Genomic DNA, 226,098 nt, shown 5'->3' with positions numbered 1-226,098 from the left:
AATAAACCTGTGGGAGCGAGCTTGCTCGCGAAGGCGTCGGGTCAGTCAACATATTCAGTGACTGGTCAACCGCATTCGTGAGCAAGCTCGCTCCCACAGTGTTTTGTGGTGTTGGTTAGTTTGGCGAAGGTTTCTTGAAGACGTAAAACAGATTCGGCTCGCTCACCAGATACAGCGTGCCGTCATCGTCCATCGCAATCCCCTCGGCCTGCGGCACGGTTTTCTGCAAACCTTGGCGTCCGCCGCTGATCGACATGGTGCTCAACGGGCGGCCGTCGACATCCAGCTCAATGATCAGCCGCGATTCATCCGACAGCGCCAGCAAGTGCCCGCTGCGCTCGTCGTATTGCAGACTCGAAAGATCACGCACAAACATCCCGGCATCGCGCTTGGGGTTGTTGATCACGTGTACGGCGTAGGTCTTGTCCGGTTTGAAGTGCGGAAAACCGTGAACTTCATAGATCAGCATCGGGTCGCGCTCCTTCGCTACAAACAGCCGTTTGCCCACCGAATCGTAAGCCAACCCTTCGAAACCCTTGTTGCTGGACATGTGCACGCCGAGGGTCATTTGCTCGGCATCCTCGGCATCGAGAAAAGTGGTGTCTGCCTCGAGGTGGATTTTGATCAGGCGTTGCTGGCGCTCATCGGTGATCACGTAGGTGTCGGCGCTGATGTATTCGACGGCTTCCGGGTCGCCGAAACCGAGCAGCGCGATGCGTCGCAGGATCTTGCCTTCCAGCGACAGTTCGATCAGTTCGGAATTCTTGTTGGTTACGGTGAACAGGCTTTTGCGCACCGGATCGTAGGTCAGCGCCGAGACATCATCGTCGAGCCCCTCGATCGGCCGCGCCTCGATCGTCACCCGATATTGGTCGAGGCCGATCGCCTCGCTGCTCAGCGGCTGCCACAGCGTGTGCAGGTTGAACCAGGCGCGCTCGAACAGGCGCAGGTATTGACCGATCGCGATCAACGCGACCAGGACAATCATCAACAGCAGGAGAATCAACGGTTTGGGACGGGCAAGTCGACGCATTCAGGCAGGCTCGGATTCAAGACAGGCCGATGAAATATCACGCCCGTCTGAACTGAAGCTTAATGGCCACTTGCCGCCCACGACAACTGCACGATTCCGTAATAGCTGTAGGAAAACTTACTGATGTTTTTCGAAGCGGTAGAACAGGTTCGGTTCGCTGACCATGTACAGCGTGCCGTCCTCATCCATGGTCATACCCTCGGCGCGGGGAATGGTGTCTTTCAGACCATTGAAATTCCCCAGCAGCGTCATGAAGCTGACTTGCTTGCCGGCCTCGTCCAGCTCCAGCAACAGATGCGAATCGGCCGACAGCACCAGCAGATGGCCAGTGCGCGGATCGACGGCCAGCGCCGACAGGTTGCGCAGGTCCAACTGATTGCTGGCCAGCTTCTGCTTGTCGCCCAGAAGGGTCTGGCCGCCGTCGCTTTTCCAGGTGAACAGGGCCGGCGGGCGCTCTTCACCCAGCACCAGCTGCTGATTGTGCGGATCCCACGTGATGGCCTCGAAGGCCTTGTTCTGATCCTTCGAGGGCCCGAGGTCGTATTTCGGGAAGTCGGCGATGTTCAGCTCACGAGTTGCGGCATCGACTTTGACGATCGACAACGTATGCTCACGTTCATCAACAATCGCCAACAACCCGTTTTCCATGACGGTCAGGCCTTCGGGATTGCTCCAGCCCACCAGCGGCATTTTGCGCAACACGTCGCCCTGCAGTGTCAGCTCGACGAGGAAGGCATTCTTGCCCATCACCGCAAACAGGGTCTTGGTCTGCCGGTTGTAGGCCAGGTCCGAGGCTTCGTCCTTCTCCATGCCCGGCAACGGTTTGGCGTCGATCACCACCTGATAATCCGGCAGCCATACGCTCTCCTTGCGCTCGGCCTTGCTCTCGAAGCGCTCCAGCAACCACAGCACACCGCGATCATCCCAATGCATGGCGAAGGCCAGTCCATAAGCCGCAGCGATGGCCAGCAACAGCCAGGCATACCAGCGCAGGACAAAGCGCGAACGGGAGGAGGATTTCTGCTGAGTTCGAGATGCCATCGAGGGATGCGTTCCATGAGTTCAGGCCAAGGGTAATAGCACAAAGAGGCCGGCTGAGACGCCAGAATCGCGGGAATTATCCAGACAGGATGTGAAAAAAACGGGAAATGGCGGGATTGCCCGATTTCCGAGCGATCACAAAGCCCCTGTGGGAGCGAGCTTGCTCGCGAATGCGGTGGGTCAGCGACATCGTTGCCGACTGACACTACGCTTTCACGAGCAAGCCTGCTCCCACAGGGAGGGTGTTGCGGTGAAGAACTTAGCGCACGCTGCTGTTGAAGCTGCTCGCCCCTGGCAGCTCGAGGACGATCTCATCGCCGACGTTCAGCGGGCCGACACCCACCGGCGTGCCGGTCAGGATCACGTCACCGGCCTGCAGCGAGAAGCAGCCGGCCATGTGCTGGATCATCGGCACGATCGGGTTGAGCATTGCGCTGCTGTTGCCGTCCTGGCGCACTTGCCCGTTGATGGTCAAGCGGATGCCGATGTCGGTCAGGTCAGCGAAAGTGCTGCCGACCACGAACGGGGCGACCACTGCCGCGCCGTCGAACGACTTGGCGATTTCCCACGGCAGGCCCTTGGCTTTGAGCTCGGCCTGCTTGTCACGCAGGGTCAGGTCCAGCGCCGGGGCGAAGCCGGAGATCGCATCGAGCACTTCTTCGCGGCTTGGTCTGGTCGACAGCGGCTTGCCGATCAACACCGCGATTTCCGCCTCGTAATGCACCGAACCGCGCTCGGTTGGGATGCTGAAGCCGTCTTCCAGCGGTACCACGCAACTGCCCGGCTTGATGAACAGCAGCGGCTCGGTCGGCACCGGGTTGTCCAGCTCCTTCGCGTGTTCGGCGTAATTGCGGCCAATGCACACGACTTTCCCGATCGGGAAGTGGATGCGCGTGCCGTCGACATACTGGTGCTGATAGCTCATTTACCGACTCCTGCCTTCATTGATTCATCAGAGATAGCTGATCAAACCGGGAAAATCTTGCCCGGGTTCATGATGCCGTTCGGGTCGAACACTGCCTTGACCGCTTTCATGTACTCGATCTCCGCCGGCGAGCGGCTGTAGGTCAGGTAATCACGCTTGGTCATGCCCACGCCATGTTCGGCCGAGATCGAGCCGTTGTACTTCTCGACGGTTTCAAACACCCACTTGTTGACGGTGGCGCACTTGGCAAAGAACTCGTCCTTGCTCAGATTTTCCGGCTTGAGGATGTTCAGGTGCAGATTGCCGTCGCCGATGTGGCCGAACCAGACAATCTCGAAATCCGGGTAGTGCTCGCCGACGATCGCGTCGATCTCGCGCAGGAACGCCGGCACCTTGGAAACGGTCACCGAGATATCGTTCTTGTACGGCGTCCAGTGCGAGATGGTTTCGGAGATGTACTCGCGCAGCTTCCACAGGTTGTGCAACTGGGTTTCGCTCTGGCTCATCACGCCATCGAGGACCCAGCCCTGTTCGACGCAGTGTTCGAAGGTTTCCAGGGCGCTGTTGGCCACTTCTTCGGTGGTCGCTTCGAATTCCAGCAGGGCGTAGAACGGGCACTCGGTCTCGAACGGCGCCGGCACGTCACCGCGGCCCATGACCTTGGCCAGGGCCTTGTCGGAGAAGAATTCGAATGCGGTCAGGTCGAGTTTGCCCTGGAAGGCATGCAGCACCGGCATGATCGAATCGAAATCGGCGGTGCCGAGGACCATCGCCGTGAGGTTTTTCGGCGCGCGATCGAGGCGCATGGTCGCTTCGACGACAAAACCGAGCGTACCTTCGGCGCCGATAAACAGCTGCCGCAGGTCGTAACCGGTGGCGTTCTTGATCAGGTCCTTGTTCAGCTCGAGCACGTCGCCCTTGCCGGTGACGACTTTCATGCCGGCGACCCAGTTACGGGTCATGCCGTAGCGAATCACTTTGATCCCGCCGGCATTGGTGCCGATGTTGCCGCCAATCTGGCTGGAACCCGCCGAGGCAAAATCGACCGGGTAATACAGGCCGTTTTCTTCAGCGACGTTCTGCAAATGCTCGGTGACCACGCCTGGCTGGCACACGGCGGTACGGTCGGTGAGGTTCACGTCGAGAATCTGGTTCATGTAATCGAACGAGACGACCACTTCGCCATTGGCCGCCACCGCAGCGGCGGACAACCCGGTGCGCCCGCCGGACGGTACCAGCGCGACCTTGTGCCTGTTGGCCCAATGCACCACGGCCTGCACTTGCTCGATGGTCTTGGGAAACACGATGGCGCTCGGCGCCGGAGCGAAGTGCTTGGTCCAATCCTTGCCGTAAGCATTCAGGGAGTCGGCGTCGGTCAGGACCTTGCCGGGCTCGACCAGGGTCTTCAGTTCATCAATCAGCGCAGGATTGGTCATCGACAGAACTCTCGAACAATTCATGGTCATCCTGAGAACGCTTCACGTCGCAGGAATGAGTGTTTAGCGGGGTGGCTATGCTAGCATACCGACCCCGCAGGACAGTGCCCAAGGCCAGATCCGCGGTGACGGCTTTGTTGCCGTGCGGGTCAGCTCCAGGCTGCTCCCTCCCAGCCATTTTTCTCCGGGATACAGGTTTACGCAGATGAGCAAGACTTCTCTCGATAAGAGCAAGATCAAGTTCCTTCTTCTCGAAGGCGTCCACCAATCGGCTGTCGACGTCCTCAAGGCGGCGGGCTACACCAGCATCGAGTACCACACCAGTTCTCTGCCGGATGCCCAGCTCAAGGAAAAGATCGCTGACGCTCACTTCATCGGCATTCGCTCGCGCACGCAACTGACCGAAGAGATCTTCGATCACGCCAAGAAGCTGGTCGCGGTCGGCTGTTTCTGCATCGGCACCAACCAGGTTGACCTGGGCGCAGCTCGCGAGCGCGGCATCGCCGTGTTCAACGCGCCGTACTCCAACACCCGCTCGGTCGCCGAGCTGGTATTGGCCGAAGCGATCCTGCTGCTGCGCGGCATCCCGGAGAAAAACGCTTCCTGCCACCGTGGCGGCTGGATCAAGTCCGCCGCCAACTCGTTCGAGATCCGCGGCAAGAAGCTGGGCATCGTCGGCTACGGCTCGATCGGCACGCAATTGTCGGTTCTGGCCGAAGGTCTGGGCATGCAGGTGTTCTTCTATGACACCGTGACCAAGCTGCCGCTGGGCAACGCCACGCAGGTCAACAACCTGCACGAGCTGCTGGGCATGTCCGACATCGTCACCCTGCACGTTCCGGAAACCGCCGCCACTCAGTGGATGATCGGCGAGAAGGAAATCCGTGCAATCAAGAAGGGCGGCATCCTGATCAACGCCGCACGCGGCACCGTGGTCGAACTGGATCACCTGGCAGCTGCGATCAAGGACAAGCACCTGATCGGCGCAGCCATCGACGTGTTCCCGGTCGAACCGCGCTCCAACGACGAAGAGTTCGAAAGCCCGCTGCGTGGCCTCGACAACGTGATCCTGACCCCGCACATCGGTGGCTCGACCGCCGAAGCGCAAGCCAACATCGGTCTGGAAGTGGCGGAAAAACTGGTCAAGTACAGCGACAACGGTACGTCGGTGTCGTCGGTCAACTTCCCGGAAGTGGCCCTGCCGGCTCACCCTGGCAAACACCGCCTGCTGCACATCCACGAGAACATCCCGGGTGTGATGAGCGAGATCAACAAGGTCTTCGCCGAAAACGGCATCAACATCTCCGGTCAGTTCCTGCAGACCAACGAGAAGGTCGGCTACGTGGTGATCGACGTAGACGCCGAATACTCGGAGCTGGCGCAAGAGAAGCTGCAACACGTCAACGGCACTATCCGTAGTCGGGTTCTTTTTTAAGAACAGCTACAAGCCTCAAGCTACAAGCAGCAAGTGATGTTCGCTTTTGCTTTAACTTGAGGCTTTCAGCTTGAAGCTTGCAGCTGTAAAAAAGGGAGCCCCGCAGGGCTCCCTTTTTTTATTTCACGTTTACCGTGATTTTTTCGGAAACGATCGACGGGTCGAACGGCATGTGGCCGCTGTCACCGAGGATCAGTTGCAAGGTGTGCTTGCCGGGGGCCAGTTTGATCGTGGCTTCGGTCTGCGCCTTGCCGAAATGCATGTGGTGGGCGTCAGTCGGGATCGGCGCGCCTTCGGCCGGCAAATCATCGACGTCGATCAGCAAATGATGGTGGCCAGTGTTTTTGGTGACGTCACCCGCCGGGGCCAGCGCGATGTTCTTGACGCCGAACTTGACCTTGAATTCCTGCGAGACGGTGGCGCCGTCCTCGGGAGAAACGATGAACACTTCAGCATCCTTCGGCGCCGGCGTCGCCGCACTGGTCAGCACCGAAACACCCATCAGCACACCGGCCAACGCTGCACGTGACATAAAGCTTTTCATTTTCTTCTCCAGTTTTTCCGTAAAATCCGCATGGTCATGACAACTTCATGACCATTCGTTGTCGAAGGCACTCGACAACCATAGCAAAGCGAGCCTGAATCAGAGCGTCGCGATAATGATTTCAAAGGAGTGACCATGCGCTTGCTGCCTGGCCTGTTCTGCCTGCTACCCCTTCTGAGCCCGCTGGCTCACGCCGAACTGATTGATGACGTTAACGACCGTGGCGAGCTGCGCATAGCCCTTGAGGCTAATACACCGCCCTTCAATTACAAGGAAGGCGACACACTCACGGGGTTCGAGGTCGAGCTTGGGCAACTTTTGGCCAAAGAGCTGGATGTACGCGCCGATTTCATCGTCACCGACGAAGGCGATCTGCTCCAGGGCGTCGAAAGCGGCAAGTACGACGTCGCGCTCAACCACATAGCACTGACACCCGAACTCAAGGATCGTTTCGACTTCAGCGAGCCGTACGGCCAGGTCAATGCGCAGCTGCTGGCGAAGAAAGATGAGACGCCACGACCGATGGTGCTGGTGCAGGCGCTGGCCGAAGAGAAGCCGAAAGCGGCGGCGCCGGTCGAGCTGGCGATCCCGTTTCAGAAGGGTAATCCGGCGTTTCAGGCCAGCCTCAAGAGCGCGCTGGAACGGATCAAGGCGGATGGGCGGTTGGCGGCGTTGTCGGAGAAGTGGCTCACCGAATCCAAGTGAAAAACCCCTGCGGGAGCGGGCTTGCTCGCGAAAGCGGTGTGTCAGGCTCATCTGAATCGCCAGACACACCGCCTTCGCGAGCAAGCCCGCTCCCACAAGGCAGATGTGGTGTGTTTTAGTCGAGTCGGGCCAGGGCAGCTGCGGCTTGCGGCAGCTCAAGCTCACTGAACACCTGAACCCCATGGCGTTTGAGCAGCGCAGCCGTCACCCCTTCGCCACTTACTTTGACCCCACTGAACGTGCCGTCATACGTCAACAGATTCCCGCAAGACGGACTGTTGGCCTTGAGCACCGCTATCCGAATTCCGTGCTTTTGCACCAGTTCCAGCGCTTGCCGCGCACCGTCGAGAAACTGCGCACTGACATCCTCGCCTTCGGTGGTCATCACCGCAGCAGTGCCATCGAGCACCTCGCCACCCTGCCCGCCGGGAATTTCCGCTGCCGCCCGTGGCGTCGGCAAGCCACCGGCCACCTCCGGACACAACGGCACCACCCGTCCCTCGGCAATCCAGTGCTCAAGCAGATCAAACGGACCGCTGGCGCCACCGTCATATCGCACGCGATGGCCCAACAGGCAGCGGCTGACCAGGATCTTTTCCATCGTCAGAACGGCTCGTTGCCACGGCGACGAAACCAACCGGTCAGCGACAGCCGCTCGCGATAGGCCGGCAATACTTCGTGCGGTACTTCGCCGGAGAGAAACACCACCAGGCAACCCCCGGTAGGCTGCACGTCATGCACGCGCTCATCACCCAGATACATGCGCAACTGGCCACCGTCCTCCGGCAGCCAGGCGTCGTTGAGGTAGATTACCGCCGAGACCATGCGTCGATCATCATCACGAAAGCGGTCGACGTGCTTGAGGTAAAACGCGCCGGGCGGGTACAGGGCGAAATGGCATTCGAAGTCTTCCAGCCCCAGAAACAGACCGCGATTGAGCGCCTCGCGCAGGCTGTCCATCAAACTCAGGTAGCGGTCAGTGGCGTCGGCCTGACCAGGGTCGATCCACTGAATGTGATCGCCGCGAATGCCCTCGCGAATCTCCGAAAACGGCCCGCGCCCGACCGCCGCCGGCGCCAGTTCGCCTTCGGCTTCGCGTTGACGGCACTCGGCCGCCAGCGCCCGAGTCAGATCGGCGGGCAGGAAGATGTTCTGCTGCGACCAGCCGTGTTCGGCCAGGTCGTCGACAATGCGTAACAGCAGCGGGTGTTCAGAGGATATCGGCATGGCGCGCATAGTATGCCGGCGGCAACAAATCCGACAGAGCCACGCAGCGGCTTGCTACGAATTCTCGACAAGTACCCGCACCGCACGGACAATAGTGCGCTGCTGACAGGAGTCCCTATGCGCCGTTTGCTTTTTTCACTGTTGATGTTCTGCGTATTGCCCGCCTGGGCGGACGGCCACGATCAGCTGTACAAGGTCGCCGGCTGGCCAGAACAACGCGCGCATTTCAACGATGCCCTGAGCGCAGCCCAGCAGCGCTATCAGAACAGCCTGCCGCCTGCGGTATTTCAAGCGCTGGTCAACAACAGCAATCAGCGCTTCGCCGCGCAGGCCATGGATCAACGCGCCGAAGCGCAACTGCGGCTGAAACTCGCCGACCCGAAACCGGCGCTGACCTTCTTCCAGTCACCACTGGGCAAGAAAATCGTCGCCGCCGAATTGCTCGCGACTCGCCGCGATCAGTTGGCAAAAAATGCCCAGGGTCTGCCAAAGATGCAGGCCAGCGACAGCCGTTTGCTGATCATCGGCCATCTCGCCCAGGCCTTGCCGGCCCGAGAGGCTGGCGCCGAGGTCAGTCTGGCAATTGCCGGCGTGGCGGCGGACAGTTTGAGTTCGATGATTCCGGGATTGCTGGGTGGCGGTCAGGCGCAAGGCATGTTGAATGGTCAGCGCCAACGGTTGATGGATCAGATCGGCGCGGATCTGAACAACACGCTGCTCTACGTCTATCGCGATTTGTCGGATGAAGAGCTGGAAGAGTTTGCGACGTTTGCCGAGTCAACCGAGGGCAAGGCGTACTACCAGGCCGCACTGGCGGCGATCAGGGCTGGATTGGCGGTGGCGCAGAACCCGTGATTATCAATCGATAACCGCGAGATTTACCGTTCTGCGCCTCCGACATCTTTGCGAAATATGGCGGGTAGCCGGGGGCTTCCCCGCCATAAATCAGGCAACTTGACGCGCCCTGTCACTTGCGCAGATTGCTCTCAATGCAATTGCGAACTATCTCGGAATCATTGAAAAAATCCACGTTGATGATGTTGCTTTTGCGTTGCCACTCGCTGCCGATTGAATACCAGCTGTTCAATTCGGACTTGATGTTTTGCACGCCCCAAATCGAATAGCAGGTCGCCGACATTGACCATAAAGCGCCTGCTGCGGGTGGATTACGCATAACACTCTCAATATGACGGTAAAGTTGGGAAGTATTTACCAAATCAGTACCCGCCCAACGGTGATTGATTTGAGGCCAGATCAAAGTTGGATTCAAAGTGGATAAACCAACCGGTGCAGCAAGGACAATCCCGCCTCTTGGATAGTGGGTCTTGATCTCATTCAAGGTCATATTTACCGCTGCTCGCGGGATCAGCATCGAGCCAAACTCACCTACGAAATAATTATGCAACTCCTGAAATGGAACCGGCGTACCTCTCTGGGTCAACAGCTCGTGAATATCAAGGATAACTATTTCGGTGGGGTTCTTCTGGAGGAACTCACGAACCGCGTTCATCATTACGCTGAGTGTTCTGCCGGACTCTTGGGTATGCGTGTGCCTGAACCGAAGACCGGTATTCGAATAGCCGGCAAAATATTTCAAGCGAATATCCAAAACCCTTATCCCGCTCTCCAGGTGATACCAGAAAGTGTCATATTGGCAAGTAATATACCAATTACTATAACTCGCATAGCGATCCATCCCGGCATTATGAGTTCCCGGCAGGCTCAGCTGCCAGAGCTTCTTGTTACCAATGGAACTTCGCAGATCCCCCATCCAGGATTTTCGTTGATACGACTCTACGCCAGCGACACTTACATCTAATTCACTCATGAGAAACTCCTCGAGCGCATACACTACTTGAGTAGTCCACCGCCCCTTGCGATTAATGTTAACTAGGTTGGTTCGATGCCAGCAGCCAACTAACTTAAATCTAACTGGCTACTTCATGCAAAATCAACATATCGCAAAAAAAGCAAACAACGAAACTTCAACCATTGCATAAGTTTTCGAACAGCAATAAACAACTGCACCCACCAAGCAGAACTTAAATAGCACACCAGAATATTGAATACTTGGCACTTCTTAGTTGGTTATCAGGCGGGCCGTTACTTTAACAGTGCGCTAAGCATTCCGCCCCTTGATCCGCTTGCTCAAGAACTCGAAATACTCCTCACGCATCTCCGCCGTCTCATTCGCCAGATGATGCCGTGCCTCGGCCAACAGCAAAATCTGCGGCCGGTCGAATTTCCACTTCAACACTTGCAGATTGTGCTGCCAGTCCACGGTCATGTCCGCCTGCCCCTGAATGATCAGTGGTCGTCGCGGGCTTTTTTTCGCGTGCTCGACACGGATGATCCAGCGCGACAGTGCGCCCACCCATCTCGTCGGCAGGCGCCTTGGCTGTAACGGATCGGCCTGGAGAAACGGCAGGAAATCCGGATCGTTGGAGTTTTCGCTAAAGCGGCGCGCGATGCCCCGCACGAACGGCCGCAGCAAGTAATAACTCAGCTGCGACCAGCCCCACGCCCTCGGCCTTACCAACGGCGCGAGCAGAATCACCTGGCCTTGCGCCGGGCTGTTCTCGCCATGGTTGAGCAGGTGATCGACGACAATCGCGCCCCCGGTGCTCTGCCCACACAAATGCCAGGGTTGTGGTAGCGCGATCGAGCTGGCTTCAGCGAACAACGCTTGCAGCATGTGCTGATATTCAGCGAAATCACGAATGCTCGCCCGTGGCCCGCTCGACAATCCGTGCCCCGGCAAGTCGCAGGCGATCACGGCAAAATCCTGATCCAGCGCCCACTCGATCACATGCCGGTACAGGCCGACGTGATCGTAGTAGCCGTGCAGCAGAAACAGCGTCGCCTTGACCTTCTCCGGCCACCAGCAATGGCTGACCAGCTCGTAACCATCGACGTCGAAACGCCCCATGCCACGCCAGACATCGCGTTCGGCGAAGTCAGTCTTGTAGAAGCGCTGATAAGCCTTCGCCTCGTCCGATAACGGCTGCCACTCGGCCAACGGCTTGAGGCTCGCGCGTAAATGATCGGGGTCGAAAGTATCGGGCATGCGGATATTCCAAAGCGGTAAACAGACTTTATCGGCCTGCGATATTCATCTGTAGTGACAGACATGGCAAGCTAGCCGGCCTTTCGAGGATCGAAAACCATGCGTTCGCCCTACCGCTCCGCACTGTTCGCCAGCCTGCTCGCGCTGATCTGCGCCGGGGTGCTGTGGGCGGCGTATGACTGGTTTCAGGGCCGCTATCTGCGCGCCTTCAGCGAACATACCGCGGTTTTTTCCGGCGACCCGTTGCGCCTGCCGGACAACCTCGCCGGGCCGGGCAATATCCGCCTCGTGCACTTCTGGGACCCGGCCTGCCCATGCAACGTCGGCAATCAGCAGCACCTGAGCGAGATGGTCGAACAGTTCGGCGCTCGCGGCGTGGAGTTCTTCGCCGTGCAAAAGCCCGGCAGCCACGGCCAGTTGCCCGCCACCCTCGCCAGCCTGAAAACCATCATCATCCTGCCCGGCTCCGAACAGATCCCCGCCAGCCCGGCCGTGGCAATCTGGGACCGCAGCGGCAAACTGGCCTACTTCGGCCCCTACAGCGAAGGCCTGACCTGCAACTCCAGCAACAGCTTCATCGAACCGATCCTGCACGCCCTCACGGAAGATCGCCCGGTGAATGCCACGCACACCTTGGCGGTGGGTTGTTATTGCCCGTGGCCGGTGGAGTCCAAGTAAGGCATTCCGGACTTTTCGAGGACAGCGCTGCAGCGCACAGACGCTCTGTGCTAAATGTTTGCAGCCCGATGGGCGGCCCTCTCGCCTGCACAAGGAGTCACCATGAAGCGTGCGTTCACCATTGTTGCCTTGCTTATCGTTGTCCTGCTTTGCGCCGCCGGCAGCTACATCTACAGCAAGCAGCCGACGCGCCAGGGCCAGGTGGAACTGCGCAACCTGCAAGGCTCGGTGACCGTGCGCTACGACGAGCGAGGTGTGCCGCATATCCGCGCGGAGAACGAAACCGACCTCTATCGCGCCCTCGGTTATGTGCACGCGCAGGACCGGTTGTTCCAGATGGAAGCCATGCGCCGGCTCGCGCGGGGCGAACTGGCCGAAGTGCTCGGGCCGAAGCTGCTCGACACCGACAAACTGTTTCGCAGCCTGCGCATCCGCGAGCGCGCGGCCAGCTACGTCGCCAGCCTCGACAAACAGTCGCCGGCGTGGAAAGGCCTGCAAGCTTATCTGGATGGCATCAACCAGTATCAGGACACCCACGCCGCGCCGATCGAGTTCGACGTGCTGGGCATCCCCAAGCGGCCGTTCACTGCCGAAGACAGCATCAGCGTCGCCGGCTACATGGCCTACAGCTTTGCCGCCGCGTTTCGCACCGAGCCGCTGCTGACCTACGTGCGCGATCAGCTGGGCGCTGATTACCTGAATGTCTTCGATCTCGACTGGCAAGCCAAAGGCGTGCTGGCTACCGATAACGTCAGGCACGGGCCGACCCTCGCCGCCGGTGACTGGCAGGATCTCACCGCCCTCGCCCGCCTCAGCGAACAGGCACTGATCGATAACGGTCTGCCGCAGTTCGAGGGCAGCAATGCCTGGGTGATTGCCGGCAGCCGCAGCCAGAGTGGCAAGCCATTGCTGGCCGGCGATCCGCATATCCGCTTCTCGGTGCCGTCGGTGTGGTACGAAGCGCAGCTGTCGGCGCCGGGTTTCGAGTTGTACGGTCACCATCAGGCGCTGGTGCCGTTCGCGTTCCTGGGCCACAACCTCGATTTTGGCTGGAGCCTGACCATGTTCCAGAACGACGACCTCGATCTCATCGCCGAGAAGGTCAACCCGGACAACCCCGATCAGGTCTGGCATCGCGGCCAGTGGACAGACATGCTCGTCACCGAGCAGCAGATCAAGGTGAAAGGCCAGCCGCCGGTGTCGATCACGTTGCGCCAGTCGCCGCACGGGCCGATCGTCAACGATGCCCTTGGCAGCGCTGCCGGCAAAACCCCGATTGCGATGTGGTGGGCGTTTCTCGAAACGCCGAACCCGATCCTCGACGGCTTCTACCAGCTCAACCGCGCCGACACGCTGGCCAAGGCCCGCGCGGCGGCGGCCAAGGTACAGGCGCCGGGGCTGAATCTGGTTTACGCCAATGCCAGAGGCGATATCGCCTGGTGGGCCTCGGCGCTACTGCCCAAACGTCCAGCCGGGGTAAAACCGGGCTTCATTCTTGACGGCAGCACGGCTGAGGCGGACAAGGACGGCTACTACCCGTTCAGCGCCAATCCGCAGGAAGAGAACCCGGCGCGCGGCTATATCGTCTCGGCCAACTTCCAGCCCGTGTCGCCGACCGGCATGGAGATTCCCGGTTACTACAACCTTGCTGATCGCGGTCAGCAGCTCGACCGCCAGCTCAGCGACAACCGGGTGAAGTGGAGCAACGAGGCCAACCAGAAGCTGCAACTGGGCACGGCGACCGGTTATGGCCCGCGCCTGTTGGCGCCGCTGTTGCCGGTGTTGCGAGAGGTGGTCAGTGATCCGGCGCAGCTGAAACTGCTTGAGCAACTGGCGCAGTGGCCCGGCGACTATCCGTTGAATTCGGTCAGCGCGACGGTGTTCAACCAGTTCCTCTACGACCTTGCCGACGCGGCGATGCGCGATGAGTTGGGTAATGACTTTTTCGAAACCCTGCTGTCGACGCGGGTGATCGATTCGGCGTTGCCACGCCTGGCGGCGCAGGCCGATTCGCCCTGGTGGGACAACCGCAGCACGCCGGCCAGAGAAACCCGCGCCGATGTCGTGCGCATGGCATGGGCGGCAAGCATGGCGCATCTGAAACTGACCCTCGGCGACAACGTGGCGGGCTGGCAGTGGGGCGCGGCGCACACCCTCACTCATGGCCACCCGCTGGGGCAGCAGAAGCCGCTGGATCGCCTGTTCAATGTCGGGCCGTTCGCGGCGCCGGGCAGCCATGAAGTGCCGAACAACCTCTCGGCGAAGATCGGCCCGGCGCCGTGGCCGGTGACCTATGGGCCGTCGACACGGCGTCTGGTTGATTTTGCCGATGCGGTGCATGGTTTGACGATCAATCCGGTCGGCCAGAGTGGCGTGCCGTTTGATCGTCATTACGACGACCAGGCTGAGGCGTACGTAGAGGGGATTTATGTGCAGGCGCATTTCAGTGAGGAAGAGGTGCTGGCGAATACGCGCAGTACCTTGAAGCTACTGCCGATGCGGGGTGCCCAATAGATTTATAACGCCTGCACAGGCCCCTTCGCGAGCAAGCCCGCTCCCACAGGGACATGCATTCCAAATGTGGGAGCGAGCTTGCTCGCGAAGAGGCCATCTCACGCGATATGGATGTCGAATGACACACCGCTTTCGCGAGCAAGCCCGATTCCACAGGGACCGTCTCCGGCTGGTTGAGCGAGCCAACCCTGGCCAATCCAAACCCGGCACGATTTACAGGCAGCGCACAACGGCGTTTCGACGAGGAAATGCCGTACGGGCTGAGCGAAGACGATATCGGACAGGTCTGGTTATCGATTGCCTTGCATACGACACCGGGCGTGCCGAAGCATCTGCGTCCGAGCGTGTCGCTGGTCACTGCGGGGGCGGAGATGGACGTGCAGGCGATGGACTACGCGGCGTTCAGCAGCGTGCAGCGCGAAGCCGTGGTGCATGCGCATCCACGCGGCGGAGGTTTCAAGGAGTGCGTCATCGTCCGCAGATAACGTTCGGCAATGTGAAGACCGATGTGCTGGTGGATCAGGAGCCGGGGTTCAAACCGCTGAACTTCGTTGAGGTCATCCGCCAATCCCCTTGGACTGCATGGAACAAAATGTGGGAGCGGGCTTGCTCGCGAATGCGGTGGGTCAGACAACATTTCAGTCGACTGACACGCCCTCTTCGCGAGCAAGCACGCTCCCACATTTCGATTTGGGTTGCTCTTGAGAAAACGACCAACCCGATATGGCTCACGCCGCTTCCGGCGCAGGCGCGCGACGCGCGTCCGGTTGCTTCCACGAATCGGCCGCACTTTCTTCGATAGCCTGCTGGATGGCTTTCTTGCGCGACTCTTCGGCGCGGCGGCTGAAGAACCAGACGAGGAAAGTCACCAGCGACACCGCCAGCAGAATCAGGCTCGCCACCGCGTTGATCTCCGGTTTAACACCCAGGCGCACCGCCGAGAACACTTCCATCGGCAGGGTCGTCGAACCCGGACCGGACACGAAGCTCGCCAGCACCAGGTCATCCAGCGACAGGGCGAACGACATCATGCCGCCCGCCGCCAGCGACGGCGCGATCATCGGGATGGTGATCAGGAAGAACACCTTCCACGGCCGCGCGCCGAGGTCCATTGCCGCCTCTTCGATCGACAGATCCAACTCGCGCAAACGCGCCGACACCACCACCGCCACATACGCCGCGCAGAACGTGGTGTGGGCGATCCAGATGGTGACGATGCCGCGCTCCTGCGGCCAGCCGATCATCTGCGCCATGGCCACGAACAACAGCAACAGCGACAGACCGGTGATCACTTCCGGCATCACCAGCGGCGCCGTCACCAGGCCGCCGAACAGCGTACGGCCCTTGAAGCGCGTGATGCGGGTCAACACGAACGCTGCCAGCGTACCCAGCGCCACCGCGGCAACCGCGGTGTAGCAGGCGATTTCCAGCGAACGCAGCACCGAGCCCATCAGTTGAGAGTTGTCGAGCAGGCCGACGTACCACTTGATCGACCAGCCGCCCCACACCGTCACCAGTTTGGAAGCGTTGAACGAGTAGATCACCAGGATCAGCATCGGCAGATAGATGAAGATCAGACCCAGTACCAGCATCAGGCTGGAGAAACGGAAGCGCTTCATTCTTTACCCTCCATTTCCTTGGCCTGACTGCGGTTGAACAGGATGATCGGCACAATCAGGATCGCCAGCATCACCACCGCCAGGGCGGATGCCACCGGCCAGTCGCGGTTGTTGAAGAACTCTTGCCAGAGCACCTTACCGATCATCAGGGTTTCCGGGCCGCCGAGCAGTTCCGGGATGACGAACTCACCGACCACCGGAATGAATACCAGCATGCAGCCGGCGATAATCCCGTTCTTGGACAGCGGAATGGTGATTTTCCAGAAGCTGTTGAAAGTGCTCGAACCCAGATCCGATGCGGCTTCCAGCAAACTCTGATCGTGTTTGACCAGGTTGGCGTACAGCGGCAGGATCATGAACGGCAGGTACGAATAGACAATCCCGATGTACACCGCCAGGTTGGTGTTGAGGATCTGCAGCGGCTCGTCGATCAGGCCCATGCTCATCAGGAAGCCGTTGAGCAGGCCGTTGTTGCTGAGGATGCCCATCCAGGCATAAACGCGGATCAGGATTGCGGTCCAGGTCGGCATCATGATCAGCAGTACCAGCACCGTTTGCAGCTCTTTGCGCGCACTGGCAATGGCGTAAGCCATCGGATAGCCGATCAGCAGGCACAGCAGCGTGCTGATGAAGGCCATTTTCAGCGAGCCGAGGTAGGCGGCGATGTACAAATCGTCGTCGCTCAGCAGCGCATAGTTTCCCAGGTTCAGCAGCAATTGCAGCTTCTGCTCGGCAAACGTGTAGATCTCGGTGTACGGCGGGATCGCCACGTCGGCTTCGGCAAAACTGATCTTCAGAACGATGAAGAACGGCAGCATGAAGAACAGGAACAGCCAGATGAACGGCACCCCGATGACCATTTGCCGGCCATTGGGGATGATCCGGTTGATGCGACGTTTGAATTTGCGCATGTTCATGAGCGAAGTACCACGCCGCTGTCGTCTTCCCACCACACGTAGACCTGATCGCCCCAGGTCGGACGTGCGCCACGGCGTTCGGCGTTGGCCACGAACGACTGCACCAGTTTGCCGCTCGGCAACTCGACATAGAACACCGAGTGACCGCCCAGATAGGCGATGTCGTGAACCTTGCCGCTCGACCAGTTGTACTCGCAGGTCGGCATCTCGGCGGTGACCAGCAGCTTCTCCGGACGGATCGCGTAGGTCACCGACTTGTCCTGCACCGAGGTGCTGATGCCGTGGCCGACGTAGATCTGCCGGTCGAGGTCCTTGCAGGTGATGGTCGCGTGGCCCTCGGCGTCGTCGATCACTTCGCCTTCGAAGATGTTGACGTTGCCGATGAATTCGCAGACCAGTCGGCTGGTCGGGGTTTCGTAGATGTCGATCGGGCTGCCGATCTGGGCGATCCAGCCCAGGTGCATGATCGCGATGCGCTCGGCCATGGTCATGGCTTCTTCCTGGTCGTGGGTCACCATCACGCAGGTCACGCCGACGCGCTCGATGATTTCCACCAGTTCCAGTTGCATCTGCGAACGCAGTTTCTTGTCCAGTGCGCCCATCGGTTCGTCGAGCAGCAGCAGTTTCGGCCGCTTGGCCAGCGAGCGTGCCAGTGCCACGCGCTGACGTTGGCCGCCGGACAGTTGATGCGGCTTGCGCTTGGCGTACTGGCTCATCTGCACCAGCTTGAGCATCTCGGCCACACGGGCGTCGATTTCAGCTTTGGGAATCTTGTCCTGCCGCAGGCCGAAGGCGATGTTCTGCGCCACGGTCATGTGCGGGAACAAGGCGTAGGACTGAAACATCATGTTGATCGGACGGTCGTACGGCGGCATGTCGGTGATGTCCACACCGTCGAGAAAAATCCGCCCTTCCGTGGGCCGTTCGAAGCCTGCGAGCATCCGTAGCAAGGTGGATTTGCCCGATCCCGAACCGCCGAGCAGAGCAAAAATCTCGCCCTTCTTGATTTCCAGGGACACGTCGTCCACGGCAATCGTCTCGTCGAACTTCTTCGTGACCCGGTCGATTTTGACCAGCACCTGTTTCGGTGTCTGGTCGCCCTCGAGGGCTTTCTTGTAGGCGCCGGAGGCAACTGCCATTTACGAAACTCCCAACAGAAGCAGCAGTTCGCCACGCAAGACGAACCCTGGATAGTTTGTGCGTTATTTGCCCGACTTGACCTTGGTCCAGCTGCGGGTCATCAAACGCTGAATATTGGCTGGCAACTCGGTCGACACGTAGGTCTTGTCGAGGACTGCTTGCGGTGGGTAAACCGCTTCATCGGTGCGAATGGATTGTTCCATCAGCTTGTCCGAACCCGGGTTGGGGTTGGCGTAACCGACGTAATCACTGACCTGGGCGATCACCTCAGGTTTCAGCAAATAGTTGATGAAGGCGTGGGCCTCTTTGACGTTGGGCGAATCCTTGGGGATTGCCAGCATGTCGAACCACAGCGCGCCACCCTCTTTCGGGATCGAGTAGGCGATGTTGACGCCCTTCTTGGCTTCCTCGGCACGGTTCTTCGCCTGGAAGATGTCGCCGGAGAAACCGATCGCCACGCAGATGTCGCCGTTGGCCAGATCGCCGATGTACTTCGAGGAGTGGAAATAGGTCACGTACGGACGCACCGCGAGCAGCTTGGCGGTGGCTTTTTCGTAATCCTTGGTGTTGGTGCTGTTGGCGTTCAGGCCCAGGTAATTGAGCATGGTCGGCATCATTTCATCAGCCGAATCGAGGAACGCGACGCCGCAGCTGTGCAGCTTCTTGATGTTTTCCGGCTCGAACAGCACGGCCCAGGAATCGATCTTGTCGATACCCAGCACAGCTTTGACTTTGTCGACGTTGTAGCCGATGCCGTTGGTGCCCCACAGATACGGAACGGCGTAGAGGTTGCCGGGATCGTTCTGCTCCAGGCGCTTGAGCAGCACCAGGTCGAGGTTGGAATAATTCGGCAGCTGCGCCTTGTCGAGCTTCTGGAACGCGCCCGCCTTGATCTGCTTGCCAAGGAAGTGGTTCGACGGCACGACCACGTCGTAGCCGGTGCGCCCGGCGAGCAGCTTGCCTTCCAGGGTTTCGTTGGAGTCGAAGACGTCGTAGACCGGTTTGATCCCGGTGTCTTTCTCGAAGTCGGCCAGGGTCGATTCGCCGATGTAATCGGACCAGTTATAAATATGCACCGTACCGGCGGCCTGGGCTCCGACAGTGATGGTCAGGCCGGCAGCGACCAGCAGGGCTTTGCGCAAAGAAGAAAATACAGGCAAGTGGAGGTCCTCTAAATGGATTGGGCCCAAGTTGCCCGCGCTGCATGACAGCCATGGCTGCCCGACAACAAAACCGGCGCGCAACTTACCCTCGAAAAACCGATCCAGCAAAACTTTCTGTCAATTAATTATCCGCTGGCCGCCGTCGCGGCGACGACGGCCAGTGGTTGCTGCAGCAAACCGGCTTATTTGCCCGATTTGATTTTGGTCCAGCTGCGCGTGATCAGGCGCAGAGTCGCCGCGTCCAGGTCACTGATCGCGTAGAGCTGTTTCTTCACTTCAGCCGACGGGTAGATGCTCGGATCGCTGGTGATGTCCTTGTCTACCAATGGCGTGGCCGCCTTGTTGCCGTTCGGGAAACGCACGGCGTTGGTGATGCCGGCCATCACTTGCGGCTCGAGCAGGTAGTTCATGAACTTGTAGGCGGCTTCGACGTTTTCGGCGTCCTTGGGAATGGCGACCATGTCATAGAAAGTCCCGGCGCCTTCTTTTGGAATGGTGTAAGCCAGTTTGACCTTGTCACCGGCTTCCTGGGCGCGGGTCTTGGACTGCTCCAGGTCACCCGAGTAACCGACAGCGACGCAGATGTTGCCGTTGGCCAGGTCCGAGATGTACTTGGAGGAGTGGAAGTAGGCGACCGACGGACGAATCTTCAGGAACAGGTCTTCGGCGGCTTTCAGATCAGCCTTGTCCTTGCTGTCGGTCGGCTTGCCCAGATAGTGCAATGCGGCCGGAATCATTTCGGTCGGTGCATCGAGGAAGCTCACGCCACAGCTTTTGAGTTTCTCGATGTTTTCCGGCTTGAACACCACGTCCCACGAATCGATCTTGTCGATGCCCAGCGCAGCCTTGACCTTGGCCGGGTTGTAGCCGATGCCGATCGAGCCCCACATGTACGGGAAGGCGTGTTTGTTGCCCTGGTCGCTGGCGTCGCCAACGGCCTTGAGCAGGTCTTCGTCGAGGTTTTTCCAGTTCGGCAGCCTGGACTTGTCCAGCTCCTGGTAAACGCCGGCCTTGATCTGCTTGGCGAGGAAGTTGTTGGAAGGCACCACGATGTCGTAACCGGATTTGCCGGCCAGCAACTTGGCTTCCAGGGTTTCGTTACTGTCGAAGACGTCGTAAACGACTTTGATCCCGGTGGCTTTTTCGAAATTGGCCACAGTGTCCGGCGCAATGTAATCGGACCAGTTGTAAACGTGCAGCACTTTGTCGTCCGCGTGAACCGCACCCGCCATCATGCCCGCCACGGACAGCGCGAGAAGTGTCTTGCCAGCAAGCTTTTTACCTAATGCCTTCATGCGTCATGCTCCAAATTTTTCTTTTTTGAACCACATTGTTCAGCGGCCGAACCCGGACAACTGGAACCGCGGCTAGTCTGGCAAGATCCGAGGCGGTCTTTCAACAAAAGACCGGCCTTTCTGACAGCTTTGACCGAGCAAGCCGCAACCTGCTCGCTCAAAGCCTAGCACTTAGCCCTGCAGCACACCGAGGGTCAGATCCAGACACTTGCGTGCCTTTGTAACCAACTCATCGATCTCGGCTTTGCTGATCACCAGCGGCGGCGCGATGATCATCGTGTCGCCCACCGCGCGCATGATCAGGCCGTTGTCGAAGCAGAACTGCCGGCAGATCATACCGACGCCCTTGCCTTCGTAACGCTTGCGCGTGGCCTTGTCCTGCACCAACTCGATCGCCCCCAGCAGACCGACGCCGCGAACTTCACCCACCAACGGATGATCGTTCAGCTCGCGCAGACGTTTCTGCAAATACGGTGCCGTTTCGTTGTGGGCGTTCTCGATAATTTTTTCATCGCGCAGGATGCGGATGTTTTCCAGGCCCACCGCCGCTGCCACCGGATGTCCGGAATAGGTGAAGCCGTGGTTGAAATCGCCGCCTTCATTGAGCACGGCTACCACCGAATCACGCACGATCAGGCCACCCATCGGGATGTAACCGGAGGTCAGGCCTTTGGCGATGGTCATCATGTCCGGTTTGAGGTCGTAGAAATCGCTACCGAACCACTCACCGGTGCGGCCGAAACCGCAGATCACTTCGTCGGCCACAAACAGAATGTCGTACTTGGCGAGGATTTCCTTGATGCGAGGCCAGTAGGTATCGGGCGGAATGATCACGCCACCTGCACCCTGGATCGGCTCGGCAATAAAGGCACCGACATTGTCGACACCGACTTCGAGAATCTTTTCTTCGAGCTGATTGGCCGCCCAGATGCCGAACTCTTCCGGCGTCATGTCGCCGCCCTCGGCGAACCAGTACGGCTGCGCGATATGAACGATGCCCGGGATCGGCAAGTCGCCCTGTTCGTGCATATAGGTCATGCCGCCGAGGCTGGCGCCAGCCACGGTGGAACCGTGATAACCGTTTTTGCGGCTGATAATGACTTTCTTGTTCGGCTGGCCCTTGATCGCCCAGTAGTGGCGAACCATGCGCAGCATGGTGTCGTTGCCTTCGGAGCCGGAGCCGGTGAAGAACACGTGGTTCATGCCTTCTGGCGCAACGTCGGCAATCGACTTGGCCAGTTCCAGCGCCGGCGGGTGGGCCGTCTGGAAGAACAGGTTGTAGTACGGCAGCTCGCGCATCTGTTTGGCGGCGGCATCGGCCAGTTCATCGCGACCGTAACCGATCGCCACACACCACAGGCCGGCCATGCCGTCGAGGATCTTGTTGCCTTCGCTGTCCCACAGGTAAACGCCCTTGGCGTTGGTGATGATCCGCGGGCCCTTCTCTTTCAGTTGCTTGAAGTCGCTGAACGGGGCCAGGTGGTGATCGCTGCTCAGCGCTTGCCACTCACGGGTTTGCGGGTTGTTGCTGGTCATGCCAATTCTCCTTGTTATCGGTGAAGGCGCGCCGCCTGCGCAGCGCGCCCGGCGTATCAGACGGCGAAGAGCAGGTACTCACGCTCCCAGGAACTGATCACGCGCTTGAAGTTTTCATGCTCGGCCCGCTTGACCGCGACGTAGCCGGTGATGAAGGTCTTGCCGAGGTATTTCTCCACGGTCTTGCTGTTCTCCATACGCTCCAGCGCGTCTTCGATGGTCAGCGGCAGGCGCAGGTTGCGGCGCTCGTAGCCACGGCCCACCACCGGCGCGCTCGGATTGAGACCTTCGACCATGCCGATGTAGCCGCAGAGCAGGCTCGCGGCAATCGCCAGATACGGGTTGGCGTCGGCGCCCGGCAAGCGGTTTTCCACGCGGCGGTTCTGCGGGCCGGCGTCCGGTACGCGCAGGCCGACGGTGCGGTTTTCTTCGCCCCACTCGACGTTCACTGGTGCCGAGGTGTCCGGCAGGAAGCGCCGGAACGAGTTGACGTTAGGAGCGAACAGCGGCAACAGTTCGGGGATCAGTTTCTGCAGGCCACCGATGTGGTGCAGGAACAACTGGCTCATGGTCCCGTCTTCGTTGGAGAAGACGTTCTTGCCGGTGTGGATGTCGATGATGCTCTGGTGCAGGTGCATGGCACTGCCCGGCTCGCCGGTCATCGGTTTGGCCATGAAGGTCGCGGCCACGTCGTGCTTGAGCGCCGCTTCGCGCATGGTGCGTTTGAACACCAGAATCTGGTCGGCCAGCGACAGTGCGTCACCGTGACGAAAGTTGATTTCCATCTGCGCCGTGCCGTCCTCGTGGATCAGCGTGTCGAGATCCAGCTCCTGCAGTTCGCACCAGTCGTAGACGTCTTCGAACAGCGGATCGAATTCGTTGGCCGCTTCGATGGAGAACGACTGACGACCGATTTCCGGGCGACCGGAGCGACCAATCGGCGGCTGCAACGGATAGTCAGGGTCGTCACTGCGCTTGGTCAGGTAGAACTCCATTTCCGGCGCGACGATCGGCTGCCAGCCCTTGTCGGCATACAGCTTGAGGACCTTCTTGAGGACGTTGCGCGGCGACAGCTCGATCGGGTTGCCTTGCTTGTCATAGGTGTCGTGGATTACCTGCGCGGTCGGCTCGATGGCCCACGGCACCAGGTACACGGCGTTCTGGTCGGGGCGGCAGATCATGTCAATGTCGGCCGGGTCGAGCAGTTCGTAATAGATGTCGTCTTCGACGTAGTCACCGGTCACGGTCTGCAACAAAACGCTTTCCGGCAGACGCATGCCTTTTTCGGCGATGAACTTGTTGGTCGGCGAAATCTTGCCCCGGGTGATGCCGGTCAAGTCGCCGATCATGCATTCGACTTCTGTGATCTTGCGGTCTTTCAACCAATCGGTGAGCTGGTCGAGGTTGTTACTCATAAATGCCTCTGGGCTGAGTCTCCTGACGCGATGTCAGGCAATTTTGACGCTTGGGGCGTCGCGTTGAGGGGGCTTGCTCGCGCAGTGCCGGCTTACGCCTGGCACCGCGCATAGACAATGAAAGAGGAGCTTACCTGCCCTTTACGCTGGCGTTGCATTTCCCGTGCACTTTGCAAACGTGCAGAATCGAAAGCACGACGCTGAGTGCGGCACGGGCTTTGAGAGGGAAAGAGTTCTATAGTGGAAGGAGACGCCATAAAGCGGATGCTGTGCCCGACGTCCAGAATATCGGACGGTGCCGTTGTGCCGGATGTTGACGAGAATGTCGTCGACAGGCTGCGCGCCTTGCTGGCTGCGCTACGGACGGATTGATCGCCACTGATGTGATGAGCATGCAGACCGGACTGTTGCGAGCAGTCGGTGATGCCGATTAACGGCAGGCGAGACATGAAGCACCCCGGTATTATTGCTGTTATGGGTTTGACCGGAGCTTAGCCTTGTTCATTTTTTTACACAACACCCCCGTAAAAAATACAACACGGCCTGCTCAAGCCTGCAGCTGAGCAACGTTCAAGGTTTGAAAAAATGCCCCAAAGTGCCCCATAAATGCCCTTCAAGCGCTTTTTCGGGGCAAAAAAGGCCTCGCTTGACTTCGGCAGGCCGTTCGGGTTGACTGAAACCAGAAAAGATCAATGATTGATATTTTTAACAACAAAGGTGTTGCATCATGTCGGTACCCCCGCGTGCCGTTCAGCTTAACGAAGCGAACGCGTTCCTTAAGGAACATCCTGAGGTTCTGTACGTTGACCTTCTGATTGCGGATATGAATGGTGTGGTGCGCGGCAAGCGCATCGAACGCACCAGTCTCCACAAGGTTTACGAGAAAGGCATCAACCTGCCGGCCTCTCTATTTGCTCTGGATATCAATGGCTCCACGGTGGAAAGCACCGGCCTGGGCCTGGACATCGGCGACGCCGATCGTATCTGCTATCCAATCCCCGACACCCTGTGCAACGAGCCATGGCAGAAGCGCCCGACCGCGCAACTGCTGATGACCATGCACGAACTCGAAGGCGACCCGTTCTTCGCCGATCCCCGTGAAGTGCTGCGCCAGGTGGTGACCAAGTTCGACGAACTGGGCCTGACCATCTGCGCCGCGTTCGAACTCGAGTTCTACCTGATCGACCAGGAAAACGTGAACGGCCGTCCACAGCCGCCACGCTCGCCGATCTCCGGCAAACGCCCGCACTCGACGCAGGTCTACCTGATTGACGACCTCGACGAATACGTCGACTGCCTCCAGGACATTCTGGAAGGTGCCAAAGAGCAAGGCATTCCGGCCGATGCGATCGTCAAGGAAAGTGCCCCGGCGCAGTTCGAAGTGAACCTGCACCACGTCGCCGACCCGATCAAGGCGTGCGACTACGCGGTCCTGCTCAAGCGTCTGATCAAGAACATCGCCTACGACCATGAAATGGACACCACCTTCATGGCCAAGCCGTATCCGGGCCAGGCGGGCAATGGTCTGCACGTGCACATTTCGATTCTGGACAAGGCCGGCAAGAACATTTTTGCCAGCGAGGATCCCGAGCAGAACGCCGCGCTGCGTCACGCGATCGGCGGTGTGCTCGAGACCCTGCCCGCGCAAATGGCGTTCCTCTGCCCGAACGTCAACTCGTACCGTCGTTTCGGCGCGCAGTTTTACGTACCGAACTCGCCATGCTGGGGCCTGGACAACCGCACCGTGGCGATCCGCGTACCGACCGGCTCCGCCGATGCCGTGCGTATCGAACACCGCGTGGCGGGCGCCGATGCCAACCCGTACCTGCTGATGGCTTCGGTGCTGGCCGGCGTGCATCACGGTCTGGTCAACAAGATCGAGCCGGGCGCACCTGTCGAAGGCAACAGCTACGAGCAGAACGAGCAAAGCCTGCCGAACAACTTGCGCGATGCCCTGCGCGAGCTGGACGACAGCGAGGTGATGGCCAAGTACATCGATCCGAAGTACATCGATATCTTCGTCGCCTGCAAGGAGAGCGAGCTGGAAGAATTCGAACACTCCATCTCCGACCTTGAGTACAACTGGTACTTGCATACCGTGTAAGCGGTTGCAGTAACAACAACGCCGCCGGCCTTAAAGCCTGCGGCGTTTTTTTTGCCCGCGATTGATGCTTACCGATCAACCAGCAATCTCGGAATGGCCCTACAGGGTCCGTCGAAGTCACCCTACAGAGCAATCCCTGCCGCCCTCTCACACTCAAGAACCCCGGGATCTGACCGGTTTTCTTTCCACAGTGCCGAGAGTAACCCTCATGAAAAAGCAGCTAATGAGCGCCGCCATTACATTGTTGATCACCAGTGTATGCACGACCGCAGGGGCAACCACAGGGCAAGCCGCCACATGGAGTTACGCCGCCCCCACCGGGCCGGAACAATGGAGCGAACTGAAGAGTGACTATGCGCTTTGCTCGTCCGGCCTGACGCAATCGCCAATCGACATCCGCGATGCAGTCGACACTCGACTTGCCCCCCTTGTCTTCACGTATCAGCCGAGCGCAGCTGTCGTCTCGAACAACGGTAATACCATTCAGGTGGCGACCGTAGATGCGGGCAGTCTCACCCTCGCGTCCGGCGATTATTCCTTCGTGCAGCTGCACCTTCATACGCCAAGCGAAGAACAGATCCAGGGCCGCTCCTATCCAATGAGCGCGCATCTGGTTCACCGTAGCGCTGCAGGCGAACTGGCCGTCGTCGCAGTGCTGTTTGAAGAGGGAGCGCACAACCCGGCACTGGATTTGATTTTGGAAGCCATGCCCAAGGAGGCGGGCGGTGTGATGAATCTGCAAACGCTGAACGTTACCGATCTTTTGCCTGCCACCCGCCATTACTACGCCTACGCTGGCTCCCTGACGACACCACCGTGTGCTGAAGGTGTTCGCTGGCATGTCCTTTCCACAGCGGTGACGCTGTCTCCCGCACAACTGCAGGCTTTCCAGGCGCTGTACCCGATGAACGCTCGTCCGGTGCAACCCTTGAATGGCCGTAGCGTGGAGGTCGGCGGCTAGGTCGCAGACGGCCAGCCGGGGCAATGGGCCCGTGCAGACAAGGTGCAAGTCGCCTCGTACAATGCCCGCTGCCCCCGCTGGAGAATTCAATGAGCCGACTCGTCACCCCACGCAAACCCCGCGCTCGCAGCCAGGCCCGGATCGATTCGATACTCGACGCCGCGCGCACGCTGCTGGCGGCCGAGGGCGTGGCGAGCCTGTCGATCTACAGCGTCGCCGAACGCGCGCAGATTCCGCCCTCCTCCGTGTATCACTTTTTCGCCAGCGTCCCGGCGCTGCTCGAAGCGCTGACCGCCGATGTGCATGCGGCATTTCGCGCCTGCCTGCAAGCGCCGATCGATCACGATGCCCTGCATGACTGGCGAGATCTGTCGCGACTGGTCGAACAGCGCATGCTTGAAATCTACGACGAAGACGCGGCTGCGCGGCAATTGATCCTGGCGCAACACGGCCTGACCGAAGTGACCCAGGCCGACCGTCAGCACGACCTGGAGCTGGGCGATTTGATGCACAAATTGTTCGACCAGCATTTCGAGCTGCCGAGGCTGCCGGACGATGTCGATGTGTTTGCCCTGGCGATGGAACTGGGCGACCGGGTTTATGCACGCTCGGTGCAGCAGCACGGCCAGATCACCCCGCGCATGGCTGAGGAAGGGATGCGGGTGTTTGATGCCTACATCGGCCTCTATCTGCCGCCCTATCTACCTAAACGCTAATAGATCGCAGCCTTCGGCAGCTCCTACCTTGGAATGCGTCCCCCTGTAGGAGCTGCCGAAGGCTGCGATCTTTTGATCGTCAAAAAAAACCCCGCAGGGCTCACACCCTCGGGGTTGTTTTTTGCTCACCGACTTACAACTTGGCGATCGACACCTCGGTGGATTTCACGAAAGCAATCACCTCACTGCCCACCACCAGCTCCAGCTCTTTCACCGAGCGAGTGGTGATCACCGAAGTGACGATACCCGAAGCGGTCTGCACGTCGATTTCCGACAGCACGTCGCCGAGGACGATTTCCTTGATCGAGCCTTTGAACTGGTTGCGCACGTTGATGGCTTTGATAGTCATGGCATTGATTCCTGTCGTTGATAAAACTGAGTTATTGCGCCCAACGCAATTGCGCAGGCAGGGGTGAAACGGGTTCCGGCGTCGGCGGTTCGCCGGGCAGGGACAGAACACGGTTGAGCACTTCGGTTTCCAGCGCGGCGAGGCGATGCGAACCACGGATCCGAGGGCGCGGCAGTTCGACGTGCAGGTCGAGGCCGACTTCGCCGTCCTCGATCAGGATCACCCGATCGGCAATCGCCACCGCTTCACTGACATCGTGGGTCACCAGCAGCACGGTAAAACCGTGTTGCTGCCAGAGCCGTTCGATCAGTTGCTGCATCTCGATCCGGGTCAGTGCATCCAGCGCGCCGAGCGGTTCGTCGAGCAGCAGCAGTCGCGGTTGATGGATCAGCGCCCGGGCCAGCGCGACGCGCTGCTTCTGGCCACCGGACAATGCCGCCGGCCATTCATGAGCGCGATCCGCCAGGCCCGCCGCTTCCAATGCATCCAGCGCTTGCTGGCGCCAGTTACCCTTGAGGCCGAGGCCGACGTTGTCGATGATCCTTTTCCACGGCAGCAGCCGCGCTTCCTGGAACATCAGACGCGTATCGTCACGCGCCTGGCTGAGCGGCGCGGAGCCGGCGAGCAGGTCGCCGCCAGTCGGTTGATCGAGACCGGCCAGCAAGCGCAAGAACGTGCTCTTGCCACAACCGCTGCGCCCGACCACGGCGACGAACTGCCCCGCCGGAATATGCAAATCGATGTCCCGCAGCACCTGCCGCGCGCCGAAGGTTTTCTGCACGTTGCGCACCGCCAGCGGAATCCCGCGCAGCAGCCGTGGAGGTTGTTGAGCGGTCATGCCGCACCTCCCTTGGCGACCTGATAGGCCGGGTGCCAGCGCAACCACACACGTTCAAGCGCTCGGGCGGCGAGGTCGGCGAGTTTGCCCAGCACCGCGTAAAGCAGAATCGCCAGCACCACCACATCGGTCTGCAAAAACTCACGGGCATTCATCGCCAGATAGCCGATACCGGAGCTGGCCGAGATCGTTTCAGCGACGATCAGCGTCAACCACATGAAGCCCAACGCGAAACGCACACCGACCAGAATCGAAGGCAGCGCACCCGGCAGAATCACCTGCCGGAACAGACTGAAACCGCTCAAGCCATAACTGCGCGCCATCTCCACCAGCGCTGGATCGACGTTGCGGATGCCGTGGTAAGTGTTGAGGTAGATCGGGAACAACGTGCCCAGCGCCACGAGGAAAATCTTCGCCGACTCATCAATGCCGAACCACAGAATCACCAGCGGAATCAGCGCCAGATGCGGCACGTTGCGAATCATCTGCACCGAGCTGTCGAGCAGGCGTTCGCCCCACTTCGACAGGCCGGTGATGAAACCCAGCACCAGGCCAATGCTGCCGCCGATGGTGAAACCAAGTGCCGCGCGCCAGCCGCTGATCGCCAGGTGCGTCCAGATCTCGCCGCTGCGCACCAGACTGACGCCGGCTTCGATTACTGCCACCGGCGCCGGCAGGATCCGCGTCGACAACCAGCCCGCCGACACCGACAACTGCCACACCGCCAGCAGCAACACCGGCAGCGCCCAGGGCGCGAGGCTGTGGATTAATTTCTTCATGGCCGCGCCTCAGCTCTGCGACGCGGCTTTGGGCAGGATGTCGTTGGCAACCATCTCGCCGAACGGGCTGACATAACCGGCGCTTTTCGGCAGTTCCGGGCGCTCGACGTCCAGGTGCGGGAACAGCAGCTCGGCCACACGATACGACTCTTCGAGGTGTGGATAACCGGAGAAGATGAAGGTGTCGATGCCCAGATCAGCGTATTCCTTGACCCGCGCTGCCACGGTCGGGCCATCGCCGACCAGCGCCGTACCGGCACCGCCGCGCACCAGACCGACACCGGCCCAGAGGTTCGGGCTGACTTCGAGGTTGTCGCGGCTGCCGCCGTGCAGCGCGGCCATGCGTTGCTGGCCGACCGAATCGAAGCGCGCCAGCGAGGCCTGCGCACGTTGGATGGTGTCGTCGTCCAGATGCGAGATCAGCCGGTCCGCCGCTTGCCAGGCTTCGGCATTGGTTTCACGCACGATCACATGCAGACGAATGCCGAAGCGCACGGTGCGGCCAAGCCTGGCGGCTTTGGCGCGCACCTGTGCAATCTTCTCGGCCACCGCAGCCGGCGGCTCGCCCCAGGTCAAGACCATCTCCACTTGCTCGGCGGCCAGATCCTGTGCCGCTTCCGATGAGCCGCCGAAATACAGCGGCGGACGCGGTTGCTGGATCGGAGGGTAAAGCAGCTTGGCGCCTTTGACACTGATGTGCTCGCCGTCGTAATCGACGGTTTCGCCTTCCAGCACGCGACGCCAGATACGGGTGAATTCTACCGAGGCCTGATAGCGTTCTTCGTGGTTGAGGAACAGACCGTCGCCCGCCAATTCTTCCGGGTCGCCGCCGGTTACCAGATTGAACAGCGCACGCCCGCCGGACAAACGATCCAGCGTCGCAGCCTGCCGCGCCGCAACCGTCGGGGAAATGATCCCGGGGCGCAGGGCGACCAGAAACTTCAGACGCTGGGTCACCGCAATCAGCGAGGCCGCCACCAGCCACGAGTCTTCGCAGGAGCGCCCGGTAGGAATCAGCACACCGCCAAAACCGAGGCGATCCGCCGCTTGCGCAACCTGTTGCAGGTAACCGTGGTCGACCGCGCGGGCGCCTTCGGCGGTGCCAAGGTAATGGCCGTCGCCATGGGTAGGCAGGAACCAGAAAATGTTGAGGCTCATGGAGTGGTCTCCTTGTGGATTCGAATTACTGCGCTTGGGAGCTTTGGGCCACAGTGGCCGGCGGGGTCCAGATCACGTCCTTGATACTCAGCGGCTTGGGAATCAGCTTGAGCTGGAAGAACGTGTCGGCGATTTTCTGTTGTGCGGCGACCACGTCCGGGGTAAGGAACAGCGCGCCGTAGCCTTGGCGTTTCACCGAGGTCAGGGTGATGTCTGCCGGCAGACCGAGCAGTGGCGCGACCTGTTGGGTCACGTCCTCAGGATTGGCTTTCGACCATTCGCCGACCGCGCGCACTTCTTCGACGAGAGTCTTGATCACCTCGGGATTTTTCTGCGCGTAAGGTTTGGTAGCGAGATAGAACTGGTGGTTGTCGACGATGCCTTTGCCGTCACGCAGGGTGTGCGCTTGCAACTGTTGTTCGGCGGCGGCCTGATACGGATCCCAGATGACCCAGGCGTCGACGCTGCCACGCTCGAACGCGGCGCGGGCATCGGCCGGCGGCAGGAACACAGTCTGAATGTCGCTGTACTTGAGGCCGGCGTCTTCCAGTGCGCGCACAAGCAAGTAGTGAACGTTGGAGCCTTTGTTCAGCGCGACTTTCTTGCCCTTGAGATCGGCCACCGATTTGATCGGGGAGTCTTTCGACACGAGGATCGCTTCGCTGTTCGGCGCTGGCGGTTCATAGGCGACGTAGAGCAGGTCGGCGCCAGCGGCCTGGGCGAAAACCGGCGGAGTTTCGCCGGTCACGCCGAAGTCGATCGAGCCAACATTGAGGCCTTCGAGCAGTTGCGGGCCGCCGGGGAATTCCGTCCATTGCACATCGACGCCTTGCGCGGCCAGACGTTTTTCCAGCGTGCCTTTTGCCTTGAGCAGCACCAGCGTGCCGTACTTCTGATAACCGATCCGCAAGGTCTCGGCTTGAGCTTGAGTAATGGCGCCAATGGACACAGCCGCAGCAAACAGAGCGACCAGACCACGACGCAAAAATACAGGGCGCATGGCGCTCTCCTTTTTGCTGTTGGGTTGTGGCTGCACCTGCTTGCCCGTTGGCGGGCGAGTAAGGCCAGTACTTCAAATTGCGGTGAGACTCAAATGCTCCAGCGGGCACTCAACAAACGTTCGTTCAACAAGCCCGGTTCCAGCGGTTTCGGCCGGCGCGCCATGGCGCCGACAAACTGCTCCAGCGCTTCATGCAGACGCTGCTCCAGTGCTGGAGCCAGTTGCGCGGCGGCACTGCCTTCGCCGTAAGCGATCTGGCTGTCCTCGGCGAAAATACCCTGGAGCATTTCCTGGGCTTTGAGTGCCGACAGCACAGGCTTGAGCGCGTAATCGACCACCAGCATGTGGGCGATACTGCCGCCGGTGGCCATCGGCAAGACAATCTTGTGGCTCAGCGCACGTTCCGGCAGCAGATCCAGCAGGGTCTTCAGCGCTCCGGAAAACGAGGCCTTGTACACCGGCGTGGCGATCAGCAGGCCATCGGCGTTTTCGATCTGTTGCAGCAGGTCGAGGACCTTCGGGCTGTCGAAGCGGGCGTGGAGCAGATCCTCGGCCGGGAAATCCCGTACCTGATAACTCACCACTTCCACCCCTTGCTGCTGCAACCAGCGTTGCGAACGCTCCAGCAGCACCCCGGAACGGGAGCGCAGGCTGGGGCTGCCACCGAGTGAGACGACCAGCATTGCAGATTCCTTTAAGCGTTACAGGCGATTCGCAGGCTGCGATCTCGCTTCAATGGCAGTGACCTTACCAGTTGATTTATATATCCATAAATCATATTTATTCATTTGGTTATGCGTTTAAGAGATATACCTTTTAGCCGAATTCAGGCGAAAAAAAAGGCCGTCGAGACGGCCGAAATTCCCCTGCATCGTGGCTCTTAAAGCTGAATTGCGGGTTGCCTGCGCTGACGCCTTCGCGAGCAAGCCCGCTCCCACATTTGGAATGCGTTCTCCCTGTGGGAGCGGGCTTGCTCGCGAAAGCGCCGGTAGCTACGGCCAATATCTCACTGATTCATTTGTTCGGCTGCGGCGTCAGGCGCAGGTACGGTTTCACCGCGCGATAGCCTTTCGGGAAGCGCTGTTTGATCTCGTCCTCATCCTTGAGCGACGGCACGATCACCACCTCTTCACCGTCCTGCCAGTTGGCCGGCGTGGCGACTTTGTAGTTGTCGGTGAGTTGCAGCGAGTCGATCACCCGCAGGATCTCGTGAAAGTTGCGCCCGGTGCTCGCCGGGTAAGTGATGGTCAAGCGGATCTTCTTGTTCGGATCAATCACGAACAGTGAACGCACGGTCAGCGTGTCGTTGGCGTTCGGGTGGATCAGATCGTAGAGATCGGAGACCTTGCGATCGGCATCGGCCAGGATCGGGAAATTGACAATGGTGTTCTGGGTCTCGTTGATGTCCTCGATCCACTTGTGATGCGAGTCCACCGGGTCGACCGAGAGCGCGATGGCCTTGACACCACGCTGGCTGAATTCATCCTTGAGCTTGGCGGTGAAACCCAGCTCGGTGGTGCACACCGGAGTGAAATCCGCCGGATGGGAAAACAGCACACCCCAGCTATCGCCCAGCCATTCGTGGAAACGAATCTTGCCGGCGCTGGAGTCCTGTTCGAAATCGGGGGCGATGTCGCCGAGTCTGAGGCTCATGGTACTGCTCCTGATGAGGGATGGGAGACAACAACTGTAGCTCGTGATTGATCAGCGTGAAAAAGAATAAATAACTAGATATTTAGAACATTAAAGAATATTAAACATCTGTTCATTGGACACCGACCGGTATCGCGACGAACATCTCACGCAAGGTTCGAGAAGGCCTTGAGTTGCAGCAAAGAGGGAAATCGGGAAGGGCTTACGGGGGTGAGCCTGACTCGAAACGCAAAAGCCCCGTCCGGCGCGATGCCGGACGGGGCTTTTTTTTTGCTTCAGTAACTTGGTCGAGCTGTTACAGCAGCGGGATCGAGTAGCTGAGGATCAGGCGGTTTTCGTCCTGGTCGCGTTGACCGGCGATGTCGGTGCGCCACGAAGCGTTTTTCCACATGAAGCCGACGTTTTTCAACGGGCCTTCTGGAACAACGTACGCTACGGTCAGATCGCGTTCCCACTCGGAAGCGCCATTGGAAGTCTGGACGCGACGAGCGTAGGTATCAACGTTGTCACCGCGCAGGTAAACCATGCCGGCGGTCAGGCCTGGCACGCCAACTTTGGCGAAGTCATAGGAGTAGCGTGCTTGCCAGGTGCGCTCGCCGGCGCGGGCGAACTTCTGGATCTGCATGTCGGTGATCGTGTAGTTCGACGAACCGTCACCCTGGTTCAGCCAAGGGAAGTCGCTGCTGCCGTTGCTCACCTGATAGCCGCCACCAAAGGTGTGACCGGCAACGGTGTACAGGAACAAGCCGCTGTACAGGTTGTTGTCGACCTTGCCTTTGCCGTTACCCAGCGTACTGTTGCCGTACGCACCGTTGCTGAAGTAGTCCGAATCGTTGCCATTGCGGCCGTCATCGGAGCTATTGAAGTAACGGAAGTCGGACTTCAACACACCTGGGCCAATCGACCAGTTATGCACCAGACCCAGGAAGTGTTGCTTGTAGAAGTTTTCCAGATTGCCGTAGTAGTACTGGGCTGTCAGGTCTTTGGTGATTTTGTAGTCACCACCCGCGTAGATGAACTTGTTGCTGTTTGTGGTACGCGCAGTTGCGCCACCGATCGACAGCTGTTCATTGTTGCTGGAGTTACGACCTTTCACGTGCTCGATCTGGCCACCGACCAGCGTCAGGTCCTTGATCTCGCCGGAAGTGATCTGGCCACCCTGCCAGGTTTGCGGCAGCAGACGACCGTCGTTGGTGACGATGACCGGGTTCTTCGGCTGCAAGGTACCCAGCTTCAGTTCGGTCTGGGAAATCTTGGCTTTGGCCGTCAGACCCAGGCTGGAGAAGTTATCAACCGCCTGACCGTTGGATTCGCTTGGGAAAACAGTGCCGCCGTAGGCACTGCCAGGGGTGCCATCACCGTTAACGTTGCCGTTGGTGCCGCCGCCCGAATCCAGACGTACGCCCAACAGGCCGATGGCATCGATACCGAAGCCGACGGTGCCTTGGGTATAGCCCGAGATGAAGCGCAGGTCGAAGCCTTGGCCCCACTCTTCGTTGCGACTTGGTTCGGCAGTGCCGTTACGGTTGTCGGTGTTGATGTAGAAGTTACGCAGACCCAGAGTAGCCTTGCTGTCTTCGATGAAACCGGCGGCGCCTGCCTGCTGCGCCATAACCCCAACGGCCACAGCCAGGGCCAAGGTGGACTTGTTCATGTATCGCTCCTCTCGTTCTAATTCTTGTGTTCCTGGTTCGGGGTCGATTTGCCCTGAATCCTAAGATGCGCGATTAGCGCCAGACCGTGACTGCCAAGTCAATCGTAACCTTGTGTGTCTACGACCATCGTCTAATCGCAGGTGACTGGGTCCCTGCAGCGTAAAGATTTCCTGATAATCCCAAAAAGAATTTATTCATCCTTTTTCATACCATTCGGGTATATGGCCCATTAATGGCCATCCGCGCTGGGAAACAGCGTATCGGCGCCTAAGCTCATTCCTAAATGGTATTTGTTGACCTTTTTTTAGATCGATTAGCTTTGGCGTGCTCCCAACACGTCAAATCCCCTCGAAAAGGCGACGCATCATGGCGAAACGCGCACTATCAAGTCAATTTGTTACAGTTTGTGTATCGGCGCTGTTTTCTTTTTCCGCACAGGCCTCCGGGCTGACCGTGGGCTATCAAACCGGCATCGACCCGAGCAAAGTGCCGCAGGCCGATGGCGTCTACGAAAAAACCATTGGCGAGAAGATCGACTGGCGGCGCTTCAACAGCGGCCCGGAAGTCGTCACCGCCATTGCTTCCGGCGACGTACAGATCGGCAACCTCGGCTCGAGCCCATTGGCTGCAGCGGCCTCGCGCAATCTGCCGATCGTGGCGTTTATTGTTTCGGCGCAGATCAATGCCGCCGAAGCCTTGGTGGTGCGCAATGGCAGCGGCATCGACAAGCCGCAGGATCTGGTCGGCAAAACCATCGCCACGCCGTTCGTGTCGACCTCTCATTACAGTCTGCTCGGAGCGCTGAAGCACTGGGGCCTGACTACTTCGCAAGTCAAAGTGGTCAACTTGCAACCGGCGGAAATCGCCGCCGCGTGGAAGCGGGGCGACATTGACGGGGCGTTTGTCTGGTCGCCGGCGCTGGGCGAAATCCGCAAGACCGGCAAGACCCTGACCGACGCCGCCCAGGTCGGCCAGTGGGGCGCGCCGACCTTTGAGGTTTGGGTGGCGCGCAAGGACTTTGCCGAGAAGCATCCCGAGGTTGTGGCGAAATTTGCCAAGGTCACCCTGGACTCGTTCGCTGATTACGCGGCGCACAAAGACAGCTGGACGGCCGACTCGGTGCCAGTACAGAAAATCGCCAAATTGACCGGTGCCAACGCGGCGGATGTGCCGGAACTGCTGGCCGGCTCTACATTCCCGGATGCTCAGGCGCAGCAGACCACCGCGCTGCTGGACGGCGGCACCGCGAAGGCTATCGCCGAAACCGCGAAATTCTTGAAGGAACAGGGCAAGGTCGAGACGGTGCTGCCGGATTATTCGCCGTACGTCAGCGCGAAATTCGTTACTGAATAAAAACACACCCCCGTAGGAGCCGAAGGCTGCGATCTTTTGACCTTGCCTTTAAAAGATCAAAAGATCGAGCCTTCGGCTCCCTCACAGAGCCTGTCCAGCAACGCTGGCTACAAGGTCTTCTCGAAAATCTTCGAATTACGCTGGTAGTTGTACAACGACGCCCGCGCCGCTGGCAGGCGTTCAACGCTGCTCGGCTCGAACCCGCGCTCGCGGAACCAGTGCGCGGTCCGTGTGGTGAGGACGAACAAGGTCTTCAAACCCTGCGCCCGCGCCCGGGTTTCGATGCGCTCGAGCAATTCGTCGCCACGGCCGCCATGGCGATACTCCGGGTTCACCGCCAGACACGCCAGTTCGCCGGCATCGGAGTCGGCAATCTGATACAGCGCCGCACAGGCGATGATCATGCCTTCGCGCTCGACCACGCTGAACTGTTCGATCTCGCGCTCCAGCACTTCGCGCGAGCGGCGCACCAGAATGCCCTGCTCTTCCAGCGGACTGATCAGATCGAGCAACCCGCCGACGTCTTCGATCGCCGCCTCGCGCACCCGTTCGAATTGCTCCTGTGCGACCAGCGTACCGCCACCGTCACGGGTGAACAGCTCGGTCAACAGGGCGCCGTCTTCGGCGTAACTGACGATATGGCTACGCGCCACGCCGCCACGGCAGGCTTCGGCAGCCGCGTCGAGCAACTCCGCTTGATAATTGCTCATGCCCAGACGCTGCAAATGCGCCGGCACCTGTTGTGGGCGCAGTTCGCGCACCAGTTTGCCGTTCTCGTCGATCAGGCCAAGCTCGGCGCCGAACAACAGTAGCTTGTCCGCGCCCAGATCAATCGCGGCGCGGGTGGCGACGTCTTCGCAGGCAAGGTTGAAGATCTCGCCGGTTGGCGAGTAGCCCAGCGGCGACAGCAGCACGATCGAACGCTCATCGAGCAGGCGATTGATGCCCTTGCGATCGACCCGACGCACTTCGCCGGTGTGGTGATAGTCGACTCCTTCGAGGACGCCGATCGGCCGCGCGGTGACGAGGTTGCCGCTGGCCACGCGCAGACGTGAGCCCTGCATCGGTGACGAGGCCATGTCCATGGACAGCCGCGCTTCGATGGCTATGCGCAACTGGCCGACCGCATCGATCACACATTCGAGTGTCGCGGCATCGGTGATGCGCATGCCGTGATGGTAATGCGGGGTCAGGCCACGGGCGGCGAGGCGGGTTTCGATCTGCGGGCGCGAACCGTGCACCAGCACCAGACGTACGCCGAGGCTGTGCAGCAAGACCAGGTCGTGGACGATATTGCCGAAGTTCGGATGCTCGACGCCGTCGCCGGGAAGCATGACGACGAAGGTGCAGTCGCGGTGAGCATTGATGTAGGGAGACGCGTGGCGGAGCCAATTGACGTATTCGGGCATGAACCTGGGCCTGTAATAAAGAGCAGCCGAAAAAAGGGGCGAAAAAAAAAAACGCACAGCGGGCTGATGGTTATCGTCGGAACAGGCTTGGCGACACGCGCGATCTCCTCATGAATACGGGTTGGGGTGCAGGCAATTTACCGGGTTCGGTCAGATAAAACACAGATCTCCTGGTGGGAGCGGGCTTGCTCGCGAAGGCGTCCTGTCAGTCGCCAGCAAAGTGTCTGAAACACCGCTTTCGCGAGCAAGCCCGCTCCCACAGGGGATATCAGGGTTTGTCCGGGCTCAGGCAGTAATGTTCAATCAACTGCCGAATCAGATGCACGGTAGGCTGCAAACGTGACATTTCAAGGTACTCGCCCGGTTGATGCGCGCAGGCAATGTCGCCGGGGCCGAGCACGATGGTTTCGCAGCCGAGGCGCTGAAGATAAGGCGCTTCGGTGCCGAACGCTACTGCTTCGGCGCGATGGCCGGTGAGCTTTTCGGCGACGCGCACCAGTTCGGCGTCTTCGGCCTGCTCGAACGGCGGCACTTCCGGAAACAGCGGTTGGTAATCGATCTTCACTTTATGCCGCTCGGCGACCGGGTTGAGCTTGCGCAGGATTTCCGCACGAAGCACGTTGGGGTCCATGCCCGGCAGCGGCCGCAGGTCGAATTCCAGCGAACACTGGCCGCAGATACGATTGGGGTTGTCGCCGCCATGGATGCAGCCGAAGTTCATCGTCGGTTGCGGCACGCTGAATTGTGGATTGCTGAATTCGCGTTGCCACAACAGGCGCAGACCACGCAGTTCGCCGATGGCATCGTGCATCGCTTCAAGGGCGCTGTGGCCCAGGCGTGGATCTGAAGAGTGGCCGCTCTGCCCGAGGATATCGATGCGCTCCATCATGATGCCTTTGTGCATGCGGATCGGCTTGAGCCCGGTCGGCTCGCCGATCACCGCCGCGCGACCCAACGGTTGCCCGGCCTCGGCCAGCGCGCGGGCGCCGGACATCGAGCTCTCTTCGTCGCAGGTGGCGAGAATCAGCAGCGGCTGCCTGAACGGTTGCTCAAGCAGCGGTTGCACGGCTTCAATGATCAGCGCAAAAAAGCCCTTCATGTCGCAGCTGCCCAGCCCGACCCAGCGGCCATCGACTTCAGTGAGTTTCAGCGGGTCGGTCTGCCACAACGCGTCGTCGTACGGGACCGTGTCGCTGTGCCCGGCCAGCACCAGGCCGCCGGGGCCACTGCCGAAACTGGCGAGCAGATTGAATTTGCCGGGGCTGACCTGCTGGATGTCGCAGTTGAAACCCAGGTCACCCAGCCAACCCGCCAGCAGATCGATGACGGCGCGGTTGGATTGATCCAGGCTCGGTTGGGTACAGCTGACCGATGGCGCAGCAATCAGCGCGGCGAACTGGTCTTGCATGGATGGCAATGGCATCACTGACTCCAGGTCCCGGATTGAGGCCCACTATAGAACCATCCGGCGCGCGGAATAAACCGCCGCAGGGCGTAGGAAGTTTGACTCCTGTACACTGCACGGCCTTGGCAGCCACACATTCCCCCGGCTGCGCTCCCGATATCCTGGATTTTCCGGCCATGCAGAAAGAAACCGAAATCAAACTCCGCGTCAGCCGCGAAACCCTCGCCGCGCTGCGTGAGCACCCGCTGCTGAAGAAACGCAACAAAAGTGGCTGGGAACGCCGTGAGTTGATGAACCAGTATTTCGACACCCCCGAGCGCGACCTGGCCCGGGCCAAAGTCGCCCTGCGCCTGCGCAAGGACGGTGACGAAGTGATTCAGACCCTCAAGACCCGTGGCCAGAGCGTCGCCGGTCTGTCCGAGCGTAACGAGTACGACTGGAAACTGCCGAAAGCCAAGCTCGACGTGAAGAAGCTCGACGGCGAATGCTGGCCCGAGGCGCTGGCCGAGCTGGACAAGAAAACCCTCAAACCGATCTTCACCACCGATTTCGTCCGCGAGCGCGCCGAAATCGCCTGGGGCCGTGGCAAGACCAAAGTGGTCATCGAAGCCGCGCTGGACCTCGGTCACGTGGTGGTCGGCAAGCAGAAGGAAGAAATCTGCGAGCTGGAACTGGAACTGCGCGAAGGCGAACCTGCCGCGCTACTGGAGCTGGCTGCCGAACTGGCCGAAACCCTGGCTTTGATGCCGTGCGATATCAGCAAGGCTGAGCGCGGTTATCGCCTGCACGACGCCAACAGTTACTCGCTGAGCTTGCCGGCGCCGCAGCTGAGCACCGAAACCCGCCTCGACGACGCCTTCGCCGCACTGAGCTGGCATTTGCTCGGCAGCAGCCAGCGTCTGGCCGAGCAGTATCGCTTCAACGGCCACTGGCGCCTGCTGCAGGACTGGGTCGAGAGCCTCGCGGAAATGCGCGCGCTGCTCAGCAGCCTCGGCCAGGCCGCACCGCGTCAGTCGACCCACGATTTGCGCGTGGCCCTCGATGCCTTGCTGGAAGACTGGCGTCCGCTGGTCCAGGTCGGCATTGAAGACGAAGACGTGCGCAAAGCCGCGCCGGAACAATTCCTCGAAGAACTGGAAGACCCGCGCTGGGGCCAGTTCTCGCTGAACGCTTCGCGCTGGCTGTTGGCCCGCACCTGGACCGCCGACCGCAATACTCGCGGCAATCGTCAGGGTGATGCGCAATTGCACAGCTGGTTGCCGCGTCTGTTGGGCGAAGAAGCCACCGCTCTGCAGTTGCAGCGCTATCAGCAACAGCCGGAAGATCTCGCCGAGCAACTGCCGCGGATCGAGCGCATTCAGGTCTGGCTGCACCACGCGCGCAACGTGCTGGACATACCGGAAATGGATCGCCTGTACGGTGAACTGAACAAACTGGCGCAACTGGCCAACGAGCCGACCATCACCGACGAACTGCTCGATGCGCGCAAGCATCAGGCGATTGCGGTGTACCAGAACCGCGCCTGGAAAATGCTCCTGCGCATGTAACACCGCTAAAAGATCGCAGCCTTGATCGTTCCCACGCTCTGCGTGGGTACGCCTCAATGGACGCTCTGCGTCCGCTTTGGGACGCAGAGCGTCCCGGGCTGCATTCCCACGCGGAGCGTGGGAACGATCATCCCCTGTGGGAGCGAGCCTGCTCGCGAAGAGGCCAGCTGCCTTACCTCAAACCGGCAGGCTGGTAGTGGATTTGATCTCCGACAGCGCCACGATCGAATTCACTTCCTGTATCCCCGGCACCAGCGACAGCTTCTCGAAAAAGAACCGCTCGTACGCCTCGATATCCGCCGCAACAATGCGCAGCATGAAATCCACCGCCCCCATCAGCACATAACACTCCAGCACTTCCGGAAAGCCGCGAATCGCCTCGGTGAACTCGGTGAAGTTCGAGCGGCCGTGAGCGTTGAGTTTGATCTCGGCAAAGATCTGCGTATTCAGGCCGATCTTCTTGCGATCCAGCAAGGTCACCTGACCACGGATGATGCCCTCCTCCTTCATCCGCTGAATCCGCCGCCAGCACGGTGACTGCGACAGGCCCACCTGCTCGGCGATCTGCGCGCTCGACAGCGAAGCGTCTTCCTGCAGCAAGGCGAGAATCCTGCGGTCATAGGCGTCCAGCTCGCTGTGCATAAAAAATCCTCATATATCAGTTTCAACGAATCACTTTTGTCGATAAGCGCACTAACGCGCCGATCATAGCCAAGAAATACCCCGCACCGAATGTAAAAATTTCTCCACTGATCTGGAGATTCGTCATGCCGCACCTTGAAGCCGTGAACAGCCCCGCCACCCGCGCCGATGTCTGGAACGTCAACAACGCCCACTGCCTGGCGCAGTACCGAATTCTTGCCGAGGCCGAGCCGGATCTGCTGGTGCGGGTACTGAATCTGTTCGCCTTGCAGTTTCTGACCCCGGAGCAGGTCAAGGTCCAGCGCCAGGACGATCTGCTGTCGATCGATCTGCTCATGGGCGGCCTGAGCTGGCATCGCGCGCAAGTGATCGGGGAAAAACTGCGTAACCTGATCAGCGTCTGCTCGGTGGATCTGCACAACGCCGACGCGGCGTGGCAAGCGCCCGCCCAGGCTGCCGGCTGACAAATCCGGCAACGGCTTCGTCGGGTAGTGGCCCAACGGTCAGCGGGGCCACGACTATCCTTTTGCGCATGTCGCTCAAAAAGGAACGCCGCATGTCCGTTCAATTTGCCACTCAGGACCGCTGGCTGGACCTTAACGATGTCTTGCGTGAACTGGTCGCCCAAGGCTTCATCTGCCAGGACGCGGCGGAACAGGCGCTCAATGCCCGCCGTCGCCATGCTGCTCACGGGCAGATGCATCCGCTGGAATTCATCGCCAGCCAGCAACTCGACGACCTCAGCCGTCCGGGCAAACATCTGGATCTTGAAAGCCTGACCCTGTGGCTGGCGCAGCAGGCCGGCCAGCCGTACTTGCGCATCGATCCGCTGAAAATCAACGTCGCGGCGATCACGCCGCTGATGTCCTACGCCTTCGCCCAGCGCCACAAAATTCTCGCCGTCGCGGTGGACCGCGATGCCGTGACCGTGGCCAGCGCTCAGCCCTACGTCAGCGGATGGGAAGCCGATCTGACCCACGTATTGAAGCTGCCGATCAAACGGGTCGTGGCCAATCCCGTGGACATCCAACGGTTCAGTGTCGAATTTTTCCGGCTGGCCAAATCCGTCAGCGGCGCCAGCAATGCCGACGCGCAGAGCGGCAACCTCGGCAACTTCGAACAACTGCTCAACCTCGGTGCCAGCGATCAGGAGCCGGACGCCAATGACGCTCATATCGTCAACATCGTCGACTGGCTGTTCCAGTACGCCTTCCAGCAACGCGCCAGTGATATCCACATCGAACCGCGCCGCGAGCACGGCACCGTGCGTTTTCGCATCGACGGCGTGCTGCACAACGTCTACCAATTTCCGCCGCAGGTGACCATGGCGATCGTCAGCCGCCTGAAAAGCCTCGGCCGCATGAACGTCGCGGAAAAGCGCAAACCCCAGGACGGCCGGGTCAAGACCAAGACGCCGGACGGTGGCGAAGTGGAGTTGCGTCTGTCGACTTTGCCGACAGCGTTCGGCGAAAAAATGGTCATGCGGATTTTCGACCCCGAAGTGCTGCTGAAGAATTTCGACCAGTTGGGTTTCAGCGCCGACGACCTGCGCCGCTGGCAGGACATGACCCGTCAGCCCAACGGCATCATTCTGGTCACCGGGCCGACCGGTTCGGGCAAGACCACGACCCTGTACACCACCCTGAAAAAACTGGCGACGCCGGAGGTCAACCTCTGCACCATCGAAGACCCGATCGAAATGGTCGAGCCGGCCTTCAACCAGATGCAGGTGCAGCACAACATCGAACTGACCTTCGCCGCCGGAGTGCGCGCGCTGATGCGCCAGGACCCGGACATCATCATGATCGGCGAGATCCGTGATCTGGAAACCGCCGAAATGGCGATTCAGGCCGCGCTCACCGGGCACTTGGTCTTGTCGACCCTGCATACCAACGACGCGCCAAGCGCGATCAGCCGTTTGCTCGAACTCGGCGTGCCGCATTACCTGATCAAGGCGACCGTGCTCGGGGTCATGGCCCAGCGTCTGGTGCGTACTTTGTGCCCACACTGCAAGGCGCCGCTGACGCTCGAAGATGAAGACTGGCAAACCCTGACCCGGCCCTGGCAAGCGCCGCTGCCGAGCAATGCGCAACGGGCGATCGGCTGCCTGGAATGTCGCGACACCGGCTATCGCGGCCGCGCCGGGGTCTACGAAATCATGCAACTGAGCGACAGCCTGAAGGCGCTGATCACTACGGACACCGACCTCACCGCGATCAGGCGCCAGGCCTTCAAGGAGGGCATGCGCAGCCTGCGCCTGTCCGGTGCGCAGAAAGTCGCGGCGGGGCTGACCACGGTGGAGGAAGTGCTGCGGGTGACACCGCAAAGTGAGTTGAAATAAGTCGGCACGGAACTGGATCGGGGATCGGCTATCCAACGCCGTAGTCAATCCCAGGAGTCACCTCATCATGCGTCTCAAACTTGCTGTCGCCACCTTGGCCCTGCTGTCGCTTCCCGTTGGTTCGGCCATGGCGGACAGCTTTTGGCGTAACGTCATCTCCTCCGGTGCCACGACCGGTTCGACCTACCTGACTTTCAAGGATCACAAGCTGATCGTCGCCGCTCAGGACGACGCCGGCAGCTTCGTCGCCAGTGACGGCGGCATCCGTGGCCCGTACCTGGAAGCAGCCATGCAGAAAGTCCGCGCCGACAATCCGGGCCTGCAGGCTTCGGACATGGAACTGGCGAACGCGATTCTGGCGAAGAACGCGGTGGCGTCCGAATAAGCCTTTCGCGTATGAAAATGCCGCTCGATCGAGCGGCATTTTTTTTGCGCCAGAATCAAAAGATCGCAGCCTTCGGCAGCTCCTACCTTTGGAATGCATTCCTACCGTAGGAGCTGCCGAAGGCTGCGATCTTTGATCTTCAGCGGTAATCATCGACCGGCACACACGCGCAAAACAGATTGCGATCGCCGTAAACGTTATCCACCCGATTCACCGCCGGCCAATACTTGTGCGCCCGGGTGTGCGCATCCGGGGTTATGGCCTGTTCGATGCTGTAAGGGCGCTCCCAGATTCCAGTGACATCGGCCAAGGTATGCGGCGCGTGTTTGAGCGGGTTGTCTTCGGCCGGCCAGTTGCCCTTGTGCACTTCATTGATCTCGGCGCGAATGCTCAGCATCGCCGCGATGAAGCGGTCGAGCTCTGCCTTGGATTCGCTCTCGGTCGGCTCGACCATCAAGGTGCCCGGCACGGGGAAGGACATGGTTGGCGCGTGGAAACCGTAATCCATCAGACGCTTGGCAACATCTTCTTCGCTGATGCCGGTCTGCGCTTTCAGTGGGCGCAGATCAAGGATGCACTCATGCGCCACGCGACCATTGCGCCCGGTGTACAACACCGGGAACGCGCCGGATAAATGCTGCGCCAGATAATTCGCCGCCAGAATCGCCACTTCACTGGCATCGGCCAGTTGCGGGCCCATCATGGCGATGTACATCCAGCTGATCGGCAAAATGCTCGCACTGCCCCACGGTGCTGCGCTGACCGCGCCGTTCTGCGCCAGCGGCCCGTCAATCGGCACCACCGGGTGGTTGGCGACGAACGGCGCCAGGTGCGCGCGAACCCCGATCGGGCCCATGCCCGGCCCGCCGCCGCCATGGGGAATGCAGAATGTCTTGTGCAGATTCATGTGCGACACGTCGGCGCCGATATCGGCCGGCCTGGCCAAGCCAACCTGGGCATTGAGGTTGGCGCCATCCATGTACACCTGACCGCCATGCTGGTGAACCACTGCGCAAATGTCGCTGATGCCTTCCTCGTAAACCCCGTGGGTCGACGGATAGGTCGCCATCAGGCACGACAACTTGTTCCCGGCCTCGGCGGCCTTCAGCTGCAAATCAGCCAGATCGACATTGCCGGCTTCATCGCATTCAACAATGACCACGCGCATCCCGGCCATCTGCGCCGAGGCCGGATTGGTGCCGTGAGCCGACGACGGAATCAGACAGATATCCCGCGCCCCCTCGCGCCGGCTCTCGTGATATTTGCGGATCGCCAGCAGCCCGGCGTATTCACCTTGAGCGCCAGAGTTGGGCTGCATGCAGATCGCATCGAAACCGGTAATCGCACAGAGCCAACGCTCAAGCTCCTCGATCATCAGCGTGTAACCGACGGCCTGCTCTCTCGGTACGAACGGATGCAGATTGGCGAACTGCGGCCAGGTGATCGGGATCATTTCGCTGGTGGCGTTGAGTTTCATCGTGCAGGAACCGAGCGGGATCATCGACTGGTTGAGCGCCAGATCCTTGTTTTCCAGTTGCTTGAGATAGCGCAGCATCTCGGTTTCGCTGTGGTGCGCATTGAAGACTGGATGGCGCAGGTACGGCGTGCTGCGCTGCAGTTCGTCGGGAATTGCCGATCCAACTTCGGGTATATCCAGCGCGTCGACGCTCAAGCCGTGATCGGCGCCGAGCAGCACATCGAACAGTTTCGCCACGGTGTGTTCGTCGCAGGTCTCGTCCAGGCTCAGACCGACGCGGCCTCGACCAAGAATGCGCAGGTTGATCTGCGCTGCCAGAGCGCTTTCGATGATTGCGGTTTGTGCGCCGCCGACGTCCAGCGTCAGCGTGTCGAAGAACTGCCTGTTGAGCCGTTTGATGCCGTTGCGCTCAAGGCCCGCTGCGAGGATGCATGTCAGGCGATGCACGCGCTGGGCGATACGCTTCAAACCCTCGGGGCCGTGATACACCGCATAGCAACTGGCGATATTGGCCAGCAGAACCTGCGCCGTGCAGATGTTCGAATTGGCCTTCTCGCGGCGGATATGTTGCTCACGGGTTTGCAGGGCCATGCGCAGCGCCACGTTGCCGCGAGCATCTTTCGACACACCGATGATCCGCCCCGGAATCGCCCTCTTGTACGCTTCACGACTGGCGAAAAACGCCGCGTGCGGGCCGCCATAACCCATCGGCACACCGAAACGCTGGGACGAACCGAACACCACATCGGCGCCCAGCTCACCCGGCGGCGTCAACAAAAGCAAGCTGAGCAGGTCGGTGGCGACGCAGGCCAGTGCCTGTTGCGCGTGCAGATGATCGATCAGGGGTTTGAGATTGCGGATCTCGCCGTGGGTGTCGGGGTATTGCAGCAGCGCGCCGAATACCTCGTGCTGCGCCAGGTTATCCACCGCGTCGACGATCAGCTCGAAGCCGAAACCTTCGGCGCGGGTCTGCACCACGGAGAGGGTTTGCGGATGGCAGTTTTCATCCACAAAGAACAGATTGCTTTTCGACTTCGCCACGCGCTTGGCCAGGGCCATGGCTTCGGCCGCTGCGGTGGCCTCATCGAGCAACGAGGCGTTGGCCAGTTCCAGACCGGTGAGGTCGATGGTCAGTTGCTGAAAATTCAGCAGCGCTTCGAGCCGCCCTTGGGCGATTTCTGGTTGGTATGGAGTGTACGCGGTGTACCAGCCGGGGTTTTCCAGCACGTTGCGCAAGATGACGGTTGGCGTGACGGTGCCGTGGTAGCCCATGCCGATCAGGCTGGTGAACAGTTGGTTCTGCTCGGCATACCCGCGCAGTTTCATCAACGCAGCTTGTTCGTCGAGGGCCGGCGGCAGATCCAGCGCCCTTGAAGCGGATGCCCGGCGGCACGGTCTGCTCGATCAGCTCGGCGCGACTGCCAAGACCGAGGCTGTCGAGCATCGCCTGCTGCTCGGCAGCATCCGGGCCAAGGTGACGGCGCAGAAAGGCTTCGCTATCGCGTAACTGGCTCAGGGACGACAACTGGGACATGACGGGCTCTCCTGGCTGACGGTTGGCGTCAATCGACACGGTCAAACCAGCATAGCAGTGCCCTCGAAGATCAAAAGATCGCAGCCTTCGGCAGCTCCTACCTTTGGAATACATTCCCCTGTAGGAGCTGCCGAAGGCTGCGATCTTTTGATTCTGAAAAAAAACCCCGACGAATCAGGGCTTTGGGTCGCGCCGGCAAGTTACTCGCCGATCGCAGCCTTGTACGCACCAGCATCCAGCAGCTTGTCCAGCTCGGCCTTGTCGCTTGGCTTGAGCTTGAAGATCCATGCGCCGTACGGGTCGGAGTTCAGCAACTCGGGCGAACCGCTCAGCTCTTCGTTGATCGCGATGACTTCACCGCTGACCGGGGCATAGATGTCGGAGGCGGCTTTCACCGACTCGACCACACCGGATTGATCACCGGCGGCGAACACCTTGCCGACTTCGGTCAGTTCGACGAATACCACGTCGCCCAGCGCTTCCTGCGCGTGATCGCTGATGCCCACGGTGACAGTGCCGTCAGCTTCCAGACGCGCCCATTCATGACTTTCAGCAAAACGCAGTTCGGCAGGGATATCGCTCATCTTCGGTGTCCTCGAGAAATTGTCAGCGGTCATGCCCGCCAGAAAAGGTTAGATCAAGGTTTTGCCATGGCGCACGAAGGTCGGTTTGACCACTCGCACCGGGTACCACTTGCCACGGATTTCCACTTCGGCGCGGTCGGCGGTTGCCATCGGTACACGCGCCAGGGCAATCGATTTGCTCAGCGTAGGAGAGAAACTACCACTGGTGATCTCCCCTTCGCCAACATCGGCGATGCGAACCACCTGGTGAGCGCGCAAAACCCCGCGCTCTTCCAGCACCAGACCGACCAGTTTGTGCGCCACGCCGGCGGCTTTTTCCGCCTCCAGCGCCGCGCGGCCGATGAACTGGCGCGAGGCCGGTTCCCAGGCGATGCTCCAGGCCATGTTCGAAGCCAGCGGCGAAACGTCCTGATGAATGTCCTGACCGTAAAGGTTCATCCCGGCCTCGACCCGCAAGGTGTCGCGAGCGCCGAGGCCGATCGGCGAAATGCCGGCGCCCACCAGATCGTTGAAAAAACCCGGGGCCTGATTCGCTGGCAGGCAGATTTCCAGGCCATCTTCGCCGGTGTAGCCGGTACGCGCGATGAACCAGTCGCCGTCGACGGCGCCTTCGAAAGGTTTGAGTTGCTGGATCAGCGTGGCGCGAGACTGGGTCACCAGTTCGGCAATCTTGTGCCGGGCTTGCGGCCCCTGTATGGCGAGCATCGCCAGCTCGGAGCGCTCGTGCAGTTGCACTTCGCAAGCGCCGAGCTGCGCGTTCATCCACGCCAGATCCTGATCGCGGGTGGAGGCGTTGAACACTAGCCGGTACGCGTCGTCGAGGCGATAGACGATCATGTCGTCGACGATGCCGCCACGCTCGTTGAGCATGGTGCTGTACAAAGCCCGGCCGGGGCTGTGCAGACGTTCGACGTCGTTGGCCAGCAAATGCTGGAGCCAGGTCTTGGCCTGGGCGCCGGTGACATCGATCACGGTCATATGGGAAACATCGAACACCCCGCAATCGCGACGCACTTCGTGGTGCTCCTCGACCTGCGAGCCGTAATGCAGTGGCATGTCCCAACCGCCAAAATCGACCATCTTCGCGCCGAGCGCGAGGTGCAGGTCATACAGAGGCGTACGCTGTCCCATGGGTTTCTCCTTCCGGGCGTGGCGAGGGTGCGGACCGCCGCTATACGGCTGGAAACCTTGATAAATAAGGCTTTCAGCCGCTTCCAGCGCACGGGTCTGTCAGACGAACCGCACCGAATGCCGCGCATTGTAGCCGCATGATGTAGGACTGACGACTACGGGGGCGTTCTCAATTGGTTTCCCCACCGCGTTGTCGCCTAAAAGCGAGCCAGGCAAGGCGCAGGCCGCTGGGAATGGTATTCCCTTTTCAAGGCCTGCAACGCAGGCTGGCTCGCTTTTAGGCACAACCCGGCGCGGTGGGGAAACCAATCGAGAACGCCCCCTAGTTTCGGTGCGCCGAACGTCGAATCAATCCGATCACCGGCAACAGGCCAACCAGCACCAGGGTCAATGCCGGCAAGGATGCCCGCGCCCATTCACCTTCGCTGGTCATTTCGAAGATGCGCACCGCCAGCGTGTCCCAGCCAAACGGGCGCATCAGCAGGGTCGCGGGCATTTCCTTGAGCACATCGACGAACACCAGCAGCGCCGCGCTCAACGTGCCGGGCAGCAACAACGGCAGATACACTTTGAAAAACAGTCGCGGCCCACTGACACCCAGGCTACGCGCCGCTTCAGGCAAAGATGGCCGTATACGCGCCAGGCTGCTTTCCAGCGGCCCGTAAGCGACAGCAATGAATCGCACCAGATAGGCCATCAGCAACGCCGCGAGACTGCCAAGCAGCAACGGTTTGCCGGCACCGCCGAGCCATGACGAAAGCGGAATCACCAGCTCGCGATCCAGATAACTGAAAGCAAGCATGATCGACACCGCCAGCACCGAACCGGGCAAGGCGTAGCCGAGATTGGCCAGACCGACGCCGGAGCTGATCGTCTGGGTCGGCGCCAGACGCCGGGCAAAGGCCAGCAACAACGCAACGCTGACGGTGATCAGTGCCGCCATCGCTCCCAGATACAGCGTGTGCAGGATGAGCCCGGCGTAGCGCTCATCCAGATCGAAACGCCCGCGCTGCCAGAACCACACCATCAGTTGCAGCAGCGGAATGACGAAGGCGCAGGCGAACACCAATCCACACCAGGCCGTCGCCGCGAATGCCTTGATTCCGCGCAGGTGATACAGCGCTTTCACCCTTGGCCGCTCATTGCTGGACCGATTCGCCCCGCGTGCGCGGCGTTCGCCGTACAGCACCAGCATCACCACCAACAGCAACAGACTGGCCAGTTGCGCCGCGCTGGGCAGGCTGAAGAAGCCGTACCAGGTTTTGTAGATCGCCGTGGTGAAGGTATCGAAGTTGAACACCGACACCGCGCCAAAATCGGCCAGGGTTTCCATCAGCGCCAGCGCCACACCCGCGCCAATCGCCGGGCGCGCCATCGGCAACGCAACCCGCCAGAACGCCTGCCACGGCGACTGCCCGAGCACCCGCGCCGCTTCCATCAAACCTTTGCCCTGAGCCAGAAACGCGGTGCGCGCCAGCAGATAAACGTAGGGATAAAAGACCAGCACCAGCACCACGATCACCCCGCCGGTGGAACGCACTCTCGGCAGGCGCAGGCCGCTGCCGAACCATTCGCGCAGCAGGGTTTGCACGGGGCCGGCGAAATCGAGCAGGCCGACGAAGACGAACGCCAATACATACGCCGGAATGGCGAAAGGCAGCATCAGCGCCCAGTCGAGCCAGCGCCGACCGGGGAATTCACAGAGGCTGGTCAGCCAGGCAAGGCTGACGCCCAGCAGGGTCACGCCGACACCGACGCCAAGGATCAACGTCAAGGTATTGCCGAGCAGGCGCGGCATCTGGGTTTGCCACAGGTGCGACCAGATCTGCTGATCGATGGTCTGCCACGACAACAGCAGCACACTCAGCGGCAACAGCACCAGCGCGGCGATGGCGAAGACGATGGGGTACCAGCGGCGCTGGGCGGGGTAGGCCACTTTTGAATCTCGCGGATAGGTCGTGAAGTGTGGGGAGAAAAGCAAAAAGATCGCAGCCTTCGGCAGCTCCTACATGTGAAACGTGTTCCCCCTGTAGGAGCTGCCGAAGGCTGCGATCTTTTGCTCTTTACAACAGCAGAATCAGTTCCACCCAGCCCGATCCATCATCCGGATCGCTTCGGCCTGGCGTTTGCCCGCCACCTCAACCGGCAAGGTATCGGCAACAAACTTGCCCCACGCCGCCACTTCTTCCGATGGCGCCACTGCCGGGTTGGCCGGGAATTCCTGGTTCACGTCGGCGAAAATTTTCTGCGCCTCTGGCGTGGTCATCCATTCAACCAATGCCTTGGCCGCTTCCGGGTGCGGTGCGTGCTTGGTCAGGCCGATGCCCGACAGATTCACATGCACGCCGCGATCGGCCTGATTCGGCCAGAACAGTTTCACCGGCAGTTCAGGCTTCTGCTTGTGCAGGCGGCCGTAATAGTAGGTGTTGACGATGCCGACATCACACTGCCCGGCACTGATCGCTTCCAGCACCGCAACGTCATCGGAGAACACGTCGGTGGACAGATTGTTGACCCAGCCCTTGAGAATTTTCTCGGTCTTCTCGGCGCCGTGGACTTCGATCATGGTCGCGGTCAGCGACTGGTTGTAGACCTTCTTCGCCGTGCGCAGGCACAGGCGGCCTTCCCAATTCTTGTCGGCCAACGCTTCGTAGGTGGTCAGCTCGCCCGGTTTCACCCGTTCGGTGGAGTACGCGATGGTCCGCGCGCGCAGGCTCAGGCCGGTCCAGGCGTGGGTGGACGAGCGATATTGCTGGGGAATGTTGGTGTCGATGGTTTTCGAGGTGAATGGCTGGAGGATGCCCATTTGCTCGGCCTGCCACAGGTTGCCGGCATCCACCGTGAGCAGCAGGTCGGCGGTAGCGTTCTCGCCTTCGGCCTTGATGCGCTGCATCAATGGCGCTTCCTTGTCGGTGATGAACTTGATCCTCACCCCGGTCTTGGCGGTGTAGGCATCGAACACCGGTTTGATCAGCTCGTCGATGCGCGACGAGTAAACCACCACCTCATCGGCAGCCTGGGCAGCAGTGCTGCCGATCAGGGTCAAGGCCAGTGCGGTCAGAAGACGCTTGGGTGCCAACATGGGAGTGGTCTCTCGGTCGGGAAATGTGGGCCAAATGATAAGGACTCACATTTACCACCACAATCGAACACTGGGGGAAGGCGTTACCAGATGTTGCACAGGCTGAATGTTGCGGTGACTGGACTGACGCCTTCGCGAGCAAGCCCGCTCCCATAATGGAATGCATTTCAATTGTGGGGCTTGCTCGCGAAGAGGCCCTAAGCCTCGATAGACAACTAAGGCTTTGCCAGGGCTGGGAGGTCACCCGTCAGCCCCAACGCCTCGCGCACAAACAACGCCTTCGCCTCCGGCATCCGCTCTACCACCTTCAACCCGGTATTACGCAACCAGCGCAGCGGCAGCGGATCAGCCTGGAACAACCGCTCAAAGCCCTCCATCGCGGCCATCAGCGCCAGATTGTGCGGCATGCGCCGACGCTCATAACGGCTCAGGACCTTGACGTCTGCCAGTCGCTCGCCACGCTCATGCGCCTGCAGCAACACTTGCGCCAGCACCGCCGCATCGAGGAAACCAAGGTTCACACCCTGCCCCGCCAACGGGTGAATGGTGTGCGCCGCATCACCGATCAACGCCAGGCCTTGCGCGACATAGCGTTTGGCGTGGCGCTGACGCAGCGGTACGCACAGGCGCGGATCGGCACTGATCACCTCACCCAGGCGCCCTTCGAAGGCCCGCTCCAGCTCAGCGCAAAACGCAACGTCGTCTAGCGCCATCAAGCGTTCGGCTTCACTCGGCGTGGTCGACCAGACGATCGAGCACCAGTCCTGCTGACCATCACGCTCCAGCGGCAGAAACGCCAACGGCCCGTGATCGGTAAAACGCTGCCACGCGGTTTTGCGGTGCGCCTGAGTGCAGCGCACGCTGGTGACGATCGCATGGTGCAAATAATCCCACTCGCGAGTCGCCACGCCAGTGAGACGGCGCACAGCGGAATTGGCGCCATCGGCCGCGATCACCAGCGGCGCGCGCAAGGAGCGGCCATCGGCCAGCGTCAACAGCCAGTCATCGCCGGAGCGACGCATCTGCTCCAGCCGCGCATTGGCGAGAAGGCCCAGATCGCAATCGTGCAAACGCTCGAGCAAAGCATCCTGCACCACGCGGTTTTCGACAATGTGACCGAGCACATCGGCATGCACGCTGCTCGCCGAGAAATGAATCTGCCCGGTGCCGCTGCCGTCCCAGACGTGCATGTCGGTGTACGGGCTGCTGCGCCGTTGGACGATGCCATCCCAGACGCCGAGGCGCTCGAGGATGCGCTGGCTCGCCGCCGACAATGCACTGACGCGCGGTTCGAACGCCGCTTCGGCATCGAACGGTTTCACGCTCAGGGCGCTGCCGTCGAGCAGCAATACTTCCAGGCCGCTGTCCTGTAGCGCCAGCGCCAGGGCGCTGCCGACCATTCCGGCTCCGACAATCAGCAGATCTGCACGCATTTCCATGCTTTAGGCCTGTCTCGCTTGCGGCTTGCGCCGCACGTAAAGGTTTTTACCGAGCGCACCCGTTGGCGGCGCGATCCTGAAATTGAAAGTGCCGCTCCGCCACTCAAGCATCCGGGCGTGTTCCCAGGCCCATTGCCTGCCGGGCGAACCAGCGTTTGGCCGGCGGCAGCAGGTCGAGGCCGAGCAGGCCGAGGTTGCGCCCCAGCGACACCAGCGGCTGGGTGCTGCCGAACAGGCGTGTGACCTGATCGGAAAAACCCACGGTGAGGTCCTGATCGAGGCGCTGCCGTTCGCGATAGGCCTGCAACGTGGCAAAGTCGCCCAGCGCTTTTTCGCTGCCCAGCAGCGCGGCCGCCAAGGCGTCGGCGTCACGCAGCGACAGGTTGAAACCCTGGCCGGCGATCGGGTGCAGGCTGTGCGCGGCGTTGCCGAGCACGGCCAGATGCGAACGCACCTGCTCTTCGGCTTCAACCAGCGAAAGCGGATACAGGTGCCGCGCGCCGACCTGTTTCAGCGTGCCGAGGCGGTAACCGAACACACCCTGCAATTCGCTGAGAAATTCCCGCTCACTCAACTCGGCCAGACGCCGCGCGTCCATGCCCAGACGCGTCCAGACCAGTGCGCAACGGTTGTCCGGCAACGGTAGCAAGGCCATCGGCCCTTCGTCGGTGAAGCGCTCGAACGCCATGCCGTTGTGCGCTTCGCTCGGGGTGATGTTGGCGATCAGCGCGCTCTGGTTGTATGGACGCGTGCGCACGTTGATGCCCAACTGCTCGCGCAGCCCGGAGCGCCCGCCATCGGCGAGCACGGCGAGGTCGCATTCAAGGGTGGTTTCATCGTTGAGAGTCAGGCGATAGCCATCGGCCAACGGCTCCATGCGCGTGACTTCCGCCGGGCAGCGCCAAGTGATGACGTCTTTGTCCAGGTGTTGCCACAGGCACTGGCCGAGCCAGGCGTTTTCCACCACGTAACCGAGCGCGGGCACGCCTTCTTCCATCGCCGACAAGCGCGCGGTGGAAAAGCGGCCACGGTCGGAAACGTGAATCTGTTTGATCGGCTCGGCACGGCGGGAAATTTCCTGCCAGACGCCCAGACGCTGATAAACCTGCCGCGAGCCGAACGACAGCGCCGAGGAGCGTGCGTCGTAGCTCGGCTGCCAGCTATCGCCGGGGGCGAAAGGTTCGATCAGGACGATTTTCCAGCCACGGGCCTTAGCCCCGGCCTGCAAGGCCAACGCCAGACTGGCGCCGACCAGACCGCCACCGATGATTGCCAGATTGACTCGACTCATGCTGCGTGTGTCCTTGCTTGTGCCATCAGCGCTTCGATCTCGGCGACGGTTTTTGGCACGCCGCTGGTGAGAATTTCACAACCGGATCGGGTCACGACCACGTCATCCTCGATGCGCACGCCAATGCCACGCCATTTCTTCGCCACGTTCTGATTGTCCGCCGCGATGTAGATGCCCGGCTCCACGGTCAGCGCCATGCCGACTTCCAGCACGCGCCATTCGCCGCCGACCTTGTACTCGCCAACATCATGCACATCCATGCCCAGCCAGTGGCCGGCGCGGTGCATGTAAAAAGCCTTGTAGGCTTCGCTGGCGATCAGTTCGTCAACGTTGCCCTGCAGCAAACCGAGCTTGACCAGACCCGTGGTGATCACCCGCACCGTGGCTTCGTGCGCCTGATTCCAGTGCCTGTTCGGCGCGATCTCGGCGAATGCCGCTTCCTGCGAAGCCAGCACCAACTCGTAGATCGCCTTCTGCTCCGGCGAAAACCTGCCGTTGACCGGCCAGGTGCGGGTGATGTCGCTGGCGTAGCAGTCGATCTCGCAACCGGCGTCGATCAACACCAGATCGCCGTCCTTGAGCAACGCGTCATTCTGCTGGTAATGCAGGATGCAACTGTTGCGCCCGGCGGCGACGATCGAACCGTAGGCCGGCATCTTCGCCCCGCCCTTGCGGAATTCATAATCCAGTTCGGCTTCGAGGCTGTATTCATACAGCCCCGGACGACTGGCCTGCATCGCGCGGATATGCGCTTGCGCCGAGATCCGCGCGGCTTCGCGCATCACCTTCACTTCTGCCGCCGATTTATACAGGCGCATGTCGTGCAGCAGATGATCCAGGGCAACGAATTCATTCGGCGGTTGCGCGCCGAGGTGCGCCTTGGAACGGATCACGTTGATCCAGTCCATCAGGTGCCGATCAAACTCGGGGTTGCTGCCCATCGCCGAATACACCCGGTCGCGGCCTTCGATCAGGCCCGGAAGGATGTCGTCGATGTCGGTGATGGGAAAGGCGTCGTCGGCGCCGTACTCGCGGATCGCGCCTTCCTGCCCCGCGCGCAGGCCATCCCACAATTCGCGCTCGGCATTGCGTTCACGGCAGAACAGGATGTACTCGCCGTGCTCGCGGCCGGGCATCAGGACGATGACGGCTTGTGGCTCGGGAAAACCGCTGAGGTATTGGAAGTCGCTGTCCTGACGGTAGACATGCTCGACGTCGCGATTGCGGATCGCCACCGCGGCGGCGGGCAGGATCGCGATGCTGTTGGGTTCCATCTGCGCCATCAGCGCCCTGCGGCGCCGGCTGTATTCCGCTTTGGGGATATGGGTCATGGGCAGATGGTTTTCCCTGGCACGCGATTAATGCAGCGACGGCTTGGCGGCTGGCGGCACGTCGGCTTTCTTGGTTTCCGAAAACAGCAACAGCGGCGCGACGCGCAGGTATTCCATGACTTCCATGTAGTCGGATTCGCCGTCTTCGGACTCTTCCAGTGCATCCTGCACCTGGGAAATGGCCGCCAGATCCTGCAGCACTTCGGTGGCTTCGGTGCTGAGCATGCTGCTGTCGCGGCAGTTCAGGCCGAAACCGCTGAGAAAGCCCTGACACCACTCGCCCAGCGCAGCAGCGCGTTCGGCCAGCGGCGCATCATCGGTCGGCAGCAGCAGAACGACGGTGACGTCGTCGCCGGTCAGTTCGCCTTTGACCATCTCCTGCAGGCCGATCAGGGCATTGCGGACGTTGTCCTGGATGTCGCCTTCGAGCAGTTCGGCGGCGTCGATCAGCCAGCCTTCGTGATCGAAGCCGGCCCCGGCGCAACTGCGCCCGAGCAGCACGCCGTGCAGCTCGGCAGGCGAGACGTTGTGGCCGCTGGCAGTCAGCAGGGTGGCAAAGGCTTGGTACGGGGAATTCGCAATGGTCATGGGCAGCTAGGCGCCAGACGGCGCTATGTCTAGAATGAAGGCCTTGTATCCTACATCGACAGCCCCGCCAAGACCATTAAAGGCTGTCCGCCAGTCACCACCCATCAGACGAACACGTGGACCCAATGGAAGACACCGACCTGCAAGCGCTGATGGCCAGACTCGAACTGCTGATTGGCCGAGTCGAGCAACTTAAGAGTCAAAACGCACTCTTACTAGCTCAGGAAAAAACCTGGCGCGAGGAACGCGCTCACCTCATTGAAAAAAACGAAATCGCCCGGCGTAAGGTCGAATCGATGATTTCGCGCCTCAAGGCCCTGGAGCAAGACTCATGAGTTCAAGCAATAGCGTTACCGTGCAGATCCTCGACAAAGAGTATTCGATCATCTGCCCGCCGGAAGAACGCAGCAATCTGGTCAGCGCCGCACGTTACCTGGACGGCAAGATGCGCGAGATCCGCAGCAGCGGCAAAGTCATCGGCGCCGACCGCATTGCCGTGATGGCCGCGCTGAACATCACCCACGACCTGTTGCACAAAGAAGAGCGCCCGGACATCCAGGCCAGCGGTTCGACCCGCGAACAGGTGCGCGACTTGCTCGATCGTGTCGATCTGGTCCTGGCCGACGATCAGAACACCGTCAAGGGCTGATTCGACTGGCAGCTTGAGGTATACTCGCGGCACTCCCTGGGGTGCTTGCCAGTTGACGATGTCCCGGAGCCGATTCGCACTACCCTGGAAGTTGCACGTTGGGCTGGTGTGCATGTCCGCTAGACGGAAAGCCTTAAAGTCTACTGCTTCTTCCACCTTGAACTTTCGGGTTCAAGGGCTGAGTTGACAGCGGTTCATCCGGGGAGCCTGATTCGAATCCGATGTCGGTGTATGCCGACATCGGATTTTTTATGCGTACGTTTTTGCATCCACCTGCCGAAGCCGAACCATGACCGAACCCGCGCTGCTGCCCCGCCCGCAACTTCGCCGCCTGCTGCGCAAGGCGCGCCGCGCATTGACGCCGGGCCAACAACGTCAGGCTGCCAAGGGCCTGTTCCGGCAATTGGCCCAAGACCCGCACTTTCGGCGGGCGAAACATCTCTCTCTGTATTTGCCTACCGACGGTGAAATCGATCCGCGCTTGCTGCTGCGCGAAGCGCAGCGTCGCGGCAAGGCAACTTATCTGCCGGTACTCAGCGCCTGGCCGCGAACCAAAATGGTCTTCCAGCGCATTCGTCCCGGCGAAAAGCTGACCCCTAATCGTTTCCGGATTCTTGAGCCCCGCGCCAATCTGGCTCGGCAACGCAAGGTCTGGGCGCTGGATCTGGTGCTGTTGCCGCTGGTGGGGTTTGACGATGTCGGTGGACGACTGGGCATGGGCGGCGGGTTCTATGATCGCAGCCTTGCCTACCTGGCCCGGCGCCAGAACTGGCGCAAGCCGACACTGCTGGGCCTGGCCCATGAGTGTCAGAAGGTCGAGCGTTTGGCGCAGGCGAGCTGGGATGTCCCGTTACAAGGCACGGTCACCGACAAGGCATGGTATTTCGCAGAGTAGACGCCGCACGGAACAGCGGCGTCGAAGAGACAGGTTCAGCGTTTGAAAGCAGTCGACTGTTGCACTTGTTGTGCAATCTCAATCGGTGCATCAGCCTTGTTCGCCCACAGGCTCTGCGCGTAACCGGTGGTCACCACGCCCAGGCCAAACAAAATTACCAAAGTCCATAGCAAATCCGGTTTGCGTTTCATCGATTGCCCCCCTCAAGGCACATCATCACGATGACAGCAGCGGTTTCCGTTCGTAGGCCGTGCAGCAGCGTCAAGCTTTAAAGGCCGGCATTTTGCGGCAACGTGAACCTGTGCGCAAACGCTGGCGTCAACCGACTGTCGGTTTGTCATAAAATTGCCCGACAACCTGCCCAATGACCGCTTCAGGAGCACACGACATGGCCTATTGGCTGATGAAATCAGAGCCCGACGAACTTTCGATCAAGGGTCTGGAAAAGCTCGGCAAGGCGCGCTGGGACGGGGTTCGCAATTATCAGGCGCGCAATTTCCTGCGGGCGATGGCGGTAGGCGATGAATTCTTTTTCTACCATTCCAGTTGCCCGGAACCGGGAATTGCCGGCATCGGCAGGATCATCGAAGCGGCGTACCCGGATCCCACCGCTCTGGAGCCGGAAAGTGAATACTTCGATCCCAAGGCTACGGCGGAGAAAAATGCCTGGAGCGCGATTGATGTCGAGCATGTCGAGACGTTTGCGCGAGTGCTGAAACTGGATTATCTGAAGCAGCAGACCGCGCTGGCCGAGATGCCACTGGTGCAGAAAGGATCGCGATTATCGGTGATGCCGGTGACGCCGGAGCAGTGGGCGGCGGTAATTGCGTTGCGTTAACGCGCAAAAAGATCGCAGCCTTCGGCAGCTCCAACAGGGAAACGTATTCCAGGGTAGGAGCTGCCGAAGGCTGCGATCTTTTGACTTTTAAGACTTACTGGATGATCAGGTTGTTGAACAACAGATCCTCAACCACTGGCTTGCCGGTCTCGTCATTCATGACCTGCTGGGTCTGCTTCAACGCTTCCTGCCGCAGCTTTTCCTTGCCTTCAATGCTGCCCATCGCCTCGGTCGACTGCTGAGTGAACAGCGCCACCAATTGATTGCGGATCAGCGGCTCGTTGGCCTTGACCAGTTTGGTCGCTTCTTCGCCGGTTACGCGCAGGGCCACATCGGCCTTGTAGACCTTGAGTTTGGCGGTGCCGTCGAGGCCATAGTTGCCGACGAACGGCGGGCTCAGGGTGATGTAATTGACCTTCGGCGCCTCGCCTTCTTTGGCTTCTTCGGCCAGTGCTGCCACAGGCAGAGACAGGGCCAGCAACAACATGATCCACGCTTTCACAATTCGCTCCTTATCCGTTTTTGCGGCCTAGCATAACGACCCGCCGCGCAAGCACAAGCTTATGCCTGACTATCAGGGTCGGGCATGCTCGTTGACCCGTTGATTCACACACCTACACTTATCGGCCATCACTCCCAAAGGAATAGCCCTGATGAAAGCCGTGCTGTGCAAAGCCTTCGGCCCTGCCGAATCGCTGGTGCTGGAAGACGTCGCCAATCCTGTCGCCAAGAAGAATGAAATCCTGCTGGAGGTGCACGCCGCCGGGGTCAACTTCCCGGACACGCTGATCATCGAGGGCAAATACCAGTTCAAACCGCCCTTCCCGTTCTCGCCAGGCGGTGAAGCGGCCGGCGTGGTGCGCGAAGTAGGGGAAAAGGTCAGCCACCTCAAGGTCGGCGACCGGGTCATGGCCCTGACCGGCTGGGGCAGTTTTGCCGAGCAGGTCGCGGTGCCGGGCTACAACGTGCTGCCGATTCCGCCATCGATGGATTTCGACATCGCCGCTGCATTCAGCATGACTTACGGCACATCGATGCACGCGCTCAAGCAACGCGCCAACCTGCAACCGGGCGAAACCCTGCTGGTGCTCGGCGCCTCTGGCGGTGTCGGTCTCGCCGCTGTGGAAATCGGCAAAGCCATGGGCGCACGCGTGATCGCTGCAGCCAGCAGCGCCGAGAAACTCGCAGTGGCCAAAGCGGCCGGCGCCGATGAGTTGATCAATTACAGCGAAGGCAATCTGAAGGACGAAATCAAACGCCTCACCGATGGCCAGGGCGCCGACGTGATTTACGACCCGGTCGGCGGCGACCTGTTCGACCAGGCCATCCGCGCCATCGCCTGGAACGGCCGCCTGCTGGTGGTCGGCTTCGCCAGCGGACGCATCCCGCAATTGCCGGTCAACCTCGCCCTGCTCAAAGGCGCGGCAGTGCTCGGCGTGTTCTGGGGCTCGTTCGCCCAGCGCCAGCCCCAGGACAATGCAGCCAACTTTCAGCAGCTGTTCGGCTGGTTTGCCGAGGGCAAGCTCAAACCACTGGTATCGCAGGTCTATCCGCTGAGCAATGCCGCGCAGGCGATCAATGATCTTGGCCAGCGCAAGGCTGTGGGCAAGGTTGTCGTTCAGGTTCGTTAAAACATGGAGCGATCCGGAGCAGCAATCCGGATCGCTTTATCGTTGAGGTCTGCCTCTTCTATCCGTCAAACCGCAGAAACCCACCCGAGTCACCATTCCCTCAGCGCCCGGTACTTGTCTCAGAGCGACATGTTCATAAAGGAACGCTCGGCTGCCCACATTTCCGCTTTTTAGCCGACATGAAGCGATGCTATTTTCGGTAACGAAACTGTAACATTCGCATCCGCAGTCAAAACAATAAAACTGGAGCTCTTGAATGTTTGCTTTCTTTCGTCCCGCCGCACATCAGGCTCCATTGCCTGAAGAAAAAATAGACAGCACCTACCGTCGCCTGCGCTGGCAGATCTTCGCCGGTATCTTTATCGGCTACGCCGGTTACTACCTGCTGCGCAAGAACTTCTCCCTGGCCATGCCATACCTGATCGACGAAGGCTACAGCCGCGGCGACCTCGGCCTGGCGATGTCGGCGATTGCCATCGCTTACGGTCTGTCGAAGTTCCTCATGGGCCTGGTGTCCGACCGCTCCAACCCGCGCTTCTTCCTGCCGTTCGGTCTACTGGTCTCGGCCGGGGTGATGTTCATTTTCGGTTTCGCGCCGTGGGCCACGTCCAGCGTGACCATGATGTTCATCCTGTTGTTCATCAACGGTTGGGCGCAGGGCATGGGCTGGCCGCCGAGCGGGCGGACCATGGTGCACTGGTGGTCGCAGAAGGAACGCGGTGGGGTAGTGTCGGTGTGGAACGTGGCGCACAACGTCGGTGGCGGCCTGATCGGCCCGCTGTTCCTGATCGGCATGGGCCTGTTCAACGACTGGCACGCGGCGTTCTACGTGCCGGCGGCGGTGGCGCTGGGCGTGGCGGTATTCGCCTTCATCACCATGCGTGACACCCCGCAATCGGTCGGCCTGCCGCCGATCGAGCAGTACAAGAACGATTACCCTGAAGGCTACGACGCCAGCCACGAAGACGAATTCAGCGCCAAGGAAATCTTCGTCAAATACGTGCTGCGCAACAAAATGCTCTGGTACATCGCTCTGGCCAACGTCTTCGTCTACTTGCTGCGCTACGGCGTGCTGGACTGGGCGCCGACGTATCTGAAGGAAGCCAAGGGCTTCACGGTGGATAAAACCTCGTGGGCGTATTTCTTCTATGAGTGGGCAGGCATTCCGGGCACGCTGCTGTGCGGCTGGATGTCCGACAAAATCTTCCGTGGCAACCGTGGCCTGACCGGCATGGTGTTCATGGCCCTGGTGACTGTGGCGACTCTGGTGTACTGGCTCAATCCGGCCGGCAACCCGATGGTCGATATGATCGCCCTGTTGTCGATCGGCTTCCTGATCTACGGCCCGGTGATGCTGATCGGCCTGCAAGCGCTGGAACTGGCGCCGAAGAAAGCCGCCGGCACCGCAGCGGGCTTCACCGGTCTGTTCGGTTATCTGGGCGGTTCGGTCGCCGCCAGTGCGGCAATGGGCTACACCGTTGACCATTTCGGCTGGGATGGCGGTTTCGTCCTGCTGGTCGGCGCCTGCCTGCTGGCGATGGCCTTCCTTGCGCCGACGCTATGGCACAAGCAAGTCGCCAGTCAGAGCCGTGACGCGGTCGCCTGATCACTGTGTGATTTACAGCGCTTGAGCCGCGCCTCCAGATTGCGGTCTGGCATGGCGTGGCTGCGCAGGGCGTACGCGGTCTGCTCGACATAATCACGAGTCGTGCCGTAACGCCCGCTGGCGCTGGCGAACACCTGGCTGAGCACATGATCCGGCAAGTTGCCGGCATAGCTCGGCAGGTGACGCTCCAGAACAAATCCCAAGGCCTGCACCTGAGTGCCATCCTCGAGCCGGCAATTGAGCCAGTGCGGGCGATACGACGGGAACGGCATCTCGCGTTTCCACAAGGCGTACAGCGCGGTATCGAGATTGTCTTCCGGCAAGCGGTAGGCAAAACCGCTGCACGACCCGCCACGATCCAGACCGAATACGAGCCCGGGCATTTCCGGCGTCCCACGGTGCTCGTGAGACCACAGGTACAAGCCGCGATGATAACCATGCACGCGACCGCGCATGCGCTCCACTGCTGTGCATTCCGGACGCCAGATCAGCGAGCCATAGGCGAACAGCCACACCGGCCCGCCCTTGTGGCGCGCCATGGTCGATTGCATGGAAGCGAGAAGTTGTTCGTGCGTCAGCTGCGGCCCAAGATCGAGCCGTGGAGGGTAAGCCAGGTTCAGAATTGCGTTTTCAATGGCGCTCATGGCGAATAGCGTTCAGCTCCCCGCGGGTGATGAATTACTTAATAGAACGCACCGCTGTAACAATAAGGCACATATGTTTTAAGGCAAATTAAGTGCCACTGATTAATTGCCTGATTGATATATAACCTAGCGGTATTTATGCAATTGCATAAATACCAATCGGCTATATACCAAGTTATAAGTATCAGGAGCGCGGCGCGTAGGCGAACACGTCGGCACGCATCTGGTGCGCATCCATGCCCGCCTCGACGAGCGCATCCAGCGTGCCGTAGACCATCGCCGGCGAACCGCTGGCATAGACGTGCAGCGGCTTCAGGTCGGAGAAATCCTCGCAGACCGCTTCGTGCAACATCCCGCAGCGCCCTTCCCAGCCACACTGGTCGCTGACCACTTTGTGCAGGAACAGATTGGGCAGCTTCAGCCATTCATCCCAGTGCTCGATCTGATAAAAATCTTCCGGGCGGCGCACGCCCCAGTACAGATGCACCGGATGCTTGAAGCCTTCGGCGCGGCAATGTTCGATGAGGCTGTGGATCTGGCCCATACCGGTGCCAGCGGCGATCAAGACCAACGGGCCGTCCGGCAATTCGGCCAGATGCGTGTCGCCGAACGGCAGCTCGACGCGCACCATCGGGTTGCGTTGCAACTGCTCGATCAGGCTCAGCGCACTGGCTTCGCGCGCCAGCACATGGATTTCCAGATCACGTCCGCCGTGGGGTGCCGAAGCCATGGAGAACGCCGATTTCTCGCCGCTCTCGCGCTCGATCATCAAATACTGCCCGGCGTGATAGCGCGGCGGCTTGCCGGCCGGTGCACGCAGACGCACGCGCCAGGTGTCGCCGCCCACCTCGCGACACTCGATGACCTGACACGACAGGCTGCGCACCGGCAGCTCCCCCAGCGCGAGCACGCCATCCCACAACAGCACGCAGTCTTCCAGCGGTGCGGCGATGCAGGTGTAGAACTCGCCATGATCGTGGACTTTGCCGGCCTGCTCGACACGGCCTTCGACCAGCAGCGCGGCACACACGTGGCAATTGCCGTTGCGGCAGCTTTGCGGGCAATCAAAGCCCAGGCGCCGCGCGCCGTCGAGAATCCGCTCACCGGGTTGTATCTCGAGCACCGCTCCGGAAGGCAGCAGGGTTACACGCATCAATCTATTCCTAACTGATTCCAGATGGCATCGATCCGTTGGGTCACGGCGGCGTCCTTGACGATCACGCGGCCCCACTCGCGGGTGGTTTCGCCCGGCCACTTGTGGGTGGCATCCAGGCCCATTTTCGAGCCCAGGCCGGAGATCGGCGAGGCGAAGTCGAGATAGTCGATCGGCGTGTTGTCGATCATCACCGTGTCGCGCTTGGGGTCCATGCGCGTGGTGATGGCCCAGATCACGTCGTTCCAGTCGCGGGCGTTGATATCGTCGTCGGTGACGATAACGAACTTGGTGTACATGAACTGTCGCAAAAACGACCAGACGCCGAGCATCACGCGCTTGGCATGCCCCGGATACGACTTCTTCATCGTCACCACGGCCATGCGGTACGAGCAGCCTTCCGGCGGCAGGTAGAAGTCGGTGATCTCGGGAAACTGCTTCTGCAGGATCGGCACGAACACTTCGTTCAGCGCCACGCCGAGAATCGCTGGCTCATCCGGCGGACGGCCGGTGTAAGTGCTGTGATAGATCGGTTTGATCCGGTGGGTGATGCGCTCGACGGTGAACACCGGGAAGCTGTCGACTTCGTTGTAATAACCGGTGTGGTCACCGTACGGACCTTCATCGGCCATTTCGCCCGGATGAATCACGCCTTCAAGGATGATTTCGGCGGTGGCCGGCACTTGCAGGTCGTTGCCCCGGCACTTGACCAGTTCGGTGCGATTACCGCGCAAGAGCCCTGCGAAAGCGTATTCGGAGAGGCTATCCGGTACCGGCGTCACGGCGCCGAGAATCGTTGCCGGATCGGCGCCAAGTGCCACCGACACCGGGAACGGCTGGCCCGGATGCTTCTCGCACCACTCGCGAAAATCGAGGGCACCGCCACGGTGGCTGAGCCAGCGCATGATCACCTTGTTGCGGCCGATCACCTGCTGACGGTAGATGCCGAGGTTCTGGCGCTCCTTGTTCGGGCCTTTGGTGACCGTCAGGCCCCAGGTGATCAGCGGGCCGACGTCGCCGGGCCAGCAGGTCTGTACCGGCAGCATTGCCAGATCGACATCATCGCCTTCGATGACTACTTCCTGGCACACCGCATCTTTGACCACTTTCGGCGCCATCGAAATGATCTTGCGGAAGATCGGCAGCTTCGACCACGCATCCTTCAAACCCTTCGGCGGCTCCGGCTCCTTGAGGAACGCCAGTAGCTTGCCGATTTCGCGCAGTTCGCTGACCGACTCGGCGCCCATGCCCATGGCCACGCGCTCGGGTGTGCCGAACAGGTTGCCGAGCACCGGAATGTCGTAGCCGGTGGGTTTTTCGAACAGCAGCGCCGGGCCTTTGGCCCGTAGCGTGCGATCGCACACCTCAGTCATCTCCAGCACCGGCGAGACGGGAATCTGGATGCGTTTCAACTCTCCGCGCTGCTCAAGCTGCTGCACGAAATCCCGAAGATCCTTGAATTTCATTGACGATGGCACCCTCAAAATAGGCGTACATCCTACCTGCTCTGACGGGCAAACAGCAGCCCGTCATCGCTCGATTATGGCTAGCGCGCTACTGCGAAGGAGCAGGCTGCGGACTCCGGAGTGCGCAGCCGACACCGCAGAATCAGCGCATCAGCCGATATATCCGCTGGGTGGGAGATTCTTCGGGGCAAAAAAAACGCCCCCTTGCGGGAGCGTCCTTTATTGAAACGCCAGCGTATTACTTGCGCTTCATCGACAAGAAGAACTCGTCGTTGGTTTTGGTCGTTTTCAACTTGTCGACCAGGAACTCGATGGCGGCAACTTCGTCCATCGGGTGCAGCAGCTTGCGCAGAATCCACATGCGCTGCAGTTCGTCGTCGGCGGTCAGCAACTCTTCGCGGCGGGTGCCGGAGCGGTTGATGTTGATGGCCGGGAACACACGCTTCTCGGCGATCTTGCGATCCAGCGGCAGTTCCATGTTGCCGGTACCCTTGAACTCTTCGTAGATCACTTCGTCCATCTTCGAGCCGGTTTCTACCAGCGCGGTGGCGATAATGGTCAGCGAGCCGCCTTCTTCGATGTTACGCGCGGCGCCGAAGAAACGCTTCGGCTTCTCGAGGGCGTGGGCATCGACACCACCGGTCAATACCTTGCCGGAGCTCGGGATCACGGTGTTGTAGGCACGGGCCAGACGGGTAATGGAGTCCAGCAGGATCACCACGTCTTTCTTGTGTTCGACCAGGCGCTTGGCCTTCTCGATCACCATTTCAGCGACCTGCACGTGACGGGTCGGCGGCTCGTCGAAGGTCGAGGCAACCACTTCGCCGCGCACGGTGCGCTGCATTTCGGTCACTTCTTCCGGACGCTCGTCGATCAACAGCACGATCAGGTGAACTTCAGGATTGTTACGGGCGATGTTCGCTGCGATGTTCTGCAGCATGATCGTTTTACCGGCTTTCGGCGGTGCGACGATCAGACCACGCTGGCCTTTGCCGATCGGTGCACACAGGTCGATCACGCGACCGGTGAGGTCTTCGGTGGAACCGTTACCGGCTTCCATCTTCATGCGCACGGTCGGGAACAGCGGCGTCAGGTTCTCGAAGAGAATCTTGTTTTTCGCGTTCTCGGGACGATCGAAGTTGATCGTGTCGACCTTGAGCAGGGCGAAATACCGCTCGCCTTCCTTCGGAGGGCGGATCTTGCCAACGATGGTGTCACCGGTGCGCAAGTTGAAGCGGCGGATCTGGCTCGGCGAGACGTAGATGTCGTCAGGGCCGGCGAGGTAGGAAGCGTCTGCGGAGCGCAGGAAGCCGAAGCCGTCCTGGAGAATCTCCAGCACGCCATCACCGGAGATTTCCTCGCCGCTCTTCGCGTGCTTTTTCAGCAGGGAGAAAATCACGTCCTGCTTGCGCGAACGGGCCATATTTTCTATGCCCATCTGTTCGGCCAATTCGAGCAGTTCGGTAATCGGCTTTTGCTTGAGTTCAGTCAGATTCATATAGGAATGACGTAATCATTTATGGAGGGGGGAAATTAAGCTTTTGGCTTAATGAGGCCGCGCCGCGGAGAAGGCGACAGGATCGCGAACTAATTCGAAAAGGAGTGCGTCGGCGACGGCTAGCAGGGGGCATTGGAGAAACCAGTGCGGGGCCGAATGTACCACCTGAGTTTCGGAGCGTCTAGCCCTGAATACGCAAAAAGCCCCGCGATTTGCGGGGCCTTTTTTCAGCGTTTTACTGCGACGCTCAGATGTTGGCGTCGAGGAAAGCCGCCAGTTGCGACTTCGACAGTGCGCCGACCTTGGTCGCTTCAACGTTGCCGTTCTTGAACAGCATCAGCGTCGGGATACCACGCACGCCGTGCTTGGCCGGGGTTTCCTGGTTTTCGTCGATGTTCAGTTTGGCGACGGTCAGCTTGCCTTTGTAAGTTTCGGCAATCTCGTCCAGAACCGGTGCGATCATTTTGCAAGGGCCGCACCATTCAGCCCAGTAGTCGACCAGGACAGCGCCTTCGGCCTTGAGTACGTCGGCTTCGAAGCTAGCGTCGCTAACGTGTTTGATCAGATCGCTGCTCATGGAATTCTCCAGGTTGTAAGCAAAAAAACGTGGCCCATCATAGCCGCCCTTCCCGTGTTCAGGAAGCCGCAGTTGATTGAGTGTTGCTATGGTGACTGATGAGTTTGGGTATGGTTCAAGTCAGCCGGCGGCGGGAGCGATGAAGGCGATTCCGGTGCGCAGGGCAGCGTTGCGCACGTGTTCTTGCATGGCTTTCTGCGCCGCCCCCGACGCGCGGCGCGCCAGGGCGCGGAGGATCTTGCGGTGTTCCTGCCAGGTTTCCATGGCGCGCTCGGCGCGGATGAACGGCAGTTTCTGACTCTCGAGGAAGATCTCGGCGCTGGCGGTGAGAATGCTCAGCATCGCCTGATTGCCGCTGGCCAGCAGGATCCGTCGATGAAATTCGAAGTCGAGTTTTGCCGCTGCCTCGAAATCGCCGGCGCGCAATTGCTCACGCATCGCCGCAACGTTGTCCTCGAGCGCATCCAGATCGAACGTGCTCAGCGTCACCGCCGCCAGCCCCGCCGCAAACCCTTCCAGTGCATAGCGCAACTGAAAGATATCCAGCGGCGAGGCCTGCGCCGCAAACGCCCAGCCCGGTGCGCTTTCGCCATTCGTCAGTTCCACTGGCGCCTGCACGAAGACGCCTTTGCCCGGCTGAATGCTGACCACGCCCAGTGCACTGAGCGACGACAGCGCCTCACGCAGGGAGGCCCGGCTGACGCCCAGTTGCAACGCCAGATCCCGTTGCGAAGGCAACGCATCGCCGGCGCCGAAGCCCTGTTCGGTGATCAGTTTGCGGATCGCTTGCAGCGCCACTTCGGGTACGGCGCGGGAGATCGAATTCATGGTTTGCGGACGCGTCAGGGCCAAGGTGCGGCTAGTTGTAAAGCTATTCGCCGAGTCCGGCAAGTCGTGCCCCAGCGGGGTTCGGCGCGCGCAGCCGATGCGCCATCGCAGTGCGCAAACCGAGTTGACTGTTCAGACCAGTAAGACCGAACGAAGCCGCTGCTACTGCGGCCTGCCGGGGCGAAATCCGCCTGTTGGCACGGCCCATGCTCTGTCCGATCGCAGCAACCACTTCCCGCCGATCCGGAGATTGTCCATGACCCAGCGTTACAGCGCCCTCCTCGCTTCCCTGTTTGCCGGCCTGCTGCTGTGCCAGGCCCCCGCTCACGCCGACGGTCTGGACGACGTGGTCAAACGCGGCACGCTGAAAGTTGCTGTGCCCCAGGACTTCCCGCCGTTCGGCTCGGTCGGCCCGGACATGAAACCGCGCGGTCTGGATATCGACACGGCGAAACTGCTCGCCGACCAACTCAAGGTCAAGCTCGAACTGACCCCGGTCAACAGCACCAACCGTATCCCGTTCCTGACCACCGGCAAGGTTGATCTGGTGATTTCCAGCCTCGGCAAAAACCCCGAGCGCGAGAAGGTCATCGACTTCTCCCGCGCCTATGCGCCGTTCTACCTCGCCGTGTTCGGTCCGCCAGACGCTGCGATCACCAGCCTTGACGACCTCAAGGGCAAGACCATCAGCGTCACCCGTGGCGCCATCGAAGACATCGAACTGAGCAAAGTCGCCCCCGAAGGCGTGACTATCAAGCGCTTCGAGGACAACAACTCGACCATCGCCGCCTACCTCGCAGGGCAAGTCGACCTGATCGCCAGCGGCAACGTGGTGATGGTCGCCATCAGCGAGAAGAACCCCAAGCGCGTACCGGCGCTGAAGGTGAAGCTCAAGGATTCGCCGGTCTACGTCGGTGTGAACAAGAACGAGGCGGCGTTGCTGGCCAAGGTCAACGATATCCTCAACACCGCCAAGGCTGACGGCGCGCTGGAAAAGAACTCGCAGACCTGGCTGAAAGAGCCGCTGCCGGCCGATCTCTGATCGACTGCGCGGGAGACCTTCATGGCTTATCAGTTCGATTTCCTGCCGGTGGTGGAAAACACCGACCTGCTGCTGCGCGGCGCGCTGTTCACCCTTGAGCTGACGGCCATCGGCGCGTTGCTCGGGGTCGGCCTCGGGCTTGTCGGCGCGCTGGTGCGGGCGTGGCAGATCCGCCCGTTCTCGGCAATCTTCGGCGTCTACGTCGAGTTGATCCGCAACACGCCGTTTCTGGTGCAACTGTTCTTCATCTTCTTTGGCCTGCCATCGCTCGGCGTGCAGGTCTCCGAGTGGCAGGCGGCGGTGCTGGCGATGGTGATCAACCTTGGCGCCTATTCGACCGAAATCATCCGCGCCGGCATCCAGGCGATCCCGCGCGGGCAGCTGGAAGCGGCTGCGGCACTGGCGATGACGCGCTTCGAAGCGTTCCGCCATGTCGTGCTGCTGCCGGCGCTGGGCAAGGTCTGGCCGGCGCTGAGCAGCCAGATCATCATCGTCATGCTCGGTTCGGCGGTGTGTTCGCAGATCGCCACGGAAGAATTGAGCTTCGCCGCCAACTTCATTCAATCGCGCAACTTCCGCGCCTTTGAAACCTATGCGCTGACCACCTTGATCTATTTGTGCATGGCACTACTGATCCGCCAGTTGCTCAACTGGGTCGGCCGCCGCTTCATTGCGAGGAGCAGCCAATGAGCGATTTCACTTTCTGGGACATCCTGCGCAACCTGCTCACCGGCCTGCAATGGACGCTGGCGTTGTCGCTGGTGGCGTTCATTGGCGGCGGCCTCGTCGGCCTGTTGATTCTGGTGATGCGCATCTCGAAGAACACGTTGCCAAGCAGCATCGCCCGCACCTGGATCGAGCTGTTTCAGGGCACGCCACTGTTGATGCAACTGTTTCTGGTGTTCTTCGGTGTGGCGCTGGCCGGGATCGAGATTTCGCCGTGGATGGCTGCTGCGATCGCTCTGACCTTGTTCACCAGCGCCTATCTGGCGGAGATCTGGCGCGGTTGCGTCGAGGCGATTCCCCATGGCCAGTGGGAAGCCTCGTCGAGCCTGGCGCTCAATCCGCTCGAGCAATTGCGCTATGTGATTCTGCCGCAAGCGCTGCGCATCGCTGTGGCGCCCACCGTGGGCTTTTCGGTGCAAGTGGTCAAAGGCACAGCGGTGACGTCGATCATCGGCTTCACCGAACTGACCAAGACCGGCGGCATGCTCGCCAATGCCACGTTCGAACCGTTCATGGTCTACGGCCTCGTCGCCCTCGGCTACTTCCTGCTCTGCTACCCCTTGTCCCTCAGTGCGCGCTACCTGGAAAGGAGACTGCATGCCTCTGCTTAGAATTTCCGCCCTGCATAAATACTACGGCGATCACCACGTACTCAAAGGCATCGACCTCAGCGTCGAGGAAGGCCAGGTCGTGGCGATCATCGGCCGCAGTGGCTCGGGCAAATCGACCCTGTTGCGCACGCTCAATGGGCTGGAGTCGATCAACGACGGGGTGATCGAAGTCGACGGCGAATACCTCGACGCCGCCCGCGCCGATCTGCGCAGCCTGCGGCAGAAGGTCGGCATGGTCTTTCAGCAGTTCAATTTGTTCCCGCACCTGACCGTCGGCGAAAACGTCATGCTCGCGCCGCAAGTGGTGCAGAAAGTACCCAAGGCCAAGGCAGCCGAACTGGCGCGCCAGATGTTGGAGCGGGTCGGTCTGGGCGAGAAATTCGATGCCTTTCCGGATCGGCTGTCCGGCGGCCAGCAGCAGCGCGTGGCGATTGCCCGGGCGTTGGCGATGTCGCCGAAGGTGCTGCTGTGCGACGAGATCACCTCGGCACTCGACCCGGAACTGGTCAACGAAGTGCTCGCCGTGGTCCGGCAACTCGCTAAAGAAGGCATGACGCTGATCATGGTCACCCACGAAATGCGCTTTGCCCGCGAGGTCGGTGACAAGCTGGTGTTCATGCACCACGGCAAAGTGCATGAAGTGGGCGATCCGAAGGTGTTGTTCGCCAACCCGCAGACGGCGGAGCTGGCGAACTTTATTGGCACCGTGGAAGCGACTGCCTGAATCTGCCCCATCCTGATCGTTCCCACGCTCCGCGTGGGAATGCAGCCAGGGACGCTCCGCGTCCCAAAAGCGGACGCAGAGCGTCCGGTGAGGCATTCCCACGTAGAGCGTGGGAACGATCAGGCTGCGGCCTCAAGACTTTCTGCGCTGAATCAACGGTTTGAACCGTGCGCGTTGGCGCCAGCGTTTGATCGTGGCACGATGTCGGGGTTATCGACCGAGACCCCCTGACCATGCCGCAATCCCAAGCCAAGAATCTGTCCCTGATCGCCGCAATCGACCTGGGCTCCAACAGCTTTCACATGGTCGTGGCCAAGGCCCAGAACGGCGAAATCCGCATCCTCGAGCGCCTCGGCGAAAAGGTGCAACTGGCCGCCGGCATCGACGACGCGCGCCAGCTCAACGAAGAATCGATGCAGCGCGGCCTCGATTGCCTCAAGCGCTTTGCCCAACTGATCAACGGTATGCCGCTCGGCGCCGTGCGCATCGTCGGCACCAACGCCTTGCGTGAAGCGCGCAACCGTGGCGAATTCATCCGCCGCGCCGAGGAAATCCTCGGCCATACGGTAGAAGTCATCTCCGGCCGCGAAGAAGCGCGCCTGATCTATCTCGGCGTGTCGCACACGCTCGCCGATACGCCGGGCAAACGTTTGGTCGCCGACATTGGCGGCGGCAGCACCGAATTCATCATCGGCCAGCGCTTCGAGCCGTTGCTGCGCGAAAGCCTGCAAATGGGCTGCGTGAGTTTCACCCAGCGCTACTTCAAGGACGGCAAGATCACCCCGGCCCGCTACGCCCAGGCTTATACGGCGGCGCGCCTGGAAATCATGAGCATCGAACACGCCCTGCATCGCCTGACCTGGGATGAAGCCATCGGCTCCTCCGGCACCATCCGCGCCATAGGCCTGGCACTGAAGGCCGGCGGCCACGGCAGCGGGGAAGTCAACGCCGAAGGCCTGGCATGGCTCAAGCGCAAGCTGTTCAAACTCGGCGACGCCGACAAGATCGATTTCGAAGGCATCAAGCCTGATCGCCGGGCAATTTTCCCGGCAGGCCTGGCGATTCTCGAAGCGATCTTCGATGCCCTGGAACTGCAACGCATGGATCACTGCGAAGGCGCGCTGCGCGAAGGGGTGCTCTACGACCTGCTCGGCCGCCATCATCACGAAGACGTGCGCGAACGCACCCTGACCTCGCTGATGGAGCGCTATCACGTCGATCTGGAACAGGCGGCACGCGTCGAGCGCAAAGCCCTGCACGCGTTCGATCAGGTTGCCGTGGACTGGGAACTGGATGACGGCATCTGGCGCGAACTGCTCGGTTGGGCGGCGAAAGTGCACGAAGTCGGCCTCGACATCGCTCACTATCACTACCACAAGCACGGTGCCTACCTGATCGAGCACTCAGACCTGGCCGGCTTCTCCCGCGAAGACCAGCAGATGCTCGCGCTCCTGGTGCGCGGCCACCGTCGCAACATTCCCAAAGACAAGTTCGCCGAGTTCGGCGACGACGGCATCAAGTTGATTCGCCTGTGCGTGTTGCTGCGGTTTGCGATTCTGTTCCACCACATTCGCGGAACCCAGGCAATGCCACAGGTGGTGCTGCATGCCAATGGCGACCATCTTGATGTGGAATTCCCGGAGAACTGGCTGGATGAAAATCAGCTGACTCAGGCGGATTTCGGCCTCGAAGCGGATTGGCTGACGCGGGTGGGGATCGTTCTCACGGTGCACTGAACGCGTCTGTGGGAGCTGCCGAAGGCTGCGATCTTTTGATCCTCAAGATCAAGATCAAAAAATCGCAGCCTCGTTGCACTCGACGGCTCCTACAGGTTGATGTCTCAGGTACAAAAAAGGCGATCCCGAGGGATCGCCTTTTTTATTGGGCTGACGGTCAGCTGCTCACCGGCAAAATCGGGCTGCCCAACCGCTCCAGCAACGTCGCCTGCGCACTGCGCGGGTTCTGGTTACCCGTTGGCGTGTTGCGGATGTAGCGGCCGTCCGACTGCAGGCTCCAGCTGTGGGTGTTGTCGGTCAGGTACAGTTCCAGCTCTTTCTTCACTCGGGTGAGCAGCTTCTTGCCTTCCACCGGGAAGCAAGTCTCGACGCGCTTGTCGAGGTTGCGCTCCATCCAGTCGGCGCTGGAGAGGAACATCTGCTCGTCGCCGCCGTTGAGGAAGTAGAACACCCGCGTGTGCTCAAGGAAGCGGCCAATGATCGAGCGCACGTGAATATTGTGCGAGACCCCGGCGATGCCCGGACGCAGGCAGCACATGCCGCGCACCACCAGATCGATGCGCACCCCGGACTGGCTGGCCTTGTACAACGCCCGGATGATTTTCGGATCGGTCAGCGAGTTGAACTTGGCGATGATGTGCGCCGGTTTGCCTTCGAGGGCGAACTGCGTCTCGCGGGCGATCATGTCGAGCATGCCCTTCTTCAGGGTGAACGGCGCATGCAGAAGCTTCTTCATGCGCAGCGTCTTGCCCATGCCGATCAACTGGCTGAACAATTTGCCGACGTCTTCGCACAAAGCGTCATCGGAGGTCAGCAGGCTGTAGTCGGTGTAAAGCTTGGCGTTACCGGCGTGGTAGTTGCCGGTGCCGAGGTGCGCATAACGAACGATCTCGCCAGCCTCACGGCGCAGGATCAGCATCATCTTGGCGTGGGTCTTGAAGCCGACCACGCCGTAGATAACCACCGCACCGGCCGCTTGCAGACGGCTGGCCAGTTGCAGGTTGGACTCTTCGTCAAAGCGCGCACGCAGCTCGATCACCGCAGTGACTTCCTTGCCGTTACGCGCGGCATCCACCAGCGCATCGACGATCTCGGAGTTGGCGCCGGAGCGATAAAGCGTTTGCCGTACGGCCAACACATGCGGGTCTTTCGCGGCCTGACGCAGCAGGTCGACCACCGGGGTGAACGACTCGAACGGGTGCAGCAAGAGGATGTCCTGCTTGCTGACCACGCTGAAAATGTTCTCGCTGTTCTGCAGCAGTTTCGGAATCTGCGGGGTGAACGGCGTGTATTGCAGTTCCGGGTGGCTGTCCAGACCGGTGATGCTGAACAGCCGCGTCAGGTTGACCGGGCCGTTGACCTGATACAACTCGGTCTCGCTCAGGTTGAACTGCTTGAGCAGGTAGTCAGAGAGATGTTTCGGGCAAGTGTCGGCGACTTCCAGACGCACAGCGTCGCCGTAACGCCGCGAGAACAACTCGCCGCGCAGCGCGCGGGCCAGGTCTTCGACGTCTTCGGAGTCGAGCGCCAGGTCGGCGTTTCGGGTCAGGCGGAACTGGTAGCAGCCTTTTACCTTCATGCCCTGGAACAGGTCATCGGCGTGGGCGTGGATCATCGACGACAGGAACACGTAGTTGTCGCCGGCGCCGCCGACTTCTTCCGGCACCTTGATGATCCGTGGCAGCAGACGCGGCGCCGGAATGATCGCCAGACCGGAGTCGCGCCCGAAGGCATCGATGCCTTCGAGTTCGACGATGAAGTTCAGGCTCTTGTTCACCAGCAGCGGGAACGGGTGTGTCGGGTCGAGGCCGATCGGGGTGATGATCGGCGCGATTTCGTCGCGGAAATAACGGCGGACCCAGGTCTTGAGCTTGGTCGTCCAGTTACGCCGACGGATGAAGCGCACCTGATGCTTTTCCAGCTCCGGCAGCAGGATGTCGTTGAGGATCGCGTACTGGCGGTCGACGTGACCGTGAACCAGCTCGCTGATCCGCGCCAGCGCCTGATGCGGCTGCAGGCCATCGGCGCCTGCCTGTTCGCGGGCGAAGGTGATCTGCTTTTTCAGCCCGGCGACGCGGATCTCGAAGAATTCGTCGAGGTTGCTGGAGAAGATCAACAGAAACTTCAGCCGCTCCAGCAACGGGTAGGACTCGTCCAGCGCCTGTTCCAGCACGCGGATGTTGAACTGCAATTGCGAAAGCTCGCGGTGGATGTACAGGCTGCTGTCATCCAGGCCGGGAATAGCGATCGCCGGCACCGCCGCGGCGGGTTCGGCAACCGGTGCGGGTGGCGCAGGCTCCAGTTCCGGCGGCGTTTCGGTGATTTGCTCGACCACCGGCTGAGCTTCATTTACGGCAACTTCAGTGAGTCCTTCGGTATTCATGGAATGTTCCTGGGAGGGCTATTTCTGCTCTCGTAACAATTGAGCGGCACGAACGGCAAAGTAAGTCAGGATGCCATCTGCACCGGCACGTTTAAAGGCGGTCAGTGACTCAAGGATCACCGCTTCGCTCAACCAGCCATTCTGTATAGCGGCCATGTGCATGGCGTATTCGCCACTGACCTGATAGACGAAGGTCGGCACCTTGAAGGCATCTTTGACCCGAAAAAGAATGTCCAGGTAGGGCATGCCCGGCTTGACCATGACCATGTCCGCGCCTTCGGACAAGTCCGCACCGACTTCGTGCAGCGCTTCGTCGCTGTTGGCGGGGTCCATCTGATAAGAAGCCTTGTTCGCCTTGCCGAGGTTCGACGCCGAACCCACCGCATCGCGAAACGGCCCGTAATAGGCGCTGGCGTACTTGGCCGAGTAGGCCATGATGCGCACGTTGACGTGACCGGCGATTTCCAGCGCTTCACGAATCGCCTGGATGCGGCCATCCATCATGTCCGATGGCGCGACGACCTGCGCGCCGGCTTCAGCGTGGGACAGCGCCTGACGTACCAGCGCATCGACGGTGATGTCGTTCTGCACGTAACCGTCTTCGTCGAGAATGCCGTCCTGACCGTGGGTGGTGAATGGGTCCAGCGCCACATCGGTGATTACGCCAAGTTCCGGAAAACGCTCACGCAGGGCGCGCGTGGCGCGCTGGGCGATGCCTTGCGGATTCCAGGCTTCGGCGGCATCGAGGGATTTCAGGTCAGGCGGCGTGACCGGGAACAGTGCCAGCGCTGGAATGCCCAGCTCTACCCACTTGGCGGCTTCTTCAAGCAGCAGATCAATCGTCAGTCGCTCGACGCCCGGCATCGAGGCCACGGCTTCGCGGCGGTTTTCACCGTCGAGTACAAACACCGGCAAGATCAGATCATCGACGGTCAGCACGTTTTCACGCACCAATCGCCGGGAAAAATCATCACGGCGATTGCGGCGCAAACGGGTGGCAGGGAACAGACGATTGGCGGGGGTAAAGCTCACGGCAGACTCCTGAGCCCGCGCAAACGGGCGAGCGTGACAGTTATAGACGGCCATTATGACGAACGGATGACAGTTGTGTGAGACCTGTGACAGGTAGCCGCATTCCATTCTCAGTGTAGGAATTGTTCACGTCGAGACACATTTCGATACTTTCACGAATGTGCCTGAAGGGTTAGGCTGCGCGTTCATTTCGCCAGCACCCAGACAATGCTCCAACAATTTCTGCACGACTTTGGCTACTTTGCCTTGTTCCTCGGCACGTTCTTCGAAGGCGAAACCATCCTGGTGCTCGCAGGCTTCCTCGCGTTCCGTGGATACATGGACATCAACCTGGTGGTGGTCGTGGCGTTCTTCGGCAGCTATGCCGGCGATCAGCTGTGGTACTTCCTGGGGCGCAAGCACGGGCGCAAATTGCTCGCGCGCAAACCGCGCTGGCAGCTGATGGGCGACCGCGCGCTGGAGCACATCCGCAAGCATCCGGACATCTGGGTCCTGAGCTTCCGCTTCGTCTACGGTCTGCGCACGGTGATGCCGGTGGCAATCGGTTTGTCCGGTTATCCGCCGGGACGCTACCTGCTGCTCAACGGCATCGGCGCGGCGATCTGGGCCACCGCCCTGGCTGCGGCGGCTTATCACTTCGGTGCAGTGCTGGAAGGCATGCTCGGCAGCATCAAGAAGTACGAGCTGTGGGTGCTCGGCGCCTTGCTGATCCTCGGGCTGGGCCTGTGGTTGCGGCGCCGCTTCAAGAATGCGCAACTGGCGAAGAAAATCCATCAGGACGAGCAGCTCGCCAAAGCCGCTGCGGCCGAGCAGTTGCCGCTGGCCGAAACGAACAATCCTGCCGAGCCAAAAACGCCAGCCGAATAAGCCGTTCGCTGGCAGCTGCCAGGCGCAGTCCAGGCAAATAATGAACACCCCGCCGCCGTTGCGATCCATTGAGAGAGCGCTCTGCCCCCGCGCGCGTCGCCCATGCCCCTATGGCCACGCGCGACGATTTAAGGGACATTGAGCGCCATGAATCTGGAGAGAAGCCCATGAGCAAAAAAGTTGCAGTGATCCTGTCCGGCAGCGGCGTGTACGACGGCGCCGAAATCCAGGAAAGTGTCATCACCCTGCTGCGCCTCGACCAGCGCGGCGCGCAGGTGCAGTGCTTTGCGCCGAACATTGCGCAATTGCATGTGATCAATCACCTGACCGGCGAGGAAATGCCCGAGTCGCGCAATGTGCTGGTGGAATCGGCGCGCATTGCCCGTGGCAACGTGAAGGATATCCGCGACGCCGACGTCGAAGACTTCGACGCACTGATCGTGCCCGGCGGATTTGGCGCGGCGAAGAACCTGTCGAACTTCGCCATCGAAGGCGCCGGCTGCACCGTGCAACCGGAAGTGCTGGCCCTGGCCGAGGCATTTGCCGAAGCGGGCAAACCGGTCGGGCTGATCTGCATCTCCCCGGCGCTGGCAGCGAAAATCTACGGCCCCGGCGTGACCTGCACCATCGGCAACGATGCCGACACCGCCGCGGCCATGAGCAAAATGGGCGCGACCCACGAAGAGTGCGCGGTAACCGAGATCGTCGAAGACAAGGCGCGCAAACTGGTCACCACCCCGGCCTACATGCTGGCGCAGACCATCAGTGAAGCGGCTTCGGGCATCAACAAACTTGTCGACCGCGTGCTCGAACTGACCCACGAAAACGACGCTTGATCCCCTTCTTTCACCTGATCGTTCCCACGCTCCGCGTGGGAATGCATTCAGGGACGCTCCGCGTTCCGGCCTCACCACAGATGTACGACCAATAGCAGCGGACGCAGAGCGTCCAAGGCTGCATTCCCACGCAGAGCGTGGGAACGATCATCATTGTGCAAGACTCAGGGCTTGCGGATGAGCCGGGTCAGAATCCGGTCCAACGCATTGGCAAACGCCTGCTTCTCGCGCTCGCCAAACGGCGCCGGCCCGCCGCTCATCTGGCCCTGCTCCCGGAGATCGGTGAACAGATTACGCACCGCCAGGCGTTCGCCCATGTTCTGCGCATCGAACTCCTTGCCACGCGGATCCAGCGCCGCCACGCCCTTCTTGACCAGCCGATCAGCCAGCGGAATATCGCTGCAGATCACCAGCTCGCCCGGCACGGCGTGCTCGACAAGATAATCATCCGCCGCATCCGGCCCGCTCGGCACCACAATCAGTTTGACGATGGCCAGCGCCGGCTTGGTCTGCGGCTGCCCGGCAACCAGCACCACTTCGAACTGGCGCTTGAGCGCGAACTTCACCACCAGATCCTTCGCCGCCCGTGGGCAGGCGTCGGCATCGATCCATACACGCATGTCCTTTACCTCTAAAAGCAAAAGATCGCAGCCTGCGGCAGCTCCGACAGAGTGCGCGTCGCGGGGTGACATTGCGACATGCACGACCCTGTTGGAGCTGCCGAAGGCTGCGATCTTTTGGGATCGCTCAATCAGGCAGCCGAAACCCGGCGCTTCTCCGCCACCCAACTGCGCCCATACAACACAACGATCGCCACAATCGCTACTGCCTGCGCGGTCAGCGAATAGGCATCGGCATGAATCCCCAGCCAGTCGAATTCAAAGAACGCCACCGGCCGTGTGCCGAAGATCCCGGCTTCCTGCAAGGCCTTGACGCCGTGCCCGGCAAACACCACCGACAACGCGCACAACAGCGCGGCGTTGATGCTGAAGAATAGCGTCAGCGGCAGTTTCGCCGAGCCGCGCAGAATCACCCACGCCAGGCCAACCAGCAGCACCAGCGCCGTCGCACCACCGGCCAGCACCGCGTTGTGCCCGGCAGGCCCGGCCTGCAGCCACAGGGTTTCGTAGAACAGGATCACTTCGAACAGCTCGCGGTAAACCGAGAAAAACGCAAGGATCGCAAAGCCAAAACGTCCACCGCCGCCGACCAGGCTGCTTTTGATGTAATCCTGCCAGGCCGCCGCGTGACGGCGGTCATGCATCCATACGCCGAGCCACAACACCATGACACTGGCAAACAGCGCCGTGGCGCCTTCGAGCAACTCACGCTGCGAACCGCTGACATCGATCACATACGCCGCCAGCGCCCAGGTACCCAAGCCCGCCAGCAATGCCAAGCCCCAGCCAACGTTGACGCTGCGAACGGCCGATTGCTGGCCGGTGTTGCGCAGGAAGGCGAGGATCGCCGCCAGCACCAGAATCGCTTCCAGGCCTTCGCGCAGCAGAATCAGCAGACCGGAGATGTAGCTCAGCGACCAGCTCAGACCATCGCTGCCCAGCAGGCCGGCGGATTCCTTGAGTTTGGCCTTGGCCGCGTCCAGACGCTGCTCGGCCTGCTCAACAGGTAGACCGTCCTGCAGCGACTGCCGGTACGCCATCAGCGATTTTTCGGTGTCCTTGCGCACGTTGGCATCGACGTTATCCAGCGAGCTCTCGACCAGCTCGAAGCCTTCCAGATAGGCCGCGACAGACAGGTCATAGGCCTGATCGTGCTCACCGGCGCGGTAGGCCGCGAGGCTCTTGTCCAGCGTGGCGGCGGTGTAGTCGAGCAACTGCGCCGGGCCGCGCTTGACCTGCGGCGGTTGCGCACGCTGGGCGCGGAAAGTTGCCGCGACCTCTGCGCCTTCGGCAGCCTGCACTTCGGCCGGCGTCTGCCGGGCCAGGTCGGCGATGTTGTAGACCTTGTCGGACTTGGCGGCCGCCGCATCGGCACTGAAGCCGGCGATGTAGGTGGCCAGATCCCAGCGCTGGCGATCATCGAGCTGATCGGCAAACGCCGGCATGTCTGTGCCTTCGACGCCTTGGCCGAGGGTGCTGTAGATCGCGTACAGGCTCAGGTGATCCATGCGCGCGGCGTCACGCAGGTTGGCCGGCGCGGGCGTCAGACCAACGCCGGCCGGGCCGTCGCCAGCGCCTGTCTCGCCGTGGCACACCGAGCAGTTCTGCGCATACAACGGCGCACCGCGTGCCGGGTCCGGGGTGATGATCGGCGCTTGGCTGACTTCATACGCCACGGCCAGTTTCGCGCCCAACTGCCGGGCCTGACGGGCAACATCGGCGCCGTCCTGCTTCGCACTGATGGCGGCATGCAACGACTTGACGCCCTGCTCCAGCGCGGCTTTTTCCGGTTTGGCTGGCAACGCAGTGATCAAGCCTTGCAGAACCTGGGTGAATTCCAGTTGTTCGCGGTATTCGCCGTCGTCGATGACTTTGCCTGCCGCGACCGTCGGCGGGTAATCGGCACTGATGTAGTCGAGCAGGTGCAACGCTTGCGGCGCGCCTTCCACGGTATCGGCCAGCAGCGGCAGGCTGCTCAGAGACAATATCGGGAACAGCAGCCAGGCCAGCAATCGGGACGAGGCAGTCATGAACGAATCTCAAATGGAAATGCGAAGTTACATATTGTTCACTTCGAAGACATTTCTCTCAAGCTTTGTCGGCGTTTCGCTTTGATTGGCAGGAAATACCCGGCAGACGGCAGCAGCGTTTGTCGATGAGTATGGCCGCACCGCCCGCTGCCGATTGCCTCGACACGCCCGATGAAGATCGCAGCCATTTGCCATCATCCACTTTATACTGCCCGCCCCAGAGCCATTGCGTGCAAGGAATCAAGGTCAATGCGCAGTCTTCCGTTCGTTTTGCTGCTCTGCGTGGCTGTTCAGTTGAGCGGTTGTGCCGCCTATCGCCACTACGATCTTGAAATGCAGCAGACCACAGAGCAAATGACCCGGGGCAATCTTGACGGCGCTCTGGCACTGGTGGAATTGCACAACCCGTGGGAAGACAAGGATCTGCTGTATTACCTGGAAAAAGGCGCGATCCTCAGCGCTGGCAGTGTCCTGCCCGACAGCCAGGACGCCTGGCGCAATGCCGACCGGATGATCTTCCAGCGCGAGGAGGCCAACCCGTCCGGCGCAATGAAATTGCTCGCGCGCTTCGGTGACGAAATGGGCACGATGCTGGTCAACGACAAGCTGCGCCGCTATGAAGGCTACGATTACGAAAAGGTCATGTTGACTACGCAAATGGCCTTGAACCAGCTATCCGTCAATGACTTTGCCGGCGCCCGCGCAGACATCAGGAAAACCCACGAACGCGAAGCATTGATCGCCCGCCAGCGGGAAAAGCAATACGAAGCGGCCGAGGAACAGGCAAAAGCCCAAGGCAAAACCCTGCATTACAGGGACCTGGAGGGTTATCCGGTCGGCCTGCTCGAGGCGCCGCAGGTCGTGGAACTGAAAAACGGCTACCAGAGTGCGTTCAGCCACTATCTGGCCGGCTTCACTTACGAAGCCCTCGGCGAGCGCGCCCTGGCAGCGGCCGGTTACCGTCAGGCGATCGAATTGCGGCCGGACATGCCCATGTTGCAAAAGGCCCTGCGCAATCTCGATAAACCGCCAGCGAAAGCCGATGAAAGCGATGTGTTGCTGATTATCCAGAGTGGGCTGGCCCCGGCTCGCAGTTCCGTACAGGTGCCGATCCCGGTTCGTCTGAACGAAACGCTGGTCATCATCGCGCCCATTTCATTCCCGGTGATGGTGCCTGATTCGGTCACACCCAATCTCAAGCATTTAACTGTGGATGGCCATAAACAGCCGCTGGCCGTGATCAACAGCGTGACCGACATGTCCATGCGCACACTGCGCGATGACATGCCGCAAATCATCTCGCGGGCGATGTTCCGCGCCAACATGGCCGCCATCGGTCAAGCGCAGGAAAACGAGCGCAACCCGGCGAAAGCCTCGTTGATCGTCACTCAGCATGATCCGTTTGAAGAAGCCGACACCCGTACATGGCGAGCGTTGCCGGACAAGACGCTGATCGCCCGCCTGCGCCTGAAGAAAGGCCTGCACACCTTCCGTTTTGCGGCAGCGCCCATTGATAGCCCATTTGAACTTCGCGTCGATCAGGATCGGCAAGTTCTGCATTTGCGTGTATTGCGCGACCAGGTTTTTACCGTTGGATCAGCCTTCGTGCCACAGCATAAACCTGCGCCAAGCCCACCTGATTCCGCGAACAAGTGATGGCACACCATCAAATAATGAAAGCGAAAAGATATTACATAGCCATCATCTCGCGTTTATAATGCCGCGCCCTCGCTCAGCGAGCCGGCAACACAAGCTCCTCACACTTGAGGAATTGGCAGGAGGCCAACGCCGCCGTCGATAGGTCACACCAGCCCGACCAGCACCCGCGGCTGCAAGTTTTGCTACTCAGGGAAGAAGTACCCATGGCATTCCGCGCCCCCACTCTGCTCGCGCTCAGCGCCGTCACTCTGTTGTCCGGCTGTGCAGCGTTTCGCAACTACGATTCCGAATTGGCCCAGACCAACCAGCAACTGGCTTCCGGCAACGTCGACGCGGCGCTGACCCTGCTGGAAAAGAACAACAGCGGCACCGACAAAGACCTGCTCTATTACTTCGAGAAAGGTGAACTGCTGCGCGCCAAGGGCGATCTGTCGGGCAGCCAGAACGCCTGGGGCAGCGCGGACAAGGTAGTCGGTCAGTGGGAAGACGCGGTCAAGCTCGACTCCGCCAAGTACCTGGCACAGTTCGGCAGCTTCATCGTCAACGACAAGGTGCGCCGCTACGAAGGCTACGACTACGAAAAAGTCATGCTGACCACGCAGATGGCCCTGAACCTGCTGGCGGTCAACGATTTCGACGGCGCCCGCACGGCGATCAAAAAGACCCACGAACGCGAAGCGGTGATCGCCGACCTGCGCGACAAGGAATACCTCAAGAGCGAAGAACAGGCCGAGAAAGAAGGCATCAAGACTCAGTACAAGGATCTTCAGGGTTATCCGGTTGCCAGCCTCGACGCGCCGGAAGTGGTCGGCCTGAAAAACAGCTATCAGAGCGCGTTCAGCCATTACCTCGCCGGTTTCGTCTACGAAGCCCTGGGCGAGAAGGATCTGGCCGCGCCGGGTTATCGCAAGGCTGCCGAATTGCGCCCGAACACGCCGCTGCTCGAGCAGGCGCTGGTCAACCTCGACAAACCTTCGAAGTCTGACGACAGCGATATCCTGATCGTAGTGCAGAGCGGCCTGGCCCCGGCCCGCGACTCGATTCGCGTACCGCTGCCGTTGCCGATTTCCAACAATGTGGTGATCACCCCGCTGTCGTTCCCGATCATCAAACCGGACACTTCCACCGCGCCGTTCGCGCAGATCGGTGTCGATGGCAAGCAAGTTGACCTGACCGCGCTGAACAGCACCACCGCTATGTCGCGCCGCGCGCTGCGCGATGACATGCCCGGGATCATCGTGCGCACCACCGTGCGGGCGATCACCAAAGGCGTGGCGCAAAAGCAGATCAACGAAACCAATCCGCTGGCCGGTCTCGCCGTAGGCATTTCTTCAGCGGTACTGGAAGGTGCCGATACCCGTACGTGGCGCACCCTGCCGGACAACACCCAAGTGGTGCGCCTGCGCCTGAAAAAGGGTGAGCATCAGGTTACCCTGCCGAGCGCCGTGGGCGGCTCGGTGGTCAAGGTCACCGTCGATCAGCGTTATCAAGTGGTCAGCCTGCGCGCCGTTGGCAACCAGGTGTTCGCTGGCGGCATCGCTGCTCACGTAATGCCGAGCGCTGGCGCGACCAACGTCGCCAGCCTCAAACAACCTTAAGAACGGAGTCTTGCAATGCGCTTGAAGATTATCGCCGTCGCCGCCCTCGCCTTGTTGGCAGGCTGCGCCACCCCGCCGCCACCTGAGCCGGGCAGCGCCGCGAGCAAAGTCGTGGCCATGGGGCCGCAGAAACACATCGTCGTCGGCGCCATGCGCGTGGCCCGCGAAAACGGCTTCATGACCGTCAATGTGCAGTTGAGCAACACCCTCAACAGCAACAAGATCTTCTACTACCGCTTCGCCTGGCTTGGCGCCGAAGGTTTCCCGGTTGCCGAAGAAGAGGTCTGGAAAAGCCAGATGATGTATGGCGCTCAGACCAGCTTCATTCAAGCCATCGCTCCGACCCCGAAAGCCGTGGATTTCCGTCTGGAAATCAAAACGCCTTAAGCCCGCCACCCTTTTTCTGATTGAGAGAGCTTTCTCATGTTTGCACGCTTTTCCTGCATCGCCGTCATCGCCCTGCTGGCCTCCGGTTGCGCCAACACTTCGCCGACCCTGGGCAGCAAGAACATCAGTTACGGCGACACCAAAGCCGTTGAAACCGTGACCAACGAATTCGGTTCGACCGACCTGCAAATGATCGCCGAATCGATGACCCGCTCGCTGGCCCAGTCCGGCATTCTGCAGGGTCGTCCCGTGGTTCAGGTCTACGACGTGAAAAACAAGACCAGCGAGTACATCGATACCCGCGAAATCACCACCAGCATCAAGACCCAGCTGATGAAGACCGGCGTCGCGCGCTTCGCCAGCGATAACAACGCAATGCAGAGCCAGGTTGACCAGCTCAAACTGCAAAACCAGAGCGGTCTGTACAAGAAAAGCACCGTGGCCAAGACCGGCAATATGATTGCCGCCAAGTACCGCATCGAAGGCTCGATCAGCTCGATCGTCAAGCGCAGCAGCGATTATAAGGACGTCTTCTACAAATTCAGCCTGCAGTTGATCGATGTCGAAAGCGGTCTGGCCGAGTGGATGGACGAAAAAGAGATCCGCAAAACCACGGAGCGTTAAGCAATGCGCACATGGATTGGCATGATGGCCCTGGCTTGCGCGTTCAGCGCGCAGGCGGCCCCGAAAGTGGCGGTGACGGATCTGGCGTATCAGGAGCGCGTGGAGCAATACATCCACATCGTTTCGGCGCAGAGCAATCACCGCGAGAGCTACTACAGCGCCAGCGGCTCTTCGAGCTACAACGAGATCGAAGCGACCACCAGCTACATCGAACAGGGCGAGTTGCGCAAATTCACCGGCGACATAAAGGGTGAAATTCTGCGTACCGGCATGTTCCAGCTGGTGCAGGGCACGCCGTACACCGCCTCGTCCAAAGGCGATGTGTATGACGTGATCAAACGCATCAAGGCCGGCAACTTCAAAGGCGCCGACTACGTGTTGTTCGGCACTGTGTCCGACATCGACTTCACCCAGGACGTCAACGAGCTGGCGCATACCGACAGCTACTCGGCGGTACTGGGCCTGACACTGGTGGCGGATTTCAGTCTGATCAACACCAAGACTTACGAGATCACCTCGGCCTTCACGGCGATGGGCGAAGCGCAGGACACCAAACTGGTGAACCATCGCGACATCAAGATCTCGCTGAATCGTCCGCGGGTGGTGCGTGACGTGTCCAAGGCCTTGGGGGAAGACGTGGCCGGGCAACTGAGCATGCAGCTCGGCGGTGGTGGCGGTTACGAGCAACCGCGCGAGGCGCCGCAGCGCAACAATCTACCGCGTGATACGGCGCCGGTGATTCTGCGCTGACCGACCGAGAGAAACAAAAAGGCGACCCGCAAAGGTCGCCTTTTTTCTGCCCGAGTGCTTCAGGCCGCCGCTTTACGCAACGTCGCCATAAACGCCGCCGCACCAATGAACAACCCGGCAAAGGTGCGGTTCATGCGCTTCTGCTGTTTGGGCGTGCGCAACAGACGCAGCACCTTCGACGCCAGCCCGGTGTAACCGGCCATCACGATCAGATCGACAAACACCATCGTCACACCGATCACCACATACTGAATCAGCAGCGGCGCGTGGGGATTGATGAACTGCGGCAACACCGCGAGCATGAACACCAACGCCTTGGGGTTGCTGATGTTCACCAGAAAGCCGCGAAACACCAGGGCCAGCGGCTTGCCGATCGGCCGTACCGCGGCGTCATCGCTCATGTCCATGGGCAGCGCCCGCCATTGCTTGATCGCCAGATAAACCAGATAAGCGACGCCGAACCATTTGATCGCATGGAACGCTGTGGCCGATGCGGTGAGCACGGCACCCACACCCGCGCCGACAATCGCGATCTGCACCGCCAAGCCGATCTGCAGGCCCAGCGCGTTCCAGTAGCCGCGCCAGAATCCGTATTGCAGACCGCTGGACATCGACGCGATGGCGCCCGCGCCCGGGGACAGGCTGATCACCCAGCAGGCGGCAAAGAATGCCAGCCATGTTTGAAGCTCCATCGCACACCTCGGCTCTGAATCGTGACAGACGCTCAAGCTAATGCGCTTTGGGCTTAAAAGCAAAAGATCGTCCGAAGGCTCGGGCCGCGATCGTCCGATCTTTTGATCTCGCTGAAAAAGCTACTTCTCGAACCCGCTCGACGGCAACACATCCGTCCCGCGCCAACGCCGCACCGAACGCTGGAAGAACAGGCTGTTCGGCACCTGCACCATGGCGCTGCCGGTGCCGAGTTCTTCGGCCTCGACCAGCGTGGTGTAGAGCAGATTGATCGCGATCACCCGGCCTTTGACGCCAGGCTTGTCGGTGGTGTCCACCAGCTCGACCACATCGCCGAGGCGGAACGGTCCGACGGTGAAGATCAGGATCGCGCAGAGCAGATTGGACAGCACGCTCCACATGGCGAAGAACGCCACCGCCGCCACCGCGACAAAACCCGACAGCGCCGTCCACAGCACTGTCGCCGAAACGCCGAGGCGCTCAAGCACGAAGAGCAGCGCGCTGCCCATGATCAGCCAGCGCAGCACGCCACGCAGCGGCATCAGCAATTGCGGCGGGAAAGGATAACGCTCACCCAGGCGAGTCAGGCCTTTGGCGACGAAACGCTGGGTCAGGTAACCCGCGAGCAGAATCAGCAGAATCTGCGCGGTGAACCAGAGCGGTTCGACCCATACCGCCGCAAAGGGCAGTTTGAAGGCTTCCATCAGGACAACGCCTCCAGCTCCGCCTGCATGCTTTCCAGGGTTTCCAGCGCTTGCATCCAGGCTTCTTCCAACTCGGCTTCACGAACCTTCAATTTGGCCTGTTCGGCGAGCAGATCCCGCAGTTCATTCTTGCGTGCCGGCTCGTAGATATCGCTGTCGCCGAGGCTGGCATCGACCTTGGCCAGTTTCTCGTGAAGCTTGCCCAGCTCGGCTTCAAGCTTGTCGGCCTCGCGCTTGTGCGGGGCCAGTTGTTGGCGCAACGCTGCTGCCGCTTGGCGCTGAGCTTTCTTGTCGGTCTTGTCCGGATTGACCGGTGTGTTGCTGACCGGCGCATTACGCTGGCGGTATTCCACCAGCCAGCGGGCGTAATCTTCCAGGTCGCCATCGAACTCTTCGACCTTGCCGTCGGCGACCAGATAGAAGTTGTCGGTGGTGCTCTTGAGCAAATGCCGATCGTGAGACACCACCAGCACCGCACCGCTGAATTCCTGCAGTGCCATGGTCAGTGCCAGACGCATTTCCAGGTCGAGGTGGTTGGTCGGTTCGTCGAGCAGCAACAGGTTTGGCCGCTCCCAGGCGATCAACGCAAGCGCGAGACGAGCCTTCTCGCCACCGGAGAAATTCAGCACCGGCTCATCGATGCGCGCGCCACGGAAGTCGAAGCCGCCGAGGAAGTCACGCAAGGTCTGCTCGCGCTCGCCCGGCGCCAGCCGCTGCAAGTGCAGCAACGGGCTGGCCTTGGAATCCAGCGAATCGAGTTGATGCTGAGCGAAGTAGCCGACCACGGTGTTCTCGCCACGGGTCAGGCGCCCGGCCAGCGGTTCAAGCTCACCGGCGAGGTTCTTGATCAGCGTCGATTTACCCGCGCCGTTCGGCCCGAGCAGACCGATCCGCGCGCCCGGAGTCAGTTGCAGCTTGACCTTCTCCAGGATGGTCTTGTCGCCATAACCCAGACGTGCATCGGACAGGTCGATCAGTGGGCTGGAGATCTTCGTTGACTCGCGGAAGACGAAGTCGAACGGCGAATCGACGTGGGCCGCCGAAAGTTCTTCCATGCGTTCCAGCGCCTTGATCCGGCTCTGCGCCTGACGGGCCTTTGTCGCCTGGGCCTTGAAGCGAGCGATGTAGCTTTCCATGTGCGCACGCTGCGCCTGCTGCTTCTCGTAGGCCTGTTGCTGCTGGGCCAGACGCTCGGCGCGGGCGCGTTCGAACGCGGTGTAGCCGCCACGGTAGAGCGTCAGTTTGCGCTGATCGACATGGGCGACGTGATCAACCACTTCGTCGAGGAAGTCGCGGTCGTGGGAAATCAGCAGCAAGGTGCCCGGATAGCTTTTCAGCCACTCTTCGAGCCAGATGATTGCGTCGAGGTCCAAGTGGTTGGTCGGTTCGTCGAGCAGCAGCAGATCCGAGGGGCACATCAGTGCCTGTGCCAGATTCAGACGCATCCGCCAGCCACCGGAGAAATCGCCGACCTGACGATCCATCTGCTCATTGGTGAAACCAAGACCGGCGAGCAGCTTGCGCGCCCGTGCATCGGCGGTGTAACCGTCGGCGCTGTCGAGTTCGGCGTGCAGGCGCGCCAGCGCGGTGCCGTCATGGGCCTGCTCGGCGGCGGCAAGCTCACGCTGCACCTCACGCAGACGCAGGTCACCATCGAGCACATAGTCGACCGCCAGGCGCTCAAGGGTGTCGACCTCCTGGCGCATGTGCGCGATGCGCCAGTCGACCGGCAGCAGGCAGTCGCCCGAATCCGGATGCAACTCGCCGCGCAGCAAGGCGAACAGGCTGGATTTGCCGGCACCGTTGGCGCCGATGAGGCCGGCTTTGTGGCCGGCGTGCAGGGTCAGCTCGGCGTCTTCTAGCAGACGTTGCGGGCCACGCTGTAAAGTCAGGTTCTGAAGTCGGATCATAATGGCGGCGGAGTCTACCAGCTTCGCTCACAACTGGCGCGAGTAGCACGATGTCCTCTGACCTGTGGAGCTTTGCCCTTGATGTCTACGCCCGACCGGGCGTGGAAGATGCCTGCCTGCGATTGCAAACGGCGGGCGCCAATGTCTGCCTGTTGCTATGCGGTTTGTGGCTGGAGCAGCGAGCGGTGACCTGCGATGAACCGCGCGTACGCCTGCTCAAGGCCTTGACCGCGCCGTGGGATGTCGAAGTGGTGCAGCCATTGCGAAGCCTGCGCATGCAATGGAAAGTGCGGGCCGTCGATGATGCGGTGGTGGCAGGCATGCGCGAGCAGATCAAGTCACTTGAGCTTGAAGCTGAACGAACCTTGTTGTCACGGCTGGAAGGTGTGGCGCAGGAATGGACGCGCAACGAGGCAGGTTCGGTGACCTGGCTTGAAGGCTTGGCCGGCAGTGCAGCCAGCCTGAACCGCGACGCGCTGCAAGTGCTGCGCGTCGCGGCAACCGGCACTTAGGAAGCGCTGGTCGGGGTGCTGCTGACGCTCGACGAAGCGGCTGGCGCTGGCGCCGTCGAAGGGGTCGAGTGAGCGGCGGACGACGGTGCGGACGCAGCTGGAGCAGCCGGGGAAGCCGCAGGCGCTGGTTTGGCTGCTGGAGCGGTAGCCGGTTTGGTAGCGGCTGGCTTGGCAGCAGCAGGCTTTTTCACCGCTGGTTTTGCGGCTGGCTTGGCCGCTGGTTTCGCCGCAGCAGGCTTGGCAGCAGCAGGCTTGGCGGCCGGTTTCGCAGCGGTTTTTGCTGCAGGTTTTGCTGCCGATGTTGCGGCTGGTTTGGCAGCCGGTTTAACCGCCACTTTCGCAGCAGGTCTGGCCGCGGCAGGTTTAGCCACGGCCTTGGCTGCAGGCTTCGCAGCGGCGGTTTTTGCAGCAGGCTTGGCTGCTGGTTTTGCCGCTGTCTTGGCGGCAGGCTTTGCGGCTGCGGTCTTAGCCGCTGCAGTTTTGGTCGCGGCCGGTTTCGCAGCGGGCTTGGCAGTGGTGGTTTTGGCTGCAGGTTTGGCTGCAGTGGTTTTAGCCGCCGGTGTTGCCGCGCTCGCCGCCGGCTTCTTCACTGCAGTTTTCGCCACTGGTTTGGCAGGCGCTTTTACCGGTGCCTTGGCGGCGGGTTTGGCGGTGGTTTTCGCAGCAGCAGGTTTGGCCGCAGCGGTCTTCGCCGGGGCTTTGCTTGCAGCAGGTTTGGCAGCGACTTTCTTCGCTGGAGCGGCTGCGGGTTTGGCCGAACGCGACGACAGGACCTTACCCACTGCTTCCTGAACGCGGCCAACACCCTGGGCCAGCTTCAGGCTTTCCTGAGCATCGCGCTTGAGCTGCAGAATGTAGCTGCGGGTCTCGGACTGACGATCTTTCAACGCGTCGAGCAGGTCTTCGAGTTCTTTCACCGAGGCCTTGGCTTTATTCTGCGCCTTGGCTTTGCCGGCGGTGGCGGCGTCTTGCAGTTTGGTGCGCGATTTGTGCAGTTTTTCCTGCGCTTTGCCACGCTGTTTTTCCAGCTTGGCGAGCAGTTTTTCAGCATCAGCCAAGGCTTGCGAGCAAGCGTTTTCCAAATGCTCGAGCAAGCTGCCCGACAACTGTTGGAGTAAGTGCAACGGAGTATTTACAGGCTTCTTGGTGGCCGACATGGTTTACCTCCTGGCTGACGTGAGTGCGGCTCATACTAGACCTCTGCTGATACCGCCGCTAGGGCATGTTGACAGTATCTGCGCCGTTGCGTTGCACCGAAGCCGAAATGTTCTGCACCGGGGTAAAAGCAGTTCACCGATGCAGACGTTTGCACTGGCATAATCCCTCGCATCTCAGGTCGGAGAGTGCCCATGTCGCGCTACTTTATTTTGTCCCTCTGCGTGGTTTTTTCGGCGGCATACGCCGATGAAAAAACCACGGCGAATGATGCTCATGACCTGGCTTACAGCCTCGGTGCCAGCCTCGGTGAACGGCTGCGCCAGGAGGTGCCGCAGTTGCAGATCCAGGCGCTGATCGAAGGCCTGCAACAGGCGTATCAGGGCAAGCCCCTGGCGTTGAGTGAAGCGCGTATCGAACAGATTCTGGCCGATCACGAATCGCGCAATGCCGAGCAGGCATCACGCCAATCGAGTGATGCTGCGATGGAGAACGAGCAACGGTTTCTCAGCGCGGAAAAAGCCAAACCGGGCGTAAAGGAATTGGCCGATGGCATCCTTCTGACCGAACTCGTCCCGGGCTCCGGCGCCAAAGCCGGCCCCGACGGAAAAGTTCAGGTGTTGTATGTCGGCAAGTTGCCGGACGGCACTGTGTTTGACCAGAACAGCCAACCGCAATGGTTCAACCTCGACAGCGTGATTGCCGGTTGGCGCACGGCGCTGCAGAACATGCCGGTCGGGGCAAAATGGCGATTGGTGATTCCATCGGATCAGGCCTATGGTGCCGACGGTGCCGGCGACCTGATCGCACCGTTCACGCCACTGGTGTTTGAAGTGGAACTGCGTGGCGCGACGAACTGATCGGGCATAAAAAAACGGTGCGCTTTCGGCGCACCGTTTTTCCGCAAGGATGTGGTTCAGGCCTGAACCGGGTCTTCTGCCTTGTGTGCCGTGTGCAGCACTTCGATCAGGCAGTCTTCAAGTTCGAAGCGCTCATGCAGCAAGCCGCCCAATTCCTTGAATTTCTCCGCAACGCATTTACCTTCATCGCACAGGTCGTTGAACGCGAGCAGCTTCTCGGTAATGACGTCGATGCGCGGGTAGATTGTCTCGGCGAGTTCCAGACCGCGCTTGTCGTTGAACGCCTTGGCTTCGCCAGTCAACTGTTCATAGATTTCAAAGTGACCGGCCGACACGTAATCGACCAGCACACCGCAGAATTCCAGTAGAGGTTTGCGGCTTTCAGACAGCGAATCAGGCTGCGCACCGAGTTTGTCGTAGGCGCCGATCAGCTCTTCACGCTCCTGCAACCAGCGGTCGATCAGCAGATGAACCCCACCCCAACGTTCCTGAGCATTCTGACAACTTTCGAGCATGGCGATCTCTCTTCCCTTGTGGGTCATGCTGCTCTACACCCGCGCCCATGTTCTGATTTGACTGGGTGGACGATCGGGCAGAGCGTCATCGAGCAACATAAATCCAATGACACGTGCCGGCCAGATTATGCCCGCACGCCTATGGCTTCAAGGTACGCAGGAGATAAAGTTCATACAAGTGTTTAATCCCTGACCAGTACGTGGTGCGACGCTTCGTCGCTGACCGGTCGTTGCAGAGCACTGCAGATCAGCCGCAACAACTGATAAACCGCAAGAATGGACACACCGACAAAAAACAGCAGGCTCCATTCCGGGATGCTCAAATCGAAGAGTGTCCAGGAGATTTCCGAGCAGTCGGCACCGCCGTTGAACATTCGTTGCAGGGCACAGATCCATGGCAAGCCACTGAAAAGTGATTCCACAGTCGGCGAGCATTTGACCAGTTGCAACATGGAATCACTCTGGATCAACACCTGCCGCCAGGCAGCGGTGGTTCCGCCCAGACTGGCGCCCAACGCAAACAGCCAGTACCACCATAATCCGCCACGCCGGGGGCCATGCACCGCCGCCACGCCGCAGCCAATGCACAGCAAGGTGAGGAACAAGCGCTGCACCAGGCACAGACTGCAAGGCGTCAGGCCCACCGCATATTCGAGGTAATAGGAAGCTCCCAGAGCAAAGGCCCCCGCAATGAAAGCGATGAAGAACAAGGAGCGTGAGCAGGCCAACGACATGGCTTTTCCGTAACAGTAGAGACAGGCAGTTACGGTAGAGGAAAGCGTGTCAGCCTTTCAAGGCAAGGGCCTGCCGACAGTTCACCACAGATGTAGGGAAAACCCGACAGGTTCAAGAGGAAAAGATGAAGGACTCTGCAGGAGTTTGCCTCAAGAGCACAAAGAAGCTGAATTTTCGGTCAGTGAAGTTCACGAGGGAGCATCCTCCCTCGCCTCTCAGACCTTCGCCGCAACCGGCAAAGGCGCCGCCAGCAAACGTTCATCAAGCAGCCCAAGACCTTCCTGGAACAACTGGTTGCTGCGCTCGGTATCGCCGAGCTGTGCGAGCAGACGAGCCAATTCAGCGCATGTCTCAGGATTGCGCTGCACGCGCAGACTGCTTTCCAGATAGTCGCGAGCCTTGCCCCACAGACTGGTTTGCAGACATAAACGCCCAAGGGTCAGCAGCAGGCTCGGATCGGCCGGATGCTCCTTGAGCCAGCCCTCAGCGGTTTGCAACTGTCGTGCAGGATCACTGCCACGAACCAGACCATAAAGCCGCGCCAGATGGCTGTCGTACCTGCGCTTGAGCGCGGTGCGCAGCACCTCTTCGGCCTCGACCTGAGCGCCTAGCTGGCGCAATTGCTCGGCATAGGCCAATACCAGAGGGGCCTCCTGACGCTGCGCTGAAGTCAGCTGTTCCCAGGCCCGCTTGAGCGACTGCAGACCCACCGTGCCGTCCTCTTCGCGATGAGCTGCCAGCGAGAGATTTTCCCCCCAGGCGCGACGCTCGAGTTCAGCCAGTTCGGCCGGCGGCAGCACTTTGTCCTTGCGCAACTCCGGCAGCAGACGAATCACCGCCGTCCATTCGCCACGCTGCTGATACAGACGTTGCAATTGACGCAGTGTTTGCGCGCTGCGCGGATGCCGTTCATGCATTGCCTGCAAGGTCACCAGCGCACCGTCGGTGTCGCCACGATCGGTCTGCAACTGTGCGTGACTCAGGGCGATCGCCAATTCGGCTTGCGGCTGACGCTCCAGCGCACGTTCGAGCAAACGATCGCTTTCTTCGTACTGGCCTTGCTCGTTGGCCGCGCGTGCGGCGCCCAGGTAATAAAGCAGCGGCTGGCGTTCGGCTTCGGCGGCGCGGGTCAGATGCCGCTGCGCGCTGGCCCAGCGACCCTCAGCCAGATCCAGTTGCCCGTGTTCGATTGCCACTTGCACGCGGCGGCTGCGATTGCGCCGCGACCAAGGATTGACCACACCGGTAGAGGTCGTCACCAACTCGACCAACACCTTGATACCCCAGAACAGCAGCCACAGCACCGTGATCACCGCCAGCGTTGCCCACAGGCTCGCCTCGTAGCGGAAGCCCTTGTACGCCACCAGCACGTAACCGGAATGCTCGGCGATCGCCAGGCCCAGCGCTGCCGTCGCCGCGATGACCAGAAACACGATTACATAGAGGCGCTTCATGGGGTCGTCTCCTGCGCCGCGTTGGCGGCAGGCTTGGCGAACGGCTTCACCGATTCTTCGGCGTTGAGGTTGCGCCGCTCAAGATACGCTTGCACCGCGCTCAAGGTGCCGGCCAGATCCGGAATCTTGACGGTGACGGGTTCCTTGCTCAGTTCGGCGACCTGTTCCAGCATGATTTTGCTTTGCGGGTTGTCCGGGTTGAAATTGCCCTTGAGCACATCGCGCGCCTCGGTCAGCGCCTGGGTGTAAACCGGCGCCTGACCGTTGAGTGCCGCCCATTGCGCCTGCTCCAGCGCCAGGCTCAGGGCCAGGCGTACCTGGCTCAGGCTCTGCCCGGCCAGCAGCGGTTTGACATTCTTGTCGGCGTTGAAATCGATGCGGATATAGCGCGACACCTTGTCCCACCATTGCGCCCAGCGACTGGCGCCATCGCCGTCGGCGGTCAGACCCAGCAGCGACTCGCCGCGATCCTTGTACTCCGGCGCCAGCTCGGTAAGGTCGATGACCTGATCGCGCAGCGCGCCAAGGCGCAGGAACAGCCCGGTGCGATCCGGTTGTTCGGTGCTGCGCAAGGCAACCAGGGTTTTCGCTACTTGCTCGCGAGCGGCGAAGGAACCCGGGTCATTCTGTTCACGGAGGATTTCGTCGGCGCCCTGCACCAGCGCCTGCGCGCTGCTGATGTCCTGCAATGCCGACAGGCGCAGACTGGCCAGACGCAGCAAGTGCTCGGCTTCGGCCAGACGCCAGTCCTTGCGGCTGGCGCCGAGGACGGTTTCCAGACGTTGATTGAGGCGCTGCTGATCGCCTTGCAATTGCGTGACCAGACGCTGGCGTTCGGCGAGCTCATCAGCGCCAGGCAACTGCGCAAGGCGCTCGGTCAGACGCTGCTCGTTGAGCTTCAGACTCTGCGCCTGATCATTCAACGCCTGCACCTGACTCGACTGCTGCTGCGTGTTGTTCTGCAGGTGACGCACCTGCCAGACACCCCAGCCACCGATGGCGACACCGGCGGCGCCAAGCAGCAGGGCGACAATCGCCAGTCCATTGCCTCGGCGCGGCTCCCGGGCCGGCGGTGGAGTTTCAACCTGAGCATCGAGCGCAGGCTGGGCGTCATCTTTGGGCAAGGCTGTTTCGCTCACGTATCCATCCTTTGCATTGGAAAACGGCACGGGAAACTCCCGTAACGCCGTCAGCAAAGCCGCGGCACTCGCGCCGCGGCAATCCACAACTGTTTGAGCCCCGGCGGCACGTGCCAGCTCGGCGACCCTCGGGCTCGGTACAAACAACGGCAACTGCGCGATCTTCGGCCAGGCATCGCCGGCCATCTGCCGCAGATGCTCGAAACCCTGTCCACTGCTGACCACCAGCCCGTCCAAGCGTTCCGCTTCGATCCGCCGTGGCAGCTCGCTGGGCGGGTAGGCAGGCAGGTCGCGGCGATACAACTCCAGATACTCGACACTAGCACCAAGCGCGCGCAGGCGCTCAGCGAGCAGCTCACGGCCACCCTCCCCACGCAGGATCATCACCTGCGCGCCGGGCTGGCTCAGCGCCTCGCGCAGACGCGGCAATTGCAGCAAGGCTTCACTGTCATCGCCATCAGACGGGAAACTCACGTCGAGACCATGATCGCGAAGAATCTCGGCAGTCGCCGCGCCGACGCTGAACCACGGCATGCTCAATGGCGCCGCGCCTTCGGACCTGAGCAGATCCACCGCAATCCGCGCCGCCGGTTTGCTGACCACGATTACTGCGTTGCAAGTGGGCAATCGCGCAATCGCCTGACGAATACTGTCAGAGACCGTCAGCGGAACAATGTCCAAAAGCGGCAGGCAACTGCTGAAAATCCCCTGCCCGGCCAACTGTTCGGCCAGCGCCGCGCAGTCATCTGCGGGACGCGTCAGCAGCAGGCGCCAGCCAGTCACTCGTGACCCGCCTCGCCGTAAACCGCTTTGAGAATGTCGTCAGCGCCCTGCTTGAGCAGATCTTCGGCGACCTGCACGCCCAGGGTTTCGGCGTCAGCGCGCGGCGCCCGCGCTTCGGCACTGAGCAGCTTGCCACCGCTCGGCTCGCCGACCAGACCGCGCAACCACAACTGCTCGCCTTCGAGCACGGCGTAGCAGGCGATCGGCACCTGGCAGCCACCATTCAAATGTTTGTTGAGGGCGCGTTCGGCGTTCACCCGCGAAGCGGTATCGGCGTGGTGCAAAGGCGCGAGCAAGGCATGGATTTCGTTGTCGGCGCTGCGGCATTCGATGCCGACCGCGCCTTGGCCACCGGCCGGCAGACTGTCATCGACACTGATCGGCGAAGTGATGCGATCTTCAAAACCGAGGCGGATCAAACCGGCCGCGGCAAGGATAATCGCGTCGTACTCACCGGCATCGAGTTTGGCCAGACGAGTGTTGACATTGCCGCGCAAGAAACGGATCTGCAGGTCCGGACGACGCGCCAGCAGTTGCGTCTGCCGACGCAGGCTCGAGGTGCCGACGATGGCACCGGCAGGCAGCGCTTCAAGACTTGCGTAGGTGTTGGAGACGAAAGCGTCGCGTGGGTCTTCGCGCTCGCAGATGCAGAACAGGCCTAGGCCTTGCGGGAAGTCCATCGGCACGTCTTTCATCGAGTGCACGGCGATATCGGCTTCGTTTTCCAGCAACGCGGTTTCCAGTTCCTTGACGAACAGGCCCTTGCCGCCGATCTTCGACAGGGGCGAGTCGAGCAGCTTGTCGCCGCGACTGACCATGGGCACCAGCGTCACCAGCAGACCCGGGTGGGCCGCCTCGAGACGGGCTTTGACGTATTCGGCCTGCCAGAGGGCCAGCGCACTTTTACGGGTGGCGATGCGGATTTCGCGAGGGGACATGGAACAATCCGTACTGAATAGATACGGCGGATAATAACAGCTCAGGCAAATGCACTTTGACCTGAATCAGAAAACGGCGTGGCCTCCCTGGCCTGCCATGCCGGGTAAATGAACTCGAATGGCCCGGTGAAGACCGGGTCAAAGCCCCTGCATCATTTTGCGCACACCGGCGACATGCCGACGGCTGACAATCAGCGCATCACCATTGAGGCCTTTGAGAAACAACTGGAAATGTCCCAGCGGTGTGCGCTGCAATCGCTCGATGCGATCGCGAGCGACCAGCGCGTTGCGGTGGATACGCACGAAGCGCTCACCGAACTCGTCTTCCAGTGCTTTGAGCGGTTCGTCGAGCAGCACCTCGCCGGCTTCGTGACGCAGGGTCACGTATTTGTGGTCGGCGATGAAGTAGACCACCTGATCCAGCGGAATCAGCTCAATGCCTTTGCGAGTACGGGCGCTGATGTGGCTGCGTGGGCCGTTGCCACTTTCGGCAGCGGGACGGGTCAGGGCCGATAGTTGCGCCCGATTGGGACGCTCAGCCCGCTTCAGGGCTTCGTTCAGGTGTTCGGTTCGCACAGGTTTCACCACATAGCCCACGGCGCTGGCCTGCAGGGCTTCCACGGCAAATTCATCGGGACTGGTGCAAAACACCACGGCCGGCGGCGTCTCTCGTTCGCACAGTCGGGCAGCAACCTGCAGGCCATCGAGGCCCGGCATGCGGATATCGAGCAAAACGATATCCGGCTTGTGGCTGTCGATCAGCGCTAACGCCTCCTCGCCATTCGTGGCATTGGGCTCCAGGACTGTATAACCCTCGAGCTCGCTCACCATACGGCTTAGGCGCTCGCGAGCCAGGGGTTCGTCATCAACGATCAGGACATTCATATTGCGCTGGATTCCTGCGTGAGTCTCGCACAAGGATAGCGTAGACAGGTGTAGTGACATCCGTCACCGCGATCCACGCTAAGACTAGCCCGAGCGCCAAAAAGTGCCGTACGTCGGCCAGCAATATTTGCCAGCGTCCGGGTCGTACCGCTCAGAGCCCGCTGTTTCCTGCGTTTCTCACGGTGGTCGATTGAAAGACAACTCACCCGCCCCCTTTTCTTATAGTCGGTGGCCAGACCTTTGCATGATCCGCCAACGCACCGACCCTTATGTCCACTGTAGACGTTCGTCGGAACGATATTGCTCAATCAAAAAATATCCTTTTTGTAAATTCCTTGCAGACACGGCGGGAGACGCCTGACACATCGGGGTAAAAACGTATCGATCGGTGTCAGCGACAGGATTGGCAACCCTGTTATTATCCGCGCCAGCGTTTCACGCCTTCTTTCTTCAAGCCGATACGAGCGAATTCATGAGCACTGACAAGACCAATCAGTCCTGGGGCGGCCGCTTCAGTGAACCCGTCGACGCCTTCGTCGCCCGCTTCACCGCCTCCGTCACTTTCGACCAGCGCCTGTATCGCCACGACATCATGGGCTCGATCGCCCACGCCACCATGCTGGCCAAAGTCGGCGTGCTGACCGATGCCGAGCGCGACAGCATCATCGACGGCCTGAACACCATTCAGGGCGAAATCGAGGCCGGCCAGTTCGACTGGCGCGTCGACCTCGAAGACGTGCACATGAACATCGAAGCACGCCTGACCGACCGCATCGGCGTGACCGGTAAAAAGCTCCACACCGGACGCAGCCGCAACGACCAGGTGGCCACCGATATCCGCCTGTGGCTGCGCGATGAAATCGATCTGATCCTGGCCGAGATCACCCGCCTGCAAAAAGGCCTGCTGGAGCAAGCCGAGCGCGAAGCTGCGAGCATCATGCCGGGCTTCACCCACTTGCAGACCGCGCAGCCAGTGACGTTCGGTCACCACATGCTGGCCTGGTTCGAAATGCTCAGCCGCGACTACGAGCGTCTGGTCGACTGCCGCAAGCGCACCAACCGCATGCCGCTGGGCAGCGCCGCGCTGGCTGGCACCACTTACCCGATCGATCGCGAATACACCGCGCAGCTGCTCGGCTTCGACGCCGTCGGCGGCAACTCGCTGGATAACGTCTCCGATCGTGACTTCGCCATTGAATTCTGCTCGGCCGCGAGCATCGCGATGATGCACCTGTCGCGCTTCTCCGAAGAGCTGGTGCTGTGGACCAGCGCGCAGTTCCAGTTCATCGATCTGCCGGACCGCTTCTGCACCGGCAGTTCGATCATGCCGCAAAAGAAAAACCCCGACGTGCCCGAGCTGGTACGCGGCAAGACCGGTCGCGTGTTCGGCGCACTGATGGGCCTGTTGACCCTGATGAAAGGCCAACCGCTGGCCTACAACAAGGACAACCAGGAAGACAAGGAACCGCTGTTCGACGCCGCCGACACCCTGCGCGATTCGCTGCGCGCGTTTGCCGACATGATCCCGGCGATCAAGCCGAAACACGCAATCATGCGTGAAGCGGCGCTGCGCGGTTTCTCCACCGCGACTGACCTGGCTGACTATCTGGTGCGCCGTGGTCTGCCGTTCCGCGACTGCCATGAAATCGTTGGCCACGCGGTGAAATACGGCGTCGACACGGGTAAGGATCTGGCCGAGATGAGCCTGGAAGAGCTGCGTCAGTTCAGCGATCAGATCGAGCAGGACGTGTTTGCCGTGCTGACCCTTGAGGGCTCGGTGAATGCCCGCGACCATATCGGCGGAACGGCACCGGCGCAGGTCAAGGCTGCTGTGGCTCGTGGTCAGGCCCTGCTGGCCAGCCGCTAAAAGCCAAAAAAGCTTCGCGAGCAAGCCCGCTCCCACATTCGGATTTCTGTCGAACACAAACGGTGTGACTGACAAAAATCTCCTGTGGGAACGGGCTTGCTCGCGAATGCGGTCTACAGAACAGCGTAATTCTTACTTCTTGGCCGCAATCATCGCCAAAAACGCCGGCATCGCCGCGTCCTTGTCCGCCGCAATCTTCTGCACATGCGGATTCTGCTCAAGCCGTTCCAGCAAAGCTTTCGCCTGCGGCATCTCGGCCAGCAAATCGATGCCGAACAGCTTCTGCCCGACCGCACAGGCCAGCGGCACGCTGTAGAGGAAATACAAATCGGCAATGCTCAGGCGGTCACCCGCCACATAGGGGGCGAATTTGCCGTGCCGGCTCAGCGCTGCAAAGCCCAGCAGCAATTCGGTCCGGGTCTTTTCCTTGATCGCCTCGGGCAACGTACCACCGAAAAACGCCTCGCCATAACAGGCACGGCCCGGCAACTCGATATACAACTCGATCTCTTTGGCAATTGCCAATACCTGCGCGCGCTCAAACGGATCGCTCGGCAGGAGAGGCGCGCCCTTTTCAGACTGCTCGAGATATTCGAGGATGATCGCAGTTTCGTTGATGTAACCGGCATCAACACCCAGCACCGGAACCTTGCCGCGCGGGCTGATGGCCAGTGAATCCGGGGTTTGTGCCGGGTAGAACGTCACTTCTTCGAAGGGCAGGCCTTTTTCCAGCAGCGCCAGTTTGACCATGTTGTAGTAATTGCTGACAGCGAATCCGTAGAGCTTGAACATCACAAAGCCTCCAGGCCGTGCGGGGTGGGCAGTGCCTGTTTATAGATCGCCGCGACGTTTCCCGCCAGCAGCATCACGCCGCTGAATGCGGGTAAACTGGCGCCTTTCCCTGAGGAGCCTGCCATGAGCGAGCCGACAGATATCGTCAACGATGACGACGAAGAAGCATTCACCGAAGCGACGCTGATCGAAGCCATCGAGAACCAGATCGAAAGCGACAACCCGCCAGCGGCCAAGGCGACTTTGAACAAGCTCACGCTGGTCGGAATGGAGCGCGAGGAGATCCTTAATCTGATGGCCCATGTGCTGGCTTTCGAGATTGACGCGATGCTCGATGAAGATCGTCCCTTCGACACCGAGTGGTACGAAGCGGCGCTGCGCGCTTTGCCAGAGCTGCCACCGGAAAAGCATTAAGATCAAAAGATCGCAGCCTTCGGCAGCTTCTGCATAGATTCCGTGCAGGAGCTGCCGAAGGCTGCGATCTTTTTTTTGAGGACTACACTGGAATTCGCCTCAAGACAAAATCCCCTGATCTGAGCACTGGACATGCCGCACCAGCGGGTTCACCTTAGGGGCGCTGTCGTCCAATTCCTAGAAAGTCTGGAGTCCTTATGTCGCTTACCCCTGAGTTGGTTGCCGAACTGGAAGTCCTCGCACTCTTTCCCCTGGACAGTTCCCAGGAAGGTCTGAAAATTCATCAGACCGCTGCCCCGAAACACATCGCTGCTGCCCAGCGCCTGTTTGAAAAAGACCTCACCGACCAGCCCGATGGCGGTTATCTGACCAGCCTTGGTCGCGATGCCGCGCAAAACGTGCAGACCGTACTGACGATTCTCAAAGAGCAGGAAACCGCCTGATTCTTCATGACTTTGCCCACGGGAACCCCTGCTACGGGATTTCCGCGGGCCCGCCTGGTCACTGTCGATAAAAATCTGCGGCGAAAAAACAAATTCAGCTTAAACGTCCTGCTACGCAGAGGCTAAACTGCGGCCATTCCGAGACCCTCTACGTCCGAGCCTGCAAGCCGGTTTGAGCTGACATGACGCGCACCCACGAAATCCGCCCTGACCTGGACGAAGGCATCGACCGCAAGGTACTCAGCCAACTGCGCGCACGTTTTCTCAAACTCAATGAAGGTCGCCTCGGCCGTGCGCTCGAAGGCTTGTCGACGCGCCAGCAAAGCGTGCTGACGCTGTTGCCGCTGTTCTTTCACGTCAATCATCCCTTGCTGCCCGGTTATGTCTCGGGCAGTACGCCGGCCGGCTTGTCCAATTATGAGCCCGACGCCAATGCGCTCGCTGAAGCACAACGCCTGACCCGTTCGTTCTCTTACAAACCGCGCCACGGCAGCAACCCGCCGCGGCCGATCCACGGCCTGTTCCTGATGGGCAGCCTCGGCACACTGGCCCAGGCCGATCAGAGCGACATGGACGTGTGGGTTTGCCATGCGCCGGATATGGGCGAAAGCGAGCTCAGTGAGCTGAGCAAGAAGTGCCAGTTGCTGGAAAACTGGGCTGCGAGCCAGGGCGCCGAAGCGCATTTCTTCCTGATCGACCCAGCGCGTTTCGTCAGAGGCGAACGAGACTCCCAGCTCAGTTCGGAAAACTGCGGCAGCACCCAGCACTATCTGTTGCTCGATGAGTTTTACCGCACGGCGATCTGGCTTGCCGGGCGCACACCGATCTGGTGGCTGGTGCCGGTCTATGAAGAAACAGCCTACGACGCCTACACCCATACCCTACTGTCCAAACGCTTTATTCGCGCCGACGAAACCCTGGATCTCGGGCCGATGGCGACGATTCCGCCGGGAGAATTCATCGGTGCCGGATTGTGGCAGCTGTTCAAAGGCATCGAATCACCCTACAAGTCAGTGCTCAAATTGCTACTGACCGAGGTGTACGCCAGCGAACACCCGCAGGTGCAGTGCCTGAGTCTGCGCTTCAAGAAAGCCGTGTTTGCCAATCAGCTCGACCTCGATGAACTCGACCCGTACATGGTCGTGTACCGCCGAATCGAGGAATACCTCATCGCCCGCAACGAGCCGGAACGCCTGGAGCTGGTGCGCCGGGCGCTGTATCTGAAGGTCAATCGCAAGCTCACCGGTAACAGCCGCAGCCAGGGCTGGCAGCGCGCACTGCTCGAACGTCTGGCCGGTGAATGGCACTGGGATCAGCGGCAACTGGTGCTGCTCGACAGTCGCAGTCAGTGGAAAGTGCGCCAGGTCAGCGCCGAGCGACGCGCGCTGGTCAACGAGCTCAACTACAGCTATCGCTTCCTGACCCAGTTCGCCCGCAGCGAACAGACCGTCAGCCTGATCAACAAGCGCGATCTCAATGTCCTCGGCCGGCGCCTGTATGCGGCTTTCGAGCGCAAGGCCGACAAGGTCGAGTTCATCAACCCCGGCATCGCCCCGGATCTGGCCGAAGACACCCTGACCCTGGTGCAGTCACCCAACAAAAAGGAACCGGGGCAGACCCAATGGGGGCTGTACAACGGCAACCTCACGGCATTGGAGTGGGAAAATTTTGCGCCGATCAAGCGCAGCCGCGAACTGCTCGAACTGCTGACCTGGTGCCACCGCAACGGCGTGATCGACAGCAGCACCCGGCTGGCCCTGCATCCGGGCACCAGCGATCTGAGTGAATTTGAGTTGTTCAACCTGCTCGGCAGCCTGCAGCAGTGCATCGCCCTGCCCCTGCCCAGCGTGGCGGAAGAGCCGTTGCTGCGCGCCGCCGTGCCCAGCGAAGTGCTGATGCTGATCAACGTCGGTGTCGACCCGCTCAAGCATCACCGTGACCTGAACATCCTGATGACCACCGAGCGCACCGACTCGCTGAGCTACGCAGGCGTTCGCGAAAATCTCGTGCTGACCCTCGATCAGGTTACGCTCAACAGCTGGAACGAAGTGCTGGTCAATCGTTTCGACGGCCCGCACGCGCTGCTCGATTGCCTGCGCGATTACCTCAACAACCTGCCGCGCGGTCTGGTGCAGCCGTCGCTGAAAGTGCGCTGTTTCTGCCATAACCGCGCGCAGTTCATTGCCCGCCGCGTCGAAGAAATCGTCGACACCGCGCAGACCCTGCTGCTCAGTGAATTGAATCATCGCTACCTGATTCAGGTGCAGCAGCACTATCACGTGCTGGAGCTGGTGCCAGGTCAGGTCAATCATGTCGCGCTCGCTACCCTGCCGGCACTGCTCGATTACCTGGGCGAAGAACAACCGCGCTACAGCCCGCTGCACCTCGACCCGATGGCACTCGAGGATCACGACCTGGCGCTGATCCTGCCGATGGGGCAGCCGGAGTGCATTCAGGTGTTCTACCGCATCAACGAACAGCAGGCCGAACTGTATGTGCTGGATGAATTCAATGCGCTGTGGCAGCAGCACCTGCCCTACCACGACGAGCAGAGTCTGCTGGTGCCGTTGCAGCGTTTTGTGCAATCGATCCAGTACCGCCGTGAAGCGCAGTTGCCGATGGACGGTGGCCCTGCAGGCAGCCCCGAGACTTTGTATTACCAGCTGTTGCCGTCCGGCCCGGGTCGCTCGCGCAGGGTCGAGATCCGTCCGGCACCGCAGACGCCAGTGAACAAACCGTTCTACGACGTGCAGGCGATCATCGGCAAAGCCGCGCCCGGCGAAGTGCAGGTCACGTTGTATTGCAATCAGCGGGAATTCAGCGAGCTGGAGCATGGCGACCAACTGTTCAGCGTGGTCGCCCGGGAGATCGTCGAGCAGCGCCGCGAGACCGAGCGCTATCGCTGCTACATCACCGACCTCGACCTCTCGGGTCTGCTCGGTGACGGGCACAGTTCAAGCAATCTGTATCTGCGCTACAAGGCGGACCTGGAGCGCTCGTTGAATGAAGCGCTCGAACAGGTTTGAGGCGAGGATTTACTCGGGAAAGGCGCCGCCGTTGACCGGTTGCGATTCCACTTCCAGCAAGGTCAGCTTCAGCGACTTGCCGCCCGGCGCCGGCCAGTCGATGTGCTGGCCGACCTTCAGGCCCAACAGCGCGCTGCCGACCGGGGCGAGAATGGAGATTTTGCCTTCGTCGGCGTTGGCGTCCTTGGGGTAGACCAGCGTCAGGTGGTAATCCTTGCCACTGCCTTCTTCGCGGCAATGCACGCGGGAATTCATGGTCACGACATCGGCGGGCACTTCATCGTGGCCGACCACGGTATCGGCGCGGTCCAGCTCGGTTTGCAGCGCAATCACGCCCGGCGCAGCCTGGTCTTTCTCGCTCAGGCTGTCGATCAGGCGCTCCAGACGTTGGACGTCCAGACGGGTAAGGGTGATGGAAGGTGCGGTCATGATCCAGGCAGACTCCTTTCTTCTGCACAAAAAAAGCAAAACCCCGCCAAAAAAGACGGGGTTCTCACCGTGCCTCGGTGGTTTGAGGCGTTCGCGGACACTATCACAGCTCAAAAAATATACAAGTCACGCACCATTGGACAGCTTGCGCTGTGACGCCTGGGCGACGATCACCCGCCGCCGCTGATCGTCGGCCGAACGCCATTCGCGAATGTCTTCAACATGGCGCGCGCAGCCGAGACAGACTTTCTGTTCGTCCAGTCGACATACGCCCGTGCAGGGCGAAGGCACCGCCGGGCTGACGTTGCTGTAAAGCGGCTTGGGTGGACGCGCGGCTGCCTCGGTCACCATCAGATCTCTTCGAAATCCAGCTCGAGGCCGGCCTGTTCGTGAACACAGCGCGACAGCACTTCGCCGAGCAGCTCTTCGGACTTCTCGCAGCTCCACTTGCCCGACTCTTCGTCGTAGTCGAAGTGGTAACCGCCGGAACGCGCCGCCAGCCACAGCTGACGCAGCGGCTCCTGGCGGCTGATGATCAGCTGACTACCATTGTCGAATTTGATGGTCATCATGCCAGCCGTGATCTCGATATCGTCGGCATGATCCTCCAGCAACTCTTCCAACGCCTGCTGGGTAGCATCGACGAGATCGTGGAAACGGGCTTCGGACAAACTCATTGCGGCAACCTCAAAAATGTCTGATCAGGCTCAAGCGCCGAAAGATACGGACGCTGCCGGCCGATTGCAAAGATTAACGACCAGGCACCTGTCGGCCCACTCAACGCCTCCCACAGGGATGATGCACATCACAGGAGCCCCGCCGGACGGGAACCCCCTCGCATAGGCAAGCTGCCGGGTGGCCGGTATACTCCGGCGCAATTAACGCATTTTCAAGGATTTCGCCATGAAGCGCCTGATCTCTTCCCTTGCTGCGCTCGTCGCGGTTGCCTGCCTGGTCTCGGCCTGTGGTCAAAAAGGCCCGCTGTACCTGCCCGATGACGACCAGGACCCGGCCGAACAAGCCCAGTCTTCGCAGAAGCAGCCATCCAAGGCTCACAAGCACGACGTTTACTAAGGGATCGCCATGGACGCTTTTAACTACCGTGGCGGGGAGCTGTTCGCGGAAGGTGTGGCGCTGTCCGCCATCGCCGACCGCTTCGGCACGCCCACTTACGTTTACTCGCGGGCGCACATCGAAGCGCAGTATCTGGCCTACGCCGATGCGCTGGCCGGCATGCCGCATCTGGTCTGCTTTGCGGTCAAGGCCAACTCCAACCTCGGCGTACTGAATGTCCTGGCCCGTCTCGGCGCCGGTTTCGACATCGTTTCCCGTGGCGAGCTGGAACGTGTACTGGCCGCTGGTGGCAGCGCCGACAAGATCGTGTTCTCCGGCGTCGGCAAGACCCGTGACGACATGCGTCGCGCCCTCGAAGTCGGCGTGCACTGCTTCAACGTCGAATCCACCGACGAGCTCGAGCGCCTGCAAGTAGTCGCCGCCGAGCTGGGTGTTCGCGCCCCGGTTTCGCTGCGCGTGAATCCGGATGTCGATGCCGGCACCCACCCCTACATTTCCACCGGTCTCAAAGAGAACAAGTTCGGCATCGCCATTGCCGACGCCGAAGACGTGTACGTGCGCGCCGCGCATCTGCCGAACCTGGAAGTGGTCGGTGTCGACTGCCACATCGGTTCGCAACTGACCACGCTGCCGCCATTCATCGACGCCTTGGATCGCCTGCTCGATCTGGTCGACCGTCTCGGCGATTGCGGCATTCACCTGCGCCACATCGATCTTGGTGGTGGCCTGGGCGTGCGTTATCGCGATGAGGAGCCGCCGCTGGCTGCCGACTACATCAAAGCCGTGCGCGAGCGCCTGAACGGGCGTGATCTGGCGCTGGTGTTCGAGCCGGGCCGCTTCATCGTTGCCAATGGCGGCGTGTTGCTGACGCGGGTCGAGTACCTCAAGCACACCGAGCACAAGGATTTCGCCATCGTCGACGCGGCGATGAACGACCTGATCCGTCCGGCGCTGTATCAGGCGTGGATGGACGTCACGGCGGTGAAACCGCGCGACAGCGCTGCGCGCCAATACGACATCGTCGGCCCGATCTGCGAAACCGGCGATTTCCTCGCCAAGGACCGCGAGCTGGCGCTGGAAGAAGGCGACTTGCTGGCGGTGCATTCGGCCGGTGCCTACGGTTTCGTCATGAGCTCCAACTACAACACCCGCGGCCGTGCCGCTGAAGTGCTGGTGGATGGTGATCAGGTGTTTGAAGTGCGTCGCCGCGAAACCGTGGCCGAGCTGTTTGCCGGCGAAAGCCTGCTGCCGGAGTAACCCATGCTGCTGCGTTTTACCAAAATGCACGGCCTGGGCAACGACTTCATGGTCCTCGACCTGGTCAGCCAGCACGCGCACATTCAGCCCAAACACGCCAAGCAATGGGGCGATCGCCACACCGGCATCGGTTTCGACCAGTTGCTGATCGTCGAAGCGCCGAGCAACCCGGACGTGGATTTCCGCTACCGCATCTTCAATTCCGACGGTTCGGAAGTGGAGCAATGCGGCAACGGTGCGCGCTGCTTCGCCCGCTTTGTACTCGACAAGCGTCTGACTGCAAAACGGCAGATCCGCGTCGAGACCAAGGGCGGCATCATCGAGCTGGACGTGCGTAACGACGGCCAGATCGGCGTGAACATGGGCGCGCCACGCCTGGTGCCAGCGGACATTCCATTCCAGGCGCCAGCCCAGGCCAGCAGTTATCAGCTGGAGGTTGACGGCAGCACGGTCGAACTGGCCGCCGTGTCGATGGGCAATCCCCACGCGGTCATTCGCGTGGATGACATCAACAGTGCGCCGGTGCATGAACTGGGGCCGAAGATCGAACACCATCCGCGCTTCCCGGCGCGGGTCAATGTCGGCTTCCTTCAGGTCATCGACCGCCACCGCGCGCAACTGCGCGTGTGGGAGCGCGGCGCCGGGGAAACCCAGGCCTGCGGCACCGGCGCCTGTGCGGCGGCGGTAGCGGCCATCAGTCAGGGGTGGATGGATTCGCCGCTGTTGATCGACCTGCCCGGCGGGCGTCTGTCCATCGAGTGGGCCGGCCCGGGCGAACCGGTGTTGATGACCGGTCCGGCAGTGCGTGTATACGAAGGACAAGTGCGTCTTTGAGCGAGCAGAAATCATGACCGACAAGCCACAGGTAACCGCCCGACCAGCCGACGAGTCAGCGTCCGAGAGCCTCGAGGCAGCCGCGGTTGCCGCCTACCTGGAGGCTCATCCGGACTTCTTCGTCGAGCACGAAGAGCTGCTGGCGTCGCTGCGCATTCCGCACCGACGCGGCGACACCGTTTCACTGGTCGAGCGGCAGATGACGATCCTGCGCGACCGCAACATCGAGATGCGCCATCGCCTTTCGCATCTGATGGATGTGGCCCGCGACAACGATCGCCTGTTCGAAAAGACCCGGCGCCTGATCCTCGCGCTGATGGATGCGTCGACTTTGGAAGATGTGGTCATCAGCGTTGAGGACAGCCTGCGTCAGGATTTCCAGGTGCCGTTTGTCAGCCTGATTCTGCTCGGCGACAACCCTGCACCGGTCGGCCGCTGGGTGACCCACGCCGATGCGCAAACCGCGATCGGCGGCCTGCTTACCGAAGGCAAAAGCGTCAGCGGCAGCCTGCGTGAACATGAGCTGGATTTCCTTTTCGGTGAAGAACAGCGCCAGCAGATCGGCTCGACCGCCGTGGTTGCCGTCAGCCATCAGGGCATTCACGGCATTCTGGCGATCGCCAGCCGCGACCCGCAGCACTACAAGAGTTCGGTCGGCACCCTGTTTCTCAGCTATATCGCCGAGGTCATGGGCCGTGTGCTGCCACGGGTCAACAGTTCGCTGCGCTCGGTACGCTGACCATGGAACGACAACTGGACGCTTACTGCGAACATCTGCGCAGTGAGCGACAGGTGTCGCCGCACACCCTGTCGGCTTATCGTCGCGACCTCGATAAAGTCCTCGGCTGGTGCATCAAGCAGAACATCGGCAGTTGGGCCGCGCTGGATATCCAGCGCCTGCGCAGCCTGGTCGCCCGATTGCATGCACAAGGCCAGTCCTCGCGCAGCCTCGCCCGCCTGCTATCGGCGGTGCGTGGGCTCTATCATTATTTGAATCGCGAAGGCTTGTGCGACCACGATCCGGCCACCGGTCTGGCTCCGCCGAAAGGCGAACGACGCCTGCCGAAAACCCTCGACACCGACCGCGCCCTGCAATTGTTGGAAGGTGCGGTCGAGGACGACTTTCTCGCCCGACGCGATCAGGCGATTCTCGAGCTGTTCTATTCATCTGGCCTGCGCCTGTCCGAGCTGACCGGGCTCAATCTCGATCAACTCGATCTGGCCGACGGCATGGTTCAGGTGCTCGGCAAGGGCAGCAAGACCCGCCTGCTGCCGGTTGGCACCAAGGCCCGCGAAGCCCTTGAACAGTGGCTACCGCTGCGCGCGATGACCAATCCTGCCGATGGCGCGGTTTTTGTCAGCCAGCAAGGCCGGCGCCTTGGCCCGCGTGCGATTCAGGTGCGGGTCAAACTCGCAGGCGAGCGCGAACTGGGGCAGAACCTGCATCCGCACATGCTGCGGCACTCGTTCGCCAGCCATTTGCTGGAGTCTTCACAGGACCTGCGCGCGGTGCAGGAATTGCTCGGCCACTCCGATATCAAAACCACGCAGATCTACACACACCTCGACTTCCAGCATCTGGCGGCGGTCTACGACAGCGCCCATCCCCGGGCCAAACGCATGAAAGGCGATGATTCATGAGCATTCAGTTGATCACCTTCGACCTCGACGACACCCTGTGGGACACCGCCCCGGTGATCGCCAGCGCCGAAACCGTGTTGCGCGAATGGTTGAGCGAACATGCGTCGAATCTAGGCGCGGTGCCAGTGGAACATTTATGGTCGATTCGCGAGCGGGTGCTGGCGGGCGAACCGGGCCTCAAGCACCGCATCAGCGCGCTGCGTCGACGTGTGCTGTTCCATGCGCTGGAAGAAGCCGGGTATGCCCACGGCGAGGCGTCGGAGCTGGCTGACAAGGCTTTTGAAGTGTTTTTGCATGCGCGGCATCAGATCGAGGTGTTCCCCGAAGTCGAGCCGTTGCTGGAGCTGCTCGCCAATCACTACGCCCTCGGCGTGGTCACCAACGGCAATGCCGATGTACGCCGGTTGGGGCTGGCGGATTTCTTCAAGTTTGCCTTGTGCGCTGAAGATATCGGCATCGCCAAACCGGATGCGCGGCTGTTTCACGAAGCCTTGCAGCGTGGCGGCGTCAGCGCCGAAGCGGCGGTGCATGTCGGCGATCATCCCGGCGATGACATTGCCGGGGCGCAGCAGGCGGGATTGCGCGCGGTGTGGTTCAACCCAACGGGCAAAGTCTGGGAAGCAGAGCGCCTGCCGGATGCGGAGATTCGCAGCCTCACGGAACTGCCAGCCGTGCTCGCACGCTGGAACCGTTGAAAAGATCGCAACCTTCGGCAGCGCCTGCCTTGGTAGGCGTTTCCCTGTAGGAGCTGCCGAAGGCTGCGATCTTTTGCTGTTTCATGGGGCATGAAAAAGCCCGCAGCGACGGCGGGCTTTTTCAGCAAGCGAGCGACGCGCCTCAGATAGGGCGGCTGCCGTACTTGTTGTCCGGCTTCTTCGGCGGATCGGCGACCACGTTGGCCTCCACTTCCTGAACCTTGCCGCCGCGCGCAAGGAATTCTTCCATGGCCCTGGCCAGGGCGTCACGCTCCTTGTTCTTGGCTTCAATGCTCGGCAACTCGTCGACCGATACCGCCGCCTTGGCTTTGCCTTTGGCAGCCGGCGCCGGCGTGTCGTCACCGCCATCGTCTTCGGCAACGTCTTCCGCTGCCGCTTCCAGGCCTTCCTCGGCCTCGTCTTCGTCGCCTACTTCGAGGTCGTCGTTTTCCAGATCATCGTCGCTCATGTTCTACCTCATGACTTGCCAAAAGCAGATTAGTTATAGACCAGCTTTGGCGACTGTCGAAGCCGCCGTTGAAAAATCTTGCGCCGCTGCCGGGCAGCGGCTCATGCCTGTTCACCGTGCAAGGTGGCGAGGACTTTACGGGCACCGCCATGATCACGGTGCTCGCCCAGATAAATCCCTTGCCAGGTACCCAGTGCCAGCCGCCCCGCCGAAACCGGCAGACTGATCTGGCAACCCAGCACGCTGGCCTTGAAGTGCGCCGGGAGGTCGTCCAGGCCTTCGTCGTTGTGCTCGTAGCCGTCTGTTCCTTGTGGGATCAGGCGATTGAAAAATCGTTCGAAGTCGCGACGAACTGCCGGATCGGCGTTCTCGTTGATGGTCAACGACGCCGACGTGTGCTGCAGCCACAAATGCAACAGACCGACCCGACAGGTCTTGAGTTCAGGCAAGCCTGCGCGCAACTCGTCAGTTACCAGATGAAAGCCCCGGGGCCTCGCCCGCAGGGTTATCAGAGTCTGTTGCCACATACAGTTCTCCGCTCGTTCGGGGCGCATTCTAGCGTGCTCTGAAAAAAAACAAAGGCCCTAATATTCCAGCAACGATGTCAGCGATTGCCAGCAGAAAAAGCCTTGTCGTAAAGACGACAAAAGCCGTAAGAAAAATCCTTTCAGCCGCTACTTGAATGACAAATCCCGGACAAAAAAATGCCCGGCGAACCGGGCAGTTTTTATCGCGCGTACTTACAGGTTGTAGCCGCGCTCGTTGTGTTGTGCCAGATCGAGGCCGACCGATTCTTCTTCCTCGGTTACGCGCAGACCCATGACGGCGTCCAGCACCTTGAGAATGATGAAGGTGACGATCGCGGTGTAGATGACCGTGAAACCGACGCCTTTGATCTGAATCCAGACCTGCGCACCGATATCAGTCACGGTGCCGAAGCCGCCCAGTGCCGGTGCGGCAAACACACCGGTGAGGATCGCGCCGAGGATACCGCCGATACCGTGCACGCCGAAGGCATCCAGAGAATCGTCATAACCGAGTTTGCGTTTCAGGGTAGTCGCGCAGAAGAAGCACACCACGCCTGCGGCCAGACCGATCACCAGTGCGCCCATCGGGCCAACGGTGCCAGCGGCCGGAGTGATCGCCACAAGACCGGCAACCACACCCGAGGCAATGCCCAGCGCGCTTGGCTTGCCGTGGGTGACCCACTCGGCAAACATCCAGCCCAGTGCCGCAGCGGCAGTGGCGATCTGGGTGACGAGCATGGCCATACCGGCCGTGCCGTTGGCGGCTGCAGCGGAACCGGCGTTGAAGCCGAACCAGCCGACCCACAGCATCGCCGCGCCCATCAACGTGTAACCAAGGTTGTGCGGGGCCATCGGTGTGGTCGGGAAACCTTTGCGCTTGCCCAGTACCAGGCACGCGACCAGACCGGCAATACCGGCGTTGATGTGCACCACGGTGCCGCCAGCGAAGTCGAGCACGCCCCAATCCCACATCAGGCCGCCGTTACCGGACCAGACCATGTGCGCGATCGGTGCATAGACCAAGGTAAACCAGACCCCCATGAAGATCAGCATCGCGGAGAACTTCATGCGCTCGGCGAACGCGCCGACGATCAGCGCCGGGGTGATGATTGCGAAGGTCATCTGGAAGGTAATGAACACCGCCTCAGGGAACAGCGCCGCCGGGCCGGTAATGCTCGAAGGCGTGACACCGGCGAGGAACGCCTTGCCCATGCCGCCGAAGAACGAATTGAAGTTGACGACGCCCTGCTCCATGCCGGTGGTATCGAAGGCAATGCTGTAGCCATAAATGACCCACAGGATGCTGATCAGACCGGTAATGGCGAAGCACTGCATCAGCACGGAAAGAATGTTTTTCGAGCGAACCATACCGCCATAGAACAGCGCCAGGCCGGGGATGGTCATGAACAGCACGAGCGCTGTCGAGGTAAGCATCCAGGCGGTGTCGCCGGAATTGAGGACTGGCGCTGCCACTTCGTCTGCCGCCATGGCGATGCCGGGCATTACGATGGACAACAGGGCGCCTAGCCCTGCGAATTTACGCAGAGTCATATTGTTTTCTCCTGGGGCGTTGGGTTTGTGGCGGCGCTTAGATCGCGTCGGTATCGGTTTCGCCGGTACGGATGCGGATCGCCTGTTCCAGATTGACCACGAAGATCTTGCCGTCACCGATCTTGCCGGTGTTGGCCGCCTTGGTTATCGCCTCGATAACCCGATCCAGATCCTTGTCGTCGATGGCCACGTCGATTTTCACCTTGGGCAGAAAATCGACCACATATTCCGCGCCGCGATACAGCTCGGTGTGACCCTTCTGCCGGCCGAAGCCTTTGACTTCAGTGACGGTAATGCCCTGCACGCCGATTTCGGACAGCGACTCGCGCACGTCGTCCAACTTGAACGGCTTGATGATGGCAGTGACTAGCTTCATGAAACTCTCTCCCGAATTGGTGGACTTGCCCCAGGAAAACAAACCCGTCTCAAGTCTAAGCGCAGTGCCTGGCTTTGTAACGCATCGTTGACGCCAGCTAACCGCATCAGACGAAACTCCCCGCTTCGTCTGCCGCACTGCATTCGTCACAGCGACTGCATCAGTGCATGGGTCGAGGGTGACTAAGCAGAAACCTTGCCAGCTCGGCAAAATCCCGGCATTTCAATCTCTTGGCCCTTGTTGTGTGCGCTCGCGTAGAAAAGCTTTTGTCGATACGCACAACAACGGTGCGCCACCGTCCGTCCCTCTGCGCGAAAAGCGTGCATCCCTGCAGCGAGAAATGACTGTAGACACTGCGTGATACACTGCCGGCCATTGTTTCCAGGACATTTCCCATGCTCGCGCCCAAAGACTTCCTTGACGCCCTGAGCGGCACCGCCTCCCGCCTGTTCAGCGGCGACACCCCGTTGCCGAAAGCCGAAATCGAAAGCCAGTTCAAAATGCTGCTGCAAAGTGCCTTCAGTAAACTTGATCTGGTCAGCCGCGAAGAATTTGATAGTCAGATGGTGGTGTTGGCACGTACGCGTGCACGTCTTGAGAGTCTTGAAGCGAAGGTGGCGGAGATGGAAGCGAAGCTGAATCCACCCGCCGAGTGACATCGAAACCGGGCGAGGTGTTCATGACAGGGGAGAAGCAAGAAGCTCAACCCGCATCCGCTTTGATGTGGCCGCCATGTACGGCAATAAAATGAGGCCCGATGGCTGGCTCGCCGACGGTGGAACCTGAATACCCCAAAAAAAGACCGCCTGAAGGCGGTTTTTTTTCGCCTGTGGCTTACGCCTCTTGCGCAACATCCAGAGAAAGTTTGCTGCTTAAACCTCTCAAGCTCCCCTACGGTGGACGTCTACTCTTGAACAGACCCGCAGGAAGCGGCCCCCGATTCAGCTCAAGGAACGACCATGTCCCTCTCCATCGTCCACAGCCGCGCCCAGATAGGGGTGGAAGCTCCCGCTGTCACCGTCGAAGTTCATCTGGCCAACGGCCTGCCGTCGCTGACCATGGTCGGCCTGCCCGAAGCGGCGGTGAAGGAAAGCAAGGATCGGGTGCGCAGCGCGATCATCAATTCGGGGCTGCAGTTTCCGGCACGGCGGATCACCTTGAATCTGGCGCCGGCGGATCTGCCCAAGGATGGCGGGCGCTTCGATCTGGCGATTGCCTTGGGGATTCTGTCGGCGAGTGTGCAGGTGCCGTGTCTGACCCTGGACGAGGTGGAATGTCTGGGCGAACTGGCGTTGTCCGGCGCGGTAAGGCCGGTGCGTGGCGTATTACCGGCGGCGTTGGCGGCGCGCAAGGCCGGGCGGGCATTGGTGGTACCGCGGGCGAATGCCGAAGAAGCGTGCCTGGCATCGGGACTGAAGGTGTTCGCGGTCGATCATTTGCTGGAAGCGGTGGCGCATTTCAACGGACACACGCCCGTCGAGCCTTACAAATCAAACGGCTTGATGCATGCCGCCAAGCCTTATCCGGACCTCAACGAGGTACAGGGGCAGACCGCCGCCAAACGCGCCCTGCTGATTGCCGCAGCCGGGGCGCATAACTTGTTGTTCAGCGGGCCACCGGGAACCGGCAAGACCTTGCTGGCCAGTCGTTTGCCGGGGTTGCTGCCGCCGCTTTCCGAATGTGAAGCGCTGGAGGTGGCAGCGATTCAATCGGTCGCCAGCGGTGTGCCGTTGACTCACTGGCCGCAACGCCCCTTCCGCCAACCGCACCACTCGGCTTCCGGGCCAGCGCTGGTCGGGGGCAGTTCAAAACCGCAACCCGGCGAAATCACCCTCGCCCATCACGGCGTGCTGTTTCTTGATGAATTGCCGGAGTTTGATCGCAAGGTTCTCGAGGTGCTGCGCGAGCCATTGGAGTCCGGGCATATCGTGATCGCTCGAGCCAAGGACCGTGTGCGATTCCCTGCCCGGTTTCAGCTGGTGGCGGCGATGAATCCGTGCCCCTGTGGATATCTTGGCGAGCCCAGCGGCAAATGCTCGTGCACACCGGACATGGTCCAGCGCTATCGCAACAAGTTATCGGGGCCGCTGCTGGACCGGATCGATTTGCACCTGACCGTAGCGCGTGAGGCGACCGCGTTGAATCCGGCAGCCAGGCCCGGCGAGGACAGCGCCAGCGCTGCGGCGTTGGTGGCCGAAGCGCGGGAGCGCCAGCACAAACGCCAGGGCTGTGCCAATGCATTTCTGGATTTGCCCGGATTGAAGCGTCACTGCACGTTATCCACAGCCGATGAGAAATGGCTGGAGGCGGCCTGCGAGCGACTGATCCTGTCGCTGCGCTCGGCGCATCGCCTGCTCAAGGTCGCACGTACACTGGCGGATCTTGAGCAGGCCGATGCGATTACCCGCGAGCACCTGGCCGAGGCGCTGCAATACCGGCCGGCGACGCCTTAATGCTCTGTCAGATCAACCAGCGGTGCCTGACGCACTTCGGTGTCGCGTCCAGCCTGAATCGCCGTCACCCGCTGCAAGGCCTTATCGACCGCACCTTTGTCGGCCAGCAGGCTGTAGCTGATCTGGAACTGTTTATGTTCTTTCGGCGCAATGGTCGGCACCAGGTTCAACGGCCGCTGATAGCGACGGTTGTAGGAAAAACTGGTCCCCGGCTCCAGACCGGTGACGTAGCCCTGCCCTTGGGTGTCGGTGTTTTTCCACAGCGAGAACACAGGCAACTGCCGGGTGTTGAAGCCAACGGATACGCCGAGACTGCCAGCCTTGTTGTGCAACACGGTCAAGGTATCGCCCTTGGCATCGGCATAAGGCACAACGTTGTAGACCGTTTCGTCGTAGTCCTTGGTTGGCGCGCGATAGGTCTGCCACTCGGGCAGATCACCTTTGGCCTTGTCGTTGAACGGCGACACTTGCTTCACCGGCGCAGCGAACTTTGCCCCTTGCTCAAGAAACGGCGTGCTGAAGTTACTGTGATACAGCGCCTGATATTCCTTCGGATAGTCGCCATTGTTGGTCAGGGTGTCGTTGAGGGCGAAGCTTGCGCTGCCCGGTTCGGTGACCAGTTCGGTGACTACCGAGAAGTCGACCTTCTTGAAGGCCTGCTCTTTGAGCTCGCCACGCAGCGTGATGGCATACGGCGGCTTCTCGTCGATGTGCAAAGTGACGGTACTGGCCGGAATGTTGGCAGCGCGGCCGTGCAGGGTCAGCAGCTCACCGTTGTCCATGCCGGGATGGCCAACCCACTCGTAACCGCAACGGGTGACGAGTTCATTGAAGCCTTCGAGCCAGCCCAGGCCACCGCGGCCGTTGAGTTCGATGAACGCCGGGTTGACCACCTCCTTGACCGGCGAATCCCAACCGATGCGCACTTCACCCACCGACGCCTGCAGCACATTCATGCCACGGGTCGGCACCACGGAAATCTTCATCGTGCCGTTATCGATGTCGACAATGCTGACGCCCTCCTGACGTCCGCCATGCAGGGTACGCAGGGTCACGGAAAACGGTTTGGTGGCTTTTACGCCGAGTTGCTCACTGGTGATCGTCCAGCTTTTTGCCGGGGTATTGGCGTCGAGCAGGACATAGTCCCAGGCCATCGCGTGGGAAGCAGCGGAGAATGCGCCGAGGGCGACAAGGAGTTTGAGCGAGGTCATGGCAGCAGCCTTTATTGGAGTTGTGCCATTTTTATAGCGCTGCGGAAACGTTTCAGCAAGTGCAAAACGACCTTCGCAGATAGGCATTCGCGAGCAGGCTCGCTCCCCCACGGACTCCGGGCCCTCACAATATTTGCGAGTTGCACCGAAGGTCGGGGGAGCGAGCGCGCTCGCGATAGCTATTTCAAACGCACATCAACGGAAGCGATCAACCTCGGAACGCAGATCCGCCGCCAGCTTCTCCAGCTCTTTTGCGGTGACAGCCAGATTCGAAACAACCTCACGCTGTTCGCTGTTGGCCAAGGCAATGCTCTGCAGATTACTGCTGAGCAACGTCGCCGTGCTGCTCTGCTCCTGAGTCGCAGTAGTGATCGCCGCGAACTGCTGGCCTGCCGAACGGCTCTGCTCGTCGATCCGCGCCAGCGCCGAGGCGACATTGGCGTTGCGCGACAGACCTTCCTGCATCAGCACGTTGCCCTGTTCCATGGTGCTGATCGCGTTGCCGGTTTCCTGCTGGATGCTGTGGATCATGCTCGAAATTTCATCGGTCGCCTGACGGGTACGCGAGGCGAGGCTGCGCACTTCGTCCGCGACCACGGCGAAACCACGGCCCTGCTCACCGGCACGAGCGGCTTCGATGGCAGCGTTGAGCGCCAACAGGTTGGTTTGCTCGGCGATCGAGGTGATCACGCCGACAATGCCGCCGATTTCCTGCGAGCGCTGCCCCAGCGTGTTGATCACGCTGGCGGTGCTGTTCAGCGCACCAGCGATCTGCTCCAGCGAGGACGACGCTTCTTCCATCGAGCTACGGCCAATCTGCGTTTGCTGAGCGTTTTCCTGCGCCAGGCGCTGGGTCGCGCCCATGTTGTCGGCGATGTTCAGCGACGTCGCGCTGAACTCTTCTACAGCGCCGGCCATGCTGGTGATTTCGCCCGACTGCTGCTCCATGCCTTCATAAGCACCGCCGGACAAACCGGACAGCGCCTGCGCACGGCTGTTGACCTCTTCGGAGGCACGGCGGATGTGCTCGACCATGGTCGACAGCGCTTGGCTCATCTGGTTGAACGCGCGGGACAGCTGACCGATTTCATCGTGGCTCGAGACGTTCAGACGCACGCTCAGATCGCCGGCGCCCAAGGCTTCGGCCTGACGTACCAGATCACTCAGTGGCGCCAGTTTGCTGCGCAGCAGCCAGACCACAGAACCGACCGCGAGCATCATTGCCAGCAGGCTGCCGATCGCCAGTTGCGTACCGACGCTCCAGGTCACCGCGCGGATCTCGGCTTTCGGCATGCTCGCTACCACCGACCACGGGCCTCCCTCGAACGGCACGGCGATGCTGTAGAAGTCTTCGCCATTGTCGCTCCAGAACTCACCTTTACCCGGGGTTTTCACCAGGCTGTTGATGGCTGGCACGGCTTGATCCAGTGCTTCGACGCCGGCAATCGGCACCAGCCATTTGTTCTGCTCGTCGAGCAAGGCCAGCGAGCCGGTCTGGCCGATGCGGAAGCGCTTGAGATTGGCGAACTGCGCGTTCTGCGCATCGGTGTAGTCGAAACCGACGTACAGCACGGCGATGATCTTGCCGCCCGCGTCGCGCACCGGCGTGTATTGGGACATGTAGTAGCGCTCGAACAGCAGCGAGCGGCCGACATAACTCTGCCCCGCCATCAACTTGGCGTACGCCGGGTTGGCATGATCAAGCACAGTGCCGATGGCACGGGTGCCGTCCTGTTTGCTGACGTTGGTGCTGACACGAATGAAATCGTCGCCGCTGCGCACGAATACCGTGGCCACGCCGGCGGTCATCTGCTTGAACTCGTCAACTTCCTTGAAGTTGTTGTTCAGCACCTCGTTGCCAAGGTGCAGGCCCGGGGTCTGCACGCCGGCCACGGTCACTGGTTGGTCCGGGTGCACACTCAGGCCACTGCCGAAGCGCTTTTCAAACAGCCCGCTCAGGCGCAGGGTGCTTTCGCGCAGCGTACCGTGGAAGGTACTGAGCTGGTCGGCCAGCAGCCGGGCCTCACTGGCCAGGTGCTCTTCACGGGTGGCGAGGTTGGCGGAATCCAGCGAACGCAAAGCGAACACCGTACTGCCGCTGATGACTATCGCCAGTATGACAGCGAGGGCGAGGCCCAACTGCGAGGCGATCCGAGCACGAGGTTGAGACATGAACAGCTCCTGGCCGAGCCACCGAATCCTCCCTGATCGCGGTAATTGCCCGGAAAATATTCTAATAATTGGGGTAGCGCGAAACCGGCACGACGGTTCCACAAGCTCGTAGTCGGCGCTGAAACCGAATACTTGAGCACTTTGCGAGGGTATGGCGCAGTAGTGGCATTGTGCCGGCTCGAACGTTTCAGCTCAAGCGCTCTACCGCCGGCAATTGCATGGCGCGGACTTCGCCTTGCAGGAAGTCACTGAGACGGCGCAAACGTTCACCTCCCGGACGCGGTTTTGGCCACACCAGATAATAATTCAGGCCACTGGCCACGGCAGTCGGCCATGGCAGACTCAAGCGACCTTGCGCGACATCTTCGGCAACCATCAACAAATCACCCATGGAAACGCCATAGCCACGCGCCGCCGCGATCATGCCCAGCTCCAGGGTGTCGAATACCTGCCCACCCTTCAGCGATACCTGATTAGACAGGCCCATGCGCTCCAGCCAGCTGCGCCAGTCTCGGCGATCCGGTGTCGGATGCAGCAGTTCGGCGCTCGCCAGGCGCGCCACGTCCCAGGGTTTGTCATTGAGCAGGTTCGGCGCGCCGACCGGAATCAGCTCCTCGGGAAACAGCAGGCTCGCTTCCCAATCCGGCGGGAAATGCCCATCGCTGAGCAACACCGCACAATCGAAAGGTTCGTTGTTGAAGTCCACCGAATCGATGTCCATCCACGCACTGGTCAACTGCACCTCATTGCCCGGCTGCAAGTGGCGGAAGCGACTCAACCGCGCCAGCAGCCAACGCATGGTCAGCGTTGAAGGCGCCTTCATGCGCAGGATGTCGTCCTCGGCACGCAAGGTATTGCAGGCGCGTTCAAGGGCGGCAAAGCCTTCGCGAATCCCGGGCAACAGCAGCCGCGCCGATTCGGTCAGTTGCAGGTTGCGTCCGCTGCGATGGAACAGCCGGCAGGCGAAGTGTTCTTCGAGGGTGCGCATGTGCCGACTGACCGCGCTCTGGGTGATCGATAGCTCTTCTGCTGCGCGAGTGAACGAGCTGTGTCGCGCTGCCGCTTCGAATGCGCGCAGGGCATACAACGGCGGAAGGCGTCGGGACATACGCAAAGCTCCAGGAACGGGGATATGACCAATGTGGCCAAGAGGTTTCAGGATGAGTATTACTCATGCAACCCATCCTTTTTATCCCTTTGTGCAAAGTCTGCCAAGCGCCGAGAATCCATGCTCTTCTGTTCCCTCTGATATTTGGGTGGTGATGACCATGCAGCATCCTGTGCGTACCGAACTCTGGGCCATTTTGCGGCTGGCGGGGCCGCTGATTGCTTCGCAGTTGGCGCACATGCTGATGGTGCTGACCGACACTCTGATGATGGCGCGCTTGAGTCCAGAAGCGCTGGCCGGCGGCGGCCTCGGTGCGGCGAGCTACTCGTTCGTGTCGATCTTCTGCATTGGCGTGATTGCAGCGGTTGGCACGCTGGTGGCCATCCGTCAGGGTGCCGGCGACATCATCGGCGCCGCGCGCCTGACGCAGGCCGGGTTGTGGCTGGCCTGGCTGATGGCGCTCGGCGCCGGGCTGTTGTTGTGGAACCTCAAACCGGTGTTGCTGCTGTTCGGCCAGACCGAAACCAACGTCGACGCCGCCGGGCAATTCCTCATCGCTCTGCCCTTCGCGCTGCCCGGTTATCTGAGCTTCATGGCCCTGCGCGGCTTTACCAGCGCAATCGGCCGGGCGACGCCGGTGATGGTCATCAGCCTCGCCGGCACCGTGGCCAACTTCCTGCTCAACTACGCATTGATTACCGGCATGTTCGGCCTGCCGCAACTGGGTCTGACCGGCATCGGTCTGGTCACGGCGATCGTCGCCAATTGCATGGCGTTAACGCTGGCCTGGCACATTCGACGGCACCCGGCCTATGACGCTTATCCATTGCGCGCTGGTCTGTCGCGGCCTAACCGGCAATACCTGAAAGAACTCTGGCGCCTGGGCCTGCCGATTGGCGGCACCTATGCGGTGGAAGTCGGGCTGTTTGCTTTTGCCGCGCTGTGCATGGGCACCATGGGCAGTACGCAAATGGGCGCGCATCAGATCGCACTGCAGATCGTGTCGGTGGCGTTCATGGTCCCGGCCGGCATGTCCTATGCCATTACCATGCGCGTCGGCCAACATTACGGCGCCGGGCAACTGGTTGATGCGCGCATGTCCGGGCGTGTCGGCATCGCCTTTGGCGCAGTGGTGATGCTCGGCTTTGCCCTGGTGTTCTGGCTGTGGCCGAATCAGTTGGTCGGCCTGTTTCTCGACCACAACGACCCGGCGTTTGCCGAGGTCATCCGTCTGGCGGTCAGCCTGCTGGCGGTTGCGGCGTGGTTCGAATTGTTCGACGGCACGCAGACAATTGCCATGGGCTGCATTCGTGGGCTCAAGGATGCCAAGACGACGTTTCTCGTGGGCCTCGCTTGCTATTGGCTGATTGGCGCACCGGCGGCCTGGTGGATGGCGTTCCACCTCAACTGGGGGCCGACGGGCGTCTGGTGGGGGCTGGCGCTGGGTCTGGCGTGCGCGGCGGTGAGCCTGACCCTGGCGTTCGAATGGAAGATGCAGCGGATGATTCGGCGCGAGCCGATTGCAGAGAGGTTCGAGGCCATCGAAGCAGATTAAGATCAAAAAGATCGCAGCCTCGGCGGCTCCTGCAAGGGAACACATTCCAAGGTAGGAGCTGCCGAAGGCTGCGATCTTTAAATGGCTTCCACCGAAGCCTGCTGACTGGCTCCAAAGGTCAGATATTCCACCAGATCCTCCAGCGGCAGCGGTCGGCTGATCAGGTAACCCTGCACCTGATCGCAACCGAACCCGCGCAGCAATTCCAGCTGCTCCGCCGTCTCGACCCCTTCGGCAACCACTTCAAGGTGCAGGTTGTGTGCGAGGTTGATCATCGCGTGCACCAGTTTCCGGTTCTCTTCGCGCTGCTCCATGCCGCCGACAAAACTCTTGTCGATCTTCAGCAAGGTGATCGGCAGGCTATTGAGGTGCACAAACGAGGAGAACCCGGTGCCGAAATCGTCCAGTGAGAAGCGCACGCCGAGACGGCCGAGGGCGTCCATGGTCTGTTTGACCAGATCGCTGCGCCGCATCACTGCGGTTTCGGTCAGTTCGAACTCCAGCCACTGCGCCTCGACGCCGCGTTCGCCAATCAGGCGGCTGAGTGTCGGCAGCAACTGGCTGTCCTGAAACTGCCGGAACGACAGGTTGATCGCCATGTGCAGCGGTGCCAGACCCTGTTCGCGCAAGGCCTGCATATCGCGCAGGGCCCGGGCAATCACCCAGTAACCCAGCGGCACGATCAGACCACTCTGCTCGGCCAACGGCACGAATTCGCTCGGTGGCAGCAAACCGCGCTCGCCGTGTCGCCAGCGCACCAGCGCTTCAAGGCCGACAATCTGGCCATCCTCAAGATTCAGGCGTGGCTGGTAATGCAGTTCCAGCTCATCGCGGCGCAAGGCCCGGCGCAGTTCGCTTTCGAGGTCGGCCATACTTCGCGCGTTGCGGTTGATGCGTTCGTTGAAGATATGAAAGGTGCAGCCCTGCGTGCTCTTGGCCTGCTGCATGGCGATGTGCGCGTGCCACATCAATGGATCGGCACCGCCATTGGCGCGGGCATGGGCGATGCCGAGGCTGGAGCCGATCAGCAGGCTTTCGCCATCGACCCAATACGGTTCGGCCAACGCCTCGGTAATGCGTTCAGCCATCCACTCGGCGCGTTGCGGCGCGCGGCGGGTGTCGATCAGCAAAGCAAATTCATCACTGCCCAGACGCGCCAGTTGATCGCCGGCCTCCAGCTGACTTTTCAGCCGCGCGACGACTTGCAGGATCAGGCGATCGCCGGCCTGGTGACCAAGAGCGTCGTTGGCATGGCGAAAGTTATCAAGATCCAGATGCCCAAGGGCAAGGCCGCGCCCGTCGCCTTCGGCAAGACGTGCGGTGAGCAAGGTCTGGAAACCCTGACGGTTGGCGATACCGGTCAGCGGATCCTGTTCGGCCAGGCGCTGCAGGGTGTTTTCCAGCACGCCGCGCTCGCGCACATGGCGTAGACAACGCTGGAGCATGCCGGCGTCGAGGGCGCCGAATACCAGCCAGTCGCTGACACCGACCGGCGCGGTGGCCGGTTCGTGCTCCAGCAGCAGAACGGTCGGCAAACTGCAACGTCCGGGCGCCGGTTGCAATGCCGGCAGGGTCAGCAGTACCGCGTGGCGGTTGTCCTCGAACAGGCGGCTGACCGAATCCCAGTTCGGTGCGCTGATGAGCACCGCCGCGCTCCCCATCGGAGCCAGACACTCACGCAACAACGCCGTCCACGCTGGCTCTTCGGCCAGTAGCAGCAAACGCAAGGGTTCGACAGGCGTAGACAAGCTGACTCCCTAGACTCTGCAATGATGTAGGCGGGGCATTATGCCGTTGTGCTGAACAATGACCAATGTGTTGTCTGATGACAACGGCATCGAAACGTTATTTTGTGTCACGAACGAGAACATTAGCCGCAAAATCCCCGCGCATCCTGCGTGAAAGTAACAAAACCGGCAAATCCGAATCGCGTGCTGCGTCACAAGTCGGACAGAGCAGCACAAATCGCTGAGCCTGTTAAAATGCCGGCCCATTTCGTCAACGACTCCCGAATTTTCGTATGTCCCGACTCAATCCCCGGCAGCAAGAAGCCGTGAACTACGTCGGCGGCCCTCTATTGGTGCTCGCCGGTGCTGGCTCCGGCAAGACCAGCGTGATCACGCGCAAGATCGCGCACCTGATCCAGAACTGCGGCATCCGCGCCCAGTACATCGTCGCCATGACCTTTACCAACAAGGCCGCGCGCGAGATGAAAGAGCGGGTCGGCACCCTGCTGCGTGCCGGCGAAGGGCGCGGCCTGACGGTCTGCACCTTCCACAACCTGGGCCTGAACATCATCCGCAAGGAGCATGCGCGGCTGGGCTACAAACCCGGTTTCTCGATTTTCGACGAGACCGACGTCAAAGCGCTGATGACCGACATCATGCAGAAGGAATACGCAGGCGACGACGGCGTCGACGAGATCAAGAACATGATCGGCGCCTGGAAAAACGACCTGATCCTGCCGCCCCAGGCCCTGGAAAACGCGCGTAACCCGAAAGAGCAGACCGCCGCCATTGTCTACACCCACTATCAGCGCACGCTCAAGGCGTTCAACGCGGTGGACTTCGATGACCTGATCCTGCTGCCGGTGAAACTCTTCGAAGAACATGCCGACATTCTCGAAAAGTGGCAGAACAAGGTGCGCTACCTGCTCGTCGACGAATACCAGGACACCAACGCCAGCCAGTACCTGCTGGTGAAGATGCTCATCGGCAAGCGCAACCAGTTCACCGTGGTCGGCGACGATGACCAGTCGATCTACGCCTGGCGTGGCGCGCGGCCGGAAAACCTGATGCTGCTCAAGGACGACTATCCGTCCTTGAAAGTTGTGATGCTCGAGCAGAATTATCGCTCCACCAGCCGAATCCTGCGCTGCGCGAACGTGCTGATCTCCAATAACCCGCACGAATTCGAAAAGCAGCTGTGGAGTGAAATGGGCCACGGCGACGAGATCCGCGTGATCCGCTGCCGCAACGAGGACGCCGAAGCCGAGCGCGTGGCCATGGAAATCCTCAGCCTGCACTTGCGCACCGACCGCCCGTACAGCGATTTCGCGATTCTCTATCGCGGCAACTATCAGGCGAAGCTGATCGAATTGAAGCTGCAGCACCATCAGGTGCCGTATCGCCTCAGCGGCGGCAACAGCTTCTTCGGTCGCCAGGAAGTGAAGGACCTGATGGCCTACTTTCGCCTGATCGTTAACCCGGATGACGACAACGCCTTTCTGCGGGTGATCAACGTGCCACGCCGCGAGATCGGCTCGACCACATTGGAAAAACTTGGCAACTACGCCACCGAACGCAAGATTTCGATGTACGCCGCCACCGACGAGATCGGCCTCGGCGAACATCTCGACAGCCGCTTCACCGATCGCCTGGCGCGCTTCAAGCGCTTCATGGACAAGGTGCGCGAGCAGTGCGCCGGCGAAGATCCGATCTCGGCGCTGCGCAGCATGGTCATGGACATCGACTACGAGAACTGGCTGCGCACCAACAGCTCCAGCGACAAGGCTGCGGACTACCGGATGGGCAACGTCTGGTTCCTGATCGAAGCGTTGAAAAATACCCTCGAAAAGGACGAAGAAGGCGAAATGACCGTCGAGGACGCCATCGGCAAACTGGTGCTGCGTGACATGCTCGAGCGCCAGCAGGAAGAAGAGGACGGTGCCGAAGGCGTGCAAATGATGACGCTGCACGCCTCCAAAGGTCTGGAATTCCCCTACGTATTCATCATGGGCATGGAAGAGGAAATCCTCCCGCACCGTTCCAGCATCGAAGCCGACACCATCGAAGAAGAACGCCGCCTGGCCTACGTGGGCATCACCCGCGCCCGTCAGACACTGGCGTTTACCTTCGCCGCCAAGCGCAAGCAGTACGGTGAAATCATCGACTGCGCGCCGAGCCGCTTTCTGGATGAGCTGCCACCGGACGATCTCGCCTGGGAAGGCAACGACGACACCCCGACCGAAGTCAAAGCCGTGCGTGGTAACAGCGCATTGGCCGATATACGCGCGATGTTAAAGCGCTAGAATCGACTACTTTTTAATCTACCTTCGGCGCCCATTGCGCCAACAGAGGAAGCTGTTGTGGAAGCACTGCACAAAAAAATCCGCGAAGAAGGCATCGTGCTTTCCGATCAGGTCCTGAAAGTCGACGCTTTCCTGAACCACCAGATCGACCCGGCCCTGATGAAGCTGATCGGTGACGAATTCGCCGCATTGTTCAAGGATTCGGGGATCACCAAGATCGTCACCATCGAAGCCTCAGGGATTGCCCCGGCGATCATGACCGGTCTGAACCTCGGCGTGCCGGTGATCTTCGCCCGCAAGCAACAGTCGCTGACCCTGACTGAAAACCTGCTGTCGGCGACCGTGTATTCGTTCACCAAAAAGACCGAAAGCACCGTGGCCATCTCCCCGCGCCACCTGACCAGCAGCGACCGCGTGCTGATCATCGACGACTTCCTGGCCAACGGTAAGGCCTCGCAAGCGCTGATCTCGATCATCAAACAGGCCGGCGCCACCGTTGCCGGTCTGGGCATCGTCATCGAGAAGTCCTTCCAGGGCGGCCGCGCCGAACTGGACTCGCAGGGCTACCGCGTTGAATCGCTGGCTCGCGTGCAATCGCTGAAGGATGGCGTCGTTACCTTCATCGAGTAAGCCAGCCGCACTGCAATATCCCTGTGGGAGCGGGCTTGCTCGCGAAGGCGTCGCGTCAGTCAAAATAATCTTTGATTGACCCGGCGCCTTCGCGAGCAAGCCCGCTCCCACAATCGGTTATGTGGGGGCAATTACTGCGCGGTGGCTTTCAAGCCTGTGAGCAGCAGGCGTTGGTACAGCTCATCTTTCAGGCCTTCCGGATTCGTCAGTTGCATCCGCTCAAGATGTTCCGGGAACGCTGACGCCTCCGGCGCATCCAGCGCTGCCTTGCCCAATTCCAGAATTTCGGTCAGCTTGAACTTGCTCTTCAGCCAGTTCAGCGCGCGCAGCAGATCGCGCTCGATCGCGGTGAAATCACAGCCCAGCGGATACTCCGGAAACAGATTCGGGTGCCGCGCGGCAATCGCCTGCAAGCGTTGCGGCGTGTTGTCGGCAAACCGTGGATCGATGCGAAAATCCTTTGGCAGCTTGCCAACCTTCTGCGCCTGTTCGATCAGCCCCGGCTGAAAACGCGAGTCGCTGACATTGAGCAGCGCTTCGATCACAGCCGCATCGGATTTACCGCGCAGGTCGGCGATGCCGTACTCAGTGACGACGATGTCGCGCAGGTGCCGCGGGATCGTGCAGTGGCCGTAATCCCAGACGATATTGGAACTGACCTCGCCGCCGGACTCGCGCCAGCTGCGCAGGATCAGCATTGATCGCGCGCCTTCGAGCGCATGGCCTTGGGCAACAAAGTTGTACTGCCCACCGACACCGCTGAGCACGCGGCCGTCCTCGAGTTGATCAGCCACGCCGGCGCCGAGCAGGGTCATGGTGAACACGGTGTTGATGAAGCGCGCATCGATGCGCTGCAAGCGCTTGAGTTCTTCCTGGCCGTACAGCTCATTGATGTAGCTGATGCGGGTCATGTTGAATTCAAGCAATTTGCTTTGCGGCAACTCGCGCAGGCGTTCATAGAAACTGCGCGGGCCGAGAAAGAAGCCACCGTGCACCGAGATGCCGTCAGGCTGGGCAGCTTCGTCGAGGGAGCCGGCGTTGGCCTGTTCCTGCGTCGGCACATCCGGATAGACCTTGCGCCGAATAATCCCGGCATCCGCCAGCACCAGCAAACCGTTAACGAACATCTCGCTGCAACCATAAAGGCCTTTGGCAAATGGCGCGGTGCCGCCCTCGCGCTGGATCAATCGCGCCCATTGGCTGAGGTTGATGTCATCGAGCAACGCCTGATAACCGGCGTTATCGGCCTGACGAGCAAGTAACGCAGCGGTCAACGCATCACCCATCGAACCGATACCAATCTGCAGCGTGCCGCCATCGCGCACCAGCGTACTGGCGTGCAAACCAATGAAATGATCCTGGAAGCCCACCGGCATGTTCGGCGTGGAAAACAGCGTGCTGCTGTCCTTCTCGTCGATCAGCAGATCAAAGGTGTCGATGTCGACTTCCGCATCGCCGGGCATGTACGGCAGATCCGTATGCACCTGGCCGACCAGCACAATGGTCTCCCCCGCCTCGCGGCGCCTTGCGATCATCGGCAACAGGTCGAGGGTGATGTCCGGGTTGCAGCTCAGGCTCAGCCGATCGGGATGTTCACTGTTGCTGGCCAGCAGTTGCGCCACCAGATTCAGCCCGGCGGCGTTGATGTCGCGGGCGGCATGGCTGTAATTGCTGCTGACGTAATCCTGCTGCGCCGGCGCGCTGTTGAGCAGGCTGCCGGGCTGCATGAAGAACTGCTGGATGCGGATGTTGGCGGGCAGGCTGTCGCGCTGCAGATCGGCGAGGAAATCGAACTCCGGATAATCACCGAACACCCGCTCGACGAAGGGCTCGATGAAGCGCTTCTGCAAGCCATCGCCCAGATTCGGCCGACCGAGGCACAGCGCGGTATAGATCGTCAGTTGCCGCTCGGGCAGGTCCGTGATGCGCCGGTACAGCGCGTTGACGAAGTGATTTGGCTTGCCCAGCCCCAGCGGCAGGCCCATGTGGATGTGCGCAGGCAAGCGTGCCAGTACGTCGTCCACTGCCTGTTCGATCGAACACAACTGCACCATCTGAAGCCTCCCGCCCGTTCCGTTGATAGGGGTAGACCGAGATTGCCGGGGAATTACTTCCGAGGGAAGGCGATTGGCGCGAAAAAGGTTCGACAGAAGGCGAATCAGCGCGCTAGGTCGGCAAGCGACCCACCTTACACACGTACAACTAGTTTTCCTACATCACCTGTAATTCAATCACGCGAAATTACCGGACGCGTCTGAATTGAACTTATTTCAAACATCGCTAGCATTGAACACATGATCAAATGCTCTTCAGAAAAATTAACCGTTAATATCCGAAGCAGAGACCCCAATGAAAAAAATCTGGTACTTTGCTGCTTCGGCCTGGGCATTTCGATCCTTACGAGCGCATCACCTTATCTTATCGGCAACGCAGTTAATTCTTATCTTGCCGGCGACAACTTGTATTTATATACGCTCGCCAGCGCCTCGCTGTTCATTATCGCCACTCCACCCCTAAAACTGACAGCCAATATCTACTTGCAGAGGACCATTGCGAGCACAAGGTATACCTTGAAAAAAATGATACTGACTCACTTGCTAGACAGACATGTCGAGCACACGCAAAAACCAGGCGAGCAGATCGAACTGATCGATGGCGACGTTGATGGCTCGATGTATCTATATCATTCAATTTATTTTGATGTATCACTGAACTGCTGCATCATCATCGCTGCGCTCTGGGTGACTGCCCACTACCATCCACTTCTGGCACTCGCGCCGCTTAGCGGCCTCCTTTATGCCACTGCAACATATGTTCTAACTCGAAGAAACAGCAGTTCACTTTTTGCTGATTATGTTCAAGAGAATACCGTAACGGTTGGCACCATCTGCGAGCATTTATACAATTCAACACCCTATACCGACAGGGTCAAGCTCAGTATAAAAAACATCGAACGCCTCGCTTTTCGTTCAAACCTCAAAGCATCGACTTTCGAATCAATTTCAAGCTCATGTTACCTGATAGCGATTGTGGTTTTATTATTGGTTGCGGCACATCTGCTCAGTACCGGCGATTCGAATATAGGCGCTATTCTTGCCTCAACCATCTACCTTGAGCGCGTGCTCAGTCCGGTGATGTCACTGATATCCATCTATTACTCGAGCAGAGAGGCATCTTACAGACGTAGTCGGATTCGCAGTTACGGGCTACAGCGTGAGGGCCATTGACTATGTTTATATGCGTGCGAAAAAACCTGATCGTTTTTGTCCTTTCGGTAATTTGCCTAACTTTAGCCGCCGTATGTCAATTGCTAATACCATCAGTCGTCGCCAAAAGCCTGACTGCTCTCATCGCCGGCGCTATTAGCGCTGAGTTTTATATTGTTCTTATCGCAGTTCTTTTAGCCAAGCTGTCAATGCAAACTCTGGGCAGCTCCTTGGCAACGCTGATGGAAGTGAGATCTCGCTTTATCCTTATCAACTTCATTGTGCATGATGAACGGCCGCCTCCATTATGCTCTCGCGTAACAATGATAAAGGAAGATGCCGAAAAAATTGCCTCCGTCATTCATGACGCAATCCACCTTTTCGGCTCCTGCATTTTGGCGTTTTCCGCAGCTTATATTCTGCTTAGGCAAAACGTCTACTTTCTCCTGCCCATCGCTTTTATTGTTTTATTAACGTGTGTGCAGTTGAGGTTTGCCAAGCCCTTGATCCAACGTCTATATGAAGCAGAAATGTCCAACGAAGAATTATATAAGGGGTCGCTCATTGATATTTTCAAACTATCCAGCCACGAGGCGAAAATTCAACTTTCCAAAAGTTGCGATTATCTGAAGGACACCGTACGAGCGCGTTACAAGTACCAGAAAGAGAGCACCATACAGTCCTTCTGGCCGGAACTGGCCATCTCGGCGGGGACGGTATCGGTCATTTTATTCAGCGCCACTGCAACACCGGAACTGTTTGGCGAGCGCCTCATTGCCTGTCTTGGCTATATCGGAATTTTCACTATAGCCAGTACGAGTTCGATAAGGCTCGGCATAACCATGATTGGCGTGAAGGTATCCGTCGATAGAATCTTCAGAGGGGTGTCGCCTGTCGCACGGTGAAGCGATGGAGACGCTGTTCAACACCGCTTCAAAGCCTTGGGCAATTCATCACCGCCACTCACTCTCCCCTCATCATGTCGATCCCGGGATGTGATCTGAGGCAGATATCGGGAGGGCGTTGCGAGCAAATAGTGCCGGAAGATACCGATGCTTACGCTGTGTACAAAGCGGTGCTCATTTCGGCCGGTGCCTATCTCACGAAAAACATGCCGTGAGATTGCGGGCACAAAAAAACCGCCCTGAGACGGTTTTTTCGAAGGCGCCGCTGATTACAGACCGGACATCTCTTTGATCGCACCTTTGAGCTCTTCATCGGAGCAATCGGCGCAGGTGCCTTTTGGCGGCATGGCGTTGATGCCGGTGATGGCCTTGGCAAGGATGCCGTCCAGGCCACCCTGATGATCGGCGCGCTCTTTCCAGGCGGCCTTGTCGCCGATTTTCGGCGCGCCCAGCAGGCCTGTGCCGTGGCAAGCGTTGCAGTGCTTGGCGATCACATCTTTAGGTGCCTTCGCCCCGCCACCGCCGCCAGCGGTTGCAGCCACTTCCATGCCTTTGCATTCCTGCCCTTGAACACACACCTGGCCGACGGGCTCGAGGCGTTTGGCAATATCGTCATTCGTCGCAGCTTGAGCGCTGACAGCCCAGAGGGCCAGTACGGTTGCTGGTGCGGCCAGCATTTTCATAATTAGGTTCACGCGTTCACCCTCAATGGTGGCTATTCACGCCTGCGGCCACGGTTCGCAGGCGGGCGCAAGTATAGCGGGTAGGTCGCTGTACTGAAACAACCCCATGGTTAAAGGGGTCTTGTTGCCCATCGGTAAAACGGTCCGGGTGCCTTCGCCGCAATGGCCTGGCGCCTCTTGCTTAGAAATTCGCCGGCGTGGCTGCGCTGATTAGTCGCGCCGGAACGTCAAACGGATTACGGAAACGATGCGGCTTGGTACTTTCAAAATAGTAGCTGTCGCCAGCTTCGAGAATAAAAGTTTCCAGCCCTACCACTAGCTCGAGCCGCCCCTCCACCAGAATCCCGGTTTCCTCGCCTTCATGGGTGAGCATTTCTTCGCCGGTATCGGCGCCCGGCGGATAGATTTCGTTGAGGAAGGCGATGGCGCGGCTGGGGTGCGCGCGGCCGACCAGCTTCATGGTCACGGCGCCGTCGGAAATGTCGATCAGTTCGTTGGCCTTGTAGACGATCTGGGTCGGCTGGTCTTGCAGGATCTCTTCGGAAAAGAACTCGACCATGGACATGGGAATGCCGCCGAGCACCTTTCTCAGCGAACTGATCGAAGGACTGACGCTGTTCTTTTCGATCATCGAAATGGTGCTGTTGGTGACGCCCGCGCGTTTGGCGAGTTCGCGCTGGGAAAGCCCTTTGAGCTTGCGGATCGATTGCAGTCGTTCACCGACGTCCAAGGTGGGAGCCTCCTGATGTTGTAAGAATATTGAGCGTTATCATGGCGACAGCGTTCAGTATTTACAACACTTGCCCCCCGCAGCGGCGTCAACCCTCGCAATAGAGCCTTGGCACCCGGCGAAGGTTGCAGAAGATCTGATACGGAATAGTCTCGGCCCACTTTGCTACGTCGCTGGCGAGGATATTTTTGCCCCACAGCTCGACAGTAGAACCGAGGCCCGCTTCCGGCACGTCGGTCAGGTCGATGCAGAGCATGTCCATCGACACACGCCCCAGCAGGCGGCTGGGTTTGCCGGCCACCAATACGGGTGTGCCGGTCGGGGCTTGGCGCGGGTAGCCGTCGGCGTAACCCATGGCGACCACGCCGATGCGCATCGGCTTGTCGGTGATAAATCTGGCGCCATAGCCGATCGGTTCGCCGGCCGGCAATTCACGCACGCTGATGACTTTCGATTCGAGGGTCATGACTGGTTGCAGACGTTCGGCCACGGCGTTGGCTTCTTCGAACGGCGTCGCGCCGTAGAGCATGATGCCCGGACGTACCCAGTCACTTTTGATGTCTGGCCACCCGAGCACGGCTGGCGAGTTGCGCAGGCTGACTTCCGCCGCCAGGCCCTGACGTGCCGTTTCGAACACCGCGACCTGCTCGGCGCTGCTCTGCGCGTGCAGTTCATCAGCGCGGGCGAAGTGGCTCATCAACACGATTTTCGCCACTTTGCCGCTGGCCAGCAGACGCTGATAGGCCGATGAGTAATCCTTCGGATGCAAGCCGACGCGGTGCATGCCGGAATCGAGCTTGAGCCACACCGTGATCGGTTTGCTCAGGACTGCCTGTTCGATCGCTTCTAGCTGCCACAGCGAATGCACCACGCACCAGAAATCATGCTCGACGATCAACGCCAGCTCGTCGGCTTCGAAGAAGCCCTCCAACAACAGTACCGGCGCACGAATCCCGGCAGCGCGCAGCTCCAGTGCTTCTTCGATGCAGGCCACGGCAAAGCCGTCCGCCTCGGCTTCCAGCGCCTGGGCGCAACGTACCGCGCCATGGCCATAAGCGTCCGCCTTGATCACCGCGAGCGCCTTGGCGCCGGTGACTTCGCGGGCTATTCGGTAGTTGTGACGCAGGGCTTGAAGGTCGATCAGGGCACGGGCAGGACGCATGGCGGCAGACTTCTGGGCGGTCATGGGAAGAAAAACCGGCGCTGGCTGACGGTATGGACCACCAACAGCACCGGGAGAGGGATCTTTAAAACGTTATGGCAGCGCGGCGACGATGGAGATCTCCACCAGAATGCTCGGCTTGGCCATTTTCGCTTCGACGGTGGCGCGGGCCGGCGCGGCGCCTTTTGGCAGCCACTGGTCCCACACCGCGTTCATCCCGGCGAAGTGCGCTTGGATGTCGTTCAGGTAGATCGTCGCCGACAACAGGTGCTGCTTGTCCGAGCCGGCCAGATCGAGCAGACGTTCGATGTTGGCCAGTACGTCGCGGGTCTGCTGTTCAATTCCGGCGTCGAAGTCGTCGCCGACCTGCCCGGCCAGATACACAGTGCCATTGTGGCTGACGATCTGGCTCATGCGCTCATTGGTGAGCTGGCGCTGGATTGACATGTTTTGCGGACTCCTGGGTCTGGTTGCCGTAACGGGAAATATCGAGGCCTTCGGCGCTGATCTGGGGCTTTTTCTTCGCCATCAGGTCGGCTAGCAAACGGCCGGAACCGCAGGCCATGGTCCAGCCGAGCGTACCGTGGCCGGTATTGAGAAACAGATTCTTGAACGGTGTTGCGCCAACGATCGGCGTACCGTCCGGCGTGGTCGGACGCAGGCCGGTCCAGAAACTCGCTTCGGCCAGATTGCCGCCCTGAGGATAAAGGTCGTTGACGATCATCTCCAGGGTTTCGCGCCGACGCGGGTTCAGCGACAGGTCAAAACCGGCAATCTCGGCCATGCCGCCGACGCGGATGCGGTTATCGAAACGGGTGATCGCGACCTTGTAGGTCTCGTCGAGAATGGTCGACGTCGGCGCCATATCCGGATTGGTGATCGGCACGGTCAGCGAATAGCCCTTGAGTGGATACACAGGAGCCTTGATACCCAGCGGTTTGAGCAGTTGTGGCGAGTAGCTGCCGAGCGCCAGCACGTAACGGTCAGCGGTCTCCAGCTTGCCGTCGATCCAAACGCCGTTGATGCGATCACCAGCGTAGTCGAGTTTCTGGATGTCCTGGCCGAAACGGAATTCCACGCCGAGCTTGCGCGCCATTTCGGCGAGACGGGTGGTGAAGATCTGGCAGTCGCCGGTCTGGTCATTGGGCAGACGCAGCGCGCCGGCGAGAATGTCGGTCACGCCTGCCAGCGCCGGTTCGACGCGTGCGATGCCGGCGCGATCAAGAACCTCAAACGGCACGCCGGACTCTTTCAGCACAGCGATGTCCTTGGCGGCGTTATCCAGTTGCGCCTGGGTGCGGAACAACTGCGTGGTGCCGAGGCTGCGACCTTCGTAGGCAATGCCGGTTTCGGCGCGCAATTCGTCGAGGCAGTCGCGACTGTACTCGGACAGACGCACCATGCGTTCCTTGTTAACCGCGTAACGGCTGGCGGTGCAATTGCGCAGCATTTGCGCCATCCACAGGTACTGATCGATGTCGGCGGTAGCCTTGATCGCCAATGGCGCGTGGCGTTGCAGCAGCCACTTGATCGCCTTGAGCGGCACGCCCGGCGCGGCCCACGGCGAGGCATAGCCCGGCGAGACCTGGCCGGCGTTGGCGAAACTGGTCTCCATGGCCGCAGCGGGCTGCCGGTCGACCACCACCACTTCAAACCCGGCACGCGCCAGATAGTAAGCACTGGCGGTACCGATGACGCCGCTACCCAAGACCATGACGCGCATTTTCAATCCCTCATCGCGGCTTTCCGCCGAACTGTTTGTTAGAGCAATGATGGGCGCAGTGTAAAAAAGAAATGCCAGTGCTTTTCACTATATAAGCGCCTATATTTGGCGACAATTCTCGGCAAAAACCCTTTTCACGGAGGCGCATCCCCTATGCGTACCAACACCCAGACCAAACGTGAGCTGGACAAGATTGACCGCAACATCCTGCGAATCCTGCAGGCCGACGGGCGTATTTCGTTTACCGAGCTGGGGGAAAAGGTCGGCCTCTCCACCACCCCATGCACCGAGCGCGTGCGGCGTCTGGAGCGCGAAGGGATCATCATGGGCTACAACGCCCGGCTCAATCCGCAGCATTTGAAGGGTAGCCTGCTGGTGTTCGTCGAGATCAGTCTCGACTACAAATCCGGCGACACATTCGAAGAATTCAGACGCGCGGTGCTGAAGCTGCCACATGTGCTGGAATGTCATTTGGTCTCAGGAGATTTCGACTATCTGGTGAAGGCGAGGATTTCCGAGATGGCCTCGTATCGCAAATTGCTCGGCGACATTCTGTTGAAGCTGCCGCATGTGCGCGAGTCGAAGAGTTATATCGTGATGGAAGAGGTGAAAGAGAGCCTGTGCCTGCCGATTCCGGATTGAAATTTTGAAGATCAAAAGATCGCCGCCCTCGGCAGCCCTGCATTGCAACGCGTTTCTGTAGGAGCTGCCGAAGGCTGCGATCTTTTACACCAACACCTGCCGGTTCGCCGCCATGTACTCGAAGATCTGCTTTTCCACCTTCGGATGTATCAACTCCATCGGGCGCCGCTCGTTCGGGCACGGCAAGGTCTTGGTGGTACCGAAGAGTCGACAGATCAATGGCCGCTCTTCATACACCGTGCAGCCATTGGGCCCCAGGTGCACACAGTTGAGTTCTTCCAGCGCGGCATCCTGCTCGGCGCGGGTCTTGCGCGGCAGCCGAGCCATCTCCTCTGGCGAAGTTGTCACCGGCCCGCAGCAGTCGTGGCAGCCCGGCACGCATTCGAACGTGGGGATCTGCTGACGCAGAGCGCGGATTTTCTGGCTGTTGCAGCTCATCGAAACAGTAACCACAGTGGCGGGCTGATGATTGTGCCGCAAAAGCCCGCATCCAGACACCGCAGGCCGACCGATGTTGCTCACGTTCGGGCGTGCGGCTTATGCTCCGTCAAATTTTTTCGACACTCAGCCGTTGGATGATGCCCATGACCGCCCGCGCCCAGATCATCGCGAGCCAACCCCACGTTGCCTCTTACTACGCCGCCAGCAGCCTGCCGCAGCCTGACCATCCCGTGCTGCAAGGCGAGGTGGTGGCGGATGTCTGCGTGGTCGGCGGTGGCTTTTCCGGGCTGAATACCGCGCTGGTACTCGCCGAGCGCGGTTTCAGCGTGGTGTTGCTGGAAGCGCACAGGATCGGCTGGGGCGCCAGCGGTCGCAATGGCGGACAACTGATTCGCGGTGTCGGTCACGGCCTCGATCAGTTCGCCAATGTCATAGGCGCCGATGGCGTGCGCGAGATGAAGCTCATGGGCCTTGAAGCCGTGGAGATTGTGCGTCAGCGCGTTGAACGTTTCAGCATTGCCTGCGACTTGACGTGGGGCTACTGCGACCTCGCCAACAAGCCTTCCGATCTCGACGGTTTTGCCGAAGACGCCGAAGAGTTGCGCGGCCTCGGTTACCGCTACGAAACCCGCCTGTTGCAGGCCAGTGAAATGCACACGGTGGTCGGTTCCAAGCGCTATGTCGGCGGCTTGATCGACATGGGTTCCGGGCATCTGCACCCGCTGAATCTGGCACTGGGCGAAGCGGCAGCAGCGCAGCAGTTGGGCGTGCAGTTGTTCGAGCGTTCGGCAGTGACGCGTATCGATTACGGCCCCGAAGTAAAGGTGTACACAGCACATGGCTCGGTGCGGGCGAAGACCCTGGTGCTGGGCTGCAATGCCTATCTCAACGATCTGAATCCGCAATTGAGCGGCAAGGTTTTGCCCGCTGGCAGCTACGTCATCGCCACCGAGCCGTTGAGCGAAGCTCAGGCCCACGACCTGCTGCCGCAGAACATGGCGGTCTGCGACCAGCGTGTCGCCCTGGATTATTACCGACTGTCAGCGGATCGACGCTTGTTGTTCGGCGGCGCCTGCCATTATTCGGGGCGCGATCCGAAAGACATCGCCGCGTATATGCAGCCGAAGATGCTTGAGGTGTTTCCGCAACTCGCTGGGGTGAAGATCGATTATCAGTGGGGCGGGATGATTGGCATTGGCGCCAACCGCTTGCCGCAGATTGGCCGGCTCGCCGATCAGCCGAATGTGTATTACGCCCAGGCCTATTCCGGGCACGGCGTGAATGCCACCCACTTGGCGGGCAAGCTGCTGGCCGAGGCGATCAGCGGGCAACAGGGCGGTGGCTTTGATCTGTTCGCCAAGGTGCCGCACATCACCTTCCCCGGCGGCAAGCATTTGCGCTCGCCGTTGTTGGCGTTGGGGATGTTGTGGCATCGGCTGAAAGAGTTGGTCTGACGAATCAGGATCGTTCCCACGCTCCGCGTGGGAACGATCTGTGGTATTCAGATCCGCCAAAATGGTTTCAACCCCTCCTCCCGCGCCTGCTCCCGCGTCAGCCCGACATCCTTGAGCTGCTCCGCCGTCAATCCCAACAACGCCTTGCGCGTGTGCAGACGATGCCAGAACAGACCCCAGCGACTCAGGCCGGACGGTGCGTTGCGCAGCAGATTGCGCGCGCTGTCCTTCTGCCCTGCCGCCAGTTCCTGACTGTGTAACGTCAGCCGCACATCGCTCAAGCCGTTCATTTTTGTTGCTCCTGTTTACTTGGGTAGCCAGAGATTCCATGATGCGGGGGCGGGCAAAACCGTTACAGACGCAACGAAGCTGTATTAAATCCATACAGATTCGTGGAATGGTTCACTGAATGAATGATTTTTTCCGCATCTGTACTGGTTTCCATCAAGACGCACCGAGGCCGCCATGACTCTGTATGTAAACCTCGCCGAATTGCTCGGCACTCGCATCGAGCAAGGCTTTTATCGTCCCGGCGACCGCTTGCCGTCGGTGCGTGCCTTGAGCGTCGAACACGGCGTGAGCCTGAGCACCGTGCAGCAGGCCTATCGCGTGCTTGAAGACAGCGGTCTGGCCACGCCAAAACCCAAGTCCGGCTATTTCGTGCCGGTCGGTCGCGAGCTGCCGGAATTGCCTGCGATCGGCCGCCCGGCGCAGCGGCCAGTGGAAATTTCGCAGTGGGACCAGGTGCTGGAATTGATTCGCGCCGTGCCACGCAAGGACGTCGTGCAACTGGGGCGCGGCATGCCTGATGTTGGCTCGCCAACGATGAAACCGCTGTTGCGGGGACTGGCGCGAATCAGCCGCCGGCAGGACATGCCCGGCCTGTATTACGACAATATTCATGGCAACCTCGAACTGCGCGAACAGATCGCACGACTGATGCTCGACTCCGGCTGTCAGTTGAGCCCCAGCGATCTGGTGATCACCACTGGCTGCCACGAAGCGCTGTCGACCAGCATCCACGCGATCTGCGAGCCGGGCGACATCGTCGCGGTGGATTCGCCCAGCTTCCACGGCGCCATGCAGACCCTCAAAGGCCTGGGCATGAAAGCCCTGGAAATCCCCACCGACCCGCTCACCGGCATCAGCCTCGACGCCTTGGAACTGGCCTTGGAACAGTGGCCGATCAAGGCCATTCAGCTCACTCCCAACTGCAACAACCCCCTCGGTTACGTCATGCCCGAATCGCGCAAACGCGCCTTGCTGACCCTGGCCCAGCGTTTCGACGTGGCCATCATCGAGGACGACGTGTATGGCGAACTGGCCTACACCTACCCGCGACCGCGCACGATCAAATCCTTCGACGAAGACGGCCGCGTGTTGCTCTGCAGCTCGTTCTCCAAGACCCTGGCGCCGGGGCTGCGCATCGGCTGGGTGGCGCCCGGCCGATATCTGGAGCGGGTGCTGCACATGAAATACATCAGCACCGGATCGACCGCGCCGCAGCCGCAGATCGCGATTGCCGAGTTCATCAAGGCCGGCCATTTCGAGCCGCACCTGCGGCGCATGCGCATGCAGTACCAACGCAATCGTGACGCGATGATCGACTGGGTGACGCGCTATTTCCCGGCCGGCACTCGCGCCAGTCGCCCGCAGGGCAGCTTCATGCTCTGGGTGGAACTGCCGGAGGGTTTCGACACCCTGAAACTGAATCGTGCGCTGCACGATCAAGGCGTACAGATTGCCGTCGGCAGCATCTTTTCCGCCTCGGGCAAATACCGCAATTGTTTGCGGATGAACTACGCTGCCAAGCCAACAGCGCAGATCGAAGAAGCGGTGCGCAAGGTCGGCGCTGCGGCAATCAAATTACTCGCTGAGGCCGACTGACCTTTTTTGCGCGCCCGGCGTCAAAAATGCCGACCTCAACCGCCAACCGGAACGATCCTACGTGAGCTTCAGACAGCCCCTACTCGCTTTACTGATACTCGCCTCGTTCCTCAGCGGCTGCGCCAGCCTTGATGTACCGCGCGAACCGAGCCAGGCCCTGCCGGCGTCGCAATCCAGCTTCGGCCGTTCAATTCAGGCTCAGGCCGCGCCCTACCAAGGGCAATCGGGGTTTCGCCTGCTCTCCGATAGCGGCGAGGCCTTTACCGCCCGGGCCGAGCTGATTCGCCATGCTCAGGTCAGCCTCGACTTGCAGTACTACATCGTCCATGACGGCATCAGCACACGGATGCTGGTGGAGGAAGTGCTCAAGGCGGCCGACCGTGGCGTGCGCGTGCGCATCCTGCTCGATGACACCACCAGCGACGGCCTCGACCAGATCATCGCGACCCTGGCAGCGCATCCGCAGATTCAGATCCGCCTGTTCAATCCATTGCACCTGGGGCGCAGCACCGGCGTAACACGCGCGGCCGGGCGACTGTTCAATCTGTCCGTGCAGCACCGGCGCATGCACAACAAGCTGTGGTTGGCGGACAACAGCGCTGCCATCGTCGGCGGGCGCAATCTGGGCGATGAATATTTCGACGCCGAACCCAATCTGAATTTCACCGACATCGACATGCTCAGCATCGGCCCGGTCGCCGAGCAGCTAGGACACAGTTTCGACCAGTACTGGAACAGCGCGCTGAGCAAGCCGATCGAGGAATTTCTCTCCAGCCAACCGACCGCCGCCGACCTGCAAAACACCCGCACGCGCCTGGAAGAGTCGCTGGAAGAAACCCGCAAGCAGAACCACGCGCTGTATCAGCAGCTGATGAAATTCACCACCGATCCGCGCATGGACATCTGGCGCAAAGAGCTGATCTGGGCGTGGAATCAGGCCTTGTGGGATGCGCCGAGCAAGGTGCTGTCCAAAGGCGAGCCTGATCCCCACCTGCTGCTGACCACGCAACTGGCGCCGGAACTGACCGGTGTCAGCAAAGAGCTGATCATGATTTCCGCGTACTTCGTGCCCGGTCAGCCGGGGCTGGTCTACCTGACCGGGCGCGCCGATGCCGGGGTCTCCGTGAACCTGCTGACCAATTCGCTGGAGGCCACCGACGTGCCGGCGGTGCACGGCGGTTACGCGCCCTATCGCAAGGCGCTGCTTGAACACGGGGTGAAACTCTATGAACTGCGCCGCCAGCCTGGGGATAACTATGGCAGCGGCCCGCGGGTGTTCTATAGCAAGTCGTTTCGCGGTTCGGATTCCAGCCTGCACAGCAAGGCGATGATCTTCGACCGGCGCAAATCGTTTATCGGCTCGTTCAATTTTGACCCGCGCTCGGTGCTGTGGAACACCGAGGTCGGCGTGCTGGTCGACAGCCCGGAACTGGCCGAGCACGTGCGCGCACTGGCGCTGCAAGGCATGGCGCCGACCCTGAGTTATCAGGCGAAACTGGAGGACGGCCAGGTCGTCTGGGTCACCGAAGACAACGGCCAGATGCACACGCTGACCAAGGAACCGGGGAGCTGGTGGCGGCGCTTCAACTCGTGGTTCAGCACCAGCGTAGGCCTGGAGCGGATGCTGTAAAAAGCAAAAAGATCGCAGCCTTCGGCAGCTCCTGCAGGGGATATGCATTCCTACTGCAGGAGCTGCCGAAGGCTGCGATCTTTTGCTCTCAAGCAGTCTGCGTTGTGCCAAAGGCACCCTGGCGCAACAACAAAAGCACCAAGCCAAAAGCCCCGGCCGCCATCAACAGCGGCAATGCATGCCCGTTGATCCACTGACTGCCCGCCCCCGCCGCCAGTGGCCCGACCAGACAGCCGACCCCCCACAACTGGGCGATATGCGCATTGGCACGCACCAGCGCATCATCTCGATAACGCTCGCCAATCAGAATCAGTGACAAGGTAAACAAGCCGCCGGCACTGGCGCCGAACAGCATCCACAACGGCCAGATCAGCAGCGTGTCGAGCAACAGCGGAATGGCCAGGCTCGACAGCATCAACATCACCGCGCACCCGGCGAACAGCGTGCGCCGCGACAGATAATCAGCCAACGCGCCAATCGGCAATTGCAGCAGCGCATCGCCGACCACCACGGTGCTGACCATGGCCAGAGCGATTTCGGCGGTGAACCCCTGTTGCAGGCAATACACCGGCAGCAGCGTCAGGATCATCGCCTCGAACGCGGCGAACAACGACACCGCCCAGGCAATCGCCGGCAACTCGCGGGCAAAGCCCCACAGATCGCCAAAGGTCACGCTGTTGGCCTCACTGCTCGGCGCGCCGCTACGGCCCAACAGCAGGAAAGGCGATAGCGTCAGCAGACCGACCCCGACCCAAAAACCGTAATCATGCTCGGTGCCAAGCGCCCCGAGCAGCAACGGGCCAGACAGTTGACTCAACGCATAGCTGCTGCCATACAGCGCCACCAGACGCCCACGCCACTGCTCGACCACCAGTTGGTTGATCCAGCTCTCGCCGAGAATGAACACGATGGTCAGGATCACCCCGATCAGCAGCCGCAGCAGCAGCCAGATCGGATAGCTCGGCAGCAGCGCCAGCAAACCGATCGACAAGGCCCCGGCCCACAGGCACAGCCGCATCAGGTTCGCCGTACCTAAATACGCGGCGAGGTGGCTGGAAATCTTCGCCCCCAGCAGCACGCCGATTGCTGGCATGGCTGCCATCACGCCGATAGCAAATGGGCCGTAGCCCCAGCCTTCCAGACGCAAAGACACCAGCGGCATGCTGACTCCCAGAGCCAGACCAACACTCAAGACTGATGCCAACACGGCGAAATACGTCGCCCACCGCATGTTCCACGCTCCTGTGGATTGTTTTATGTGCACCACAAAACCAGTGTGGGAGCGGGCTTGCTCGCGAATACGGTTTCACATCCAGCAGGTCTGCTGACTGATACACCGCCTTCGCGAGCAAGCCCGCTCCCACAGGGGATCTCTGTATGGTTCGGGAGCCTGAGCCAACCAGACTCCCTGATCAGCTTACAGCTTGATCCACGTCGCCTTCAGTTCGGTGTACTTGTCGAACGCATGCAGCGATTTGTCGCGACCGTTGCCCGACTGTTTGAAGCCACCGAACGGGGCGGTCATGTCGCCGCCATCGTACTGGTTGACCCACACGCTGCCGGCGCGCAGGGCCTTGGCGGTCAGATGCGCCTTGGAGATGTCCTGGGTCCACACCGCTGCGGCCAAACCGTATGGCGTGTCGTTGGCGATCTGAATGGCTTCTTCGGCAGTATCGAAAGCGATCACCGACAACACCGGGCCGAAAATTTCTTCCTGAGCGATCTTCATCGCATTGCTCACGCCATCGAAAATGGTTGGCTCAACGTAAGTGCCGCCGGTTTCCTGGAGGATGCGCTTGCCGCCCGCGACCAGTTTGGCCCCGTCGCTGTGGCCGGATTCGATATACGACAGCACGGTGTTCATCTGCTGGGTATCGACCAGTGCGCCAACGTTGGTCGCCGGGTCCAGCGGGTTGCCTGGCTTCCAGGTCTTCAGCGCCTCGATCACCATCGGCAGGAATTTGTCCTTGATCGAACGCTCGACCAGCAGACGCGAACCGGCGGTGCAGACTTCGCCCTGGTTGAAGGCAATGGCGCTGGCGGCGGATTCGGCGGCGGCCTGCAGGTCTGGCGCATCGGCGAAAACGATGTTCGGGCTCTTGCCGCCAGCTTCCAGCCAGACGCGCTTCATATTCGATTCGCCGGCGTAGACCATCAACTGCTTGGCAATCTTGGTCGAACCGGTAAACACCAGCGTATCGACATCATTGTGCAGACCCAGCGCCTTGCCGACAGTGTGGCCGTAGCCCGGCAGCACGTTGAGAACGCCTTTCGGAATCCCGGCTTCAACGGCCAGCGCAGCAATGCGGATGGCCGTCAGCGGCGATTTTTCCGACGGTTTGAGGATCACCGAGTTACCGGTCGACAGCGCCGGGCCGAGTTTCCAGCAGGCCATCATCAACGGGAAGTTCCACGGCACGATAGCGCCGACCACCCCAACGGGCTCACGAGTCACCAGACCCAACTGGTCATGGGGGGTCGCGGCGACTTCGTCGTAGATCTTGTCGATCGCTTCACCGCTCCAGCTCAAAGCCTGCGCCGCGCCCGGCACGTCGATGTACAGCGAATCGCTGATCGGCTTGCCCATGTCGAGGGTTTCCAGCAGCGCCAGCTCTTCGGCATGCTGCTTGAGCAGGCTGGCGAAGCGGATCATGGTGGCTTTGCGCTTGGTCGGCGCCAGGCGCGACCAGACACCGGAATTGAACGTAGCACGGGCGTTTTCGACGGCACGGTCAGCATCGGCGGCATCACAGCTGGCAATCTTGCCGAGCAGACGGCCATCGACCGGGCTGATGCATTCGAAAGTTTCACCGGAGACGGCGTCGGTGTATTCGCCGTTCAGGAAGGCGCGGCCTTCGATTTTCAGATCGCGGGCGCGTTGTTCCCAGTCGGCACGAGTCAGGGTGGTCATTCGGGTGTCCTCCTCTTATTGAATACGAGCACCGCAAGCACTGCGGCGCTGTTCAAGAATTCTGCCCGGCCAGCCTGCACTTTCGGCCCGAGGCACCCGCCACCCTAAACCAGCGACCGGGTTTGTTTCAATATATTTGACATAAGCTGGCCATACGGCCTTGCGGTGTTCATTTTAATAAACATAGACTTTGGGCCATTCCAGCCAACGCGCCGTCATTAGCGGAGAAAACAACAATGAACATCCAGAACGTCGTCGACATCAGCCTCGCCAGCAGCGAAGCCGAGCGCTATCGCCCGGACCCTGCGAAAGTGCTCAAAGGTGACCCTGAGCAGGCGGTGTTTCATCAATACGACAGCCCTTGCGGACAGATGGGCGTTGGCGTGTGGGAAGGCGCAGTAGGTCAGTGGACGGTGAATTACACCGAGCATGAATACTGCGAGATTCTGCAGGGGGTTTCGGTATTGCGTGACAGCGATGGCAATGCCAAGACCTTACGGGTGGGCGATCGCTTCGTGATTCCGGCTGGGTTTCGCGGGACCTGGGAAGTGCTGGAGGCTTGCCGCAAGATTTATGTGATTTTTGAACAAAAGGCCTGATTTGACACAGGCGGTGACGATAGCTACCAGACAGGCGCAACGCCTTTTGTCGACCCGGATCCTTAACGATATAAATAACTACTGCACGTCGTCGTGGATTGTGCCGGATGCTGCAACCGGTCTCGAACAAAGAGACTCGACAGCATCAATCACAAGGAAGCGACTCCAATGATCAAGTATCTGAAAACCGGCATCCTGACCGGCGTGCTGCTGCTCGCCGCGCAGGCATCAGCCCAGGGCGAACCGGCACCTCAGCGTTGCAACACACGCTGGGCGCAGGAATTTATAGGCCAGTTTCTGACGTTTGCCGTCAAAGAAGAGGTTCGCAAGCAGGCGCGCGCCACCAGCGTGGTGGTCAACTCGCTTGATCGCCAGCACCAGAACAATCGCTTGCGCATCCAGACCGATCTGGATCTGAAAATCACTCATCTGGATTGCGGCTGACCTGTGAGCACTGTCCAGACACGGACAACAAAAAAGGCCCGTATCGTAAGATACGGGCCTTTTTCGTAAGTCAGGAAAAATCAATTACTTGATTTTGCCTTCCTTGTACATCACGTGCTTGCGAACAACCGGATCATATTTCTTGATCTCGATTTTGTCCGGAGTAGTACGCTTGTTCTTGTCGGTAGTGTAGAAGTGACCAGTACCGGCGCTCGAGATCAAACGAATCAATTCACGCATGATTAGCTCCCTTAAATCTTGCCATCGCGGCGAAGTTCGGCGAGCACGACAGTGATGCCACGCTTGTCGATGATACGCATGCCTTTGGCAGATACGCGCAGACGCACAAAACGTTTCTCTTCTTCAACCCAGAAGCGGTGATGCTGCAGGTTCGGCAGGAAACGACGACGGGTTTTGTTGTTTGCGTGGGAAATGTTATTCCCAGTCACCGGACCCTTACCGGTAACTTGACATACTCTCGACATGCCTCAGCCCTCTAAAACCACATGCCCAACCCGGCATGGGTTGGCCGCTTAATCTCTCAGTCATTTGGCGCCAGGCGCCGCGTTTCTTTAGAGGTCTTACCGGCTACACCTACAGTGAAGGAACCGGGCCCCTAGAAAAGAGCGCTGCTTTATACCAGAAAGACTGGGGTGCAACAACAATCGGTGTGCAATCAATCGGCAAAAGGGCGATTTTTTCCGTCGCAGACGCCTTGGGCAAAGGCTGCGGCCGGTTTTGACCACTCGTCGCAGAAATCCGACCCTACAGGCCTTTCAGACTTTTCATCTCGCCAGCGGTGCTCGAAACCGAACAAGACTGCGCCTGAAAATGCAAAAATGGGATAGTCATTTGCAATTCAGAGCTCTAGGGTAGGACTTTTCCAGACTGCACTTGCAGATGGGCCTTCGATCTGTAAAGGAAACCGACCATGCGCCTCGCTGCCCTACCCCTGTTGCTCGTCCCGCTCCTGCTGAGCCCCCTCGCCCAGGCCGCCGCGCTGAGCGTGTGTACCGAGGCCAGCCCTGAAGGGTTCGACGTGGTGCAGTACAACTCGCTGACGACCACTAATGCCTCGGCCGATGTGCTGATGAACCGTCTGGTGGATTTCGACACCGCCAGCGGCAAGGTCATCCCGAGCCTGGCCGATAGCTGGGAAGTCAGCACTGATGGTCTGACGTACGTGTTCAAACTGCACCCGCAGGTGAAGTTTCATACCACCGATTATTTCAAGCCGAGCCGCGAGCTGAGTGCTGAAGACGTCAAATTCAGCTTCGACCGCATGCTCGACCCGGCCAATCCGTGGCACAAAGTCGCCCAGAGCGGCTTCCCGCATGCGCAATCGATGCAGCTGCCGAGCCTGATCAAGAAGATCGACGCCCTCGACCCGCTTACTGTGCGTTTCACACTTGATCATCCGGACTCGACCTTCCTCGCGACCCTGAGCATGGGTTTCGCCTCAATCTACTCCGCCGAATACGCCGACAAACTGATGAAGGCTGGCGCTACCGAAAAGCTCAACAGCCAGCCGATCGGCACTGGGCCGTTCGTGTTCAATCGTTTCCAAAAGGACGCGGCGATCCGCTACAAGGCCAATCCCGACTATTTCCATGGCAAGCCTGCCGTCGACCCGCTGATCTTCGCTATCACGCCAGACGCCAACGTGCGCCTGCAAAAACTGCGGCGCAATGAATGCCAGATCGCCCTGTCGCCGAAACCACTCGACGTACAGGCCGCGCTGAAAGAACCGACACTGAAAGTCGAAAAGACTGACGCGTTCATGACCGCATTCGTGGGCATCAACAGTCAGCATCCACCACTGGACAAGCCGGAAGTGCGCCAGGCGATCAACCTTGCCTTCGACAAGACCAACTACATCAAAGCCGTGTTCGAAGACACCGCCGAGGCTGCCAACGGCCCGTACCCGCCGAACACCTGGAGCTACGCGAAGAACCTGCCGGGCTATCCGCACGACGTGGCCAAAGCCAAGGCGCTGCTGGCCAAGGCCGGATTGAAGGACGGCTTTCAGACCACGATCTGGACGCGTCCATCGGGTAGCCTGCTCAACCCGAACCCGAGCCTCGGCGCGCAAATGCTGCAGTCGGATCTGGCCGAGATCGGCATTCAGGCCGAGATCCGCGTGATCGAATGGGGCGAACTGATTCGTCGCGCCAAGGCCGGTGAGCATGACCTGCTGTTCATGGGCTGGGCCGGCGACAATGGCGACCCGGACAATTTCCTCACCCCGCAATTTTCCTGCGCGGCGGTCAAATCCGGCACCAACTTCGCGCGGTACTGCAATGCCGATCTGGACAAGCTGATCAGCGCCGGCAAGACCACCAGCGAACAAGGCGTACGTACCAAGCTGTATGAACAGGCACAGGCGCAGATTCAGCAGCAGGCATTATGGCTGCCGCTGGCGCACCCGACGGCGTATGCGCTGACGCGCAACGACATCAAAGGCTATTCGGTGAGCCCGTTCGGTCGGCAAGACTATTCCAGAATCAGCCTCAAGCCCTAGGCGGCAAGCCTCAAGCTAGAGCCGACCGCGCACGGCTCTGGCTTGCCGCTTGTAGCTCGATACTTGCCGCTGTCCCTTTACATCCAGCCACACTCCGCCATCGACAGCGGTTCGCCATCGCCGACGATGAAGTGATCAAGCACCCGCACGTCAATCAACTCCAGGGCCTGCCGCAGGCGCTTGGTCAGCAGCCGATCCGCCTGACTCGGATCGGTGTTGCCGGACGGATGGTTATGGCAAAGGATCACCGCCGCTGCGTTATTGGCCAGCGCGCGTTTCACCACTTCTCGGGGATGCACGCTGGTGTTGTCGATCGAGCCGCGAAACAGCGCCTCGAAATTCAGCACCTGATGTTTCGAATCGAGAAACAGACAGCCGAACACCTCGTGCGGCTCATGCCGCAGCATCGCCTTGAGGTAGTCGCGAACGACTTGAGGGTTTTCCAGTGCCGGTTTCTGCCGTGAGCGTTCGGCCAGATGGCGCTTGCTCATTTCCTGAGCGGCTTGCAGTTGGGCGAATTTGGCAGGGCCGAGGCCCATTTGTTTGCTGAATGCGTCCTGATCGGCCTCGAGCAGTAAACGCAGGCTGCCGAATTGAGTCAGCAGATGTCTGGCGAGGTCCACAGCGCTTTTCCCGGGCAATCCGGTGCGCAGAAAAATCGCCAGTAACTCAGAGTCCGAGAGGCTCCCCGCTCCATGCTCCAACAACCTCTCCCGCGGCCGTTCCGCCGCCGGCCAATCGCGAATACTCATACACACTCCCTGTCTGTGGGCGCCGCTGTTCCGTAGCGGTCGCTGTGATATCGTAGCCCATCTTTTTGGCGGTCGATTCAACCCTGGGGAGGGGCATCGCGCCGCAGTCATCAACGAAATGAAAGGCAGACCTATGCAGCGGCTGTATCGGAAACGCATCGTTCTGGGCGTCGGCGGCGGCATTGCGGCCTACAAGAGCGCCGATCTGGTTCGCCGCCTGATCGACCAGGGCGCTGAAGTGCGCGTGGTCATGACCCATGGCGGCGCCGAGTTCATTACCCCGCTGACCATGCAGGCCCTGTCGGGCCACCCGGTGCACCTCGACTTGCTCGACCCGGCCGCCGAAGCCGCGATGGGCCATATCGAGCTGGCGAAGTGGGCCGATCTGGTGCTGATCGCCCCGGCCACCGCCGACCTGATTGCGCGCCTGGCGCAAGGCATCGCCAACGATTTGCTGACCACACTGGTGCTGGCCACCGATGCCGTCGTGGCCGTCGCGCCGGCGATGAATCAGGCAATGTGGCGCGACCCGGCCACTCAGGCCAACCTGCAACTGCTGGAAAGTCGTGGCCTGAAGACCTTCGGCCCGGCGTCCGGCAGCCAGGCCTGCGGCGACGTCGGCATGGGCCGCATGATGGAGGCCACCGATCTGGCGCTGCTCGCCGCCGATTGCTTCCAGCGCCTGGCCCTGACCGGCAAGCATGTGGTGATCACCGCCGGCCCCACCCAGGAAAACATCGACCCAGTGCGCTACATCACCAACCACAGCTCCGGCAAGATGGGCTTTGCCCTCGCCGAAGCGGCCGTGGAAGCCGGCGCCCGCGTCACTTTGATCAGCGGCCCGGTGCACTTGCCGACGCCAGATCGTGTAACGCGGATCGACGTGGTCAGCGCCCGCGACATGCTCGCCGCCTGCGAATCGGCCATGCCATGCGACGTGTTCATCTCGTCGGCTGCGGTGGCGGACTACCGGCCGGAAGTCGTCGCGCCACATAAACTCAAGAAAGATCCTACGAGCGGGGACGGCTTCGTCCTGCAAATGGTGCGCAACCCGGACATCCTCGCCACCATCGCGACCCGTCCCGACCGTCCGTTCAGTGTCGGCTTCGCCGCCGAAACCGAACACCTGCTCGACTACGCTGCACGCAAGCTGAAGGACAAGAATCTCGATTTGATCGTCGCCAACGACGTCGCCAACCCGAGCATCGGCTTCAACAGTGAAGAGAACGCCTGCAGCGTCATCGACCGTGAGCTGCACGCCACGGTTTTCGCCCAGACCAGCAAGAGCAAGATTGCTCGCCAACTGGTCACTTTTATCGCCGAACGTCTGAACCAGGTTTAATTTACATGCACGCTTTGCAAGCCAAGATCCTCGATCCACGCATCGGCACCGACTTCCCGCTGCCGCAATACGCCACGCCGGGCTCCGCCGGCCTCGACCTGCGCGCCATGCTCGATCAGGACACCGTGATCAAGCCGGGGGAAACCGTGCTGATTCCCACCGGCCTGTCGGTCTACATCGGCGACCCGAATCTCGCTGCACTGATCCTGCCGCGCTCCGGCATGGGCCATAAACACGGCATCGTCCTGGGCAATCTGGTCGGCCTGATCGACTCCGACTACCAAGGCCCGCTGATGGTGTCCTGCTGGAACCGCGGCCAGAGCGACTTCACCATGACCGTCGGCGAACGCCTGGCGCAATTGGTGCTGGTACCGGTGGTGCAGGCTCACTTTGAAATGGTTGAAGAGTTCGTCGAGACCGAGCGTGGCACCGGCGGCTTTGGCCACACTGGCACCAAGTAACTGAATATCCCCTGTAGGAGCTGCCGCAGGCTGCGATCTTTTGACTTTGTTTTTTCAAGATCAAGATCAAAAGATCCCAGCCTGCGGCAGCTCCTTCACGGAAATTTGTACAGATTCGCTTGAACGGTTAAGCGCGGAAAATCAAGGTTTTGCCAGTCGCGAGCCCGGCCAGCGGAGGCGTCATGGCCCTTTCATAGCACGAACTCTCTGTGCAAAACGCCGTCATACCCTTCAGTTTGAGCCTGCCGTCGAACATTTCGCCGGCGTGTCCCGCCCTTTCCGAGATGGAGCATGTCCACAGATGAGCACCCCCGCCAAAATCGCCCCTAAGCTGCCTGACAGCATTTTCCGCGCCTACGACATTCGCGGCACCGTGCCGGATTTTCTCAACGGTGAAACCGCTTACTGGATTGGCCGCGCCATCGGCTCGCAGAGCCTGGCCCAAGGCGAACCGAATGTGTCGGTCGGTCGCGACGGTCGCCTGTCTGGCCCGGAACTGGTCGCGGAACTCATTCGCGGCATCGCCGAAAGTGGTTGCCACGTCAGCGATGTGGGCCTGGTACCAACGCCAGCGCTGTACTACGCCGCCAACGTGCTGGCCGGCAAGTCCGGGGTGATGCTCACCGGTAGCCACAACCCTTCGAATTACAACGGTTTCAAGATCGTGATCGCCGGCGACACCCTCGCCAACGAACAGATCCAGGTGCTGCACGAGCGCATCAAGAACAATGACCTGAGCACTGGCCAGGGCAGCGTCACTCAGGTCGAAATCCTCGACCGTTACAACACCGAAATCGTCCAGGACATCAAACTCGCCCGTCGTCTGAAAGTCGTGGTCGACTGCGGCAACGGCGCGGCCGGTGTGATCGCTCCGCAACTGATCGAAGCGCTGAACTGCGAAGTCATCCCGCTGTTCTGCGAAGTCGACGGCAACTTCCCGAACCATCACCCGGATCCGGGCAAACCGGAAAACCTCGTCGACCTGATCGCCAAGGTCAAGGAAACCAACGCCGACATCGGCCTGGCCTTCGACGGCGACGGCGACCGCGTCGGTGTGGTGACCAACACCGGCAGCATCGTCTACCCGGATCGCCTGCTGATGCTTTTTGCTCGCGACGTAGTGGCTCGAAATCCGGACGCGGAGATCATCTTCGACGTCAAATGCACCCGTCGCCTGGTGCCGCTGATCAAGGAATACGGCGGTCGGCCGCTAATGTGGAAGACCGGTCACTCGTTGATCAAGAAGAAAATGAAGCAATCCGGCGCGCTGTTGGCCGGCGAAATGAGCGGGCACATCTTCTTCAAGGAGCGCTGGTTCGGTTTCGACGACGGCATCTACAGCGCCGCACGTCTGCTGGAGATCCTCAGCAAGGAAAAATCCACTGCGGAAGAGCTGTTTGCGACCTTCCCGAACGATATTTCCACGCCGGAGATCAATATCCATGTGACCGAAGAGAGCAAATTCAGCATCATTGATGCACTGCACGATGCTCAGTGGGGCGAAGGCGCCGACCTGACCACCATCGACGGCGTGCGGGTCGATTACGCCAAAGGCTGGGGCCTGGTGCGCGCGTCCAACACCACACCGGTGCTGGTGCTGCGTTTCGAGGCCGATGACGAGGCTGAATTGCAGCGCATCAAGGATGTATTCCACGCCCAACTTAAACGCGTTGCACCTGATCTCCAACTACCGTTCTGATCCACCCGGAGCCCTGAATGACCCTCGAACGCGAAGCCGCCGCCAACACTGCCAAGGTCCTGTCCGAAGCGCTGCCTTACATCCGACGCTATGTCGGCAAGACCCTGGTGATCAAATACGGCGGCAACGCGATGGAAAGCGAGGAGCTGAAAACCGGCTTCGCCCGCGACATCGTGCTGATGAAAGCCGTAGGCATAAACCCGGTGGTCGTGCACGGTGGCGGCCCGCAGATCGGTGATCTGCTCAAGCGCCTGTCGATTGAAAGCCATTTCGTCGACGGCATGCGCGTCACCGACGCCGCGACCATGGACGTTGTGGAAATGGTCTTGGGCGGTCAGGTCAACAAGAGCATCGTCAACCTGATCAATCGCCATGGTGGCAGCGCCATCGGCCTGACCGGTAAAGACGCCGGGCTGATTCGCGCGAAAAAGCTCACCGTCTCCCGTCAGACCCCGGAGATGACCCAGCCGGAAATCATCGACATCGGTCATGTCGGCGAAGTGGTCGGGATCAACACCGAGTTGCTCAATTTGCTGGTCAGAGGCAACTTCATCCCTGTCATCGCGCCAATCGGCGTCGGTGAGAACGGCGAGTCGTACAACATCAACGCCGACCTCGTGGCGGGCAAGGTTGCCGAAGCGCTGAAAGCTGAAAAGCTGATGTTGCTGACCAATATTGCCGGCCTGATGGACAAGTCGGGCACCGTATTGACCGGCCTGAGCACGCAGCAGGTCGACGACCTGATCGCCGACGGCACGATCTATGGCGGCATGCTGCCGAAGATCCGCTGCGCACTGGAAGCGGTTCAGGGCGGTGTTGGCAGTTCGCTGATCATCGATGGTCGCGTGCCGAATGCGATCCTGCTGGAAATCTTCACTGACACCGGCGTGGGTACGCTGATCAGCAATCGCAAGCGTCCATGATCGCTAATCGCTGAAAGCAAAAGATCGCAGCCTTCGGCAGCTCCTACAGGGATTTCGTACAGACGAGAACCCGCTTTCTGTAGGAGTTGCCGCAGGCTGCGATCTTTTTGGCCGCGAAGGAAACGCCTGACTCGACATAGCGAAACGTCCGACATCCCCCCAGAACAAATCGCCCTAGGATCTTCCCTTCATTCAGTGGAGATCTTCCCATGCAAAAAGACAGCGTTCCTTACGGCAGTGACATTTCGGCTGGCACTTACGCCTGCGTGGACTGTGGCCGAGAGTATTCAGGCCCCTCGCAAACTTCGATGCCGCCCTGCCCTGACTTCACGCAAGCGTCTCATCCTCTCAAGGGCTGGAAAGTCCTGCGCGGGCAGGGAGACGCACCGCAGGATCCCTATCCAGCAACCAGCGACAAATAACCCGGAGCGCCTGAGCCATGCGGATCTCGTTCACGATCGACGCCGACGCTTTCGAGCAGGAACAGAAGGAGCCGGTGAAAAAAACCTTGCGCATCGGCGACGCCGAAATCGCCCACGCACTGGAGCGGATCGCCAAGGCGAGCCTGACTGAATACCTGAAAATGCTGGTCGAGGGCGGCATGCCCAGCCGGGCCGACGAAGCCAAACAGGATCGTCTGCTGTATCTGATTCAGAGCTACTTCGGGCAAACGCTGCCGACCGAATCGCAGATCTCGACGATCTTTCAACTGACCCAGAGCCAAAGCAAAACCCTGCTGAAGAATACTGTTTCACGCTTTCGCAACCAGCTCGACGACATCCTGCAGCACAGCATGCGCGCGGTGATCGAGTCTGCCGAACATGCGCAAAACGTGTTTCTGGTGGTGATCAGCTCGGACGTGATTCGCGATGAGCTGAACATGCTCATCACCCAAAACGAGCCGACGTTCAAACCCATCACCAAGCGAAAGGGCAGCGCCGGACAGTTCGAGATCAGCGAAGATTCCCACGCATTGCTCTGCGCAACGCTGGGCTTGAATGCCGTTCAGTGACATTGTCGCGGTCAGCGGCTTGCTGCTGACCCTGACCACGTGCATGTTCAACCTGGCATGGCCGGCGCTCAACGAAGCGCTGGCTGAGGATCAATATCAAACGGGTTCGCAGGGCCGAAAACGCAGTCGAGACAAGGTGATGGCTGCTTTCTACTGGCGAGCATTGCCATTGACGTGCGCTTTCGTGGCATTGTTCTACGTCAACTTGCCGGCAGCGGTTCGCATCATCGGCAGCAGCACGCTGGATCTGTGGGATTTCGATGTGGATCACACGCTGTATGTGATGGTGGTAGCTGCGCTGCTGGTATTCGCGCTGGTCAATGTTGGACTCGCGCTGAGGCTGCTCGGCAAATGGCGCAAATTGCGTTAGCCCCCCCCCTGTAGGAGCTGCCGAAGGCTGCGATCTTTTGATTTTGTTTTGTCAGATCAAGATCAAAAGATCGCAGCCTTCGGCAGCTCCTGCAGGTTCGTCTCAGACGCCAAACTGGGCGCGATAGGCTTCGACGGCTGGCAAGTGCTGCTTGAGCTGCGGATCGTCGGCGAGGAATTCCAGCACCTGATTCAGCGAAACGATGCTGATCACCGGAATGCCGAAGTCGCGCTCGACTTCCTGGATCGCCGACAACTCGCCGTTGCCTCGCTCCTGACGGTTCAGCGCGATCAGCACACCGGCAGCCTTCGCGCCGTCCTGGGAAGCGATGATCTGCATTACTTCGCGAATGGCGGTGCCGGCGGTGATTACATCGTCGATGATCAAGACTTCACCAGTCAGCGGTGCGCCGACCAGGCTGCCACCCTCGCCGTGGGCCTTGGCTTCCTTGCGATTGAAGCACCATGGCAGGTCGCGGCCGTGATGTTCGGCCAGCGCAACGGCGGTAGTCGCCGCCAGCGGAATGCCTTTGTAAGCCGGGCCAAACAGAACGTCGAAGGGGATGCCGCTTTCGGCAATGGCGGCAGCGTAGAAACGCCCCAGTTGCGCCAGGGCCGAACCCGAGTTGAACAGGCCGGCGTTGAAGAAGTAAGGACTGGTGCGCCCGGACTTCAGGGTGAACTCACCGAAGCGCAAAACGCCGCGATCGATGGCAAAACGAATGAAATCGCGCTGATACGCTTGCATGAAAAAAACCCCAAATACCACGGATTTAGCTAATTAGCTTGACGCCGTGTATCATACACGCACGCGATTTTTGGGGCCATTTATGCGGATCATCAGTGTGAACGTCAATGGTATTCAGGCGGCAGTCGAGCGCGGTTTGCTCAGTTGGCTGCAAGCCCAGAATGCCGACGTCATCTGCCTGCAGGACACCCGTGCCTCCGCCTTTGAACTGGATGACCCAGCCTTCCAACTGGATGGCTACTTCCTTTATGCCTGCGATGCTGAAGTCCCTGCCCAAGGCGGCGTGGCTTTGTATTCGCGGTTGCAACCGAAGGCTGTCATCAGCGGTCTCGGTTTCGAGACGGCCGACCGCTACGGGCGCTACCTGCAAGCAGATTTCGACAAAGTCAGTATTGCCACCTTGCTGTTTCCTTCGGGGATGAACGGCGATGAGGACTTGAACCAGAAGTTCAAGCTCATGGACGACTTCGGCAAGTACCTGGACAAACAGCGACGCAAACGTCGCGAGTACATTTATTGTGGCTCGCTGTACGTTGCGCAGCAGAAACTCGACATCAAGAACTGGCGCGACAGCCAGCAATCTCCAGGTTTCCTGGCGCCGGAACGCGCCTGGATGGACGAGATTGTCGGCAACATGGGCTATGTCGATGCGTTGCGTGAAGTCAGTCGTGAAGGTGACCAGTACAGCTGGTGGCCGGATAACGAACAGGCCGAAATGCTCAATCTGGGCTGGCGTTTTGATTACCAGATCCTGACGCCGGGCCTGCGTCGTTCGGTGCGCAGCGCACGCCTGCCGCGTCAGCCCCGATTCTCGCAGCACGCGCCATTGATCGTCGACTACGACTGGACGCTGACTATTTAAGCGTCGTAAGCGCAGCCAAAGAAAATGCCCGCATCGTGAGACGCGGGCATTTTTCATGGGCGCCCTATCTAGACCGCCGCGAAGAATGGCAACGTCAGGTACAGCTTGATCACGATGACGTTCACGATATCGATGAAGAACGCTCCCACCATCGGCACCACCAGAAAGGCAATCTGTGACGGCCCGTAGCGTTGCGTCACTGCTTGCATATTGGCAATGGCCGTCGGCGTGGCACCAAGACCGAAGCCGCAATGGCCAGCAGCGAGCACAGCGGCATCATAGTTGCTGCCCATTACCCGGAACGTCACGAAAATCGCGAACAGCGCCATGACCAATGCCTGCACGGCCAGAATAATGAAGATCGGCAACGCCAGCGCCGCCAGATCCCAAAGCTTCAGTGACATCAACGCGATCGCCAAAAACAACGAGAGGCTTACGTTGCCCAGCACCGAGACCTCACGCTCGAATACCTGATACAAACCGAGCGCTGACAACCCGTTACGCAACATCACGCCCACAAACAGAACGCAGACAAACGTCGGCAGCTCGAAAGCAGTGCCCTGCAGCAAGCCATTCAAAAGATTGCCTGCGAGCAGGCTGACCGCAATCAACGCCAGTGTTTCAACGAACGAAAAAGGTGTGATCGAACGCTCTTTGTTTGGCTGTTCAAAACCTTTTGGCAGTCGCGGCGCTTGTTGCGCACTGCAGCCCGGCACTTGCACACGCTTGATCAGCAACCGGGCGACGGGCCCGCCGATCAGCCCACCCAGGACCAGACCGAACGTCGCGGAGGCCAGCGCCAGCTCCGAAGCCGAGGCCAGACCATATTTCTCGCTGAACACCGCGCCCCATGCAGCACCAGTTCCATGGCCACCGGCCAGCGTGATCGAGCCCGTCAGCAAGCCCATTAAAGGGTCGAGCCCGAGCAGGGTTGCCAAGCCGATTCCCATGGCGTTCTGCACCACCAGCAAGCCAATGACCGCCAACAGGAAAATGCCGACAATGCGGCCGCCCTTTTTCAGACTAGCAAGGTCGGCACTCAAGCCAATCGTGGCAAAGAACGCCAACATCAACGGTGTTTGCAATGATGTATCGAAGCGAACTTCAATATCGAAAGTGCGCAATATCAACAAAAGCACGGCAACCACCAGGCCGCCCGCTACCGGTTCAGGAATGTTGTAACTTCGCAGAAAGCCAACACGCGTAACCAGTCCGCGTCCGAGCAATAGCACTAAGGAAGCGGCTACGAGCGTGCCGTAAAAATCAAGCTGAATCATGTGGATTATTCTTGCTATGTATTCACAAGGCGAGCTTTTACCCTGGGCCCGACGGGTGAAATGGCTGATCGTCTCAACACTGATTACTAGGGAATTCAAGTGCCTTCGATGGCTTGAACATATCGAAATGTTTCAGCGGAAACATTACACCGAGCAACTTTAACAACCCGCTCGCGACACTAACAAGGACGGGGACAAACACTTGCCCGATAAGTTGTGACCAAAGATGTAACTGAAGAAATTCAGTTAATAGATGCCAAACCGCACATCGACAACAGACTAGTCCTACAACAAAAACCCATTATTTAATTGCATAAATAAAAAATACCCCGACATCTCGGGGCATTTCTGATACTGCCATTCAGCGGACCACTACTTGATCAGTCGCCAGGTGAACGGATATCTGTATGGGAAACCTTCGTTGGCCTTGACCCCTGCGATGATCGTCAGGACCAGTGCCGCAATCGCCAGCAAGCCAAACAGAAAGAAACCAATGATCAACAGCATGAGGAGGAAGCAGATCATCGAAGCAATGGCGACAGTGATCTGAAAATTCAGCGCCTCTTTGCCCTGCGCATCGATGAAAGGGTCCTTCACACGCTTCATCTGCCACAGGATCAGCGGCCCGACGAGATTGCCGAACGGAATCCAGATCCCCAGCAACGCGGACAAGTGACAGAACATCGCCCACTGGCGAACCTCCTGGCTCGGTTTGGGCAGCAACTCTTGCTCGTCACTCATCACATCCTCCTTGTGGTCAAAAACCTCAGTCGGCCAGTGCAGCCTTCTGCAGCTCGAAGATTTCGTTCATGCCTTTCTTCGCCAGTTCCAGCATGGCGTTCAAGTCTTCCGGCTGGAACGGCGCGCCTTCAGCGGTGCCCTGTACTTCGATGAAGCCACCGGTGCTGGTCATCACTACGTTCAGGTCGGTTTCAGCCGCGGAATCTTCAAGATAGTCCAGATCCAGTACTGGCTCGCCCTGGTACATGCCCACCGAGACCGCGCCGATCATTTGCTTGAGCGGGTCGCCGCCCTTCAAGCCGCCGCGTTTCTTGATTACTTTCAAGGCGTCGACCAGTGCAACCATGGCGCCAGTGATGGACGCGGTACGAGTGCCGCCATCGGCCTGGATCACGTCGCAATCGACGTACAGCGTCACGTCGCCGAGCTTGGACATGTCCAGCGCCGCACGCAGGGAGCGGCCGATCAGACGCTGGATTTCCAGAGTTCGGCCGCCCTGCTTGCCACGACTGGCTTCACGCTGGTTACGCTCGCCGGTAGCGCGCGGCAGCATGCCGTACTCGGCAGTCAGCCAGCCCTGGCCCTGGCCTTTGAGGAAGCGCGGCACGCCGTTTTCGACGCTGACGGTGCAGATGACCTTGGTATCACCGAATTCGACCAGTACGGATCCCTCGGCGTGTTTGGTGTAGTTGCGGGTGATGCGGATCGAGCGGAGCTGATCGGCAGCGCGACCACTTGGACGTTTCATAGGGATACCTGTACTGAGGACGGAAAACTGCCGAGCATTATAGAGCCCCGCACCGCGAGTGGGCACTGGTTAAAACCGCCGGCCGACGACCGAAGCCCCTCAAGCGCGCATAACCGACGGGCTGCAGCGCTTTGTCACACCGTGTGTTTGGGCGCATTCACCGCACTGCGCTACAATCCTGCGCCTTTGCTGCCAGTCGGCTTAAATTCATTGAAATCGCGCCTGCGAAACACCGTTTCGCGCCGATCTGCATTGCGAGGTCACCGCCATGGTGCACAGCATGACCGCCTTCGCCCGCGTCGAAAAAGCCGGCGTTCAGGGCACCCTGAGCTGGGAACTGCGCTCGGTCAACAGCCGCTATCTGGAACCGCACCTGCGTTTGCCTGAATCGTTTCGTGACCTTGAGGGCGCCGTGCGTGAGGCGCTGCGTCAGGGCCTGTCGCGAGGCAAACTGGAATGTACGCTGCGCTTCACCGAGGAAAGCACCGGCAAGCCGCTGCAGGTCGACCGCGAGCGCGCCGCGCAGTTGGTCGCCGCTGCGGAAACCGTTGCCGGCCTGATCAAGAATCCCGCCGCGCTGAATCCCTTGGAGGTGCTGGCCTGGCCCGGCGTGCTGGTGGCCGATGCGACCGACCCGCAAGCGCTGAACGCCGAAGCGCTGGCGCTGTTCAATCAGGGCTTGAAGGATCTGAAGGCTGGCCGCGAGCGTGAAGGCGCGGAGCTGGCCCGCTTGATCAACGACCGCCTGACGGCCATCGAAGAAGACGTGGTGACCCTGCGTGAACTGGTGCCGCAGATGCTCGCCACCCAGCGCCAGAAAGTCCTCGACCGCTTCGCCGACATGAAGGCCGAGCTCGACCCGCAGCGACTGGAACAGGAAATGGTCATCCTCGCGCAAAAAAGCGACGTGGCCGAAGAACTGGATCGACTGAGCACTCACATCATCGAAGTCCGCCGGGTGCTCAAGTCCGGCGGCGCGGCCGGACGCCGCCTCGACTTCCTGATGCAGGAACTCAACCGCGAAGCCAACACACTGGGCTCCAAGGCCTTCGACCCGCGCAGCACCCAGGCCGCCGTCAACCTCAAAGTGTTGATTGAGCAGATGCGCGAACAAGTGCAGAACATTGAGTAAGGCTACCCCCGACATGACCCAACACACCGGCACCCTGTACATCATTTCCGCGCCATCGGGCGCGGGCAAGAGCAGTCTGGTCAAGGCGTTGACCGACGCCGATCCGGAAATCCGCGTCTCGGTCTCCCACACCACCCGCGCCATGCGTCCCGGCGAAGTGGACGGCGTGAACTACCACTTCGTGACCCGCGAAGAGTTCGTGAAAATGGGCGAGCACGGTGACTTCCTTGAACGCGCCGAAGTCTTCGGCAACTTCTACGGCACCTCGCAAAGCCGTCTGCAACAGACGCTGGACGAAGGTCATGACCTGATTCTGGAAATCGACTGGCAAGGCGCCGAGCAAGTGCGCAAGCTGATGCCGCAAGCGCGCTCGATCTTCATCCTGCCGCCGTCGCTGCAAGCGTTGCACCAGCGCCTGACCAACCGTGGCCAGGACAGCGATGAGATCATTGACGGCCGCATGCGCGAAGCGGTCAGCGAGATGAGCCACTATGTCGATTACGACTACGTGATCATCAACGACGATTTCGCCCATGCGCTGGACGATCTGAAAGCGATTTTCCGCGCCAATCAGCTGCAACAGAAACGTCAGCAAGTACGCTTCGGCAAATTACTGGCTGAATTGCTCGGCTGAAACAGCACTTCCCAAAATGCCTGCAAGCGCTTTACATTGGTGCTTGCAGCGCGTTGAAGGGTTTGATCAAAAAATCAGCGCTTCCCTAATCGCTGGTGATTTTTTAAACTGCTCAGTCCGCTCGCCCAACCGGGCAGCGCGCATATTGCATTCGCTCCGAGGAATACCATGGCCCGCGTAACCGTTGAAGACTGCCTAGAACACGTGGAAAACCGCTTTGAGCTGGTCATGCTCTCTACCAAGCGTGCCCGTCAACTGGCCACCGGCGGCAAAGAGCCATTGGTGCAGTGGGAAAACGACAAGCCGACCGTTGTCGCGCTACGTGAAATTGCTGAAGGCGTGATGAGCTACGAGTACATCGCCGAGCAGGAAATCGTCCAGGATGAGCCGCTGTTCGCAGCGTTCGAGGACGAGTCGAACGAGGCCGTCTAAGCCTATGCCTGGTCGACGTAGCACGGCGCGGGGTCACAGCTTGCGGCAGGATTCATCATGCCGAGCATAGACGCCCTCGCCGATCGCTTATCGACCTACCTCGGCAACGACCAGGTCAACCTGGTCCGCCGAGCGTATTTCTACGCCGAACAAGCCCATGACGGTCAGCGCCGTCGCAGCGGCGAGGCGTACGTCACGCATCCTCTTGCCGTGGCAAATATTCTTGCCGACATGCACATGGACCATCAGAGCCTGATGGCCGCGATGCTGCATGACGTGATCGAAGACACCGGTATCGCCAAAGAAGCGCTGCAAGCGCAGTTCGGCGAAACCGTGGCCGAACTGGTCGACGGGGTCAGCAAACTGACCCAGATGAACTTCGAAACCAAAGCCGAAGCCCAAGCCGAAAACTTCCAGAAAATGGCCATGGCCATGGCACGCGACATTCGCGTGATCCTGGTCAAGCTCGCCGACCGCCTGCACAACATGCGCACACTGGAAGTGCTGTCCGGTGAAAAACGCCGGCGCATCGCCAAGGAAACCCTCGAGATCTACGCCCCCATCGCCAACCGGCTGGGCATGCATGCGATCCGCATAGAATTCGAAGACCTCGGTTTCAAGGCGATGCACCCGATGCGTTCCGCGCGGATCTATCAGGCGGTCAAGCGCGCCCGGGGCAATCGCAAGGAAATCGTCAACAAGATCGAAGAATCCCTCGGCCATTGCCTCGCCATCGACGGCATCCAGGGTGAAGTCAGCGGTCGGCAGAAACACCTCTACGGCATCTACAAAAAGATGCGCGGCAAGCGTCGGGCGTTCAACGAGATCATGGACGTCTACGCGTTCCGGATCATCGTAGACAAGGTCGATACCTGCTACCGCGTACTGGGTGCTGTGCATAATTTGTACAAACCGTTGCCCGGGCGCTTCAAGGATTACATCGCCATCCCCAAGGCCAACGGCTATCAGTCGCTGCACACCACGCTGTTCGGCATGCACGGTGTACCGATCGAGATCCAGATCCGCACCCGCGAAATGGAAGAGATGGCCAACAACGGCATCGCCGCGCATTGGCTGTACAAGTCCAGCGGCGATGAGCAGCCGAAAGGCACACATGCCCGCGCCCGCCAGTGGGTCAAAGGCGTGCTGGAAATGCAGCAACGCGCCGGCAACTCGCTGGAATTCATCGAAAGCGTGAAGATCGACCTGTTCCCGGACGAGGTCTATGTGTTCACGCCCAAAGGCCGGATCATGGAGCTGCCGAAAGGCTCCACTGCAGTCGACTTCGCCTACGCAGTCCACACCGACGTTGGCAACAGTTGCATCGCCTGCCGCATCAATCGTCGTCTCGCACCGCTGTCCGAACCGCTGCAGAGCGGCTCCACGGTCGAGATCGTCAGCGCACCCGGCGCCCGGCCAAACCCGGCATGGCTCAACTTCGTTGTTACCGGCAAGGCGCGCACGCACATTCGTCACGCGCTGAAACTGCAGCGCCGCTCCGAGTCCATCAGTCTCGGCGAACGTTTGCTGAACAAGGTTCTCAACGGTTTCGACAGTTCGCTGGAGAAAATCCCGGCCGAACGCGTCAAGGCGATGCTCACCGAGTACCGCCTCGAATTGATCGAAGACTTGCTCGAAGACATCGGCCTGGGCAACCGCATGGCCTATGTGGTCGCCCGTCGCCTGCTCGGCGAAGGCGAGCAACTGCCAAGCCCGGAAGGCCCGCTGGCGATTCGCGGCACCGAAGGTCTGGTGCTCAGCTACGCCAAGTGCTGCACGCCGATACCCGGCGACCCGATTGTCGGCCACCTGTCGGCGGGCAAAGGCATGGTCGTGCACCTGGACAACTGCCGCAACATCAGCGAAATCCGGCACAACCCGGAAAAGTGCATCCAGCTCTCGTGGGCCAAGGATGTCACCGGCGAATTCAACGTCGAGCTGCGCGTCGAACTGGAACACCAGCGCGGCCTGATCGCCCTGCTGGCCAGCAGCGTCAACGCGGCCGACGGCAACATCGAGAAAATCAGCATGGACGAACGCGATGGTCGCATCAGCGTCGTGCAACTGGTGGTCAGCGTCCACGACCGCGTGCACCTGGCCCGTGTGATCAAGAAGCTGCGCGCCTTGACCGGGGTGATCCGTATCACCCGCATGCGTGCATAACCTGCCCATTACAAGGAGTCCTACATGACCAAAACCGTCATCACCAGCGACAAGGCCCCGGCCGCCATCGGTACTTACTCCCAGGCGATCAAGGCGGGCAATACCGTGTACATGTCGGGCCAGATCCCGCTGGACCCGAAAACCATGGAACTGGTCGAAGGCTTCGAAGCCCAGACCGTCCAGGTCTTCGAGAACCTCAAAGCCGTCGCCGAAGCCGCCGGCGGTTCGTTCAAGGACATCGTCAAACTGAACATCTTCCTTACCGACCTGAGCCACTTCGCCAAGGTCAACGAGATCATGGGCAAGTACTTCGATCAGCCATACCCGGCCCGCGCCGCAATCGGCGTGGCGGCCCTGCCAAAGGGTTCGCAGGTTGAAATGGATGCCATTCTGGTCATCGAGTGAAGCGCACGGCGCGGCCTTCACGCCGCGCCGACTGCCGCAAGAAAAGGTTTTGAAAGGATTCCACCATGCGCAAAGCGCTAGCTCTCTCGCTGCTCGCCCTGTTTCTCGGCGGCTGCGCCAGCGACCCTGCCGACCGTGACATCAGCGGCACCTGGATCAACCAGGTGGCGATCGATGCCGCCGCCAAGGGCGGCCCCCTGCGCGAAGCGCTTCAGGCCTATGGCCCGAATCTGGAATGGGACGTCAACACCAAGGCCAGTCAGGCCCGCTACACCAACGGTTTTGAGAACGTCGAAGGGCGGCTGCTCGGCGAACAGTCCGGCGCCTGGAAAGTCGACTTTTATGGCAGCTCCGCCAGCGAACTGAAACGCGACGGCGGACGCCTGCAGCAAGCCGCCAGCGATAACGAACCCGAACAAATCTTCGATCGCGCACAGATCCCGGTGCCCGAAGGCGCGCCGATCGGTGCGAGCTTCGAGCGCGCGCTGTATTCGGCGTATCTGGGCGGCAACTGGACCATCGCCAGCGGTCAGGGCGAAGGCGGCACCGTGCAGTTTCAAGCCGATGGCCAGGTGACAGGCCTGCCGGGCGTTGATCGTTATGCTTTGTGCCTGGCTGGCGATTGCGCGTCGATGAGCAACGGCAACGACAGCATGTGGCTGCAGCTCAATGGTCAGGGCAATAACTGGATCTTCGTGCGCAAGGGCAAAGAGCTGGAGATTCTGCAGGCAGTTAACGCTGCGCTGGCGGATGAGCAACCGCAGTTCGCCGCGGGTGAGCGCAAGTGGTTGCTGGAGAAGCAGTGACCCCGCCTCAGGGATTGCAGCAAATCCAATGTGGGAGCGAGTTTGCTCGCGAACGCGGTAAAACAGCCAACGTAGATGTTGAATGTTAAGCCCTCTTCGCGAGCAAGCTCGCTCCCACAGCTGTTTTGTGAAGTTTGGAGGTCAGCAGCGACCCTCAAGAATCGCCGCGTAGCCTTCGCGGTAGGTCGGATAAGTCGGCACCCAGCCCAACGCTTTCGCCCGCGCATTGCTGCAACGCTTGCTGCCGGTACGGCGCACGCTGGCGTCTTCCGCCCATTCAGTCACACCCAGATATTCGCGCAGCCAGCCCACCACTTCGGCCAACGGCGCAGGCGCATCGTCTACACCAATGTAGAACTGTTCCAACTTCGCGCCCTCGCGGTCTTTCTCCAGCAGAAACGCCAGCAGACCCGCCGCGTCGTCAGCGTGAATACGATTGCCATACAGCGGCGGCTCGACGGCGACGCGGTAGCCGCGACGTACCTGAGTCAGCAGCCACTCGCGGCCGGGGCCATAAATGCCGGTCAGGCGCAGCACGCTCGCCGGGATGCCGCTGTTGAGCGCAACCTGCTCGGCTTCGAGCATCAAGCGACCTGAATAACCGGTCGCGACAGTCTCGCAAGTCTCATCGACCCATGCCCCGTCCTGCTGGCCATACACGCTGCTGCTGGATACGAAAATCACTCGCTCAGGCGCTTGCCCGTAGTCATCCAGCCAGCTCAGGACATTCTGCAAGCCTTGTACGTAGGCTTTGCGATAGCCCTCTTCATCGTGGTCGGTGGCCGCAGCGCAATACACCAGATAATCCACAGCCCCCACCGGCCAGGTAGCGGGACATTCTTCGTTGAACAAGTCGCCGGCGACGCCGATGACACCCTCCGGCAGCTTGGAAACGTCCCGGCGCAGGCCATGGACTTGCCAGCCAGCGACCAGTAATTGCGTGGCCAGACGACTGCCGACATCACCACAGCCGGCAATCAAAACAGAAGGCGCGGACATCAAAAAACTCCTATCGGAAAGGCACAGACTAGCTCCGGCAAAGGACGAACGGCTAGCAATGAAGGAAAAAAAGTTACTCTATTACTTTTGTTAACAAGAATTACTTGCAATAATGCAGGCCACTTTTGTTCTCGGCCTCACGAGGCCTGGAAGAGCAACAACGTTTTTCTATCTCAGGTCCGGCCAGCATGACACGTAATCAAACTCCCGCTTCGCCAACCATTCGACCTCGCGCCTGGAGCGCTGTCGCGGCTCTGTTGCTCAGCCTGATGCTGGCACCGACCGCCGCCTTCGCCGACGCTCAAGCGCCAGCAACCCCAACCGCCACCGAACAGAGCGCACCCGTTGCCGCTCCGGCTGCACCCGCCGCCACCGATCCGGTGCAGGCTGTCGATGCGGCCGAAGCGCCTGAAGTCCTCGAAGCCGACAACACCCTGGGCATGGCCCATGACCTGTCGCCATGGGGCATGTATCAGAACGCCGACATCGTCGTGAAAATCGTGATGATCGGTCTGGCCATCGCGTCGATCATCACCTGGACCATCTGGATCGCCAAAGGCTTCGAGCTGATGGGCGCCAAGCGTCGTCTGCGAGGCGAAATTGCCGCACTGAAAAAAGCCACCACCCTCAAAGAAGCCAGCGCCACGGCCGGCAAGGAAGGCACCCTCGCCAACGTGCTGGTGCATGATGCGCTCGAAGAGATGCGCCTGTCGGTCAACAGCCGCGAGAAGGAAGGCATCAAGGAACGCGTCAGCTTCCGCCTCGAGCGTCTGGTAGCTGCCTGCGGTCGCAACATGAGCAGCGGCACCGGCGTCCTCGCCACCATCGGTTCAACCGCGCCGTTCGTCGGCCTGTTCGGTACCGTGTGGGGCATCATGAATTCGTTCATCGGCATCGCCAAAACCCAGACCACCAACCTTGCCGTCGTCGCGCCGGGTATCGCTGAAGCGCTGCTGGCCACCGCACTGGGCCTGGTTGCCGCGATTCCTGCGGTGGTGATCTACAACGTGTTCGCTCGTTCCATCGCCGGTTACAAGGCGCAGGTTTCCGACGCATCGGCAGAAGTGCTGCTGCTGGTCAGCCGCGACCTTGACCACCAGCCTGAGCGCAGCTCGCAGCCGCACATGGTTAAAGTGGGGTAATCGGCCATGGGCCTGCATTTGAAAGAAGGCGCAGACGACGATCTGGCCGAGAACCACGAAATCAACGTCACGCCGTTCATCGACGTGATGCTGGTGCTGTTGATCATCTTCATGGTTGCCGCGCCGTTGGCCACCGTGGACATCAAGGTGGACCTGCCCGCTTCGACCGCCAAACCGGCGCCGCGGCCTGAGAAACCGGTGTTCCTCAGCGTGAAAGCTGACCAGCGCCTGTTTCTCGGTGACGACGAAGTGAAAGCCGAAGCACTCGGCGCCACCCTCGACGCCAAGACTCAGGGCAAGAAAGACACCACCATCTTTTTCCAGGCTGACAAAGGCGTGGACTACGGTGACCTGATGAGCGTGATGGACAGCCTGCGCGCCGCCGGTTACCTGAAGGTCGGCCTGGTAGGTCTCGAGACGGCAGCCAAGAAATGATCACGACGCGCCATAAGCTGACGCGTTACAGCGGTAGCCTGGCCGTGGTGCTGGGCGTGCATGCGCTGGCCATCGCGCTGGCGCTGAACTGGACTGCCCGCCCGCCCATCGAATTGCCGCCGCAGGCAATGATGGTCGAGCTGGCCCCGTTACCTGCCCCGCCACCGCCGGCACCGCCGAAAGTCGTCACACCGCCGCAGCCACCGGCTCCGGTGGAAGAGTTGCCGATTCCGAAACTGGCTGAAGCACCAAAAGCGGAAATCGCCGTACCGAAACCCAAGCCGAAGCCAAAGCCGAAACCGCCGAAGCCGGTCGAGAAGAAGCTGCCTGATCCGCCGAAGGAAAAACCTTCCGAGGAAAAGCCGGCCGACACCCAACCGACCCAGGCACCGACGGAGAAATCCGCCCAGCCGGCACCGGGCCCATCGCCAGCGCAACTGGCGGCCAAGGCCAGCTGGCAAGGCTCCCTGCTCGCGCATTTGCAGAAGTACAAGAAATACCCGCAAAGCGCACAGGCACGGGGCAAGGAAGGCTTGAATCGTCTGCGTTTCGTGGTTGATGGCGAAGGCAATGTGTTGTCGTTCGAACTGGTGGGCCGCTCCGGCAACGCTGATCTGGACCGGGCCACCCTGGACATGATCCGCCGTGCCCAACCGCTGCCCAAGCCGCCGGCTGACATGCTGAACAACGGCTCGATCGAAATTGTTGCGCCGTTTGTTTATTCCCTCGAGAGACGCCGCTGATTCAATGTGTGTGGGCTTGCTCGCGAATGCAGTGTGTCAGTCAATGTGATGCTGACTGACACGGCCTCTTCGCGAGCAAGCCCGCTCCCACAGGGGTTATGTGTTGAGCGTCAGATCGAGATAAAGGCACCGAAAGGTGCCTTTTGCGTATCTGCCTGCGGCAAACCCACATCGCCCGGTGTCGCACTCAGCCCTCAGTCTGATAACGTGCGTCTATCGATTGCAGCCGGTATGCTTGGCGCGCAACTTCATGGACGCTTGCTATGACCCTCACAGAATTACGCTACATCGTTACCCTCGCCCAAGAGCAGCATTTCGGCCACGCCGCCGAGCGTTGCCACGTCAGTCAGCCGACGCTGTCGGTGGGCGTGAAAAAACTTGAAGACGAACTCGGTGTGCTGATTTTCGAGCGCAGCAAAAGCGCCGTGCGCCTGACCCCGGTCGGCGAAGGCATCGTCGCTCAGGCGCAGAAAGTCCTGGAACAGGCCCAAGGCATTCGCGAACTGGCTCAGGCCGGCAAGAATCAGCTGACCGCGCCGCTGAAAGTCGGCGCCATCTACACCGTTGGCCCGTACCTGTTCCCGCACCTGATTCCACAACTGCACCGGGTCGCCCCGCAGATGCCGTTGTACATCGAAGAAAACTTCACCCACGTGCTGCGCGACAAACTGCGCAACGGCGAACTCGACGCGATCATCATCGCCCTGCCGTTCAACGAAGCCGACGTGCTGACCCTGCCGCTGTACGACGAGCCGTTCTACGTCCTGATGCCGGCCCAGCACCCGTGGACCAAAAAGGAAACCATCGACGCTGGCCTGCTCAATGACAAGAGCCTGCTGCTGCTCGGTGAAGGCCACTGCTTCCGCGATCAGGTGCTCGAAGCCTGCCCGACTCTGACCAAGGGCAACGACGGCGCCAAGCACACCACGGTGGAATCCAGCTCGCTGGAAACCATTCGGCACATGGTCGCGTCCGGCCTGGGCATCTCGATCCTGCCGCTGTCCGCGGTAGACAGCCATCACTATGCCCCGGGCGTGATCGAAGTACGCCCACTGACCGCACCGGTGCCATTCCGCACCGTGGCGATCGCCTGGCGTGCGAGCTTCCCACGGCCGAAAGCCATCGAGATCCTCGCCGACTCCATTCGCCTGTGCTCGGTGGCCAAGCCTGCCGCGCCGGTTTCGGCCGGTTAAGCGAGCGTCATGACGGAGCTGTCGCAAGTGTCGGTGACGGCACTCAAGGGTGTCGGCGAGGCCATGGCCGAGAAGCTGGCCAAGGTCGGCCTCGAGAATTTGCAGGACGTGCTGTTCCACCTGCCGCTGCGCTATCAGGATCGCACCCGCGTGGTGCCGATCGGCGCATTGCGGCCGGGGCAGGACGCCGTGGTCGAAGGCACCGTCAGCGGTGCCGACGTGGTCATGGGCCGTCGGCGCAGTCTGGTCGTGCGCTTGCAGGACGGTACCGGCGGTCTGAGTCTGCGCTTCTATCACTTCAGCAACGCGCAGAAAGAGGGTCTCAAACGCGGCACGCGGGTGCGCTGCTACGGCGAAGCGCGGCCCGGCGCGTCGGGTCTGGAAATCTATCACCCAGAATACCGCGCGATCACCGGCGACGAACCGCCGCCCGTAGACGAAACCCTGACACCGGTCTACCCGCTCACCGAAGGCCTGACCCAGCAGCGCTTGCGCCAGTTGTGCATGCAAACCCTGACGCTGCTCAAGCCGAGCACGCTGCCCGACTGGCTGCCGACCGAGTTGGCCCGCGACTATCAACTGGCGCCGCTGGCCGATGCGATCCGCTATCTGCACAACCCACCCGCCGATGCCGATGTCGACGAACTCGCCCTCGGCCATCACTGGGCGCAGCATCGTCTGGCGTTCGAAGAGTTGCTCACCCATCAACTGTCGCAACAGCGTCTGCGCGAAAGCATGCGATCCTTGCGCGCGCCAGCCATGCCGAAAGCCACCACGCTGCCGCCGAAATACCTGAAAAATCTCGGCTTCAACCCGACCGGCGCGCAACAGCGTGTCGGCAACGAAATCGCCTACGACCTCAGCCAGCACGAACCGATGCTGCGGCTGATTCAGGGCGACGTCGGCGCGGGTAAAACCGTGGTCGCCGCCCTCGCCGCCCTACAAGCGCTAGAGGCTGGTTATCAGGTCGCACTGATGGCGCCGACCGAGATCCTCGCCGAACAGCACTTCATCACCTTCAAGCGCTGGCTCGAACCGCTGGGGATCGACGTCGCATGGCTGGCCGGCAAGCTCAAGGGCAAAAACCGCGTCGCCGCGCTGGAGCAGATCGCCAGCGGCACGCCGATGGTGGTCGGCACTCACGCCCTGTTCCAGGACGAAGTGCAGTTCAAGAACCTCGCGCTGGTGATCATCGATGAACAGCACCGCTTCGGCGTGCAGCAGCGTCTGGCTCTGCGACAGAAAGGCGTTGGCGGGCGCATGTGCCCACATCAACTGATCATGACCGCCACACCGATTCCTCGGACGCTGGCGATGAGCGCCTACGCCGACCTCGACACCTCGATCCTCGACGAATTGCCGCCCGGCCGGACCCCGGTCAACACCGTGCTGGTCACCGACACCCGTCGCGTTGAAGTCATCGAACGCGTGCGCGGCGCTTGTGCCGAGGGTCGACAAGCGTATTGGGTGTGCACGCTGATTGAAGAATCCGAAGAGCTGACCTGCCAGGCCGCCGAAACCACTTTCGAAGACCTCACCGCCGCCCTCGGCGAATTGAAAGTCGGGCTGATTCACGGGCGGATGAAGCCGGTCGAGAAAGCTGCGGTCATGGCCGAATTCAAGGCCGGCAACCTGCAACTGCTGGTCGCCACCACGGTGATCGAAGTCGGCGTCGACGTGCCCAACGCCAGCCTGATGATCATCGAAAACCCCGAACGCCTCGGCCTCGCGCAACTGCACCAATTGCGCGGCCGCGTCGGTCGTGGCAGCGCGGCCAGTCATTGCGTGCTGCTTTACCATCCGCCGCTGTCGCAAATCGGCCGTCAGCGTTTGGGCATCATGCGCGAGACCAACGACGGTTTCGTCATCGCCGAGAAAGACCTCGAACTGCGCGGCCCCGGCGAAATGCTCGGCACCCGCCAGACCGGCCTGCTGCAATTCAAGGTTGCCGATCTGATGCGCGACGCCGATCTGTTGCCCGCTGTGCGCGACGCTGCGCAAGCCCTGCTGGAACGCTGGCCGACCCACGTCAGCCCGTTGCTCGACCGCTGGCTGCGGCATGGGCAGCAATACGGCCAAGTGTGAGCACGGTCGCAGTTTCTGACAGAACCTTGCGAACAAGCTGGTTATACTCCTGCCATTGTTTCAAAAACGGATACAGACCATGACTGACGCAGCTCTCGCTCCCGAACTCCCGCACGCACCGTCTGTGATTCGGCTGTTGCTCGGCAAGCTGGGTATCGCCTACGAAGAAGTGCTCGATCATCACGGCCTCAATGCTTCGCGCAAGGTCCAGGCCGTGTTGCTCGACGATGCCGTTGGCGCGTTGATGGTGCTGTTTCCACAGAGCCAGTTGCTGGATCTCAATCGCCTTGCCGAACTCACCGGCCGGCGCCTGACCGCCGTCTCCACCGAGCGCCTGGAAAAGATGCTCGGCAAACACAACCTGAGCCTGCTGCCGGGGCTGCCGGCGCTGACCAGTTCGCCGTGCCTCTACGAAGAAAGCCTGCTGCGCGAGCCGAAGCTGCTGATCAACTCCGGCGAGCCGGGCCTGCTGCTGGAAATCAGCAGCGAAGACTTCAAGACCATGCTGACCAAAGCCAGCGCAGCCAACTTCGGCGAAGCCCTGAGCAGCATCCGCCCCAACCTCGACCGCCCGGACGATGACCGCGAGGAAATCACCCAGGCCGTGCAAGCGTTCACCGCGCGGCGCATCCAGCAGCGTCTGGAAGCGACCATCGAGATTCCGCCGCTGGCCGAGACCGCGCAAAAAATCATCAAACTGCGCGTCGACCCCAACGCCACCATCGACGACATCACCGGCGTGGTTGAAACCGACCCGGCGCTGGCTGCGCAAGTAGTAAGCTGGGCGGCGTCGCCGTACTACGCCTCGCCGGGCAAGATTCGTTCGGTGGAAGACGCGATCGTCCGCGTACTCGGCTTCGATCTGGTGATCAACCTTGCGCTGGGCCTGGCCCTCGGCAAGACCCTGAGCCTGCCGAAAGACCACCCGCAACACACCACGCCGTACTGGCAGCAATCGATCTACACCGCCGCCGTCATCGAAGGCCTGACCCGCGCCATGCCACGCGCCCAGCGCCCGGAAGCCGGCCTGACCTATCTGGCCGGTCTGCTGCACAACTTCGGTTATCTGCTGCTGGCCCACGTGTTCCCGCCGCACTTCTCGCTGATCTGCCGCCACCTGGAGGTCAACCCGCACCTGTGCCACAGCTACATCGAGCAACACTTGTTGGGCATCAGCCGCGAACAGATCGGCTCGTGGCTGATGCGCTACTGGGACATGCCGGACGAACTGGCCACCGCCCTGCGCTTCCAGCACGACCCAAGCTACGACGGCGCCTACGCCGAATACCCGAACCTCGTCTGCCTGGCCGTGCGCCTGTTGCGCGGTCGCGGGATTGGCTCCGGCCCGGATGAAGACATTCCCGACGCCCTGCTTGAGCGTGTCGGCCTGACACGCGACAAAGCCAATGACGTCGTCAGCAAAGTCCTGGAAGCCGAAGTCCTGTTGCGCGAACTGGCCTCGCAGTTCAGCCAGGCATAAACGCAATCGCGAGCAGGCTCACTCCTACAAGATTAGGTAATCCCTGTAGGAGTGAGCCTGCTCGCGATGAATCCACCACGGTCCAACTGACCACATCTGATCGTTCCCACGCTCCGCGTGGGAATGCATCCCGTGACGCTCCGCGTCACCAAAGGCTCAAGCCTTAGGCTTAGCCTTCCTCGGCACCAAATACTTCATCAACCCCTGAAACCACATTACCAGCGCCGGATTACCCTTGAGCTGGATTGACTTGTCCTGAATGCCCTGCATAAACGCCAATTGCTTGTTCTTTGCCTGCATCGTCGCAAAGCCATAACCGGCATCCTTAAACGCAATCGCAAACGCCGGCTCCGCCACCACGCCAGACTTGCTGGTGATGCGCTGATCCTTGACCACGAAATGCCGCGCCACTTTCCCGTCCAGCGTCTGCAGCTGAAACACCAGATCCTTGTCACCCAACTGCTGCTGGAACGCAGGATTTGTCCGGCTGGCCTTACCCATCAACAAACCCATCATCCACAAGAGAAAACGAAATTTCATGCGCACAGCCTCAAAAGGAAAATGAACGGCCGGGGCAGTGTAAGGGATTCGGATGATAACGCCAGTATCTGACTCTATTGGAAGAGGATGCAGACCATTTCCCGCACGATGACTGCCAAGTCACGATTCCGCAGGCAACGTCCTACTCCTGCTGAAACACATCCCTGTAGGAGCTGGCGAAGCCTGCGATCTTTTGATCTTCCGGCCCGCGAATCTATGGGAAATTTCCTGCAAAGTGCGGGGCTGTCCATGAACTAGGCGAGCTTGAAGATCACCGATAGGCTTCCTGCGTCATCGGGTATTCGGTGACCGGATGTGCAAGTCCGAATTCGGGAGCAATTTCTTCTTACTCCAAGGGATTTACACCGATGACCAATTCAACGACCAACACCGAGGACACCTCCCCCTACGAATCCTTCGACTCAAGAAAACTACATGAAGCCGCCGAACGCGCCCTCGATCACCATTTGGGCAACCCCGGCCATCCACCGGTCCCACGCCGCGAAGGCTTGTTCAGCCTGAACCCGGACATCGACGCCGAAGCCCTCCTGGCCAACGCCTCGGAAGACCTGCTATCCATCAGCATCATCGCTGCGGATCTTGCGGACGACATAGATGGCTCCCGCCGCTCAGTTGCACTGGCCCTGAGCAGAATGGCGGACGGGGTGCGATTGATGGTGGAAGGGACGCTTGACCATATTGAAGTGCGGAACCTGGCTGCCAAATCTTAGCGAGATTCGCGGATGAAAAAGAGGGGGCGTTGAGTCCCCTTTCTCGATGATCCCTGTCTTACCACCGACAGCCTGTCTCTGGAGATGCATCCATGGTGATGCCTTGTTCAAATGAATACTTCTTTCCGGATTTGTAGTTCGTGTAAGTCATCCCGTAAATTCGAGCACCTTGGCTGACCATTTCATATTCGCCTGTCAGCGAGTCTTCGGACACCTCCACCCAGGTTGTAGTGAACTGAGAGGGCCGCCCCTCTGCCATGACTTCCTCTTCGACGCTCCGATAGACAAGGGGAATGACCTTTCGGGACTTCGTGTACTTGACCCCTGCTCCGCTCCACCGTGAGACGGTGTCGTAATAGGATCGAAACTCGAAATTGATGTTCTTGCCTTCCAACGAACGGAAGCAGGAAACCTCGGTGGTAACCTCACCTAGGGCAGTCAGCGGTATTAGCAGAAGCGCAGAAATAAACGCAAACGACGATTTCAAACCGATCATTCCTTAGCGACTTATGGGCAATTGAAAGTGCATTTCTGCGAACTTTACGGGAATAGGGAACCGAATCATTTCTTGGAGACTCCAGCACTGCGCTCACCCACCCTCGCCGGGATCTTCGAAGCCTTCCCCGCTTCAGATATTCGCGATGAGTATTGCTTGTATGCCGCCATCGCCCGCTCTTTATCGTTCACGGCCCAATAACTGTCAGCGAGATTCAGATAAGCAACCGTCCTGTTTGGGTGGTTGGCAATCACTGCATTGAGCAACTCAATCGACTCAGCGTAGTAACCCGCCTCGCCCAGTAAAAACCCAAGGTCGTTGGACCAGCCGGGACGCTGCGGGTAGTAGTACTTTGCGACGATATAGCTATCCGGGGGACAAGTGTCATGCGAGCCACCGCCCATCAACGCGTAGCTCATCGTATCCTTGAAGGAAGAGTCATCACCCTTTCGGTAGGCTGCCAGCGCCATATCCAGCAAATCAGCCGAATTGACGGTCATCAATTTCTTTCTAACGCCCTCAATACTGCCAGTACGAGCAACCTGCAGCTTCTGCAGCGCTTCACGCCCATCGAAAGAAGCGAGAGTGATTGGGCCCAATGTCTGCACCGGTAACTCCACTACGCTGACAAGCGACCGATCACAGGAGTCGTTGTTCGCCACTTCCAGCAGAGCTTTCAGCTCAAACTGCTTTGAACCTCTGTTGAAGGCGAACAACAGGTTGAAGTTGTAAACAGCGTTATCTTCCTCGCTGGTTACCAGCGCGATGTAATCCCTAGCCTCAACGAACGGCTGCTTGACCACAGCTTCCTCAGCCTGCGGATCAATGACTGTCATGACGCCAGGGCGACCTTTGAGCACATGGACGCTGAAGACACCCTGAAGCGCAGACGAGTAATGACTCTTGATCAGAGGCAGCGCCTTCGACGTATCGAGCAAGATGTCCTCGTCACGCGCTTGTTCCGACGCGATCAACAATCGGTTAGAAACTTCGTCCGCATCACCCGCCAGCACAAACACCTTTTGCCGTGATGCATCACCCAGCAAGCTAGCCGGAATTTCCTTGAGGACTTGGGGCGCAGCAAGCGCGGGAGAATCCGGCACAGCGACACAACAAGTTAGAGCGCAGAGAACGCCCTGCAATACGCGTTTCACTTTCTTCAATCCTTGATTCAATCAAATGAGGCCCAAATACGTCCCAATTGAGCCCTGATTAGGCACCGGGCTCAAGCGCGCCACACTTCAGCTCTTTGATTTGCTCGCTCTGAATCGGTATCACACAGGCAAGGCGCTTCTCTCCGAGCCCACGAAGCTCCGTCAAACTGAGCGTCACGTGCAACCCATCCTCGGCAAACGCATGAGTCCTCAAACCCGGCATCGGCATAGTCCGTCCAAAAAGCCTTGCCCTCGAAACTGCAAAACCGCTTGGAGGACAGCACTCTCCAACCGCCGTTGGGCGCCAGTATCTGGACCGTCAGACATGGGCTGCCAAAGGTGCTGACATAACGTGCCACGACATCGCCGAAGCGCTGGGAGCCGGAAATGTACACCTTGTTGAGATCGACCACATTACCCGGCTCATCAGTGACGATTGTGTCCAGGTAAGCAGCACGTTCCAGACTCAGTCTGGCCATGCAGTTGTTGATCGTCGTGACATGCGCTGCCACCCCAGGCTCGATTTCCGTGGCTTCAAGCGGGCACGTGGTGTCGCGTAGCTTGATCCAGGCGCGCTGGGATTCTCTGGCCATGGCGACCAGCGCCTTACCCTGCTCAGGGTCGCGCCGCTGTTGAGCCTCAAACCGTCCCAGCAGTTTCTTGTAGCTGGCATTGAGTTGCGTGTCGGCTTCCTTGCGGGCCGCCTCCACACACCGATCGACCTGGGCGCTCACGGTGATTTCTTTGCAGTCGTCTTCGGCCATTGCAAAAGAGGCAAACAGGCATCCAAAGGACAACGCGATAAAACGCACAAGCATGTTCAATTTTTCATTCCCTGATTGGCAGGTAATACCCATGCCACTCCGGGCAGGCACCGCATCCGCCGTATCCACCGATCGAAACAAGGCTGCCCTTGCTGCCTGTCACGCAATCCATCGCCACGACCACGTTGTTCAGCATCTTCGTTTTCGCACCGTCGGACGTACGCTGTAGAACCTTGCCGATGTCACGCCGCAGCACTTTGCCGCCGATGTTGATGGTCTGGTCGGAGCAGACCGGAATGACGTGGGTTTCCGTGTCCTGCACTGTCACGGATCGGCAGGACGAAACCAACACCACTTCAACACCGCCACACTGCATGACATCGCGTTGGGTGTAAGCATCCGTCGGCGCGGCGAAGGCTGGGGAAGAGAACAACCATGCCACGCTCCCGGCGAACAAAAGCTGATTCATTGAGAAATCCTTTCCGCCGTTAGCCGGCCTTTTGTTTTGTCAGGCACTTTGCATAGCCGTCCGCAAACTTGGTGTCGAATGACAACGCCACCGGCTCATCCAACTCGGCCGAGGTGTTGAGCAATTCGTGGGTAGCCGTGGTGTATTTGATCCAGCCAATCGTGCCGCTGCCGTCGGTGTCGAAAAACAGCTGAGCGCGCACTACTTCACCGTCATCCTCGTCAATCAGCAAATTGACCTTGTCCTTGTCGACATAACGAAACGGAAAATCGCTGCTCCTGACAAGCTCCGTAAGGTAGCCGTAGCAACTCCCTTCACTGGCAGTCGCGGGCAGCGAATGAGGTAAAAACAACAGCGCAATCAGCACAGGCCGAATGAAAAACCGGTTCATCCACTCACTCCTCATCCATCGGCGACGATTCCACGTCGGTCATGCTCAGCAGCCGGAATTCGTTTTTCACAAATTCGTAGTAACGGTCCCGGTTACCACTTTCCAACGCATTCCCCTGCGCATCTTCTTCGCCGTCGAGCGTAATGCCGGAAACGATGATCAAACGGCTGTCGGGCTGGTAAACCATGCCGAAAGTGCTGCCGTCGTAAGCATTCGGCAGACCGCCAACCACTTCACCGGTCTGAGCGTCCAGCACTTCGCCGCAAATCGCGCTGCCGCCACAGCCGAGCCTGTGCAGGATGTAATGGCCGGCGAAGTTGACCTTGCCTTTCAGGGCTTGCACCCGTGCCTGATCCATCATTGGGTTGCTGTTCTCTTGCGGCACCAGCTTATGGTTAGGGCCGGTGAAAACTGGCGTGACGGTGTAATCCTTGAAGGCTGGATCGGCAGCGAAGGCCATGGACGCGGCAACTGATATCAAGCTGCCGAGAAGAACTGAAAATCCTTTCACGTAATAACTCCGTAAATGCAGTGGCGACCGTCGACTTACTCAGCCTGCCCTTCATAACGCTGTGCCTGCGGGTTGAATTGCCACAGATGTGGCCGGGTCATGGCCTTTTCACCTTTGTAGCGGATCTGCCCGCGCTTATCGCGGATGTAGGAATAGATCTCGATGTCCTTGAACTCACCTCCCCCCTTGGGTGGGCCGTCCAGAACTTTGACCCCGGCGAAGTAATCGCCGCCCGAATACCTCAAATAACCACGGCACTGGATCAGGAAGGCAAATGTGCTATCCATTGATGAGCCAATGCCGACGCGGGAATTGAAGATGAAGTCTTCGATGCCATCGCCACTTAGATCGCCGCGAAAAACCACGTGGCCCGGATCGATAGAAAATTCTTTTCCATCAAGACTGGAAAGTATGTCTTCCGGATATTCACCGCTTTGCGACCATTGCGATAAGAAATATTTTGAGTCAGTTTCCTGATTGCAAACATCTGCCGCCATAACCGCTATCGGCAACCAGCTCACACATAACACCAGCAATCGTTTCACTTCGTATCCTTCGAATTAATCAATTCCAAATCACCATCCCGATACAACACCTCACACCCCACCCACGCCGGATCCACCTGCGGCATCACCGCCGACGGCTTGCGCAATTCGCGCAACAACGTCGAGCCATGCGACAAGCGCCCACCCATCCGCGCAATCACTGCCCGCGCGGTTTGGTAATGCGCATGTCGCCCCGGATCGAGGGTGTCTTCGAGCAAGATGTCCTCGCCGAGGATGCCTTGCACCTGCCCCGGATAAATCATGAACCCGGTGGCCTGCTCCGCACCTTCACGACCGTCCTGCCAAAAGCTGCCATCGCGGGTGCGCACATCCGGGTGCGGTGCAAACCAGTGCTCGCGATCCGCCAGCGGCATGGCGTGGTGCAGACGAAAGAAGATGCGCATGAGGTTGTCGCGATACCACTCGCGCACTTGCAGGTAGTAACCGCGCAGGCCCGGCAGGCCGGTCGAATGCGCGAGGCGGATCAGCCCTGACCATTGCGGGAATGGCTGTAGCGGCAGATCGCTCGACGCGGGCCGAAGGGTGGCCGGATCGGTTTCCCACGGCAATCGATGCGGACTGTTTTCAAGGTTGTCGTAAGCTGTCGGCGGGCGGCCCAGCCAATCGCCACCGCTGCTGGCCAGTGCCGTGGCGATGCACAGATTGCCTTGCACCACGAACACGTAAAACCGAGTGAACCAGTCTGCCAATTGCTGACCATCGGCAGCTTGGGCGACGAGTTCGGCCAGCTCCCGATCAAAGCGCTGCAAGCCATTTTCAAGGCTCAGCAAATGGCCGCGAGCCTTGCGTTGCATGCGCAAAAACAGCGGCAACGAACGCAACATCTTCAGTGGCTGCCACGGCAAATGCGGCGTCGCACCACCGACTTCACCAGCGTAGTTATCGGCGCTGATGCCCCAGTCGGCCAGCCGGGCGAGAAACAGATCATTGTTGATATAGGACGCGCCACCGAACACAGCGGTGAACGGCTCGTTGTCCTGCAACACTCGCGCATCCCAACGCGCCATGATCGCCGGGATACTCGCTGCCGCGCGGCGTTGGGCGTATTCCACCAACACGCTCGGTTGCGGCGGCAGGATCTCGGCGATGTTGGCGGCGGTCAGGTGGCGGCGCCAGCCGTAATCGCTGATTGGCCGGTATTGCAGCAGCCACAGTTGCGCGCCGTCCCAGGCCCATTCGACGTCGCCGGGTACGTAGTGGAACACGCGCAGCACGTCTTGCAGAAAATGCCAGAGCAGGTCTTCGGTCAAACCGTGGGACGGTGTGAACGTGCCGCTGCGCCACGCATCGCCGAGCCGCGAAAGCGTTGCCCGTGAGGGGCTGACGTGACCGTCGGCGAGCGATTCGAGATGGCCTTCCACCCATTCCAGTTCTACCGAGAGATGGCGCACGAAAGCGATCCCGGACACTACCGGGGAGATGAAGCGCTGCACCACCACTTCCTCGACGCCTTCGGCCGTCAATTCAGCAATGCGTTTCGGCACATTGGCGGACGGCTCGCGCAGATAGGTGGTGCTCAAACCGGCATTCGCCGAATCGGCCTGATCCTCGCCATAACTGGAGGAGCGCACCGCCCAGATCACATCAGGTTGGGCGGCAAGAAATACCGGCAGACGCGGATCGCTGCAATCGTTGAGCGTCAGCGCTGCCGGCACCGCTTGCCGCGCCAGTTCAGCCAGACGCAAACGCCCGCCCTTGGTGTGGGCGACAAACCCGCGCTCGCCCGACTCCAGCCACTCGGCGAATTCGGCGGGCGCGTCGATCCACGGGTAATGGCCCCAACCGGGTTTCAGGCTGATGCTCAGATCGGCGCGGGCGAGAATCGCCGACCACGCTGCCGCTTGCTCGATCCCGAGTACAGCGTCCTGATCGCCCCAAACCAACTCGACCGGATCGGTGATCCACTCCAGCAGCGGCAACGCGGTGTCGGCGCGAATCAGATCCCAGTGCGGCACAAACGCACGGCAGCGCGCATAGCCTGCGCCCATGCGCTGGTACTGCGCGGGCGTCCAGGTCTGGTTGGAGAACTTGCGCGCGAACAGCGTGGGTTTGTTCGACAGCAGCCAGTGAATGGTCTTGCGTATCGGCAGCGGCGACATCAACGCCGGCAAGCGACGCTGCCACAAAAACGCACCGACCGGCGCCAGCAAAACGCTGCGCGAAAAGTGCCCGGGCCGACGTTGCAACGCGTGCAGCACCAGCAAGGCATTGACCCCGACCGCCATGATCGCGCTGCCCTGCTCAGTCATCGCCAACAAGGTCTGCGCGTAGTCCGCCAGATCCTCGCAAGGCATCTGCGGATTCGCGCCGAAGCCCGGCAACTCCAGCGGCACCAGGTCGTAGCGCTGGAAGTGTGGCAGCGCGTCGTCCCACCAATCGGCAGCGCTACCGTTGCCGGCCAGCAGGTACATCAACGGCTTGCTCATGAGCGATCCTCAGGTCAGATCGCGCAGAGCGGCGTCGAGTGTTGGATAACGGAACGTGTAGCCAGCCTCGGTCAAACGCTGCGGCACCACACGCTGACCGTCGAAGAACAGCTGCGCCATTTCCCCCGCCATTGCACGCACTGGCGCGGCAGGAATGTGCAACCACACCGGGCGCTTGAGGACCTTGCCGGCCTGCTCGGCGAACGCGGCCTGAGTGACCGTTTCGGGCGCTACCATGTTGTAGGTGCCGCGCAGACTGTCGTCGTTGAACGCCCGTGCGATCACCTGAAGCACATCGTCGCGATGCACCCAGCTCATGATCTGCTGGCCGTCACCCATGCGCCCGCCGAAACCCAGGCGGAACGGCAGCAGCAGCGGCGTCAACGCACCGCCGGGACCGAACACCACGCCAAGACGCAGCACCACCTGACGCACGCCAAACTCAGTGGCCGGTTGCGCGGCGGCTTCCCAACGCGCACAGAGTTCGGCCATGAAGCCGTCGCCCTTGCTGGCGCGTTCGTCGAGGCTTTCGCTGGCATCGCGCACACCGTAGAAACCGATGGCCGAGGCTTGAATCCACAGCGTTGGTTTTTGCTTGGTGTTCTTCAGCCAGGTCATCAGTGCTTCGGTTGTGCCGACTCGGCTGGCGAGCAGTTGCGCCTGACGCTTGGGGCTCCAGCGCGGCCCGGCGACGGGGGCGCCGGCGAGATTGATCACTACGTCGAAGGCTTCGTTGTGGCTGAGTTCGCTGAGCGAATGCACACAGCGGATGCGGCCATTGAATAGATTGGCCGCGTTCGATGGATCGCGCGTTAGGACGCTGACCGAATGGCCCGCGTCGAGTAATCGATTGACCAAGGCTTCGCCGATGAACCCGGTGCCGCCGGTGATTAGCACTCGCTTGTGGGCGCCATCAGCAAACGGGTTGGATTGGCTCGGTGTCTTTACTGCAGGAGACTTTCGGCGGTCATGGCGATAAAGCCAGACCAGCGGCGGCAACAACACCAGCAACGCAAAACCGTCGAGCCACAGGTGCGACCAGACCTGTTGTTGCGCTGACAGCCACATGTCCTGCGGCGCCCACAACAGGATGCCGGCGATCAACCAGCCCCACACCGCCGGGGCTTTCAAGCGATTGCCGATGTGCACCAGCGCGAGCATGTACAGCGAATAACTTTGCAGCGTCGCGCCGAACAGCGCGAGCCACCAGACTTGTTGTTCGTGGCCGGCGGTGGGTACTGCGTCGGTGCCCCAGAATGCGAGTTCGAGATTGTGCAGGTAGCCGTCGAGTAATCCGGAATGACCGGCCCAGGTCAGGGTGAGACCGGCGAGAATGTGCACGATTGCGGCGGCGTATAGCCAGAGCACGAATGCTGGGCGAAGGGAGTTCGAGGGGGCTGGCATTCCGTGTCCTGAGCGCATTCCTTGGGGGTGGGGAGTTTAAAGGAAAATCGCGGTCGTCGGATGCTCAAGCGTTAAACGTTTTAGCGTTAGGGATTCAGACAAAACTTGTGCAAAACCGCCTCAACCACGCCCTCGACATTCAAATGCAGTGGCTGGCTTTGATCGGCGCCGTGGCTGACGATCCCAATCGCCCCACGTTGAAGAGGCCCAACTGATCACCTTTGTCAGCCGCCATTTGATAACAGGCTAACGCCCGCGATATATCCTTCGTTCCCAACTCCCCACCCTCAAAGGTAGAGGCCAGGTAAGTCATAGCGTCCGTGGAGCCCATGGTAATCGCCCGAATAATCTGCTCTTCTGCCTGCTTGGGGTGAAGGCAGGGGCCGTTATAGTCGGTGGAGTTTCCTGAACAAAGAAACGTCGCATAGCCCATCGCACCCTTTGGTATTTTCGAAGCCGCTTTGAATAAAGCCTCAACCTTAGGGGTTTCCAACTGAGACGCCATTTGCGAAAGACTTAGGCTTGCCGCCGACAGGCTCGCCTGTGCATCACCCGACTCAGCAGCGCACACAAAATTCTCCAGGGACGCTTCAATCAGCTCGGCAGTCAACCGGTATTGCTCAAGAAACCCCAGCCCACCTAAAGCTTCAGCACGCTGATCACAGAAGTTCTCGGCGCGGCTCATTCCTGGATTACGTGTTGCGACAAGATCCTTCTCACTGATCGACCAATCCTCAATCCCCTCAAGCACCCAGCACGCCTGACGAGAGAAGTTGAAGATCTTGATATTGCTGTTGCCCGCTCGCTTATCCACCACGTTGACGTGACTGTCGTCGACCTCTTCGATCTCGACTCCCGGCGTTTTGCCGGGTGTGATTGCGGCCATCAGCGGGTAGGTAAAAGTAGCTCCACTGACACCCGAGGTGGAAGGCTCAAAGGTGCTACGTTCCTTTCCCGCTACCGGCTTCAACACGAGCGACTTGACCGTCATCGCAGTCAGGCGGCGCTGTGATTCGCTGTTGGCGGAAAATGCTGTCAGGAAAGGCGCGAACTCCTCCGAGGGGCAAGCGTCTCTGGTGGGTGCCGTCGAAGTGCTCTTGTCGGATGCAAGAGCAGGGACGATCTTGTCCAGATATGCCGAGCGCTCGCGACTCATTCTGGCGATACACGAGTTAACGGCAAACACATGCGCTGGCATCCCCGTCTCGATTTCGAATGCCTCCAAAGGGCAGTTCGCATCGCGCAACTTCAACCACGCACGTTGCGACTCTTTGACCTTCGCGGCGTACTCCGCGCCCAACGCCGGATCTGTTCGATAGTCCGATTCAAGCCGCGTCATCAACTGCTTGTAGCTGACGTTCAATTGCGTATCGGCAGCCTGCTTCGCCGCCTCCGAGCAGGGCACCATTTCGAGGTTTGAGGAGACATGGCTGCAGTCGTCCTGCGCGTAGGCGGCTGAAGCCGGCAGCAGTACGGCCAGAAGGGTTAAAACAAAATGGTTCACTGTGTTCATCCTTGAGTCATTCAGGTTTTGCGTTTGGTGAATCGGGTGATGCATTGCTTGGGTATGTTCATTTCCCAGTAGGTGCTGAGCAACGCTTTACGCTTTTTGTCGACGCGCAGGTTAACGAAGCCATCGCCGCAGTCCGGCTGCAACTCTTCGAAGGTGCCGGTTTTGGCTTGATAAATGAACACTCGGTAGTAGTCATAAGTGCCCATGCCGTCATCGAGCTGCCAGATCGCGAAATCCTTGTCGCCGTCGAAATTGAAATCGTCGAACTGCATGTGGAGTTCGTTCTCGGCTTCAAAAGCGATTGTCCGCGACTCGCTGTGCGTTTCGCTTTTAACCGCGATGTTCAGCTTGGCGCCTTCGAGAATCAGCGTCGCGTCGACGCCTTTGGTTGACTGAACGTGGTGGTTTCGGCTAACGCCGGGATCGTCCACATCAGGCCGAGCAGTGATACCGCTAGAGTTTTGAATTGCATGTACTGACCTACTCCCATTTGCATCCGGACTCGAGAGAGGAGTCGATGCTGGTATTGATTCCGAAGCTGTACACCTTGCCGCTGGACTGCTTTGTGTAAGACATCGAGACGATCTGCGAGCCTTGAGTCATCAACTCATAAGTGCCCGTGACCTTCAAACGCTTTACTTCACTGTTTGTTCTTGTCCGGAGCCATTGCCAATTGACGCGCTCGCTCTATCGTCGCGCGGATCAAGCAGGAGTTCGACCATTCCCCAAACACCGATTTATACAATTTCGCCTCAGGCAGACACTCCGCATCGCGAAACTTCATCCAGGCTCTTTGGGTTTCTCTCAGCTCTTTCTGTGCTTTTTCGTCCAACCGCTCCATGCGCTCCCGGTAAACCAGGTTGAGCAGTGCATCCGTATCCGTCACGACCAGATCAAGCGTCCCACTCGGCAAAGTTGGCCACACAACGTCCGCCAATGCCTGCTTGGTTTCGTTGTTCCAATTGTAGAAACCGTTCTCTTCAATTTTCAGCCGGGCAGACCGCCCATAGTGATTGGTCGGATCGCTCTCGCTGACTTCCGATTGGTAAACAATTTCCAGATAGATCGGGTCACTTGAGCGCTGAGGATCATTCAGCAGCGTTTGTCGAACAATGGCGCGTTGCTTTTTGCTCTCGGTTATTTCAATCGAAAAGCAAGGATCCGGGCCGGGACGGTCGGACGATTTCACCCTCGCCAGACAATCTTTACGAAGGGCCATGGACGGCGCATCCGGCCCCCATCCTACGTCTACAACCCTCACGAGCAGTCGTATTTCCGGATCTTTGGAAAAATCCGCCTGAAGCACCGTTGCGATCATCGTGCCTTCCGCATGGGCGAGGGACGATAGCAAGGACAGTAAAAAAACGACGCCGAATCTGAAAATCTTCATTCCTTGGTTTCCTTGAAAAACTATAAAAGTCTGCAATTCACACGATCTGAATTTGACCCACTCAACCTCAGAATCAAATACAGGTGTCCTGCTGTAAGACCCTTCCACTTTCTGACGCAAACGTTTAAACAGAACTTACGATCCTCCGATCTTCTGCTAAACGGATGTCATGTTTGTCGGACATTTCCCGCAAGACACCGAGCCATCCATGAACTATCCGACCTCTCCGTTCGCCGTTAACCTTGATTTGTCACCGCAAAAAACGGTGACACGGACGTGCAAGTCCGGGTAAAAGACGACGCGCAACGTGATTGGTCGCTGATCAGGCATATCCCTGCTCGCGGTATCGACTCTATGGCGGCTGTGCGTGGGAGAACCTTCTTTCGAGAGCGATCTGCCGGGTCCGTCTGCCCGGTCTTGCACACCTGCGCACAGTTGCCACCTTATTTGCGTGCAAGCGAACGGTGGTGGCTCCTTACCTACAGACGGAGATACGCCCATGTTCAAAGTAACGCCCAACCCGCCAGAAAGTGCTGGTGCCCCTGCCGAAGAATCCCTCGACACTGCGACGCTCGGCAAAGGAGCCGCCGACCGCGCCTTCGCCCACTACTTCACGCCCCCCCACGACAAACAGTCCAAGCGCCGCAAAGGCAGACTCTTCACCGCCGCCAATGACATCGACTCGGAAGCCCTCCTGGCCAACGCCTCCGAAGACATGCTGTCCATCAGCGCCATCGCTGCCAAATTAGCCGACGATGTCGAAGGCTCAAACCGCTCCGTAGCGTTAGCCCTTAGCCGAATTGCCGATGGCGCGCAGCTTACGGTGGAGCGTGCGCTGGATCATCTGGAGGAGTTAATTGCGGCGAGGCAGGAAGTGAAGACGTAAAGATAAGAAGGGGACGGATTCAAATAAATCCGTCTCCCGTTAAGCTATTTTTCGGTCAGTTATTAAGCTTGGCAACGCACTTCTCATAAAGCTCTGAATACTTTTTGTCGTACACCAATTCAACCGGCTCATCAAGATCAGCCGAGGCATTAAACAAGGTTTTGTCTTGCGGATAATACTTGATCCAGCCGACGATACCTTCTCCCGACGTATCATAGTGCAACTGCGCGAGCACTCTCTCTCCATTGTCATCATCAATCAGCAAGTTGATGTTTTCTTTCTTTGTATAACGAAATGGAAAGTTACTGCTTCTAACCAGCTCTGTCAGATACCCATAGCAACCCGCACTGTCTGAGCGCGCATCAACAGTTTCATCGTTACCTGCAAACACCAAACTGGCAAAAGCCGAAAAAACAAAACCAAAAAACAGGTTCAAGCTGATACGTTTATATTTCATGACTTTCATTTATTCACCTTTCTCCAACGCTTCTACAAAACGAGCGCGAATCGCCTCAATGTGTTTTTTGTATACTGCTTGCACATTCGTATCGGTAGAGTGCCAGCGTGCCCACTGACCATTGTGCCGCTTGATATAGGCCGCCTTATACTCCATACCCGCTATCACCGAAGGCAATACGACAAAAACTTTCTTCTTGTCGGTGATTTGTGCGTTTCCGCCTTGACCGCTCATCCCTTTGTTTTCAAACGCCGACCACGTACCGGTGGGGGTGTATTCAGGATTGGCCTCAAAAATAGAACTGTCCCAACCATAGTATGGAGGTTGACCAAAAGCTTCCATACCACCGGTTCCGCAATGCGCGTATTGACCGGATTCAAAGTGGCCGGTCTCATCGCGATACATACGCTCAATAATGACCGCCATCTCTTTACCGTATTTCTCGTAAATTACTTTGATTGCGGCCTTGCCATCTGCGACTGTAAATAATCCAGCATGAGCAACAGGACCTTTGGCCTTGAAATTACCGATGAACTCTATCGGATGAAAATGATAAATCTGACTTGGCAACGGGATTTGCATGGCACCTGCCATCTCATCCCAGAACACGAGCTTATCTATTCGCTCTTGCTCATGCTTGAGCAATTCAGGCGAGTCCTTCATCAATTTTTTCAGCCGTTCCCACTTGGGCTCAGTGGACTTTGCTTGCCATTCCGTTGGATGGTAAGCAATCAGTTTCGACCACTCGCTGCGTATCTCAGGATCTCGCAAAGCACTTTGCAGTTCTGCAGACGTGACTTCGTTATCCTGTGTACCTTTTGCATCAATCCTGGCATACAACTCCTTAAAGAAAGCGGGCATGTCATCTGGATCCAGAAACCCGTCGGCTATGGCATTGCTCTCTTTGATGACTTTGAAGCCAAGCTTCTCCCAATCATGCTGACAGATTATTTCCTGTTTTTCTTTTTCGATAAACCCGGTTTGCGGCTTGCCGTCACTCTGAAATGTGGCCCGAACCCATTCCTTGCCTGCACTGTCTTTAATAATGGTTGGACGATCAACGGGCACTAATGTATCTGCTGGTAACCCGGGCTCCTGAGGAGTGAATACCGGTGCCTGATCGGTACCACCTTTGGCAGCTAATACCTGACCCTTTTTCAACTTCAGATATTTTTTGCCTTCAACCAATGCTGCAGGATTTTTCAAATACTCTTCAAGTTTCTCATCCGAGCTGAAAATCTCGATGTGAACCTGATGTTTCTTGCTGATATTTCCTTTATCGTCCGCAGGTGTTTCGTAGAGACCTAGATAACCGATCGGCTCACCCGCCTTGATTGCTGAATTACACACCACAACACTGTCAAAAACAGTAGGAATTGTGCTTTTTCTCTTGATAACAGCACCTGACCCGACATCGTCCACACTGCACCAGAACGTCGCAGGTAAAACACCCTTGCCTTTTAGGCCTGTGCCTGCCGACGGAACGAAAGTGCATTCTGCCATGGGGTACTTTTTACCATCCACTAACAGCCATTTGATCTTGTCACTGTCAAAGCGGATTGTATTTCCGGTACACAGCACTTGATCGGGAGCTACTTGTTCTCCTGCTTTATCGCCGGATGGAGCTCCTCGAACCTTCAGACCACGCGGAGCGGTAATCGTAGCCTCCACCATGCCTTTCCAGTAGCCGGGAACCTTGCGCTCGGGTGGGAGCACTGTTTTCAAGCGTTCCTTGTTTTTGCTGTTCTTAATGGGCTGACCGTTTTCTTCGGTAGCGAACCAGACGACATCATCTTTCTTGAGTTCACCAATTTTTCCCTTGAGGATTTTGCCCTGAGCAAAATTGTATTTACCGTCAGCCGTCGGCTGCTCTTTTAGTATTTCAAACTCGACACCCGACGGTATGTTTTCCACAACCGTACTTTGTGGATCGTCTTTATGATGTGTTCGAGCAGGCCAGCCACCGTTAACAACGGCAACTACTCTAGGGGCTTTCTCTTCTTCTGCCGTGTAAAGTTCATAGGGCAACACGTGCATGTAAAGGCTAAAGAAAACCAGCTTATTGGTTTTTACTCCCTCGGACTTTTCATTCGCGGGTGATTCATACTCGTGTCGAACAAGACAAAATGAAGTGGAGTACTGCAAGCCTTTGGCCGGTTCGAAATCCGACGTCAGATAGTTCTTGTTCAAGCGATAGGCGACGACTACCCCATCGGCCATACAGCGCACAGGCTCGTCCCTGATGCACTGTGGTGCACTGGCGTTAGTGATGTGGATTCCACCGTGCCAGAAATGGTTGCTTCCGAGCAAATAGTGCCCGGCTGTCTCGCCTTCCAAGGCTTTGTACAGTTCCTCTGCATCCTCAAACTGGCTGCCGCCATGCTTCCTGATCGGGTATTGGAAACTCATTTTTTGCGTCGACGCAGCGGCAGCAGGCGTTGTGGCAGGTGTTGCCGCAGGAGCGGCCGCCGTTGCGTTATCCGGATGCGTCAGATTCGAGATATCGAACCCACGAGGGTTCACCGTCGCATGACCTTGCGCCAGGTTGGGGTGACCTTTGGTGCCGTTCCTCAAAACCTCAAAATGCAAATGGGCACCGGTTCCGATACCCGTGTTACCACACGGGCCGACCGTTCCACCCTTTGCTACTGCTGCCCCCATCGCCAAGGGCGATGCTGAGCGCATATGTGCATAAAGCGTATGCACGATTTCAGCGCCATTCGCGTGCTCTAGAACGACCACATTGCCGTAGCCATTCATGACGCCTTTATAAACAACCTTTCCCGCGCCGGCTGCTGGAATGGGTGTTCCAGCGGGTGCCGCCCAGTCTTCACCCCGGTGTGGTCTGACCAACCCGCTCACCGGATGCACCCGAGTAGGGTTCCATGCACTCGTATAATGAAATGGCGCGCCTGGATTAAAATATTCCATATTGATTACTCACTGTACTCGTCACAGTAGAAGATCGAACTTCCTTGTTGCTTTGGATCGGCGATCAAAATCGGAGCATTGCCTTCACTCTGATTTATTTTTAAGTCTTTGAAGCGCTCACGTAAGGCGGCTTCAACTACCACTGGACTTTCTTTCAAGTAGATGGCGTGAACACTGAAAGGGCCTTTATACGGAATGGCAATCTGGCTGACCGTCAAACCATAGAATTTATCGTTCACGCAATAAAACGCAGCTTCATCAACCCGACAAGGTTCAAGCTTTTTATCAATAAAATATTGGCCACTTGGCTTGTTGGTAACCGGGTCGAGAAAAATGTTATGGATGTTGCACGTTTCAATACCGGTGAACTGCTCCTCCAGCGTCATTTGGGAGCAAGCGCTTAATACCAAGAGTGCAATAAGCAGCGGCGCCCGTTTGAATCGCTGCATTGCCTGAGATGTTCTGATGTTGAGCATTCGCTTCATCCTTACTCTGAAAACACAAAAAATGCTTTCGGCTTAACCTTCTCAGGCACCGCATTCCCCAACGCCTGATCCATCAAACTCCCCGCCTTATCCTTATCCGCCGCCCCCGGCAGCACCGGCGGCTTAATCCCGATGCCAGTGCCGGAACCAGCCGAGCCACCCGCATTAATCTTGATCACCGGCCCAACCACCGTAACCCCACCGCCATCGAGCTTGATAAAGCTCCCACCCCCAAGAATGGTCAGCTCCGTCCCCGCCTCGATAACAATCTTGTCCCCAGCCTTAAGGTGAATCTCTTTCCCCACACTGGTGAGCTGCGCTGTGCCCAGCTTCACATGCTGGCTCTGCCCAACCGTCAGGTGATCATCCAGCTTCGTTTCAACTTTGCGGTCGCTGATGGTGGTGCGGTGTTCTTCAGCCTTCAGCTCGGTGTAAGTGTTCTTCACCACCGTGTCGTGACGTTCATTACCGACCCGAATCTTCTGGTCATGCTCAACGTTTTCATCCCAATCGCGCTGGGCGTGGATGTAGATCTGCTCCGCACCTTTCTTGTCTTCGATGCGCAGTTCGTTATACCCGCCGCCACCTGGTGAGCTGAGGGTTTTGAACACACTTCGGGTCTTGTTCGCCGGCAACGCATACGGCACCGGGTTTTCCTTGTGGTACAGGCAGCCGGTCACCAGTGGTTGGTCGGGGTCGCCTTCGAGGAAGGTGACGAGGACTTCCATGCCGATGCGCGGGATGCTGATGGCGCCGTAGCGGTCGCCGGCCCAAGAGCTCGAGACGCGTAGCCAGCAGCTGGTTTTGTCGTCGGCCTGGCCTTCGCGGTCCCAGTGGAACTGGACTTTGACGCGGCCGTACTGGTCGCAGTGGATTTCTTCGCCTTTGGGGCCGGTGACCATGGCGGTCTGGCTGCCGAGTACGCGCGGTTTCGGGTGTTCGAGCGCCGGGCGGTAGAACACGTCCCACGGGGTGGCGAGGAAGGTGTTGCGGTAGCCCTGGTGGAAGTCGTCTTTGTTGTCGGTGGTGTCGCTGGTCACGCCTTCTTCGAGGACTTGCGGTTGTTTGCCTTCGTGGAAGACTTCGGTGAGCAGCCACAGGTCGTTCCACTCGCTGCGCGGGTGGTCGGACATTTCCATGAAGTGACCGCTGACCAGTCTGGTCTGGTCGCCGCGACCTTTGGCCTGGCGGTAGTCGGCGCGGTGGCGTTCGAGGGCGCGCTGGCTGAGGAACTTGCCGCGCGCGCGGTCGATGAAGCGGCCGGGGTAGTCGTAATCTTCGAGATCCGGCTCAGTGCTCTCACCGTCAGGTTTGTACGCGGCTTCCATTTGCAGGCGCGGTTTTTCGAAGTCGTAGTCGCGGCGCGTGGTGCGCGTGGTGCGGGTTTCCAGGCGCAGTTTGAAGGCTTTGATCACCGGCTCGTCGGCGACCATACCGCTGCCCTGCACATAAGCAGTTGGCTGCCCCAAGTTCTGGAACACGGTCTGGTCGTCGCCGAACACCAGCAGGTGCGCTTTTTCGCTGTGCTGGAAGTGGTAGTGAATGCCTTCCTCTTCGCACAGGCGCTGCACGAAATGCAGGTCGGTTTCGTCGTACTGCACGCAGTAGTCGCGATCCGGGCACGGCTGGCTGAGCTGGAAGCTGTAGGCGTTGCTCTTGATGCCGTGCTCTTCGAGGATCAGCGCGATAATTTTCGGCGCCGACATCTGCTGGTAGATGCGCTGGTTGGTGCGGTGATGCAGGTATTGCAGTTGCGGCACCATCGACACTTTGTAGCGAGTCAGGCGCTTGCCCGCATCGCCCTGGGCGACGCGGTAGATCTGCCCGTGAATGCCACTGCCCTGCGGATCGAAAGCCAGGAAGGCCTGTTTGTGCAGGAGCTTTTCCAGGTCCAGATCCGGGTTTTCGCTGACCAGTTCGAGGTCGAAGCGATACGCCTGGCTGATGCCTTCGGTGCCGGTGAACGACAGCACTTGCAGGTCGCCGACGTAGTCTTCGACCTTGAGGCTGAAGTGGGTTTCGTTAGCTGAGTTGAACATCGTGTGCTCCCTGTTCGAATGTCATCCGTTACGCCCGAAGTCGCAGACGTTGCAGCCAGGACGAAGTGGCGCCCAAGGCGTCACGCAATTGTTGGGCAGTGATGGTGCGTTCTGCCGGGTTGAAGCTCAGCGCGGTTCGCAGCGCGTGCCAGCCGTGCTGGGGTAGATTCGCTGGGGCGCGCAGCTCGCGCTCCAGATGCTCGTCGCGGGCCTGGGTCGAGGGCAAGCGGCGGAACGGGTGTTTGCCGCCCGCCAGTTCATAGATCACGCAGGCCACGCCGTACACGTCCGCGCTGGCCGACAACGGTTGGCCCTCAAGCAGTTCGGGGGCGGCGTAGCCCGGGGTCCAGGCGTTGAAGCGTTCGCGGCTCAGATGCGGCAGGCCGGGCAAGGTGCCCTCTTCTGCCTGACCGAGGCCGAAGTCGAACAGGCGCAGGCCATCTTCGCTGAGCATGACGTTGCTCGGTTTCAGGTCACCGTGCAGCACGCCGCGACGGTGGGCGTAGGCCAGCGTGTCGAGCAGCGGCAGGACAATGTCGCGCAGTTCTTGCCACGGCAGGCCGAGGGGCCGCTCGCAGAGCAATTTGTCCAGGGTCAGGCCACGCATGTATTCCATGGTGATGAAGGCCCGCTGGCAGTCGGTGTCGACTTCAAAGGTGTGTGCACGCACAACGTTGTCGTGGCGCAGGCGTCGGGTCAGGGCGAACTCGCTGTAGAGCAAGGCACTGGCGTCCGGCGATTCGGCAAATTCTTCGCTGAGGATTTTCAGCGCAATGTAAGGGTCGGGATCGCCGAACTGCTCATGCAGCAGATCCCGCGCCCGGTAAACGGCGCCCATGCCACCGGCCCCGAGCAGACGCTCGAGGTGGTAGCGACCGGCGAGTACATCCGGCAGCGCACCGATGCTGGCCTTGGTCGGCGTCAGCAACGGTTCGGCCTTGTTGCCCTTGGCGAAGGCGAAATAGGTCAGGTTGTTGGCCTGCTCTTCGCTGATCAGCAGCTCATCGATGGGCGATTCGAGTTCACTCATTGGCGGATCACCACGGCAGTCAGGTTGTCCCGCGCGGCGCCACGCAGGGCGCCGTCGAACAAACGTTCCAGCGCGACATGCGGCGCGCTGAGGCTGAGGGCGTTGCCGAGGGCATCGCTGCTCAGGCCCTGATACAAACCATCGCTGCAGAGCAAAAACACATCGCCCGGATAGACCTCGAGTTCAAGCACATCCAGGGTCAGTGTGTCAGCGGCACCGACGGCTCGGGTGAGTGCCTGAGCCGCCGGGTGTGCTGCCGCTTGTTCGACGCTCATCTGCTGCTCGTCGATCAGTTGCTGTTGCAGCGAATGGTCCTTGGACAGCTGATACAACCGCTGCCCACGCCACATATAGCAACGGCTGTCGCCGGCCCAGATGCAGGCCGCGCGATTGCCTTCCACCAGCAGCGCGACGACGGTGCTGCCCATGATGCTGTCGTGACGCCCGGCGGTGACCGTCAACTCCTGCCCCAAACGCCGGTTCAGCCAGTGCAGGCATTGGCGGATGGCTTTGAGGCGTTCGTCGAAGTCCTCGTGTTGCGGCAACTCAGCCAGGCTGGCGACGATCAACTGGCTGGCGATGTCGCCACCCTGATGACCGCCCATGCCGTCCGCGACCACCCACAGCCCATGCTGCGGCGAGTCGAGGAAGGCATCTTCGTTGCGCGCCCGCACCTTGCCCGGGTCGGTACGCGCCGCGCTGCGCCAGGGACTGGCCACCAGCATCAGAGCTGCACCGGCATACGGAAGGTGCGCAGCACGCCCATGTCGAACGGATTCGGCGTGCGCTGGCTGGTCAGCAGATAGTTGGCGCGCAGGCCGCCCACATCCGCTTTCAGCACCAGCACGTCACGACCGTTCAAGTACTCGGTCTGCATCAGATCGAACAGACGGAACAGCGACCATGGGCCGGAGTTCTTCTCGATGCCGATCGGGCGCCCGGCCATCTTGTCCATGACCAGACTGGTGCGACCGTCTTCAGCATCGGTCGGCCACTTGAAGGTCATTGGCAGGATCGGGCCGTGACGGTATTCCATGGTCTTGTCGCCGAACTTGAATTCGGAACGGCTGACCGCCGGATCAAGGGTGTATGGCTCGAGCTTGAACTGCACGGTCGGCTCGGCCGGGTTGATCGAGAAGAAGCTTTGGCGAATCGTCTGCGCCGCCGCCATCTGATCGAGGTAGACCTTCGATACCGGCAGGCTGTGACCATCGACGCTGCGCATGCGGTAGTTGCCCGGATCGCCGCTGACGAATGGACGCATGTAGCTGTCGAAGAAGCGGTCGACGGTGCCTTGAGCACGGAAGAACTCGCGGAAGTCGCTGATCGCCACATCGCTGGTGCTGCTGGCGCTGAACGGATAACGCTTGCTGATGGTTTTGCCGTACACGCTGTACAGCTCGTTCTGATAACGGCCGTTCAGGTATTGATAGGCATCGTTGAGCACCAGGCGCCACGAGTCCTCGGCCAGTACGTTAAACCACACGCTCAGCGGACGCGGCAGACGACCGGAGGCATTGCGCAGGTTGGTCAGCGCATCACGCTGGCCGCTCATGCGCGTCTTGGCCATTTCGAACGCGGCTTGCTCCGGCGTGCTGGAACGGGCCAGACCGGCCAGTTGCAGTTGCAGGTCGTTGAGCGCGCTGAACGCTGGCGTCAGGTCAGCGCCCGGGCCGTTGTTGTCATCGAGCAGACGGTGCAGCGGTTCGAAGCGGCGTTGCAGGGATTTCTTCGCGGTGTCCGGCAGGTTCTTCGCCACGTTCAGCGCCGAAGCCTTGTCGGCGGCAGCCGCGGCGAGTTTGCCGACCTTGCCCAGTTTGCCCTTCTGCCCGGCCAGCGCATCGGCGGCTTCGCCGGCTTCATCGACCGGATCAGCAGCGGCTTCGAAGCGAGTGTTTTCGCGCACTTCGGTGAGCAATGCGAGGACCGGCGAGTTGGCCGAAGTCAGGCCCGCCAGTTGCTCGGCGCCTTCGCCGGCGTCGCTGATCGGTGGCAATGCGACCTGGCCAACGGCTTCGCTCCAGTAGTTGGCGTAGTCGCGAAAGTACAGCTGCTCAAGCTCGACCATCAGGCGACGCAAATCCATGTCACTGATGCCCGCGCCTTCGCCCAGCACCCAGTTGTCACGCAGGATATCGGTGACCAGCGCTGCACCCTGTACCGAGAAATACTGCTGATAACCCTGCTGGGTGTAGAAACCCGGGATCACGTATTCGGTGCCGATGAACAGCGAGCCTTGCGGGCCGAGATGTTGGCTGAAGCGATAGTCCGGCAGGTTGCGCGCCTGCTCGCGGAGCATGCGGTAAACCACGTTGGCCAGCGATTCGCTGCGCAGAACCTGACGCGCCTGCGTCACCAACTGATCGTTCAGCGGGTAGATGAACGGCTGCTTGAGCAAACGCTCCAGGTGTGTATTCAGACCGTTCTGCACCGCAGTGTTGCCGGTGTAGCGCTGCGACCAGTCAGTGGCGACCCAGTCCCTGAGCCACGCCGCGTCGCGACGATCCTTCATGTTCAGCATCAGGTACGCGCGCAGGCTGTTGAGCAGGCGATCGCGGTCCTTCATGTTGGCGCGGATCTGCCCCTCGAGCATGGTCGCCACCCGTGGCAGCAACTGCGCTACAAGCTCACGCTCGTAAGCGGTTTTGACCACCGGGTTGATCTCTTCGCCCTGATACAGGCCGCCACGTTCGTGGTACGACACGTCGCTTTTGCTCGGGAACACCTGAGTCGCGGCGTAGCTGGTGTCGAGGACTTTCAGCACGCCCATGGCGTCATCGCGCGGCGTCACCGCCGAGCGTTGCTGAGTCCAGTTCTGCGCCAGCGTGCGCAGGTTTTCCAGACGCTCGTAGTTGGCCGAGAAACCGCCGGCCCAGAGCATGCCGAACAGTGCCAGCGCCGCCAGTGCGCCAACGTACAGCGCACGTTGGCCCCAATGAATGCGGCTGCGCTCGCGCTTGTCCAGGCCAGCCAGATCGGCCTCGGGGAAAATCACCTGGCTGAGCAAGTGGTGGATGAACCGCGAACGGCCGCTGCGCAGGGTCGGCAGCACACCGGCGTTAAGGCCCAGGCTGGCGCCGATGCCGGCGGTGGTCGAATCCATTTCCTGGGTCAGGTGCGGCGCGCTGGTCAGGTAGAAACCGCGCAGTTGCGTGGCGCGCTGATAGCGGTTGCCGGTGAACGCCATGTCGACGAACAGGCACAGACGCTCGCCGATCTGTCCCAACTGATGCGGGAAGTCGAGGATGCGCCCCCGGCGCTGAGTATCGCGCTCGGAGTGCATGCGCATGATCACTTGGCTGTTCAAGCGGCGCAGCAGCTCTTCGAACTCGCTGCGCAGAACCGCGACATCGGTGCCGACCTGATCCTTGCGGAAACTGGTGCCGAGCACCTGATCGCTTTCTTCGCGGGTCAGTTGATCGAAGAACTCGTCGAAGCCGAGCAGCTTGTCAGCCTTGCTCAGAACCAGATACACCGGCACGTCGACGTGCAGTTTCTGATGCACGTCCTGCAGTCGGCTGCGCACCTGGCGCGCCAGTGTCTCGATGTCCTGCTCGCTGCCGCCGGTGAGGGTTTCCACCGGGATGGTCACCAGCACGCCGTTCAACGGGCGGCCGCGACGACGCTTGCGCAGCAGCTCCAGCAGCGTGGTCCAGGCGTTGCCGTCGACTTCCGCGTCCGGTTGAGTGGTGTAGCGCCCGGCGGTGTCGATCAGCACACCGTGGTCGGCGAAGTACCAGTCGCAGTGACGGGTGCCGAGGGTGTCGCGGGTCAGCTTGCGGTCGATCTTGTTGATCGGAAATTCCAGACCGGAAAAGTCCAGCAGGCTGGTCTTGCCCGAGGACTGCGGACCGATCAGCAGGTACCACGGCAAGTCACTGCGCCAGCGCTCGCTGCGACCGCGATACAGGCTCGACGTTTTCAGGGTTTTCAGCGCGTCCTTGAAGCGCGCCTTCAACTCCTTCTGTTCTTCGTCGATCAACTCTTCGCGACGAATGCGGTCCTGGCCGTCCTCGCTTTCTTCCTCGGCTTTCTTGCGAATACCCGCGCGCCAGCTGACGAAGACCATGGTCAGGCCCCAGATCAGGAACAGCACGCTGATGGTCAGCAGGCGCGAGGTCGCGCTTTCCCAGAACTTGTAATCATCGACCGCCAACAACGGGCCGACGAACCACACCAGCAGCGCCACGAACAGCACCAGCAGCAGAGTCCAGACCCAGGTCTGGCGCAGGAAGGCGCCGACTTTCTTGAAAAACTTTTTCATCACACGTCCCTGTTTTACGGCTGCGCCTGCGGTTGTACCGCGGCTGGATCAAGCGGCTGATAAGGTTGCAGAACGGTGTCGCGCTGCTCGCCCAAAACCCAGGCGAAGCCCGAATACATCACCACCAGGCAGACCAGCGTAAAGAGCACCACCATCCACGCCGGCACGATGCGCACCAGATTGCGGCGCTGATCGTTGAGGCCTTCCCAGTGCGGCGACAATTCGCGCGGCACGTCACCACGCAACTGACGGATCTGCCGGTACAAGGCATCGCGGATGCCTTCGAGTTCGAGCATGCCGCGCGCCTGTACGCGATACTTGCCCTCGAAACCGAGGGACAGGCACAGGTACATCAGTTCGAGCATCGGCAGGTGCTTGACCGGGTTTTTCGACAGCCGATCGAGCAGCTGGAAAAACTTCTCGCCGCCGAAGGTTTCGTTGTGGAAGCTGCTCAGCAGGCTCATCTGCGACCACTCGCTTTCGTTGCCCCACGGCGTGGTCACGACGGCTTCGTCGACCACGGTGCAGAGCACGTAACGCGCGGCCATCACCTGGCTGCTTTCGGCGCCGTTGTGCAGGGCGCGCACTTCGAACAACTTCAGCCCGGCGGTCAGGCGCTCATTGAGCGCGTACAAGTCTTCGCGGGTTTCACTGTGCTTGAGGCGCACCACTTCCGAGAGCAGGTCGGACGAGGCTGCGACCAGCGAGTTGAGGCTGATGTTGAACGCTTCGGCCGGGCGCAGGCGCGCGGCGTAGATCATGCGTTCTTCCAGTTGCTCGAAGCGCGGCGGCGCGGCGAAGTCGGTCAATGGACTCGACGCCGGCCCGTGGCCCTGGCGATCGAGCAGGACGGTTTTATCGTCCTGGCTGTAATCCGTTTCCTTGATCATGTCGGTCAGTTCCTGATGGCCCAGAATTTCAGTTCAAGCTCGGCGAATTCGCCGGACACGTGGAACGCGAAACCGCCGGAGCGCTCGAGTTGTGCCAGGTCTTCGGAACTGAGTTCGAGGATGAAATAGGTTTTGTTCGAGTGGAACGCGATCTGCCGTGGGGCCACCGGCAACGGTTTGACCTTGATCCCCGGCAAGTGCAGGTTGACCAGTTGGCGGATGCGCTCCACCGGGCCGACCTTGAGGTGCTGCGGCAAGCGCTGACGCAGTTCTTCGGAGTCGCAGTTGGCACTGGCTGCCAGCACGAACGAGGCCGAGCCGAGCAGTTTGTGGTCGTGCAACGGCGAAACGATGATGCCGTACTGACGCGCCTGCAGGATCAGCTCGATGGCGTGCTGTTCGAGCACCATCGACAGCACCTGACGGATCGCTTCCATCAGTTTGCGGAAGCTTGCGCCCTGATCGGCATGGGAATAGCGGCTGTCCAGACGCGGGCGTTTGCTCTCGCCGGAGAAGGTCGCCAGATCGCCGAGCATGGTCAGCAGCGTGCGATACAACTCTTCCGGATGCACCTGCTCAAGACCCAGATAATGGCGCAGCAGCAGTTCGGTGCGGTTGATCAGTTGCAGCATCATGAAGTCGCCGACTTCAGCGCCGCCGACCTTGCCGTTGGAGCGAATCCGCTCGGCGATGGTGTCGCCACGATGGCTGAGCATGCTGATGACTTCTTTCAGGCACGACAGCAGGTAGCTGGAGGCGTGGGCCTGAATGTAGGTCGGGACGAAATCCGGGTCGAGGCTGATCACGCCGTCGGGCGTGGTATCGAGCACGTCGCAGATTTTCAGCTTCACGTAGGCCTGGTCGCTCTGCTGCTCGCCGAGCAACAGCTTGAAGTCCGGACGACCGCAGCTGACCTGGCTGGCGGAATCGTCGCCGGCGTTGGAATCGGCAACTTCGGCGTCGTACGCGGTGTAGCGCGCGAGCACGTCGGATTGCTCCGGGCGGCGGGCCTCGATGTGGTTGCCGGTGACCAGTGGCAGCGCCAGATAGATCGGCGTGTTGCCGGTGTTCGGCGGCACGTCCAGCGCCAGCGGTTCGGTGTTGCCACCGAGCTCGAACAGGCTGCCGTCCGGCAGAATCCCCGAGGCTTCACTGATCACCAGTTTGCCCATGTTGAGAAATTGCAGGTCGATCTCCAGATTGAGAAAACCCCAGGTGTAGCCACCGAGCAACTGCGTGCGGGTTTTCATCTGGTGATCGTAGTAACGATCGTTGTGCTGGAAGTGCTGCGGGCGCAGCAGCATGCCTTCCTGCCAAATGACTTTATGGGTGTTCATGATCAGTCATCCGCCTTGGCGAGCACTTGATGGGTGTTCCGGATGCCGGTCTGGTCCAGCGTCAGGTCGACGTCGGTGACTTCCAGCGCAGTGATCTGAACCGTGTGGCGCCACTGGGTGTCCGGCAAGTCGCGGTAAGCGGCAAGAACGCCAACATAAAGGCTGCCCTCTTCCACCTTGAGCTTCATCTCCACGGTTTCACCCGGGCGCAGTTCGAGTTCTTCGCTGGCCACCAGATCCGGGTTGAGGGATTCCTTGGCGCGCTCGTAGAGGCTGAAGAAATCAGCGTTCTCGAAAGTCACCGGATGCTTGAGTTCGAACAGGCGCACGACGATTGGCGACGGCCGACCGTTGAGGTCCGGATTGAGCTGATCGCTGCCGGTCAGTTTCAGGTTGATCTTGGTCACTTTCGAGTACGGCGACAGCGACGAGCAACCGGCAAGCAGCACCAGCACGGTGAGCGCAGTCAGCGTCTTGAAAAAAGCGGTCGAGCGGCGAGACATGCGCATCATCCTTGGTGGTCGGTGTGGAGGGTTGAGATCAGGCGGATCTGTTCTTCGTAGGCCTGAGCGAAGTCGCGGGCCAGCAGGCGCTCGCTCCAGTCATCGTCCTGACGCAGGGCCTGGTGATAGCGGCCGAACGCTCTCCAGCGCCCGCCCGATGTCGCGATCAAAGGCTTGTTGTCGCGCTCGAAACGCAAGGTCAGTTGCTCTGGCGAGAAATGCTCCAGCGTGCCCCGCACGGCGGCGCGACTGGCGGTCAGCAGTGCCACTTGATGCGCCTGCAAATCACGGAACGCGCGGGATATCGCCTGCTCGGCCGGCAGGTGCCCGGGCTTGCTCGGCTGCAACAGAATCTGCAGTGCTTCGCTCGGATCGACGGCGAATTTCAGCGGGTTCTTGTTGGTGCCTTGCACGGTGGTCTGGGCCAGACGCAATTCGTTTTTCAGCTCCGAGCGAGTACGCAGGCTCTGCTGCAAACCGCCGACGCTCTGGCGCAGCAGGCGCGCAGCGTTCAGCGCCAGCGCTTCACGTTCGTCGTGGCTGAGGCCTTTCACGTCGATGCCCAGCGCCGCGCCGAAGTGCTCCCAGAAACCTTCGCTCTGACGCTCAACGGCTTTCGGTGCAGGCGCCGGCTCAGGTTCGGCCGGGGCGGCGATCAGCTCCGGGACCATCAGGCTTTCCATGTCGATGCGCGCGTAGTCGGCACGCTGACGGGAGTCTTCCGGCTTCGCCGTGGGTGCCAGCAGCTCGTCGATTTCCGAGTAGACGCGCTCCTGCTGTTCCAGCGCATTGAGCGGGTCGAGGTCGAGGAACGCGTCGTCCGGAATGATGCTGCCGGCGGCACGCGGGCGGCCGACTTCGCCGTCGAACGTGGCCGGATCGCGGACCAGCCGCGCACGAATCTCGAAGTCGCCGAGAATGTAGGTGCTGCCGTGCTCGATGCGCACCGGTTCGCCCTTGTGCAGGCGTGCGCCGCTGCTGCCGTCCTGGACACCATTGCTGCTGGTATCGGTGAGGAAAAACGAGCCCTCGCGATAGCTGACAATCGCGTGGTGATTGGACAGGTGACGCTTGCGGTCAGGGATGATCCAGTCGCAGTCCTCGCCGCGCCCGATCACGCCACCGGCCTGCTTGAAGGTTCGCTGGCACAACTCGGTGGGCACGAACTGCTTGGTGTTCAGCATTTCGAAAACCAATTCCATGTTTGATGCTCCTTGCGGTCACTTGCCGCGATTGACCGCTTGCGGATCACCCAACGGGCGATAGTCGTTGTCGTTGAATTTGTAATTGCCGCTACAGCCGCCAAGGCCGCATAGAACGACGAGGGTCAGCAGGACAGCGTGCCAGTGACGAACAGACATCAGAGGGTCTCCAGGTGTAGACAAAGCACAAAGCGCCGGCCCTTGCGGGCGGCGCTGAAATGGGTATTTGCGGACATCTCGCGGGCTCTTTGCCTAGCCATCGAAATCGCCCAGATTGATGTTCAAGCGTCCCAGCCGGTACAGCAGCGTGCGCCGTGGCAGGCCTAGTTCGCGGGCGGCGAGGGTCTGGTTGCCGTCGTTCTTGCGCAGGCAATCGAGCAGCAAGGTGCGCTCGACCTGCTCCAGCCGTTCACGCAGATTCAAGCCGCTGTTGTCTTCGGGCATCGGCTCCAGACGCAGGGAAAAATGTTCGGCGAGCAACTCGCCACCCTCGCACAGCAATACCGCGCGCTCGACCAGTGCCTTGAGTTCGCGAACGTTGCCGGGGAAGGTGTAACCGCACAGATGTTCCAGTGCCGAGTCCGACCAGCGCACCGGATCACGCTGCAGAAACGTGCAGGTCTTCTCGGCGAAGTGCCGGGCCAGATCGAGGATGTCGCCTTCGCGTTGACGCAGGGCCGGCAGCTCGATCGGGAACTGCGCGAGGCGGTAATACAGGTCCTCGCGGAATTTGCCTTCGCTGACCAGCGCCGCCAGATCACGGTGCGTCGCGGCGATGATGCGCACGTCGATCTTGTGCGTGTCGTTGGAGCCCAGCGGACGAATTTCGCCTTCCTGCAGCACGCGCAGAATCTTCGCTTGCAACGACAGCGGCATGTCACCGATTTCATCGAGCAGCAGCGTGCCGCCATTGGCCGCGTCGAACAGCCCGGCGCGATCGCGATCGGCGCCGGTGAAAGCGCCTTTGCGATAGCCGAACAGTTCGCTTTCCAGCAGGTTTTCCGGGAACGCCGCGCAGTTCTGCACGATGAACGCCTGGGAGCGACGCGGACCACAATCGTGAATTGCCCGCGCCACCACTTCCTTGCCGGTGCCGGTCTCGCCACGCAACAGCACGGTATACGGGCTGTGGAGGATCTTGCTGATCAGCGAGTAGGTCTGGCGCATCGCCGCGCTTTTGCCGATCAGGCCGTAGCCGCTGATGCTCGGCACGCTGCGTGTGGCCGTGGCCGATTCGGCCGGCGGCTGACGCAGGCGTTGCAGCAGATGCAGTTGGCCGAGCACGAACGAACCGAGCTGGCCGAGGGAATCGGCGAAACCCTGCAGGTCGGTACGCCGACGGCTGGCACACAGCAGCAAGCCCTCGACCGACTTGTGCTGGTTGACCAGCGGCACACACAACAGTGATTGCCATGACATACCCGCCGCCGGCAGAAAACTGGTTTCGTGCAGGCTGCCGGCCAGGTCGTCGAGGCACACCACGCGGTTCTGGCACAGGGCGAATTGCAGCAGTTGTTCACCGTTGTAATCCGCCGGCAGGCTCGCCGCCTGACGCGGTTGCAGCGCGCCGTCGAGATACTCGGCGTTCATGCCCAGGCAGGTGTGGGTGGCGTCGAGCAGATACAGCTGCGTCAGCTCGCAGCCACTCAGCTCGGCCAGACCACGGACGAATTCACCCAGCAGCGCGGCGCTGTTCGCCGCCCGCGACAGACTGGCGAACTGCGCCAGCAACGCTTCGGCGTAGACCAGTGGCTGCGGCACTTGAGTGAACATCACGCCCACCTCAGACGAACTCGCAGGTCACGCTGGAGTTGCCGTCGAGCGTGGCATGCACACGCTTGAGGCTTTCGCCGGTTGCCATGGCATCGAGCAGACGATCAGCCACCAGCGGCAACACGTGTTGATCGAGCAAATGGTCGATCAGACGCGCACCGCTTTCGCTTTGCGTGCAGCGCTCGGACAGGTGATCGACGAGGTTCTGGCACCAAGTGAAATCCAGCTGACGACGATTCAGGCGCTCGCCCAGACGGCCGAGCTTGATTTCGATCAGTTCGCGCAGTACCGGGCCGCCGACCGGGTAGTACGGCACGACTTTCATCCGCGCCAGCAGCGCCGGTTTGAAGTGTTTGCTGAGCACCGGGCGAATGGTTTCTTCGAGCACTTCGGCGGTCGGCCGTGCGCCGTCTTCGCAGAGCTCGCTGATCTTGTCGCTGCCCAGGTTGGAGGTCATCAGGATCAACGTGTTGCGGAAGTCGATCTCGCGACCTTCGCCGTCGTTGGCCACGCCTTTGTCGAAGATTTGGTAGAACAGGTTGAGCACGTCCGGATCAGCCTTCTCGACTTCGTCGAGCAACACCACCGAATACGGCTTCTGCCGCACCGCTTCGGTGAGCATGCCGCCCTCGCCGTAACCGACGTAGCCCGGAGGCGCGCCGATCAGGCGGGAGACGGTGTGCTTCTCCTGGAATTCGGACATGTTGATGGTGGTGATGAAACGGTCGCCGCCATACAGCAGGTCAGCCAGGGCCAGCGCGGTTTCGGTCTTGCCGACGCCGCTCGGGCCGACCAGCAGGAACACGCCGACCGGTGCGTCAGGCTTGTTCAGGCCGGCCGCAGTGGCGCGCATCGAGCGATCCAGCGCGTGCACCGCTTGTTCCTGACCACGAATGCGCGTGCGCAAATCGGTGGCGAAACTGGCGACCTTGGCGTTGTGTTCGCGGGCCAGTTGCGCCAACGGCACGCCGGTCCAGGCGCTGATCACTTCGGCAACCAGACGCGGGCACACTTCGAAGCTGACCAGACGCTCTTTGACTTGCGCAGCAGTCAACGCCGTGTGGGTTTCGTGAAGCTGAGCTTCCAGCGCTTCGACGCTTTGGCCTTCTTCAACCTCAGCGACCACGGTTTCAATCACGGTGCCTTCGGCGTCTTCTTCAACGTTGACGGTTGGCTCGACCGCTGCGGCTTCGCGGGCCTTGGCCAATTGCTGACGCAGTTCCAGCAGGCGCTCGGCCAGTTCTTTTTGCTCAGTCCACAGGGTCTCGAGCGCAACCATCTCGCTTTCGGCTTCGTCCAGACGCGCTTCCAGTGCTTCCAGCGCTTCGTGGTCGATCAGCAGACCGGCCTCGGCATCGCGGCGCAGGGCCTGACGCTGACGGCCGCCTTCAGCCAGTTCGCCACGCAGGCGCTCAAGGCTTTCCGGGGCGGCGGCGAGGCTGATGCGCACGCGGGCGCAAGCGGTGTCGAGCACATCGACAGCTTTGTCCGGCAATTGCCGACCGGCCAGGTAACGCGCGGACAATTCAGCGGCGGACACCACCGCGTCATCGCGCAGGTAGATGCCGTGGCTCTTCTCGTAGACCTGGGCCAGACCACGGAGGATGGTCACTGCTTCGCTGACGGTCGGTTCGTGCAATTGCACGGGTTGGAAACGACGGGCCAGTGCCGGGTCCTTCTCGAAGTATTTCTTGTACTCGGCCCAGGTGGTCGCGGCGATGGTGCGCAATTCGCCACGGGCCAGCGCCGGTTTCAGCAGGTTGGCTGCGTCGGAGCCACCGGCATTGCCGCCCGCGCCGATCAGCGTGTGGGCTTCGTCGATGAACAGAATGATCGGTTTCGGCGAGGCTTTGACTTCGTCGATCACGCCTTTCAGGCGACGTTCGAATTCGCCTTTGACGCTGGCGCCGGCCTGCAACAGGCCCATGTCCAGCGAGAGCAATTCAACGCCTTTGAGCACCTGCGGTACTTCACCGGCAGCGATGCGCGAGGCCAGACCTTCGACGATGGCGGTTTTACCGACACCGGCTTCACCGACGACGATCGGGTTGTTCTTGCGGCGACGGGCAAGGATGTCGACCATCTGCCGGATCGCGCCGTCACGGCACAGCACCGGGTCGAGTTTGCCGTCGCGGGCCTGCTGGGTCAGGTTGTGGGTGAAGCGCTGCAACAGCGATTCGCCTTGCGCGGCCGGTTTGCCATTGGCCGCCGGCTGCTCCTGTTGCGACAGGGCAAATTCTTTCAAGCGATCAATGTTCAGTTTGGCGAGCAGCGGCTGATAACGGCTGCCGGCGTAGCGCATCGGGTTGCGCAGCAGCGCGAGAATCAGCGCGGCGTCTTCAACCTGGGTCTGGCCCAGTTCAAGGTTGGCCACCAGCAGTGCGTCTTGCAGCCATTGCACCAGTTCCGGAGCGAATACCGGGTTGCGCGAAGCGCTGTGCTCGACCCGCGATTGCAGCGCGGCGCTCAGCTCTCCAGCGTCAACGTCAGCATCTTGCAACGCGCGCAACAGCAAGCCGTTCGGGCGCTCGAGCAGGCCCAGCAGCAAGTCTTCGACCAGAATCTTGCTGCCGCCACGGGCCACGCAACGCTCGGCCGAACGTTCCAGATCACGACGGGTTTCGGCGTCCAGCGCCTGGATGAGTTGTTGCAGGTCTACGTTGATCATGGCTCACGTCCTTAATGAATTTTGCTGCCCAGGGTTACCACGCCGTCCGCTTTTTCGCGGCCCAGCCAACTGGTCCAACCGAGGCGACAGGCGTTCTGCTCACCGATGCGCAGTTCGCGGATTTCTTCCTGGCGCAGGACCAGGCGAATGTCGTAATCGAGCGGGTCACGCAGGGTGAACCGCACCAGCGCGCAGAGCGGCTGGTAACCGAAACCGATCGGCAGGAATTCATGGAATCGCTGCCAGTCGAGTTCGGTGATGTGAATGCGGAATTTGCCGCTGCGGTCGCGCACGTGTTCGCCGAGCACGAGGTCTTCACCGAGCAGGCTGTTGGCGCGGCCCAATCGATTGCGCTGCTCTTCGAGAATTTCTACGCGGCGCTCGATGCACTGCTCGATGACCAGGTCTTCGTGCTTGAAGTAGTAACGCAGCACGGCTTCGATCAGCGCCGCCGAGTGCGCGCGCAGGCTGAGCAGGCCGAGGTACGGCAGCAGGCGTTTCCAGTTGAGTTCCTTGGCCTTGCGAATCTCGTCGCCGCCCAGGCCGATCAGGGCGAACAGCTGCGAGGAGAACGGGTCAATCGCGCCACTCTGGAAGCTTGCGCGATATCGGTATTTGCGCCAGATCGGCAGCATCAGCCGTTGCAGGCGATGGTGAAACAGGTCGAGGAAATTGCGTGTCGGGTTGCCGTCCTCGCTGTCGCCCAAGGCTTGCTCGCCGTAAAACGCCGGCAGCGGCGAACCTGAGCCGACCAGGCCAATCAGGTTGAAGCGCATGCGCGCGCGCATCTTGCCGTGCTCTTCGAAAAACTCGACGCGATCGACGTCGCTGCGCGGAAAGCCCAGGCTCGGGTTGGCCTGGAACTCGACCTGGTCGTACAGATCGTCTTCGCTCAGATGTGGGTGTGCTACGCGCAGCCGGTCGATCACCAGCAGCACGGCCTGAAACAGCGAGTACTCGCGTATTACCTTGGTCAGCCCGCTTAGAGCAGGGGCTGCAGGCCCATACGTGGTGTCCATTGGTACACCTCTCCCTGTGTGCTTTTTACCCGCAGCTCATGGAATGAATTGAGACTGGCGTAAAGCGCGAAAAACTCGTTGAGAACCGAAGCGAAGACGAACAGATCGCCCTCACCGATATAGCCTTCCGGGTCGATGGTCAGTTCGGTACGCAAACCGCGCACCGGCAGACCGCGATGCAGTCGGTCGACGTGGTGATGCTTGATGTGCTTGAGGCCGCCGAGCAGGCGTTTGCTGACCTTTTCCGCGTGCTGGTCGTAGTAACGCGGCAGGTCGTAGGTTTCCAGAATCACCTTCAACGCATTGACGTCGGCCAGCGACAGATAGTTGAGCGACATGTTGCTGATCAGCTTCCACAGGAAGTCACGGTTCAGCGGCGGCGCGAAGCTTGAGGTGGCCGGGGTGATGTTGCGGAAACTGAGGAATTCCGGCGTCTGCTCGCTGGCCATGCAGATGTCGCCGAGCTTGAGCTTTTTCGGCAGGTTCTGGTTGGTGCACATCAGCTCGATCGACAGGGTTTCGTGGGCTTCGGTATGGCGGATGCCGAAGCTCAGGTAAGTGTCGAGGCCGTCATGCAGCAAGGACGAACGCTGGCGAATGCTGTAATGCGGGCGGCTGTTGGGCACGTCGAAACTCGGGTCGTGCTCAAAGGATTCGAACGGCACGTACTCCTGATAACCGAGGCCGCCGGGCTTCCAGCCGGTCACGGTTTCGACCGAGAACACACCGCAGTTTTCCAGGTCGTATTCCGCCGGCAGCAGCAAGTATTCGTCCTGTTTGCCATCGAGGCGGATCGGCAGTGCATCGTGGGCAAACAGGTTGGCAATCGGCGTGCAGTACAGCTTGACGTTATCCAGGGTCGGGCGCATGCGCATGATGCCGCTCTTGCGGATGTCAAAGCGCAATTCGAGGCCGCGCATCTGCTTGAGCGTGTCTTCCGGCAGCGCCTTGAGAATGTCGAGACCATTGACGTCGACGAAGAGGAATTTGTCCTGGAAGGCGAAGTATTCCTGCAGGTAGCGATAGCCACGGAAGGTGTTCAGCGGATACGGGATCAACGCTTCTTCTTCGGCAAAGCCCACCGGTTTGACACGGTCGCCGGGAATCTTGAATGCCATCGGCTTGCCGCTGACACCATCGATCGGCTTGCCGGCGCCGTCGAGCGGAATCAGCTCGATGCCGTCGAGGTTACGCAGCAGGCTCAGGTACAGCATCTGGCTGATGTAGCGTTCGCCGGCAAAGTGCAGGCGCAATTTGCTCAACTCCAGCTCGCCGAGATGGCCGTCGGCACTCATCTCCAGGCGCAGGCTGAGCAGCGAGCCATCCCCCTTCACCGAATAATTCAGCGCCGCCAGATCCAGCGGCAAGACTTCGGTCGGGTAGCAAGTGCGGAAGCGGCAGCGCACGTCTTCGATCGGCTTGCTCTCGATCGGCGTATCGCGCTCAACCAGCAGCGCCGGCCCGGAACGCTTGAGCGGGTCGAACTGCAAAATGCTGAACGCCGGCAGCGGGCGCATGTAGTTGGGCCACAGCAGCTGCATCAGCGAATGGCTGAGCTCCGGCAGCTCGTCATCGAGCTTCTGGCGCAAGCGCCCGGTCAGAAACGCGAAGCCTTCGAGCAACCGCTCCACATCCGGATCCCGCCCGGCCTGCCCCAGATACGGCGCCAACGCCGGACTACGCTCGGCGAAACGGCGACCGAGCTGGCGCAGTGCGGTGAGTTCGCTTTGGTAGTAGTGGTTAAAGGACACGGGGTACCTGCCTGGTAGTGGAACTCATCAAAAAAATATCCTGTAGAGCGCGACGGTCACGCCGGCACAGACATAGCCGCCAATCAGCAGGAACGGCACAACCGAGATCCAGCCGTACGCCATGTAAGCATCACTCAGCGGACGGACGATCAGACTGAACAAGCCATACAGCATCCAGGGCACGGCATAGAACGGGATGAACTTCACTGGCGCCCACCAAACCATCCGCAATGCCTGTTGCTCGTTCCGGCGCTGCGCCGATCGGGACATCCACAGCGAGAAACCCAGAAGCCCGGGAACGCCCCACCACAACAGGTACTGCCAATAAATTCCGGACGACTCGGATGTTAAATACTCGCCATTCCACAGGTCATAGGAAGTAATCGCCAACACCGCCAGCAGTGGCAGCCACAATGCAGCCATGAAGAAGCTAAGTTGTGCGCGACTGAGCATGAGCATTTCGTCTACTGAGTCGGTCATCGACGAACCTCCACAGCGTAATCCGAGCACCATGTGCGGACATCACGCTTGTCGAAGCCTGCGCACCGATTGTCTTTTGCGATCAAGCGATACGAATCTTCGGGGACGTACGCAAAAAAGTAATAGTTGTCTCCGTCCTCACCGTAGAGCCAGTAAGACGAAGAACCTTGATTGATTTCGTAAGGTTCGAATGTCCAGATGGACGACTGCGCGGGGATAAAATTTTCGCGCTCCATCAACAACATCAAGGCGTTGGAAAGCGCATGCGCAGAAAAATAGAGCATGCAGGCGAACGCTCCCACCACGAGTAGCAAGCGCTGCAGCCAAATCATTCCAAAGCGACCTGAATTGGTCATGCGTCCGTCTCCTGCCCCAGGGTCGCTGGCACATATTTGTTCATCGCTGCCCAACTCCCTGTTTTTGCGGCGTGATCGCGACACCCGTATACACATAGAGCTCTTCACCGCCGTAGCCACCAATCGCCGCAGCGCTGAGTGGATGGCTGTCCGTGGTGCCATATCGAACCCAGCCCTCAGTCCACATCCCGCCATTTTCGTGGCGAATCTCCACGTAATAATCCGGTGCTTCGTACTTGGTAATCTCGACGAATACCCCACCATCCTCGGCGCCAATCCACAACGCGTGGGGATGAGCGAACAGCTTTGGTTCGGTTGAGCTTTCCATTCGCAAAAGCAACGTCAAGCCGACCACAATCGTCAGCAAACCGACCGAGCTGAGAAAAGCGATGAGGCATTGCCAGGCTCTGAGTTTCATCGAGCCAACCCGAACGAGTGCTTCATGGGCAGAAAGCCCCCGTGTCGACCGTCCACGAACGGACAGCTTTTTCTTCGGTTTTTTTGATGCTCGCTACTGCCTTTCGCAAGGTCTGTGCGTCAATGGACTTAGTCCCGTTCTGGCTTTTGATCGACAGGCTGTACTGGTCGCTGATCTGACCCGATACGTCTTCACCGAATGACTGGTAGTTGCCGATGGAACTACGCTGGTTCGGGTTTAACGTGAAACTGCGTGGCTGATCGTCATAGTTGGAGTCGTTCGCCAGCGTCAACTCCAGTGGTACTCCACAAGTGTTCAGCAGGTAAACATCATTGCGATAGACCTGCTGCGCAGCGCATGCAGTCAGCGAAACGAAGCACGCGAAGAGGCTTACCCATCTCATCATCAAAATCGTCCTTGGCAGTTTCACGGACAAACCGATGCCTCGCTGATTGTCCACTCGCGCTGTGTCCCTTGACTGACCTTCTGTACGCCACTCAGGCGCCTCTTCAACTCCAGAGCGCCGATGATCCTGGTGCCAGCAGCATCGTTGATCTTCAACAGATAGTTATGCGGGATCTGCTCCATCACATCCTCACCATAGGAAGCAAAACTCGCGACCATGGCACGGGAATCCGGTTCGGCAGTCATGTGGCGATCCTGCGAATACATGTTCGAGCCGTTGGAAACCCTCATTGCCAAGCGCTGGCCACAGCGGTTTTCGACATACACATGGTTGTTGTACACCTGCTGAGCAGCACAGCCATAAAGGGAAACGAACGGCAAGATGAGACCGGTCAACCTAGTCATCGAACTCGACCCTTGCCAGCCAAAGCAAGCTTTTGACGTCCTGTTCAGACGCCGCCATTCTCTTTTGCAGATCAGCGGAGGACTGCGTGTAACTGCTGAAGTAATGCATGACATCCACCTCGCCGGCGTTCGGCGTCGGGTGGTTGTCCTTAGGGTTTTGCATCAATGTGGATGTTTCTTTGTGAGTCCAGGAGTAACCGGGGATGATTCCCCCACCGTACTCATTGAGAATCAAATGACCAAACTCATGAGCCGACGTTTCTTTGAACTCTTCTCTGGCAATGTCTCTAGCGAACTCTGGAGTTCGACGTCGTTGAACAACGTAGCTTTCATAGGCATAACCGGCGTTGTGATAAACCTTTCTTGCAATCGCCAGACTGGTGGAACGACCGAAGTCCGCCGACAGCGAATCAATCAAAGGGAAATCCCCGGCTTTGGGCTCGACGTTGATTTCGGTTTTGACCGTGACTTTGTACAGGCCTTTGCTGGTCGTGATGCCCTCAGCGATACCGCCGCCGCGTGAGCCATTACGCGACCAGTACAACTCGATACCTTCCTTGGCCCAGCCGAGTAACGTGCTGAAAGGCGTGGGTACCAGTCCGGGTGTGGAACCACTACTGCCGCCGTCTGAAAAGCTCGGGCGTAACGTGACCTCAACGGTCTTGGCGTTGCGGTCGATGCGCGCATCGACCCACTTAACCTCTCCAGCCGAGCAATCAAGCTTCACTTCAGTCACGTGCTGTTTCCCCGCCCCGGTCGCGGTGAGGCGCACTTTCAGGTTCGGGCTTTTCAGGACTTTGGTATCAAGGATGCCGGCCGTGTCGTAGCCGTCCCATTGCCATGGATGCTTGCCTGGTGGCAGGAACGGCGCGGTGTTGGCTTCGGCGTAAACCAGCTTTTCGCCGTCCAGCACTTCCAGCTTCACACTGTCAGCTGCGTCCATGCGGTTCTCGACAACGAAATCGACCACCTCACGGTTTTTCGATGTTCCTGATTTCAGCTCGTCGAAGTCTGGAATTTCCAGCGGCGTCAGTACCGAGTTGCCACCGGACTTCAAACCCAGTCGGTAATCCAGCGCCGCGACAACCGCTATAGCGGCAAGCCCCGAAAATGGCGCTGGCGAATGCGAATTACCGATAATCACCGTCCCTGAACCCGCCGTAACCTTGTTCCCGTGAGAGCCAACGGAGCCGACTGTGGCGGCCGGTTTTCCATTGATCAACACAGTGGTCGCCAAGCTGCCGGACATCGCACCACCACACGCCGAGGCATCGCCTTGGCGGGCGGCCGCGAGGCCGTCGAAGAACACGTCGCCGGAACCGGCGGCGATCGGGTTGGTGCCATGGCCGGGAAGCGGGCAAGCGGTGGGGTCGGATACGCGTGCTGCGGGTTTGCCAGACATCGGGATCTCCTTAGGTGACCTTGACTTGACCGCTGCCATCCAGGCGCGCGGAAAAACTGACCTGACGCTTGAACCCCTCGACTTCGAGCAGGCCTTCGATACTGAAGGCCAGGCGAAGCTGATCGTGGTCACGCGGCAGGGAAATGACACGCACGTTGCTCAGGCGCGGCTCGTAGGCTTCGATGAAGCTTTCGATGGCCAGGCGGGCCTGACTCAGCGAGTCGTGCAGGCTCAGGCGCATGTCATTGAGATCGGGCAACCCGTAGTCGGCCAGCGTTTGCACGCTGCCGGCCCGGGTGCTGAGCATTTTGGCCAGATGGGCAGCCACCGACGCCATGGCAGAAACCTCGAGGCTCTTGCCATTGCGTAGTTGTGCGTCGCCGTTGAGGCGTTCGAACAGGCTGCCGTATCCGTCCATGAGTTGCTCTTACTCTTTGTCCAGCTTGCCAACCAGCGACAGGGTGAAATCGGCACCCATGTACTTGAAGTGCGGACGCACGTTCAAGCTCACGCGGTACCAGCCCGGCTCACCTTCAACGTCGCTGACGATCACTTGCGCAGCGCGCAGCGGGCGACGGCCACGTACTTCGGCGCTCGGGTTTTCCTGGTCGGCAACGTACTGACGGATCCACTTGTTCAGTTCCAGCTCGAGGTCGGTACGTTCTTTCCACGAACCGAGTTGCTCGCGCTGCAGCACTTTCAGGTAGTGAGCCAGGCGGTTGACGATCATCATGTACGGCAGTTGGGTGCCGAGCTTGTAGTTCAGCTCTGCCGCCTTGCCTTCTGCGCTGATGCCGAAGAACTTCGGCTTCTGCACCGAGCTTGCGGAGAAGAACGCCGCGTTGTCGGAGCCTTTGCGCATGGTCAGGGAAATAAAGCCTTCCTCGGCCAATTCGTATTCACGACGGTCGGAAACCAATACTTCGGTAGGAATCTTGGTTTCGATTTCGCCCATGCTTTCGAAGTGGTGCAACGGCAGGTCTTCAACCGCGCCACCGCTCTGCGGGCCGATGATGTTCGGGCACCAGCGGAATTTGGCGAAGCTGTCGGTCAGTTTGGTGCCGAACGCGTACGCGGTGTTGCCCCACAGGTAGTGCTCGTGGCTGTTGGCAACGGTTTCCTTGTAGACGAACGACTTGACCGGGTTTTCTTCCGGATCGTACGGGTTGCGCAGCAGGAAACGCGGCACGGTCAGGCCAACGTAGCGGGAGTCTTCCGAAGTACGGAAGCTCTGCCATTTGGCGAATTGCGGGCCTTCGAAGTGGTCTTTCAGATCTTTCAGATCCGGCAGGCCGGTGAAGCTTTCCAGGCCGAAGAATTTCGGGCCGGCGGCAGCAATGAACGGCGCGTGGGACATGCACGAAACGCTGGCCACGTACTGCATCAGCTTGACGTCTGGCGAGCTTGGCGACATGTAGTAGTTGGCGATGATCGCGCCCACAGGCTGACCACCGAACTGGCCGTATTCAGCGGTGTAGATGTGCTTGTACAGGCCCGACTGCATGACTTCCGGCGAATCTTCGAAATCGTCCAGCAGGTCTTCTTTGGAGACGTTGAGGATTTCGATCTTGATGTTTTCGCGGAAGTTGGTGCGGTCGACCAGCAACTGCAGGCCACGCCACGACGATTCCAGCGCCTGGAAATCCGGGTGGTGCAGAATTTCGTCCATCTGACGGCTGAGCTTGGCATCGATCTCGGCGATCATGCGGTCGACCATGGCCTTCTTGACCGGCTCACCGTTGTTCTGCGGCTTGAGCAGTTCTTCGATGAAGGCCGACACGCCGCGCTTGGCGATGTCGTAGGCTTCGTCGTCCGGGGTCAGACGGGTTTCGGCGATGATGCTGTCGAGAATGCTGTATTCGCCGCTGGCGGCGCTCTTCTCTTGTGCTGCGCTAGTGCTCATTGTGTTGGCTTCCTTGGCAAGAGTCTCAGGCGTCCGGGGCTGCGGCGTTCAGGCCCAGCTCACCGAGTACGCGACCGCGGGATTCGTCGTCGGCGAGCACGCCTTCGATCGCTTTACGGAACGCAGGCGCGTTACCCAGCGGGCCTTTGAGGGCCACCAGCGCATCGCGCAGTTCCATCAGTTTTTTCAGCTCAGGCACTTGCTCGACCAGGCTGGCCGGGTTGAAGTCCTTCATCGAATTGACGCGCAATTGCACAGCCAGCTCTTCGGCCTCGCCATCTTCCTGCAGACGGTTCGGCACGCTCAGCGTCAGCCCCAGTTCTTGCTTGGCCAACACTTCATCGAAGGTCATCTTGTCGATGCTGATCGGCTTGCGATCTTCGATTTTGCGATCGTCCTTGCGGTGGGTGTAGTCACCGATTGCCAGCAGTTTCAGCGGCAGTTCAATCTCTTCCTGAGCACCGCCGGTGGCGGGTTTGAAGGTGACGTTGATGCGTTCCTTGGGGGCTACCGAGCCTTCTTTGGCCATGGCTTTTCTCCTTGCGGTTGTGGCCCTGGGGCCTATTCGAGTACCACTTCGAGATCGAGGTGGCACAGCCTGCGATAAATCTCTTCCTTGCTTTCACGTACGGCGTGGTTCTGCGGCAACAACTCGCAGCAACTGTGCAGCAGGTGCAGCACTTGCAATGCAAGATCGGGCTCCCAGGCGTGCAGGCCTGAGTCCTGTAATGTCTGATCGAGGGTTTCGAGCTGGTTCTTCGCCAGTTCGTATTTCTTGGCCAGGAAGCACAGCCGCGCGAGGGTGAACTGCCAGAAGAAGCGTTCGCGGCCGCCGTGGGCCGATTGCAGACCCTGCTTGAGAATCTGCACCGCCGGCTTCAAGCCTTCCTTGCGCAGGATCGGCTGGACTTCTTCCAGGGCTTTTTCCCAGGCCGGCTGGGTTTCGACGCTCTCGCTTTCGACCTTGCGTGGCGCGCTGGCGCTTTGCAGATGCGGCATGACGTTGGCGGCGATCCACGCCCGGGTGGACGGATCGGCGAACGGCGCGCCGTCATGGAAGCGCAATTCGATAATGCCCGGCAGGCGCTGAATCAAAAGCGCGAAGTGGATTTCCACTTCGCGCATTGCCAATTCGGCGTTGAGGTTCTGGAGACATTCCCAGACCATCCTCTGGCCATCGAACCAGAACGGCGCCTTCGCCAGGCTCGCCTCCAGTTCCACCAGCAGGTCGGCGTATTTGCCCTGATCGAAACGGTCCTGATAGAGCTTGAGTTTTTCCAGCGGCAGGCCGCGCAACACGGTGATCTGCTCGGCGTTGCGCTCGGGCACCGCGTCGATGGTCATCCACAGCAAGGTACGATTGAGGCGCAACGCGCGCAGGTCAGTGGCTTTCTGTTTCAGCCACCAGGCGCACAACGGCCGGGCGCTTTCCTGCTGGGCACGCAGGGCCTTGTGCGCATCCCTTTCGTTGTCGATCGGCGCGCCTGGAGTGAGCAACTGGCTCGCCGCCTGCTTGACCTGCGCCACCGCCGCGCCCACCACACCGGGAGCCGGCTGGTTGTCGGCGGCGCGCTGGATCATGGTTTTCAGGCGGCGGGAAATCGGCAGCAGCAGCGGCGCATCATCGCCCAGATGTTCAGTACAGGCGGCTTCGAGACCGGCCAGGTGCTCGGAGAGCTGCCGGAACATCGGCAACTGCTCTTTGATCGCAATGTTTTCGGTAATGACCTGCTCGAGACGCGGCACCAGCCAGCCAATCGCGGCGGCACGGGTGCGGGGTTTGAGCGGGTGGACGTCGGCCCAGTTGTTTTCCGACAGATGGTGCAGCAGACCGAGGCCGGCGAGCAGGCCCGGGAAGGATTCACGCTGGTACAGCGACCAGGTCAGCCAGGCGCCGACACGCAGATCCTTGGATTGGGTACGCAGCAGATTTTCGCTGTTTTCGCGGACTTTCAGCCAGTCGATCTGCCCGCTTTCGTGCATCGACGAAGCCTTGGCCAGCTCACTTTCCAGCGCCTCGAACTCGCTCGAAAAACGAACGTCTTCGCCCGCGAAATTCTCTTTGGAAACAGAGACTTTTGCGAGTTCGAGGTAATGGGCGGAAAGTTTGCTTGAGTAGGACATCCATGGCCTTTATTAAGGATTACAGTCGTGCGGGCGAATGCAGTTTCAGCCACGCGGGACAGTATCGAAGAGCAGTTCAGCGACTCATCCAATTGAGATGTGCTCTTTCAAGTGGGCGCATCGTAATCACTATGATGGCCACTAGCAAGCATCTGATTAAACAACAAGACGAACTGTTCATTGAGGTCTGCAGGAGATCGCCCTATATGCCGCAGGGGTTTCCCTGATGCCGCTTATTAATCAGCACATTTCCCCTGCTCCCGCGAAACCGTTGACCCAGAGCCTCCCACCCAGCCGGGCGAGTTTATCTGACGCTCGTATCCTCGAGCGGCGTGCAGCATGACAAATTCAAAAAAAAATAGAAGTAGGACACTTCCGAAAATGACCGATTGCCATCAAGAAGTTTCCAACGACAACGATGATCGCAAAAAGTGCCACTATAATGATGGCATTTCATTATTCTGAAACTTTCCTCACTGTCAAACACCGTCAAGTCGATAGTTATCGAAGCGGCGTCCTACAGACACTTCGCTCATTCCCCCGACACTTTCAAACCCGGAATACTCTGACAAATGTCAGGGATACTTCTTACATCAATTAGTTTGCCGCGCCGTTAGCTTGCCTTGGCAACTTTTCATGCGCGGCGATCAGGGAGGAACGGTATCGCGCTCTGACTCATTTTGCTTAAGGACAAGCCCATGTTCGGCAAAGGCCACTGCGCGCCATTCTCACTGCACATCCCGGCCATTCGTCACGACTTTCAGGTGCTCGCGTTCACAGGTACAGAAGCGATCAGCCAGCTGTACGCTTTTCGCGTCGAGCTGGTGAGCGAACACGCGGATTTTGATTTGGAAAGCCTGCTCAGCCAGCCCGCCTTTCTGCAGTTCGGATTAAGGGATGAAGGCATTCATGGGCGGATCGAAGATGTAATGCTGGGCGAGACCGGAAAGCGCCTGACCCGATACGAGCTGACACTGGTGCCGGCGCTTCACTATCTGCAACTGAGCCAGGACCAACGGATTTTTCAGCAGCTGACAGTGCCGCACATCATCGCGCAAGTGCTCAGAGGGCATGGCATCCAGGCCGATGACTTCACATTCAATGTCGCCGCCGGCGAGCCACGTGAATACTGCACGCAGTACGGCGAAAGCGATTTCCTGTTCATCCAGCGCCTGTGCGCCGAAGAGGGTATTGCCTGGCATTACCAGCATTCGGTCGACGGGCATTTGCTGGTGTTCAGCGACAGCCCGGTGTTCGCGCCCAACTTGGGTACGACACCCTTTCAGGTTGATAGCTGCATGGTCGCCGAACACCCGGTGGTGAACCACCTGACCCTGGGCTTCAACACACGCACCAGCACTGTCACCCGCCGCGACTATGACCTGAAGCGCCCCAACCTGCTGCTGGAAAACCGTTTCACCGCCGAGTTCAGTCCCGAGCTCGAAGACTACCGCTATCCGTTGTTGATGACCTCAGAGAGGTCCGGCAAACAGCTGGCGCGTCAGACGTTGGAGCGCCACCGCAGCGATTACCAATGGATTGAAGGCAAAAGCAATCAGCCGATTCTGCGCAGCGGTCACCTGTTCGATCTGCGCCAACATCCTCGGCCGGAGTGCAACGAGTCGTGGCGGCTGCTGCAGCTCTCTCATGAAGGCAAGCAACCAGGCGTGCTCGAAGAGGCCTTCAGCAGCGACGATGCCCATGCTGCCAATGGCTTCACGCAGGGTTATCGCAACACGTTCAAGGCTATCCCTGCGGATGTGTTTTACCGCCCGCCAATGCCCGCGCCGAGACCTCTGCTGGTCTGCCAGACCGCAAAAGTCACCGTGCCACCGGGGGAGGAAATTTTTTGCGACGAGCACGCACGGGTTCGGGTTGAGTTCCCCTGGGACCGCACTGAACGCAACAGCGAGAAAAGCAGCTGCTGGCTGCGCGTAGCCTCCAGTTGGGCGGGTGATGGATTTGGCGCAGTGGCCATACCCCGGGTTGGAATGGAGGTGGTCGTGACTTTTCTGGAGGGCAACCCGGATCACCCCTTGATTACCGGCTGCGTCGCCAACAAGGTCAATGGTGTTGCTCATCCCTTGCCGGCGAGTCAGACCCGAACGGTGTTGCGCAGCCAGAGCACTCCGCGCAATGGCGGCTACAACGAACTGTCGATCGAGGATCGCGCCGGGCAGGAAAAAATCTACCTGCGGGCCCAGCGTGATCTGGAGCAACTGATCCTCAACGACAGCCGCAGCCTGATCACGCGCGACCGCCATGAGCATGTCGGCAATGACAGCACCAGCCTGATCGAGGGCCGGGATTTGCGCACTCATCAAGGGCTGCGCAGCACACTGATCAATGCCGATGACGTGCTGGCCGTCAGCGGCACCAGCAGTCAGACCGTTGGCGCCCTGGTGATTCAGGCCGGTCAACAGGCGCATGTCACTGCAAGCAACGTGGTGATTGATGCCGGCATGAGCCTGACGCTGTCAGCGGGCGGCCATCACATCGTGATCAATGCCGCCGGGATTTTCAGCAGCGTGCCCATGGTAGAGGGCGGAGCGCCGCTGCCGGGGCTCGCGCCGCTACAACCGCTACAGGCAGAGGCCGGTCTGGCTCCTCCGATTAACGCCACACCGCAGTCGATCATCAACAGTGCCCGCCTGCAGGCGGCGGACTATTGCCCGCTGTGCGAAGCCTGCGCGGCGGGTCTGTGCGAGCTGGGAGAAGTCGCATGAGCCCGGTCGCACAATGGTTGCACGCGCAATCCCGCGCCGGCTGCGATCTGTATCTGATGCTCGACACCGACGGTCAAAGCGCAGAGCACGCTGCGCTGACCCGCGACCTCGGCACCGCGCGGTTTCGCCCGCTGTACACCGGCACGCCGGCCGAGTCGCTGGCGCCAACCGGCCCGCTGCTGTTGCAGATCGATACGGCGCAGCATCCCGCCATCCAGGCCTTGCTCGCCACGCCCGAGCGCAATTGGGGCTGGCTGGCCAGTGCCCGTCATGGCGAGCTTGATCTGCTGGCCGCGCACTGGCGCGAGCGCCTGATCACCGGCGAACGCCCGAATCAGGCGGTGTACCGCGTGCATGACAACCGGGTTCTGGGACGTGCGCTGGCGCACCTGCAACCCGAGCACCGCGCGGCGTTTCTCGGACCATTCAACAGCGTCTGCTATTGGCACGCAGAGCGATGGAACGCCATCGACAACCCGGACCCCGGCCACCACCCGCTGCCGATGGATCCGCCGTGGCTGCACACGCCGACCCCGGAGCTGATCTACGCCAACGTGCTGTTCGACAACACCCGCCGTTACCTGGTCGGCGAACACACCGAAGCCATGGCCACGCTGGCCGAACAACTCGACGTCGATGAGTGGTTGTGGGGCCTGATTCAACTGACGCACTTGTGGGGCTGGCAACAACCGGAGCAAGTGCATTTCTTGCTGACCCGCAGTTTGCAGTTACCGGGATATCGGCCAGGCAAATCCTGGCTGCCCAGACCCGGTGAAGATCCGGCGATGCATTTTGAGCGGGTCTATCAGGAAGCGTTGTATTGGCAAGGAGAGGTAGGTCGATGAGGCACTTGAAACGAGGGTTGATGCTGAGTGGTTGCCTGGGATTGCTGGTGGGTTGTACGACGGTGAAGACCCCGAACACCTTTACGTTTGTTCCGGATTTTCCGCCCGGATTCAGGTACGACCTGACGGCCACCTATGTTCCGGCCAAGGGCGAAACATGCACCGTGCCAGGCGGGAGAAATACTCAGCTGGGATACAACAAAACCAATATGAAGTACGAAGGGACTTCCGAGATCCCGCTGTACAGAACCGTAAGCAAATGTCCTCTGGCGCTGAATTACATCGAGATCAAGGTCATCGGTATTTATGGTTCAGGGCGAAGCAACTTCAGCTATGACTACGCCTCGATTGCTGTGCGTCCGGAGTTGCTGGAGCGACAAATGGGTAGTTTCAGAGATGACGAGACAGCTGAGTTCTTTGGTGAGTGCATGTGGTCTTTTCGCACGGTGGGCCCGAAGCGTTATCTGATCAAACTGCTGACCTGCAAAAAAATGGATGCACAGGGCAATGTCGGGCGGAGCCGTCCTTTCACGGCGTACACGCTGACTCAGCTTTCTGGAAAAACGGTGACTCTGAAAATCCAATTATCTGAGCGGGAAAAGCCCGCTTTTGGTGACACGTGGGTAAAAGTGCCCGGCGGATGGAAGCGCTGCATGGGGAAAGCCTTTGAGGATCAGGATGCGTTCTGTTTCGGCAATTACAAAGACTTCAGCACATTCAGGATGGTAGACGAGCGCATCTGCACTATTTACCCCGATTGCACTGAAAACAAGGATCAGACCCCATGAGCATTGAGCCGACAGATTCCGGCATTGCGGCCTTTATGCAAGGCAACATCCACGCCTGCCCAAGACGCGGACAAGCCACAAGTTTTCAATTGGTGGACGAGTTCGGTGATGGCAAACCCTACGCCGGTTTGACCTACGAAGCCGTCGATTACGAAGATATTGTTTATACCGGCAAACTGGATTCCTCGGGCTCCGGAAAAGTTCTTGATCATTACTGCGGTCCCGTAACCCTGAAGCTCAGTCAGTTTTATCAGGGTAAAGAGGAAATATATGCGCGACTGAAGGAACGACCGCACTACCCTCTCCCCATCACCGAACTCCAGGTCCGCGCCGAAAAAACCCGCTTCTTCCACAAAACAGGCACACGCACCCAGGCCAACCCCGCCAAGGACCTGTCCGAAACCGATGCGTACTGCCAGGTCGAAGTCAGTGAACTGGTAAAACACATCGCCCACCTGCCGCCGCTGGCTGCTCGTCGCGACCCTCCGAAGAGGGCGGCGCACAAGCTCATGCGCCCCGCTGCGAAGTCCAGAGACTTCACGGTGGTCGATAAAACCGCCGCGGATGGCGGACTGCACACCATCTTGAGTGCGGCGGAGATGGCCACCGTCGAGTTGGGGTTTTCCCCGCCGCCGCCCAAGGGCGTCGCACTGCTGCCGAACAAACACCATGTGCTGGAAGTACGGCCGATGAGAGCGCTACGGCCAATGCTGTCGACAGGCGACGCGTTCTGCGCGCTCAACCTTTATCAGCTGTCGGTGATGGCGACGCTGAGCTACACCGATTTCGGACAGGAACCCAACACTCAACCGGTGCAGACCGACACGGTAAGCTTTCCGCTACAGCCCAGCAGCGGCAACTGGTTCGGCCACGCGCTGCCGCAGTTCGACGAGTTGTGGAAGGTCGATGACTCGCAAACGCAGAAATACTACCCACTGTACGAAGACGTACCGTATTCGAAACGCCTGGAAGTGGTGCCGTTCGACCCGAACCTTTACCCCGAAGTGAATGACCCCGCGTTAGAGAACCAACAAGAACACCCCGCCAGACTGCATTTTTTCGATGATCGCAAACAGGTCGAAAGCACGGACACTCAGGCCTTCATCTGCCACCACGACGAACTGATCCTGATCAGCGTACGCGGTACCAGTGAGATCTGGCCCGACGGCCGGCGTGACGGCGATGCCTATCAGGTTCCCTTTGCCGAAGGCGAAGGCAAAGTGCACCGCGGTTTCTACGGTGGCGCTTTGGCGGCTTACCCATTCATCGTGACTTATCTGGAAAAATTCTACAGCGGGCAAAAGCTGCTGATCACGGGTCACAGTCTGGGCGGTGCAGTTGCATTGATCCTGTCCGAGATGCTGAGACGCAACCTGGAGTTCTCCCCGCAAATCGTGCTCTACACCTACGGCGCCCCCCGCGCTGGTGACACTACCTTCATCGAAAGCGCCCAGTCGCTGGTGCATCACCGCATCGTCAATCAGAACGATCCGGTGCCGAGTGTGCCGGCGACCTGGATGAACACTTTTGCCAATCCTGTGCCGATGTACGCAACCAACGCCGTGGTGCTGGGCTTCAACCCGGTCGCCGGCCTCGGCCTGCTGATCTGGGGAATCATCAATTTCTTTGGCGACGACTATGGGCATCACGGTGCTTTGCGCCATTTCATGCCCGTTGAGTTCGACAAGGACCACCGATCCTCGCTTCTCTGGGAGCCGGGTTGCAGCACGATCGTCGATCACGGCTGCGCCAAGGCCCTGCGCGCTACCAACGGCTTGCCCGAGCGCGAATCGTTTTTGCGGCAGTTGTTCTCCGCAGGTCACCACTCAATGGTCGGTAGCTACATCCCCGGCTGCTGGGCCAGCTTGCGCCGTTGGCAGGAAGCAATGCAGCTCAAGCGTTCGCTGGTGACCAATCGCGAATTCGAGTGGATCAGCAGCGCCCTGGAGAATATTCAGCAACAGCTGCGGGCCGTTAAGCGTGAACTGGAAAACAACCACCGTTCTTACGTGCGAGAGCAGGAGCGCGTGCACAAGACGCTGATGCTCAATCAGGAAATAGACAAGATCAGCATGACCAAGGCCCGCTTGACAGCGCTGCGCAGCCAAAGGGTCAGCGAGGCCGACGTTTACGGCAGCTATGCCGACCAGCCCGAATGGGTTGAGGAAACTCTGCTGCGCTGGAACGCCCACCCTGAAAACCTGGTTCAGGAGCAACTGGCGATGATCCCGCCAGCCGCTGAAGACCACAATGCCGCTATCGCCGCGATGACCGGTGGGCATGCAGTTGGCGCGCCGTTTCAGCTGGATATTGATTCGATTGTTTAGCGCTCTGACGTAATCCTTTCTCGACTCAAAAAGACACGCAGTGCGCCTGGCGGCGCAATTTAGGACAAGGAGTTCAATTAGACATGGGCACTAGCTTTTTAAAAAAACGGATCACGGTTCCAGCCTTAATTTTGCTTTTTATCAGCACCTCTGTTCCGGCTGAAATGTGCATTGCAAAAATTTGCATGTTTAAAGGCCCATTATCATCAACGGGGGCTATGTTGCTCTTCACAACAACCGTGCCGTTTTATACGACGTCGGAAGAAATCAAAAGCCTTTCGAAGCACTATGTGCAAGCTGTAAGGGACGACGCCACTACCTATATCGCTACGGACGGAGAATTCGACGGGGCCATGCTTGAATCGGCATGGCGTGCATATCACCTTCAGAATACCGAGCAGAAATTAAGCAAGAGAGACTTTGCCCATATGGTTTTGGCTACCTACGGATAGCCATTAAATATCCGGACGGATAGCAGACGTACAAAAAATGGGCACCCGACCGCAATCGGTGTGCCCATTTCTCATTTGCGGTTCTCCCCGTCATTCAGGGGAGCACGCCGCCATCAAGGATTGACGCTGTCTTTCAACGACTTGCCTGGCTTGAACGCCACGGTGTTGCTGGCCTTGATCTTCACCGGTTCGCCGGTCTGCGGGTTTTTGCCGGTGCGGGCGCCGCGGTGGCGCTGCAGGAAGGTGCCGAAGCCGACCAGCGTCACGCTGTCCTTGCGGTGCAGGGCGCCGGTGATTTCTTCGAGGACGGCGTTGAGGACGCGGTTGGCCTGTTCTTTGGTCAGGTCTGCCTTTTCGGCGATTGCAGCGGCGAGTTCTGGTTTACGCATTAGTGAAGCCCCTTTGACGGTTTTTTGTTGTTATGTCCGTGCTGTTCTCGTTGGAACAGCGCCCAAAGCGCCGCAGGCTCTACTCTGCGGCAGACGGAAGTGAGAATGGCACGCCGCCAACGGCGGCGCCAGTCTCCCCAAGACCTTTGTCGGGGCAAAAGAGCGGTGTTTACGACAGAACGACCGGCATTTACGCCAGCAGCGGCGGCAGCTGTTTGTTCAGGGCCAGTTTTTCCATGACCGCCCCGCCGGTCAGTGCGTAACCGAGTAACTGACCGTCGGCACTGCGGCACAGCGCTTTGATGTCGGCGCCCTGCCCTTCAACGCTCCACACGCCTTCGCTGCCGCGTGGCGGCGGCGAAACTACCAGCGGGCACACCGGGGTTTTCACGGTGATCGGCATTGGCCCGTAGCTGACCGCGGTCGGATTTGCAGCGAGGGTTTGCGCCAGTGCACGGGCGCAACTCATCAGCGGCATCACATAGAGCAGATTGAGCCCGTCGACTTCAGCGCAATCGCCCAAGGCGTAAATGTTGGCGTGGGAAGTCTTCAGGTAACGATCGACCGTCACGCCGCGATTGACCTGCACGCCGGCAGCTGCCGCCAGATCGATGCGTGGACGCAGACCGATCGCCGAGACCACCACATCGCACGGGATGATCTGGCCATCGGACAAGTGCGCTTGCAGGCCATCGGCGGCTTTCTCCAGCCGGGTCAGCACCGGCCCGAGATGAAACTTCGCTCCGATACTTTCCAGCCCGGCCTGCACGGCCGCCGCAGCGGCAGGATGCAAGAGCATTGGCATGACCTGCTCGCACGGTGCGACCAGTTGCACTTCGTAGCCGCCGAGGATCAGGTCATTGGCAAACTCACAGCCGATCAGCCCGGCGCCGAGCACCAACACCCGACGCCTGCCCTCGGCGGCGGCACGAAAGCGCGCGTAATCTTCGAGATCGTTGATCGGGAACACCCGATCAGCACCGTCACCCTCGATCGGCACACGCACGGTTTCCGCGCCCCAGGCGAGGATCAGGTCGCGATAGGGCACGGCTTCTTCGCCGATCCACAAGCGCTTGTGGCCGGCGTCGATGCCGCTGATGCGCGTGTGGGTGCGCACTTCGGCCTTCAACTGCTCGGCCATGGCGCCGGGCTCAGCCATGCTCAGGCCATCGGCGTCCTTGCTCTTGCCGAAACCGGTGGAGAGCATCGGCTTGGAGTAAGAGCGGCCGTCATCGGCGGTAATCAACAGCAGCGGGGTTTCGCTGTCGAGCTTGCGAAACTCGCGGGCCAGGTTATAGCCCGCAAGCCCGGTGCCGATGATGACGACTGGTGCGCTCATGCCTTACTCCTGTGTTTTGCTTAGTTGATTTCGATCATTTCAAAGTCCATCTTGCCGACACCGCAGTCTGGGCACAGCCAGTCTGCCGGTACGTCTTCCCAGCGGGTGCCCGGCGCGATGCCGTCATCCGGCCAGCCGTCGGCTTCGTTGTAGATCAGGCCACAGACGATACATTGCCACTTCTTCATTCAGGTACTTCCTCAGGATTCAGGCTTAGTGCCGGCGCGGACGGTCGATGGGTGCTGCGCTGCCATCCGGCTCAGGGCGTTTTGTACTGAGGGTGCCGGGCAGATGCAAGCCTGTTCGGCGCAACGGCGGCCGGCGCCGCTCGATCTTGTCGCCCGCCATGGTAAGCTCGCCGCCTCATTTGCGGCCAATAATGACTCATTGTGCAACATTCAAATGCCTGTCCCGCCCCGCTCTGGCTGACCCAAGCCCGCCTGACGCCTCGCCCCGATCCTCTGACCCTCGACTGGTTGTTCGACGAAGGTTCGCTGACCCGCCGTTTGACTCGGTTGTCCAACGATGGCTTCAGCGTGACGCCGTTGTTCGAAGGCTGGGACACCCTGCGCGCTGATGAATGCGCGGCACTGGATCTGGCCGAGGGCAGCGAAGGCTGGGTGCGCGAGGTGTATTTGCGCGGCCATGGCGAAGCCTGGGTGTTTGCCCGCAGCGTCGCCTCGCGAGCAGCCCTGCAAGGCGATGGTTTGCACATGGATGAACTGGGCAGCCGCTCGCTGGGCGAATTGCTGTTTTGCGATCAGGCGTTCCAGCGCCGCGCGATTGAAGTCTGCCACTACCCTGAACAATGGCTGCCGCCTGCGGTGAAAGCCCCTGAGCTATGGGGTCGGCGTTCACGTTTCGACCGTGGCGCGCTGAGCGTGCTGGTCGCGGAAATTTTCCTGCCGAGCCTGTGGATCGCCGCCCGCGCCCATCCGGAGAACTGCTGATGTACCAGAGCCTGCTCAAGTCCCTCAACCGTCTGAACCCGCGCGCCTGGGATTTCGTTCAGTTGACGCGCATGGACAAGCCGATCGGCATTTATCTGCTGTTGTGGCCAACGCTGTGGGCGTTGTGGATTGCCGGCAAGGGTTCGCCGTCACTCGCCAACATCGTCATCTTCGTACTCGGCGTGGTGTTGACCCGCGCGGGTGGTTGCGTGATCAACGACTGGGCCGACCGCAAGGTCGACGGCCACGTCAAACGCACCGCCCAGCGCCCCCTGGCCAGCGGCAAGATCAGTTCAAAAGAAGCGTTGGTGTTCTTTGCCGTGCTGATGGGTATCAGTTTTCTGCTGGTGCTGTGCACCAACGCGCCGACCATCTGGCTGTCGCTGGGCGGTCTGGCGCTGGCGTTCACTTATCCGTTCATGAAGCGCTACACCTATTACCCGCAAGTGGTGCTGGGTGCGGCGTTTTCCTGGGGCATGCCGATGGCGTTCACCGCCGAGACCGGCGAGTTACCGGCGGCGGCGTGGCTGCTGTGGATCGCCAATCTGCTGTGGACGGTGGGTTACGACACCTACTATGCAATGACCGATCGCGATGACGACCTGAAGATCGGCGTGAAATCCACGGCGATCCTGTTTGGCGAGGCGGATCGGGTGATCATCCTCGGCCTGCAGGCGCTGTCATTGGGCTGCCTGACGCTGGCCGGGTCGAAGTTCGAGCTGGGGATCTGGTTCCATCTCGGTTTGCTGGTGGCGGCCGGGTGTTATGCGTGGGAGTTCTGGTACACCCGTGATCGTGATCGCATGCGCTGCTTCAAGGCGTTTTTGCACAACCACTGGGCGGGGTTGGCGATATTTGTCGGGATCGTTCTGGATTACGCATTGCGCTGAAGATCCATACCTGTGGGAGCGGGCTTGCTCGCGAAGGCGGTGTGTCAGTCAACCCTGAATGATTGTGATTGAACACCCCCAAGCCAGGCACACCCCGCCCCC

The 226,098-nt window shown here is 60.0% G+C and carries 212 protein-coding genes, 1 other RNA gene and 7 pseudogenes; 87 read left to right on the top strand and 133 right to left on the bottom strand.

The window, feature by feature from the left end; genetic code table 11:
• Positions 1-115: 115 nt before the first annotated feature.
• The 4 genes from ACP7D9_RS07045 to ACP7D9_RS07030 form a co-directional block, all read right to left on the bottom strand.
• Positions 116-1,033 (bottom strand): SdiA-regulated domain-containing protein, encoded by a 918-nt coding sequence (locus ACP7D9_RS07045; protein ID WP_426156394.1) that lies wholly within the window; start codon positions 1,031-1,033, stop codon positions 116-118.
• A gap of 117 nt (positions 1,034-1,150) precedes the next feature.
• Positions 1,151-2,074, bottom strand: coding sequence for an SdiA-regulated domain-containing protein (locus ACP7D9_RS07040; RefSeq protein WP_426156392.1), 924 nt, complete (start codon positions 2,072-2,074; stop codon positions 1,151-1,153).
• Positions 2,075-2,333: 259 nt separating this feature from the next.
• Complete coding sequence (locus ACP7D9_RS07035; RefSeq protein ID WP_426156388.1) at positions 2,334-2,999, bottom strand: fumarylacetoacetate hydrolase family protein; 666 nt, start codon at positions 2,997-2,999, stop codon at positions 2,334-2,336.
• A gap of 41 nt (positions 3,000-3,040) precedes the next feature.
• On the bottom strand, positions 3,041-4,435 hold the full coding sequence (locus tag ACP7D9_RS07030) for an FAD-binding oxidoreductase (protein WP_426156719.1): 1,395 nt from the start codon (positions 4,433-4,435) through the stop codon (positions 3,041-3,043).
• A 205-nt stretch (positions 4,436-4,640) separates the two neighbouring features.
• On the opposite strand from ACP7D9_RS07030, the gene serA reads away from it, so the two are divergent.
• Positions 4,641-5,870: a phosphoglycerate dehydrogenase gene (gene serA / locus ACP7D9_RS07025; protein WP_090287262.1), complete on the top strand. Its 1,230-nt coding sequence runs from the start codon at positions 4,641-4,643 to the stop codon at positions 5,868-5,870.
• Between the two features lie 118 nt (positions 5,871-5,988).
• Here the strand turns inward: serA and ACP7D9_RS07020 are convergent, their stop codons facing one another.
• A complete protein-coding gene (locus tag ACP7D9_RS07020; protein ID WP_426156386.1) occupies positions 5,989-6,414 on the bottom strand; it encodes a DUF4399 domain-containing protein in 426 nt (141 codons plus the stop codon).
• A gap of 135 nt (positions 6,415-6,549) precedes the next feature.
• On the opposite strand from ACP7D9_RS07020, the gene ACP7D9_RS07015 reads away from it, so the two are divergent.
• Entirely contained in the window at positions 6,550-7,119 is a 570-nt protein-coding gene (locus ACP7D9_RS07015) for a transporter substrate-binding domain-containing protein (protein WP_426156384.1), read from the top strand.
• Between the two features lie 115 nt (positions 7,120-7,234).
• On the opposite strand, the gene ACP7D9_RS07010 is transcribed toward ACP7D9_RS07015, so the two are convergent.
• Both ACP7D9_RS07010 and ACP7D9_RS07005 read right to left on the bottom strand, forming a co-directional pair.
• Positions 7,235-7,720 carry a DUF523 domain-containing protein gene (locus ACP7D9_RS07010; protein ID WP_426156382.1) on the bottom strand — a complete coding sequence of 162 codons (486 nt, stop codon included), beginning with the start codon at positions 7,718-7,720 and terminating at the stop codon, positions 7,235-7,237.
• Positions 7,721-7,722: 2 nt separating this feature from the next.
• The gene (locus tag ACP7D9_RS07005) at positions 7,723-8,355 is read right to left on the bottom strand and encodes a 2OG-Fe(II) oxygenase (RefSeq protein WP_101161439.1); all 633 of its coding nucleotides are present in this window, start codon (positions 8,353-8,355) and stop codon (positions 7,723-7,725) included.
• Positions 8,356-8,463: 108 nt separating this feature from the next.
• Between ACP7D9_RS07005 and ACP7D9_RS07000 the strand changes: the two genes are divergently transcribed.
• On the top strand, positions 8,464-9,201 hold the full coding sequence (locus tag ACP7D9_RS07000) for a DUF2059 domain-containing protein (RefSeq protein ID WP_426156380.1): 738 nt from the start codon (positions 8,464-8,466) through the stop codon (positions 9,199-9,201).
• A 112-nt stretch (positions 9,202-9,313) separates the two neighbouring features.
• On the opposite strand, the gene ACP7D9_RS06995 is transcribed toward ACP7D9_RS07000, so the two are convergent.
• Both ACP7D9_RS06995 and ACP7D9_RS06990 read right to left on the bottom strand, forming a co-directional pair.
• Positions 9,314-10,174: a phosphatidylinositol-specific phospholipase C domain-containing protein gene (locus tag ACP7D9_RS06995; RefSeq protein ID WP_426156378.1), complete on the bottom strand. Its 861-nt coding sequence runs from the start codon at positions 10,172-10,174 to the stop codon at positions 9,314-9,316.
• A gap of 291 nt (positions 10,175-10,465) precedes the next feature.
• Positions 10,466-11,413, bottom strand: coding sequence for an alpha/beta hydrolase (locus ACP7D9_RS06990; protein ID WP_426156376.1), 948 nt, complete (start codon positions 11,411-11,413; stop codon positions 10,466-10,468).
• Positions 11,414-11,512: 99 nt separating this feature from the next.
• Between ACP7D9_RS06990 and ACP7D9_RS06985 the strand changes: the two genes are divergently transcribed.
• The 3 genes and pseudogenes from ACP7D9_RS06985 to ACP7D9_RS06975 form a co-directional block, all read left to right on the top strand.
• Positions 11,513-12,091 (top strand): DUF6436 domain-containing protein, encoded by a 579-nt coding sequence (locus tag ACP7D9_RS06985; protein WP_426156374.1) that lies wholly within the window; start codon positions 11,513-11,515, stop codon positions 12,089-12,091.
• A gap of 102 nt (positions 12,092-12,193) precedes the next feature.
• Complete coding sequence (locus ACP7D9_RS06980; RefSeq protein WP_426156372.1) at positions 12,194-14,605, top strand: penicillin acylase family protein; 2,412 nt, start codon at positions 12,194-12,196, stop codon at positions 14,603-14,605.
• 251 nt (positions 14,606-14,856) lie between these two features.
• A pseudogene (locus ACP7D9_RS06975) lies at positions 14,857-15,188 on the top strand (phosphohydrolase); the annotation flags it as partial.
• A 145-nt stretch (positions 15,189-15,333) separates the two neighbouring features.
• Here ACP7D9_RS06975 and ACP7D9_RS06970 read toward each other — a convergent pair.
• The 8 genes from ACP7D9_RS06970 to ACP7D9_RS06935 form a co-directional block, all read right to left on the bottom strand.
• Positions 15,334-16,224: an ABC transporter permease subunit gene (locus ACP7D9_RS06970; RefSeq protein ID WP_101161448.1), complete on the bottom strand. Its 891-nt coding sequence runs from the start codon at positions 16,222-16,224 to the stop codon at positions 15,334-15,336.
• Complete coding sequence (locus tag ACP7D9_RS06965; RefSeq protein WP_178081230.1) at positions 16,221-17,102, bottom strand: ABC transporter permease subunit; 882 nt, start codon at positions 17,100-17,102, stop codon at positions 16,221-16,223. The genes ACP7D9_RS06970 and ACP7D9_RS06965 overlap by 4 nt, the downstream gene beginning before the upstream one ends.
• Positions 17,103-17,137: 35 nt before the next feature.
• Positions 17,138-18,280, bottom strand: coding sequence for an ABC transporter ATP-binding protein (locus ACP7D9_RS06960; protein WP_101161451.1), 1,143 nt, complete (start codon positions 18,278-18,280; stop codon positions 17,138-17,140).
• A gap of 63 nt (positions 18,281-18,343) precedes the next feature.
• Positions 18,344-19,441, bottom strand: a complete 1,098-nt coding sequence (locus ACP7D9_RS06955) for a polyamine ABC transporter substrate-binding protein (protein WP_426156369.1) — start codon at positions 19,439-19,441, stop codon at positions 18,344-18,346.
• Positions 19,442-19,626: 185 nt separating this feature from the next.
• Entirely contained in the window at positions 19,627-20,739 is a 1,113-nt protein-coding gene (locus tag ACP7D9_RS06950; RefSeq protein WP_101161455.1) for a polyamine ABC transporter substrate-binding protein, read from the bottom strand.
• Between the two features lie 171 nt (positions 20,740-20,910).
• A complete protein-coding gene (locus ACP7D9_RS06945; RefSeq protein WP_426156367.1) occupies positions 20,911-22,275 on the bottom strand; it encodes an aspartate aminotransferase family protein in 1,365 nt (454 codons plus the stop codon).
• 56 nt (positions 22,276-22,331) lie between these two features.
• A complete protein-coding gene (locus ACP7D9_RS06940; RefSeq protein ID WP_101161459.1) occupies positions 22,332-23,690 on the bottom strand; it encodes a glutamine synthetase family protein in 1,359 nt (452 codons plus the stop codon).
• 92 nt (positions 23,691-23,782) lie between these two features.
• Positions 23,783-24,139, bottom strand: a complete 357-nt coding sequence (locus ACP7D9_RS06935) for a gamma-glutamyl-gamma-aminobutyrate hydrolase family protein (protein ID WP_426156365.1) — start codon at positions 24,137-24,139, stop codon at positions 23,783-23,785.
• Positions 24,140-24,417: 278 nt separating this feature from the next.
• Here ACP7D9_RS06935 and ACP7D9_RS06930 point away from each other — a divergent pair, with 278 nt between their 5' ends.
• From ACP7D9_RS06930 to ACP7D9_RS06920, 3 genes are all read left to right on the top strand, one after another.
• The gene (locus ACP7D9_RS06930) at positions 24,418-25,794 is read left to right on the top strand and encodes a glutamine synthetase family protein (protein ID WP_016772657.1); all 1,377 of its coding nucleotides are present in this window, start codon (positions 24,418-24,420) and stop codon (positions 25,792-25,794) included.
• Positions 25,795-26,002: 208 nt separating this feature from the next.
• The gene (locus ACP7D9_RS06925; RefSeq protein ID WP_426156363.1) at positions 26,003-26,755 is read left to right on the top strand and encodes a carbonic anhydrase; all 753 of its coding nucleotides are present in this window, start codon (positions 26,003-26,005) and stop codon (positions 26,753-26,755) included.
• Positions 26,756-26,844: 89 nt separating this feature from the next.
• The gene (locus ACP7D9_RS06920) at positions 26,845-27,471 is read left to right on the top strand and encodes a TetR/AcrR family transcriptional regulator (protein ID WP_101161463.1); all 627 of its coding nucleotides are present in this window, start codon (positions 26,845-26,847) and stop codon (positions 27,469-27,471) included.
• A 133-nt stretch (positions 27,472-27,604) separates the two neighbouring features.
• Here ACP7D9_RS06920 and ACP7D9_RS06915 read toward each other — a convergent pair whose 3' ends face one another.
• From ACP7D9_RS06915 to ACP7D9_RS06880, 8 genes are all read right to left on the bottom strand, one after another.
• Complete coding sequence (locus tag ACP7D9_RS06915; protein WP_003229256.1) at positions 27,605-27,820, bottom strand: TOBE domain-containing protein; 216 nt, start codon at positions 27,818-27,820, stop codon at positions 27,605-27,607.
• 31 nt (positions 27,821-27,851) lie between these two features.
• Entirely contained in the window at positions 27,852-28,658 is an 807-nt protein-coding gene (gene ssuB, locus ACP7D9_RS06910) for an aliphatic sulfonates ABC transporter ATP-binding protein (RefSeq protein WP_426156360.1), read from the bottom strand.
• Entirely contained in the window at positions 28,655-29,437 is a 783-nt protein-coding gene (gene ssuC, locus ACP7D9_RS06905; RefSeq protein WP_426156358.1) for an aliphatic sulfonate ABC transporter permease SsuC, read from the bottom strand. Before ssuC ends, ssuB begins: the two co-directional genes overlap by 4 nt.
• 9 nt (positions 29,438-29,446) lie before the next feature.
• Entirely contained in the window at positions 29,447-30,595 is a 1,149-nt protein-coding gene (gene ssuD / locus ACP7D9_RS06900; RefSeq protein WP_426156356.1) for an FMNH2-dependent alkanesulfonate monooxygenase, read from the bottom strand.
• A gap of 25 nt (positions 30,596-30,620) precedes the next feature.
• Positions 30,621-31,595: a sulfonate ABC transporter substrate-binding protein gene (locus ACP7D9_RS06895; protein WP_426156354.1), complete on the bottom strand. Its 975-nt coding sequence runs from the start codon at positions 31,593-31,595 to the stop codon at positions 30,621-30,623.
• 89 nt (positions 31,596-31,684) lie between these two features.
• Complete coding sequence (gene ssuE / locus ACP7D9_RS06890; protein WP_101161471.1) at positions 31,685-32,278, bottom strand: NADPH-dependent FMN reductase; 594 nt, start codon at positions 32,276-32,278, stop codon at positions 31,685-31,687.
• Positions 32,279-32,609: 331 nt separating this feature from the next.
• Positions 32,610-33,248 (bottom strand): peroxiredoxin, encoded by a 639-nt coding sequence (locus ACP7D9_RS06885; RefSeq protein WP_024014725.1) that lies wholly within the window; start codon positions 33,246-33,248, stop codon positions 32,610-32,612.
• Between the two features lie 295 nt (positions 33,249-33,543).
• The gene (locus tag ACP7D9_RS06880; RefSeq protein ID WP_016772649.1) at positions 33,544-34,902 is read right to left on the bottom strand and encodes an OprD family porin; all 1,359 of its coding nucleotides are present in this window, start codon (positions 34,900-34,902) and stop codon (positions 33,544-33,546) included.
• A gap of 367 nt (positions 34,903-35,269) precedes the next feature.
• Between ACP7D9_RS06880 and tauA the strand changes: the two genes are divergently transcribed.
• Positions 35,270-36,256: a taurine ABC transporter substrate-binding protein gene (gene tauA / locus ACP7D9_RS06875; RefSeq protein ID WP_426156352.1), complete on the top strand. Its 987-nt coding sequence runs from the start codon at positions 35,270-35,272 to the stop codon at positions 36,254-36,256.
• 107 nt (positions 36,257-36,363) lie between these two features.
• Here the strand turns inward: tauA and argA are convergent, their stop codons facing one another.
• Together argA and argE are read right to left on the bottom strand one after the other, a co-directional pair.
• Positions 36,364-37,665, bottom strand: coding sequence for an amino-acid N-acetyltransferase (gene argA / locus ACP7D9_RS06870; RefSeq protein WP_129997877.1), 1,302 nt, complete (start codon positions 37,663-37,665; stop codon positions 36,364-36,366).
• 268 nt (positions 37,666-37,933) lie between these two features.
• Complete coding sequence (argE, locus tag ACP7D9_RS06865) at positions 37,934-39,088, bottom strand: acetylornithine deacetylase (RefSeq protein WP_312999750.1); 1,155 nt, start codon at positions 39,086-39,088, stop codon at positions 37,934-37,936.
• A gap of 158 nt (positions 39,089-39,246) precedes the next feature.
• On the opposite strand from argE, the gene ACP7D9_RS06860 reads away from it, so the two are divergent.
• Positions 39,247-40,617 (top strand): inorganic triphosphatase, encoded by a 1,371-nt coding sequence (locus ACP7D9_RS06860; RefSeq protein WP_426156349.1) that lies wholly within the window; start codon positions 39,247-39,249, stop codon positions 40,615-40,617.
• 177 nt (positions 40,618-40,794) lie between these two features.
• Here ACP7D9_RS06860 and ACP7D9_RS06855 read toward each other — a convergent pair whose 3' ends face one another.
• On the bottom strand, positions 40,795-41,259 hold the full coding sequence (locus tag ACP7D9_RS06855; protein ID WP_426156347.1) for an Lrp/AsnC family transcriptional regulator: 465 nt from the start codon (positions 41,257-41,259) through the stop codon (positions 40,795-40,797).
• A gap of 125 nt (positions 41,260-41,384) precedes the next feature.
• Here ACP7D9_RS06855 and ACP7D9_RS06850 point away from each other — a divergent pair, with 125 nt between their 5' ends.
• The 3 genes from ACP7D9_RS06850 to ACP7D9_RS06840 all read left to right on the top strand — a co-directional run bounded on the left by ACP7D9_RS06850 (position 41,385) and on the right by ACP7D9_RS06840 (position 43,985).
• Positions 41,385-41,723, top strand: a complete 339-nt coding sequence (locus ACP7D9_RS06850; RefSeq protein ID WP_101161482.1) for a hypothetical protein — start codon at positions 41,385-41,387, stop codon at positions 41,721-41,723.
• Between the two features lie 92 nt (positions 41,724-41,815).
• On the top strand, positions 41,816-43,600 hold the full coding sequence (locus ACP7D9_RS06845) for a GspE/PulE family protein (RefSeq protein WP_426156345.1): 1,785 nt from the start codon (positions 41,816-41,818) through the stop codon (positions 43,598-43,600).
• A 64-nt stretch (positions 43,601-43,664) separates the two neighbouring features.
• Entirely contained in the window at positions 43,665-43,985 is a 321-nt protein-coding gene (locus ACP7D9_RS06840) for a DUF2388 domain-containing protein (RefSeq protein WP_172667868.1), read from the top strand.
• A 139-nt stretch (positions 43,986-44,124) separates the two neighbouring features.
• Here the strand turns inward: ACP7D9_RS06840 and gcvP are convergent.
• The 9 genes and pseudogenes from gcvP to ACP7D9_RS06795 all read right to left on the bottom strand — a co-directional run bounded on the left by gcvP (position 44,125) and on the right by ACP7D9_RS06795 (position 56,442).
• Positions 44,125-46,996 (bottom strand): annotated as a pseudogene (gene gcvP, locus ACP7D9_RS06835) (aminomethyl-transferring glycine dehydrogenase).
• 200 nt (positions 46,997-47,196) lie between these two features.
• Positions 47,197-47,580: a glycine cleavage system protein GcvH gene (gene gcvH, locus ACP7D9_RS06830; protein WP_101161488.1), complete on the bottom strand. Its 384-nt coding sequence runs from the start codon at positions 47,578-47,580 to the stop codon at positions 47,197-47,199.
• 48 nt (positions 47,581-47,628) lie between these two features.
• Positions 47,629-48,711 carry a glycine cleavage system aminomethyltransferase GcvT gene (gene gcvT, locus ACP7D9_RS06825; RefSeq protein WP_101161490.1) on the bottom strand — a complete coding sequence of 361 codons (1,083 nt, stop codon included), beginning with the start codon at positions 48,709-48,711 and terminating at the stop codon, positions 47,629-47,631.
• A gap of 322 nt (positions 48,712-49,033) precedes the next feature.
• Positions 49,034-50,647, bottom strand: a complete 1,614-nt coding sequence (locus tag ACP7D9_RS06820) for an ABC transporter permease (RefSeq protein ID WP_426156342.1) — start codon at positions 50,645-50,647, stop codon at positions 49,034-49,036.
• Positions 50,648-50,788: 141 nt separating this feature from the next.
• Positions 50,789-51,793, bottom strand: a complete 1,005-nt coding sequence (locus ACP7D9_RS06815; RefSeq protein ID WP_101161494.1) for an extracellular solute-binding protein — start codon at positions 51,791-51,793, stop codon at positions 50,789-50,791.
• A gap of 215 nt (positions 51,794-52,008) precedes the next feature.
• Complete coding sequence (locus ACP7D9_RS06810; protein WP_426156717.1) at positions 52,009-53,226, bottom strand: 2-octaprenyl-3-methyl-6-methoxy-1,4-benzoquinol hydroxylase; 1,218 nt, start codon at positions 53,224-53,226, stop codon at positions 52,009-52,011.
• 109 nt (positions 53,227-53,335) lie between these two features.
• Positions 53,336-54,523 carry a 2-octaprenyl-6-methoxyphenyl hydroxylase gene (gene ubiH, locus ACP7D9_RS06805; protein WP_426156340.1) on the bottom strand — a complete coding sequence of 396 codons (1,188 nt, stop codon included), beginning with the start codon at positions 54,521-54,523 and terminating at the stop codon, positions 53,336-53,338.
• Positions 54,520-55,854 carry a Xaa-Pro aminopeptidase gene (pepP, locus tag ACP7D9_RS06800; RefSeq protein ID WP_426156338.1) on the bottom strand — a complete coding sequence of 445 codons (1,335 nt, stop codon included), beginning with the start codon at positions 55,852-55,854 and terminating at the stop codon, positions 54,520-54,522. Before pepP ends, ubiH begins: the two co-directional genes overlap by 4 nt.
• Before the next feature lie 27 nt (positions 55,855-55,881).
• A complete protein-coding gene (locus tag ACP7D9_RS06795; protein ID WP_101161501.1) occupies positions 55,882-56,442 on the bottom strand; it encodes a YecA family protein in 561 nt (186 codons plus the stop codon).
• A 125-nt stretch (positions 56,443-56,567) separates the two neighbouring features.
• Here ACP7D9_RS06795 and ACP7D9_RS06790 point away from each other — a divergent pair, with 125 nt between their 5' ends.
• The 4 genes from ACP7D9_RS06790 (at position 56,568) to ACP7D9_RS06775 (ending at position 57,986) form a co-directional block, all read left to right on the top strand.
• On the top strand, positions 56,568-56,777 hold the full coding sequence (locus tag ACP7D9_RS06790) for a TIGR02449 family protein (RefSeq protein WP_007911197.1): 210 nt from the start codon (positions 56,568-56,570) through the stop codon (positions 56,775-56,777).
• A complete protein-coding gene (locus ACP7D9_RS06785; protein WP_056791703.1) occupies positions 56,774-57,091 on the top strand; it encodes a cell division protein ZapA in 318 nt (105 codons plus the stop codon). Before ACP7D9_RS06790 ends, ACP7D9_RS06785 begins: the two co-directional genes overlap by 4 nt.
• 30 nt (positions 57,092-57,121) lie before the next feature.
• Positions 57,122-57,300: non-coding RNA, 6S RNA (gene ssrS / locus ACP7D9_RS06780), on the top strand.
• Positions 57,301-57,380: 80 nt separating this feature from the next.
• Positions 57,381-57,986: a 5-formyltetrahydrofolate cyclo-ligase gene (locus tag ACP7D9_RS06775; RefSeq protein ID WP_426156335.1), complete on the top strand. Its 606-nt coding sequence runs from the start codon at positions 57,381-57,383 to the stop codon at positions 57,984-57,986.
• A 35-nt stretch (positions 57,987-58,021) separates the two neighbouring features.
• Here ACP7D9_RS06775 and ACP7D9_RS06770 read toward each other — a convergent pair whose 3' ends face one another.
• Positions 58,022-58,177 (bottom strand): hypothetical protein, encoded by a 156-nt coding sequence (locus tag ACP7D9_RS06770; RefSeq protein ID WP_090287349.1) that lies wholly within the window; start codon positions 58,175-58,177, stop codon positions 58,022-58,024.
• 197 nt (positions 58,178-58,374) lie between these two features.
• On the opposite strand from ACP7D9_RS06770, the gene ACP7D9_RS06765 reads away from it, so the two are divergent.
• A complete protein-coding gene (locus ACP7D9_RS06765; protein WP_397479318.1) occupies positions 58,375-58,824 on the top strand; it encodes an EVE domain-containing protein in 450 nt (149 codons plus the stop codon).
• 94 nt (positions 58,825-58,918) lie between these two features.
• Here the strand turns inward: ACP7D9_RS06765 and ACP7D9_RS06760 are convergent, their stop codons facing one another.
• Positions 58,919-59,326, bottom strand: a complete 408-nt coding sequence (locus tag ACP7D9_RS06760; protein WP_056791694.1) for a flagellar basal body-associated protein FliL — start codon at positions 59,324-59,326, stop codon at positions 58,919-58,921.
• A gap of 151 nt (positions 59,327-59,477) precedes the next feature.
• Here ACP7D9_RS06760 and ACP7D9_RS06755 point away from each other — a divergent pair, with 151 nt between their 5' ends.
• Positions 59,478-60,455: an NADPH:quinone oxidoreductase family protein gene (locus ACP7D9_RS06755; RefSeq protein WP_397504558.1), complete on the top strand. Its 978-nt coding sequence runs from the start codon at positions 59,478-59,480 to the stop codon at positions 60,453-60,455.
• Positions 60,456-60,711: 256 nt separating this feature from the next.
• Positions 60,712-62,061 carry a glycerol-3-phosphate transporter gene (glpT, locus tag ACP7D9_RS06750; protein ID WP_101161512.1) on the top strand — a complete coding sequence of 450 codons (1,350 nt, stop codon included), beginning with the start codon at positions 60,712-60,714 and terminating at the stop codon, positions 62,059-62,061.
• Here the strand turns inward: glpT and ACP7D9_RS06745 are convergent.
• The 6 genes from ACP7D9_RS06745 to ACP7D9_RS06720 all read right to left on the bottom strand — a co-directional run bounded on the left by ACP7D9_RS06745 (position 62,037) and on the right by ACP7D9_RS06720 (position 68,227).
• Entirely contained in the window at positions 62,037-62,705 is a 669-nt protein-coding gene (locus ACP7D9_RS06745; RefSeq protein WP_426156332.1) for a gamma-glutamylcyclotransferase, read from the bottom strand. The genes glpT and ACP7D9_RS06745 overlap by 25 nt on opposite strands.
• Before the next feature lie 184 nt (positions 62,706-62,889).
• Entirely contained in the window at positions 62,890-63,858 is a 969-nt protein-coding gene (locus tag ACP7D9_RS06740) for a CDP-6-deoxy-delta-3,4-glucoseen reductase (RefSeq protein WP_426156330.1), read from the bottom strand.
• The gene (ubiD, locus tag ACP7D9_RS06735) at positions 63,858-65,324 is read right to left on the bottom strand and encodes a 4-hydroxy-3-polyprenylbenzoate decarboxylase (RefSeq protein WP_212617407.1); all 1,467 of its coding nucleotides are present in this window, start codon (positions 65,322-65,324) and stop codon (positions 63,858-63,860) included. The genes ACP7D9_RS06740 and ubiD overlap by 1 nt, the downstream gene beginning before the upstream one ends.
• A 238-nt stretch (positions 65,325-65,562) precedes the next feature.
• A complete protein-coding gene (gene rho / locus ACP7D9_RS06730; RefSeq protein WP_003229334.1) occupies positions 65,563-66,822 on the bottom strand; it encodes a transcription termination factor Rho in 1,260 nt (419 codons plus the stop codon).
• 247 nt (positions 66,823-67,069) lie between these two features.
• Positions 67,070-67,399 carry a thioredoxin TrxA gene (gene trxA / locus ACP7D9_RS06725; protein WP_003206727.1) on the bottom strand — a complete coding sequence of 110 codons (330 nt, stop codon included), beginning with the start codon at positions 67,397-67,399 and terminating at the stop codon, positions 67,070-67,072.
• Positions 67,400-67,519: 120 nt separating this feature from the next.
• Entirely contained in the window at positions 67,520-68,227 is a 708-nt protein-coding gene (locus ACP7D9_RS06720; protein WP_426156327.1) for a FadR/GntR family transcriptional regulator, read from the bottom strand.
• 256 nt (positions 68,228-68,483) lie between these two features.
• Here ACP7D9_RS06720 and ACP7D9_RS06715 point away from each other — a divergent pair, with 256 nt between their 5' ends.
• The 5 genes from ACP7D9_RS06715 to ppx all read left to right on the top strand — a co-directional run bounded on the left by ACP7D9_RS06715 (position 68,484) and on the right by ppx (position 73,066).
• Complete coding sequence (locus ACP7D9_RS06715; protein ID WP_041476905.1) at positions 68,484-69,269, top strand: transporter substrate-binding domain-containing protein; 786 nt, start codon at positions 68,484-68,486, stop codon at positions 69,267-69,269.
• 21 nt (positions 69,270-69,290) lie between these two features.
• A complete protein-coding gene (locus ACP7D9_RS06710; RefSeq protein WP_426156325.1) occupies positions 69,291-69,959 on the top strand; it encodes an amino acid ABC transporter permease in 669 nt (222 codons plus the stop codon).
• On the top strand, positions 69,956-70,606 hold the full coding sequence (locus tag ACP7D9_RS06705) for an amino acid ABC transporter permease (RefSeq protein WP_016772621.1): 651 nt from the start codon (positions 69,956-69,958) through the stop codon (positions 70,604-70,606). Before ACP7D9_RS06710 ends, ACP7D9_RS06705 begins: the two co-directional genes overlap by 4 nt.
• Positions 70,593-71,330, top strand: coding sequence for an amino acid ABC transporter ATP-binding protein (locus tag ACP7D9_RS06700; RefSeq protein WP_426156323.1), 738 nt, complete (start codon positions 70,593-70,595; stop codon positions 71,328-71,330). The genes ACP7D9_RS06705 and ACP7D9_RS06700 overlap by 14 nt, the downstream gene beginning before the upstream one ends.
• A 233-nt stretch (positions 71,331-71,563) precedes the next feature.
• A complete protein-coding gene (gene ppx / locus ACP7D9_RS06695) occupies positions 71,564-73,066 on the top strand; it encodes an exopolyphosphatase (RefSeq protein ID WP_101161519.1) in 1,503 nt (500 codons plus the stop codon).
• A 157-nt stretch (positions 73,067-73,223) separates the two neighbouring features.
• On the opposite strand, the gene ppk1 is transcribed toward ppx, so the two are convergent.
• Together ppk1 and hemB are read right to left on the bottom strand one after the other, a co-directional pair.
• On the bottom strand, positions 73,224-75,449 hold the full coding sequence (ppk1, locus tag ACP7D9_RS06690) for a polyphosphate kinase 1 (protein WP_426156320.1): 2,226 nt from the start codon (positions 75,447-75,449) through the stop codon (positions 73,224-73,226).
• Positions 75,450-75,467: 18 nt separating this feature from the next.
• Positions 75,468-76,481 carry a porphobilinogen synthase gene (gene hemB / locus ACP7D9_RS06685; RefSeq protein WP_101161523.1) on the bottom strand — a complete coding sequence of 338 codons (1,014 nt, stop codon included), beginning with the start codon at positions 76,479-76,481 and terminating at the stop codon, positions 75,468-75,470.
• A 207-nt stretch (positions 76,482-76,688) separates the two neighbouring features.
• Between hemB and ACP7D9_RS06680 the strand changes: the two genes are divergently transcribed.
• Positions 76,689-77,348, top strand: a complete 660-nt coding sequence (locus ACP7D9_RS06680; RefSeq protein WP_101161525.1) for a DedA family protein — start codon at positions 76,689-76,691, stop codon at positions 77,346-77,348.
• A 167-nt stretch (positions 77,349-77,515) separates the two neighbouring features.
• Positions 77,516-78,184 (top strand): isoprenoid biosynthesis glyoxalase ElbB, encoded by a 669-nt coding sequence (gene elbB / locus ACP7D9_RS06675; RefSeq protein WP_101161526.1) that lies wholly within the window; start codon positions 77,516-77,518, stop codon positions 78,182-78,184.
• 164 nt (positions 78,185-78,348) lie between these two features.
• On the opposite strand, the gene ACP7D9_RS06670 is transcribed toward elbB, so the two are convergent.
• Positions 78,349-78,804, bottom strand: coding sequence for a YaiI/YqxD family protein (locus ACP7D9_RS06670; protein ID WP_426156317.1), 456 nt, complete (start codon positions 78,802-78,804; stop codon positions 78,349-78,351).
• 131 nt (positions 78,805-78,935) lie between these two features.
• A complete protein-coding gene (locus ACP7D9_RS06665) occupies positions 78,936-80,834 on the bottom strand; it encodes an FTR1 family protein (protein ID WP_426156315.1) in 1,899 nt (632 codons plus the stop codon).
• Between the two features lie 249 nt (positions 80,835-81,083).
• Between ACP7D9_RS06665 and ACP7D9_RS06660 the strand changes: the two genes are divergently transcribed.
• The 5 genes from ACP7D9_RS06660 (at position 81,084) to ACP7D9_RS06640 (ending at position 85,852) form a co-directional block, all read left to right on the top strand.
• The gene (locus ACP7D9_RS06660; protein ID WP_426156313.1) at positions 81,084-82,490 is read left to right on the top strand and encodes a COG3014 family protein; all 1,407 of its coding nucleotides are present in this window, start codon (positions 81,084-81,086) and stop codon (positions 82,488-82,490) included.
• Positions 82,491-82,696: 206 nt separating this feature from the next.
• Complete coding sequence (locus tag ACP7D9_RS06655) at positions 82,697-84,091, top strand: COG3014 family protein (protein WP_426156312.1); 1,395 nt, start codon at positions 82,697-82,699, stop codon at positions 84,089-84,091.
• A gap of 15 nt (positions 84,092-84,106) precedes the next feature.
• Entirely contained in the window at positions 84,107-84,478 is a 372-nt protein-coding gene (locus ACP7D9_RS06650) for a YcfL family protein (RefSeq protein WP_016772611.1), read from the top strand.
• A 36-nt stretch (positions 84,479-84,514) separates the two neighbouring features.
• Positions 84,515-85,102, top strand: a complete 588-nt coding sequence (gene lpoB / locus ACP7D9_RS06645) for a penicillin-binding protein activator LpoB (protein WP_039757415.1) — start codon at positions 84,515-84,517, stop codon at positions 85,100-85,102.
• A 3-nt stretch (positions 85,103-85,105) separates the two neighbouring features.
• The gene (locus ACP7D9_RS06640; RefSeq protein WP_426156309.1) at positions 85,106-85,852 is read left to right on the top strand and encodes a penicillin-binding protein activator LpoB; all 747 of its coding nucleotides are present in this window, start codon (positions 85,106-85,108) and stop codon (positions 85,850-85,852) included.
• A gap of 59 nt (positions 85,853-85,911) precedes the next feature.
• On the opposite strand, the gene rhtB is transcribed toward ACP7D9_RS06640, so the two are convergent.
• From rhtB to ACP7D9_RS06625, 3 genes are all read right to left on the bottom strand, one after another.
• A complete protein-coding gene (gene rhtB / locus ACP7D9_RS06635; protein WP_024014759.1) occupies positions 85,912-86,544 on the bottom strand; it encodes a homoserine/homoserine lactone efflux protein in 633 nt (210 codons plus the stop codon).
• Between the two features lie 120 nt (positions 86,545-86,664).
• Positions 86,665-87,246, bottom strand: coding sequence for a mechanosensitive ion channel family protein (locus ACP7D9_RS06630; protein WP_101161538.1), 582 nt, complete (start codon positions 87,244-87,246; stop codon positions 86,665-86,667).
• Positions 87,246-89,156, bottom strand: a complete 1,911-nt coding sequence (locus tag ACP7D9_RS06625) for an ATP-binding cassette domain-containing protein (RefSeq protein WP_101161540.1) — start codon at positions 89,154-89,156, stop codon at positions 87,246-87,248. Before ACP7D9_RS06625 ends, ACP7D9_RS06630 begins: the two co-directional genes overlap by 1 nt.
• 50 nt (positions 89,157-89,206) lie before the next feature.
• Between ACP7D9_RS06625 and ACP7D9_RS06620 the strand changes: the two genes are divergently transcribed.
• On the top strand, positions 89,207-89,668 hold the full coding sequence (locus tag ACP7D9_RS06620) for a TIGR02444 family protein (protein ID WP_101161542.1): 462 nt from the start codon (positions 89,207-89,209) through the stop codon (positions 89,666-89,668).
• Here ACP7D9_RS06620 and ACP7D9_RS06615 read toward each other — a convergent pair.
• Complete coding sequence (locus ACP7D9_RS06615; RefSeq protein ID WP_426156306.1) at positions 89,665-90,825, bottom strand: AlgP family protein; 1,161 nt, start codon at positions 90,823-90,825, stop codon at positions 89,665-89,667. The genes ACP7D9_RS06620 and ACP7D9_RS06615 overlap by 4 nt on opposite strands.
• A gap of 192 nt (positions 90,826-91,017) precedes the next feature.
• On the opposite strand from ACP7D9_RS06615, the gene ACP7D9_RS06610 reads away from it, so the two are divergent.
• The gene (locus ACP7D9_RS06610; RefSeq protein ID WP_101161546.1) at positions 91,018-91,683 is read left to right on the top strand and encodes an FKBP-type peptidyl-prolyl cis-trans isomerase; all 666 of its coding nucleotides are present in this window, start codon (positions 91,018-91,020) and stop codon (positions 91,681-91,683) included.
• 56 nt (positions 91,684-91,739) lie between these two features.
• Here the strand turns inward: ACP7D9_RS06610 and ACP7D9_RS06605 are convergent, their stop codons facing one another.
• The 8 genes and pseudogenes from ACP7D9_RS06605 to ACP7D9_RS06570 form a co-directional block, all read right to left on the bottom strand.
• The gene (locus tag ACP7D9_RS06605) at positions 91,740-92,198 is read right to left on the bottom strand and encodes an Rsd/AlgQ family anti-sigma factor (RefSeq protein ID WP_039757408.1); all 459 of its coding nucleotides are present in this window, start codon (positions 92,196-92,198) and stop codon (positions 91,740-91,742) included.
• Positions 92,199-92,380: 182 nt separating this feature from the next.
• Complete coding sequence (locus tag ACP7D9_RS06600) at positions 92,381-92,932, bottom strand: disulfide bond formation protein B (RefSeq protein WP_101161547.1); 552 nt, start codon at positions 92,930-92,932, stop codon at positions 92,381-92,383.
• Between the two features lie 216 nt (positions 92,933-93,148).
• Positions 93,149-94,387 carry a heme biosynthesis protein HemY gene (locus ACP7D9_RS06595; protein WP_426156304.1) on the bottom strand — a complete coding sequence of 413 codons (1,239 nt, stop codon included), beginning with the start codon at positions 94,385-94,387 and terminating at the stop codon, positions 93,149-93,151.
• Positions 94,384-95,526 carry a uroporphyrinogen-III C-methyltransferase gene (locus ACP7D9_RS06590; protein ID WP_426156715.1) on the bottom strand — a complete coding sequence of 381 codons (1,143 nt, stop codon included), beginning with the start codon at positions 95,524-95,526 and terminating at the stop codon, positions 94,384-94,386. Before ACP7D9_RS06590 ends, ACP7D9_RS06595 begins: the two co-directional genes overlap by 4 nt.
• A 36-nt stretch (positions 95,527-95,562) precedes the next feature.
• A pseudogene (locus tag ACP7D9_RS06585) lies at positions 95,563-96,309 on the bottom strand (uroporphyrinogen-III synthase); the annotation flags it as partial.
• The gene (gene hemC / locus ACP7D9_RS06580) at positions 96,306-97,247 is read right to left on the bottom strand and encodes a hydroxymethylbilane synthase (RefSeq protein WP_101161553.1); all 942 of its coding nucleotides are present in this window, start codon (positions 97,245-97,247) and stop codon (positions 96,306-96,308) included. The gene hemC and the pseudogene ACP7D9_RS06585, both read right to left, overlap by 4 nt.
• Positions 97,248-97,385: 138 nt before the next feature.
• Complete coding sequence (locus ACP7D9_RS06575; RefSeq protein ID WP_312999768.1) at positions 97,386-98,132, bottom strand: LytR/AlgR family response regulator transcription factor; 747 nt, start codon at positions 98,130-98,132, stop codon at positions 97,386-97,388.
• A pseudogene (locus ACP7D9_RS06570) lies at positions 98,129-98,281 on the bottom strand (sensor histidine kinase); the annotation flags it as partial. The pseudogene ACP7D9_RS06570 and the gene ACP7D9_RS06575, both read right to left, overlap by 4 nt.
• A 323-nt stretch (positions 98,282-98,604) precedes the next feature.
• Between ACP7D9_RS06570 and argH the strand changes: the two are divergent.
• Positions 98,605-99,999, top strand: coding sequence for an argininosuccinate lyase (gene argH / locus ACP7D9_RS06565; protein ID WP_101161555.1), 1,395 nt, complete (start codon positions 98,605-98,607; stop codon positions 99,997-99,999).
• A gap of 132 nt (positions 100,000-100,131) precedes the next feature.
• Here the strand turns inward: argH and ACP7D9_RS06560 are convergent, their stop codons facing one another.
• Positions 100,132-100,791: a glutathione S-transferase family protein gene (locus ACP7D9_RS06560; protein ID WP_426156301.1), complete on the bottom strand. Its 660-nt coding sequence runs from the start codon at positions 100,789-100,791 to the stop codon at positions 100,132-100,134.
• 123 nt (positions 100,792-100,914) lie between these two features.
• On the opposite strand from ACP7D9_RS06560, the gene ACP7D9_RS06555 reads away from it, so the two are divergent.
• The 3 genes from ACP7D9_RS06555 to ACP7D9_RS06545 all read left to right on the top strand — a co-directional run bounded on the left by ACP7D9_RS06555 (position 100,915) and on the right by ACP7D9_RS06545 (position 104,674).
• Positions 100,915-101,205: a hypothetical protein gene (locus ACP7D9_RS06555; RefSeq protein ID WP_101161559.1), complete on the top strand. Its 291-nt coding sequence runs from the start codon at positions 100,915-100,917 to the stop codon at positions 101,203-101,205.
• 197 nt (positions 101,206-101,402) lie between these two features.
• A complete protein-coding gene (locus tag ACP7D9_RS06550) occupies positions 101,403-101,648 on the top strand; it encodes a TIGR02647 family protein (protein ID WP_101161561.1) in 246 nt (81 codons plus the stop codon).
• A 182-nt stretch (positions 101,649-101,830) separates the two neighbouring features.
• A complete protein-coding gene (locus ACP7D9_RS06545) occupies positions 101,831-104,674 on the top strand; it encodes a class I adenylate cyclase (protein ID WP_426156298.1) in 2,844 nt (947 codons plus the stop codon).
• Positions 104,675-104,683: 9 nt separating this feature from the next.
• Here ACP7D9_RS06545 and rnk read toward each other — a convergent pair whose 3' ends face one another.
• The 3 genes from rnk to cyaY form a co-directional block, all read right to left on the bottom strand.
• On the bottom strand, positions 104,684-105,103 hold the full coding sequence (rnk, locus tag ACP7D9_RS06540; protein WP_039757397.1) for a nucleoside diphosphate kinase regulator: 420 nt from the start codon (positions 105,101-105,103) through the stop codon (positions 104,684-104,686).
• Between the two features lie 126 nt (positions 105,104-105,229).
• Positions 105,230-105,454, bottom strand: a complete 225-nt coding sequence (locus tag ACP7D9_RS06535) for a DUF1289 domain-containing protein (protein ID WP_101161567.1) — start codon at positions 105,452-105,454, stop codon at positions 105,230-105,232.
• The gene (gene cyaY / locus ACP7D9_RS06530; RefSeq protein ID WP_101161569.1) at positions 105,454-105,780 is read right to left on the bottom strand and encodes an iron donor protein CyaY; all 327 of its coding nucleotides are present in this window, start codon (positions 105,778-105,780) and stop codon (positions 105,454-105,456) included. Before cyaY ends, ACP7D9_RS06535 begins: the two co-directional genes overlap by 1 nt.
• 226 nt (positions 105,781-106,006) lie before the next feature.
• Here cyaY and lptM point away from each other — a divergent pair, with 226 nt between their 5' ends.
• Genes lptM through ACP7D9_RS06500 form a run of 6 tightly spaced genes read left to right on the top strand, consistent with a single transcriptional unit; the run spans position 106,007 to position 110,604 of the window.
• Positions 106,007-106,177: an LPS translocon maturation chaperone LptM gene (gene lptM, locus ACP7D9_RS06525; protein WP_016772589.1), complete on the top strand. Its 171-nt coding sequence runs from the start codon at positions 106,007-106,009 to the stop codon at positions 106,175-106,177.
• A 9-nt stretch (positions 106,178-106,186) separates the two neighbouring features.
• Positions 106,187-107,434 (top strand): diaminopimelate decarboxylase, encoded by a 1,248-nt coding sequence (gene lysA / locus ACP7D9_RS06520; RefSeq protein WP_426156295.1) that lies wholly within the window; start codon positions 106,187-106,189, stop codon positions 107,432-107,434.
• A gap of 3 nt (positions 107,435-107,437) precedes the next feature.
• Positions 107,438-108,268 carry a diaminopimelate epimerase gene (dapF, locus tag ACP7D9_RS06515; RefSeq protein ID WP_426156293.1) on the top strand — a complete coding sequence of 277 codons (831 nt, stop codon included), beginning with the start codon at positions 107,438-107,440 and terminating at the stop codon, positions 108,266-108,268.
• Between the two features lie 13 nt (positions 108,269-108,281).
• A complete protein-coding gene (locus ACP7D9_RS06510) occupies positions 108,282-109,007 on the top strand; it encodes a DUF484 family protein (protein WP_426156291.1) in 726 nt (241 codons plus the stop codon).
• 2 nt (positions 109,008-109,009) lie between these two features.
• A complete protein-coding gene (xerC, locus tag ACP7D9_RS06505; protein WP_312999773.1) occupies positions 109,010-109,909 on the top strand; it encodes a tyrosine recombinase XerC in 900 nt (299 codons plus the stop codon).
• Positions 109,906-110,604 carry an HAD family hydrolase gene (locus tag ACP7D9_RS06500; protein WP_312999774.1) on the top strand — a complete coding sequence of 233 codons (699 nt, stop codon included), beginning with the start codon at positions 109,906-109,908 and terminating at the stop codon, positions 110,602-110,604. Before xerC ends, ACP7D9_RS06500 begins: the two co-directional genes overlap by 4 nt.
• 142 nt (positions 110,605-110,746) lie before the next feature.
• Here ACP7D9_RS06500 and sutA read toward each other — a convergent pair whose 3' ends face one another.
• The 4 genes from sutA to glnK all read right to left on the bottom strand — a co-directional run bounded on the left by sutA (position 110,747) and on the right by glnK (position 113,527).
• Positions 110,747-111,073 (bottom strand): transcriptional regulator SutA, encoded by a 327-nt coding sequence (gene sutA / locus ACP7D9_RS06495; RefSeq protein ID WP_101161580.1) that lies wholly within the window; start codon positions 111,071-111,073, stop codon positions 110,747-110,749.
• A gap of 101 nt (positions 111,074-111,174) precedes the next feature.
• Positions 111,175-111,600 carry a secondary thiamine-phosphate synthase enzyme YjbQ gene (locus tag ACP7D9_RS06490; protein ID WP_426156288.1) on the bottom strand — a complete coding sequence of 142 codons (426 nt, stop codon included), beginning with the start codon at positions 111,598-111,600 and terminating at the stop codon, positions 111,175-111,177.
• Positions 111,601-111,813: 213 nt separating this feature from the next.
• Positions 111,814-113,151, bottom strand: coding sequence for an ammonium transporter (locus ACP7D9_RS06485; protein ID WP_024014776.1), 1,338 nt, complete (start codon positions 113,149-113,151; stop codon positions 111,814-111,816).
• Positions 113,152-113,188: 37 nt separating this feature from the next.
• Complete coding sequence (gene glnK / locus ACP7D9_RS06480; RefSeq protein ID WP_002555808.1) at positions 113,189-113,527, bottom strand: P-II family nitrogen regulator; 339 nt, start codon at positions 113,525-113,527, stop codon at positions 113,189-113,191.
• Positions 113,528-113,922: 395 nt separating this feature from the next.
• Here glnK and ACP7D9_RS06475 point away from each other — a divergent pair, with 395 nt between their 5' ends.
• Both ACP7D9_RS06475 and ACP7D9_RS06470 read left to right on the top strand, forming a co-directional pair.
• A complete protein-coding gene (locus tag ACP7D9_RS06475) occupies positions 113,923-114,183 on the top strand; it encodes an accessory factor UbiK family protein (RefSeq protein ID WP_016772581.1) in 261 nt (86 codons plus the stop codon).
• Between the two features lie 303 nt (positions 114,184-114,486).
• Positions 114,487-115,980 carry a YifB family Mg chelatase-like AAA ATPase gene (locus ACP7D9_RS06470; RefSeq protein ID WP_312999776.1) on the top strand — a complete coding sequence of 498 codons (1,494 nt, stop codon included), beginning with the start codon at positions 114,487-114,489 and terminating at the stop codon, positions 115,978-115,980.
• Here ACP7D9_RS06470 and ACP7D9_RS06465 read toward each other — a convergent pair.
• The 3 genes from ACP7D9_RS06465 to ACP7D9_RS06455 form a co-directional block, all read right to left on the bottom strand.
• Positions 115,977-117,191, bottom strand: a complete 1,215-nt coding sequence (locus tag ACP7D9_RS06465; RefSeq protein ID WP_426156285.1) for an aldose 1-epimerase family protein — start codon at positions 117,189-117,191, stop codon at positions 115,977-115,979. The genes ACP7D9_RS06470 and ACP7D9_RS06465 overlap by 4 nt on opposite strands.
• Before the next feature lie 195 nt (positions 117,192-117,386).
• Positions 117,387-119,363, bottom strand: a complete 1,977-nt coding sequence (locus ACP7D9_RS06460; RefSeq protein WP_312999778.1) for a methyl-accepting chemotaxis protein — start codon at positions 119,361-119,363, stop codon at positions 117,387-117,389.
• A 187-nt stretch (positions 119,364-119,550) separates the two neighbouring features.
• Positions 119,551-120,471 (bottom strand): LysR substrate-binding domain-containing protein, encoded by a 921-nt coding sequence (locus ACP7D9_RS06455; protein WP_101161590.1) that lies wholly within the window; start codon positions 120,469-120,471, stop codon positions 119,551-119,553.
• Between the two features lie 160 nt (positions 120,472-120,631).
• Between ACP7D9_RS06455 and ACP7D9_RS06450 the strand changes: the two genes are divergently transcribed.
• Complete coding sequence (locus tag ACP7D9_RS06450) at positions 120,632-122,026, top strand: NorM family multidrug efflux MATE transporter (protein ID WP_101161591.1); 1,395 nt, start codon at positions 120,632-120,634, stop codon at positions 122,024-122,026.
• 77 nt (positions 122,027-122,103) lie between these two features.
• On the opposite strand, the gene ACP7D9_RS06445 is transcribed toward ACP7D9_RS06450, so the two are convergent.
• Positions 122,104-123,774 (bottom strand): putative bifunctional diguanylate cyclase/phosphodiesterase, encoded by a 1,671-nt coding sequence (locus ACP7D9_RS06445; RefSeq protein ID WP_101161593.1) that lies wholly within the window; start codon positions 123,772-123,774, stop codon positions 122,104-122,106.
• A 272-nt stretch (positions 123,775-124,046) separates the two neighbouring features.
• On the opposite strand from ACP7D9_RS06445, the gene rep reads away from it, so the two are divergent.
• Both rep and ACP7D9_RS06435 read left to right on the top strand, forming a co-directional pair.
• Positions 124,047-126,056: a DNA helicase Rep gene (gene rep / locus ACP7D9_RS06440; RefSeq protein WP_126367643.1), complete on the top strand. Its 2,010-nt coding sequence runs from the start codon at positions 124,047-124,049 to the stop codon at positions 126,054-126,056.
• Between the two features lie 57 nt (positions 126,057-126,113).
• Positions 126,114-126,686 (top strand): xanthine phosphoribosyltransferase, encoded by a 573-nt coding sequence (locus tag ACP7D9_RS06435; RefSeq protein ID WP_016772573.1) that lies wholly within the window; start codon positions 126,114-126,116, stop codon positions 126,684-126,686.
• Between the two features lie 131 nt (positions 126,687-126,817).
• On the opposite strand, the gene ACP7D9_RS06430 is transcribed toward ACP7D9_RS06435, so the two are convergent.
• Positions 126,818-128,740 (bottom strand): acetyl-CoA hydrolase/transferase C-terminal domain-containing protein, encoded by a 1,923-nt coding sequence (locus ACP7D9_RS06430; RefSeq protein ID WP_426156283.1) that lies wholly within the window; start codon positions 128,738-128,740, stop codon positions 126,818-126,820.
• 240 nt (positions 128,741-128,980) lie between these two features.
• Here ACP7D9_RS06430 and ACP7D9_RS06425 point away from each other — a divergent pair, with 240 nt between their 5' ends.
• Positions 128,981-129,913 (top strand): hypothetical protein, encoded by a 933-nt coding sequence (locus tag ACP7D9_RS06425; protein WP_426156281.1) that lies wholly within the window; start codon positions 128,981-128,983, stop codon positions 129,911-129,913.
• Between the two features lie 14 nt (positions 129,914-129,927).
• Positions 129,928-130,797 (top strand): hypothetical protein, encoded by an 870-nt coding sequence (locus ACP7D9_RS06420; protein ID WP_426156280.1) that lies wholly within the window; start codon positions 129,928-129,930, stop codon positions 130,795-130,797.
• A 269-nt stretch (positions 130,798-131,066) separates the two neighbouring features.
• Here ACP7D9_RS06420 and ACP7D9_RS06415 read toward each other — a convergent pair whose 3' ends face one another.
• The 5 genes from ACP7D9_RS06415 to dadA form a co-directional block, all read right to left on the bottom strand.
• Positions 131,067-131,480, bottom strand: a complete 414-nt coding sequence (locus tag ACP7D9_RS06415; protein WP_039757383.1) for a c-type cytochrome — start codon at positions 131,478-131,480, stop codon at positions 131,067-131,069.
• A 181-nt stretch (positions 131,481-131,661) separates the two neighbouring features.
• Positions 131,662-132,210, bottom strand: a complete 549-nt coding sequence (locus tag ACP7D9_RS06410) for a cupin domain-containing protein (RefSeq protein ID WP_016772566.1) — start codon at positions 132,208-132,210, stop codon at positions 131,662-131,664.
• An 88-nt stretch (positions 132,211-132,298) separates the two neighbouring features.
• Positions 132,299-133,372, bottom strand: a complete 1,074-nt coding sequence (gene alr, locus ACP7D9_RS06405; protein WP_426156278.1) for an alanine racemase — start codon at positions 133,370-133,372, stop codon at positions 132,299-132,301.
• Between the two features lie 93 nt (positions 133,373-133,465).
• Complete coding sequence (locus tag ACP7D9_RS06400) at positions 133,466-133,819, bottom strand: RidA family protein (protein WP_101161604.1); 354 nt, start codon at positions 133,817-133,819, stop codon at positions 133,466-133,468.
• Positions 133,791-135,095, bottom strand: a complete 1,305-nt coding sequence (dadA, locus tag ACP7D9_RS06395) for a D-amino acid dehydrogenase (protein ID WP_071172120.1) — start codon at positions 135,093-135,095, stop codon at positions 133,791-133,793. The genes ACP7D9_RS06400 and dadA overlap by 29 nt, the downstream gene beginning before the upstream one ends.
• 153 nt (positions 135,096-135,248) lie before the next feature.
• Here dadA and ACP7D9_RS06390 point away from each other — a divergent pair, with 153 nt between their 5' ends.
• On the top strand, positions 135,249-135,737 hold the full coding sequence (locus ACP7D9_RS06390; RefSeq protein ID WP_010465173.1) for an Lrp/AsnC ligand binding domain-containing protein: 489 nt from the start codon (positions 135,249-135,251) through the stop codon (positions 135,735-135,737).
• Between the two features lie 84 nt (positions 135,738-135,821).
• Here the strand turns inward: ACP7D9_RS06390 and ACP7D9_RS06385 are convergent, their stop codons facing one another.
• The gene (locus ACP7D9_RS06385; protein WP_426156275.1) at positions 135,822-136,175 is read right to left on the bottom strand and encodes a YkgJ family cysteine cluster protein; all 354 of its coding nucleotides are present in this window, start codon (positions 136,173-136,175) and stop codon (positions 135,822-135,824) included.
• A gap of 146 nt (positions 136,176-136,321) precedes the next feature.
• On the opposite strand from ACP7D9_RS06385, the gene ACP7D9_RS06380 reads away from it, so the two are divergent.
• Entirely contained in the window at positions 136,322-137,632 is a 1,311-nt protein-coding gene (locus tag ACP7D9_RS06380) for an NAD(P)/FAD-dependent oxidoreductase (protein WP_426156273.1), read from the top strand.
• A 47-nt stretch (positions 137,633-137,679) separates the two neighbouring features.
• On the opposite strand, the gene ACP7D9_RS06375 is transcribed toward ACP7D9_RS06380, so the two are convergent.
• The gene (locus ACP7D9_RS06375; RefSeq protein ID WP_312999786.1) at positions 137,680-137,922 is read right to left on the bottom strand and encodes a DUF1127 domain-containing protein; all 243 of its coding nucleotides are present in this window, start codon (positions 137,920-137,922) and stop codon (positions 137,680-137,682) included.
• A 175-nt stretch (positions 137,923-138,097) separates the two neighbouring features.
• On the opposite strand from ACP7D9_RS06375, the gene ACP7D9_RS06370 reads away from it, so the two are divergent.
• Together ACP7D9_RS06370 and ACP7D9_RS06365 are read left to right on the top strand one after the other, a co-directional pair.
• A complete protein-coding gene (locus ACP7D9_RS06370) occupies positions 138,098-139,519 on the top strand; it encodes a PLP-dependent aminotransferase family protein (RefSeq protein WP_101161611.1) in 1,422 nt (473 codons plus the stop codon).
• Positions 139,520-139,580: 61 nt separating this feature from the next.
• The gene (locus ACP7D9_RS06365; RefSeq protein ID WP_312999787.1) at positions 139,581-141,149 is read left to right on the top strand and encodes a phospholipase D family protein; all 1,569 of its coding nucleotides are present in this window, start codon (positions 139,581-139,583) and stop codon (positions 141,147-141,149) included.
• Between the two features lie 88 nt (positions 141,150-141,237).
• Here ACP7D9_RS06365 and ACP7D9_RS06360 read toward each other — a convergent pair whose 3' ends face one another.
• Together ACP7D9_RS06360 and ACP7D9_RS06355 are read right to left on the bottom strand one after the other, a co-directional pair.
• The gene (locus ACP7D9_RS06360) at positions 141,238-142,380 is read right to left on the bottom strand and encodes an MFS transporter (protein ID WP_426156270.1); all 1,143 of its coding nucleotides are present in this window, start codon (positions 142,378-142,380) and stop codon (positions 141,238-141,240) included.
• A 186-nt stretch (positions 142,381-142,566) separates the two neighbouring features.
• Positions 142,567-144,060: an aldehyde dehydrogenase gene (locus ACP7D9_RS06355; protein ID WP_426156268.1), complete on the bottom strand. Its 1,494-nt coding sequence runs from the start codon at positions 144,058-144,060 to the stop codon at positions 142,567-142,569.
• 236 nt (positions 144,061-144,296) lie between these two features.
• Between ACP7D9_RS06355 and ACP7D9_RS06350 the strand changes: the two genes are divergently transcribed.
• Both ACP7D9_RS06350 and ACP7D9_RS06345 read left to right on the top strand, forming a co-directional pair.
• Entirely contained in the window at positions 144,297-144,659 is a 363-nt protein-coding gene (locus tag ACP7D9_RS06350; protein WP_101161619.1) for a cupin domain-containing protein, read from the top strand.
• Positions 144,660-144,827: 168 nt separating this feature from the next.
• Positions 144,828-145,103 carry a peptidase inhibitor gene (locus ACP7D9_RS06345; protein WP_426156266.1) on the top strand — a complete coding sequence of 92 codons (276 nt, stop codon included), beginning with the start codon at positions 144,828-144,830 and terminating at the stop codon, positions 145,101-145,103.
• Positions 145,104-145,187: 84 nt separating this feature from the next.
• Here ACP7D9_RS06345 and rpmG read toward each other — a convergent pair whose 3' ends face one another.
• Both rpmG and rpmB read right to left on the bottom strand, forming a co-directional pair.
• Positions 145,188-145,343 (bottom strand): 50S ribosomal protein L33, encoded by a 156-nt coding sequence (gene rpmG / locus ACP7D9_RS06340; RefSeq protein WP_016772554.1) that lies wholly within the window; start codon positions 145,341-145,343, stop codon positions 145,188-145,190.
• A gap of 11 nt (positions 145,344-145,354) precedes the next feature.
• On the bottom strand, positions 145,355-145,588 hold the full coding sequence (gene rpmB / locus ACP7D9_RS06335) for a 50S ribosomal protein L28 (RefSeq protein ID WP_007920377.1): 234 nt from the start codon (positions 145,586-145,588) through the stop codon (positions 145,355-145,357).
• A gap of 446 nt (positions 145,589-146,034) precedes the next feature.
• On the opposite strand from rpmB, the gene ACP7D9_RS06330 reads away from it, so the two are divergent.
• Complete coding sequence (locus tag ACP7D9_RS06330) at positions 146,035-147,624, top strand: ABC transporter substrate-binding protein (protein WP_426156264.1); 1,590 nt, start codon at positions 146,035-146,037, stop codon at positions 147,622-147,624.
• 77 nt (positions 147,625-147,701) lie between these two features.
• Here ACP7D9_RS06330 and radC read toward each other — a convergent pair whose 3' ends face one another.
• Positions 147,702-148,376: a RadC family protein gene (gene radC, locus ACP7D9_RS06325; protein ID WP_312999792.1), complete on the bottom strand. Its 675-nt coding sequence runs from the start codon at positions 148,374-148,376 to the stop codon at positions 147,702-147,704.
• A 133-nt stretch (positions 148,377-148,509) separates the two neighbouring features.
• Here radC and coaBC point away from each other — a divergent pair, with 133 nt between their 5' ends.
• The 6 genes and pseudogenes from coaBC to ACP7D9_RS06295 all read left to right on the top strand — a co-directional run bounded on the left by coaBC (position 148,510) and on the right by ACP7D9_RS06295 (position 154,183).
• Positions 148,510-149,718: a bifunctional phosphopantothenoylcysteine decarboxylase/phosphopantothenate--cysteine ligase CoaBC gene (gene coaBC, locus ACP7D9_RS06320; protein ID WP_039757372.1), complete on the top strand. Its 1,209-nt coding sequence runs from the start codon at positions 148,510-148,512 to the stop codon at positions 149,716-149,718.
• 5 nt (positions 149,719-149,723) lie between these two features.
• Entirely contained in the window at positions 149,724-150,179 is a 456-nt protein-coding gene (gene dut, locus ACP7D9_RS06315) for a dUTP diphosphatase (RefSeq protein WP_208939256.1), read from the top strand.
• A 295-nt stretch (positions 150,180-150,474) separates the two neighbouring features.
• Positions 150,475-151,878: pseudogene (locus ACP7D9_RS06310) on the top strand (phosphomannomutase/phosphoglucomutase); the annotation flags it as partial.
• A 17-nt stretch (positions 151,879-151,895) separates the two neighbouring features.
• Positions 151,896-152,801, top strand: coding sequence for an acetylglutamate kinase (gene argB, locus ACP7D9_RS06305; protein ID WP_312999793.1), 906 nt, complete (start codon positions 151,896-151,898; stop codon positions 152,799-152,801).
• Between the two features lie 439 nt (positions 152,802-153,240).
• A complete protein-coding gene (locus tag ACP7D9_RS06300; protein WP_101161632.1) occupies positions 153,241-153,813 on the top strand; it encodes a hypothetical protein in 573 nt (190 codons plus the stop codon).
• Positions 153,800-154,183, top strand: a complete 384-nt coding sequence (locus ACP7D9_RS06295; RefSeq protein WP_426156261.1) for a hypothetical protein — start codon at positions 153,800-153,802, stop codon at positions 154,181-154,183. Before ACP7D9_RS06300 ends, ACP7D9_RS06295 begins: the two co-directional genes overlap by 14 nt.
• 102 nt (positions 154,184-154,285) lie before the next feature.
• On the opposite strand, the gene pyrE is transcribed toward ACP7D9_RS06295, so the two are convergent.
• A complete protein-coding gene (gene pyrE / locus ACP7D9_RS06290; RefSeq protein WP_101161636.1) occupies positions 154,286-154,930 on the bottom strand; it encodes an orotate phosphoribosyltransferase in 645 nt (214 codons plus the stop codon).
• Positions 154,931-155,012: 82 nt separating this feature from the next.
• Between pyrE and ACP7D9_RS06285 the strand changes: the two genes are divergently transcribed.
• Entirely contained in the window at positions 155,013-155,792 is a 780-nt protein-coding gene (locus tag ACP7D9_RS06285; RefSeq protein ID WP_016772543.1) for an exodeoxyribonuclease III, read from the top strand.
• A gap of 68 nt (positions 155,793-155,860) precedes the next feature.
• On the opposite strand, the gene gltS is transcribed toward ACP7D9_RS06285, so the two are convergent.
• From gltS to rph, 3 genes are all read right to left on the bottom strand, one after another.
• Positions 155,861-157,069, bottom strand: a complete 1,209-nt coding sequence (gene gltS / locus ACP7D9_RS06280) for a sodium/glutamate symporter (protein ID WP_101161638.1) — start codon at positions 157,067-157,069, stop codon at positions 155,861-155,863.
• A 372-nt stretch (positions 157,070-157,441) separates the two neighbouring features.
• The gene (locus ACP7D9_RS06275; RefSeq protein ID WP_426156258.1) at positions 157,442-157,810 is read right to left on the bottom strand and encodes a DUF4870 domain-containing protein; all 369 of its coding nucleotides are present in this window, start codon (positions 157,808-157,810) and stop codon (positions 157,442-157,444) included.
• 25 nt (positions 157,811-157,835) lie between these two features.
• A complete protein-coding gene (gene rph / locus ACP7D9_RS06270) occupies positions 157,836-158,558 on the bottom strand; it encodes a ribonuclease PH (protein WP_027610407.1) in 723 nt (240 codons plus the stop codon).
• Positions 158,559-158,826: 268 nt separating this feature from the next.
• Here rph and ACP7D9_RS06265 point away from each other — a divergent pair, with 268 nt between their 5' ends.
• The 6 genes from ACP7D9_RS06265 (at position 158,827) to ACP7D9_RS06240 (ending at position 164,130) form a co-directional block, all read left to right on the top strand.
• Positions 158,827-159,690, top strand: a complete 864-nt coding sequence (locus ACP7D9_RS06265) for a YicC/YloC family endoribonuclease (protein WP_064600420.1) — start codon at positions 158,827-158,829, stop codon at positions 159,688-159,690.
• A 13-nt stretch (positions 159,691-159,703) separates the two neighbouring features.
• Positions 159,704-160,324, top strand: a complete 621-nt coding sequence (gmk, locus tag ACP7D9_RS06260; protein WP_426156256.1) for a guanylate kinase — start codon at positions 159,704-159,706, stop codon at positions 160,322-160,324.
• A gap of 168 nt (positions 160,325-160,492) precedes the next feature.
• The gene (rpoZ, locus tag ACP7D9_RS06255) at positions 160,493-160,756 is read left to right on the top strand and encodes a DNA-directed RNA polymerase subunit omega (RefSeq protein ID WP_039757363.1); all 264 of its coding nucleotides are present in this window, start codon (positions 160,493-160,495) and stop codon (positions 160,754-160,756) included.
• A 57-nt stretch (positions 160,757-160,813) separates the two neighbouring features.
• Positions 160,814-162,919, top strand: a complete 2,106-nt coding sequence (spoT, locus tag ACP7D9_RS06250) for a bifunctional GTP diphosphokinase/guanosine-3',5'-bis pyrophosphate 3'-pyrophosphohydrolase (protein WP_007920338.1) — start codon at positions 160,814-160,816, stop codon at positions 162,917-162,919.
• Positions 162,920-162,943: 24 nt separating this feature from the next.
• Positions 162,944-163,324: a RidA family protein gene (locus ACP7D9_RS06245; RefSeq protein ID WP_003229509.1), complete on the top strand. Its 381-nt coding sequence runs from the start codon at positions 162,944-162,946 to the stop codon at positions 163,322-163,324.
• Between the two features lie 65 nt (positions 163,325-163,389).
• Positions 163,390-164,130 carry a hypothetical protein gene (locus tag ACP7D9_RS06240; RefSeq protein ID WP_101161642.1) on the top strand — a complete coding sequence of 247 codons (741 nt, stop codon included), beginning with the start codon at positions 163,390-163,392 and terminating at the stop codon, positions 164,128-164,130.
• Positions 164,131-164,271: 141 nt separating this feature from the next.
• On the opposite strand, the gene ACP7D9_RS06235 is transcribed toward ACP7D9_RS06240, so the two are convergent.
• Complete coding sequence (locus ACP7D9_RS06235) at positions 164,272-165,129, bottom strand: SDR family oxidoreductase (RefSeq protein ID WP_312999796.1); 858 nt, start codon at positions 165,127-165,129, stop codon at positions 164,272-164,274.
• A 188-nt stretch (positions 165,130-165,317) separates the two neighbouring features.
• On the opposite strand from ACP7D9_RS06235, the gene exbB reads away from it, so the two are divergent.
• The 6 genes from exbB to ACP7D9_RS06205 all read left to right on the top strand — a co-directional run bounded on the left by exbB (position 165,318) and on the right by ACP7D9_RS06205 (position 172,207).
• The gene (exbB, locus tag ACP7D9_RS06230; RefSeq protein ID WP_101161646.1) at positions 165,318-166,271 is read left to right on the top strand and encodes a tonB-system energizer ExbB; all 954 of its coding nucleotides are present in this window, start codon (positions 165,318-165,320) and stop codon (positions 166,269-166,271) included.
• A gap of 6 nt (positions 166,272-166,277) precedes the next feature.
• Entirely contained in the window at positions 166,278-166,706 is a 429-nt protein-coding gene (gene exbD / locus ACP7D9_RS06225) for a TonB system transport protein ExbD (protein ID WP_101161648.1), read from the top strand.
• Entirely contained in the window at positions 166,703-167,449 is a 747-nt protein-coding gene (locus ACP7D9_RS06220) for a TonB family protein (RefSeq protein ID WP_426156252.1), read from the top strand. Before exbD ends, ACP7D9_RS06220 begins: the two co-directional genes overlap by 4 nt.
• Before the next feature lie 263 nt (positions 167,450-167,712).
• Complete coding sequence (locus ACP7D9_RS06215; protein WP_426156250.1) at positions 167,713-168,642, top strand: LysR substrate-binding domain-containing protein; 930 nt, start codon at positions 167,713-167,715, stop codon at positions 168,640-168,642.
• Between the two features lie 9 nt (positions 168,643-168,651).
• Positions 168,652-170,727 carry an ATP-dependent DNA helicase RecG gene (gene recG, locus ACP7D9_RS06210; RefSeq protein WP_426156248.1) on the top strand — a complete coding sequence of 692 codons (2,076 nt, stop codon included), beginning with the start codon at positions 168,652-168,654 and terminating at the stop codon, positions 170,725-170,727.
• Positions 170,728-170,806: 79 nt separating this feature from the next.
• Positions 170,807-172,207: an aminoacyl-tRNA deacylase and HDOD domain-containing protein gene (locus ACP7D9_RS06205; RefSeq protein WP_101161655.1), complete on the top strand. Its 1,401-nt coding sequence runs from the start codon at positions 170,807-170,809 to the stop codon at positions 172,205-172,207.
• 156 nt (positions 172,208-172,363) lie between these two features.
• Here ACP7D9_RS06205 and ACP7D9_RS06200 read toward each other — a convergent pair whose 3' ends face one another.
• Entirely contained in the window at positions 172,364-172,747 is a 384-nt protein-coding gene (locus ACP7D9_RS06200; RefSeq protein ID WP_016985803.1) for a helicase, read from the bottom strand.
• A gap of 368 nt (positions 172,748-173,115) precedes the next feature.
• Here ACP7D9_RS06200 and ACP7D9_RS06195 point away from each other — a divergent pair, with 368 nt between their 5' ends.
• Positions 173,116-173,478, top strand: a complete 363-nt coding sequence (locus ACP7D9_RS06195) for a DUF6124 family protein (protein ID WP_426156245.1) — start codon at positions 173,116-173,118, stop codon at positions 173,476-173,478.
• A 58-nt stretch (positions 173,479-173,536) separates the two neighbouring features.
• On the opposite strand, the gene ACP7D9_RS06190 is transcribed toward ACP7D9_RS06195, so the two are convergent.
• The 12 genes and pseudogenes from ACP7D9_RS06190 to ACP7D9_RS06135 all read right to left on the bottom strand — a co-directional run bounded on the left by ACP7D9_RS06190 (position 173,537) and on the right by ACP7D9_RS06135 (position 184,562).
• Positions 173,537-173,974: a hypothetical protein gene (locus ACP7D9_RS06190; RefSeq protein ID WP_426156243.1), complete on the bottom strand. Its 438-nt coding sequence runs from the start codon at positions 173,972-173,974 to the stop codon at positions 173,537-173,539.
• A 65-nt stretch (positions 173,975-174,039) separates the two neighbouring features.
• Complete coding sequence (locus tag ACP7D9_RS06185) at positions 174,040-175,128, bottom strand: tetratricopeptide repeat protein (protein ID WP_426156241.1); 1,089 nt, start codon at positions 175,126-175,128, stop codon at positions 174,040-174,042.
• Positions 175,129-175,186: 58 nt separating this feature from the next.
• Positions 175,187-175,946 (bottom strand): annotated as a pseudogene (locus ACP7D9_RS06180) (lysozyme inhibitor LprI family protein).
• A 10-nt stretch (positions 175,947-175,956) separates the two neighbouring features.
• Positions 175,957-176,361 (bottom strand): hypothetical protein, encoded by a 405-nt coding sequence (locus tag ACP7D9_RS06175; RefSeq protein WP_256589912.1) that lies wholly within the window; start codon positions 176,359-176,361, stop codon positions 175,957-175,959.
• A gap of 19 nt (positions 176,362-176,380) precedes the next feature.
• Positions 176,381-176,752 carry a hypothetical protein gene (locus ACP7D9_RS06170; protein ID WP_101161665.1) on the bottom strand — a complete coding sequence of 124 codons (372 nt, stop codon included), beginning with the start codon at positions 176,750-176,752 and terminating at the stop codon, positions 176,381-176,383.
• Positions 176,753-176,756: 4 nt separating this feature from the next.
• On the bottom strand, positions 176,757-177,212 hold the full coding sequence (locus ACP7D9_RS06165) for a hypothetical protein (RefSeq protein WP_426156712.1): 456 nt from the start codon (positions 177,210-177,212) through the stop codon (positions 176,757-176,759).
• Positions 177,213-177,298: 86 nt separating this feature from the next.
• Complete coding sequence (locus tag ACP7D9_RS06160) at positions 177,299-177,808, bottom strand: hypothetical protein (RefSeq protein ID WP_426156239.1); 510 nt, start codon at positions 177,806-177,808, stop codon at positions 177,299-177,301.
• On the bottom strand, positions 177,805-180,255 hold the full coding sequence (locus ACP7D9_RS06155; RefSeq protein ID WP_426156237.1) for an alpha/beta hydrolase: 2,451 nt from the start codon (positions 180,253-180,255) through the stop codon (positions 177,805-177,807). Before ACP7D9_RS06155 ends, ACP7D9_RS06160 begins: the two co-directional genes overlap by 4 nt.
• A gap of 9 nt (positions 180,256-180,264) precedes the next feature.
• Positions 180,265-181,659: a TIGR01777 family oxidoreductase gene (locus ACP7D9_RS06150; protein ID WP_426156235.1), complete on the bottom strand. Its 1,395-nt coding sequence runs from the start codon at positions 181,657-181,659 to the stop codon at positions 180,265-180,267.
• A gap of 139 nt (positions 181,660-181,798) precedes the next feature.
• Positions 181,799-183,163, bottom strand: coding sequence for a lysozyme inhibitor LprI family protein (locus ACP7D9_RS06145; protein WP_426156710.1), 1,365 nt, complete (start codon positions 183,161-183,163; stop codon positions 181,799-181,801).
• A gap of 20 nt (positions 183,164-183,183) precedes the next feature.
• Positions 183,184-183,444 carry an XAC2610-related protein gene (locus ACP7D9_RS06140; protein ID WP_426156233.1) on the bottom strand — a complete coding sequence of 87 codons (261 nt, stop codon included), beginning with the start codon at positions 183,442-183,444 and terminating at the stop codon, positions 183,184-183,186.
• Positions 183,445-183,812: 368 nt separating this feature from the next.
• Positions 183,813-184,562: a lysozyme inhibitor LprI family protein gene (locus tag ACP7D9_RS06135; RefSeq protein ID WP_426156231.1), complete on the bottom strand. Its 750-nt coding sequence runs from the start codon at positions 184,560-184,562 to the stop codon at positions 183,813-183,815.
• A 499-nt stretch (positions 184,563-185,061) separates the two neighbouring features.
• On the opposite strand from ACP7D9_RS06135, the gene ACP7D9_RS06130 reads away from it, so the two are divergent.
• Positions 185,062-185,448 (top strand): DUF6124 family protein, encoded by a 387-nt coding sequence (locus ACP7D9_RS06130; protein ID WP_426156229.1) that lies wholly within the window; start codon positions 185,062-185,064, stop codon positions 185,446-185,448.
• A 55-nt stretch (positions 185,449-185,503) separates the two neighbouring features.
• Here ACP7D9_RS06130 and ACP7D9_RS06125 read toward each other — a convergent pair whose 3' ends face one another.
• From ACP7D9_RS06125 to tssA, 26 genes and pseudogenes are all read right to left on the bottom strand, one after another.
• Complete coding sequence (locus ACP7D9_RS06125; RefSeq protein ID WP_426156227.1) at positions 185,504-185,914, bottom strand: hypothetical protein; 411 nt, start codon at positions 185,912-185,914, stop codon at positions 185,504-185,506.
• Entirely contained in the window at positions 185,915-188,836 is a 2,922-nt protein-coding gene (locus ACP7D9_RS06120; protein WP_426156225.1) for a M23 family metallopeptidase, read from the bottom strand. It abuts the gene before it with no gap.
• Positions 188,837-188,841: 5 nt separating this feature from the next.
• Positions 188,842-189,312 (bottom strand): hypothetical protein, encoded by a 471-nt coding sequence (locus ACP7D9_RS06115; protein WP_101161683.1) that lies wholly within the window; start codon positions 189,310-189,312, stop codon positions 188,842-188,844.
• Between the two features lie 11 nt (positions 189,313-189,323).
• Entirely contained in the window at positions 189,324-191,360 is a 2,037-nt protein-coding gene (locus ACP7D9_RS06110) for a type VI secretion system tip protein VgrG (protein ID WP_426156223.1), read from the bottom strand.
• A gap of 28 nt (positions 191,361-191,388) precedes the next feature.
• Complete coding sequence (locus ACP7D9_RS06105; RefSeq protein ID WP_426156221.1) at positions 191,389-192,390, bottom strand: serine/threonine-protein kinase; 1,002 nt, start codon at positions 192,388-192,390, stop codon at positions 191,389-191,391.
• Positions 192,387-193,115 carry a PP2C family protein-serine/threonine phosphatase gene (locus tag ACP7D9_RS06100; protein ID WP_041476618.1) on the bottom strand — a complete coding sequence of 243 codons (729 nt, stop codon included), beginning with the start codon at positions 193,113-193,115 and terminating at the stop codon, positions 192,387-192,389. Before ACP7D9_RS06100 ends, ACP7D9_RS06105 begins: the two co-directional genes overlap by 4 nt.
• A complete protein-coding gene (gene tssM / locus ACP7D9_RS06095; RefSeq protein WP_426156218.1) occupies positions 193,115-196,654 on the bottom strand; it encodes a type VI secretion system membrane subunit TssM in 3,540 nt (1,179 codons plus the stop codon). The genes ACP7D9_RS06100 and tssM overlap by 1 nt, the downstream gene beginning before the upstream one ends.
• Positions 196,655-196,668: 14 nt before the next feature.
• Positions 196,669-197,544, bottom strand: a complete 876-nt coding sequence (gene icmH, locus ACP7D9_RS06090) for a type IVB secretion system protein IcmH/DotU (RefSeq protein ID WP_101161691.1) — start codon at positions 197,542-197,544, stop codon at positions 196,669-196,671.
• Positions 197,545-197,549: 5 nt separating this feature from the next.
• Positions 197,550-198,881, bottom strand: coding sequence for a type VI secretion system baseplate subunit TssK (tssK, locus tag ACP7D9_RS06085; protein ID WP_016772510.1), 1,332 nt, complete (start codon positions 198,879-198,881; stop codon positions 197,550-197,552).
• Positions 198,882-198,883: 2 nt separating this feature from the next.
• Positions 198,884-199,384, bottom strand: coding sequence for a type VI secretion system lipoprotein TssJ (tssJ, locus tag ACP7D9_RS06080; protein WP_101161693.1), 501 nt, complete (start codon positions 199,382-199,384; stop codon positions 198,884-198,886).
• Positions 199,385-199,389: 5 nt separating this feature from the next.
• A complete protein-coding gene (gene tagH, locus ACP7D9_RS06075) occupies positions 199,390-200,586 on the bottom strand; it encodes a type VI secretion system-associated FHA domain protein TagH (protein WP_397479823.1) in 1,197 nt (398 codons plus the stop codon).
• 18 nt (positions 200,587-200,604) lie between these two features.
• Positions 200,605-200,745: a hypothetical protein gene (locus ACP7D9_RS06070; RefSeq protein WP_003229566.1), complete on the bottom strand. Its 141-nt coding sequence runs from the start codon at positions 200,743-200,745 to the stop codon at positions 200,605-200,607.
• A gap of 93 nt (positions 200,746-200,838) precedes the next feature.
• On the bottom strand, positions 200,839-202,359 hold the full coding sequence (locus tag ACP7D9_RS06065; protein WP_101161697.1) for a sigma-54 interaction domain-containing protein: 1,521 nt from the start codon (positions 202,357-202,359) through the stop codon (positions 200,839-200,841).
• Between the two features lie 10 nt (positions 202,360-202,369).
• On the bottom strand, positions 202,370-205,027 hold the full coding sequence (gene tssH, locus ACP7D9_RS06060) for a type VI secretion system ATPase TssH (RefSeq protein WP_426156214.1): 2,658 nt from the start codon (positions 205,025-205,027) through the stop codon (positions 202,370-202,372).
• An 11-nt stretch (positions 205,028-205,038) separates the two neighbouring features.
• A complete protein-coding gene (gene tssG, locus ACP7D9_RS06055; RefSeq protein WP_397479825.1) occupies positions 205,039-206,046 on the bottom strand; it encodes a type VI secretion system baseplate subunit TssG in 1,008 nt (335 codons plus the stop codon).
• Complete coding sequence (gene tssF / locus ACP7D9_RS06050) at positions 206,010-207,797, bottom strand: type VI secretion system baseplate subunit TssF (RefSeq protein WP_312999809.1); 1,788 nt, start codon at positions 207,795-207,797, stop codon at positions 206,010-206,012. Before tssF ends, tssG begins: the two co-directional genes overlap by 37 nt.
• Positions 207,798-207,824: 27 nt before the next feature.
• Positions 207,825-208,277 carry a hypothetical protein gene (locus tag ACP7D9_RS06045; RefSeq protein ID WP_426156212.1) on the bottom strand — a complete coding sequence of 151 codons (453 nt, stop codon included), beginning with the start codon at positions 208,275-208,277 and terminating at the stop codon, positions 207,825-207,827.
• Positions 208,274-208,633 (bottom strand): hypothetical protein, encoded by a 360-nt coding sequence (locus ACP7D9_RS06040; protein WP_101161706.1) that lies wholly within the window; start codon positions 208,631-208,633, stop codon positions 208,274-208,276. The genes ACP7D9_RS06045 and ACP7D9_RS06040 overlap by 4 nt, the downstream gene beginning before the upstream one ends.
• Before the next feature lie 40 nt (positions 208,634-208,673).
• Positions 208,674-209,051, bottom strand: coding sequence for a hypothetical protein (locus ACP7D9_RS06035; RefSeq protein WP_397479826.1), 378 nt, complete (start codon positions 209,049-209,051; stop codon positions 208,674-208,676).
• 22 nt (positions 209,052-209,073) lie between these two features.
• Positions 209,074-209,481 carry a hypothetical protein gene (locus tag ACP7D9_RS06030; protein WP_426156708.1) on the bottom strand — a complete coding sequence of 136 codons (408 nt, stop codon included), beginning with the start codon at positions 209,479-209,481 and terminating at the stop codon, positions 209,074-209,076.
• Positions 209,478-209,861, bottom strand: a complete 384-nt coding sequence (locus ACP7D9_RS06025) for a hypothetical protein (protein WP_101161712.1) — start codon at positions 209,859-209,861, stop codon at positions 209,478-209,480. Before ACP7D9_RS06025 ends, ACP7D9_RS06030 begins: the two co-directional genes overlap by 4 nt.
• A gap of 1,108 nt (positions 209,862-210,969) precedes the next feature.
• Positions 210,970-211,263: pseudogene (locus ACP7D9_RS06020) on the bottom strand (PAAR domain-containing protein); the annotation flags it as partial.
• 10 nt (positions 211,264-211,273) lie between these two features.
• Complete coding sequence (gene tssE, locus ACP7D9_RS06015) at positions 211,274-211,681, bottom strand: type VI secretion system baseplate subunit TssE (RefSeq protein WP_090287609.1); 408 nt, start codon at positions 211,679-211,681, stop codon at positions 211,274-211,276.
• A gap of 9 nt (positions 211,682-211,690) precedes the next feature.
• Positions 211,691-213,166 (bottom strand): type VI secretion system contractile sheath large subunit, encoded by a 1,476-nt coding sequence (tssC, locus tag ACP7D9_RS06010; RefSeq protein ID WP_016772499.1) that lies wholly within the window; start codon positions 213,164-213,166, stop codon positions 211,691-211,693.
• A gap of 25 nt (positions 213,167-213,191) precedes the next feature.
• Complete coding sequence (tssB, locus tag ACP7D9_RS06005; RefSeq protein ID WP_016772498.1) at positions 213,192-213,695, bottom strand: type VI secretion system contractile sheath small subunit; 504 nt, start codon at positions 213,693-213,695, stop codon at positions 213,192-213,194.
• 32 nt (positions 213,696-213,727) lie between these two features.
• A complete protein-coding gene (gene tssA, locus ACP7D9_RS06000) occupies positions 213,728-215,290 on the bottom strand; it encodes a type VI secretion system protein TssA (RefSeq protein ID WP_426156207.1) in 1,563 nt (520 codons plus the stop codon).
• Positions 215,291-215,988: 698 nt separating this feature from the next.
• Here tssA and tssI point away from each other — a divergent pair.
• The 5 genes from tssI (at position 215,989) to ACP7D9_RS05975 (ending at position 222,428) form a co-directional block, all read left to right on the top strand.
• Positions 215,989-218,016 carry a type VI secretion system tip protein TssI/VgrG gene (tssI, locus tag ACP7D9_RS05995; protein ID WP_426156204.1) on the top strand — a complete coding sequence of 676 codons (2,028 nt, stop codon included), beginning with the start codon at positions 215,989-215,991 and terminating at the stop codon, positions 218,014-218,016.
• Positions 218,013-218,861 (top strand): DUF4123 domain-containing protein, encoded by an 849-nt coding sequence (locus ACP7D9_RS05990; RefSeq protein WP_426156201.1) that lies wholly within the window; start codon positions 218,013-218,015, stop codon positions 218,859-218,861. The genes tssI and ACP7D9_RS05990 overlap by 4 nt, the downstream gene beginning before the upstream one ends.
• Positions 218,858-219,649 carry a hypothetical protein gene (locus tag ACP7D9_RS05985; protein WP_426156198.1) on the top strand — a complete coding sequence of 264 codons (792 nt, stop codon included), beginning with the start codon at positions 218,858-218,860 and terminating at the stop codon, positions 219,647-219,649. The genes ACP7D9_RS05990 and ACP7D9_RS05985 overlap by 4 nt, the downstream gene beginning before the upstream one ends.
• Complete coding sequence (locus ACP7D9_RS05980) at positions 219,646-221,976, top strand: lipase family protein (protein ID WP_426156195.1); 2,331 nt, start codon at positions 219,646-219,648, stop codon at positions 221,974-221,976. The genes ACP7D9_RS05985 and ACP7D9_RS05980 overlap by 4 nt, the downstream gene beginning before the upstream one ends.
• Positions 221,977-222,059: 83 nt before the next feature.
• Entirely contained in the window at positions 222,060-222,428 is a 369-nt protein-coding gene (locus ACP7D9_RS05975) for a DUF2388 domain-containing protein (RefSeq protein ID WP_253497278.1), read from the top strand.
• 113 nt (positions 222,429-222,541) lie between these two features.
• Here the strand turns inward: ACP7D9_RS05975 and ACP7D9_RS05970 are convergent, their stop codons facing one another.
• The 3 genes from ACP7D9_RS05970 to ACP7D9_RS05960 all read right to left on the bottom strand — a co-directional run bounded on the left by ACP7D9_RS05970 (position 222,542) and on the right by ACP7D9_RS05960 (position 224,344).
• Positions 222,542-222,817, bottom strand: a complete 276-nt coding sequence (locus ACP7D9_RS05970; RefSeq protein ID WP_003213368.1) for an HU family DNA-binding protein — start codon at positions 222,815-222,817, stop codon at positions 222,542-222,544.
• Between the two features lie 190 nt (positions 222,818-223,007).
• A complete protein-coding gene (locus tag ACP7D9_RS05965) occupies positions 223,008-224,156 on the bottom strand; it encodes an NAD(P)/FAD-dependent oxidoreductase (RefSeq protein WP_426156192.1) in 1,149 nt (382 codons plus the stop codon).
• 20 nt (positions 224,157-224,176) lie between these two features.
• On the bottom strand, positions 224,177-224,344 hold the full coding sequence (locus tag ACP7D9_RS05960; protein WP_003177199.1) for a rubredoxin: 168 nt from the start codon (positions 224,342-224,344) through the stop codon (positions 224,177-224,179).
• Between the two features lie 201 nt (positions 224,345-224,545).
• Between ACP7D9_RS05960 and ACP7D9_RS05955 the strand changes: the two genes are divergently transcribed.
• The gene (locus ACP7D9_RS05955; protein ID WP_426156188.1) at positions 224,546-225,106 is read left to right on the top strand and encodes a chorismate--pyruvate lyase family protein; all 561 of its coding nucleotides are present in this window, start codon (positions 224,546-224,548) and stop codon (positions 225,104-225,106) included.
• The gene (gene ubiA / locus ACP7D9_RS05950; protein ID WP_101161735.1) at positions 225,106-225,996 is read left to right on the top strand and encodes a 4-hydroxybenzoate octaprenyltransferase; all 891 of its coding nucleotides are present in this window, start codon (positions 225,106-225,108) and stop codon (positions 225,994-225,996) included. The genes ACP7D9_RS05955 and ubiA overlap by 1 nt, the downstream gene beginning before the upstream one ends.
• Positions 225,997-226,098: the final 102 nt, after the last annotated feature.

The sequence above is a fragment of the Pseudomonas sp. TSRC2-2 genome (assembly GCF_049897785.1).
Taxonomy (GTDB): Bacteria; Pseudomonadota; Gammaproteobacteria; order Pseudomonadales; family Pseudomonadaceae; genus Aquipseudomonas.
Note: the sequence above shows the minus strand (reverse complement) of the source record. Positions and strands in the feature narration are given on the sequence as shown.

Coding starts and splice junctions, on each gene's coding strand:
- ACP7D9_RS07045 (WP_426156394.1), bottom strand. CDS start 1,033: ATGCGTCGACTTGCCCGTCCCAAACCGTTGATTCTCCTGCTGTTGATG.
- ACP7D9_RS07040 (WP_426156392.1), bottom strand. CDS start 2,074: ATGGCATCTCGAACTCAGCAGAAATCCTCCTCCCGTTCGCGCTTTGTC.
- ACP7D9_RS07035 (WP_426156388.1), bottom strand. CDS start 2,999: ATGAGCTATCAGCACCAGTATGTCGACGGCACGCGCATCCACTTCCCG.
- ACP7D9_RS07030 (WP_426156719.1), bottom strand. CDS start 4,435: ATGACCAATCCTGCGCTGATTGATGAACTGAAGACCCTGGTCGAGCCC.
- serA (WP_090287262.1), top strand. CDS start 4,641: ATGAGCAAGACTTCTCTCGATAAGAGCAAGATCAAGTTCCTTCTTCTC.
- ACP7D9_RS07020 (WP_426156386.1), bottom strand. CDS start 6,414: ATGAAAAGCTTTATGTCACGTGCAGCGTTGGCCGGTGTGCTGATGGGT.
- ACP7D9_RS07015 (WP_426156384.1), top strand. CDS start 6,550: ATGCGCTTGCTGCCTGGCCTGTTCTGCCTGCTACCCCTTCTGAGCCCG.
- ACP7D9_RS07010 (WP_426156382.1), bottom strand. CDS start 7,720: ATGGAAAAGATCCTGGTCAGCCGCTGCCTGTTGGGCCATCGCGTGCGA.
- ACP7D9_RS07005 (WP_101161439.1), bottom strand. CDS start 8,355: ATGCGCGCCATGCCGATATCCTCTGAACACCCGCTGCTGTTACGCATT.
- ACP7D9_RS07000 (WP_426156380.1), top strand. CDS start 8,464: ATGCGCCGTTTGCTTTTTTCACTGTTGATGTTCTGCGTATTGCCCGCC.
- ACP7D9_RS06995 (WP_426156378.1), bottom strand. CDS start 10,174: ATGAGTGAATTAGATGTAAGTGTCGCTGGCGTAGAGTCGTATCAACGA.
- ACP7D9_RS06990 (WP_426156376.1), bottom strand. CDS start 11,413: ATGCCCGATACTTTCGACCCCGATCATTTACGCGCGAGCCTCAAGCCG.
- ACP7D9_RS06985 (WP_426156374.1), top strand. CDS start 11,513: ATGCGTTCGCCCTACCGCTCCGCACTGTTCGCCAGCCTGCTCGCGCTG.
- ACP7D9_RS06980 (WP_426156372.1), top strand. CDS start 12,194: ATGAAGCGTGCGTTCACCATTGTTGCCTTGCTTATCGTTGTCCTGCTT.
- ACP7D9_RS06970 (WP_101161448.1), bottom strand. CDS start 16,224: ATGAAGCGCTTCCGTTTCTCCAGCCTGATGCTGGTACTGGGTCTGATC.
- ACP7D9_RS06960 (WP_101161451.1), bottom strand. CDS start 18,280: ATGGCAGTTGCCTCCGGCGCCTACAAGAAAGCCCTCGAGGGCGACCAG.
- ACP7D9_RS06950 (WP_101161455.1), bottom strand. CDS start 20,739: ATGAAGGCATTAGGTAAAAAGCTTGCTGGCAAGACACTTCTCGCGCTG.
- ACP7D9_RS06945 (WP_426156367.1), bottom strand. CDS start 22,275: ATGACCAGCAACAACCCGCAAACCCGTGAGTGGCAAGCGCTGAGCAGC.
- ACP7D9_RS06940 (WP_101161459.1), bottom strand. CDS start 23,690: ATGAGTAACAACCTCGACCAGCTCACCGATTGGTTGAAAGACCGCAAG.
- ACP7D9_RS06935 (WP_426156365.1), bottom strand. CDS start 24,139: ATGTCTCGCCTGCCGTTAATCGGCATCACCGACTGCTCGCAACAGTCC.
- ACP7D9_RS06930 (WP_016772657.1), top strand. CDS start 24,418: ATGTCGGTACCCCCGCGTGCCGTTCAGCTTAACGAAGCGAACGCGTTC.
- ACP7D9_RS06925 (WP_426156363.1), top strand. CDS start 26,003: ATGAAAAAGCAGCTAATGAGCGCCGCCATTACATTGTTGATCACCAGT.
- ACP7D9_RS06920 (WP_101161463.1), top strand. CDS start 26,845: ATGAGCCGACTCGTCACCCCACGCAAACCCCGCGCTCGCAGCCAGGCC.
- ACP7D9_RS06915 (WP_003229256.1), bottom strand. CDS start 27,820: ATGACTATCAAAGCCATCAACGTGCGCAACCAGTTCAAAGGCTCGATC.
- ssuB (WP_426156360.1), bottom strand. CDS start 28,658: ATGACCGCTCAACAACCTCCACGGCTGCTGCGCGGGATTCCGCTGGCG.
- ssuC (WP_426156358.1), bottom strand. CDS start 29,437: ATGAAGAAATTAATCCACAGCCTCGCGCCCTGGGCGCTGCCGGTGTTG.
- ssuD (WP_426156356.1), bottom strand. CDS start 30,595: ATGAGCCTCAACATTTTCTGGTTCCTGCCTACCCATGGCGACGGCCAT.
- ACP7D9_RS06895 (WP_426156354.1), bottom strand. CDS start 31,595: ATGCGCCCTGTATTTTTGCGTCGTGGTCTGGTCGCTCTGTTTGCTGCG.
- ssuE (WP_101161471.1), bottom strand. CDS start 32,278: ATGCTGGTCGTCTCACTCGGTGGCAGCCCCAGCCTGCGCTCCCGTTCC.
- ACP7D9_RS06885 (WP_024014725.1), bottom strand. CDS start 33,248: ATGAGCCTCAGACTCGGCGACATCGCCCCCGATTTCGAACAGGACTCC.
- ACP7D9_RS06880 (WP_016772649.1), bottom strand. CDS start 34,902: ATGAACAAGTCCACCTTGGCCCTGGCTGTGGCCGTTGGGGTTATGGCG.
- tauA (WP_426156352.1), top strand. CDS start 35,270: ATGGCGAAACGCGCACTATCAAGTCAATTTGTTACAGTTTGTGTATCG.
- argA (WP_129997877.1), bottom strand. CDS start 37,665: ATGCCCGAATACGTCAATTGGCTCCGCCACGCGTCTCCCTACATCAAT.
- argE (WP_312999750.1), bottom strand. CDS start 39,088: ATGCCATTGCCATCCATGCAAGACCAGTTCGCCGCGCTGATTGCTGCG.
- ACP7D9_RS06860 (WP_426156349.1), top strand. CDS start 39,247: ATGCAGAAAGAAACCGAAATCAAACTCCGCGTCAGCCGCGAAACCCTC.
- ACP7D9_RS06855 (WP_426156347.1), bottom strand. CDS start 41,259: ATGCACAGCGAGCTGGACGCCTATGACCGCAGGATTCTCGCCTTGCTG.
- ACP7D9_RS06850 (WP_101161482.1), top strand. CDS start 41,385: ATGCCGCACCTTGAAGCCGTGAACAGCCCCGCCACCCGCGCCGATGTC.
- ACP7D9_RS06845 (WP_426156345.1), top strand. CDS start 41,816: ATGTCCGTTCAATTTGCCACTCAGGACCGCTGGCTGGACCTTAACGAT.
- gcvH (WP_101161488.1), bottom strand. CDS start 47,580: ATGAGCGATATCCCTGCCGAACTGCGTTTTGCTGAAAGTCATGAATGG.
- gcvT (WP_101161490.1), bottom strand. CDS start 48,711: ATGGGACAGCGTACGCCTCTGTATGACCTGCACCTCGCGCTCGGCGCG.
- ACP7D9_RS06815 (WP_101161494.1), bottom strand. CDS start 51,793: ATGTTGGCACCCAAGCGTCTTCTGACCGCACTGGCCTTGACCCTGATC.
- ACP7D9_RS06810 (WP_426156717.1), bottom strand. CDS start 53,226: ATGCGTGCAGATCTGCTGATTGTCGGAGCCGGAATGGTCGGCAGCGCC.
- ubiH (WP_426156340.1), bottom strand. CDS start 54,523: ATGAGTCGAGTCAATCTGGCAATCATCGGTGGCGGTCTGGTCGGCGCC.
- pepP (WP_426156338.1), bottom strand. CDS start 55,854: ATGACCCATATCCCCAAAGCGGAATACAGCCGGCGCCGCAGGGCGCTG.
- ACP7D9_RS06795 (WP_101161501.1), bottom strand. CDS start 56,442: ATGACCATTGCGAATTCCCCGTACCAAGCCTTTGCCACCCTGCTGACT.
- ACP7D9_RS06790 (WP_007911197.1), top strand. CDS start 56,568: ATGGAAGACACCGACCTGCAAGCGCTGATGGCCAGACTCGAACTGCTG.
- ACP7D9_RS06785 (WP_056791703.1), top strand. CDS start 56,774: ATGAGTTCAAGCAATAGCGTTACCGTGCAGATCCTCGACAAAGAGTAT.
- ACP7D9_RS06775 (WP_426156335.1), top strand. CDS start 57,381: ATGACCGAACCCGCGCTGCTGCCCCGCCCGCAACTTCGCCGCCTGCTG.
- ACP7D9_RS06770 (WP_090287349.1), bottom strand. CDS start 58,177: ATGAAACGCAAACCGGATTTGCTATGGACTTTGGTAATTTTGTTTGGC.
- ACP7D9_RS06765 (WP_397479318.1), top strand. CDS start 58,375: ATGGCCTATTGGCTGATGAAATCAGAGCCCGACGAACTTTCGATCAAG.
- ACP7D9_RS06755 (WP_397504558.1), top strand. CDS start 59,478: ATGAAAGCCGTGCTGTGCAAAGCCTTCGGCCCTGCCGAATCGCTGGTG.
- glpT (WP_101161512.1), top strand. CDS start 60,712: ATGTTTGCTTTCTTTCGTCCCGCCGCACATCAGGCTCCATTGCCTGAA.
- ACP7D9_RS06745 (WP_426156332.1), bottom strand. CDS start 62,705: ATGAGCGCCATTGAAAACGCAATTCTGAACCTGGCTTACCCTCCACGG.
- ACP7D9_RS06740 (WP_426156330.1), bottom strand. CDS start 63,858: ATGCGTGTAACCCTGCTGCCTTCCGGAGCGGTGCTCGAGATACAACCC.
- ubiD (WP_212617407.1), bottom strand. CDS start 65,324: ATGAAATTCAAGGATCTTCGGGATTTCGTGCAGCAGCTTGAGCAGCGC.
- rho (WP_003229334.1), bottom strand. CDS start 66,822: ATGAATCTGACTGAACTCAAGCAAAAGCCGATTACCGAACTGCTCGAA.
- trxA (WP_003206727.1), bottom strand. CDS start 67,399: ATGAGCAGCGATCTGATCAAACACGTTAGCGACGCTAGCTTCGAAGCC.
- ACP7D9_RS06720 (WP_426156327.1), bottom strand. CDS start 68,227: ATGAATTCGATCTCCCGCGCCGTACCCGAAGTGGCGCTGCAAGCGATC.
- ACP7D9_RS06715 (WP_041476905.1), top strand. CDS start 68,484: ATGACCCAGCGTTACAGCGCCCTCCTCGCTTCCCTGTTTGCCGGCCTG.
- ACP7D9_RS06710 (WP_426156325.1), top strand. CDS start 69,291: ATGGCTTATCAGTTCGATTTCCTGCCGGTGGTGGAAAACACCGACCTG.
- ACP7D9_RS06705 (WP_016772621.1), top strand. CDS start 69,956: ATGAGCGATTTCACTTTCTGGGACATCCTGCGCAACCTGCTCACCGGC.
- ACP7D9_RS06700 (WP_426156323.1), top strand. CDS start 70,593: ATGCCTCTGCTTAGAATTTCCGCCCTGCATAAATACTACGGCGATCAC.
- ppx (WP_101161519.1), top strand. CDS start 71,564: ATGCCGCAATCCCAAGCCAAGAATCTGTCCCTGATCGCCGCAATCGAC.
- ppk1 (WP_426156320.1), bottom strand. CDS start 75,449: ATGAATACCGAAGGACTCACTGAAGTTGCCGTAAATGAAGCTCAGCCG.
- ACP7D9_RS06680 (WP_101161525.1), top strand. CDS start 76,689: ATGCTCCAACAATTTCTGCACGACTTTGGCTACTTTGCCTTGTTCCTC.
- elbB (WP_101161526.1), top strand. CDS start 77,516: ATGAGCAAAAAAGTTGCAGTGATCCTGTCCGGCAGCGGCGTGTACGAC.
- ACP7D9_RS06670 (WP_426156317.1), bottom strand. CDS start 78,804: ATGCGTGTATGGATCGATGCCGACGCCTGCCCACGGGCGGCGAAGGAT.
- ACP7D9_RS06665 (WP_426156315.1), bottom strand. CDS start 80,834: ATGACTGCCTCGTCCCGATTGCTGGCCTGGCTGCTGTTCCCGATATTG.
- ACP7D9_RS06660 (WP_426156313.1), top strand. CDS start 81,084: ATGCGCAGTCTTCCGTTCGTTTTGCTGCTCTGCGTGGCTGTTCAGTTG.
- ACP7D9_RS06655 (WP_426156312.1), top strand. CDS start 82,697: ATGGCATTCCGCGCCCCCACTCTGCTCGCGCTCAGCGCCGTCACTCTG.
- ACP7D9_RS06650 (WP_016772611.1), top strand. CDS start 84,107: ATGCGCTTGAAGATTATCGCCGTCGCCGCCCTCGCCTTGTTGGCAGGC.
- lpoB (WP_039757415.1), top strand. CDS start 84,515: ATGTTTGCACGCTTTTCCTGCATCGCCGTCATCGCCCTGCTGGCCTCC.
- ACP7D9_RS06640 (WP_426156309.1), top strand. CDS start 85,106: ATGCGCACATGGATTGGCATGATGGCCCTGGCTTGCGCGTTCAGCGCG.
- rhtB (WP_024014759.1), bottom strand. CDS start 86,544: ATGGAGCTTCAAACATGGCTGGCATTCTTTGCCGCCTGCTGGGTGATC.
- ACP7D9_RS06630 (WP_101161538.1), bottom strand. CDS start 87,246: ATGGAAGCCTTCAAACTGCCCTTTGCGGCGGTATGGGTCGAACCGCTC.
- ACP7D9_RS06625 (WP_101161540.1), bottom strand. CDS start 89,156: ATGATCCGACTTCAGAACCTGACTTTACAGCGTGGCCCGCAACGTCTG.
- ACP7D9_RS06620 (WP_101161542.1), top strand. CDS start 89,207: ATGTCCTCTGACCTGTGGAGCTTTGCCCTTGATGTCTACGCCCGACCG.
- ACP7D9_RS06615 (WP_426156306.1), bottom strand. CDS start 90,825: ATGTCGGCCACCAAGAAGCCTGTAAATACTCCGTTGCACTTACTCCAA.
- ACP7D9_RS06610 (WP_101161546.1), top strand. CDS start 91,018: ATGTCGCGCTACTTTATTTTGTCCCTCTGCGTGGTTTTTTCGGCGGCA.
- ACP7D9_RS06605 (WP_039757408.1), bottom strand. CDS start 92,198: ATGCTCGAAAGTTGTCAGAATGCTCAGGAACGTTGGGGTGGGGTTCAT.
- ACP7D9_RS06600 (WP_101161547.1), bottom strand. CDS start 92,932: ATGTCGTTGGCCTGCTCACGCTCCTTGTTCTTCATCGCTTTCATTGCG.
- ACP7D9_RS06595 (WP_426156304.1), bottom strand. CDS start 94,387: ATGAAGCGCCTCTATGTAATCGTGTTTCTGGTCATCGCGGCGACGGCA.
- hemC (WP_101161553.1), bottom strand. CDS start 97,247: ATGTCCCCTCGCGAAATCCGCATCGCCACCCGTAAAAGTGCGCTGGCC.
- ACP7D9_RS06575 (WP_312999768.1), bottom strand. CDS start 98,132: ATGAATGTCCTGATCGTTGATGACGAACCCCTGGCTCGCGAGCGCCTA.
- argH (WP_101161555.1), top strand. CDS start 98,605: ATGAGCACTGACAAGACCAATCAGTCCTGGGGCGGCCGCTTCAGTGAA.
- ACP7D9_RS06560 (WP_426156301.1), bottom strand. CDS start 100,791: ATGTTCAAGCTCTACGGATTCGCTGTCAGCAATTACTACAACATGGTC.
- ACP7D9_RS06555 (WP_101161559.1), top strand. CDS start 100,915: ATGAGCGAGCCGACAGATATCGTCAACGATGACGACGAAGAAGCATTC.
- ACP7D9_RS06550 (WP_101161561.1), top strand. CDS start 101,403: ATGTCGCTTACCCCTGAGTTGGTTGCCGAACTGGAAGTCCTCGCACTC.
- ACP7D9_RS06545 (WP_426156298.1), top strand. CDS start 101,831: ATGACGCGCACCCACGAAATCCGCCCTGACCTGGACGAAGGCATCGAC.
- rnk (WP_039757397.1), bottom strand. CDS start 105,103: ATGACCGCACCTTCCATCACCCTTACCCGTCTGGACGTCCAACGTCTG.
- ACP7D9_RS06535 (WP_101161567.1), bottom strand. CDS start 105,454: ATGGTGACCGAGGCAGCCGCGCGTCCACCCAAGCCGCTTTACAGCAAC.
- cyaY (WP_101161569.1), bottom strand. CDS start 105,780: ATGAGTTTGTCCGAAGCCCGTTTCCACGATCTCGTCGATGCTACCCAG.
- lptM (WP_016772589.1), top strand. CDS start 106,007: ATGAAGCGCCTGATCTCTTCCCTTGCTGCGCTCGTCGCGGTTGCCTGC.
- lysA (WP_426156295.1), top strand. CDS start 106,187: ATGGACGCTTTTAACTACCGTGGCGGGGAGCTGTTCGCGGAAGGTGTG.
- dapF (WP_426156293.1), top strand. CDS start 107,438: ATGCTGCTGCGTTTTACCAAAATGCACGGCCTGGGCAACGACTTCATG.
- ACP7D9_RS06510 (WP_426156291.1), top strand. CDS start 108,282: ATGACCGACAAGCCACAGGTAACCGCCCGACCAGCCGACGAGTCAGCG.
- xerC (WP_312999773.1), top strand. CDS start 109,010: ATGGAACGACAACTGGACGCTTACTGCGAACATCTGCGCAGTGAGCGA.
- ACP7D9_RS06500 (WP_312999774.1), top strand. CDS start 109,906: ATGAGCATTCAGTTGATCACCTTCGACCTCGACGACACCCTGTGGGAC.
- sutA (WP_101161580.1), bottom strand. CDS start 111,073: ATGAGCGACGATGATCTGGAAAACGACGACCTCGAAGTAGGCGACGAA.
- ACP7D9_RS06490 (WP_426156288.1), bottom strand. CDS start 111,600: ATGTGGCAACAGACTCTGATAACCCTGCGGGCGAGGCCCCGGGGCTTT.
- ACP7D9_RS06485 (WP_024014776.1), bottom strand. CDS start 113,151: ATGACTCTGCGTAAATTCGCAGGGCTAGGCGCCCTGTTGTCCATCGTA.
- glnK (WP_002555808.1), bottom strand. CDS start 113,527: ATGAAGCTAGTCACTGCCATCATCAAGCCGTTCAAGTTGGACGACGTG.
- ACP7D9_RS06475 (WP_016772581.1), top strand. CDS start 113,923: ATGCTCGCGCCCAAAGACTTCCTTGACGCCCTGAGCGGCACCGCCTCC.
- ACP7D9_RS06470 (WP_312999776.1), top strand. CDS start 114,487: ATGTCCCTCTCCATCGTCCACAGCCGCGCCCAGATAGGGGTGGAAGCT.
- ACP7D9_RS06465 (WP_426156285.1), bottom strand. CDS start 117,191: ATGACCTCGCTCAAACTCCTTGTCGCCCTCGGCGCATTCTCCGCTGCT.
- ACP7D9_RS06460 (WP_312999778.1), bottom strand. CDS start 119,363: ATGTCTCAACCTCGTGCTCGGATCGCCTCGCAGTTGGGCCTCGCCCTC.
- ACP7D9_RS06455 (WP_101161590.1), bottom strand. CDS start 120,471: ATGTCCCGACGCCTTCCGCCGTTGTATGCCCTGCGCGCATTCGAAGCG.
- ACP7D9_RS06450 (WP_101161591.1), top strand. CDS start 120,632: ATGCAGCATCCTGTGCGTACCGAACTCTGGGCCATTTTGCGGCTGGCG.
- rep (WP_126367643.1), top strand. CDS start 124,047: ATGTCCCGACTCAATCCCCGGCAGCAAGAAGCCGTGAACTACGTCGGC.
- ACP7D9_RS06430 (WP_426156283.1), bottom strand. CDS start 128,740: ATGGTGCAGTTGTGTTCGATCGAACAGGCAGTGGACGACGTACTGGCA.
- ACP7D9_RS06425 (WP_426156281.1), top strand. CDS start 128,981: ATGATCAAATGCTCTTCAGAAAAATTAACCGTTAATATCCGAAGCAGA.
- ACP7D9_RS06415 (WP_039757383.1), bottom strand. CDS start 131,480: ATGAAAATGCTGGCCGCACCAGCAACCGTACTGGCCCTCTGGGCTGTC.
- alr (WP_426156278.1), bottom strand. CDS start 133,372: ATGCGTCCTGCCCGTGCCCTGATCGACCTTCAAGCCCTGCGTCACAAC.
- ACP7D9_RS06400 (WP_101161604.1), bottom strand. CDS start 133,819: ATGTCAATCCAGCGCCAGCTCACCAATGAGCGCATGAGCCAGATCGTC.
- dadA (WP_071172120.1), bottom strand. CDS start 135,095: ATGCGCGTCATGGTCTTGGGTAGCGGCGTCATCGGTACCGCCAGTGCT.
- ACP7D9_RS06390 (WP_010465173.1), top strand. CDS start 135,249: ATGCGTACCAACACCCAGACCAAACGTGAGCTGGACAAGATTGACCGC.
- ACP7D9_RS06385 (WP_426156275.1), bottom strand. CDS start 136,175: ATGAGCTGCAACAGCCAGAAAATCCGCGCTCTGCGTCAGCAGATCCCC.
- ACP7D9_RS06380 (WP_426156273.1), top strand. CDS start 136,322: ATGACCGCCCGCGCCCAGATCATCGCGAGCCAACCCCACGTTGCCTCT.
- ACP7D9_RS06375 (WP_312999786.1), bottom strand. CDS start 137,922: ATGAACGGCTTGAGCGATGTGCGGCTGACGTTACACAGTCAGGAACTG.
- ACP7D9_RS06370 (WP_101161611.1), top strand. CDS start 138,098: ATGACTCTGTATGTAAACCTCGCCGAATTGCTCGGCACTCGCATCGAG.
- ACP7D9_RS06360 (WP_426156270.1), bottom strand. CDS start 142,380: ATGCGGTGGGCGACGTATTTCGCCGTGTTGGCATCAGTCTTGAGTGTT.
- ACP7D9_RS06355 (WP_426156268.1), bottom strand. CDS start 144,060: ATGACCACCCTGACTCGTGCCGACTGGGAACAACGCGCCCGCGATCTG.
- ACP7D9_RS06350 (WP_101161619.1), top strand. CDS start 144,297: ATGAACATCCAGAACGTCGTCGACATCAGCCTCGCCAGCAGCGAAGCC.
- ACP7D9_RS06345 (WP_426156266.1), top strand. CDS start 144,828: ATGATCAAGTATCTGAAAACCGGCATCCTGACCGGCGTGCTGCTGCTC.
- rpmG (WP_016772554.1), bottom strand. CDS start 145,343: ATGCGTGAATTGATTCGTTTGATCTCGAGCGCCGGTACTGGTCACTTC.
- rpmB (WP_007920377.1), bottom strand. CDS start 145,588: ATGTCGAGAGTATGTCAAGTTACCGGTAAGGGTCCGGTGACTGGGAAT.
- ACP7D9_RS06330 (WP_426156264.1), top strand. CDS start 146,035: ATGCGCCTCGCTGCCCTACCCCTGTTGCTCGTCCCGCTCCTGCTGAGC.
- radC (WP_312999792.1), bottom strand. CDS start 148,376: ATGAGTATTCGCGATTGGCCGGCGGCGGAACGGCCGCGGGAGAGGTTG.
- coaBC (WP_039757372.1), top strand. CDS start 148,510: ATGCAGCGGCTGTATCGGAAACGCATCGTTCTGGGCGTCGGCGGCGGC.
- dut (WP_208939256.1), top strand. CDS start 149,724: ATGCACGCTTTGCAAGCCAAGATCCTCGATCCACGCATCGGCACCGAC.
- argB (WP_312999793.1), top strand. CDS start 151,896: ATGACCCTCGAACGCGAAGCCGCCGCCAACACTGCCAAGGTCCTGTCC.
- ACP7D9_RS06300 (WP_101161632.1), top strand. CDS start 153,241: ATGCGGATCTCGTTCACGATCGACGCCGACGCTTTCGAGCAGGAACAG.
- ACP7D9_RS06295 (WP_426156261.1), top strand. CDS start 153,800: ATGCCGTTCAGTGACATTGTCGCGGTCAGCGGCTTGCTGCTGACCCTG.
- pyrE (WP_101161636.1), bottom strand. CDS start 154,930: ATGCAAGCGTATCAGCGCGATTTCATTCGTTTTGCCATCGATCGCGGC.
- ACP7D9_RS06285 (WP_016772543.1), top strand. CDS start 155,013: ATGCGGATCATCAGTGTGAACGTCAATGGTATTCAGGCGGCAGTCGAG.
- gltS (WP_101161638.1), bottom strand. CDS start 157,069: ATGATTCAGCTTGATTTTTACGGCACGCTCGTAGCCGCTTCCTTAGTG.
- ACP7D9_RS06275 (WP_426156258.1), bottom strand. CDS start 157,810: ATGAGTGACGAGCAAGAGTTGCTGCCCAAACCGAGCCAGGAGGTTCGC.
- rph (WP_027610407.1), bottom strand. CDS start 158,558: ATGAAACGTCCAAGTGGTCGCGCTGCCGATCAGCTCCGCTCGATCCGC.
- ACP7D9_RS06265 (WP_064600420.1), top strand. CDS start 158,827: ATGGTGCACAGCATGACCGCCTTCGCCCGCGTCGAAAAAGCCGGCGTT.
- gmk (WP_426156256.1), top strand. CDS start 159,704: ATGACCCAACACACCGGCACCCTGTACATCATTTCCGCGCCATCGGGC.
- rpoZ (WP_039757363.1), top strand. CDS start 160,493: ATGGCCCGCGTAACCGTTGAAGACTGCCTAGAACACGTGGAAAACCGC.
- spoT (WP_007920338.1), top strand. CDS start 160,814: ATGCCGAGCATAGACGCCCTCGCCGATCGCTTATCGACCTACCTCGGC.
- ACP7D9_RS06245 (WP_003229509.1), top strand. CDS start 162,944: ATGACCAAAACCGTCATCACCAGCGACAAGGCCCCGGCCGCCATCGGT.
- ACP7D9_RS06240 (WP_101161642.1), top strand. CDS start 163,390: ATGCGCAAAGCGCTAGCTCTCTCGCTGCTCGCCCTGTTTCTCGGCGGC.
- ACP7D9_RS06235 (WP_312999796.1), bottom strand. CDS start 165,129: ATGTCCGCGCCTTCTGTTTTGATTGCCGGCTGTGGTGATGTCGGCAGT.
- exbB (WP_101161646.1), top strand. CDS start 165,318: ATGACACGTAATCAAACTCCCGCTTCGCCAACCATTCGACCTCGCGCC.
- exbD (WP_101161648.1), top strand. CDS start 166,278: ATGGGCCTGCATTTGAAAGAAGGCGCAGACGACGATCTGGCCGAGAAC.
- ACP7D9_RS06220 (WP_426156252.1), top strand. CDS start 166,703: ATGATCACGACGCGCCATAAGCTGACGCGTTACAGCGGTAGCCTGGCC.
- ACP7D9_RS06215 (WP_426156250.1), top strand. CDS start 167,713: ATGACCCTCACAGAATTACGCTACATCGTTACCCTCGCCCAAGAGCAG.
- recG (WP_426156248.1), top strand. CDS start 168,652: ATGACGGAGCTGTCGCAAGTGTCGGTGACGGCACTCAAGGGTGTCGGC.
- ACP7D9_RS06205 (WP_101161655.1), top strand. CDS start 170,807: ATGACTGACGCAGCTCTCGCTCCCGAACTCCCGCACGCACCGTCTGTG.
- ACP7D9_RS06200 (WP_016985803.1), bottom strand. CDS start 172,747: ATGAAATTTCGTTTTCTCTTGTGGATGATGGGTTTGTTGATGGGTAAG.
- ACP7D9_RS06195 (WP_426156245.1), top strand. CDS start 173,116: ATGACCAATTCAACGACCAACACCGAGGACACCTCCCCCTACGAATCC.
- ACP7D9_RS06190 (WP_426156243.1), bottom strand. CDS start 173,974: ATGATCGGTTTGAAATCGTCGTTTGCGTTTATTTCTGCGCTTCTGCTA.
- ACP7D9_RS06175 (WP_256589912.1), bottom strand. CDS start 176,361: ATGAATCAGCTTTTGTTCGCCGGGAGCGTGGCATGGTTGTTCTCTTCC.
- ACP7D9_RS06170 (WP_101161665.1), bottom strand. CDS start 176,752: ATGAACCGGTTTTTCATTCGGCCTGTGCTGATTGCGCTGTTGTTTTTA.
- ACP7D9_RS06165 (WP_426156712.1), bottom strand. CDS start 177,212: ATGGCCTTCGCTGCCGATCCAGCCTTCAAGGATTACACCGTCACGCCA.
- ACP7D9_RS06155 (WP_426156237.1), bottom strand. CDS start 180,255: ATGAGCAAGCCGTTGATGTACCTGCTGGCCGGCAACGGTAGCGCTGCC.
- ACP7D9_RS06150 (WP_426156235.1), bottom strand. CDS start 181,659: ATGCCAGCCCCCTCGAACTCCCTTCGCCCAGCATTCGTGCTCTGGCTA.
- ACP7D9_RS06140 (WP_426156233.1), bottom strand. CDS start 183,444: ATGCAGTTCGACGATTTCAATTTCGACGGCGACAAGGATTTCGCGATC.
- ACP7D9_RS06135 (WP_426156231.1), bottom strand. CDS start 184,562: ATGAAGATTTTCAGATTCGGCGTCGTTTTTTTACTGTCCTTGCTATCG.
- ACP7D9_RS06130 (WP_426156229.1), top strand. CDS start 185,062: ATGTTCAAAGTAACGCCCAACCCGCCAGAAAGTGCTGGTGCCCCTGCC.
- ACP7D9_RS06125 (WP_426156227.1), bottom strand. CDS start 185,914: ATGAAAGTCATGAAATATAAACGTATCAGCTTGAACCTGTTTTTTGGT.
- ACP7D9_RS06120 (WP_426156225.1), bottom strand. CDS start 188,836: ATGGAATATTTTAATCCAGGCGCGCCATTTCATTATACGAGTGCATGG.
- ACP7D9_RS06115 (WP_101161683.1), bottom strand. CDS start 189,312: ATGCTCAACATCAGAACATCTCAGGCAATGCAGCGATTCAAACGGGCG.
- ACP7D9_RS06110 (WP_426156223.1), bottom strand. CDS start 191,360: ATGTTCAACTCAGCTAACGAAACCCACTTCAGCCTCAAGGTCGAAGAC.
- ACP7D9_RS06105 (WP_426156221.1), bottom strand. CDS start 192,390: ATGAGTGAACTCGAATCGCCCATCGATGAGCTGCTGATCAGCGAAGAG.
- ACP7D9_RS06100 (WP_041476618.1), bottom strand. CDS start 193,115: ATGCTGGTGGCCAGTCCCTGGCGCAGCGCGGCGCGTACCGACCCGGGC.
- tssM (WP_426156218.1), bottom strand. CDS start 196,654: ATGAAAAAGTTTTTCAAGAAAGTCGGCGCCTTCCTGCGCCAGACCTGG.
- icmH (WP_101161691.1), bottom strand. CDS start 197,544: ATGATCAAGGAAACGGATTACAGCCAGGACGATAAAACCGTCCTGCTC.
- tssK (WP_016772510.1), bottom strand. CDS start 198,881: ATGAACACCCATAAAGTCATTTGGCAGGAAGGCATGCTGCTGCGCCCG.
- tssJ (WP_101161693.1), bottom strand. CDS start 199,384: ATGTCTCGCCGCTCGACCGCTTTTTTCAAGACGCTGACTGCGCTCACC.
- tagH (WP_397479823.1), bottom strand. CDS start 200,586: ATGGAATTGGTTTTCGAAATGCTGAACACCAAGCAGTTCGTGCCCACC.
- ACP7D9_RS06070 (WP_003229566.1), bottom strand. CDS start 200,745: ATGTCTGTTCGTCACTGGCACGCTGTCCTGCTGACCCTCGTCGTTCTA.
- ACP7D9_RS06065 (WP_101161697.1), bottom strand. CDS start 202,359: ATGTTCACTCAAGTGCCGCAGCCACTGGTCTACGCCGAAGCGTTGCTG.
- tssH (WP_426156214.1), bottom strand. CDS start 205,027: ATGATCAACGTAGACCTGCAACAACTCATCCAGGCGCTGGACGCCGAA.
- tssG (WP_397479825.1), bottom strand. CDS start 206,046: ATGGACACCACGTATGGGCCTGCAGCCCCTGCTCTAAGCGGGCTGACC.
- ACP7D9_RS06045 (WP_426156212.1), bottom strand. CDS start 208,277: ATGACCGACTCAGTAGACGAAATGCTCATGCTCAGTCGCGCACAACTT.
- ACP7D9_RS06040 (WP_101161706.1), bottom strand. CDS start 208,633: ATGACCAATTCAGGTCGCTTTGGAATGATTTGGCTGCAGCGCTTGCTA.
- ACP7D9_RS06035 (WP_397479826.1), bottom strand. CDS start 209,051: ATGAAACTCAGAGCCTGGCAATGCCTCATCGCTTTTCTCAGCTCGGTC.
- ACP7D9_RS06025 (WP_101161712.1), bottom strand. CDS start 209,861: ATGACTAGGTTGACCGGTCTCATCTTGCCGTTCGTTTCCCTTTATGGC.
- tssE (WP_090287609.1), bottom strand. CDS start 211,681: ATGGACGGATACGGCAGCCTGTTCGAACGCCTCAACGGCGACGCACAA.
- tssC (WP_016772499.1), bottom strand. CDS start 213,166: ATGAGCACTAGCGCAGCACAAGAGAAGAGCGCCGCCAGCGGCGAATAC.
- tssB (WP_016772498.1), bottom strand. CDS start 213,695: ATGGCCAAAGAAGGCTCGGTAGCCCCCAAGGAACGCATCAACGTCACC.
- tssA (WP_426156207.1), bottom strand. CDS start 215,290: ATGTCCTACTCAAGCAAACTTTCCGCCCATTACCTCGAACTCGCAAAA.
- tssI (WP_426156204.1), top strand. CDS start 215,989: ATGTTCGGCAAAGGCCACTGCGCGCCATTCTCACTGCACATCCCGGCC.
- ACP7D9_RS05990 (WP_426156201.1), top strand. CDS start 218,013: ATGAGCCCGGTCGCACAATGGTTGCACGCGCAATCCCGCGCCGGCTGC.
- ACP7D9_RS05985 (WP_426156198.1), top strand. CDS start 218,858: ATGAGGCACTTGAAACGAGGGTTGATGCTGAGTGGTTGCCTGGGATTG.
- ACP7D9_RS05980 (WP_426156195.1), top strand. CDS start 219,646: ATGAGCATTGAGCCGACAGATTCCGGCATTGCGGCCTTTATGCAAGGC.
- ACP7D9_RS05975 (WP_253497278.1), top strand. CDS start 222,060: ATGGGCACTAGCTTTTTAAAAAAACGGATCACGGTTCCAGCCTTAATT.
- ACP7D9_RS05970 (WP_003213368.1), bottom strand. CDS start 222,817: ATGCGTAAACCAGAACTCGCCGCTGCAATCGCCGAAAAGGCAGACCTG.
- ACP7D9_RS05965 (WP_426156192.1), bottom strand. CDS start 224,156: ATGAGCGCACCAGTCGTCATCATCGGCACCGGGCTTGCGGGCTATAAC.
- ACP7D9_RS05960 (WP_003177199.1), bottom strand. CDS start 224,344: ATGAAGAAGTGGCAATGTATCGTCTGTGGCCTGATCTACAACGAAGCC.
- ubiA (WP_101161735.1), top strand. CDS start 225,106: ATGTACCAGAGCCTGCTCAAGTCCCTCAACCGTCTGAACCCGCGCGCC.